Source organism: Flavobacterium sp. TMP13 (genome assembly GCF_050847115.1).
Classification (GTDB): Bacteria; Bacteroidota; Bacteroidia; order Flavobacteriales; family Flavobacteriaceae; genus Flavobacterium.
In genome coordinates, this window is the sequence record NZ_CP193656.1 from 230,685 (window position 1) to 461,370 (window position 230,686).

General features: G+C 34.5%; 196 protein-coding genes, 7 tRNA genes and 1 pseudogene (2 of these 204 only partly in view). 90 read left to right on the plus strand and 114 right to left on the minus strand.

The features are described from left to right. On the plus strand, positions 1 to 88 hold the end of the coding sequence (locus tag ACRASX_RS01000; RefSeq protein WP_066309958.1) for an adenylosuccinate synthase. The gene continues 1,184 nt to the left of window position 1, outside the view; the window shows 88 of its 1,272 coding nt (coding positions 1,185-1,272); its start codon lies beyond the left edge, outside the window; the stop codon is at positions 86 to 88. Between the two features lie 57 nt (positions 89 to 145). Beyond that, positions 146 to 724, plus strand: coding sequence for an NUDIX domain-containing protein (locus tag ACRASX_RS01005; RefSeq protein ID WP_432222128.1), 579 nt, complete (start codon positions 146 to 148; stop codon positions 722 to 724). A gap of 78 nt (positions 725 to 802) precedes the next feature. Here ACRASX_RS01005 and guaB read toward each other — a convergent pair whose 3' ends face one another. From guaB to ACRASX_RS01025, 4 genes are all read right to left on the minus strand, one after another. Continuing rightward, positions 803 to 2,275: an IMP dehydrogenase gene (gene guaB / locus ACRASX_RS01010; protein WP_066309963.1), complete on the minus strand. Its 1,473-nt coding sequence runs from the start codon at positions 2,273 to 2,275 to the stop codon at positions 803 to 805. 215 nt (positions 2,276 to 2,490) lie between these two features. Beyond that, the gene (locus ACRASX_RS01015) at positions 2,491 to 3,888 is read right to left on the minus strand and encodes a DUF5723 family protein (protein ID WP_432222129.1); all 1,398 of its coding nucleotides are present in this window, start codon (positions 3,886 to 3,888) and stop codon (positions 2,491 to 2,493) included. Further along, on the minus strand, positions 3,885 to 4,436 hold the full coding sequence (locus ACRASX_RS01020; protein WP_432222130.1) for a hypothetical protein: 552 nt from the start codon (positions 4,434 to 4,436) through the stop codon (positions 3,885 to 3,887). Before ACRASX_RS01020 ends, ACRASX_RS01015 begins: the two co-directional genes overlap by 4 nt. A 41-nt stretch (positions 4,437 to 4,477) precedes the next feature. Beyond that, on the minus strand, positions 4,478 to 5,344 hold the full coding sequence (locus ACRASX_RS01025) for a hydroxymethylglutaryl-CoA lyase (RefSeq protein ID WP_066309973.1): 867 nt from the start codon (positions 5,342 to 5,344) through the stop codon (positions 4,478 to 4,480). Positions 5,345 to 5,543: 199 nt separating this feature from the next. Here ACRASX_RS01025 and ACRASX_RS01030 point away from each other — a divergent pair, with 199 nt between their 5' ends. Both ACRASX_RS01030 and ACRASX_RS01035 read left to right on the plus strand, forming a co-directional pair. Continuing rightward, positions 5,544 to 6,155 carry a SatD family protein gene (locus ACRASX_RS01030; RefSeq protein ID WP_432222131.1) on the plus strand — a complete coding sequence of 204 codons (612 nt, stop codon included), beginning with the start codon at positions 5,544 to 5,546 and terminating at the stop codon, positions 6,153 to 6,155. Next, positions 6,152 to 6,853 carry a DUF3307 domain-containing protein gene (locus ACRASX_RS01035; protein WP_432222132.1) on the plus strand — a complete coding sequence of 234 codons (702 nt, stop codon included), beginning with the start codon at positions 6,152 to 6,154 and terminating at the stop codon, positions 6,851 to 6,853. The genes ACRASX_RS01030 and ACRASX_RS01035 overlap by 4 nt, the downstream gene beginning before the upstream one ends. On the opposite strand, the gene ACRASX_RS01040 is transcribed toward ACRASX_RS01035, so the two are convergent. Then, positions 6,845 to 7,867 carry a quinone-dependent dihydroorotate dehydrogenase gene (locus ACRASX_RS01040; protein WP_432222133.1) on the minus strand — a complete coding sequence of 341 codons (1,023 nt, stop codon included), beginning with the start codon at positions 7,865 to 7,867 and terminating at the stop codon, positions 6,845 to 6,847. The two genes, ACRASX_RS01035 and ACRASX_RS01040, sit on opposite strands and share 9 nt — an antisense overlap. 331 nt (positions 7,868 to 8,198) lie before the next feature. Here ACRASX_RS01040 and ACRASX_RS01045 point away from each other — a divergent pair, with 331 nt between their 5' ends. Next, positions 8,199 to 9,338, plus strand: a complete 1,140-nt coding sequence (locus tag ACRASX_RS01045; RefSeq protein WP_432222134.1) for a formylglycine-generating enzyme family protein — start codon at positions 8,199 to 8,201, stop codon at positions 9,336 to 9,338. A gap of 119 nt (positions 9,339 to 9,457) precedes the next feature. Then, a complete protein-coding gene (pepT, locus tag ACRASX_RS01050; protein WP_432222135.1) occupies positions 9,458 to 10,726 on the plus strand; it encodes a peptidase T in 1,269 nt (422 codons plus the stop codon). A gap of 76 nt (positions 10,727 to 10,802) precedes the next feature. Here pepT and ACRASX_RS01055 read toward each other — a convergent pair whose 3' ends face one another. The 6 genes from ACRASX_RS01055 to ACRASX_RS01080 all read right to left on the minus strand — a co-directional run bounded on the left by ACRASX_RS01055 (position 10,803) and on the right by ACRASX_RS01080 (position 19,887). Further along, the gene (locus ACRASX_RS01055) at positions 10,803 to 11,759 is read right to left on the minus strand and encodes an aldo/keto reductase (protein WP_432222136.1); all 957 of its coding nucleotides are present in this window, start codon (positions 11,757 to 11,759) and stop codon (positions 10,803 to 10,805) included. A gap of 313 nt (positions 11,760 to 12,072) precedes the next feature. Continuing rightward, entirely contained in the window at positions 12,073 to 15,513 is a 3,441-nt protein-coding gene (locus ACRASX_RS01060; protein WP_432222137.1) for a DUF3427 domain-containing protein, read from the minus strand. Beyond that, the gene (locus ACRASX_RS01065; protein WP_432222138.1) at positions 15,506 to 15,901 is read right to left on the minus strand and encodes a (deoxy)nucleoside triphosphate pyrophosphohydrolase; all 396 of its coding nucleotides are present in this window, start codon (positions 15,899 to 15,901) and stop codon (positions 15,506 to 15,508) included. The genes ACRASX_RS01060 and ACRASX_RS01065 overlap by 8 nt, the downstream gene beginning before the upstream one ends. Positions 15,902 to 16,329: 428 nt before the next feature. Next, a complete protein-coding gene (locus tag ACRASX_RS01070) occupies positions 16,330 to 17,871 on the minus strand; it encodes an acyl-CoA carboxylase subunit beta (protein WP_432222139.1) in 1,542 nt (513 codons plus the stop codon). 59 nt (positions 17,872 to 17,930) lie between these two features. Next, the gene (gene accC, locus ACRASX_RS01075) at positions 17,931 to 19,373 is read right to left on the minus strand and encodes an acetyl-CoA carboxylase biotin carboxylase subunit (RefSeq protein ID WP_432222140.1); all 1,443 of its coding nucleotides are present in this window, start codon (positions 19,371 to 19,373) and stop codon (positions 17,931 to 17,933) included. A 28-nt stretch (positions 19,374 to 19,401) separates the two neighbouring features. After that, complete coding sequence (locus tag ACRASX_RS01080) at positions 19,402 to 19,887, minus strand: acetyl-CoA carboxylase biotin carboxyl carrier protein subunit (RefSeq protein WP_432222141.1); 486 nt, start codon at positions 19,885 to 19,887, stop codon at positions 19,402 to 19,404. 160 nt (positions 19,888 to 20,047) lie between these two features. Here ACRASX_RS01080 and ACRASX_RS01085 point away from each other — a divergent pair, with 160 nt between their 5' ends. Further along, positions 20,048 to 20,560 carry a C40 family peptidase gene (locus ACRASX_RS01085; protein WP_066310007.1) on the plus strand — a complete coding sequence of 171 codons (513 nt, stop codon included), beginning with the start codon at positions 20,048 to 20,050 and terminating at the stop codon, positions 20,558 to 20,560. Between the two features lie 119 nt (positions 20,561 to 20,679). On the opposite strand, the gene ACRASX_RS01090 is transcribed toward ACRASX_RS01085, so the two are convergent. Both ACRASX_RS01090 and ACRASX_RS01095 read right to left on the minus strand, forming a co-directional pair. Then, positions 20,680 to 22,266, minus strand: a complete 1,587-nt coding sequence (locus ACRASX_RS01090) for a L,D-transpeptidase family protein (protein WP_432222142.1) — start codon at positions 22,264 to 22,266, stop codon at positions 20,680 to 20,682. A 154-nt stretch (positions 22,267 to 22,420) separates the two neighbouring features. Further along, positions 22,421 to 22,834, minus strand: a complete 414-nt coding sequence (locus ACRASX_RS01095) for a DUF1573 domain-containing protein (protein WP_066310009.1) — start codon at positions 22,832 to 22,834, stop codon at positions 22,421 to 22,423. A gap of 162 nt (positions 22,835 to 22,996) precedes the next feature. Between ACRASX_RS01095 and ACRASX_RS01100 the strand changes: the two genes are divergently transcribed. Both ACRASX_RS01100 and ACRASX_RS01105 read left to right on the plus strand, forming a co-directional pair. After that, positions 22,997 to 24,268: a sensor histidine kinase gene (locus tag ACRASX_RS01100; protein ID WP_432222143.1), complete on the plus strand. Its 1,272-nt coding sequence runs from the start codon at positions 22,997 to 22,999 to the stop codon at positions 24,266 to 24,268. Beyond that, entirely contained in the window at positions 24,255 to 24,938 is a 684-nt protein-coding gene (locus tag ACRASX_RS01105) for a response regulator transcription factor (RefSeq protein ID WP_432222144.1), read from the plus strand. Before ACRASX_RS01100 ends, ACRASX_RS01105 begins: the two co-directional genes overlap by 14 nt. Before the next feature lie 3 nt (positions 24,939 to 24,941). On the opposite strand, the gene ACRASX_RS01110 is transcribed toward ACRASX_RS01105, so the two are convergent. Continuing rightward, a complete protein-coding gene (locus ACRASX_RS01110; RefSeq protein ID WP_432222145.1) occupies positions 24,942 to 27,134 on the minus strand; it encodes a B12-binding domain-containing radical SAM protein in 2,193 nt (730 codons plus the stop codon). A gap of 312 nt (positions 27,135 to 27,446) precedes the next feature. Here ACRASX_RS01110 and ACRASX_RS01115 point away from each other — a divergent pair, with 312 nt between their 5' ends. The 9 genes from ACRASX_RS01115 to ACRASX_RS01155 all read left to right on the plus strand — a co-directional run bounded on the left by ACRASX_RS01115 (position 27,447) and on the right by ACRASX_RS01155 (position 41,089). Further along, the gene (locus ACRASX_RS01115; RefSeq protein WP_432222146.1) at positions 27,447 to 28,055 is read left to right on the plus strand and encodes an RNA polymerase sigma factor; all 609 of its coding nucleotides are present in this window, start codon (positions 27,447 to 27,449) and stop codon (positions 28,053 to 28,055) included. A 101-nt stretch (positions 28,056 to 28,156) separates the two neighbouring features. Beyond that, entirely contained in the window at positions 28,157 to 29,266 is a 1,110-nt protein-coding gene (locus tag ACRASX_RS01120) for a FecR family protein (RefSeq protein ID WP_432222147.1), read from the plus strand. Between the two features lie 163 nt (positions 29,267 to 29,429). Further along, complete coding sequence (locus ACRASX_RS01125; protein WP_432222148.1) at positions 29,430 to 33,155, plus strand: SusC/RagA family TonB-linked outer membrane protein; 3,726 nt, start codon at positions 29,430 to 29,432, stop codon at positions 33,153 to 33,155. 12 nt (positions 33,156 to 33,167) lie between these two features. Then, on the plus strand, positions 33,168 to 34,646 hold the full coding sequence (locus ACRASX_RS01130; RefSeq protein ID WP_432222149.1) for a RagB/SusD family nutrient uptake outer membrane protein: 1,479 nt from the start codon (positions 33,168 to 33,170) through the stop codon (positions 34,644 to 34,646). 16 nt (positions 34,647 to 34,662) lie between these two features. Next, entirely contained in the window at positions 34,663 to 35,526 is an 864-nt protein-coding gene (locus ACRASX_RS01135) for a substrate import-associated zinc metallohydrolase lipoprotein (protein ID WP_432222150.1), read from the plus strand. Positions 35,527 to 35,532: 6 nt separating this feature from the next. Then, on the plus strand, positions 35,533 to 36,870 hold the full coding sequence (locus ACRASX_RS01140) for a DUF4302 domain-containing protein (RefSeq protein WP_066310027.1): 1,338 nt from the start codon (positions 35,533 to 35,535) through the stop codon (positions 36,868 to 36,870). Positions 36,871 to 37,527: 657 nt separating this feature from the next. Continuing rightward, complete coding sequence (gene bshC / locus ACRASX_RS01145; RefSeq protein WP_432222151.1) at positions 37,528 to 39,117, plus strand: bacillithiol biosynthesis cysteine-adding enzyme BshC; 1,590 nt, start codon at positions 37,528 to 37,530, stop codon at positions 39,115 to 39,117. A 115-nt stretch (positions 39,118 to 39,232) separates the two neighbouring features. Next, positions 39,233 to 40,504 carry an acyltransferase family protein gene (locus ACRASX_RS01150; protein ID WP_432222152.1) on the plus strand — a complete coding sequence of 424 codons (1,272 nt, stop codon included), beginning with the start codon at positions 39,233 to 39,235 and terminating at the stop codon, positions 40,502 to 40,504. Between the two features lie 165 nt (positions 40,505 to 40,669). Then, positions 40,670 to 41,089 carry a nucleoside-diphosphate kinase gene (locus ACRASX_RS01155; protein WP_066310035.1) on the plus strand — a complete coding sequence of 140 codons (420 nt, stop codon included), beginning with the start codon at positions 40,670 to 40,672 and terminating at the stop codon, positions 41,087 to 41,089. A gap of 128 nt (positions 41,090 to 41,217) precedes the next feature. Here ACRASX_RS01155 and ACRASX_RS01160 read toward each other — a convergent pair whose 3' ends face one another. From ACRASX_RS01160 to ACRASX_RS01250, 19 genes are all read right to left on the minus strand, one after another. After that, positions 41,218 to 41,514, minus strand: coding sequence for a DUF721 domain-containing protein (locus tag ACRASX_RS01160; protein WP_066310037.1), 297 nt, complete (start codon positions 41,512 to 41,514; stop codon positions 41,218 to 41,220). After that, positions 41,495 to 41,941 (minus strand): hypothetical protein, encoded by a 447-nt coding sequence (locus ACRASX_RS01165; protein WP_066311101.1) that lies wholly within the window; start codon positions 41,939 to 41,941, stop codon positions 41,495 to 41,497. Before ACRASX_RS01165 ends, ACRASX_RS01160 begins: the two co-directional genes overlap by 20 nt. 185 nt (positions 41,942 to 42,126) lie before the next feature. After that, the gene (locus ACRASX_RS01170) at positions 42,127 to 42,471 is read right to left on the minus strand and encodes a hypothetical protein (RefSeq protein WP_432222153.1); all 345 of its coding nucleotides are present in this window, start codon (positions 42,469 to 42,471) and stop codon (positions 42,127 to 42,129) included. 12 nt (positions 42,472 to 42,483) lie between these two features. Continuing rightward, positions 42,484 to 42,885: a GreA/GreB family elongation factor gene (locus ACRASX_RS01175; protein ID WP_066311103.1), complete on the minus strand. Its 402-nt coding sequence runs from the start codon at positions 42,883 to 42,885 to the stop codon at positions 42,484 to 42,486. Between the two features lie 102 nt (positions 42,886 to 42,987). Next, complete coding sequence (locus tag ACRASX_RS01180; protein WP_432222154.1) at positions 42,988 to 44,268, minus strand: Glu/Leu/Phe/Val family dehydrogenase; 1,281 nt, start codon at positions 44,266 to 44,268, stop codon at positions 42,988 to 42,990. Positions 44,269 to 44,273: 5 nt separating this feature from the next. Continuing rightward, a complete protein-coding gene (locus ACRASX_RS01185) occupies positions 44,274 to 44,480 on the minus strand; it encodes a hypothetical protein (RefSeq protein ID WP_066310043.1) in 207 nt (68 codons plus the stop codon). 205 nt (positions 44,481 to 44,685) lie between these two features. Next, on the minus strand, positions 44,686 to 46,014 hold the full coding sequence (locus ACRASX_RS01190) for a sigma-54-dependent transcriptional regulator (protein ID WP_432222155.1): 1,329 nt from the start codon (positions 46,012 to 46,014) through the stop codon (positions 44,686 to 44,688). Further along, positions 46,011 to 47,111 (minus strand): sensor histidine kinase, encoded by a 1,101-nt coding sequence (locus tag ACRASX_RS01195; protein ID WP_066310046.1) that lies wholly within the window; start codon positions 47,109 to 47,111, stop codon positions 46,011 to 46,013. Before ACRASX_RS01195 ends, ACRASX_RS01190 begins: the two co-directional genes overlap by 4 nt. A 256-nt stretch (positions 47,112 to 47,367) precedes the next feature. Further along, positions 47,368 to 48,324 carry a signal recognition particle-docking protein FtsY gene (ftsY, locus tag ACRASX_RS01200; RefSeq protein ID WP_432222156.1) on the minus strand — a complete coding sequence of 319 codons (957 nt, stop codon included), beginning with the start codon at positions 48,322 to 48,324 and terminating at the stop codon, positions 47,368 to 47,370. 126 nt (positions 48,325 to 48,450) lie between these two features. After that, positions 48,451 to 48,603: a DUF4295 domain-containing protein gene (locus tag ACRASX_RS01205; protein ID WP_066310049.1), complete on the minus strand. Its 153-nt coding sequence runs from the start codon at positions 48,601 to 48,603 to the stop codon at positions 48,451 to 48,453. 6 nt (positions 48,604 to 48,609) lie between these two features. Then, a complete protein-coding gene (gene rpmG, locus ACRASX_RS01210; protein WP_016988713.1) occupies positions 48,610 to 48,792 on the minus strand; it encodes a 50S ribosomal protein L33 in 183 nt (60 codons plus the stop codon). A gap of 27 nt (positions 48,793 to 48,819) precedes the next feature. Next, on the minus strand, positions 48,820 to 49,056 hold the full coding sequence (rpmB, locus tag ACRASX_RS01215) for a 50S ribosomal protein L28 (RefSeq protein WP_007805815.1): 237 nt from the start codon (positions 49,054 to 49,056) through the stop codon (positions 48,820 to 48,822). 71 nt (positions 49,057 to 49,127) lie between these two features. Continuing rightward, on the minus strand, positions 49,128 to 50,381 hold the full coding sequence (locus ACRASX_RS01220; RefSeq protein WP_432223104.1) for a CinA family nicotinamide mononucleotide deamidase-related protein: 1,254 nt from the start codon (positions 50,379 to 50,381) through the stop codon (positions 49,128 to 49,130). A 151-nt stretch (positions 50,382 to 50,532) separates the two neighbouring features. After that, positions 50,533 to 50,880: an Hpt domain-containing protein gene (locus ACRASX_RS01225; RefSeq protein ID WP_066310052.1), complete on the minus strand. Its 348-nt coding sequence runs from the start codon at positions 50,878 to 50,880 to the stop codon at positions 50,533 to 50,535. Next, the gene (locus ACRASX_RS01230; protein WP_066311106.1) at positions 50,880 to 51,491 is read right to left on the minus strand and encodes a fumarylacetoacetate hydrolase family protein; all 612 of its coding nucleotides are present in this window, start codon (positions 51,489 to 51,491) and stop codon (positions 50,880 to 50,882) included. The genes ACRASX_RS01225 and ACRASX_RS01230 overlap by 1 nt, the downstream gene beginning before the upstream one ends. Positions 51,492 to 51,583: 92 nt before the next feature. Beyond that, entirely contained in the window at positions 51,584 to 52,354 is a 771-nt protein-coding gene (locus ACRASX_RS01235) for a 3'-5' exonuclease (RefSeq protein WP_066310053.1), read from the minus strand. 432 nt (positions 52,355 to 52,786) lie between these two features. Next, positions 52,787 to 54,091, minus strand: coding sequence for a dihydrolipoamide acetyltransferase family protein (locus ACRASX_RS01240; RefSeq protein WP_432222157.1), 1,305 nt, complete (start codon positions 54,089 to 54,091; stop codon positions 52,787 to 52,789). Between the two features lie 70 nt (positions 54,092 to 54,161). Then, the gene (locus tag ACRASX_RS01245) at positions 54,162 to 55,337 is read right to left on the minus strand and encodes a glycosyltransferase family 2 protein (protein WP_432222158.1); all 1,176 of its coding nucleotides are present in this window, start codon (positions 55,335 to 55,337) and stop codon (positions 54,162 to 54,164) included. 23 nt (positions 55,338 to 55,360) lie between these two features. Further along, complete coding sequence (locus tag ACRASX_RS01250) at positions 55,361 to 56,548, minus strand: hypothetical protein (protein ID WP_231739634.1); 1,188 nt, start codon at positions 56,546 to 56,548, stop codon at positions 55,361 to 55,363. A gap of 180 nt (positions 56,549 to 56,728) precedes the next feature. Between ACRASX_RS01250 and ACRASX_RS01255 the strand changes: the two genes are divergently transcribed. Further along, complete coding sequence (locus ACRASX_RS01255) at positions 56,729 to 57,316, plus strand: hypothetical protein (protein ID WP_432222159.1); 588 nt, start codon at positions 56,729 to 56,731, stop codon at positions 57,314 to 57,316. A 4-nt stretch (positions 57,317 to 57,320) separates the two neighbouring features. Beyond that, positions 57,321 to 57,710 (plus strand): hypothetical protein, encoded by a 390-nt coding sequence (locus ACRASX_RS01260; RefSeq protein WP_432222160.1) that lies wholly within the window; start codon positions 57,321 to 57,323, stop codon positions 57,708 to 57,710. Between the two features lie 230 nt (positions 57,711 to 57,940). Here the strand turns inward: ACRASX_RS01260 and ACRASX_RS01265 are convergent, their stop codons facing one another. Further along, positions 57,941 to 59,131 carry a DUF5009 domain-containing protein gene (locus ACRASX_RS01265; protein ID WP_432222161.1) on the minus strand — a complete coding sequence of 397 codons (1,191 nt, stop codon included), beginning with the start codon at positions 59,129 to 59,131 and terminating at the stop codon, positions 57,941 to 57,943. 127 nt (positions 59,132 to 59,258) lie between these two features. On the opposite strand from ACRASX_RS01265, the gene ACRASX_RS01270 reads away from it, so the two are divergent. Beyond that, on the plus strand, positions 59,259 to 59,483 hold the full coding sequence (locus ACRASX_RS01270; protein WP_432222162.1) for a hypothetical protein: 225 nt from the start codon (positions 59,259 to 59,261) through the stop codon (positions 59,481 to 59,483). Between the two features lie 21 nt (positions 59,484 to 59,504). Further along, on the plus strand, positions 59,505 to 60,143 hold the full coding sequence (locus tag ACRASX_RS01275; RefSeq protein WP_432222163.1) for a hypothetical protein: 639 nt from the start codon (positions 59,505 to 59,507) through the stop codon (positions 60,141 to 60,143). Between the two features lie 115 nt (positions 60,144 to 60,258). On the opposite strand, the gene ACRASX_RS01280 is transcribed toward ACRASX_RS01275, so the two are convergent. Beyond that, entirely contained in the window at positions 60,259 to 60,621 is a 363-nt protein-coding gene (locus tag ACRASX_RS01280; protein ID WP_432222164.1) for a hypothetical protein, read from the minus strand. A 151-nt stretch (positions 60,622 to 60,772) separates the two neighbouring features. Here ACRASX_RS01280 and ACRASX_RS01285 point away from each other — a divergent pair, with 151 nt between their 5' ends. After that, positions 60,773 to 62,635, plus strand: a complete 1,863-nt coding sequence (locus ACRASX_RS01285) for an ABC-F family ATP-binding cassette domain-containing protein (protein ID WP_432222165.1) — start codon at positions 60,773 to 60,775, stop codon at positions 62,633 to 62,635. 290 nt (positions 62,636 to 62,925) lie between these two features. Then, on the plus strand, positions 62,926 to 64,455 hold the full coding sequence (locus ACRASX_RS01290; protein ID WP_432222166.1) for a carboxypeptidase-like regulatory domain-containing protein: 1,530 nt from the start codon (positions 62,926 to 62,928) through the stop codon (positions 64,453 to 64,455). A gap of 126 nt (positions 64,456 to 64,581) precedes the next feature. On the opposite strand, the gene ACRASX_RS01295 is transcribed toward ACRASX_RS01290, so the two are convergent. Next, positions 64,582 to 66,135: an SDR family NAD(P)-dependent oxidoreductase gene (locus ACRASX_RS01295; RefSeq protein WP_432222167.1), complete on the minus strand. Its 1,554-nt coding sequence runs from the start codon at positions 66,133 to 66,135 to the stop codon at positions 64,582 to 64,584. 216 nt (positions 66,136 to 66,351) lie between these two features. On the opposite strand from ACRASX_RS01295, the gene ACRASX_RS01300 reads away from it, so the two are divergent. Beyond that, positions 66,352 to 67,131, plus strand: a complete 780-nt coding sequence (locus tag ACRASX_RS01300; RefSeq protein ID WP_432222168.1) for an O-methyltransferase — start codon at positions 66,352 to 66,354, stop codon at positions 67,129 to 67,131. A 60-nt stretch (positions 67,132 to 67,191) separates the two neighbouring features. Here ACRASX_RS01300 and ACRASX_RS01305 read toward each other — a convergent pair whose 3' ends face one another. After that, positions 67,192 to 67,845 carry a hypothetical protein gene (locus ACRASX_RS01305; RefSeq protein WP_066310092.1) on the minus strand — a complete coding sequence of 218 codons (654 nt, stop codon included), beginning with the start codon at positions 67,843 to 67,845 and terminating at the stop codon, positions 67,192 to 67,194. A 345-nt stretch (positions 67,846 to 68,190) separates the two neighbouring features. Between ACRASX_RS01305 and ACRASX_RS01310 the strand changes: the two genes are divergently transcribed. The 5 genes from ACRASX_RS01310 to ACRASX_RS01330 all read left to right on the plus strand — a co-directional run bounded on the left by ACRASX_RS01310 (position 68,191) and on the right by ACRASX_RS01330 (position 74,498). Next, a complete protein-coding gene (locus ACRASX_RS01310) occupies positions 68,191 to 68,880 on the plus strand; it encodes an ABC transporter ATP-binding protein (protein WP_066310094.1) in 690 nt (229 codons plus the stop codon). A gap of 43 nt (positions 68,881 to 68,923) precedes the next feature. Further along, the gene (locus tag ACRASX_RS01315) at positions 68,924 to 69,493 is read left to right on the plus strand and encodes a cob(I)yrinic acid a,c-diamide adenosyltransferase (RefSeq protein WP_066310096.1); all 570 of its coding nucleotides are present in this window, start codon (positions 68,924 to 68,926) and stop codon (positions 69,491 to 69,493) included. A gap of 181 nt (positions 69,494 to 69,674) precedes the next feature. Next, positions 69,675 to 69,896 carry a DUF2795 domain-containing protein gene (locus tag ACRASX_RS01320; protein WP_007138072.1) on the plus strand — a complete coding sequence of 74 codons (222 nt, stop codon included), beginning with the start codon at positions 69,675 to 69,677 and terminating at the stop codon, positions 69,894 to 69,896. 79 nt (positions 69,897 to 69,975) lie between these two features. Further along, on the plus strand, positions 69,976 to 73,317 hold the full coding sequence (secA, locus tag ACRASX_RS01325; protein ID WP_432222169.1) for a preprotein translocase subunit SecA: 3,342 nt from the start codon (positions 69,976 to 69,978) through the stop codon (positions 73,315 to 73,317). Between the two features lie 188 nt (positions 73,318 to 73,505). Beyond that, positions 73,506 to 74,498: a phosphotransferase enzyme family protein gene (locus ACRASX_RS01330; protein ID WP_432222170.1), complete on the plus strand. Its 993-nt coding sequence runs from the start codon at positions 73,506 to 73,508 to the stop codon at positions 74,496 to 74,498. A 232-nt stretch (positions 74,499 to 74,730) separates the two neighbouring features. Here ACRASX_RS01330 and ACRASX_RS01335 read toward each other — a convergent pair whose 3' ends face one another. After that, positions 74,731 to 75,393 carry a TrmH family RNA methyltransferase gene (locus ACRASX_RS01335; protein ID WP_432222171.1) on the minus strand — a complete coding sequence of 221 codons (663 nt, stop codon included), beginning with the start codon at positions 75,391 to 75,393 and terminating at the stop codon, positions 74,731 to 74,733. A gap of 107 nt (positions 75,394 to 75,500) precedes the next feature. On the opposite strand from ACRASX_RS01335, the gene ACRASX_RS01340 reads away from it, so the two are divergent. The 4 genes from ACRASX_RS01340 to ACRASX_RS01355 all read left to right on the plus strand — a co-directional run bounded on the left by ACRASX_RS01340 (position 75,501) and on the right by ACRASX_RS01355 (position 80,630). Further along, on the plus strand, positions 75,501 to 76,193 hold the full coding sequence (locus ACRASX_RS01340; protein ID WP_066310111.1) for an SIR2 family NAD-dependent protein deacylase: 693 nt from the start codon (positions 75,501 to 75,503) through the stop codon (positions 76,191 to 76,193). 290 nt (positions 76,194 to 76,483) lie between these two features. Beyond that, positions 76,484 to 76,879, plus strand: coding sequence for a sterol desaturase family protein (locus ACRASX_RS01345; RefSeq protein ID WP_255357093.1), 396 nt, complete (start codon positions 76,484 to 76,486; stop codon positions 76,877 to 76,879). Between the two features lie 90 nt (positions 76,880 to 76,969). Continuing rightward, the gene (gene purB / locus ACRASX_RS01350) at positions 76,970 to 78,316 is read left to right on the plus strand and encodes an adenylosuccinate lyase (protein ID WP_066310116.1); all 1,347 of its coding nucleotides are present in this window, start codon (positions 76,970 to 76,972) and stop codon (positions 78,314 to 78,316) included. Between the two features lie 76 nt (positions 78,317 to 78,392). After that, positions 78,393 to 80,630 (plus strand): cation:proton antiporter, encoded by a 2,238-nt coding sequence (locus ACRASX_RS01355; protein ID WP_066310118.1) that lies wholly within the window; start codon positions 78,393 to 78,395, stop codon positions 80,628 to 80,630. Positions 80,631 to 80,729: 99 nt separating this feature from the next. On the opposite strand, the gene ACRASX_RS01360 is transcribed toward ACRASX_RS01355, so the two are convergent. The 3 genes from ACRASX_RS01360 to ACRASX_RS01370 form a co-directional block, all read right to left on the minus strand. Next, positions 80,730 to 81,368, minus strand: coding sequence for a peroxiredoxin (locus ACRASX_RS01360; RefSeq protein WP_066310120.1), 639 nt, complete (start codon positions 81,366 to 81,368; stop codon positions 80,730 to 80,732). Between the two features lie 84 nt (positions 81,369 to 81,452). Continuing rightward, on the minus strand, positions 81,453 to 82,673 hold the full coding sequence (locus ACRASX_RS01365; RefSeq protein ID WP_432222172.1) for an MFS transporter: 1,221 nt from the start codon (positions 82,671 to 82,673) through the stop codon (positions 81,453 to 81,455). A gap of 17 nt (positions 82,674 to 82,690) precedes the next feature. Then, on the minus strand, positions 82,691 to 83,605 hold the full coding sequence (locus tag ACRASX_RS01370) for an AEC family transporter (RefSeq protein WP_432222173.1): 915 nt from the start codon (positions 83,603 to 83,605) through the stop codon (positions 82,691 to 82,693). A 111-nt stretch (positions 83,606 to 83,716) separates the two neighbouring features. Here ACRASX_RS01370 and meaB point away from each other — a divergent pair, with 111 nt between their 5' ends. Next, positions 83,717 to 84,814, plus strand: a complete 1,098-nt coding sequence (gene meaB / locus ACRASX_RS01375) for a methylmalonyl Co-A mutase-associated GTPase MeaB (RefSeq protein WP_432222174.1) — start codon at positions 83,717 to 83,719, stop codon at positions 84,812 to 84,814. 120 nt (positions 84,815 to 84,934) lie between these two features. On the opposite strand, the gene ACRASX_RS01380 is transcribed toward meaB, so the two are convergent. From ACRASX_RS01380 to ACRASX_RS01390, 3 genes are all read right to left on the minus strand, one after another. Beyond that, positions 84,935 to 86,875: an LTA synthase family protein gene (locus ACRASX_RS01380; protein WP_432222175.1), complete on the minus strand. Its 1,941-nt coding sequence runs from the start codon at positions 86,873 to 86,875 to the stop codon at positions 84,935 to 84,937. 106 nt (positions 86,876 to 86,981) lie between these two features. Continuing rightward, a complete protein-coding gene (locus ACRASX_RS01385; protein ID WP_066310136.1) occupies positions 86,982 to 87,212 on the minus strand; it encodes a hypothetical protein in 231 nt (76 codons plus the stop codon). Between the two features lie 19 nt (positions 87,213 to 87,231). Continuing rightward, complete coding sequence (locus ACRASX_RS01390) at positions 87,232 to 88,629, minus strand: MATE family efflux transporter (protein ID WP_432222176.1); 1,398 nt, start codon at positions 88,627 to 88,629, stop codon at positions 87,232 to 87,234. Between the two features lie 168 nt (positions 88,630 to 88,797). Between ACRASX_RS01390 and ACRASX_RS01395 the strand changes: the two genes are divergently transcribed. Beyond that, entirely contained in the window at positions 88,798 to 89,331 is a 534-nt protein-coding gene (locus ACRASX_RS01395; protein WP_432222177.1) for a hypothetical protein, read from the plus strand. 166 nt (positions 89,332 to 89,497) lie between these two features. After that, positions 89,498 to 90,028: a hypothetical protein gene (locus tag ACRASX_RS01400; protein ID WP_066310141.1), complete on the plus strand. Its 531-nt coding sequence runs from the start codon at positions 89,498 to 89,500 to the stop codon at positions 90,026 to 90,028. 60 nt (positions 90,029 to 90,088) lie between these two features. On the opposite strand, the pseudogene ACRASX_RS01405 reads toward ACRASX_RS01400, so the two are convergent. After that, positions 90,089 to 90,924, minus strand: a pseudogene (locus tag ACRASX_RS01405) (APC family permease); the annotation flags it as partial. 54 nt (positions 90,925 to 90,978) lie between these two features. On the opposite strand from ACRASX_RS01405, the gene ACRASX_RS01410 reads away from it, so the two are divergent. Continuing rightward, complete coding sequence (locus ACRASX_RS01410) at positions 90,979 to 91,140, plus strand: hypothetical protein (protein ID WP_157492689.1); 162 nt, start codon at positions 90,979 to 90,981, stop codon at positions 91,138 to 91,140. A gap of 1,281 nt (positions 91,141 to 92,421) precedes the next feature. Here the strand turns inward: ACRASX_RS01410 and ACRASX_RS01415 are convergent. The 5 genes from ACRASX_RS01415 to ACRASX_RS01435 form a co-directional block, all read right to left on the minus strand. Then, positions 92,422 to 93,600, minus strand: a complete 1,179-nt coding sequence (locus ACRASX_RS01415) for an NlpC/P60 family protein (protein ID WP_432222178.1) — start codon at positions 93,598 to 93,600, stop codon at positions 92,422 to 92,424. 205 nt (positions 93,601 to 93,805) lie between these two features. Next, positions 93,806 to 96,070, minus strand: coding sequence for an aconitate hydratase (locus ACRASX_RS01420; RefSeq protein WP_432222179.1), 2,265 nt, complete (start codon positions 96,068 to 96,070; stop codon positions 93,806 to 93,808). Positions 96,071 to 96,193: 123 nt separating this feature from the next. Then, on the minus strand, positions 96,194 to 98,965 hold the full coding sequence (locus ACRASX_RS01425; protein WP_432222180.1) for a bifunctional aconitate hydratase 2/2-methylisocitrate dehydratase: 2,772 nt from the start codon (positions 98,963 to 98,965) through the stop codon (positions 96,194 to 96,196). Between the two features lie 277 nt (positions 98,966 to 99,242). Continuing rightward, positions 99,243 to 100,196: an AAA family ATPase gene (locus ACRASX_RS01430; protein ID WP_432222181.1), complete on the minus strand. Its 954-nt coding sequence runs from the start codon at positions 100,194 to 100,196 to the stop codon at positions 99,243 to 99,245. A 77-nt stretch (positions 100,197 to 100,273) separates the two neighbouring features. Further along, positions 100,274 to 101,704 carry a peptidylprolyl isomerase gene (locus ACRASX_RS01435; RefSeq protein WP_432222182.1) on the minus strand — a complete coding sequence of 477 codons (1,431 nt, stop codon included), beginning with the start codon at positions 101,702 to 101,704 and terminating at the stop codon, positions 100,274 to 100,276. Between the two features lie 475 nt (positions 101,705 to 102,179). Between ACRASX_RS01435 and ACRASX_RS01440 the strand changes: the two genes are divergently transcribed. Further along, entirely contained in the window at positions 102,180 to 103,622 is a 1,443-nt protein-coding gene (locus ACRASX_RS01440; protein WP_432222183.1) for an alpha-amylase, read from the plus strand. 132 nt (positions 103,623 to 103,754) lie between these two features. Further along, positions 103,755 to 105,344 carry a peptide chain release factor 3 gene (locus tag ACRASX_RS01445; RefSeq protein ID WP_066310156.1) on the plus strand — a complete coding sequence of 530 codons (1,590 nt, stop codon included), beginning with the start codon at positions 103,755 to 103,757 and terminating at the stop codon, positions 105,342 to 105,344. Between the two features lie 223 nt (positions 105,345 to 105,567). On the opposite strand, the gene ACRASX_RS01450 is transcribed toward ACRASX_RS01445, so the two are convergent. From ACRASX_RS01450 to ACRASX_RS01540, 19 genes are all read right to left on the minus strand, one after another. Then, complete coding sequence (locus ACRASX_RS01450; RefSeq protein WP_066310159.1) at positions 105,568 to 105,879, minus strand: DUF3467 domain-containing protein; 312 nt, start codon at positions 105,877 to 105,879, stop codon at positions 105,568 to 105,570. A gap of 13 nt (positions 105,880 to 105,892) precedes the next feature. Beyond that, complete coding sequence (rpoC, locus tag ACRASX_RS01455; protein WP_066311122.1) at positions 105,893 to 110,212, minus strand: DNA-directed RNA polymerase subunit beta'; 4,320 nt, start codon at positions 110,210 to 110,212, stop codon at positions 105,893 to 105,895. Positions 110,213 to 110,529: 317 nt separating this feature from the next. Beyond that, positions 110,530 to 114,342, minus strand: coding sequence for a DNA-directed RNA polymerase subunit beta (rpoB, locus tag ACRASX_RS01460; protein ID WP_066310161.1), 3,813 nt, complete (start codon positions 114,340 to 114,342; stop codon positions 110,530 to 110,532). Positions 114,343 to 114,619: 277 nt separating this feature from the next. Continuing rightward, entirely contained in the window at positions 114,620 to 114,991 is a 372-nt protein-coding gene (rplL, locus tag ACRASX_RS01465; RefSeq protein ID WP_066310164.1) for a 50S ribosomal protein L7/L12, read from the minus strand. An 85-nt stretch (positions 114,992 to 115,076) separates the two neighbouring features. Continuing rightward, the gene (rplJ, locus tag ACRASX_RS01470; RefSeq protein ID WP_066310167.1) at positions 115,077 to 115,586 is read right to left on the minus strand and encodes a 50S ribosomal protein L10; all 510 of its coding nucleotides are present in this window, start codon (positions 115,584 to 115,586) and stop codon (positions 115,077 to 115,079) included. 22 nt (positions 115,587 to 115,608) lie between these two features. Then, positions 115,609 to 116,298 (minus strand): 50S ribosomal protein L1, encoded by a 690-nt coding sequence (rplA, locus tag ACRASX_RS01475; protein ID WP_066310169.1) that lies wholly within the window; start codon positions 116,296 to 116,298, stop codon positions 115,609 to 115,611. 13 nt (positions 116,299 to 116,311) lie between these two features. Beyond that, entirely contained in the window at positions 116,312 to 116,749 is a 438-nt protein-coding gene (rplK, locus tag ACRASX_RS01480; protein ID WP_066310171.1) for a 50S ribosomal protein L11, read from the minus strand. A 69-nt stretch (positions 116,750 to 116,818) separates the two neighbouring features. Next, positions 116,819 to 117,370 (minus strand): transcription termination/antitermination protein NusG, encoded by a 552-nt coding sequence (gene nusG / locus ACRASX_RS01485; protein ID WP_066310174.1) that lies wholly within the window; start codon positions 117,368 to 117,370, stop codon positions 116,819 to 116,821. Between the two features lie 11 nt (positions 117,371 to 117,381). Continuing rightward, positions 117,382 to 117,579, minus strand: coding sequence for a preprotein translocase subunit SecE (gene secE / locus ACRASX_RS01490; RefSeq protein WP_066310177.1), 198 nt, complete (start codon positions 117,577 to 117,579; stop codon positions 117,382 to 117,384). Positions 117,580 to 117,599: 20 nt separating this feature from the next. Further along, a tRNA-Trp gene (locus tag ACRASX_RS01495) sits at positions 117,600 to 117,670 on the minus strand. Positions 117,671 to 117,729: 59 nt separating this feature from the next. Next, positions 117,730 to 118,917 carry an elongation factor Tu gene (gene tuf, locus ACRASX_RS01500; RefSeq protein ID WP_066310205.1) on the minus strand — a complete coding sequence of 396 codons (1,188 nt, stop codon included), beginning with the start codon at positions 118,915 to 118,917 and terminating at the stop codon, positions 117,730 to 117,732. Between the two features lie 55 nt (positions 118,918 to 118,972). After that, positions 118,973 to 119,044: transfer RNA gene (locus ACRASX_RS01505), tRNA-Thr, on the minus strand. Positions 119,045 to 119,105: 61 nt separating this feature from the next. Further along, positions 119,106 to 119,186 (minus strand) — tRNA-Tyr (locus tag ACRASX_RS01510). A 50-nt stretch (positions 119,187 to 119,236) separates the two neighbouring features. Continuing rightward, positions 119,237 to 119,310: transfer RNA gene (locus ACRASX_RS01515), tRNA-Thr, on the minus strand. Between the two features lie 92 nt (positions 119,311 to 119,402). Then, positions 119,403 to 119,705 carry a ribosome hibernation-promoting factor, HPF/YfiA family gene (gene hpf / locus ACRASX_RS01520; RefSeq protein ID WP_066310208.1) on the minus strand — a complete coding sequence of 101 codons (303 nt, stop codon included), beginning with the start codon at positions 119,703 to 119,705 and terminating at the stop codon, positions 119,403 to 119,405. A gap of 31 nt (positions 119,706 to 119,736) precedes the next feature. After that, positions 119,737 to 120,633, minus strand: coding sequence for a tyrosine-type recombinase/integrase (locus ACRASX_RS01525; RefSeq protein ID WP_432222184.1), 897 nt, complete (start codon positions 120,631 to 120,633; stop codon positions 119,737 to 119,739). A 72-nt stretch (positions 120,634 to 120,705) separates the two neighbouring features. Then, on the minus strand, positions 120,706 to 120,900 hold the full coding sequence (rpsU, locus tag ACRASX_RS01530; RefSeq protein WP_066310215.1) for a 30S ribosomal protein S21: 195 nt from the start codon (positions 120,898 to 120,900) through the stop codon (positions 120,706 to 120,708). 97 nt (positions 120,901 to 120,997) lie between these two features. Then, the gene (locus tag ACRASX_RS01535; RefSeq protein WP_432222185.1) at positions 120,998 to 122,140 is read right to left on the minus strand and encodes an acyl-CoA dehydrogenase family protein; all 1,143 of its coding nucleotides are present in this window, start codon (positions 122,138 to 122,140) and stop codon (positions 120,998 to 121,000) included. 13 nt (positions 122,141 to 122,153) lie between these two features. After that, entirely contained in the window at positions 122,154 to 123,032 is an 879-nt protein-coding gene (locus ACRASX_RS01540; RefSeq protein WP_432222186.1) for a ComEA family DNA-binding protein, read from the minus strand. 255 nt (positions 123,033 to 123,287) lie between these two features. Between ACRASX_RS01540 and ACRASX_RS01545 the strand changes: the two genes are divergently transcribed. Further along, a complete protein-coding gene (locus ACRASX_RS01545) occupies positions 123,288 to 124,739 on the plus strand; it encodes an amino acid permease (protein ID WP_066310219.1) in 1,452 nt (483 codons plus the stop codon). Between the two features lie 72 nt (positions 124,740 to 124,811). Here the strand turns inward: ACRASX_RS01545 and ACRASX_RS01550 are convergent, their stop codons facing one another. The 7 genes from ACRASX_RS01550 to ACRASX_RS01580 form a co-directional block, all read right to left on the minus strand. Continuing rightward, entirely contained in the window at positions 124,812 to 125,039 is a 228-nt protein-coding gene (locus tag ACRASX_RS01550; protein WP_066310221.1) for a PspC family transcriptional regulator, read from the minus strand. A 43-nt stretch (positions 125,040 to 125,082) separates the two neighbouring features. After that, complete coding sequence (locus tag ACRASX_RS01555; RefSeq protein WP_432222187.1) at positions 125,083 to 126,372, minus strand: DUF2851 family protein; 1,290 nt, start codon at positions 126,370 to 126,372, stop codon at positions 125,083 to 125,085. A gap of 81 nt (positions 126,373 to 126,453) precedes the next feature. Further along, complete coding sequence (locus ACRASX_RS01560) at positions 126,454 to 126,939, minus strand: 3'-5' exonuclease (protein ID WP_432222188.1); 486 nt, start codon at positions 126,937 to 126,939, stop codon at positions 126,454 to 126,456. 10 nt (positions 126,940 to 126,949) lie between these two features. Beyond that, a complete protein-coding gene (locus ACRASX_RS01565) occupies positions 126,950 to 128,311 on the minus strand; it encodes a pyridoxal-phosphate dependent enzyme (protein ID WP_432222189.1) in 1,362 nt (453 codons plus the stop codon). Between the two features lie 35 nt (positions 128,312 to 128,346). Further along, complete coding sequence (locus ACRASX_RS01570) at positions 128,347 to 130,323, minus strand: putative porin (protein WP_432222190.1); 1,977 nt, start codon at positions 130,321 to 130,323, stop codon at positions 128,347 to 128,349. A 147-nt stretch (positions 130,324 to 130,470) separates the two neighbouring features. After that, a complete protein-coding gene (locus tag ACRASX_RS01575) occupies positions 130,471 to 131,940 on the minus strand; it encodes a RagB/SusD family nutrient uptake outer membrane protein (protein WP_432222191.1) in 1,470 nt (489 codons plus the stop codon). 11 nt (positions 131,941 to 131,951) lie between these two features. Next, the gene (locus ACRASX_RS01580) at positions 131,952 to 135,092 is read right to left on the minus strand and encodes a SusC/RagA family TonB-linked outer membrane protein (protein WP_432222192.1); all 3,141 of its coding nucleotides are present in this window, start codon (positions 135,090 to 135,092) and stop codon (positions 131,952 to 131,954) included. Positions 135,093 to 135,287: 195 nt separating this feature from the next. On the opposite strand from ACRASX_RS01580, the gene ACRASX_RS01585 reads away from it, so the two are divergent. Next, on the plus strand, positions 135,288 to 135,947 hold the full coding sequence (locus ACRASX_RS01585) for a ribonuclease HII (RefSeq protein WP_432222193.1): 660 nt from the start codon (positions 135,288 to 135,290) through the stop codon (positions 135,945 to 135,947). A 146-nt stretch (positions 135,948 to 136,093) separates the two neighbouring features. Here the strand turns inward: ACRASX_RS01585 and lipB are convergent, their stop codons facing one another. The 3 genes from lipB to ACRASX_RS01600 form a co-directional block, all read right to left on the minus strand. After that, the gene (lipB, locus tag ACRASX_RS01590; RefSeq protein WP_066310242.1) at positions 136,094 to 136,804 is read right to left on the minus strand and encodes a lipoyl(octanoyl) transferase LipB; all 711 of its coding nucleotides are present in this window, start codon (positions 136,802 to 136,804) and stop codon (positions 136,094 to 136,096) included. A gap of 11 nt (positions 136,805 to 136,815) precedes the next feature. Continuing rightward, positions 136,816 to 137,568: a hypothetical protein gene (locus tag ACRASX_RS01595; protein WP_432222194.1), complete on the minus strand. Its 753-nt coding sequence runs from the start codon at positions 137,566 to 137,568 to the stop codon at positions 136,816 to 136,818. Between the two features lie 70 nt (positions 137,569 to 137,638). Further along, positions 137,639 to 138,373: a hypothetical protein gene (locus tag ACRASX_RS01600; RefSeq protein WP_432222195.1), complete on the minus strand. Its 735-nt coding sequence runs from the start codon at positions 138,371 to 138,373 to the stop codon at positions 137,639 to 137,641. A 216-nt stretch (positions 138,374 to 138,589) separates the two neighbouring features. Between ACRASX_RS01600 and ACRASX_RS01605 the strand changes: the two genes are divergently transcribed. The 4 genes from ACRASX_RS01605 (at position 138,590) to ACRASX_RS01620 (ending at position 143,519) form a co-directional block, all read left to right on the plus strand. After that, positions 138,590 to 139,822, plus strand: a complete 1,233-nt coding sequence (locus ACRASX_RS01605; protein WP_432222196.1) for a hypothetical protein — start codon at positions 138,590 to 138,592, stop codon at positions 139,820 to 139,822. A gap of 14 nt (positions 139,823 to 139,836) precedes the next feature. Beyond that, the gene (locus ACRASX_RS01610; protein WP_432222197.1) at positions 139,837 to 140,847 is read left to right on the plus strand and encodes a hypothetical protein; all 1,011 of its coding nucleotides are present in this window, start codon (positions 139,837 to 139,839) and stop codon (positions 140,845 to 140,847) included. Between the two features lie 334 nt (positions 140,848 to 141,181). Beyond that, complete coding sequence (gene lysS, locus ACRASX_RS01615) at positions 141,182 to 142,882, plus strand: lysine--tRNA ligase (RefSeq protein ID WP_432222198.1); 1,701 nt, start codon at positions 141,182 to 141,184, stop codon at positions 142,880 to 142,882. A gap of 172 nt (positions 142,883 to 143,054) precedes the next feature. Further along, a complete protein-coding gene (locus ACRASX_RS01620) occupies positions 143,055 to 143,519 on the plus strand; it encodes a hemerythrin domain-containing protein (protein WP_432222199.1) in 465 nt (154 codons plus the stop codon). An 82-nt stretch (positions 143,520 to 143,601) separates the two neighbouring features. Here the strand turns inward: ACRASX_RS01620 and ACRASX_RS01625 are convergent, their stop codons facing one another. From ACRASX_RS01625 to nirK, 5 genes are all read right to left on the minus strand, one after another. Then, positions 143,602 to 145,206: a hypothetical protein gene (locus ACRASX_RS01625; RefSeq protein ID WP_432222200.1), complete on the minus strand. Its 1,605-nt coding sequence runs from the start codon at positions 145,204 to 145,206 to the stop codon at positions 143,602 to 143,604. 196 nt (positions 145,207 to 145,402) lie between these two features. Continuing rightward, positions 145,403 to 146,425: a 2-hydroxyacid dehydrogenase gene (locus ACRASX_RS01630; protein ID WP_432222201.1), complete on the minus strand. Its 1,023-nt coding sequence runs from the start codon at positions 146,423 to 146,425 to the stop codon at positions 145,403 to 145,405. A gap of 251 nt (positions 146,426 to 146,676) precedes the next feature. Further along, positions 146,677 to 147,303, minus strand: coding sequence for an SCO family protein (locus tag ACRASX_RS01635; protein ID WP_432222202.1), 627 nt, complete (start codon positions 147,301 to 147,303; stop codon positions 146,677 to 146,679). Positions 147,304 to 147,327: 24 nt separating this feature from the next. After that, a complete protein-coding gene (locus ACRASX_RS01640; protein ID WP_432222203.1) occupies positions 147,328 to 148,020 on the minus strand; it encodes a formylglycine-generating enzyme family protein in 693 nt (230 codons plus the stop codon). Positions 148,021 to 148,110: 90 nt separating this feature from the next. Next, positions 148,111 to 149,565: a copper-containing nitrite reductase gene (nirK, locus tag ACRASX_RS01645; protein WP_432222204.1), complete on the minus strand. Its 1,455-nt coding sequence runs from the start codon at positions 149,563 to 149,565 to the stop codon at positions 148,111 to 148,113. A 289-nt stretch (positions 149,566 to 149,854) separates the two neighbouring features. On the opposite strand from nirK, the gene ric reads away from it, so the two are divergent. The 5 genes from ric to ACRASX_RS01670 all read left to right on the plus strand — a co-directional run bounded on the left by ric (position 149,855) and on the right by ACRASX_RS01670 (position 153,344). Continuing rightward, complete coding sequence (ric, locus tag ACRASX_RS01650; RefSeq protein ID WP_432222205.1) at positions 149,855 to 150,586, plus strand: iron-sulfur cluster repair di-iron protein; 732 nt, start codon at positions 149,855 to 149,857, stop codon at positions 150,584 to 150,586. 72 nt (positions 150,587 to 150,658) lie between these two features. Then, positions 150,659 to 151,921 (plus strand): hypothetical protein, encoded by a 1,263-nt coding sequence (locus tag ACRASX_RS01655; RefSeq protein WP_432222206.1) that lies wholly within the window; start codon positions 150,659 to 150,661, stop codon positions 151,919 to 151,921. Beyond that, the gene (locus ACRASX_RS01660) at positions 151,918 to 152,367 is read left to right on the plus strand and encodes a CopD family protein (protein ID WP_066310275.1); all 450 of its coding nucleotides are present in this window, start codon (positions 151,918 to 151,920) and stop codon (positions 152,365 to 152,367) included. The genes ACRASX_RS01655 and ACRASX_RS01660 overlap by 4 nt, the downstream gene beginning before the upstream one ends. 11 nt (positions 152,368 to 152,378) lie before the next feature. Beyond that, positions 152,379 to 152,813, plus strand: coding sequence for an RrF2 family transcriptional regulator (locus ACRASX_RS01665; protein WP_066310277.1), 435 nt, complete (start codon positions 152,379 to 152,381; stop codon positions 152,811 to 152,813). A 96-nt stretch (positions 152,814 to 152,909) separates the two neighbouring features. Next, the gene (locus ACRASX_RS01670; protein ID WP_066310279.1) at positions 152,910 to 153,344 is read left to right on the plus strand and encodes a hypothetical protein; all 435 of its coding nucleotides are present in this window, start codon (positions 152,910 to 152,912) and stop codon (positions 153,342 to 153,344) included. Positions 153,345 to 153,436: 92 nt separating this feature from the next. Here ACRASX_RS01670 and ACRASX_RS01675 read toward each other — a convergent pair whose 3' ends face one another. From ACRASX_RS01675 to alaS, 6 genes are all read right to left on the minus strand, one after another. Continuing rightward, on the minus strand, positions 153,437 to 154,441 hold the full coding sequence (locus ACRASX_RS01675; protein ID WP_432222207.1) for an LLM class flavin-dependent oxidoreductase: 1,005 nt from the start codon (positions 154,439 to 154,441) through the stop codon (positions 153,437 to 153,439). A 74-nt stretch (positions 154,442 to 154,515) separates the two neighbouring features. Beyond that, on the minus strand, positions 154,516 to 156,813 hold the full coding sequence (locus ACRASX_RS01680) for a BamA/TamA family outer membrane protein (RefSeq protein ID WP_432222208.1): 2,298 nt from the start codon (positions 156,811 to 156,813) through the stop codon (positions 154,516 to 154,518). A 1-nt stretch (position 156,814) separates the two neighbouring features. Beyond that, positions 156,815 to 161,890, minus strand: coding sequence for a translocation/assembly module TamB domain-containing protein (locus tag ACRASX_RS01685; RefSeq protein WP_432222209.1), 5,076 nt, complete (start codon positions 161,888 to 161,890; stop codon positions 156,815 to 156,817). Between the two features lie 214 nt (positions 161,891 to 162,104). Further along, positions 162,105 to 162,722, minus strand: coding sequence for a DUF4230 domain-containing protein (locus tag ACRASX_RS01690; RefSeq protein ID WP_432222210.1), 618 nt, complete (start codon positions 162,720 to 162,722; stop codon positions 162,105 to 162,107). Beyond that, entirely contained in the window at positions 162,715 to 163,683 is a 969-nt protein-coding gene (locus ACRASX_RS01695) for a GSCFA domain-containing protein (RefSeq protein ID WP_432222211.1), read from the minus strand. The genes ACRASX_RS01690 and ACRASX_RS01695 overlap by 8 nt, the downstream gene beginning before the upstream one ends. A gap of 296 nt (positions 163,684 to 163,979) precedes the next feature. Continuing rightward, the gene (gene alaS / locus ACRASX_RS01700; RefSeq protein WP_432222212.1) at positions 163,980 to 166,610 is read right to left on the minus strand and encodes an alanine--tRNA ligase; all 2,631 of its coding nucleotides are present in this window, start codon (positions 166,608 to 166,610) and stop codon (positions 163,980 to 163,982) included. A 212-nt stretch (positions 166,611 to 166,822) separates the two neighbouring features. Between alaS and ACRASX_RS01705 the strand changes: the two genes are divergently transcribed. The 7 genes from ACRASX_RS01705 (at position 166,823) to ACRASX_RS01735 (ending at position 173,548) form a co-directional block, all read left to right on the plus strand. After that, on the plus strand, positions 166,823 to 167,800 hold the full coding sequence (locus ACRASX_RS01705) for a M23 family metallopeptidase (protein WP_066310292.1): 978 nt from the start codon (positions 166,823 to 166,825) through the stop codon (positions 167,798 to 167,800). A 128-nt stretch (positions 167,801 to 167,928) separates the two neighbouring features. Further along, positions 167,929 to 168,261, plus strand: coding sequence for a MerR family transcriptional regulator (locus ACRASX_RS01710; protein WP_066310295.1), 333 nt, complete (start codon positions 167,929 to 167,931; stop codon positions 168,259 to 168,261). 32 nt (positions 168,262 to 168,293) lie between these two features. Further along, on the plus strand, positions 168,294 to 168,878 hold the full coding sequence (locus ACRASX_RS01715) for a LemA family protein (RefSeq protein WP_066310300.1): 585 nt from the start codon (positions 168,294 to 168,296) through the stop codon (positions 168,876 to 168,878). An 87-nt stretch (positions 168,879 to 168,965) separates the two neighbouring features. Further along, on the plus strand, positions 168,966 to 169,403 hold the full coding sequence (locus ACRASX_RS01720) for a TPM domain-containing protein (protein ID WP_432222213.1): 438 nt from the start codon (positions 168,966 to 168,968) through the stop codon (positions 169,401 to 169,403). A 3-nt stretch (positions 169,404 to 169,406) separates the two neighbouring features. Continuing rightward, positions 169,407 to 170,234, plus strand: coding sequence for a TPM domain-containing protein (locus ACRASX_RS01725; RefSeq protein ID WP_066310306.1), 828 nt, complete (start codon positions 169,407 to 169,409; stop codon positions 170,232 to 170,234). Between the two features lie 128 nt (positions 170,235 to 170,362). After that, complete coding sequence (locus tag ACRASX_RS01730; RefSeq protein WP_066310308.1) at positions 170,363 to 170,776, plus strand: RrF2 family transcriptional regulator; 414 nt, start codon at positions 170,363 to 170,365, stop codon at positions 170,774 to 170,776. Between the two features lie 216 nt (positions 170,777 to 170,992). Continuing rightward, positions 170,993 to 173,548, plus strand: a complete 2,556-nt coding sequence (locus ACRASX_RS01735; RefSeq protein ID WP_432222214.1) for a TonB-dependent receptor — start codon at positions 170,993 to 170,995, stop codon at positions 173,546 to 173,548. A gap of 61 nt (positions 173,549 to 173,609) precedes the next feature. Here ACRASX_RS01735 and ACRASX_RS01740 read toward each other — a convergent pair whose 3' ends face one another. Both ACRASX_RS01740 and der read right to left on the minus strand, forming a co-directional pair. Further along, positions 173,610 to 174,623, minus strand: coding sequence for a hypothetical protein (locus tag ACRASX_RS01740; RefSeq protein ID WP_432222215.1), 1,014 nt, complete (start codon positions 174,621 to 174,623; stop codon positions 173,610 to 173,612). A gap of 318 nt (positions 174,624 to 174,941) precedes the next feature. Continuing rightward, complete coding sequence (der, locus tag ACRASX_RS01745) at positions 174,942 to 176,249, minus strand: ribosome biogenesis GTPase Der (protein WP_432222216.1); 1,308 nt, start codon at positions 176,247 to 176,249, stop codon at positions 174,942 to 174,944. 105 nt (positions 176,250 to 176,354) lie between these two features. On the opposite strand from der, the gene ACRASX_RS01750 reads away from it, so the two are divergent. Further along, positions 176,355 to 176,852: a hypothetical protein gene (locus tag ACRASX_RS01750; RefSeq protein WP_066311129.1), complete on the plus strand. Its 498-nt coding sequence runs from the start codon at positions 176,355 to 176,357 to the stop codon at positions 176,850 to 176,852. Positions 176,853 to 177,118: 266 nt separating this feature from the next. Here the strand turns inward: ACRASX_RS01750 and era are convergent, their stop codons facing one another. Continuing rightward, a complete protein-coding gene (gene era / locus ACRASX_RS01755; RefSeq protein WP_066310319.1) occupies positions 177,119 to 178,000 on the minus strand; it encodes a GTPase Era in 882 nt (293 codons plus the stop codon). Between the two features lie 150 nt (positions 178,001 to 178,150). Here era and ACRASX_RS01760 point away from each other — a divergent pair. After that, positions 178,151 to 178,223 (plus strand) — tRNA-Met (locus tag ACRASX_RS01760). Positions 178,224 to 178,257: 34 nt separating this feature from the next. After that, a tRNA-Met gene (locus ACRASX_RS01765) sits at positions 178,258 to 178,330 on the plus strand. 251 nt (positions 178,331 to 178,581) lie between these two features. Here ACRASX_RS01765 and ACRASX_RS01770 read toward each other — a convergent pair. Further along, positions 178,582 to 179,094: a PRC-barrel domain-containing protein gene (locus ACRASX_RS01770; RefSeq protein WP_432222217.1), complete on the minus strand. Its 513-nt coding sequence runs from the start codon at positions 179,092 to 179,094 to the stop codon at positions 178,582 to 178,584. A 766-nt stretch (positions 179,095 to 179,860) separates the two neighbouring features. Between ACRASX_RS01770 and ACRASX_RS01775 the strand changes: the two genes are divergently transcribed. The 7 genes from ACRASX_RS01775 to ACRASX_RS01805 all read left to right on the plus strand — a co-directional run bounded on the left by ACRASX_RS01775 (position 179,861) and on the right by ACRASX_RS01805 (position 187,723). Continuing rightward, a complete protein-coding gene (locus ACRASX_RS01775) occupies positions 179,861 to 180,559 on the plus strand; it encodes a pseudouridine synthase (RefSeq protein WP_432222218.1) in 699 nt (232 codons plus the stop codon). Positions 180,560 to 181,272: 713 nt separating this feature from the next. Next, positions 181,273 to 182,394 carry a porin gene (locus ACRASX_RS01780; RefSeq protein WP_432222219.1) on the plus strand — a complete coding sequence of 374 codons (1,122 nt, stop codon included), beginning with the start codon at positions 181,273 to 181,275 and terminating at the stop codon, positions 182,392 to 182,394. Positions 182,395 to 182,402: 8 nt separating this feature from the next. After that, positions 182,403 to 183,890 (plus strand): anion permease, encoded by a 1,488-nt coding sequence (locus ACRASX_RS01785; protein ID WP_432222220.1) that lies wholly within the window; start codon positions 182,403 to 182,405, stop codon positions 183,888 to 183,890. 16 nt (positions 183,891 to 183,906) lie between these two features. After that, complete coding sequence (locus ACRASX_RS01790) at positions 183,907 to 184,587, plus strand: succinate dehydrogenase cytochrome b subunit (protein ID WP_432222221.1); 681 nt, start codon at positions 183,907 to 183,909, stop codon at positions 184,585 to 184,587. Then, positions 184,584 to 186,500, plus strand: coding sequence for a fumarate reductase/succinate dehydrogenase flavoprotein subunit (locus tag ACRASX_RS01795; protein ID WP_432222222.1), 1,917 nt, complete (start codon positions 184,584 to 184,586; stop codon positions 186,498 to 186,500). Before ACRASX_RS01790 ends, ACRASX_RS01795 begins: the two co-directional genes overlap by 4 nt. An 11-nt stretch (positions 186,501 to 186,511) precedes the next feature. Then, positions 186,512 to 187,258, plus strand: coding sequence for a succinate dehydrogenase/fumarate reductase iron-sulfur subunit (locus ACRASX_RS01800; protein ID WP_066310337.1), 747 nt, complete (start codon positions 186,512 to 186,514; stop codon positions 187,256 to 187,258). Positions 187,259 to 187,648: 390 nt separating this feature from the next. After that, positions 187,649 to 187,723, plus strand: a tRNA-Glu gene (locus ACRASX_RS01805). A gap of 123 nt (positions 187,724 to 187,846) precedes the next feature. Here the strand turns inward: ACRASX_RS01805 and ACRASX_RS01810 are convergent. From ACRASX_RS01810 to ACRASX_RS01830, 5 genes are all read right to left on the minus strand, one after another. After that, positions 187,847 to 188,263 (minus strand): EamA family transporter, encoded by a 417-nt coding sequence (locus ACRASX_RS01810; RefSeq protein WP_432222223.1) that lies wholly within the window; start codon positions 188,261 to 188,263, stop codon positions 187,847 to 187,849. A gap of 404 nt (positions 188,264 to 188,667) precedes the next feature. After that, a complete protein-coding gene (locus ACRASX_RS01815; RefSeq protein ID WP_432222224.1) occupies positions 188,668 to 189,264 on the minus strand; it encodes an outer membrane beta-barrel protein in 597 nt (198 codons plus the stop codon). Between the two features lie 315 nt (positions 189,265 to 189,579). Then, on the minus strand, positions 189,580 to 190,947 hold the full coding sequence (locus tag ACRASX_RS01820; RefSeq protein WP_432222225.1) for an NAD-dependent succinate-semialdehyde dehydrogenase: 1,368 nt from the start codon (positions 190,945 to 190,947) through the stop codon (positions 189,580 to 189,582). A 136-nt stretch (positions 190,948 to 191,083) separates the two neighbouring features. Further along, positions 191,084 to 191,389 (minus strand): hypothetical protein, encoded by a 306-nt coding sequence (locus tag ACRASX_RS01825; RefSeq protein WP_066310349.1) that lies wholly within the window; start codon positions 191,387 to 191,389, stop codon positions 191,084 to 191,086. Between the two features lie 275 nt (positions 191,390 to 191,664). Then, positions 191,665 to 192,522: a leucine-rich repeat domain-containing protein gene (locus ACRASX_RS01830; protein ID WP_432222226.1), complete on the minus strand. Its 858-nt coding sequence runs from the start codon at positions 192,520 to 192,522 to the stop codon at positions 191,665 to 191,667. 172 nt (positions 192,523 to 192,694) lie between these two features. Between ACRASX_RS01830 and ACRASX_RS01835 the strand changes: the two genes are divergently transcribed. Next, positions 192,695 to 193,183 carry a DUF1761 domain-containing protein gene (locus ACRASX_RS01835; protein WP_432222227.1) on the plus strand — a complete coding sequence of 163 codons (489 nt, stop codon included), beginning with the start codon at positions 192,695 to 192,697 and terminating at the stop codon, positions 193,181 to 193,183. A gap of 204 nt (positions 193,184 to 193,387) precedes the next feature. Further along, positions 193,388 to 194,533: a peptidogalycan biosysnthesis protein gene (locus tag ACRASX_RS01840; RefSeq protein ID WP_432222228.1), complete on the plus strand. Its 1,146-nt coding sequence runs from the start codon at positions 193,388 to 193,390 to the stop codon at positions 194,531 to 194,533. Here ACRASX_RS01840 and ACRASX_RS01845 read toward each other — a convergent pair whose 3' ends face one another. Further along, the gene (locus ACRASX_RS01845) at positions 194,534 to 195,403 is read right to left on the minus strand and encodes a diacylglycerol/lipid kinase family protein (protein WP_066310359.1); all 870 of its coding nucleotides are present in this window, start codon (positions 195,401 to 195,403) and stop codon (positions 194,534 to 194,536) included. Positions 195,404 to 195,469: 66 nt separating this feature from the next. On the opposite strand from ACRASX_RS01845, the gene ACRASX_RS01850 reads away from it, so the two are divergent. Continuing rightward, positions 195,470 to 196,438, plus strand: a complete 969-nt coding sequence (locus ACRASX_RS01850) for an App1 family protein (protein ID WP_432222229.1) — start codon at positions 195,470 to 195,472, stop codon at positions 196,436 to 196,438. A 62-nt stretch (positions 196,439 to 196,500) separates the two neighbouring features. Here ACRASX_RS01850 and abc-f read toward each other — a convergent pair whose 3' ends face one another. Then, positions 196,501 to 198,411, minus strand: a complete 1,911-nt coding sequence (gene abc-f / locus ACRASX_RS01855; RefSeq protein WP_432222230.1) for a ribosomal protection-like ABC-F family protein — start codon at positions 198,409 to 198,411, stop codon at positions 196,501 to 196,503. 65 nt (positions 198,412 to 198,476) lie between these two features. Between abc-f and ACRASX_RS01860 the strand changes: the two genes are divergently transcribed. Next, a complete protein-coding gene (locus ACRASX_RS01860; RefSeq protein WP_432222231.1) occupies positions 198,477 to 198,860 on the plus strand; it encodes a DUF983 domain-containing protein in 384 nt (127 codons plus the stop codon). Here the strand turns inward: ACRASX_RS01860 and ACRASX_RS01865 are convergent, their stop codons facing one another. The 7 genes from ACRASX_RS01865 to topA form a co-directional block, all read right to left on the minus strand. After that, positions 198,861 to 199,910 carry an NAD(P)/FAD-dependent oxidoreductase gene (locus tag ACRASX_RS01865; protein WP_432222232.1) on the minus strand — a complete coding sequence of 350 codons (1,050 nt, stop codon included), beginning with the start codon at positions 199,908 to 199,910 and terminating at the stop codon, positions 198,861 to 198,863. An 81-nt stretch (positions 199,911 to 199,991) separates the two neighbouring features. Further along, positions 199,992 to 200,882, minus strand: coding sequence for a gliding motility protein GldN (gldN, locus tag ACRASX_RS01870; RefSeq protein WP_066310376.1), 891 nt, complete (start codon positions 200,880 to 200,882; stop codon positions 199,992 to 199,994). Positions 200,883 to 200,926: 44 nt separating this feature from the next. Then, positions 200,927 to 202,456 carry a gliding motility protein GldM gene (gldM, locus tag ACRASX_RS01875; protein ID WP_432222233.1) on the minus strand — a complete coding sequence of 510 codons (1,530 nt, stop codon included), beginning with the start codon at positions 202,454 to 202,456 and terminating at the stop codon, positions 200,927 to 200,929. Between the two features lie 50 nt (positions 202,457 to 202,506). Then, complete coding sequence (gene gldL, locus ACRASX_RS01880; RefSeq protein ID WP_432222234.1) at positions 202,507 to 203,154, minus strand: gliding motility protein GldL; 648 nt, start codon at positions 203,152 to 203,154, stop codon at positions 202,507 to 202,509. 55 nt (positions 203,155 to 203,209) lie between these two features. Then, entirely contained in the window at positions 203,210 to 204,601 is a 1,392-nt protein-coding gene (gene gldK / locus ACRASX_RS01885; RefSeq protein WP_432222235.1) for a gliding motility lipoprotein GldK, read from the minus strand. A 259-nt stretch (positions 204,602 to 204,860) separates the two neighbouring features. Further along, complete coding sequence (locus ACRASX_RS01890; protein ID WP_432222236.1) at positions 204,861 to 206,009, minus strand: formimidoylglutamase; 1,149 nt, start codon at positions 206,007 to 206,009, stop codon at positions 204,861 to 204,863. 8 nt (positions 206,010 to 206,017) lie between these two features. Further along, the gene (topA, locus tag ACRASX_RS01895; RefSeq protein ID WP_432222237.1) at positions 206,018 to 208,555 is read right to left on the minus strand and encodes a type I DNA topoisomerase; all 2,538 of its coding nucleotides are present in this window, start codon (positions 208,553 to 208,555) and stop codon (positions 206,018 to 206,020) included. 372 nt (positions 208,556 to 208,927) lie between these two features. Here topA and miaB point away from each other — a divergent pair, with 372 nt between their 5' ends. The 7 genes from miaB (at position 208,928) to groL (ending at position 215,830) form a co-directional block, all read left to right on the plus strand. Next, the gene (gene miaB, locus ACRASX_RS01900) at positions 208,928 to 210,373 is read left to right on the plus strand and encodes a tRNA (N6-isopentenyl adenosine(37)-C2)-methylthiotransferase MiaB (RefSeq protein WP_432222238.1); all 1,446 of its coding nucleotides are present in this window, start codon (positions 208,928 to 208,930) and stop codon (positions 210,371 to 210,373) included. A 46-nt stretch (positions 210,374 to 210,419) separates the two neighbouring features. Next, a complete protein-coding gene (locus ACRASX_RS01905) occupies positions 210,420 to 211,679 on the plus strand; it encodes a sigma-54 interaction domain-containing protein (protein ID WP_066310400.1) in 1,260 nt (419 codons plus the stop codon). A 133-nt stretch (positions 211,680 to 211,812) separates the two neighbouring features. Beyond that, positions 211,813 to 212,316: an LptE family protein gene (locus tag ACRASX_RS01910; protein ID WP_066310403.1), complete on the plus strand. Its 504-nt coding sequence runs from the start codon at positions 211,813 to 211,815 to the stop codon at positions 212,314 to 212,316. Between the two features lie 46 nt (positions 212,317 to 212,362). Further along, positions 212,363 to 213,286 (plus strand): tetratricopeptide repeat protein, encoded by a 924-nt coding sequence (locus ACRASX_RS01915; protein ID WP_066310405.1) that lies wholly within the window; start codon positions 212,363 to 212,365, stop codon positions 213,284 to 213,286. A gap of 3 nt (positions 213,287 to 213,289) precedes the next feature. Beyond that, positions 213,290 to 213,628: a preprotein translocase subunit SecG gene (gene secG / locus ACRASX_RS01920; RefSeq protein WP_432222239.1), complete on the plus strand. Its 339-nt coding sequence runs from the start codon at positions 213,290 to 213,292 to the stop codon at positions 213,626 to 213,628. A gap of 145 nt (positions 213,629 to 213,773) precedes the next feature. After that, complete coding sequence (locus ACRASX_RS01925; RefSeq protein ID WP_066310414.1) at positions 213,774 to 214,049, plus strand: co-chaperone GroES; 276 nt, start codon at positions 213,774 to 213,776, stop codon at positions 214,047 to 214,049. A gap of 152 nt (positions 214,050 to 214,201) precedes the next feature. Beyond that, positions 214,202 to 215,830: a chaperonin GroEL gene (gene groL / locus ACRASX_RS01930; RefSeq protein ID WP_066310416.1), complete on the plus strand. Its 1,629-nt coding sequence runs from the start codon at positions 214,202 to 214,204 to the stop codon at positions 215,828 to 215,830. Between the two features lie 89 nt (positions 215,831 to 215,919). Here groL and ACRASX_RS01935 read toward each other — a convergent pair whose 3' ends face one another. From ACRASX_RS01935 to xrtF, 6 genes are all read right to left on the minus strand, one after another. Next, positions 215,920 to 216,600 carry a DedA family protein gene (locus tag ACRASX_RS01935; RefSeq protein WP_432222240.1) on the minus strand — a complete coding sequence of 227 codons (681 nt, stop codon included), beginning with the start codon at positions 216,598 to 216,600 and terminating at the stop codon, positions 215,920 to 215,922. Positions 216,601 to 216,731: 131 nt separating this feature from the next. Next, the gene (locus ACRASX_RS01940; RefSeq protein ID WP_432222241.1) at positions 216,732 to 217,076 is read right to left on the minus strand and encodes a heavy-metal-associated domain-containing protein; all 345 of its coding nucleotides are present in this window, start codon (positions 217,074 to 217,076) and stop codon (positions 216,732 to 216,734) included. A 38-nt stretch (positions 217,077 to 217,114) separates the two neighbouring features. Then, positions 217,115 to 219,124 carry a TonB-dependent receptor plug domain-containing protein gene (locus ACRASX_RS01945; protein WP_432222242.1) on the minus strand — a complete coding sequence of 670 codons (2,010 nt, stop codon included), beginning with the start codon at positions 219,122 to 219,124 and terminating at the stop codon, positions 217,115 to 217,117. Between the two features lie 99 nt (positions 219,125 to 219,223). Next, positions 219,224 to 219,622, minus strand: a complete 399-nt coding sequence (locus ACRASX_RS01950) for an HYC_CC_PP family protein (RefSeq protein ID WP_432222243.1) — start codon at positions 219,620 to 219,622, stop codon at positions 219,224 to 219,226. A 43-nt stretch (positions 219,623 to 219,665) separates the two neighbouring features. Beyond that, entirely contained in the window at positions 219,666 to 220,115 is a 450-nt protein-coding gene (locus tag ACRASX_RS01955; protein ID WP_432222244.1) for an exosortase F system-associated membrane protein, read from the minus strand. Then, positions 220,105 to 220,635 (minus strand): exosortase family protein XrtF, encoded by a 531-nt coding sequence (xrtF, locus tag ACRASX_RS01960; protein ID WP_432222245.1) that lies wholly within the window; start codon positions 220,633 to 220,635, stop codon positions 220,105 to 220,107. Before xrtF ends, ACRASX_RS01955 begins: the two co-directional genes overlap by 11 nt. A 70-nt stretch (positions 220,636 to 220,705) precedes the next feature. Between xrtF and ACRASX_RS01965 the strand changes: the two genes are divergently transcribed. The 11 genes from ACRASX_RS01965 to ACRASX_RS02015 form a co-directional block, all read left to right on the plus strand. Next, complete coding sequence (locus ACRASX_RS01965) at positions 220,706 to 221,164, plus strand: GAF domain-containing protein (RefSeq protein WP_432222246.1); 459 nt, start codon at positions 220,706 to 220,708, stop codon at positions 221,162 to 221,164. A gap of 23 nt (positions 221,165 to 221,187) precedes the next feature. Further along, positions 221,188 to 222,174, plus strand: a complete 987-nt coding sequence (locus ACRASX_RS01970) for an energy transducer TonB (protein ID WP_066310436.1) — start codon at positions 221,188 to 221,190, stop codon at positions 222,172 to 222,174. Between the two features lie 307 nt (positions 222,175 to 222,481). Further along, positions 222,482 to 222,880, plus strand: coding sequence for a DUF2452 domain-containing protein (locus ACRASX_RS01975; RefSeq protein ID WP_432222247.1), 399 nt, complete (start codon positions 222,482 to 222,484; stop codon positions 222,878 to 222,880). Positions 222,881 to 222,891: 11 nt separating this feature from the next. Further along, the gene (locus ACRASX_RS01980; RefSeq protein WP_432222248.1) at positions 222,892 to 223,530 is read left to right on the plus strand and encodes a flavin reductase family protein; all 639 of its coding nucleotides are present in this window, start codon (positions 222,892 to 222,894) and stop codon (positions 223,528 to 223,530) included. Between the two features lie 3 nt (positions 223,531 to 223,533). Next, complete coding sequence (locus ACRASX_RS01985; protein WP_432222249.1) at positions 223,534 to 225,006, plus strand: deoxyribodipyrimidine photo-lyase/cryptochrome family protein; 1,473 nt, start codon at positions 223,534 to 223,536, stop codon at positions 225,004 to 225,006. Between the two features lie 10 nt (positions 225,007 to 225,016). Then, entirely contained in the window at positions 225,017 to 225,145 is a 129-nt protein-coding gene (locus tag ACRASX_RS01990) for a DUF2256 domain-containing protein (protein ID WP_082706653.1), read from the plus strand. 140 nt (positions 225,146 to 225,285) lie between these two features. Then, positions 225,286 to 226,578 (plus strand): DASH family cryptochrome, encoded by a 1,293-nt coding sequence (locus ACRASX_RS01995; RefSeq protein ID WP_432222250.1) that lies wholly within the window; start codon positions 225,286 to 225,288, stop codon positions 226,576 to 226,578. A gap of 99 nt (positions 226,579 to 226,677) precedes the next feature. Continuing rightward, positions 226,678 to 226,944, plus strand: a complete 267-nt coding sequence (gene rpsO, locus ACRASX_RS02000; RefSeq protein WP_066310445.1) for a 30S ribosomal protein S15 — start codon at positions 226,678 to 226,680, stop codon at positions 226,942 to 226,944. Between the two features lie 150 nt (positions 226,945 to 227,094). Continuing rightward, positions 227,095 to 229,236 carry a polyribonucleotide nucleotidyltransferase gene (locus ACRASX_RS02005; protein WP_066310451.1) on the plus strand — a complete coding sequence of 714 codons (2,142 nt, stop codon included), beginning with the start codon at positions 227,095 to 227,097 and terminating at the stop codon, positions 229,234 to 229,236. Between the two features lie 154 nt (positions 229,237 to 229,390). Further along, positions 229,391 to 230,149, plus strand: coding sequence for a hypothetical protein (locus ACRASX_RS02010; RefSeq protein ID WP_432222251.1), 759 nt, complete (start codon positions 229,391 to 229,393; stop codon positions 230,147 to 230,149). After that, positions 230,149 to 230,686 carry the beginning of a TonB-dependent receptor gene (locus ACRASX_RS02015; protein ID WP_432222252.1) on the plus strand. It continues 2,225 nt past the right edge of the window, so only the first 538 of its 2,763 coding nucleotides appear in the window; it begins with the start codon at positions 230,149 to 230,151; its stop codon lies off the right edge, out of view. Before ACRASX_RS02010 ends, ACRASX_RS02015 begins: the two co-directional genes overlap by 1 nt.

Genomic DNA, 230,686 nt, shown 5'->3' on the forward strand with positions numbered 1-230,686 from the left:
GTATATCGATTTTATCGAAAAAGAATTAGAAATTCCGATCAAAATTGTTTCTGTTGGTCCAGACCGAAAGCAAACAATTCTTAAATAATAATAGAAAACGCTCTTTAAAAGAGCGTTTTTTTATGTTAAAATTCAAAATAAGACCATGAAAAATCCTGATATAGAAATAAAAAATATTCAATTACTTTCGGATAATTATTACATTTTAAACAAAGTCACTTTCGGATACAAAACAGAAACTGTTAATGAAACGCACAACCGTGAAGTGTACGACAGAGGAAATGGTGCTGCTATCTTACTATACAATTCGGCTAAAAAGACGGTGATTTTAACGCGTCAATTTCGTTTGCCAACGTATTTAAACGGCAATGCAAGCGGAATGATGATTGAAGTATGCGCGGGACTTTTAGACCAAGATAATCCAGAGGCTTGTGTAATTAGAGAAGCCGAAGAAGAGACGGGGTATCGGGTGACAAAAGTCGATAAGGTAATGCAAACGTACATGTCTCCAGGAGCCGTTACTGAAATTCTACATCTATTTGTTGGAGAATACAATGAGCAAATGAAAATAAGCGAAGGCGGCGGTTTAGAAGAAGAGCAAGAACACATAGAGGTATTAGAATTGTCTTTTGATGAAGCCTTTGCGATGATTGAATCTGGTGAAATTGTGGATGCAAAATCGATCTTATTGTTGCAACATGCTAAAATAAAAGGATTGGTTTAAGATTTAACTAAAACGACAGGTATAAAAAAAGGCATCAGATGTAATTCTGATGCCTTTTGTCTTTATATAAAATTCGGATTATCTTGAATAATTCGGAGCTTCTTTGGTAATTGTCACATTGTGCGGATGACTTTCGTTGATGCCGCTTGCGGTGATGCGTACAAAACGACCGGTTTCTTGCAAAGTTGCAATATCTTTTGAACCACAATATCCCATTCCAGCACGAAGACCTCCAATAAACTGAAGCATACTTTCGTACAATTCGCCTTTGTAAGGAACACGCCCAACAATTCCTTCTGGAACTAATTTTTTTACATCGTCTTCAACATCTTGAAAATAACGGTCTTTTGAGCCACCTTCCATGGCTTCAACAGAACCCATTCCTCTGTACGATTTGAATTTTCTTCCTTCAAAAATAATAGTTTCTCCAGGCGATTCCATCGTTCCTGCTAATAAAGAACCTAACATGACACAATCCGCTCCTGCAGCAATTGCCTTAGGAATATCTCCTGTATACCGAATTCCACCATCAGCAATAACGGGAATACCAGAACCTTTTAATGCCGCAGCCACCTCTAAAACAGCCGAAAACTGTGGAAAACCTACTCCTGCAACAATACGAGTAGTACAAATAGAACCAGGACCGATACCTACTTTTACACCATCAGCGCCATTTGCTACCAAAAACTTAGCCGCTTCGGGAGTTGCAATATTACCTACAATAACATCAATAGATGGAAATCTTGCTTTTACTTCTTTCAATACTTTTACAACACCTTCTGTATGACCGTGAGCCGTATCAATAATAACTGCATCTACTCCGGCATTTACCAAAGCTTCTGCTCTTTGTACCGCATCGCCCGTTACTCCAATTGCTGCAGCTACGCGCAAACGTCCGTACACATCTTTATTTGCAATTGGTTTTTGAGTCAACTTGGTAATATCTCTAAATGTAATTAAACCTACCAGTTCGTTAGCAGCATTAATTACAGGAAGTTTTTCTATCTTGTGTCCTTGCAATACAATCTCAGCTTCTGCTAGAGAAGTTCCTTCGGCCACAGTAACTAAATTTTCGGTTGTCATTACTTCCGTAATTGCTCTTGATCCGTTTTTCTCGAAACGCAAATCACGATTAGTCACAATTCCTTTTAAAATTCTATTTTCATCTACAATCGGAATTCCACCAATACCATATTCTTTCATTGCATTTTTTGCATCGGCAACTGTAGAAGTTAATGGTAATGTTACTGGATCGATGATCATCCCTGATTCGGCACGTTTTACTCTGCGAACTTTAGCAGCTTGCTGCTCGATCGACATATTTTTATGTAAAACACCAATTCCGCCTTCTTGCGCCATAGCAATTGCCATAGAACTTTCGGTAACGGTATCCATAGCAGCAGATACTATAGGAACGTTTAAAGTGATGTTTTTAGAAAATCTTGATTGTATACTTACTTCGCGAGGAAGCACATTGGAATAGTTTGGTACTAATAATACATCGTCGTAAGTAAGTCCTTCTCCGATAATTTTTGTGGTGTGTGCTATCATGGTGCAATTTCTAGTTGAATTGCGAGCAAATATACAGAATAAATTAAAAACTTATGTCTTTTTGACCTTATAATTTCAGATTTCGAAATAGCAGCTGGCCTAGAATTACATTTAAAAAAGATTTAAAAAACACATAATCCCTAGCCCGGATAGTAGCGGCATCCTGTTGTGCCGTGGTTCGGCACAACAGATACAGCGGAGAGCCGGAAAAGCTTCTAATCGTGAAAAATATTCTTCTGAGGTATAATATAATTGAGGCCAAATTGAAAAGACAGACTGTTGGCCTTGGATACATCTCGGTATTCCAGGATATTATCGACTAAGGTATAGATATTCATTCTTCCCAAATTTGCAGAAACACCCAAACCAATATTTGTATACGAAAAACTGTCGACGGTGTAGGTTGTTTTAAAGTATAATTGATTAAAAAACACCCGTTGGTAAAAAGCTGTTAGGGCGACAAATGGCGTTTTAGGCATACTCATAGCAAAGAATTGCAAACCAAATGCATTTTGATATGCGGCGGTTGCTACATCGCAATTACAACTTTCAGATCTTGGTTTACCGAAAGAATATTGCGCCGATGCATTGAATTTTACGGGTCTCCACGTGGTAAATTTATTATAAACTGTATCTCTTGGAATAGCAGTTTCGAAAGAATCAAAAACGTCTTCGGGTTCCTCTGGATTACTAAAATCAGGGTTTACTCCGTCGTATTTATAATAACCTTTGTATGTATAAGTAGCGATGTCTTTGCTGTGTCTTACAAAACCTACATCGAGTACGCTTGCGGTAAGTTGCCACTCTTTTTCAGGGTAATAGGTCAATCCTAAATCAAAACCTAAACCTAAATTTCCGTTAAAGAAGGTATTCTTCGCAATATCATTGCCAATATTTCCTTCGTATTCGTCTTCTAGATATTTAGAAACACCTGAAGTTTGCACTTGCAAATTAGAAGAAATAATTTGATTGTAAATAGCATTTTGATTTTGATCTGTTGTACTAATATAACCTGAATTGTCGGTAGAATTTACGGTAAAACCACTGGAATACAATTTGGCTCGAGCCCCTAGAACTAGCCTATCGTTAAAGTTTTTATGATAGCCTATATGCCAAACAGAAAGCATCTCTGATTTGAAATTGATATCGTCTAAATTGAATGATTTACCAATGTAATTTTGATTGCCTTCTAAGGCCAATACCGCTGGATCTTTAGGCACGTAACTTAGAGCATTAAACTCTTGATACAATCCAAAGGACAAGTAGCTGTTACTTTCCCAATCGCCCAGTTTGATTCCACCACTAAATATTTCAATTTGTTCTTGAATCATGATTTTATCTTTGGCCGACGCCGAGGCAATTACTAGTCGAAGTTTATCGTTAAAATCGACATTGTTTTTAGCAAACAAATCGTAGGCCGAAATACCATTAGACCCAAATTGTACCGACAGTCCAGAAAGCAGCGGAACGCCAACATACCACTCGTACTGCACGTCGGAACCTGGGTTTGCAAGTAAGGTTTGCGGAATTCCTGCAAAGTTATACAACAACTGTTTGTTTTGCGCTTGACTGCAAAACACGCTAAAAATTAATAATAGGAATATCTTTTTCATTTGATTTCCATGTATAAAGTTGCACTAGAACGTAATTTTAAAGCACCAAAACTAGTGGCGTTTAATGGTGTGCCTGGCTGCATTTGCACGACAAAACCAACTTGCATCATTTGTTGAACGGACTCTAATTTTTGTCCTTCAAAAAAATCGTTCACTGTAACTTTTACTGTAGTTCCGTTGGAGGCAGGAACAAGTATCGGAATTTCGTAGACAGGCATTTTATTGTTGTCTAATAGCACCATATTTATCGAAAAAGCACGTGGAATTGTATTCTCGATTTCAAAATGTAAATCGATTCTACGAAGGTTGTCTCGAAGAAAAGCATCTTTAAATGGGGTGAAATTTTGCACATCGACCAGCAGTTGCCCCGAACCAGTATCCACAAAATCGGTTGCTTTTACTTCAAAATAAGTAAGATTACCGACTAAAACAGGTTCTAATTTTAATTGGTTGGTCTGATCAAAATCGAGTTCGCTTGAACAAGAAAGGCAGGATAACATTACAAGTAAAAAGCCCAGAAAACGTCTTACACAAAGATTTTTTTGCATACCGATACCTTTTAAAAATTAAAAATTCTTTTAATTGTATACTAATGAAATGCGCCGAATAGTTTTGATGCTTGGTTGTACGCACTCTCGAAACTTAATACATTGCAATTGGTAACTGCTTTGTTTGCTGTAAAGTACGAAATTAATTTTTCTGTAGGCATATTTCCTGTCAATTTATCGGTGGCCATTGGGCAACCACCAAAACCTTGTATCGCACCATCAAATCGATAACAACCTGCATTGTACGCGGCATTGACTTTTTCAAACCATGAAGTTGGAGTAGTATGCAAGTGTGCGCCAAACTCAATTTGGGAGTAATGCGGAATTAAATTCGAAAATAAATAATCAATAACTTCTGGAGTCGAACTACCAACGGTATCGGACAAAGAGAGAATTTTCACACCCATTTTTGAAAGTTTCTCGGTCCACTCTCCTACAATTTCCACGTTCCAAGGATCTCCGTACGGATTACCGAATCCCATTGATAAATAAGTCACCACTTCTTTATTGGTAGTATTCGCTATTTCTAGAATTTCTTGCAGCGTCACTAATGATTCTGCAATTGTTTTGTGTGTATTTCGCATCTGAAAATTTTCAGAAATAGAAAATGGAAAGCCTAAATATTGTATTGCTTGATGTGCTGAAGCTAGTTCTGCACCTTTGGTATTGGCGATGATAGCGAGTAATTTACTGGTCGTTTGAGACAAATCTAATTGTTCTAAAACGGCAGCGGTATCTTGCATTTGTGGTATCGCTTTAGGCGAAACAAAACTACCAAAATCAATTGTATCAAAACCAACTCGTAACAATGATTGAATATAAGAAACCTTATTCTTAGTCGGAATTAAGGTTTTGATGCCTTGCATAGCATCTCGTGGACATTCTATAATTTTGACTTGTTTACTCAAAGCAATGGGTTTGTACGGGCTAAGTTAGTCTGTTTTTTTCGGAATAAAAAAAAATAATAGAACACGTTTAAAATTACGTATTACCGTAATAGTCTCAAAAATTACACAAAAAGGTAATAGTTAAAACTATTACTTATTATTGTAATATATTTTATAAAAAGTAAGACCAATACTATTTTATTTTTAATTATATTTGAATATGACAAGTGTACTAACAGGAGATATTATTAATTCAAGAAATTCTGAGTCAGCGATTTGGACAAAAGATTTGAAACAATTACTGAATCAATTTGGTCAAAGTCCAGAAAACTGGGAGTTGTATCGTGGTGATGAATTTCAACTTGAAATTCAAAATCCCGAAGATGCTTTTATCACCGCCATTTTAATAAAAGCACATCTTAAAACAATAAAACTCGACGCAAGAATCGGAATTGGGTTAGGCGCAAAAACCTATGCTGCCAAAAAAATAACCGAAAGTAACGGCAGTGCTTTCATCCATTCGGGAGCTATTTTTGAAACCTTAAAAAAAGAAAAAACAACACTAGCACTTGAAAGTGACGCGCTTGATTTTGATGTAAATCTAAATTTAAAAATACGATTGGCGCTCACTTTCGTGGACAGTTGGTTGGTGCAAGCTGCTGAATTTATAGTTCTTGCCATTCAAAATCCAACCCTTTCACAAGAAGAAATTGGTCAAAAATTAGGCATCAATCAAGCGGCTGTAAGTAGAAGACGAAAACGAGCGAATTACGATTTAATTCTAGAGTTAGATTCTTATTTTCGAAACCAACTCAAACAACTTTCTAGATGATCATCCTTATAAAATTACTACTAGCGCATTTATTAGGCGATTTTATTCTACAGCCTAATTCTTGGGTAGCCCATAAAGAGCTTAAAAAAGAGAAAAGTATTTATCTCTACTTTCATGTGGCTATTCATGGTGTTTTGGCTTGGATCTTTATAGGAAATGCCAATTTTGCAGGATTTGCACTTTTACTAATGATCGTACACGGTTTTATAGATTACGTAAAGTTGTATTTTCAGAAAACAAAAACTCGACGCATTTGGTTTATCACAGATCAATTGGCTCATGTTCTTTCTATAATGGGTATTGCATTACTTTACGAAAAGAAACCTTTGGCATTCAACGGTTTTATCGATGAATTTTGGATTATAATTACTGCTATCCTGCTATTGACGAAACCCACTTCGATTTGCATTAAAAATATAATTTCGATTTGGACACCCGAAAACAAAAACAACAAAGATCATTCTTTGGCCAATGCCGGAAACTCAATCGGAATTTTAGAACGTTTGTTTGTACTTTGTTTTATTCTCACCGGACATTTTGAAGCCATCGGATTTTTACTAGCCGCGAAATCAATATTTAGATTTGGAGATTTGAAAGAAGCAAAAGACCGAAAATTAACTGAATACGTTTTGATTGGTACCTTGTTAAGTTTCGGTATTGCTTTAGTAGTAGGTTTGGCCGCACAGCATTTAATTTAAACGCTCTAAAATTTTCTTGTTTATTTTTTTAATTAAAGAAGGACCTTCGTAAATAAATCCGGTATACAATTGTATTAAAGATGCACCAGCATCCAGTTTTTCAAGTGCATCTTGGGCAGAATGAATCCCTCCTACTCCAATAATAGGAAATGCTTTGTTGCTTTTTTCAGAAAGAAAACGAATTACTTCAGTAGAACGTTTGCCCAAAGGCAACCCCGACATTCCTCCTACTTCTATTTTATTGTCGGATTGCAGTCCTTCGCGAGAAATCGTAGTGTTGGTGGCAATAACGCCGGCAATTTGCGTTGTTTTTATGATATCGATAATATCTAACAATTGATCGTCTGTTAAATCTGGCGCTATTTTTAATAAAATAGGTTTCGGATTAATGTGTGTTAAATTTCTATTTTGCAAAGTTTGCAACAACTCTGTCAACGGTTCTTTATCTTGTAAAGCTCTTAGGTTTGGTGTATTGGGAGAACTTACATTTACTACAAAATAATCAACGTGATCAAACAAGGCATCAAAGCAAATAATATAATCGTCTGCCGCATTCTCATTTGGCGTGATTTTATTTTTACCAATGTTTCCGCCAATTAAAGTTCCTTTGTTTTTCTTTAAACGCTCGATTGCTTCAATCACTCCGCCATTATTAAATCCCATTCGGTTAATAATCGCTTCATCTTCTTTTAAACGAAACAATCTTTTCTTCGGATTTCCTTCTTGTCCAACTGGAGTAACGGTTCCGATTTCGATGAAGCCAAAACCAAAATCTGCTAATTCTTTGTACAACTTCGCATCTTTGTCAAAACCTGCCGCCAATCCAACTGGATTTTCAAATTTAATTCCGAACACTTCTCTTTCTAAACGCTGGTCTTTTACCTTAAAATTAGATCTCATAATAGCTGAAAATCCAGGAATTTTAGAAAAGAATTTCACCATCGAAAAAGTAAAATAATGCACTTCCTCAGGGTCAAAACGAAAAAGAATAGGGCGAATAAGTAATTTGTACATGAAGTAATTTTTTTATGACCGCAAATTTAAGAATTCTCCCCATAATTTACTCACATAAAAATAGAATTAAAAAAAGCACACAAATTAGGTTTAATTTGAGATAAAAAAATAATTAATTTAAAGGTAAATTACCGAAATCGAGTGCTATCAAACAAAATGTCATTCCTTTTTTACAACACAATAAGTCTTCAAATAAATTAATTCTAGGTAAAATATCAATTAAATGATTTTACAATGTAAACAGAAGTAGCTTTTTTAAAGATTTTACAAATGAGCCTCTCTTGTATTTTTATTATATTTGGGAGCTACTTAATGACAACAAATCACTTTCATGAATAAAAATAAACCAAAAACATTTTGGATCGCTGCAATTACGACCGTGGTAATTATTGGCGCAGCCTTTGGTTACACTAAAATCAACGAAAAAAACAGAATCAATGCTACCGAAGCTTGTCTTGAAGTTCCAAATGCGAATGCCGTTTCTCCGTTTGAAGCAACGCTTGAAAACAAAGACAATAAGCCATTAAAACCTACAAAAGGAATGGTTTGGATTCCGGGTGGCGAATTTTCGATGGGTAGCGATGTTGCCGACGAAAGTTTATGCAGCATAAAAGGAGTAACTAGTGATGCCACACCGATTCATCGCGTTTATGTCGATGGCTATTGGATGGATGACAAAGAGGTGACTAACAAGGAATTTGCTGCTTTCGTAAAAGCTACTGGATACGTAACCTATGCTGAAAAAAAACCAACAGTCGAGGAATTCCCTGGAGTTCCTCTGGAAAATTTATTAACAGGATCTGTTGTATTTGCACCCACTAAAACACCAGTAGAACTTAATAACTTCTTGCAGTGGTGGAGTTTTGTTGTGAAGGCCGATTGGAGACATCCGACGGGTCCAGAAAGTTCTATTACGGGAAAAGACGATTATCCTGTAGTTCAAATTGCCTACGATGATGCTGCTGCTTATGCAAAATGGGCAGGCAAACGCTTACCTACAGAAGCAGAATGGGAATTTGCAGCACGTGGCGGGAAAACGGGTAATTTGTATGCATGGGGAAATACGCTGAAAGTAAATGGAAAATTTCAGGCCAATATTTACGAAGGAACTTTTCCTGTTGAGGGCGGTGATACTGGCGAAGATGGCTTTGCAGGTATCGCACCAACAGCACAGTATAAACCGAATGGCTACGGCTTATACGACATGAGTGGGAATGTTTGGGAATGGGTTGCCGATTGGTACGATCGCGACTATTATCACAAATTAGCTGCGGAAAATAAAGTAACACGCAATCCGCAAGGACCGATACAATATAGTGATCCTACTGACCCACTGGTGCCAAAGAGAGTGCATCGTGGTGGTTCATTTTTGTGTACCGATCAATATTGTACCCGCTATATGGTAGGAACAAGAGGAAAGGGAGAAGCAAATTCGCCTACGAATCATGTTGGCTTTAGATGCGTAAAATAATACCGAAAGTCTCAGTAACAACTGAGGCTTTTTTTTGCAGCTAAGTCTTCCTGCTCATCTGAAGTTTTTGCTTTTCTAGCCCTGCAAAAAATACCTATATTTGTATAAAACATAAAATTATGCAACATATAATAGATCGATTTATCAGTTACGTAAAAATTGATACCGAATCTGATCCAAATTCACAAACTACACCAAGTACAGAGAAACAATGGAATCTAGCTAACAAATTAGTCGAAGAGCTAAAAGCAATAGGTTTAGACGAGGTTACTATCGATGATAAAGCATACATCATGGCAACTTTACCTAGTAATGTGACGCATGATGTACCTACAATTGGCTTTGTCTCTCACTTTGATACTTCCCCTGATTTTTCGGGTGCAAATGTAAATCCGCAAATTATTAGGAATTACGACGGAAAAGATATTGTACTGAACAAAGAGAAAAACATCATCTTATCACCAAGTTATTTTAAAGATCTTTTGCAATACAAAGGACAAACTTTAATTACAACCGATGGAACGACGCTATTGGGAGCTGATGACAAAGCAGGAATTACAGAGATTGTTTCTGCAATGGAATATTTAATACAAAACCCAGAGATCAAGCACGGAAAAATTAGAATTGGGTTTACTCCTGATGAAGAAATTGGTCGTGGCGCGCATCATTTTGATGTGGCTAAATTTGGAGCAGAATGGGCTTACACTATGGATGGAAGTCAGATTGGGGAGTTAGAATATGAAAACTTTAATGCTGCTGGAGCAAAAATCACATTTAAAGGAAAAAGCGTTCATCCTGGTTATGCCAAAGGAAAAATGATCAATTCAATGTTGATTGCTACCGAATTTATTAATGAATTGCCTAAAGGAGAAACACCCGAAGAAACCAAAGGGTACGAAGGCTTTTTTCACGTGCATCACATTACCGGAACTTTAGAGGAAACCGTTGTGGAACTAATTATTAGAGATCACCACAAGAAAAAATTCGAAAAGCGCAAAAAATTAGTTGAGAAAATTGTCAAAAAAATTAATAAAAAGTTTGCAAAGAAATTTGGAGAAGATATCGTAATTGCAGAAATCAAAGACCAATATTACAATATGAAGGAAAAGGTAACGCCTGTGAAACATATTGTAGATATTGCCGAAAATGCAATGAAAGCTTTAAATATCAAACCACTAATTAAACCAATTCGTGGCGGTACTGATGGTTCGCAATTGTCTTATATGGGTTTACCTTGCCCGAATATCTTTGCTGGCGGACATAATTTTCATGGGAAATACGAGTACGTTCCTGCAGAGAGCATGGTAAAAGCAATGGAAGTTATTGTTAAAATTGCAGAATTAACAGCCTTACCAAACTTCGGTTTAGAAGAAAAATCTAAAAAATAAAAACATGTGTTCATGTAAAAAGTCCTATTTAAAACAATTAAATAGGACTTTTTTTATATATCAATACTGGTAATTATTACTTTAATATGCTCGCTATCAACTGCAATTCTTCTGTAGAAAAAGCAGTGTTTTTTAAACTATCAATATTATCGTTTAATTGGCCCACAGAACTTGCTCCAATTAAAACCGAAGTCACTCGCTTGTCCTTAAGCAACCACGCCAACGCCATTTGTGCTAACGATTGATTTCTGCTTTTTGCAATTTCATTAAGTTGAACAATTTTCTGAATTCGCTCGGGAGTCAGCTCATTTTCTTGTAAATGTCCGTTTGGATTGTGTGCTCGGGAATCTTCTGGAATTCCTTTTAAGTATTTATTCGTTAACAGTCCCTGTGCCAATGGTGAAAAGGCAATACAGCCAACTCCATTTTCTCCTAAAACATCCAACAAACCTTCTTCGGGCTCTCGAACAAACATCGAATACTTGACTTGATGAATCAAGCAAGGCGTTCCTAGTTCTTTTAAAATCGCCACTGCTTTTTGCGTTTGTTCTGGATCGTAATTAGAAATTCCTGCATACAATGCTTTTCCGCTTCGAACAGCAGAATCTAAAGCGCCCATTGTTTCTTCTAGCGGTGTTTCGGGATCAAAACGATGCGAGTAAAAAACATCCACATAATCAAGCTGCATACGCTTTAAACTCTGATCTAAACTAGACAATAAATATTTACGCGAACCCCAATCTCCATAAGGTCCATCCCACATGGTATAGCCCGCTTTGGTCGAAATAACAATTTGATCGCGACGGTCTCCTTGAAAATTATTCTTCAGTATTTTTCCAAAATTAGTCTCTGCAGAACCTGGAACCGGTCCATAATTATTGGCTAAGTCGAAATGTGTAATTCCTTTGTCGAAAGCTTCGTTTACAATTCGTTCGCCATTTTCAAAAACATCTACAGAACCGAAATTATGCCACAATCCTAAAGAAATTTCAGGCAATAGCAAACCGCTTTTTCCACATCTATTGTATTTCATTGTATAAATTTAAAGTATAAAAAATAGGAAACACGAATTTCACGAATTTATGTGGATTAATTGCTGTAAAATATCATTCTTTTTTTGATGTTCAACAATGATCGAACCAATTATAAAAGACTTTTAAGTCAAGCATGAATAATTTCGTTTTTTAGTCCAATGCTTGCTACTAATAAAAAATTTAAAGTGACTATTTATTTTGCAGACTAAGTAAAGTTATGACACGCAGAATTATTTTTAAAAGAATCAGCTGAATTTAAATATTAGTTTAAGGTACTTACTTTTTTTAATTACAATTTCCTTAACAGAGTAACTATTTAATAATTGAAACAAACTCCCCGACAATTCTCATTTCTGAACCATTTTCTTCATTTATAACAATACTTTGGTAAGAATCATCAAACGAATTTGGTCTCAAAATAATTGAAGCATGCTCCCAACCTTCGTCAGAAACATTTTTTTCACTTGAATATGTTTTAATGGTAAATGCCGAATTGAAATCTTGGTCCTGAATATCGATATTTTCTATCAAAACGATTTTCCCATTTCTACTGCCTCCATTATAAGGTTTAAATAAACAAATTGAACCATTTGGAATTACTCTGTTCATTGAATCACCAATAATTTTACAAGCAAAATAATCGGTATTTATATTGCTTTTTTCAGGCCCCTCAATTAAAGTAAATTCCTTCTCAGATTGAATCTCACTAAATGTACCAGCTGCGGCATAAAAATCATAAAGGGGAATTGCATTTTTCAATATTGGTTCGAAATCAATAATTCCTTGAATAGGAATAATTTCATTCATCTTTTTCGTCCTATTATCTTTAACAGTACCTTTTTGTTCTAGATAGGTATACATTGAGGCAGAAACTGGATTTACTAAATTGAATCTAATTTTCACAACTGAAACCTGTTTACCGCTATCATTTTTCATTGTGGTTTGCTCAACCTGATCCAATTTAGGGCTTACTTCTCCCATATAATAGAAGTCCATTCCTTCATCATTATTTTTTTTGATAAATAATGGTAATCTAATCGCTCCTTTTTTACCTAGAATCGATTGAACATCGTTACTTTCAATTTTTCTATTGGATTTTGACATCCAATTAAATTCTTTATTGTTTACAAACTCATCTTCATATTTAGTAGATTCAGATATATCATCTTCTTTGTGATAGTTTACAAAAATTGGACAATGTGAATTATTAGGACTTACTAAATAACCGCCCACATTTTGAGCGACAGGATTCTCCTCGACATTTAAAATTCTAAATACATCTTTACGAGAGTATTTTCTATAAAGCACGAATCCATTTTGCCAATGGTCTTGGTCAAATAACTGGTCAAATTCATAAATGGAATATTCTGTAGAATCAATTAAATAATTTTTAAAGACATCCTTTTTTAAAGAGGAAAGAAAGGTATTTGAAAAATGTAGCTTTTCATTTTCAATTTTCAAAATATCCAAATTATAAATTTCCTTTGGCGAAACCATTTTGCCATCTTTTTTTTCTCTATTAAACTCGAAATTTAAATTAGAAACACAAGATTTAATAGTTTCGTCAGATACTGTATAATGATATTTATTTAAAATAGTTTCTTTTAGATTTTTTATCGAAAGTGTACCAAATTCAATTAATAATTTGATAATTAAGCACTCTTCAGCCCTTTTAGAGTTATTTATTTCAATAGCAAATAGCTCTAAAAGTTTAATCTCTTCTTTAGATAATTCTGACTTATAATCCTTCTCAACTTTAACAATGAAATTATAATACGAATTTGCATAATTTACATACAAATAAGGATCTCTAGAACCATGTTCTATAAAATCCATCATCATTGGAGTTCTTCCTAACTTGAATTTCAACAAGTTGTAGTCTTTTTTTAAATCAGTCAACAATTGCATATTTGCAGAATCAATAGACTGAAATATTTTTTCTTTGGTGATTTCGTCAAAATTAATAGTTGATGAACCAGGTATCATTCTACTACCTTCAGTAATTAATTTTCGTAAAGAGTCTTTATTGTAGGACGTATCGCCATACAAAGCAATAGGAATTAAATAATTATTTTCATAGTTTCCAATAAAATCTATTACGGTAACATAACTTTTACCATCAACTTTTCTTAAACCGCGACCTAATTGTTGAATGAAAACAATTGCTGATTCTGTTGGTCTAAGCATGATAATCTGATTGATTTTCGGAATATCAATCCCCTCATTAAAAATATCAACAGTAAAAATGTAATCGAGCTTTTCTTTTAAATTATCTGATTCTAATTTCTCAATTGATCTTACTCTTTCTTCTTCAGAGCTATCACCTGTCAAGGCAATTGTTTTATATCCTTTCAAGTTTAATAAAACAGAAAGCTCAATCGCTTCTTTTTTTCTTGAACAAAATATTAAACCTCTCGTTATCCCGTTATCACTTCCATAGAAATTTGATTGTTCAATTATTCGATCAACTCTTTCATTTGAAACTAATAAGTTAAAATCTGTCTTATTATGAACAGCATCATTATCTATTAATAAATCAGTTACTCCGTAATAATGAAATGGACTAAGCATTCCTTCTTCCATTGCTCTGTTCAATCTGATTTCGTAAGCAATATTGTGGTCAAATAATTGAAATATATCGGTTCCATCTGTTCTTTCAGGAGTAGCGGTCATTCCTAAAAGAAACTTAGGTTCAAAATAATCAATCAATCGCAGATAGGAATCTGCTCCAGATCTATGAGTTTCATCAATGATTATATAATCAAAATGGTCTTTTGAAAAATTTTCTAAATGACTGGACTTTGAAATAGTTTGTATGGTTGAAAATATAAAGTCACATTCTAATTCTCTTTTATCTCCAGAGTACAAACCCATCGTTTTATTATTTCCAAAAATGTTTCGAAATGTTTTTAATGAATCTTTTGCAATAGTTAATCTATGAACTACAAATAATAACTTTTGAGGATTAAAAGCCTTTGCATCGAAAGCCGACAAATATGTTTTTCCCGTACCAGTTGCTGAAATGATTAGAGCTTTATTCTTTTTATCTTCCCGTAGATCACTTAAATTCCCCAATGCTTCTATTTGCATTGCATTTGGAGTTATTACAATTTCAGAATCTACTAAAGCGTTTAAGCTATTATTCTTATTTAGAAGAAACTGCTTTTTATAGATTTCCTCGTATGATAAAATATATTCTGGCGTTACTGAAGTTGCTTTCTCAAAATCAGATCGAAATTCATTAAGTACTTTTTCAACAAGTCCACTTTCAACTAATGCAGATACTTTAATATTCCATTCTTTGTTCGTTGACAAAGCCTGAGATGTTAGATTACTACTACCAACAATTAAATTGTAATGTTCTTTATTCTTAAATATATATCCTTTTGCATGCGCATTTCCTTTAGTGGCAATTCTTAAATTTATATTTTTGAATTGAGACAATCTTTTCAATGCTTCAGGTTGTGTGAAATTTAAATATTGAGAAACTAAAATTTCTCCTTTTATTTCACGATTCTCTAACTCTTTAAGTTTGTTAATTATTGTAGCAACTCCGCTTGTAGTAACAAATGCAACTGAAATATAAAACTGATTGCAGTATTCAAGTTCATGAAGTATAGATGAGAGAACTTTTTTGGGTGGATTTTTTTGATTAACAAGTAACTCAGGCTGATAAGCTATATTTGATAAAATATTTTTATCTACATAGCCAGTTTGCAAACTTGAATTGAAAATTTCAGTTAATTTATCCATTCATTATTAATTTATTTACTATCGGAATATCAGCAGCAGCCCAATCAAGTTTTTTAAGTTCATGCAGCGTTAACCATTCTTGTGCTATATGCTCATTAAGTGTGAGCTTTTGTGTTTCCACTTGGCAAATATAACTGTGCATTGTCAATTCAAAATCAGGATACTCATGTACAACAGTTAAAAATAAGGACTTGATGTCTGTCGTAATATTTAACTCTTCCAATAACTCCCGTTTTAAAGCTTCTATTTTAGTTTCGCCTTGTTCAATTTTCCCTCCCGGAAATTCAAATTTTTCCGATATATAATTGAGTTTATTTTGAGGTCTTTGGACACATAAAATTTTATTCTCACAATATATGATGGCCGCAACTACTTCAACTTTTTTCATACTTACTTTATATTTTACTTTTAATTCGATAGTTTAAAAATGAAGATATTCTTTCCTAAAAAAAGAATTATCGTTCATTGCAAATATATCTTTTTTTAAACAATATGCACCATCAGTCGGTAGTTCCCTCCTCTCACAATGGTAATAAGCCTCCTTCCACAGGAACTGATCCTGTTCCAAAAGAATGATACAAAGACCTTTTTTTTATTTCATAAAAGAAAATCAACGAAGTAAAAAACTTCTAACAAAAAAAGCTTCGATGACAAGAAAATATTTATGCTACAAGAAAAATGATGTAGAGTAAATTTTTTCGGATCTTGAGGTAATGCAGTAAATTTTTCAAAAAAAACAGCTAAAATAGCAGCAAAAAATAAAGCGTCTTGAAAACTTTACAACATAAAAAAACCACCAAAAAGGTGGTTTAATTTTTATAAGGGAATATTGCCGTGTTTTCGTTTTGGTAAAACGCTTTCTTTATTTTCGAGCATCGCAAAGCCTTTGAGTAATTTTCGTCTAGTATCTTGCGGTAAAATAACCTCATCGACAAAACCACGTTGCGCTGCAGTATACGGATTGGCAAACAAATTGGCGTATTCTGTTTCTTTTTCTGCTAATTTTTCAGCTGGATTTTCGGCTTCTTGAATTTCTTTTTTAAAGATAATTTCGCTTGCGCCTTTGGCTCCCATAACGGCAATTTCGGCACTTGGCCATGCAAAATTCATGTCGGCTCCAATGTGCTTAGAATTCATCACATCGTACGCACCACCATAGGCCTTTCTTGTAATAACTGTAATTCTAGGTACTGTCGCCTCGCTTAAAGCGTACAATAATTTGGCTCCGTGCACGATAATTCCGTTCCATTCTTGATCTGTTCCAGGTAAAAATCCGGGTACATCGACCAAAACCAAAAGCGGAATATTAAAGCAATCGCAAAAGCGTGTAAAGCGTGCTGCTTTTTTAGAGCTGTTTACATCCAAAACTCCCGCTAAATACAACGGTTGGTTTGCAATAATTCCGATACTCCTTCCACCTAAACGAGCAAAACCAACAATAATGTTTTCGGCATAATTTTTATGAATTTCAAAAAAGGAATCCTCGTCGATAATTCCTGTAATTACCGCATGCATATCATACGGTTTATTGGGACTATCTGGAATAATGGTATCTAACGCTTCTCGAATTTCATCGTGTAAAGTGTACGAAAGCTTTTGCGCCGTTTCGCGATTGTTTTGTGGCAAATAGCTCAAGAGTTTCTTTAAATCTTCCAAACATTCAACATCGTTGGCCGAGGTGCAATGCGCCACTCCCGATTTGGTTGAATGTGTGCTTGCTCCTCCTAACTCCTCAGAAGTTACGGTTTCGTTAGTCACTGTTTTAACCACATTCGGTCCGGTAACAAACATATAACTTGTTCCTTCGACCATCATGGTAAAATCGGTCATGGCTGGCGAATACACCGCACCACCGGCACAAGGCCCCATAATGGCCGAAATTTGAGGAATCACTCCGCTCGACTGTACATTTCGGAAAAAGATGTCAGCGTAACCTCCAAGAGAGCGAACTCCTTCTTGAATTCGAGCACCTCCTGAATCGTTTAAACCAATCATTGGCGCTCCCATTTTGACCGCCATATCCATTACCTTACAGATTTTCTCTGCATGCGTTTCCGACAATGCTCCTCCAAAAACCGTGAAATCTTGGGCAAAAAGATATACCAATCTTCCATTAATGGTTCCGTAACCTGTAATTACACCATCTCCATAATAGAGCTCCTTTTCCATTCCGAAATCAGTAGTTCGGTGCGTAACCAGCATTCCGATTTCTTCAAAAGAACCTTCATCCAATAAATAATGCACTCTTTCGCGAGCCGTTAATTTTTTCTTTTCGTGCTGTTTTTCGATTCTTTTTAAACCGCCGCCAAGTTGCGCTAGTTCAATTTTATCGTTTAATATTTTTATTTTCGATTTCATTAGATTTCATTTAGATGTAGCAAAAATTCTTCTCTGGTCCGTACGAATTGCCAGCAATTTTAAATTTTAGGCAAGCGAAGTGTTTTTTGATCTTTTAAATACTGTTGCAATGCAATTAGTGCGGCAACTTCAGCTTCTTGCTTTTGTTGCGCATGAATAATTTTGGCACTAAAATATTTCTTTACAAAATGCGTGTCAAAATTTCCCGACTGAAAAGCTTGGTGTTGCATTACAAAAGCACCAAAAGGTAAAGTGGTCTGAATTCCTTTGACCTCGTACTTAGCGATTGCTTCGATCATTAACTGAATCGCTTCTTCTCTATTTTTTCCGTACGTTATTAATTTTGCTAACATCGGATCGTAATAAATCGGAATATCCATTCCTTCTTCATAGCCATTATCTACCCGAATTCCTTCGCCTACAGGCAATTGATATTTTTCTAAATTTCCCACACTTGGTAAAAAATCATTCAAAGGATCTTCGGCATAAATTCGCAGCTCCACGGCATGTCCTTTTATGTGTAAATCTTCTTGTTTAACTTTTAAAACTTCTCCTCGAGCAATTTGTATTTGCATCTCGACCAAGTCTAAGCCCGTAATTAATTCGGTTACTGGATGCTCGACTTGCAAACGGGTATTCATTTCTAAGAAATAAAAATTTAAATTTTCATCCAATAAAAACTCGACTGTTCCAGCTCCTAAATAAGCACAAGATTTGGCCACTAATACCGCAGCTTCTCCCATTTTTTCTCGAAGTTCTGGAGTTAAAACAGACGAAGGAGCTTCTTCCACTACTTTTTGATGTCGTCTTTGAATGCTGCATTCTCGTTCAAAAAGATGAATAATATTTCCATGAGCATCGGCCATAACTTGAATTTCGATATGGCGAGGCGAGCTCACATATTTTTCTATAAAAACCGATCCGTCACCAAATGCAGAAGTTGCCTCGCCTATCGCGCGATTCATCTGAAACTCAAAATCAGCTTCGCTCTCGACTACTCGCATTCCTTTTCCACCGCCACCTGCAGCTGCTTTTATCAAAATTGGAAATCCTATTTCTGCTGCTATTATCTTTGCTTTCTCGACATCTGTAATCGCTTCATCTACTCCGGGAACCATTGGAATATCATATTCTTTTACAGCATCTTTGGCTGCTAGTTTATTGCCCATCATTCTGATGGCTTTGGATTTTGGTCCGATAAAAATAATATTATTTGCTTCGCATTTTTCGGCAAAATCAGCGTTTTCACTTAAAAATCCATATCCGGGATGAATCGCATCAACTTGTAAATTTTTGGCAACCTCAATAATTTTGTCTCCCAATAAATACGATTGATTAGAAGGCGCTTCACCCACGCAAACAGCTTCATCTGCCATTTTTACGTGCGGTGCATTTCTATCTGCTTTAGAAAAAATAGCAACCGTTTTGATTCCCATTTTTTTTGCAGTCTTCATTACTCGAATCGCAATTTCTCCTCGATTAGCAACTAATATTTTTTTCATATTTTATAAATGCTTCAAAAACTTATTTTTATTCAAACTCCACCAACAACTGACCTTTATCTACCGTATCTCCCTTGTTTACCGAAATACTTTTGATGATTCCATCTCGTGGAGATAAAAAATTATTCTCCATTTTCATTGCTTCCAAAATCAATAAACTTTCATTTTCCTTAACCGTCTGACCAACAGACACACTAATTTCTAAAATTAATCCTGGCATAGGCGCTTTGATAGCGTTTACTTGTTTGGTCGCTCCTACTTCAAAACCCATGGCTTTTATCAAGGCATCTAACGCATCGGTCAATACTACATCGTACACGGTCCCGTTTACTTGCACCGAATATTTTTTTTGATTGAAATTTGAACTTAAAATTTCGGTATGATAAGAAGCATTTTGATGCAAAACATGGGATGTAATGCTACTAACAGCGACAACATCAAAATCTTTAATGGCCTTTGAATCAATACGAAAATCGAAAGAACCATTAACAGTAGCGTGGTAATTTGTACTCATTTTTACGGTTTTAGACGGGTAAAAATAAGGAAAAAGAAATCGTTTTCGTAAAATATATTAAAAACTTCGTCGCTCTTATTAGAGTTTAAAACGTAAAAATAAAAAATGTTATCTTTAAAAATTTAATTCAACCAAGCACCTTTACTTTAGCTTACCAAATATGAAAACAACTCTTTATTCGTCTTTATTACTAGTCTTTATTATTACCGCTTGCTCCTTCAAAAAAAAGGAAATCGCCAAAAGTAGTGTTGCTTTTGAAAATATTGAATCGTTAAGTAAGCGAGACTCCATTATAAATTACGCCAAAAATTACTTGAACGCGCCCTATTTGTATGCCGGTAATTCGCCCAAAACTGGCTTTGATTGTTCTGGTTTTGTGAGTTTTGTTTTCAATCATTTCGAAGTTAATTTACCTCGAAGTTCTAGCGGCTACAAGAATTTAGGTAAACCATTGAATGAAAAAGATTTTAAAGTTGGAGATGTCTTGGTTTTTTACGGATATCAAGACCGAAATATTGTCGGGCATTTGGGTATTATTTGTAAAGCAGATGGTATGCAATCGGAGTTTATACATGCGTCGTCAGGAAAAGCACAATCCGTTACGATAAGCTCGTTAGGATCTGACCATTACACGAAACGATTTTATAAATGTATTGATGTGTTAGAATTGTAATTAAATTAAAAGTAATGTCAAGCTGATTCAGCATCTGTTTTACTAAAAACTAACAACTCATATTAAAAAAGCCTTGGGTCACTCCAAGGCTTTTTAGTTTAACTAATTAAGAGTATTATTTACTTTTCTTCATTGTACAACAATTTGGCCAAGCGATCGTCTCTATCGTAGACATCTTTGTAGAAATTCATTTGCCCCTCTTTGTCAACCCACGCCGTAAAATAACCAATATAAACTGGAATTTTCTTTTGGAGTGTGTACCATTTTTCTTTACCAGCATGCATGGCTTTATCAATTTTTTCTGGTGTCCATTTTGAATCGTTTCTCATTAATTCAATTGCGAGTTCTCTCGGTTTTTGAACACGAACGCAACCGTGACTGAACGCTCTTTTTTCTCTATCGAACAAACTTTTTGAAGGTGTGTCGTGTAAATAAATATTGTTTGAATTTGGAAATAAAAACTTCACTAGACCCAACGAATTATTGCGACCTGGCAATTGGCGAACTTGTCCATTATTCCACTCTAAATTTTTCTTAGCTAAATAATTTTTATCGCGCTCCATTCCTGGTTTGATCTCACTTTTCACAATGCTTTGAGGAATATTCCAATATGGACTAAAAACAATATACTGCATCATTCCGCTAAAAATAACGGTTTGGGTCATTGCCTTTCCGACCACCACAGACGATGAAAAAGCAATTTTTCCGTCACGTATCAAGTAGAGTTTAAATTCAGGAATGTTAACTTCTAGGTATTCTTTGTCTTTTTCTAAATTCGGGTCGATCCATCGACAGCGTTCCATATTTACAATAATTGTCTTAATTCTGTCCGCAACAGGAACATTCATTTCGGCAATATGTTGCGGTAAAATAGTGTTTTTAGCTGCATTACCATGGTGAATTTGATAGTCTTTTACTGCGGCAATTAATATTGAATCGCAAACAGCGCTTTGCGTATTTTCTTTTAATTCTCCAGTAGTAAACAATCGTTCTCTAATTTGTGCAATTGCTTCGGAGGAATCGCCTACTTTAAAACTTTTAAAACCCTCGTTTACTTCGATACTTTTCCAACCGCCGCTTGCTTCAATTTTCTTGTATTTATGCAATACATCTCGCAATTTATAATATTGGCTAAACATTTTGTTCTTATCGTCAAATTGTACCGTTTTTTGTTTAAAAATGGAATCTGAAAAACTCGTATAATTTAACTTTTTTCGAGGCAATAGCCATTCCAACGAAGTGGTGGTTTTACTATCAACACCGCTGTATACTTTTTGTCCATAGTAAAAATATAAATTGCTTATTAACAAATCGGTACTTGCTTTGGTTAGTCTGTCTTTGCTTGCCCGTTCAAAAATAGCCGTCAACGAATCGTTATACGGAAAATCTTTGGGCAAGCCTTCACTCTCAATATCTCGGTATTTATTAAATAAAGTATTCCCGAATTCGACAATTCCTTTATTATCCAACCACAATTGTTTCGAACCTTGCGTTTTGTATAAATGCTGTACCTCTTTTTGAAAAGTACTTAATTTGGGGTAGGCTTGATAAAATCTAGAAACCGTGCTGCTGTCAACAATAATTTGCAACTCCGCAACTTCGGCCTTAGCGGGCTTTGTTAAAATTATTTTATCTTTTTTTGAGTTGCCACATGAAAGTGTACAAGCAATAAAAGACAGAAGTATAAATTTGTAATGTAGTTTCATGAAATGATTTTTAATAAAAATAGCGCGTTTTCTTGACAATTGGTCTTTTACTGCAAGAAATTGTAGTTCCACTGAATCTAAATTAACTACGGCGCATAAAAAAACTCTAAACACATTACATGTTTAGAGTTTTTATTATCTCGTAAAATTCACATTAGATTACTATTCCTTTTAAAGTTAGCACTTTAGGTGTAGCTTCTGCACTTGTAGTTACTGTAACTGTTTTTGTGAAACCACCTTTACTTGCAGCATTATAAATTGCCGTAATTTTGGCTGATTTACCGGGTAAAATAGGCTCTTTTGTATAATCTGTAGCGGTACAACCACAAGATCCTTTTACATTTGTAATTACCACTGCTTTAGTACCTGTATTTTTAAACTCATAAACAATTGCTTTTGGCGTTCCTTGCGGAATTTGACCTACGTCTACTGTTTCAGCTTTCCATACAATAGTATTGTTTACAGCTTCTTTTTTTGTTTCAGAAACTAAGGACTGTACTGGCTCGATTGCCGAAAAAGACATTAATCCTAAGGCCAAAGCCAACATCGAAATTTTAATTATTTTCATAGTAAGTTATATTAAGGTTGATCGTTTGTTAATAATACTCCAAAAATAATTCAATACCTTTTGGTTCTATGTTAAGCGGTTTCAAATGTTTGTTAACGACTTGTTAACGGCTATTTCTAATTTAAATTTTACCTATATTTCAATCCATAAATCGCAATTCTCTTGAAAGTAAATAAACTCAATAGCATCATTTTATTAGGCCTTATAGCTATTATCGGCATATTGGCCGCACAATTGCTGTGGACAAAAGAGGCTTTTACATTGGAACAAAAAAAGCTGAGTCAAAAAACGCATATTGCTTTGCTTGAAGTTGCCAAAAAATTATACCAAGGCTCCAGTAATGAACTTCCAGTGCAAAATCCAGTGCAAAAAATTGCCAACGATTATTATGTGGTGAATGTAGAAAATGATTTTGAACCTGATGTTTTAGAATACTATTTGAAAACGGAGTTTAAGAAAATAAACATTACAACAGATTTTGAATTTGCCATGTACAATTGCCAAAGTGATGAAATGGTTTATGGAAAACAAATTGCGTTATCTGATAAAGAAAATTCAAAACAAGCAGCGTACTTTCCTAAACAGAAAAATTTGGTATATTATTTTGCCGTTCGTTTTCCTAATGAGACAAGTTATTTAGTGAGTTCCATGCGTTTCTGGCTCGTGCTTTCTCTAGCCTTAATACTAATTTTACTTATTTATGTCTACTCTATTTTTACACTTTTACAGCAAAAAAAATACTCTGAATTACAGCGGGATTTCGTCAATAATATGACCCATGAATTTAAAACGCCATTGTCTTCTATTTTAATTGCGTCCAAATATTTAATCGATCAAAAACTAATTAAAGACAACAAAAAATTACATACATACACAGACATCATAATTCAGCAAAGCACTAAATTAAACAGTCATGTCGAAAAATTTTTAAGCATTGCCAAAAACGATCATACGCCTTTAGCGTTGCAATTGGAACACGTTTTTGTAGTTGCACTTATAGAAGAAACAATTGCAAATATTCGTTTAAAATATCCAGAAACTACCCTCACTATCGAGAGTGATTCATCAAGGTATGAGATAGAAACTGATGCGTTTCACCTTACCAATTTAGTCTATAATTTACTCGATAATGCGGTTAAATATTGTGTCGACAAACCTGAAATTATAATTCGTATTGCCGCTGTCAATAAATTTTTAAAAATAGAATTCATTGATAACGGAATCGGTATTTCGCCCCAATATATTTCTTATATATTTGATAAATTTTATCAAGTCAAAAATGAAAAAAGTAACGAAGTGAATGGTTTTGGACTCGGTTTATACTATGTAAAGGAAATTTGTACGATTCAAAATTGGAAAATTTCTGCCCGTAATAATGCTACAAAAGGCATCACAATCACACTATCCATTCCTTATAAAAATGAAAAAAAGTAAAATTTTATATACCGAAGATGACGAAACGTTAGCCTTCTTGACTAAAGATAATTTAGAACAGAGCGGTTATCAGGTAACGCATTGTCCCAACGGAATAATAGGTTTAGAAACCTTTCATAAAGAAGTTTTTGACATTTGCATCTTTGACATTATGATGCCAAAAATGGATGGATTTGAGTTGGCTACCGCAATTAGAAAGAACAACTCCGACATTCCAATAATTTTTCTTTCGGCAAAAACTTTAAAAGAAGATCGCATCAAAGGTTTGCGCTTGGGTGCTGATGATTACCTCGTAAAACCGTTTAGCATAGAAGAACTATTACTTAAAATTGAAATATTTTTAAAGCGTTCAACTAAAAATCACATCGTTGAACCGTCTCTGTATGAAATAGGACGCTACTACTTTGACACCAAAAACTTAATTCTTTTTAATGAAACCGAAAAAGTGAGCTTGACTCAGCGTGAAGCTGAACTGCTGCAATTTTTTCTAAACAATAAGAATAGTGTTTTAAAAAGAGAACAAATTCTAACTTCAATTTGGGGCGACGACGATTATTTTATGGGTCGAAGTTTGGATGTTTTTATTTCGCGACTGCGTAAAATTTTAAGCAGCGAGAAAGAAATTTCGATCGAAAACCTACACGGAATTGGATTTCGTTTTAATATTTAAAAATTACAATTGCAGTAATCCGTATTCTTTCAGAGTTAGAATTGGTTTTGAAAACCAGAACAATTCAAAATCTTCTAAGTCCAATTCAAATTCGGTTTTGATTTGCTGAAAAGTCAATTGCTTGTCATTGTATACCGAAATTTTATGCAATAACGCAACTAACCATTCGCCTTCATTTTTATTGGTTTGAATCGTAAAGGCTTCCTTTTTATCGTGAAAAGTCAAGCTCATCATTTCCCATGAATTTCCTTTTTTTGATTTTGTAAACGATGAAATCTCAGGCTTTCCACCCAACCAAACTATTTTTGCATTGGGTTTTGTATTAAAGTTATTGTCTTCGTTTAAGGCATTCTCTATAAAGTCATGCGGAATTTTGGTTTTGGGAATTTTAAAATCAAACCAATCTTGCAATTCATAATCAAAACAAATTCCGTGCATGAAATTAAATAGTGATTTCTTTAATCCGAAGCTGAATTTATCATGATCAATTCCGGTTTTATCAATAAAGTTGACATCATTATTAGCAAACGTTCCTATAATTTCTGTTTCTTTTTCCACTCCAAATTTTTCTGGATGCATCCCAATCGGACTGTGCGCAGTCATGGCAAACTGATGCCAAAAGCCCGATTGTAAAATTCCTGCTTCAAATAGTTGGCGCACCATTTCGAGGCTATCCACGGTTTCTTGCACGGTTTGCGTTGGATATCCGTACATTAAATAGGTGTGAACCATAATTCCCGCTTCAGTAAAATTGCTCGTTACGCGTGCCACTTGTTCTACTGTTACTCCTTTATCAATCAATTTCAGTAAACGATCTGAAGCCACTTCTAAACCACCAGAAACTGCGATGCAGCCAGAGGCTTTAAGCAACACACACAAATCTTTACTAAAGCTTTTCTCAAAACGAATGTTTGTCCACCAGGTCACCGAGAGTTTTCTTCGAATAATTTCTAAAGCTAAAGCACGCATCAACGCTGGTGGCGCCGCTTCATCGACATAATGAAAACCATTTTGACCTGTCTTTTCCATCATTTCTTCCATGCGATCGCACAGCAAATTGGCAGCAATGGGTTCGTAAATTTTTACATAATCTAACGAAATATCACAAAAAGTACACTTTCCCCAATAGCATCCATGCGCCATAGTTAACTTATTCCAACGGCCGTCGCTCCACATGCGGTGCATTGGATTGACAATTTCGATAACCGAAATGTATTTATCTAGAAATAAATCGGTGTAATCTGGCGTACCGACTTGAGATTGTCGGTAATCAGATCGTGCCGAATTATTTTTGTAAACTACTTTACCCTCTTCTAAAACAAAAGTTCTTTTTAACGGCATATCAGCTTCTCCCGATGCCACCGCTTCAATCAGTAATTCGACTGGCAATTCTCCATCATCCAAAGTAATAAAATCAAAGAATTCGAAAACTCGAGCGTCTGATAACGAGCGTAATTCGGTATTTGGAAAACCACCGCCCATCGTAATTTTAATTTCAGGATGATTTTGTTTTACCCATTGTGCCGATCGAAAAGCACTGTACAAATTTCCCGGAAAGGGAACTGAAATTAAAAATAAAGTCGGTTCAATGGTCTCGATTCGCTCTTTTAAAATAGCAATTAAAATTTCATCAACGTAAGTTAACGGCTGCTGTAGACTTTCGTACAATTCATCAAATGAGTTGGCGCTTCTTCCCAAACGTTCGGCATAGCGACTAAAACCAAAATTCTCATCAATACATTCTACAATAAAATCAGAGATATCTTCAAGATATAAAGTGGCTAAATGTTTGGCTTTATCTTGCGTTCCCATGCTTCCAAAGGCCCAATCTAATTCTTCTAATTGTGCAAATCGTGACGCTTCTGGCAAATAATCTTCTTGACAAATCTGCAAGGCTAAAGTTGGATTTTTACCTTGTAAAAACTGAATCACAGCATCGATCGTTTTAATGTACTCCTCTTGCAGTGCAAAAATACGTTTGGAATTGTCTGAAACCGCACTATCGATAATCGCATTCTCAAATAAATCGCTCATTCCTTTCTTTGAAAATAACGCCAAAATAACCTCAATACCCAAATCGGCTTGCACTGACCCAATACGTAGCGTATTTAAAAAACCTTTAATGTAAGCGGTCGCTGGATAGGGCGTGTTCAATTGCGTAAAAGGCGGCGTGATGATAAATATGTTGCTTTTCAAGAGGAATAATTTTGAGCAAAAATACGGGTTATTTGGAACGTTTTATCACATTTAACGAATAAAAACAAATCTTAACAATGCAACTTATTTATTTTAAAACTTATTTATTTTAAGAAAGTAAAAAAGCATGCGAAGTTCAATTTTTGCAACAGTTGCAACCTTTTTTTTATCAAAATCAATTTGCTAATTCGGTAATAGTATGGCTTGTAACTTTAAATACTTGTGCCTATTATTTTTAGTTTGATTTAAATAAATCAAAAAATTATAATATATTTAACAATAATTAAATGTTAAAAAATAAAGCAACCTAATTTGAAAAGCACAGCAAAAAACACATTAACCGTTGACGATCTAACTATCTGGAGCAATATGAAGGAAGGTGATGAAAATGCTTTTTCGTTACTTTTTAAAAAATATTATGCGGAATTGGTGCGTTATGGAAACTCATTATGTGCTTTTGATGATAAAGTGCAAGATTGTGTTCAAGATGTTTTTACTGACGTTTGGATTTACAGAAAATCAGTCTCAGAAGATATTGTTGTAAAGGCCTATCTATTATCATGTGTACGCAAAAGAATCGCAAAATTGTATCAAAAAGATAAAATTTTTAGACATGTAAGCACTATCGATACACTAAAGTTTTTATTTGATTTTTCTATTGAACACCAGTTAATTTCAGATGAAACTACCGCTACAAAAGTTTTGCACCTAAACACTTTACTTAATAATCTACCTTCGAGACAAAGAGAAGCATTGTACTTACGGTATCATCAGGGGCTTTCTGTAGATCAAATTGCCGAAATGTTAGATGTAAATTATCAGTCTGCAAATAATTTAATTTTTAGGGCAATTCAAAAACTTCGAAAGGACTGGAAAGAGAATTTGTCAATTCTTTTGCTTTTATCTTCGCAATTTACCTAGCAGTATTACTACTTTTTATTTCGAAGTAAAAAAATATTCCTAATTAAGTGAGTATATAATAATAAAACTGTTCTTATTGTTTTCGTAACCCGTACTGTGAGATGCAAAAAAGTAATAATTATACCGAAATAGAAGATTTTTTAGGAGACGAGTCCTTTCGTTCTTGGATCCTTCATAATACGAATGCTCAAAATTGGGAAGCATGGACACTTGAAAATAGTAGTCGAGCACATTTAGTAAAAGAAGCGCGTTTGTTTCTTTTGGCACTCAAAGTGGACGAAACAAAAATGTTAGCAATAACGGTAGAGGCAGCTTTAGAAAATACCTGGAGAAAAATTGCCCTAAAAAAAAGAAGTAAAAATAAAAATATAAAGATCTCGATCTGGAAGAACGACTGGTTCAAATGGATAGCTGCTATTTTGGTTCTTGCATTATTTTTTTCTTGGTCGTATACTAACTCCTCGTTTACTGAAGATGCTAACACTGTTTATAAAAAACTTATTTCTGAAAACAAAGAAGGATTAGTCGAGCAAACAAATAATTCTGATTTTTCTCAAATTATAACTCTGTCAGATGGCAGCTCGGTTTTATTGCAGCCGCAAAGTAAATTAAGTTATCCTAAAACTTTTGTAGGAAACGAAAGAAAGGTTTATTTATCGGGTGAGGCATTTTTTGAAATCAGTAAAAATCCGAAGAAGCCGTTTTACGTGTATGCAAACGAAATTGTAACTAAAGTGGTTGGTACCAGTTTTCGTATTTCTGCATTTGAAAATCAACCCAATGTAGAAGTAATTGTACGAACAGGAAAAGTAAAAGTACACTCCAACCAACAAGCGACTAAACAATCCAAAGAAGAAATTGTTTTGTTGCCGAATGAAGCATTACGTTTTGAAAGAGAGACCTCAAAGTTTGACAAAATTACAGATATCACTGCGGACATTACCGTGAAGCAAAATATAAAAAGCATTGAACAATTAAGTTTTGAATTTACAGATATTCCGGTAAGCCAAATATTTAAAACCATAGAACAAGCGTACCACGTAGCGGTCGATTTTCCAAAAGAAAAATTAAAAAATTGTCATTTAACCACTTCTCTAAGTGACCAACCGTTGCCGGAGAAATTAAAAATTATTTGTAAAAGTCTTGGAAACAATACCAGTTATGAAATGAACGGAAACAATATCACCATTATTTCTACTGGATGTAATTAAAAAAAATGCCTATGTAAATTTAAAAGTACTAAAAAAAAAGCGCCTAATGTGCTGTAACACTTTAGACGCCAATGAAATATCAAAACACTTTCTGTAAAAAGTATTTTGGTGCGTTTATCCAAACACCCTGTTAAAAAGTATTAATCAAAACAAACTCAAAATTATGAAAAAACCTGTTGTTAAACAACGTTTACTCTATCGAATCATGAAAATAACGCTCTTTCAAATGGTGTTGGCTTTTGTTTTCTCGACCGTCATGACGGCTAATAGCGTCAAGGGTCAAAAAAAACTGGATACAAAAGTTACCATTTCAATAAATAATATGAGTTTATCAAATGCATTAGCAAAACTTGAAAAGTCAGCTGATGTTAAATTTTCATATAATTCGAGAATCAGTCAACTCAACCAAAAAGTAACTATAAATGCGAGCGAAGAAACACTTTATAATGTTTTATCGGAAGTTTTTAAGCCACTCAATATTGATTTTGCAGAAGTAAGCGATCAGATTGTTTTGCAAAACAAAATCGAAAATGAAACCTCCATTTATAGCATTAAAAACCTATTTAACAGCACCGTCTATGCTGGCATTATCGTTAATGGAAAAATTACTGATGAAAATGGAAATCCCTTGCCGGGTGCAACCGTAATGGCCAAAGGAACTAAAGTTGCCGTTTTAACCGATTTCGACGGGAATTTTACCATCGAAATGCCAGAAAATGTTTCAAAAATTGTAATCAGCTACATTGGCATGAAAACCAAAGAAATTGATGCAACAAGCAAATTTGTTACAGTGGTACTGTCTGAATTAGGAGAAAATCTTAATGAAGTTGTGATTACGACTGGATATGAAAAAACATCTAAAAGAACTTTTACAGGAGCGATTAGTAAGATCAATAGTACCGAGTTAAAGGTAGATGGTGTGGTTGATGTAAGCCGCATGATCGAAGGAAAAGCTGCTGGTGTAACGGTACAGAACGTTACGGGTACTTTTGGAACTGCTCCAAAAATTACTGTTCGTGGATCATCTTCTATTTTTGGAGATACTAAACCATTATGGGTTATTGACGGTGTTGTTCAAGAAGATATAATCAATCTTACCTTTGCTGACTTAGCTTCAGGAAATTCAGAAACCTTGTTAAGTTCGTCTATTGCTGGTTTAAACGCAAACGACATTCAAAGCATTGAAATATTAAAAGATGCCTCTGCAACTTCTATTTACGGATCGAGATCATTAAACGGAGTTGTTGTTGTTACTACCAAACAAGGCCGAAGAGATGTGCCATTGAGTGTAACCTATTCGTTAGAACAAAGTTTAAGAACGGTACCAAATTACAATCAGTTTGATATCTTAAACTCTCAAGAATCCATGAGTATTTTTAAAGAAATGGAATCGAAAGGATATTTAGATTTGCCGTCGACCGTAAATGGACGATATGGTGGAGTTTATAATATTTTAGGTAGAGCCATTAACACCTATGTTCCTGGAACGGATAGCTATTTAGTACAAAACGATCCCGTTAGTCGCAATCAATTCTTAAAAAAATATGAGTTAGCAAATACGGATTGGTTTAATGTATTATTTAGACCTTCGATTACTCAAAATCACTCGCTAAGTTTTAGTGGTGGTGGTAAAAACAATACTTTTTATGCTTCTTTAGGATACTACAGTGATCCAGGATGGACCATTGCTGATGATGTAAAACAAATATCATCAAACATCAAAGGAACATTTTATTTAAACGATAAGCTTAACGTCACCTTATCTACTTTGGCTTCGGTTCGTGATCAAGGCGCACCAGGTAGTTACGAGAGTGAAAAAGATGTGGTTTTTGGAAAAGTGACTAGAGATTTTGACATCAATCCGTTTAACTATGTATTAAATACAAGTAGAACGTTACGTCCATATGATGAAAACAGAAACTTAGAATATTACAGAAACAATTGGGCTTCAATGAACATTATAAATGAATTGAAAAACAATTATATGGAAATTGAAGTAAAAGACATTCGTTTTCAATTGGATCTGGACTATAAAATCAGCCCTAATTTAACTTACAATTTAACAGGATCTGCTCGCTATGCCAACACAAATCGTGAGCATAAGATACTTGAAAATTCAAATGTTGTAGGTGCTTACAAAGCGGGAACTCCAATAGGAGAAGACGGTGTTAACACTTTGGTGAGAGATGATAATATCTTTTTATATCAAGATCCAAATGACCTAACCGCTCCAAAAATTTCGGTTTTACCAAATGGTGGGTTTTTAAGAAAATTCACTAATGACTTAACTTCTTACAATGTAAGAAACAGCGTTAATTATAGAAATACATTCAGTGATCAACATGAGGTAGAAGGTTTCTTTGGTACAGAATTAAGAGTAGTCAACAGAAGTAGTGATAATTTTACTGCTGCTGGACTTCAGTACGACAGAGGACTTACTGCATTTACGGATCCTAGACTTATCGAAAAAATTATTAATGGTGGAGATTCTTATTTTGCCTTTAATGAAGAAAGAGAAAGAACTGTTGGATTTTTTGGTAAAGTTGGATATACATACGACCGAAGATATACTGCTTCGGTAACTGGTCGTTACGATGGATCAAACAGACAAGGAGACAGCGGTTCTTCAAGATGGTTACCTACCTATACTTTTAGTGGAAAATGGAATGTTGCTGAAGAAGACTTTATGAAAGATGTTTCTTCTGTAAATACATTAGCACTTCGAGCTTCTTATGGTCTAACAGCAACCGCAGGACCTGCAACAAACTCGTTAGCCATTTACAAAAGCTTTGTAACCGACCGTTTAGGTCTTTCTGACAGAGAAACAGGGGTACGAATTGATGCGTTACAAAATGGAGAATTAACTTGGGAAAAGCAATTTGAAACTAACATAGGTTTAGACATCGGAATGTTTAACAACAGAGTACAACTAACAACAGATATTTACAGCCGAAAAGCTTTTGATTTAGTTGATTATGTAATTACTTCAGGAATTGGAGGACAAAGAATCAAGCAAGGAAATAATGCCGATATGGAAACTAAGGGAGTTGAAGTTGGTTTTACCACTAGAAATATCAACACTAGTGATTTTAAATGGTCAACAACTTTAAATTTTTCGGTATACGATCAAAAAATTACAAAGTTAGAGAACAAACCTACGGTATTTGATTTAATTGATGGTAATGGTGGGAACGCAGTGGGGCATCCTAGAAACTCTATTTATTCTTACGCATTTACTGGATTAAATGATCAAGGTCTGCCAACATTCGTAATGCCAGAAGGCGAAAATGATAAAATTACAGGTGCTAATTTTCAAGACAATGATAATGTAACGAACTATTTAAAATACGAAGGATCTATCGAACCGAACAAATCGGTTGGTTTAGCAAATACGTTTACGTACAAAAATTGGTCATTATATGTTTTTGTAGTTGGATCTGGAGGAAACAAAGTACGTTTAAACCCTGTGTATGACAGTACTTATGATGATTTGACTGTATTTACAAAAGATTTCACCAATCGTTGGCTAAATCCTGGGGATGAGAATACGACTAACGTTCCAGTTATTGCAGATCAACGTCTAAATACTAATTACGGAGGAGAAAGAACACTTGCGAGAGCATACAATACTTACAACTACTCTGATGTACGTATTGCAGATGGCGACTTCGTTCGATTAAAAAATATATCTCTAAGTTTTGAATTCCCAAAAGACTTTAAGCGAAAATTAGGACTGAACACTTTTACCTTAAGAGGTTCTGCGGTAAACCCGTGGTTAATCTATTCTGATAAAAGATTGAATGGTCAAGATCCTGAGTTTCGAAATACAGGTGGGGTAGCTTTACCAGTTACAAGTCAATATACTTTAGCTTTAAACATTTCATTATAATAAGAGAAAATTATGAGAAAATTAAAAATAACATTAGCACTATTAATACTTATTGGTAGTAGTAGCTGCGATGATTTCCTTTCGGAAAAACCAGACAATCGAACCGAAATTGATACTGCAGATAAAATAGCAGAAGTACTTGTAAATGCTTATCCACAGATGAGCTACTTTGACATTGCCGAAACAATGTCTGATAACGTATTTGACAGTGGAATGGCATCAACATTGCCAAAAAATGAGCAAAATTACAATTGGTTAATACAAACAGAAGCCAATGACATTGACACGCAGGCCTATTATTGGGATGCTTGTTACAATGCGATTGCTCATGCAAATACAGCGCTAAAAGCGATTGAAGATCTTGGCAATACGGCTGACTTACAAGGACAAAAAGGTGAAGCTTTACTAGCGAGAGCGTATTCGCACTTTATGTTAGTTTCATTGTGGTCGCAAAGATATAATCCTGCAACTGCAGCTACTGACCTAGGAATTCCTTATGTAACAGAACCTGAAACAAAATTAGTTGCCAACTACAAGCGCAATACGGTCGCTGAAGTTTTTGATTTTATTCAAAAAGACATCGAAGAAGGATTGCCAATTGTAACCAATTCGTACAGTCAACCTAAATTTCATTTTAATAAAGATGCAGCCAAAGCATTTGCAAGCCGTTTTTACTTGATAAAAGGAAATTGGGATCGTGTATTAGAACTTACAGCAGACTTAGGGTCTAAACCAGTGGGTAAATTAAGAAATTACCTTAAGTATGAATCTATTGCAGTAAATGAACAACGGGTAGCTTACGCGAGCAGCGATGAACCAACTAACCTATTAATTGGTTCTCCAAATTCAATCATTCAAAGATCTTCTAACCAAAGTAGATTTTATCTTTCTGGAGATCGATATCAAGAAATTTTTAGCCCAAATGAGAGTTTATTTGGAAAACAATGGTACTATAATTTTTATTCTAGCAATAGTAGTATAACTGTTTTTTTACCAAAGTTCTACGAATATTTTAAATACACCAATGTCTCAGCAGGAATTGGAGAACCCTATACTGCCGAAGTTTTATTGAGTAACGATGAATTTTTCTTGAATCGAATTGAAGCACACGTAATGAAAAATCAGTTTGCCGAAGCTACTGCTGAACTGCAATACTTTTTATCTACAAGAACACTAAATTATAATCCAGCTACTGATATTTTAACAGAAGAAGATATTTTAGATTTCTATCCTGTTGTTGCAGATCAGTTCACACCGTTTTACACCATAACTGCACAACAAACATCATTTATTAACGCACTTACAGAAACGAGACGTCGTGATTTTGTACATGAGGGAATGCGCTGGTTTGATGTCAAACGATTTAATATCGTAGTCAATCATCAAACGTATAACAAACCAGATAACATTTTGGTAAAAGATGACAAACGCAGAGCTTTGCAAATACCGCTACATGCTTCAACGACTGGCGTAGAACTAAATCCAAGATAAACTAAACATGAAACTCATGAAAAAAGTAAAATATTATAAAATAGCAGTCTTTGCTTCTGTTTTGGTAGCCTTGAATGCCTGTTCGCATGAAGAGCAACCCACAGCAAGCCAACTGGACTACACTCAGCCTGAAAAAACACCTCTTGACAACTGGATTGGTACTAGTTATCTTGATTCTTACAATATCAATGTGCAATACAAATGGAACCAAAATACGGTAGACAATAATCGCTTCTTATTTCCACCTGCTGTAGAAAAGGTAAAGCCTGCATTAGAAATTGTTCAAAAGATTTGGCTTGATAGTTATTCTACAATTGGAGGTGCTGATTTTGTGAAAAAAATTGCTCCGAGAGAAATCGTTTTAATAGGAGGAGTTAATTTAAACAGTGTTGGAACAAGAACCTTAGGTATTGCTGAAGGAGGTCAACGTGTAACTCTTTTTGAAACAGATTATATTGATAAAAATGACCGTGCGAATGTTTCTGAATTTATACATACAATTCAACACGAGTACATTCACATCTTAAATCAAAACAAACCTTTTGATGAAAAATCGTGGGCGGTGCTTACTCCAGGCGGTTATACCGCAGATTGGTACAACTTTGATGTTCCAGAGTCAAATGAAATTGGTTTTATAACCAGTTATGCCAGATCAAATATCAACGAAGATTTTGCTGAAACTGCAGCTATGATACTGATAAGTTCAAAAGTAGAGTACGCAGAATTTCTGGATGGAATTGAAAGCCCGACAGCATATGCCGCTCTTAAAGCAAAAGAAGCACTTGTTGTTAAGTATTTCAAAGATGCTTTTAATATGGATTTTTATGCTTTGCGAGACGAAGCAGAAAAAAACACAAACTTTGTTATAAACAATAAATAAAAAGACATGAAAGCAAAAAATATATTAAAATATTTAATTGTAAGCTTTTTGATCTTACAATTAACTTCCTGCACCAACAATGATGCAGAACAAAAGTTTGATCAAAGTCCGACCGAACGATTGAATGCACAGCAAAAAGAGTTAAAAGATTTATTACTCTCTTCTGAATTTGGGTGGAAGGCCGTTTATTTTACAGATGACTCGCAATTGGGAGGTTATACTCATTTATTTAAGTTTGCCGCAGATGGAACAGTGCAAATGGCATCTGATTTTGACGAAGACACTAGCGTTTTAAAAAGTCAGTACGAAATTCAGCTTGGGAGTACTGTAAGTTTAGTGTTTACAACTAAAAGTAGAATTCATCTCTTATCTGATTCGAATAGCTATCCAACTGCTGCGCTACGAAGCAAAGGGTATCTTGGTGACTTTCAGTTTTTGTACTACGGACAAGAGACCAACACAATACTATTTAAAACCAACAGAGAAAATAAAGAGTTGCGTTTTGTAAAAGCTACAGCAGACGATTGGACTAATTTGTCAAAAAACATTGACATGATTGATAATGTTGTTGGAAGTGATTCTAGACCTCTTTTTAGATTACTCGAAACAAACGATGGAAAAACAGTACACCAATTTGATTTTGCATTTGATAAAAATACTAGATATGCCGAAGCAAATTCGATTGAAGAAGGATATCCTGTAACCTACGATATGGGTATCGGCTACACCGCAGACGGCATAATCGTTAGCCCGCCCGTAGTCGTTGCCGATCAAAAATTAACAAATTTCATCTATAATGAAGCAGAAGGTAGTTTTACGGCAACTGGAACGGGGGGCGTAAGCGCAACCATCAGATACTCTAGTAAACCTCTTGTTTTAACAGACGATTACAAAGCTTTACTAGAAGGTAACAAACAAGCAGTCTATGGTTACATTGCAGCTAATTTGTATAACGCTTCAACGACCTCTTCGTTGTTTAAGCAACTAATAAATAAAGTGAATGCAACTTTACCAGCGAATCAATCTGTTAGTAGAGTGCAATTGGTATTTAATAACGCTGTAAATGGAAGTTACATTCAATATCAATTTAATGGTGGAAAGCCTTCTATAGTTCATTTTGTGACTACTACAGAGGATGCTGCTAATAAAACTTTAATTTTAACTGATGACGGTTGGACTCAGTCAGCAGCAAATAGAGCTTTCCTAAAAGATTTGGATGCTGAGTTGACAAATCCAAAAGGATTATATGTTAAAAAGGAGAATTTCAAGGTTACTTACAGTAACGTTATTTACACCTTTACGAGTGCATCCAGCAGTTTTAGAATGACAACATATACATTATAAGTACTTTTGAATTTAGCGAGAAAGGTTGCCCTTTAAAAGGCAACCTTTTTTTTTAACAGCATTTGTAAATTTTCATATAACAACCAGTACTGCCCGAAACCTAATACATAAAAAATCCAATCTCGCTTAAATAAATAGTAAAAAACAAGTATCAGCTATTTTTAAATTCTTAATTAAAACAAATCATAATATGAAAAAACATAAAACACCGATAAATATAGTTTTGTTATTATGGTTTTTGATTTACATTCTTATATCAAACACCTATCCAGATTACACGATGTATTATTTTTACCTGTCACTTCCAATCATCATTTTATTACTAATATTCGATCTTGTAAAACAAAAAAAAGAAGACAAGTTAAATGATACAAAAACATTTCAATCAGCCATTTATAGAATGTTGATCATGTCAGTTGTATTAATCGTTTTCTTTTTCTTAACAAAAGAAAACTATTACTAAAAAACAGTATAAGTGATTTAGTTAATGAAAGTTTTTAAAATTTATTAAACGTCATTTACTTATATACTACTGAATTAGATGTCAAACTAAAATTTTTGATTTCTCGTAAGAAAGGTTGTCTTTTGATGGACAACCTTTTTTTTAACAACTGTCCTCGGATTATTTTTGTTATTTTAGCATTAAAATAAAAATCTATGCCAACCGACTGTATCAGCTATCAAAATTCAGGTTATTTTTCTCCTTTGATGAATGATTATTTAGATCAAACTAAAAATTTACACGATCTATACAATCGGTTTCCTCTACTTGAAAATTTCGAAGAACAAATAAGCGAGAAACAAGCAAACTTTGATAATACAAACCGCTTGACACTGGCCAAAGTTTTGCATAAGCAATACAGCAAACTTGAAACTTCGCAACTGACACAACAAAATATTGAGTCTTTAAAAGTCAACAATACCTTTACGGTTACTACGGGTCATCAACTCAATTTGTTTTCTGGTCCTTTGTATTTTTTATATAAAATCATTTCGACAATTAATTTAACAGCAGAATTAAAAGCAAGATATCCTGCTTATAATTTTGTGCCAATTTATTGGATGGCAACAGAAGATCACGATTTTGAGGAAATTAATTATTTTAATTTTAAGGGAAAAAAGTTTCGCTGGAATACAGAAAGTACTGGTCCTGTTGGAAGATTGTCTACTGACGGCTTAGATCAATTTCTCGAGATTTATTCGAAAGAATTAGGCGCCAGTACAAATGCTTCGTATTTAAAATCATTATTTGAAAAATCGTATATCGAGCATAAAAATTTAGCCGATGCTACAAGATATTTAGCCAACACATTATTTGGCGCATACGGATTAGTTATTTTAGATGCAGACGACACTCAACTAAAGCGAACCTTCATTCCTTTCATAAAAGAAGATTTAGAGAAGCAAACTGCTTATAAAAACGTAATTGAAACAGGCAAGAAACTTGCCGATTACAAAATTCAGGTTAATCCGCGCGAAATCAATTTATTTTATATTGAAGGCGATTTGCGTGAGCGAATTATTTTTGAAGATAATAAGTACTTTATAAACAATACTAAAATTCAGTTTTCTAAAGAAGAACTTTTTAATTTAGTCGATCAACATCCCGAAAAATTTAGTCCAAACGTAATCATGCGTCCGCTTTACCAAGAAGTTATTTTGCCCAATTTATGCTACATTGGCGGCGGCGGTGAAATAGCGTATTGGTTAGAATTAAAATCCTTTTTTGATGCAGTAAAAATTACTTTTCCTATTTTGCTAGTTCGTAATTCTGTACTTTTAGCAACTGAAAAACAAAGCAAAAAAGCCGAGAAATTAGAGCTGAGCTGGAGTGATCTATTTTTAAAACAACAAGACTTAGAAAATAAAATCACGCATCGTATTTCTGGTTTTCCTATTGATTTGACTGCTCAAAAAGACGCATTACAAAAACAATTTGCAGACTTATTTGCAATTGCAGCGCAAACGGACCTATCGTTTACTGGAGCTGTAAAAGCGCAGGAAGCAAAACAAACAAAAGGATTAGCCAATTTAGAAAAACGATTACTAAAAGCGCAGAAACGCAAATTGGGCGACCAAATAGAGCGTGTAACCGAACTTCAGAACGAATTATTTCCAAATCAAAGTTTGCAAGAACGGCAAGCTAACTTCTCTGAATTTTATTTAGAAAAAGGAACAGAATTAATTCCGAATATATTTCAAAAATTACAACCTTTAAAAAATGAATTTTCGATAATTACGATTTAAAAAAATACAGCATAATTTTCAGGATACAAATAACCACTCTCTTCCTAAAAAAAATGTTTCTCAAACCAAATAGCGACTTTTAAAATGAATGAACTAACCTTTTTACCCAAAAAACATGGTAAGAGAACGCTTAATTTCGCTAGATGTCTTTCGTGGACTCACTATTTTATTAATGACAGTAGTCAACAATCCAGGAGATTGGGGCAACGTTTATGCCCCGCTGCTTCACGCTAGTTGGCACGGTTGCACACCCACAGATTTAGTTTTTCCTTTTTTCATTTTCATAATGGGAGTAGCCATTTCTTTTGCAATGCCAACAAAAACCTATGATAGTGCAACTTTTAACAAAATTTTGGTCCGCTCTGTTCGTATGTTCGGACTTGGATTGTTTTTTAATTTTTTTAGCAAAATTCAACTTTTTGGGTTAGAGGGTGCTGCATTACTTGCAGTTAGAATGGCAATTACCATCGGAATCGGCTATGCTTTAATGGGTAATTTTAGTTCAAAAATAAAGAACATCTTAGCATTCGGAATCTTAACACTATATTTCGTCCTAGCGTACGGAGGTTTCCAAGACTATCAACATGTTCGTATTCCTGGCGTATTACAACGTATTGCTGTTGTTTATTTCATCATTTCATTACTGTATTTAAAAACGTCAATCAGAACGCAAATCGGAGTAGGATCCGTAATTCTATTAGGGTACTGGGCAATGATGACCTTAATTCCTGTACCTGGAATTGGCGCTCCAAATTTAGAAATAGGAACTAATTTAGCTTCATGGCTGGACAGCATTCTACTTAAAAATCACATGTACCGAGGAACCAAAACTTGGGATCCCGAAGGAATTTTGAGCACAGTTCCATCCGTTGCCACTGGAATTGTTGGTTTAGTAATTGGACAAATTTTACACTTATCGGTGCCTAAAATAGAAATTACTAAAAAATTGATGCTAAGTGGCGTAGCACTAATTATAGTTGGACTAATTTGGAACATCGTTTTCCCAATAAATAAATCGCTTTGGACTAGTAGTTTTGTGCTTTACACCGGCGGATTAGCAGCAACCACTTTGGCAGTTCTCTACTATATAATTGATGTCGCCGATATTAAAAAAGGATCTAAATTATTTTTAATTTGGGGCGTTAATCCAATGATAGTGTTTTTCTTCTCACAGATTATTCCGCAAGCTTTGGTAATGATTGAGTTTCAGGATCCAAAAAACCCATTAGAACAAATTAATCTCTTAAGCTATTTCTACACATTCGGAATTGCACCCTTTTTCAGCAATCCTATGGCAGCATCTTTGGCAGGTGCACTAATTTATGTAGCCATATGGACTTTTATTTTATGGTTGTTTTATAAAAACAAACTTCTGTTCAAAGTATAGAACATTAATTTTATAATTATTATAAGCCTTAAATTAAAAAATAAGAAAAACACAATGGTGAAATAAATTATCATAAAGTCATTCCGTTAACCGTATTTTATGATTTTATTAAAATAAATTACCAAAAAAAGACTATTTTTGCACAAAATTTAAAAATCAAATACAATGGCAACTAATAGAACGTTCACAATGATTAAGCCTGATGCAGTTCAAAACGGACACATCGGAAATATTTTAGCAATGATTACAAACGGAGGTTTCAAAATCATTTCTTTAAAATTAACACAATTAACTGTAGCAGATGCAAAAGCTTTTTATGCAGTACACGCAGAAAGACCTTTTTACGGAGAATTGGTTGAATTCATGTCTCGCGGGCCAATTGTTGCTGCTATTTTAGAAAAAGAAAATGCTGTTGAAGATTTCAGAACTTTAATTGGTGCTACAAATCCAGCTGATGCTGCTGAAGGAACTATCCGTAAAGCGTATGCAACTTCTATCGGAGAAAATGCCGTTCACGGTTCAGATAGCGATGAAAATGCTGCAATCGAAGGTGCTTTCCATTTTGCAGGAAGAGAGCAATTCTAGTGTACAGAAATAAGTTTTAAATGTATTGCGATACAAACTAAAATTATACAAAATAAAAAAATGCCGTTTCCAATTGGAAACAGCATTTTTTATAAATATTAAATCGTTAAAATAAGAATTAGAAAATCCTATCTTAATACAACATCTTTAATCACTTCTCTACCTAAATCTTCGTTAATCATCGTAACAATTTTAGATTTACCGTAACTCAATTCTTCACGTAAGACTGCAGACGTCAACTCCACGTATAAGGTTTGCCCTTTCAAAACCACATTTCTAGTATAACTGTTCACACCATTGCCCATTAACTGCCTCCAAGCTTCCTTTACGTCTATTTGGTCCATTCCGGGCTGCAATTTGTTCACTTGAATAATTCGATTCAACACATCGCCAATCGTACTCTGATTATTTATTCTTTTTGCCATCGTGTACTAAGTCAATTTTATCGGTTTTCTTGTAATGGTATTCTTTGTCCTCCTTATTTTTCAAGACCAACTTCGTGTCATTGACTTGTACCAACTCCTCACTCCATTTGGCATAAAAAGTACTATAATCCAAATATACCTTTCCGTCTTTAAACCGAACTTTCACATTTTCAAAAGTATCATTCGTCAAAAAAGTTCCATCCAATTGTGGCATCACTTTCTTTCGAATTCCAACTCCAGCAGTATCAATCCTAAAATAATCAAAGGTCTCGTTTATGGTATATTCTTTATCTTCGCCACCGTCAAAAACCACTTTTTCAATTTCCCAATACCCATTAAGTTTCTGGATATCCGCTTTCTGAATTGATTGACTACAACTCATCAAAACAACCAAAAATACTAGTAAAATAAGCACTCTTTTAATCATAATTCTATTTTTAAGGAGCATTTTCCTGCTGTGCACTGTATCTTTTATGCCGAACAACGGCACAAAAGGATGCCGCTCCCATCAGGGCTAGGCATTCAGATTACATTAGAAATTCTAACGTTCAAATACAAAGTTAACGTTATAAATTCCAAATTAAAAACAAAAAAATTCTTAAAAATCCATTCTTATAAGAGTTGATCCGTAAAAGCCTTTTTCAGCTCGTTGTACCGCTCAAAATGAGTTTTTATCTCTTCTTCAAAAGTACTTTCGTAATTAGTAAAGTACGTATCGCATTGCACATCGTCACATTCCAGACCTTTCTCCATAAAAATAGGATAGCGAATCAATTCTTCCAAAACTAAATCGCTACTGACCAAAAAGTCATTGCATTTTTCTGCAATGACTTGATACGATTCATTTTTCTTTTCAGTATTCAAATCTATTTTATCAAACAAGTCTCGCTGGTGTTTAATGTCCTCTTGCATGAATACAACGGTATCTTTCCAAAGTTTTTTATTCTCTGTTTCCATTCTATCCTACTCTTAGTTTACAACTACCAGCTGCTCAACCTTTAAAATAGTAATTGTTCCTGTTCCAATTGGAAATTCCCAATCAATAACATCACCTTCCGCATATCCAAATAATGCTAAGCCCATTGGAGTCAAAATAGAAATTTTATTTTGTGCCAAATTACTTTTCTCTGGAGCAACCAATTGAAATGTTTTATCAGTTTTAAACGACGTTGTAAAATGCACTGTTGAATTCAAACGAATTACATCTACTGGCATTTTATCCATATCTACGATACTGGCAGTTTTAAGCTCTTCATTTAATTTATCTAATGATTTTTTTAACGAGCCATCGTGATTGTTTTTTAACATAGAAAGATTACGCATTAATAAATCGTGATCCTTTTTTTCGACAAATAATTTTTTATACTTCATGTCCATTTTTTTTATAGTTCATTTTTATTCATAAGTAAAAACCTTTATAATAATTTTGTAATTATTATAAAGGTTTTCAAGAATTAGAAACAATGTGGTTCTTTATGGAAATATACCTCTTTGTTTGTAAGCTGTTTCGATTCTTGTAATTGCTATTATATATGCGGCCGTTCTCCAATCTATTTGTTTCTCGGCAACCATGCTAGCAACGCTTTTATATACTTGGGTCAATTTCTTCTCCAGTTTATCCATTACCTCTTCTAGAAACCATAATTCACCATTTCGGTTTTGCAACCATTCAAAATAGCTTCCTATTACACCACCTGAATTACATAAAATATCGGGAATAATCGTAATTCCTTTTTCTAAAATGATTTTCTCTCCTTCTACATCTATCGGTCCGTTTGCACCTTCAGCAATTAAGCGAGCTTTAACATTTCCTGCGTTAGCCGCTGTAATTTGGTTACCTAAGGCAGCCGGAATGATAATATCACATTCGATTCCGAAAAAATCTTTTGGATTCATCTCTACTGCACCTTCAAATCCTTCAACCGAATCAATACGGTTTTTAGAGTGCTCAAAAAGTGCTTCTGAATCAATTCCTGTTTCATTGAAGATCGTTGCATGCGCATCTTGAACGGCAATTAACTTCGCTCCATCGTTTGTTAAGAAATGGGAAACCCAATATCCTACGTTTCCGTATCCTTGTACAATAAACGTCTTATCTTTTAAACTTTCTCCTTTTCCTTCAAAGAATAATTTAATTGTTAAATATACACCATATCCTGTAGATCTGTTTCTTCCTTCTAAACCTCCTGATCCTACTGGCTTACCGGTAACAACGTGTTGGTTTTTTGAACGCTCTGAACTTGATTTAGTAGACATATATGTATCTGCAATCCAAGCCATTGTTTGCGCATTCGTATTAACGTCTGGTGCAGGTATATCATGTTCTGGTCCGATATTCTCTCCTAACGCATACGTAAATCTTCTTGTAATACGCTCCAATTCACCAATCGAATACTGTCTTGGATCAATTTGAATACCTCCTTTTGCTCCTCCGTAAGGCAAACCTGCCAACGAAGTTTTCCAAGTCATCCACATTGCTAATGCTTTAGCATCTTCTACATCGACAGTTGGGTGGTAACGCAACCCGCCTTTATATGGTCCTAATGCATTATTGTGTTGAACCCGGTATCCCGTAAAAATCTCAACTTCTCCGTTGTCTTTCTTTACTGGAAAATGAATAATTATTTCATTATTCGCAACAGATAGAATTTTTCGAATATTGGGGTTTAATTCGATCAAATCAGCAGTTTTATTGAACTGTCCAATAACAGTATCAAACATGCTTTTCTTCTTAACTTCTTTAGTAATGCTCATATTTTTTATTGGTAATGTTCACAGAATAGGGTCTCTTGGTCTTGCCAAACACAATTTGATCTTCGGTTACAGTTCATGCAAAGTCCTGCATCTGTAACTACTTCTTTCTTTGCAGCATAAGCCTCAAAATTCCACTTGATTGCACTCAATAGCAACGCTTCTTCTTTGTACAAAGAAGAGCCTTTACTTTTTTTCTCTTTTATTGCTTCCATTTAGCTTAGTTTTAAAACTACCATACGAATGTAGACCTCTACCTTTAAAGCAAACTGTATGCCAATCACAAATTTCAATCGATTGAAATTACTAATAACATATAGAACAACTTGTTAACTTTTACGAAAAACAGACAAAAAGAGAATGAACCGAGTAAAAACTCCTCGCAAGGGTAAAAACACCCCAAATTGAATTAGAAGCGCATTACAGCAACTTTTGACGCAGTGTCTTACGGTCAATCTGGAGAATTTCAGCTGCTTTAGTTTTGTTATTATCCACTTGCTGCAAAACTTTCAAAATATAGTCTTTCTCAATAGTCTTTAAAGGCAATAATTCATCATGCTGCAGCGGTTTAGGATAGCGCAAGTATTCAGGAATAGTGACGATATCGATTGTTTCTTCGCACATAATTAGCATGCGTTGCACCACATTTTCTAATTCTCTAACATTACCCGGCCAAGAATGGCGTTTTAAAATCTCAAAAACCTGATCTGTAATTGTGACAGTATGTTTGTCGTACTCAACACTATATTTTTTCATAAAAGTCAGTACTAATGGCACAATGTCTTCTTTACGTTCTCGTAGTGGTGGTGTTTCAATATTAACTACATTCAGACGGTAAAACAAATCCTCTCTAAAGGAGCCATTTTGCACCATTTTTTGCAAGTCATTATTTGTTGCCGCTATCACACGTAGCGCTAATTTTTGTGGCTTTTGCGAACCAATCATAGTTACTTCTTTCTCTTGTAAAACACGAAGCAATCGAGTTTGAACACTATGCGATGCCGTACCAATTTCATCTAAAAAAATAGTTCCACCATCTGCTGCTTGAAAAAAACCACCTCTCGTTTCTAAAGCACCTGTAAACGCGCCTTTGGTATAACCAAACAATTCTGACTCTAACAAATTTTCTGGAATTGCACCACAATTTACAGCAATAAACGGATTAGCTGCATATGCGCCTTTGTAATGAATTGCACGAGCCACTAATTCTTTTCCAGTACCACTTTCTCCTTCTATTAAAACGGTAGCCCGGTTATTTTTTACCCGCTCAATTAAATCTACTAAGTAGGTAATTTGCGCCGACTGTCCTACGATGCCCGCATAATTTGCAGCACTACTAGAATCATTTTGCGCAGTTTCTAATTTTTTGTTTTTATGTAAATTAGAAATTAAGTTCTGAACTGCTTTTTTTAATTCGTCGTTCGTAAACGGCTTAACTAAGTAATCTACAGCACCGGCTTTTACAGCATCCAGTGCAGAATCTACTGAAGGAAAACCCGTAATAACCAATTTCTGAATATCTGGAAAATGCTCTTCTACATATTTAATCAATTCCATGCCATTAATTCCGGGCATTTGCAAATCGGTAATTAATAAATCTATTGTACTATTTTTAAGTATATCAATAGCTTCCGACACAGAAGATGCGCGGTACGTATGAAAATTTTGCGCCTTTAAACTGCGTTGCAACAGTTCGAGCATATCAAAATTATCATCTACAATTAATATATTTTCTTTCTTTAATTTCATACAGAAACTTTTAGCGGCAATCGAATTAAAAAAACCGTTCCTCTGGGTTGATTGTCAAAGGTACTAATATCTCCTTGGTGACTTTTTATGATTCCATGCACCACACTCAAACCCAATCCTGAACCTTCACCAATTGGCTTTGTAGTAAAAAAGGGCTCAAATATTTTTGATTTAATAGCTTCGGCAATTCCCGAACCTTCATCACTTATTTCAATAAAAAAATTACACTCATCATCGTAAACTTTTACTTCAATAACTGAATTTTCAGGTGCTACGTAAATTGAATTGATTAAGATATTAAACAACACCTGCGTAAACTGAATCTCATCCACTTGCGCTTCGAGGTTTTGATTGTCAAAAATTAATTTACAATCTACTTTATGTTTTTTAAAATTAAGACCTAATAGCGAGAGCGCTTGAGTAACTACGGGTTTTATTTTTACAAATAATCGATTTTGCGGCATTTCACAAGAGAAAAACATCAATTTCTTAACTACTTCACGCGAATAAACAGCCGATTTAATAATCTTTGCGCTGTCTAATTTAGATTGCGATTCTTTGGTAGAATCCTGAATAAATTCGGCAAAGCCTAATATATTTCCCAAGGGAGTATTAAGTTCATGGGCGATACCAGCAGTAATCTCACCCAGAATTGAAAGTCTGTCAATTCGTTGCGCACTGCTTTTTAGTAATTCTTCCTTTACCTTATTGAGGTGTTTTTCATAAAAAGAACCAATATCTTGCGCAATTTTAAAAAGCAAGATTTGCTCCTCTTCTAAAAAAGAATCTAACGAATATTGTAAAGCGGGGTAATGCATTTTAACTGAACCAATTTCAAAGGAATTGACAGTAATATTTGCTTCTTGAAAAATAGTTTCTGCTGATAAGGAACCAACAAAAATATGCTCGTCGTTTGTTTGCAATTCAACTATTACATCTTCTTCAAATCGCCACGTTTTTTTTAAAACTGCACAAATTGATTCTAATGTCTCATGAATATTGTTCTTGTGTAAAAGTATAATTTCAGAAACCTCGTACAAACAGGTCAATTCCTTGGTACGTTCTCTTAGCTTTTCTTCTACAGATAATGTGGCCATTGTTTTGCAATTTTAGATATTTAAAAAAACGATTTACACAGGTAAAAATCAATAAATAATAATCGATTTTTTATCGTTTCAGTTTTCGCAAAAGTCCGATCAAAAACAAAACGAGTCCAACACCAAGTAAAATATAATAAAAAGAAAGACTTTTATCTTTACTAACATTGGCAGTGACAAAACAAATAATACTTGCGAAATAAAAAACTAACGGAGGTATGTTCTTGAAAGAAGAAAAAGGCATAATGGGAAACTATTATTTAAAAAAACTATCTACAAACTCGTGTTTATTAAAAACCTGTAAATCTTCTATTCCCTCACCAACACCAATGTATTTTACAGGAATTTTGAATTGATCCGAAATACCAATTACCACTCCACCTTTTGCAGTTCCATCTAATTTAGTTACCGCTAATGAAGTCACATCTGTAGCAGCAGTAAACTGCTTCGCTTGCTCAAAGGCGTTTTGGCCAGTTGAACCATCCAAAACTAATAAAACATCATGAGGTGAGTCGATAACCACTTTTTGCATTACTCGTTTTACTTTGGTCAATTCATTCATTAAATTAATTTTGTTATGCAGACGACCGGCTGTATCTATAATAACTATGTCCGCATTTTGCGCTACTGCCGATTGCAAGGTATCAAACGCGACAGAAGCAGGATCACTCCCCATATCTTGTCTTACAATTGGAACTCCCACACGATCTGCCCAAATTTGTAGTTGATCTATAGCTGCCGCACGGAAAGTATCGGCTGCACCTAAAACAACGCTATGGCCCGCTTTTTTAAACTGATAAGCTAATTTACCAATCGTAGTTGTTTTACCCACTCCATTTACACCTACCACCATTAAAACATAAGGCTTGTTTTGCACGTTGGGAATGACAAATTCAGTGGCATTACCAGAATTGGTTTCCGACAACAAACCTGCAATTTCTTCTCTTAAAATTTGATTCAGCTCTTCTGTACCAACATATTTATCTTCTGCCACGCGTTTTTCAATGCGCTCAATTACTTTAAGTGTAGTATTGACCCCTACATCCGAAGCTACTAGTATTTCTTCTAAATTATCCAGAACCTCATCGTCTACTTTAGACTTTCCTGCAACTGCTTTGGTAAGTTTATTAAGAAACGTAGCCTTTGATTTTTCAAGACCCTTATCCAAAGTCTCCTTTTTTTCAGATGAAAATAATTTTTTAAAAAAACTCATAGTATGGTTCGTATTAATAATGAAGGAAATAACAAAAAGTACTGCTATTTAGTTTCCGACAGTAAATATAAAAATAAAAAAGCTACTTCCGAATGAAAGTAGCTTATCTATATAATGTAATTGTAATTATTTCTTTTTCAAGAATTCATCAACTGCTTCAGGAGCCATAATAGATTCTACGAATGTATATGCCCCAGTTTTAGGAGATTTCACCATTTTGATGGCTTTAGATAATCTCTTAGATGCTGTTTGTAACGATGCTACTGTTTTCTTTGCCATGACGTATTATTTTATTTCTTTATGAACAGTTACACGTTTCAAGACTGGATTAAATTTCTTAATCTCTAATCTGTCTGGAGTGTTTTTTTTGTTCTTAGTTGTTATATATCTTGAAGTTCCTGCAACACCCGAAGTCTTGTGCTCAGTACATTCTAAAATTACCTGGATTCTATTACCTTTCTTTGCCATCTTGCTATATATTTATTTGGAAAAAGATTATTTAATAAATCCTTCTGACTGTGCTTTTTTCAAAACAGCAGAGATTCCATTTTTATTAATTGTTTTTATCGTAGATGCTGCTACTCTAAGAGTAATCCATCTATCTTCTTCTGGAAGATAAAAACGCTTCTTAACTAAGTTTACAGAAAATTTTCTCTTAGTTTTGTTCATAGCGTGAGAAACGTTATTTCCTACCATCGCTCTTTTACCTGTAAGGTCACAAACTCTTGACATTATACTTATCTTTTATCGTTATTCAAAATCAGGGTGCAAAGAAAAGAAAAATAAACGATGTAGCAAAAAAATTAGCACACATTTTTTAAAATTTCTTTCTGTAACATTTCTAAACTCTTGACTACCGCTCTATCAGTCACTTTTTCACGCGGTTGACCAAAATTAAATTCTTCTACAATTACTGCGTTTGGTGTCGCAATTGCGATAAAAATAGTTCCGATTTCTGCAGCAGCATCTCCTTTTGACGGTCCTGCATTTCCTGTCGTTGCAATGGCATAATCAGCATTAAAAAGCGCTTTTACCTTTATTGCCATTTCTGAAGCAACAGCAGCACTTACAACAGAATGTTCTGCAATCAATTTTTCAGAAACATCTAGAACATCAATTTTTGTTTGCGTTGCATAACAAACTAAGCCACCTTTAAAACACAACGAAGCGCCTGGAACCGCAGTAATTGTTGCAGCAATTCTACCTCCTGTACAACTTTCGGCAATTGTTATCGTTTTATTTTGTTCTTTCAACATCTTTAAGACCACCACTTCTAATGTTTCGTCTTCATCAAACCCAACAATAATATCATGAATGATAGCATCCAAACTTTTAATTTGTGTGGCCAATTCATTTTCTAACATTTCTTTATCAGTGCCACGCGCAGACAATCGCAAACGAACGCGTCCTGGACTTGGCAAATAGGCCAATTTGATAAATTCTGGTAAACTATCCTCCCATTCCTCAATTCGCTCTGCAACCAGACTTTCGCCTTGTCCATAAGTCAAAACCGTTTGATGTAAAATATAAGGGCGTTTATATTCTTTTATTACTTTTGGAATGATTTGATGTTCTACTAAATGTTTCATCTCGTAGGGCACTCCAGGCAACGAAATAAACACAGTATTTTCCTTTTTCATCCACATTCCAGGCGCAGTACCCACTTGATTAAAAAGAACCGTGCATTTTGAAGGGACCAAAGCTTGATCTTTATTAATTTGCGTAATTGGTCGTTTAAAATAACCCTCAATTAATTCGGTCACATGCGCTAAAACTAGTTCATCGACAACCAACTCATCATCAAAATAATCGCAAAAGGTTTTTTTAGTAACATCGTCTTTGGTTGGCCCTAAACCGCCCGTTACAATCACCAAATCCACTCTATTTTGCAACTGTCCAAAAGTATCTAGAATGTGTTTTTTATCGTCACTGATCGAAAGCATTTCATGAACTTCCACTCCAATTTTATCTAGAGATTTGGCTATAAAACCAGAATTGGTATCTACAATTTGTCCAATTAAAATTTCATCTCCAATTGTAATAATCGCTGCCTTCATATATTTAATACTTTTGTTTTTATACAAAATTACAATTAGTTTATTCTTTACGGCACTTGTTTCTACTAAATAATAAAGCATTCTCTATAAATTAAAAATAATTTACAAAGAATGCTTTTACAAAATTTAAATTAGTAATCTAAAAACTACTTTAATCTAAATCAAAATCTTTTTTAATTTCTTTTATAGCGTCTTTTACTTGTGTTTTTACACTCTTAAAAGTCTCTATAATATCTTTCTTTTTTCCTTCCGATTTTGTCCAAGCTTCCACTTGCAAAATTTCTTCAAATGCTACATTTAAACCCATTAAATCCAAAGTAGGTTTGATTTTGTGGGCGTACGCGTAAGCATGTTTGTAATCTTTCTTTTTAATTCCTTCTTTAACTTGTTTTAAGTCCTCTGGAACTTCGGTAACAAATAAGCTTAAAATCTGTTTTACAAATTCTGGATCGTTATCTGAAAGTGCGTACACTTTGGAAAGGTTGTATTTTAAAGCCATTATTTTACTTGAATTCGAAATAATTTATGTCCATCTAAAAATCCTTCTAAAACATCATTGGGTTTTACCGCAGCAACACCTTCTGGCGTCCCTGTAAAAATGATATCGCCAATTTTAAGCGTAAAATATTGAGAAACGTACGAAATCAATTCGTCTACCTTCCACAACATCAAATCGGTATTGCCTTTTTGAACCGTTTTAGAATTATTAGTCAATTCAAATGTAATATTTTCTAGTGAACTAAATTGTGACTTAGGTAAAAAATCACCGAGCACTGCCGAGCCATCAAAGGCTTTTGCTTTCTCCCACGGCAATCCTTTTTCTTTTAATTTAGATTGTAAATCCCTGGCTGTAAAGTCAATACCCACACTAATTTCATCATAATACTTATGCGCAAATTTTGGCTCAATGTACTTTCCTACCTTATTAATTTTAACAATTAACTCGATTTCGTGATGAATATCGTCAGAAAATTCGGGAATCACAAACGGATGCTGCTTTAACAAAACGGCAGAATCAGGCTTCATAAAAATCACAGGTTCTGTCGGGCGTTCATTTTTGAGCTCCGCAATGTGATTTGCGTAGTTGCGACCAATACAAATAATTTTCATTTCTTTTAAAGTTGCTGAGTTACCAAGCACTTAAGCTACTAAGACAAAAAGTAAAAAAACTTAAAGACTTAGCAGCTTAGCGTCTTAAAAACTTATTTCGTATTTAATTTTCTGAGCTTAATGGCCGTTAACACTTTCTTGGTATACAGCGGAAAATCAGCATTTTGAATCCAACTGAAATATCCTGGCTCTGATTCTAAAATAGCATCTACTTTTTTACCTTTGTGCTTACCGAAAGTAAAGATTTCCTGATCGTCTTTATCAAAAGCAATCATTCCAGCAAAATCGGCTATTTTCTTTCGCGTAGTAAATTCAGAAAGCGATTTCATATCATTTTCCAACTCGGGATAACGATCCAACTGCGCTTTTAAAATTTCGTAGGTTGCCATAGTATCTGCTTCCGCAGAATGTGCATTTTCTAAACTTTGACCGCAGTAAAACTTATAAGCCGCACTTAAGGTTCTCTCTTCCATTTTATGAAAAACAGTTTGCACGTCTACCGAAACTTTATTTTTCATGTCAAAATCAACTCCTGCACGCAATAATTCTTCTGCCAATAACGGAATGTCAAATCGATCAGAATTAAAACCAGCCAAATCACTGTCTTTGATCATATTGTAGACTTGCGGAGCCAATTCTATAAAAGTGGGTTCATTGGCAATTTTTTCATTTGTTATCCCATGAACTGCCGTTGTTTGTGCGGGAATTGGAATAGTCGGATTAACCAACCACGTTTTACTTTCTTTATTTCCGTTTGGAAAAACTTTAAATATTGAAATTTCCACTATTCTATCTTTTCCGATATCAATTCCTGTAGTTTCTAGATCGAAAAAGCAAATTGGTTTGCTGAGTTTGAGTTCCATTTACAAATTTTATTAAGAATACAAATGTAATTTTTAAAGCCGAAAAAACACAATTGAAATGTTATAAACCACTTAATTTAACTTGTAGAAGAAAATAAATTTTTAATTCAACTATTTAACTGTGCCAGTCGATAGTTCAAAGAAAGTTTTGTAAGCTTTAGTGCTTAAAAAAGCTAGTTAATTTTATGTATGAGCTATTGTTATTAAAATTCTAATTCCGAAAAACAGTACTATAAACAAATTATATTGTCATTCCGACGAAAGAGAATTCCTAACCATCAAATCGGAAATGCAAAAAATGTCAAAAACTGAAATTAGTACTCTAATTGCTTTAAAAGCTATGCAATTGCGTTATTTTACTTTTTACAAAAAATGGAAAATCCGAATTGTTTTTTAAAACAATTCGGATTTTCTATAGTACTTCTACATCTATTAAAAATCGCTATTCGGATCAAAGGCTTCCAAATATTCGGCTACACGTTTTACAAAACTGCCACCTAATGCTCCATCTACGACACGATGATCGTAACTGTGTGTTAAGAACATTTTTTGACGAATTCCGATAAAATCTCCGTCCGGAGTTTCAATCACTGCAGGAACTTTACGAATCGCACCTAAAGCTAGAATTCCCACTTGTGGTTGATTGATAATTGGAGTACCAAATACACTACCGAAAGAACCAATATTTGTTACAGTATAGGTACCACCTTGCGTGTCATCTGGCTTTAATTTTCCTGCTTTCGCACGATTACCAAGATCATTTACTGCTTTTGCCATTCCAACCAAATTGAGTTGATCTGCGTTTTTAATAACAGGAACAATTAAATTACCGTTGGGAAGGGCCGCTGCCATTCCAATATTTATATTTTTCTTTTTGATAATATAATCCCCATCTACCGAAATATTCATACCGGGGTAATCTTTCAGTGCTTTCGCCACAGCTTCCATAAAAATTGGCGTGTAGGTCAATTTCTCATTTTCACGTTTCTCAAAAGGCCCTTTAACTTTTTCTCTCCATTTTACAATGTTCGTCACATCTACTTCAATGAACGACTGCACATGTGCAGAAGTTTGCAAAGAAGCTGTCATATAACCAGAAATTAACTTGCGCATGCGATCCATCTCTACTACCTCATCACCACCGTTTACCGATGTTGGAATTGCTTTTGCAACAGGGGACTGCACTGGCGTAACTGGTTTCGCTGCAGGAATAGTAGTTTTTATGGACTTTTTATTTTCAACATATTTTAAAATATCGTCTTTAGTTACTCGACAATCTTTTCCTGTTCCTTGAATATTCTCTAATTCAGTCACAGTAATTCCTTCTTCTTTGGCAATATTTTTTACTAAAGGTGAAAAGAATTTATCTGATCCAGACACATCCAATGGTGCAGCAATACTATCTTGTACTTTAGCGACGTTTTCTTCTAATTCTGCTACTTCAGCTGGTTCATTTTTGATCTTTGTTTCCACTTTTACAACAACGCCATCTTCTCCATCCGTTTCAATAATAGCAATAGTCTGTCCTACTTGAATTAAATCATCTTTACCAAACAACTGCTCCACCAAAACTCCCGAAACATCACTCGGAACTTCACTATCTACTTTATCGGTAGCAATTTCTAGAACGACCTCATCTATTTCGATTCTGTCACCGACTGCTTTTAACCAATTGGTTATTGTCGCTTCGGCCACACTTTCTCCCATTGATGGAAGTTTTAATTCATACTTTGCCATATTATTAACTTAAGAGATCATTTTGGATTTAATATTGCGAAATTACTCAAAATTTTAAATATAAATTATACTAAATATAATTATTTTGAAATTTTACCACTTCTCCTCGACCAGAATTCGAATTGCTTCCTATTAAAAATTTGCTGCTTTTTGGTAAAATTTTGAAGGTATATTGTTTATTGTGCATCGATTCTATGATATTGATACATTTTTTAAAACTTAAGTAGTGATTATCTAATAGAAACTCTACTCTTTTCCCTCTAAATTTTAGCTGCAAATTTACCCCTTTTTCCTTTTTTAACTCACAAATCAGTACTTTATTTTGAAAAACAAGTTCTAACTGTCCCGATAAATTTTGGTTATTGGAGTACAAAACATACTTATCAGGAAATTTCGACGGTTGCATGTTTATATTCAATCTCTTAAAAAGTGCAAAAAACAAAATTCCCACTTGCACTAAAATTGTAAATAAAAACGGAACTTTAAAATGCTTTTTGTAAAAGTAGGTCATTGCCTCTTGAAAACGCAACATATAATTCGCGTCTTTTGTGGTGCTTTCCCCTTTATAATGAAGTACTGATGTGTCTGCAAAATAATAATTTGACTTCCCTAAAAGTAACGATCGGTATGACAAATCAATATCGTCAGCATACATGAAACAGTTCTCATCAAAACCTTGTAGTTCACTATAAAGTTCTCGTTGTAAAACCATAAAAGCACCGACTAAAATAGCTACTTCACCTGACTGTTCTTTAGATAAATGTTGCGCGTAATATTGATTGAATGCCTTTGAATTCGGGAACAATTTGTACAAAGCTGACATTTTAGTAAATGCCACCCAAGGGGTTGGAATGCCCCGTTTACTTTCAGGTAAAAAAGCACCTGTTCCATCTATTAGTTTGCATCCAACAATACCTAGATTTTGTTTTTCTTCGGCGAAAGCCAACACTTTTAAAAAAGTATCTTCGGAAACGACCGTGTCTGGATTTAAAATACAAATATATTTTCCTTGTGCTGCAGAAACACCTATATTATTCCCTTTTGGAAAACCGTAATTTTCGGTATTTTGAATGAGTTTTATATGAGGAAATCGTTGTTGCATCATCACACAACTTCCGTCTGAAGAATTGTTATCAACTACAATTATCTCTCCATCAATATTTTCGAGTGCTTTTTGAACACTACAAATACATTGTTCCAGAAAATATCGAACATTATAATTGAGAATAACAACTGATAATTGCATGTATAAATTCTAAAAGTCGAAAGTTAGAAATTTTCGGACAGACCCAAACGAAATGAGTAATCATTTTTACTTATTCCGAAATCTAAGCCCACATTTGTATTGCTTCGTTTGTTCCATTTGATTCTCAATCCTGTTCCAACTCCCGGATTCCACTGTGAAAAATAGTAGGTGTTCAATTTTGAGACCGATGATACATTGGCAAAAAATACAGCTCCTAAAAAGCCATTTCTCGAAATATCTGTACGGTATTCTCCCTCAAAATACAATAACGAATTACTTCTAAAACGGTTTCGAGTAAAGCCTCGACCCGTTCGTCCATCTCGGTCCCATCCAATGCTTGGCAAATCTAAATAATGTGGATTTCCTGCAAATGTCGCCCAATAGAAAGCACGATATGCCAGTACTTTGTGACTTCTTTCACTAAACGAATGGTATTTTCGAGCGTCGAGATAAACAGATTGCCAGCCTTTTTTATCCACTCCTCCGTTGGTATTTACGCGATAATCTATTTCTAAATAATGACCCTGAGTCGGATTAATCGAACTTTGGCGCGTATCTGATAAAATCTGTGCGGCTAAACCTAAAGAATTTACATCATCGTAATTTCCATTCATATAAATATCATAATCAGTTGGTGATTCAATTTCAGACTCTTCAGAAATATTTTGATAATTATCGATTAAAATACCGCCTCCCAAACGAAAACTTTTATAGATCTTTTTGGTAGCAAATTGGTAAAAACGCCATTGTTTGTAATTTAGCGTTGACATTTCTTTGTCGGAAGTGTGAGTTCCTAAACCGTAAGTGGGTTGTGGATATATCAAAAAACGATAATCTCCAATGAAGCTGTACTTATTTTCTTTGGTATAAATATACGATCGAATAGGAAAAACGTATTGATTAGAAAAACTAAAATAAGGCGCAAAAGTGACTTGCGACATTTTTGTTTTCTCATGGTCTTCGCCCAGATAAAACGAAGTCATTAAAGAAACTACTAAACCTGTATTGGCAGTTGCATCTACTGGAACTGGCAAAAATGAATAGGCAACTTTTTTATTATTTAATTTAGTGGTGTCTTGTTTGTGAAAAAGCTCTCGTAAAATATCCGTTATATCACGGCTATTTACCACCAAAGAATCAATCTTTTGAGCTTGTGCAAAGGCAGTTGCAAAAAAAAGTACTATCGAAATTTTTGAAATAGATTGTTTCATTTTCTTGTCTGTATTTTGTAGCAGTTACAAAAATAGAAGTATTATTTGATGTTAATTAGTACTAAAAAATTAAAATGTTATATAATTCAAATCACAATTCGTATCATTTATTTTACTGAAAGATTATTTCCCAGAGAAGCATTATATTTGATTTTAATTTATTAGCGTTTACAATTTATTATGAAATCTAAACCGTACCATTATCTAGCCCTTATTATGCTGTTGTTTTACGGATGCGGTGCCAAACAAACTGCTAGCACAACTAAACCAATTGACTTAGTTATTCAGAATAGCTGGTTTGTCGCTGGACCAACACTAGAAAATCAAGAAAACATAAATCTGATACGCGTAAAAAAAAAAGTTATTAACGTTATTGCCAATAGTAATCCTATAGGAGAAATTGAGTTGAATGTGATGGTTACTCCTTCGTCTTCTAATGATGGAAAACCAACTAATTTGCCAGATAGTTCAAATTACTTAAGCATTACCTATCAATCTTCACAAGAAATAAAATTACAGGCTCGCGAAGGAAATACTGAAGGAACGGGTTGCGTTCATGGTGGTTCTCATCCAAGAGTGAATTTGCCTGCTTCATCAAAATCTTTTTCGACTATACAAATTAAGTGGTCTGATTTTAAACAAGATGAGCTACCAAATGGCAAGCGCTTGGACATTCATAATATTTGTAAACTCAACTTTGTTAATTATCACCCGATTGCTGGAGCAACACTTCAAATAAGATCAATAACCATTGAAAACTTTAACTAAAAATATGAAAATTAAAAACTCTTTATTGCTCCTCTTTGCTCTTTTAAGTATTCAAATAGGCTTTGCTCAGCACAAAATTTCGATTGATGGTGTTTGGAAAGATGATAATGCTGCTGTTAGTAATGCGGTAGCTATTTTTTCTGAACAGGACAACAATCAAGTTGTCTTTGCTCATTATTTGGAGTGGAACGATCAAAAATTTATCGAAAACGGAATCGGTATTAGAGATGGAAACACCATTACGTACACTGTAAAAGTCACCACACCAATTGAAGGCTGGGCAACAGAAGGTATTCATACTTTGGTTATTTCTTCAGATGGTAAACGTTTAGAAGGAACATATTCTGACAATAAAAATAGAAGTGGCGCAATTACTTTTATTAAAGTGAACTAAACGAAGATATATTCAAAGTCCAAAATCTAATATCACAAATTGAATTTTATAAAATCATAGTGCTCTAAAAATAAAATGCCACAGATTACGTTGATTTTCTCTAATCGAAATCACTATAATCTATGGCAAAATAAAATTTTAAAAAGAAAGTATTCACTCACTTAACACCAATTGCTCAATTGAATCTGTAAGCGCTAGGTGTAAATTTCAGCGCTATCGCAATTTTTTTTTTATAAATGCAATTGCATTTTGTAGCGGTTAAAAACTTTCATAACCAGCAACATAATGGCAGAGAATACTAATGCCCATATTATTCCGGGAGTTCCTTCCGTCATGTAGTCAGGCAAAATATGAATTCCGAATGTGAGATTAAAATAATAAATAATTCCAGGTAAAATATAAATCAACAAAGGATTTGCTGCTGCGGGCATGAAAAAGGCACTCCATTTTGTTTCCTTCTTAATTTCCATTATCCAATACAACACATAGAAAAGTGTGGTGCAAATGGCCGCACAGTACAAAATCCACGACGGTGTTCCTTTAATTTTAGAAATTCCGTAATACGGTCTCAGGATAAAACCGAGCACTAAAAAGAAGACGATAAAGCCAATAACTGGCCAATTTAATTTGGTCGTAATTTTTTCTTCAAAAAACAATAGGGAGATAATAGCTCCAGATAGCACTAAACTCGCTAAACCTAAATTTCCTGACACAAATCTAAAAATGGCATTTTCATTTATCGCTAATCCTGCGGTGGAACTGATTACGGTTGCAACAATACACAACATGAGTAAAGCAATTAGCACTTTCAAATCTCCATTTACTATCCAGTACAAAACCACGCTAAACAAATACGCCCAACCAATAAGTCCTAGAATTCCCCACCACTTTGGGGTCATTCCCACTACTCCTGTATCCTGAACATATAAAAAGTACAAAGCAATTAAGATAGCTATTGCTCCATATTGCAAACAATATTTTGCCCAGAGTGGAACAGTTTTCGGATACTTATTCCAAAGAGGAATGGGCATTGAATACGCTAATAATCCCCAGAAAGCGGGCGTAATTAACATTTTTGAAGCATCATAACCATATTCGGAGTTGACCATATAAAGTCCCATAACTATAAGTGCTAGAGAACGCTTTAAGGTGTGTTTCCAAATGACGGTCGGCGAATCCTTTTTAAGTAATCTTGCATTAAACGCAAACGGAATCGACATTCCTACAATAAATAAAAAGGCAGGAAAAACAACATCTACAAAAGTCATCGCATCCGCATCGGCTGGCATGTGCTTCATCCATTGGGGCACATTTTTAATACTAGCCAACTCGTTCACGAAAATCATAATAAAAATAGTGATTCCGCGAAACGCATCTATAGAAATAATACGCTGATTGTAGAGATTTTCTTTAATTTTCATAATTTCAAAATAGGTTTTTTTGGTAAAGTTATATTTACAAATATAGAGAGTTGCGCTTAAAGAAGGGTCGAAAGTGGCAGTTTGTCTAAGAATCTTTTATATTTGATGTATAAAATTATCCACTCCCATGTCAAAATCATTTTTTGTTTTTGTACTTCTACTTTCAGTAAGCAGCTATGGGCAAGCTAAGATTCAGCGATTTACGAAAAAAATAAAACCAATCTTTACCTCCGTACTCTCCGATTCTATTCAAGAAACTTCGGGTTTAATTGCTTTTGATAAATTGCTATGGACGCACAATGATGATCGTGACACTACTCTTTACGGATTGGACACTTTAGGCAATATTTAAAAAAAAATCGTTTTGCCTAATGTGACTAACCAAGATTGGGAAGCAGTTTCGCAAGATGATACCTATTTATATGTTGGTGATTTCGGGAATAACAGTAGCGGAACTAGAAACAACTTGCAAATTTTAAAGATTGAAAAAAGTAGTTTTTATACTGATCCAAAAATAGCGGTGATCAAATTTTCGTATGAAAATCAAAAAGACTTTACAGCTCAAAGAAACAATTTTACCAATTTTGATTGTGAAGCATTTATAGTCAAAGACGATTCTATTTATTTATTTACCAAGCAATGGAAAAATCAACGAGCAACTATTTATGTTTTGCCTAATTCAGCTGGATATCACATTGCAAAAATTAAAGCTACTCTAAACGTTAAAGGATTAATTACGGGAGCCAGTTTAACTCCAAATCATAATAGAATTGTGCTGTGTGGTTATACGAAGCAAGGAAAACCTTTTTTATACGTTTTATCAGATTACAACATCAATGATCTTGATAAAGCTACAAAGCAGCGAATTAAGTTGAAAATTCCTTTTCATCAAATCGAAGGAATTGCTACTTTCGATGGTTTACATTTTTATATAACCAACGAAAATCTGGTTAGAAAACCAATTATCAATGTGCCGCAAAAACTGCATAAAGTTGATTTGAGCAACTTATAAAAACTAAAGTTAGCAGCCTTTTTTTTAATGAATCAAAAAATAAAAGAACAGCTTTCAAGCAAAGAAATCAATGATTGAAATTTCAATTTTGAAGAGGGTGATTTGCCCAAATTATCTATATATCTTTTCGAAGTTGCGAACCTAACGCAACATATTTCCAAAATACAGCAGTGTCTGTTGGGAACTGAAAACTTATTAATTCTACCGGAACTTCAGATTGATTTAAGAGCGCGCAAAAATAATCTACGACATCAATTGCACGAAAATTTGTTCGAAACTCTGCACGAATATCCGAATTAGATGCAAAACAAACATTTCCCATCACTTTCTCTGCAACAAACGTCAGTTTTAAATTTTTCTCGAAAGCTGCAATTAATCCGGTGTCTAGATACAACAAACGTACTAGTTCATAGGTTTTTAGCCCATTTTTTTCAAAATATGATCTAGTAACAATATCGAAAAAATCTTGAATAGCCATTTTATTGCATTTATATCAAAGATAAGTAAAAGGATATTTTTTTAAGTCCGTTGGTAAACTATCTTTGCAGCGTTTTAATTCTAGAAGTATCACTTTTATAATTACAACTTTTATAATTTACAAATACGCCATTGGCGTCATATTAGATCACATGAATTACCTTTCAGTAGAAAACATATCGAAATCATTTGGCGAACGCACCTTGTTTGACAACATCTCTTTTGGAATTAACAAGGATCAAAAAATTGCCTTTATTGCCAAAAATGGTTCTGGAAAAACCACCATTATGAATATTATTAATGGTTTTGACGAACCCGATACTGGGCAAGTGGTTTTGCGTAAAAGTATTCGAATGGCATTTTTGTCGCAAGACAACAAATTACAAGAAGAATTAACCATTGAAGAGAGTATTTTTGCCTCAGATAATGAGACATTAAAAGTGATTCAAGCGTATGAAAAAGCACTAGAAAATCCAGACGACGCAGATGCTTATCAAAAAGCTTTTGACGGAATGGACCAACACAATGCTTGGGATTTTGAGACGCAGTACAAGCAGATTTTGTTTAAATTAAAATTGGAAGATTTTAAACTAAAAGTAAAAAATCTTTCGGGTGGGCAAAAAAAGCGACTTTCGCTGGCAATTATCTTGATCAACCGTCCTGATTTATTGATTTTGGATGAGCCAACCAACCACTTGGATTTAGAAATGATCGAATGGTTAGAGAGTTACTTTTCTAAAGAAAATATTACGTTGTTCATGGTTACGCACGACCGTTTCTTCTTGGAGCGTGTGTGTAATGAAATCATCGAATTGGACAATGGTAAAATATACCAATACAAAGGGAACTACTCTTATTATTTAGAGAAAAAAGAGGAGCGAATTGCGTCTGAAAACGCAAGTGTGGACAAAGCGCAAAACTTATTCGTTAAAGAATTAGAATGGATGCGCCGTCAGCCAAAAGCGAGAACAACCAAGTCTAAATCGCGTCAAGATGACTTTTACGATATCAAAGAAAAAGCACAAAGCCGCCGTCGCGAAAATAAAGTTGAACTAGAAATTAATATGGAGCGCATGGGAAGCAAGATTATCGAGCTTCACAAGGTTTCTAAAAAATTCAAGGATTTAACTATTTTAGATAACTTTAGTTTTGATTTTCAACGCGGAGAACGCATCGGAATTATCGGTAAAAATGGGACTGGAAAATCAACTTTCTTGAACTTGTTGACTGGAACTATTCCATTAGACGCAGGTAAAGTTGTGGTTGGTGAAACCATCAAAATTGGTTATTATACACAAAGCGGAATCAATCCTAAACCAGGACAACGCGTTATTGATATTATTAAAGAATACGGAGAATTTATTCCGCTGTCTAAAGGACGCATCATTTCAGCTTCGCAATTGTTAGAGCGTTTCCTTTTTGATGCTAAAAAACAATATGATTTTGTCGAAAAATTAAGTGGTGGCGAGCTGAAGCGTCTGTACTTGTGTACGGTTTTGATTCAGAATCCAAACTTCTTGATTCTAGATGAGCCAACAAACGATTTGGATATTGTAACGCTAAATGTGTTGGAAAGTTTTTTATTGGACTATCCAGGCTGTTTGCTTGTGGTATCTCACGACCGTTACTTTATGGATAAAATTGTAGACAACTTATTTGTTTTTAGAGGACAAGGAATCATCGAAAATTTCCCAGGTAACTATTCTGATTTCAGAGCTTACGAAGACAGTGCAGATGTGGCGCAGAAAGAAGAAAACAAAGCGGATAAAAAAGATTGGAAGCAAAATAACCCAACTGGGAATTTAACTTTTAACGAGCAAAAAGAGTTTCAAAAAACAGAAAGAGAAATAAAAGATTTAGAAGCGCAAAAAGAGACTATCGAACAATTATTTTCTGAAGGAAAAGTAGCCGATGACGCTATTGAGAAAAAAGGAAATGAGCTGCAGAATATCATCAATAAAATAGAAAAAAAGGAAGAACGTTGGTTTGAACTTTCTGCCAAAATGGAAGGCTAAAATTTTTAGTTCGTTTCATTCCTTTTAATGATCTAGTTATATTATTTTTCAATTAGCAACCCAAATAATTTTAGTGTGCGAACTAAAATTATTTGGGTTGCTTTTTTATATAAATTTAATTTTGAGTAGTAAGAAAAATGTTAATAAATTGTTACACGCCTTCTTACTTTAATCGAATACCTTCTATATTTGAAAACTCAAATAGAGAGCTTTACTCTTATATTCAAATAAATAAGGCTCAATTTGATATATCATCAATCAGTAATAATCTATTAATATTTCTGCTAAAAATGCAAAAAACAATCATTACTTTATTTGTGCTGCTTTCGATACACCAAACAGGAATAGCCCAAAACATTAGGGGAAAAATCATAGACGCTGAGACGCACGAAAGTATTCCGTATGCAAACATTAAAGTAAATGACGCAGAAAATCTAGTTTCTAATTCCGAAGGCTTTTTCTCACTCTCAGAAAGCAACAGCGCAGACGAAACAGCACTTACTATTTCTTATATCGGTTATGCTAATCAGCAAATCACTGTTGGTACGTTAAAAAAATTAGATTTTGTGATTTCAATTGCTCCCGTGATTTTTGAACTTAGCGATGTCAATGTTTCTAACGAAAAACCCAATCCTTATGAGATCATGGCCAATGTTAAAGCAAACTTAGCTAGCAATTATAAAAGTGATGGCGCACCTTCTAAAGACCTATTGTTTTACAGACGAGCAGACTATTTTAAACCGAAAGTTATTGATGTAGAAATAGAGAAATCAACTGGATTTACAAAACAAGCACTTAAAAAGGTAAATAGCGATCTTAAAACTTTTTCTAATGACTTAGTTGCAAACCCGCCAAAAGAGTTCACTGATATTCTTTCTAATTATTACACCACAAATGTAAAAAAGGATGATAAAAGTGCATTTGTAGCAAAACTGGAGGTGTTAAAAGCTACGAAGTTAAAAAATGAAGGCAGCGCAGCTTCATCTGATGAATTAGAAAAAAAAGCGATGAACCTAATTTTACAACACCTAGATTCTACTAAATACTATCGTTTTAAAAGCGGACTTTTTGGCTCTCGCGACTCAATATCGCTGCGAAAAGATTTTAATAGAAAGAAAGAACAAGAGAAATCAAAAGAAACAATCAGCCAACTTACAACTACTAAAAGAAATATAACCTCATTTCTTTCTAAAAATAATTTTTCAACAAGCAAGAAATTTAATTTCATTACGAATCCAGAGCTTTACAGTTACAATTATGAAGAAACCACTTATTTTGCTGAAAATGAATTTGCCTATGTGCTAACGTTCAAACCCAAGCGCAGTAAAGCGAAATATTCAGGAAAATTATATATTTCTGAAAACGATTATGCCGTATTAAGAGTAGATTATACGTTAGAAGAGGGCGAAAAATTGAATAGTTTTAACATGAAATTACTTTTGGGAGTTAAAGCGGCTGCAAACCTTAGTAAAGGAACACTTAGATACCAAAAAAAAGCAGATGATAGTGGCTACTATTTGCAATATGCCACTGTAGAAAGTGGACAATATTTCTACTTAAATCGACCTGTAAAATTTATCGAATTAACCAGTGCTGCAAAAGACGTGCTCTCACTTGATCTTAAAGTAGAAGGAAATGCGAGTTCCCGAACTGAATTTTTAAACATCTCTCGATCAAATATAACAGCCACATCAATTGAAAAAATTAAGGAATCTGACTTTAAGTTTATAAACATCAAATCGTACGATTCTAAAATCTGGAAAGAGTTTAATGCTTTAGAACCCCAGGAAGAAATGAAGCGCTTTAAAGCGAGTCATTAAAAAACTCGTCAACTTCATCAACATCTTACTTTTATTTCTTTATCAGTCAAACAAAACAGCTTAAAACTAAAAAAACCACAACAAAATTTAATTCTGTTGTGGTTTTGTTTTATAAATTAGAAGGTTCTACCAAGGAATGGGGTTGTAATCTTTCAAGAATTTGCCACACCAATGTTTTCCCGTATTAATTCCGTCAAATAGCGGATCCATTACTCGGGCTGCCCCATCCACAATATCTAATGGTGGTTGAAAGTCTTCCTCTTCTTGTTTCTTTTTGGCTAATTCTGCTGGATCTTCGTCGGTTACCCAACCGGTATCTACGGCGTTCATAAAAATTCCAGATTTTGCCAATTCTCCTGCCGCAGTATGCGTAAGCATATTCAAAGCTGCTTTAGCCATATTGGTATGCGGATGGCGCGCTTCTTTAAAGAAACGGTGAAACTTACCTTCCATTGCCGAAACATTGATGATGTGTTTTTGTCCCGTATTGTCTTTTTTCATAACTTCAGAAAGGCGGTTGCACAACACAAAAGGAGCTACTGAGTTTACCAATTGTACCTCGATCATTTCGGTGGTTTCTATCTGACCTAATTTCAAGCGCCAACTGTTCGTTTTTCTTAAATCGACTTGCTGCAAATCGGCATCTAATTCTCCTTCCGGAAAAACTTCGTTGGCCACCAAAGCATTGTCAAACGAATACGGAATCTGAGATAATTTGGCCGAAGCGCGCAAACCTATTCCCGGTTCGGGTCCGTGCCAAGTTACGGGCATATTTTGATTGGAAGAAGCTCCTAAAGTCAATATTTTCAATTCATCCAAGCAGTCAGTGTGATCCAACAATAATTCTTGTGCTTGCTTGGGTAAAGACGAGATTGAACGCTCCTCATTTTCCATTAAATGGGCATAAAATCCAGAAGGACGTCGGACCGTTTGGGCGGCATTATTGATCAGTATATCCAATCGATCGTATTTTTGCTCAATAAAATTACAGAAGATTTCCACACTTGGAATGTGCCTTAAATCCAATCCATGAATTTTTAATCGTTCGCCCCAATCCAGGAAATCGGCTTCCTTAGAAAATCGTAAAGCCGAATCTACCGGAAAACGAGTGGTAGCAATAACAGTCGCTCCACCTCGCAAAAGCATTAATGTAATATGATATCCAATTTTTAAACGAGAACCGGTAATCACGGCAATTTGACCTTTTACATCGGCAGTCTGAAAACGTTTGGCATAATTAAAATCACCACAATCGGTACACATAGTGTCGTAAAAGTGATGCATTTTAGTAAATGGTGTTTTACAAACGTAACAATTTCTAGGAGTTTCGAGTTCTAGTTGTTCTTTACTGTTCAGCTCGGTATAAGCCAATAGTTTTTGTGCTACAAACACACTGGCTTCACGCGCATATCGAATTCCAGTTTCCTTACGGGCGGTTTTATCTTGCTTTTCCTTTTTTCTTTTAGCAACTAACTTTCCGTCCTTTTTTCTTCGAGAAAGTTCATCTCGATCGGGTCTAGAAAAAAGTCCAGCTGCTTTAATTAACGCAGTTCTTTGCTCTTTTTCAATATCAAATATTTGGTCGGTATCGGCGTTTAACTGTGCCAAAATAGCGATACATCTCTCAATTTCATCTGAAGTTATGGCAATTGTAGTTGCACTTTCATCTTTCGTTATCATATAAAGCGGAGTTATTCGTGGTGTAAATTCCAAGGCCGCAAATATAGTTTTTTAAAAGTTTGGAGGCGATTGCTTTTTTTGTATCGATTACAAAAAATACTTTGCACCAGTCCATCAATAAATTAACGCTCGCAAAGTTTTCTTTTTTTGGTTAAAATAAATAAAACTGTGACTATCTTCGCGTTTTCTTTGTGAAACGCTGTGCAATAAATCTCTATGTTATTTCAAATAAAATCGTATCTAAAATTCCTGTGGAAGTCCGAAAACGAACATGGAGTTCACTCGCCCTTTGTTTTTTTATTATTAACGAAATGTTGGTATGATAAAAAGAACAAGGCGGAATATACGGTTTTAAATGAGTATCGAAAAACACTTCTACGTAATACAAACACTATTGAAGTAAGTGATTTTGGTGCTGGTTCTAAAATTTTTAAAAGTAATATCCGTAAAGTTTCGGCTATTGCAGCAACTGCAGGAATTTCTCAAAAAAGAGCCGAATTACTATTTCGAGTCGTTCAGTATTACCAACCAAAAACTATTTTAGAAATTGGAACTTCTTTAGGATTGGCCACTTCTGCGATGGCACTGGCAAATCCGAAGGCAAAAATTACCACTTTAGAAGGGTGTGCAAATACAATGAGTGAATGTGAATTACTGTTGCAGAAATTCGATTTTAAAAATGTCAATTGCATTACTGCCGAATTTGAATCTTACTTTAGTTCTTTAGATTTTCAACTTTTAACTTTCGACTTTATTTATTTCGATGGCAATCATTCTAAAAAAGCAACGTTACGTTATTTTCACCATTTGCTTTCTACCATAAGAAACGATACAGTTTGGATTTTTGATGATATTCATTGGTCTTCAGAAATGGAAGAGGCCTGGGAAGTAATCAAACAACATCCCAAAGTTCGCGTTACTATAGATTCGTTTCAATGGGGATTTGTATTTTTTAGAAAAGAGCAAGTCAAACAACATTTTATTCTTAGAACATAAAAAAAGGCAGCCATAAATGACTGCCTTTTTTCTTTATAAATCTAACCTAAACTTTAAAGCTTATTTTTTAGCTTCAGCATTTTCATCTGATTTTGCTGTAGTTCTGTTGATTGTATACATTGGAGCAAATTTAACTTTTAAACCTGCAATTTTACGATTGTCTTCTGAAGAAAGTCCTTCTTTTTCAACTGTATTTTTACGGTTATCCAATGCTTCATACATTAATTTAATTTCATCCCAATCTTCACGAGAATAATTATCTTTATTGTTCTCTACTGTATGAACAAAATTTTGATACACTTCGTGAATGTTTTTTGCATTTACCCAAGCAAAACTCATGTCATCACCTACATTTCCAGCACCAAATAAGTTATCACGCATTACTTGCTTTTTAGTCACTACAGGAGCTGTTGGTGTCAAGTTAGCTTTAAAAGTATCGTACTTAGCTTTAGCTTCGTTTACACGCTCTTCTGCTTTTGTTTTGTCTTTTAAATCTGCCAAAGCTAATTCTGCTTCGCTAACACGCATGTCGTATTGTGATTCTACTGTTTCCCAGTTTGCTTTAACATCTTCCTCAGCTACATTTTTTACTGAGTCAACATAACTCACGTAACGATCTACTTTTTTCTCCGCTTGAGTTTCTTTTTCATCTTTACAAGATGTAAATGCCAAACCTATAAATGCGATTCCTACTAATAATTTTGCGTTTTTCATAATTTTAATTTTTGATTATTGTTTAGCAAATATACACAATATTTTAAATAAAAATATATAATTATCAGTTTTTTACAAATTTTAAGAAATTAAATTCAATTATTTTTATAAAAAATGATAATTATATAAACGGATTAAAAAATTATGTAAGAGAAGTTTCAGGCATTTTACATTCCACGAAAAAAACCAAACTTGTAGTCCAGTTTTTACAAATAAAATTCCAGTTGATTTATACCTTATATATAGGTACTGTAACAAAAAAGTAAAAATGACAACCAATGCTTGTAACAAAAATCATTTTTGTACTTTTAAAAATTGAATCAATAACTCATTTTGAGAAACAATATGGCAAATCCGCTAATCAATATTACCAATATTAAAAGAGATTTCGTACTTGGTAATGAAATCGTATACGTACTAAAAGGCATCGATTTACAAATTAATAAAGGAGAATACGTCGCATTGATGGGACCTTCGGGTTCAGGAAAATCAACCTTAATGAATTTGCTCGGTTGTTTGGATACGCCTACTTCAGGAAATTACATCTTAAATGGTAAAGACGTTAGTCAAATGAAAGACGATGAGTTGGCAGGTATTCGAAATAAAGAAATTGGTTTCGTATTTCAAACATTTAATCTATTGCCAAGAACTACTGCATTGGACAACGTTGCATTACCCATGATTTATGCAGGATATTCAAAATCGGAACGCGTGGCAAGAGCTACCGAAGTTTTACAACAAGTAAGTCTTGGCGACCGGATGGATCACCAACCCAACCAACTTTCTGGAGGACAACGCCAACGTGTTGCTATTGCTAGAGCTTTGGTCAATAAACCATCTATTATTCTTGCAGATGAGCCAACAGGAAATCTAGACAGTAAAACATCTCTAGAAATCATGGCCCTTTTTGATGAAATACATGCTCAAGGAAATACTGTAATTCTAGTTACACACGAAGAAGAAATTGCCGAATACGCTCATAGAATTATTCGATTAAGAGATGGACTTATCGAAAGCGATAATTTAAATAGGTAAATAGTATACAGTAATTAAATTTTCCGTTACAAATTTTAAACAAATGAAAGTATATACAAAAACAGGAGACAAAGGAACCACATCTCTTTTTGGTGGAGATCGCGTTCCTAAAGATCACATAAGAATTGAAAGTTACGGAACGGTAGACGAATTAAATTCGCATATCGGACTCATTCGCGATCAAGAAATGAGTGCCCACTATAAATCTGTGTTGATTGAAATTCAAGATCGCCTTTTTACAGTTGGTGCTATCTTAGCTACTCCAGCAGAAAAAGAAGTACTGAAAAATGGCGAATTACGCTTAAAAAAATTAGGTATAATTCCAACTGATATTGAATTCCTCGAAAAAGAAATCGATTCTATGGATGAATCTTTGCCTCAAATGACACACTTTGTATTACCAGGAGGCCATCCAACTGTGTCATATTGTCACATTGCACGTTGTGTATGTCGCAGAGCAGAACGCTTGGCTGTACATTTAAGTCACAATGAAGTTGTTCCTGAAATCGCAATTCAGTACTTAAACCGACTTTCTGACTACCTTTTTGTGTTGGCACGGAAGTTGACTTTAGACCTCAAAGCTGACGAAGTACAGTGGATTCCAAGAAAGTAATCTTTCTTAAAATTCGTTAAAAAAATAACAAAATATTAAAAGTTTTTGAGAAGAACTTCGGTAAATTCGGCATTTGAAAATTAAAAAATAACACGTTCTTAAATTTTTATAAAAATAAATCGTTTTTTACTTGTATTTTTCGGTAAAAAAATTATTTTTGCACAAACTAAATCGACTAAACATGTATTGGACATTAGAATTAGCCTCATATTTAAGTGATGCACCGTGGCCTGCTAACAAAGATGAACTTATCGACTACGCAATTAGAGCAGGAGCTCCTTTGGAAGTAGTAGAAAACCTACAGTCGATTGAAGACGAAGGTGAGATATACGAATCAATGGAAGAAATATGGCCAGATTATCCGACTGACGAAGACTATCTTTGGAATGAGGATGAATATTAAAAAATAATCAAAGAAAAAGTCTCAACAAAGAGGCTTTTTTTTTGCATTAGTTTACAAAAATTAAAAATACCAACAAATCATGAGCTTCATAAACAGCATAATTAAAGTCTTTGTAGGTGATAAATCACAAAAAGATGTCAAAGCTTTACAACCTTATTTAACAAAAATTAAAACTTTTGAAACCAGTCTTCAAGCCCTTTCACACGATGAATTGCGCGCTCGAACGACTTTTTTTAAAGAGCAAATAAAAGAAGCTAGAGCAGATAAAGATGCTAAAATTGCTTCTCTTAAAACTGAGGTTGAAAACATAAGCGACATTGACAAACGCGAAGACATTTATGATGCGATTGATGTTTTAGAAAAAGAAGCTTACGAAATATCTGAGAAAACATTATTAGACCTTTTACCTGAAGCATTTGCAGTGGTAAAAGAAACAGCACGTCGTTTTAAAGACAATTCTCAAATTGTAGTTACAGCAACTGCTAAAGACCGCGAATTATCTGCGATCAAACCGTACATTACAATTGAAGGTGAGCAATCATTTTGGTCAAATACATGGAATGCGGCTGGAAAGCAAATAACTTGGGACATGATTCACTACGACGTTCAGTTAATTGGTGGAATGGTGTTACACGAAGGTAAAGTTGCAGAGATGCAAACGGGTGAAGGTAAAACCTTGGTAGCAACACTACCTTTATATTTAAACGCATTGACAGGAAACGGAGTGCATTTGGTAACCGTGAATGATTACTTGGCCAAACGTGACAGTACTTGGAAAGCACCTTTATTTGAGTTTCATGGTATGACTGTCGATTGTATTGACAACCACCAACCAAGTACAGAAGCTAGAAAAAAAGCGTACGACTCTGATATTACTTACGGAACAAACAATGAGTTTGGTTTTGACTACTTGAGAGATAATATGGCCCATTCGCCAAGTGATCTTGTGCAAAGAAAACACAATTATGCTATTGTCGATGAGGTCGATTCGGTTTTAATTGATGATGCAAGAACGCCACTTATTATTTCTGGACCAGTTCCTCAAGGAGATCGTCATGAATTTAACGAATTAAAACCAAATATTGAAAAATTAGTTGGTTTACAACGTCAATTGGCAACTGGCTTTTTAACGGAAGCGAAACGCTTAATCAAAGAAGGAAACACTAAAGAAGGTGGTCTCTATTTATTAAGAGCTTACAGAAGCTTACCAAAGAATAAAGCTTTAATTAAGTTTTTAAGTGAAGACGGCATCAAGCATTTGCTTCAAAAAACCGAAAACGAATACATGAAAGACAACAATCGTGAAATGCCAAAAGCAGATGAACCATTGTATTTTGTGATTGAAGAAAAAAATAATCAAGTTGAATTAACAGATAACGGAATATCTTTCCTTTCTGGAGATACAGATTCTAATTTCTTTGTACTTCCAGATATCGGAACTGAAATCGCCGCTATTGAAAGACAAAAATTAGATAAAGATGCGGAAGCGGAAGCGAAAGAACGCTTATTTCAAGATTTTGGAATAAAAAGTGAGCGCATACATACATTGACACAACTTTTAAAAGCATACGCTTTATTCGAAAAAGATGTAGAATATGTGATCATGGACAATAAAATTATGATTGTCGATGAGCAAACAGGTCGTATCATGGATGGTCGTCGTTATTCTGACGGTTTACACCAGGCGATCGAGGCGAAGGAAAATGTAAAAATTGAAGCAGCTACGCAAACATTTGCTACAGTAACGTTACAAAACTACTTTAGAATGTACAATAAACTAGGTGGAATGACAGGTACTGCTGTTACTGAAGCTGGTGAGTTGTGGCAAATTTATAAATTGGACGTTGTTGAAATTCCAACGAATCGTCCGATGGCAAGACACGATAAAGAAGATTTTATATATAAAACGACTCGTGAAAAATTTAACGCGGTAATTGAAGACGTAAGTGAATTATCAAAAGCTGGAAGACCCGTATTAATTGGTACCACTTCGGTAGAAATCTCTGAATTATTAAGCCGTATGCTTAAAATGAGAGGTGTGACACACAACGTCTTGAATGCAAAAATGCACAAGCAAGAAGCACAAATTGTTGAAGAAGCAGGAAAACCAGGAGTAGTTACTATTGCAACCAATATGGCTGGTCGTGGTACCGATATTAAATTATCTGCCGAAGTAAAAGCGTCAGGTGGTTTAGCAATTGTGGGTACAGAACGTCACGATTCGCGTCGTGTAGACAGACAGTTGCGTGGTCGTGCTGGTCGTCAAGGAGATCCAGGAAGCTCACAGTTTTATGTTTCTCTTGAAGACAATTTAATGCGTTTATTTGGTTCAGAAAGAGTAGCCAAAGTAATGGATAAAATGGGATTAGAAGAAGGTGAAGTGATTCAGCATTCTATGATGACCAAATCTATTGAACGTGCTCAGAAAAAAGTAGAAGAAAATAACTTTGGAGTTCGTAAACGTTTGTTAGAATATGATGATGTGATGAATGCACAACGTGAAGTAGTATACAAACGTCGTCGTCACGCTTTATTCGGAGAACGTTTAAAACTGGATATTGCTAATATGTTGTATGATACTTGCGAATTAATTGTGAGTGAAAATAAAATGACGAACGATTTCAAAAATTTTGAATTCGAATTGATTCGTTACTTCTCTATTACTTCTCCAATTTCAGAAGCTGATTTCGTAAAAGGAACAGATCTTGAAATTACAGGAAAAATATACAAAGCAACTTTAGCATATTATACTGAAAAAACAGAACGCAGCGCAAGAGAGGCATTCCCAATAATCAGTAACGTATTTGAAGAACCAAACAACCGTTTTGAGCGTATTGTAGTTCCGTTTACAGATGGAATTAAAACGCTGAACGTTGTTACTGACTTAAAAAAAGCATACGATTCTCAAGGAACGCAGCTAATTTCTGATTTTGAGAAAAACATTACGCTCTCTATTGTTGATGAAGCTTGGAAAAAGCACTTACGTAAAATGGACGAATTGAAACAATCAGTTCAATTGGCAGTTCACGAACAAAAAGATCCATTACTAATTTACAAATTAGAAGCATTTAACTTGTTTAGAGCAATGTTAGACAACGTGAATAAAGATGTTATTTCATTTTTATTTAAGGGAGATTTGCCCGCTCAAAACGTTCCTGAAATTCAAGAAGCAGTTGAGCGTCGTCAACCAGAAAATTACCAAACAAGTAAAGACGAAATCGTAAACAGCGAAAGCGCCAACCGTGAAGCTGGACAAACGCAAGAGCGTCAAATTACAGAAACAATTGTAAGAGATATGCCAAAAATCAATCGCAATGACACTGTTACCGTTCAAAACGTAGCAAATGGTCAAATCGAAACGATGAAATTTAAAAAAGCAGAAACTTTAATCGCTTCTGGCACGTGGGTTTTAGTAAAATAAGTCACGAATACTTATAAAGTAGTAGGCCTCAATTTCAAATGAAATTGAGGCCTTTTTTTATCTAAATTTCATTAGTAAAATTGAATTTAAAATATAATACTGCACTAAATTTTGCATAAATATATTTTAAAATATGTTTAATTGAATCGATAATTAGTAGTTAGCAGATAGCTAAAAAAAAAAAGTAAATGACAACACAATTTCCTGTAATAAACTCAACACTTTCAGCAAATAAACTTGGCGAATTTGTTCAGCGAAAATATAAATTAAGCAAAAATACTCAATGTACACTTTTCAGAACAGGAATGAACCACATTTATATGGTTACAGATGTTAATGAAAAATATGTTTTTCGTGTCTATACTTTTGATTGGAGAACAAAAATAGAAATAGGCGAAGAATTGAGATTATTAAGTCATTTAAATAAAAACAAAGCTCCAGTTTCTTTCCCAATTGCAGATAATTTTAATGAATATATTCAAGAATTAAATGCTCCTGAAGGAAAGAGATTTGGTGTATTATTTTCTTTTGCCGATGGAGCAAAATCAGCAAAATTTACAGCAGAAACAAGCTTTTTTATTGGGCAAGCCTTAGCAAAAGTTCACAAATCGACAGAAAACTTCACTTTAAACAGAATAACATACGACAATAATGTTTTGCTTATACATTCTTTAAAACAAACACGTAAATTCTTTAAAGAAGAAACTGACGAGATAAAATTTTTAGAAAGAACCGCTAAATTTCTTCAAAATGAATTTAACAATGTAAAAAATGAACAAATAAGATTTGGAGCCGTTCATCTCGACATCTGGTTTGATAATATGCATTTTAATCATGAAAATAAAGTTACGCTTTTTGATTTTGATTTCTGTGGCAATGGATGGTTATGTCTAGATATTTCATACTTTTTATTTCAGTTATTCACTACAAATCCGAATGAGAATGATTACGTACTAAAAGCAGAAAATTTTCTAAAAGGATATGAAAATATAACTGAAATTAGTAAAGAAGAAAAACGTATTTTGCCGTTTGTTTGCCTATCAATTATGCTATATTATATAAGTATTCAATGTGACAGGTATGAAAATTGGACAAACATTTTTTTAAATGAAGACCATTTAAAAAGATTTGTAGGTAATCTAAAACGATGGATTATTCATAATAAAATCGAAATTGATTAATAAAAAAAAATGGCCATTTGCTAACATACTTTTGAGGCTATTGCGGAATTTAGTGGAATTCGTCTTTTTAAATTCTACTTTCGATTAGCCGAAAACACTAGTCTTCGAAGTCCGCAACATCAACAAGGTCTAAAACTTTAAATAATAGCAGCATAACGCTAAATTTCACTTTTCAAATCCTCTTTTATTTCCAAACTTTAAATCGCTTAAACTATAAAATTCATCTCCCATTCTAAAGAGAATTTTCTTCAAAATACCGAGCCTCAATTCGTTTGATATCTTTAATCGAACTTTTTGCCCAAACCATTCTTTTTTCTAAAATTTCTTCTTCCGTCAACTGCCAATGGACATCCGAGCGTCGTAATCTGTTGGTTAAATCCTGTAGAATAATCGCGGCCGAAACAGAGATATTTAAACTTTCTGTAAAACCAACCATCGGAATTTTTAGAAACCCATCTGCCTGCTTTAAAACATCTTCGGATAATCCATCTCTTTCGGTTCCAAAAAACAGAGCACTTGGTTTTGAAATGTCAAAATTTTCTAACAAGCAATCATTTTCATGTGGAGTCGTGGCAATGATTTGATAGCCCTGGCTTTTTAAGGACTCAATGCAATTAGAAACCGTATTGTATTGATGAATATCTACCCACTTTTGGGCTCCCATAGCGATTTCTTTATCAATACTTTTTCCATACCGTTGCTCGATGACCTGTAACTCTTGTACCCCGAAAATCTCACAGCTGCGCATGACAGCACTCGTATTGTGCATTTGAAAAACGTCTTCGACAGCAACCGTAAAATGCTTCGTTCGGTTTTGTAAAACGTTTAGAAAACGCTCTTTTCTATTATCAGTTAAAATATTTTCTAAAAATTCGAGGTACTTTACATCAGTCATTATAATTCAATTTGCCACAAAAATAACAAAAAAGAAGGCTTTTCAAAGCGATTACTCTTTTCTAAATTAATTGTCTTAAATTTGAAATTCTACAATTTAAAGTACAGATGAAAAAGAAATTAGTAGTTTTAACAGGCGCAGGAATCAGTGCCGAAAGTGGAATTAAAACCTTCAGAGATAGTGATGGTTTATGGGAAGGACACGACATTATGGAAGTAGCAACTCCTGAAGGCTTTCGCAGAAATCCAGCACTAGTTTTAGACTTTTACAACAAACGAAGAGTGCAACTAAAAGAGGTTAAGCCTAATATTGGACATCAAATCTTAGCCGAACTCGAGAACGATTTTGATGTATTTATTATTACTCAAAATGTCGACGATTTGCATGAACGTGCTGGAAGTACAAAGGTTTTGCATTTGCATGGTGAATTATTAAAAGCTCGCAGCACTCAATTTGAAGACGATATTCAAGATTGGAAGCACGATCTAATTTTAGGAGATTTAGATGAAAAAGGACATCAATTGAGACCTCATATTGTTTGGTTTGGAGAAGCTGTCCCAGCACTAGAAGCCGCCATAGAAATTACAGAAAGTGCCGATTATTTTGCCGTAATCGGAACTTCTCTGCAGGTTTATCCAGCAGCAGGATTGATTTCTTACACAACCTCAAAAACGCCTATATTTTACATTGACCCAAAACCAATTTCGATTCCGAATTTAAGAAACCCTCTGCAAGTTATTCCTGAAATAGCGTCAAAAGGCGTAGGTATTTTAAGAGATAAATTATACACTAACATTTAGAAGATAAAATTTTTCAAAATTGGCTGTTTCAATTATCTCCAAATAATTTCCTCAGTTTTTTTACTTTCTTCTCATTTCAAAACTTACTTTTGATTTGTTTATCGATAGCAATCGGTAAAATCATTGAACCTAAAAATACGTTACTTCAAAAAACGACCGCAAATGGGTAATTTATACGCAAATTTGCAATACTATAATTACTATACTGGGATTTGAATTGTATCAATTGAATCTACTAAAAATAGACTATACACCTTCTCTACTTGCCGTATGCACAGATCTACTGTGCCATGGATTTTTTTATGTTTTGCTTTCATTACTTAGCGCATCGACTCAAATTGTTACAATCCATTCACAAGTTGCATCGTACGGATATCGACACCAATGTGTACCGTCTTTTTGTACTTCATCCCATCGAAACGCTGGGCTTTGAATTAATTTGGCTCTCTTTACTCATAGTAATTCGCTTAAATTATTTAAGCATTATTATCTATCTCATTTTAAACTTACTGTATGGCATGTTTGGCCACCTAAAAAAAGATCACTTTCCTACTTTTTGGTACAACAACACAATCAGAAAATGGATTTCAAGCACACAATTTCACAACAATCATCATAAAAACAAATCGCACAACTACGGTTTTTATTTCACTATTTGGGATAAAATATTTAAAACTCTGATTTAAGACATTAGGTAAGATATAATAACTCATCGGTAGCTTTCAAAAGTTTTGCCAATACCTTATATTTGTGCTTTTCGAACAAACAACATAACAATGACTACTTTAAACGAACTGAATGCTATATCTCCAATTGACGGAAGATATAGAAACAAAACGCTTTCATTAGCTCCTTTTTTTTCTGAAGAAGCTTTAATCAAATACCGTGTACTGGTTGAAATTGAATATTTCATTGCTTTATGCGAAGTACCATTGCCACAGTTAAAAGATGTAAATTCAAATGTATTTGAAAGTTTACGTGACATTTATAGAAATTTTTCTACCGAAGATGCGCTTTGGATAAAAAAAACCGAAAAAGTGACTAATCATGATGTAAAAGCGGTTGAATATTTTGTAAAAGAAGCTTTTGAAAAATTAGGTTTATCAGCACATAAAGAATTCATTCACTTCGGATTAACTTCTCAGGATATCAACAATACCGCGATTCCACTTTCTACTAAAGAAGCTTTTGAGAAAGTATACATGCCGTCGCTAATTACTTTAATTGCAAAATTGAAGGATTTAAGTGTAGAATGGAAGGACATCCCGATGTTGGCTCGTACGCACGGACAACCTGCCTCACCTACTCGCTTAGGAAAAGAAATCGCAGTTTTCGTAGAACGCTTAGAAGAGCAAATTCGATTGCTATTCAATATTCCATTTGCAGCCAAATTTGGTGGAGCAACTGGAAACTATAATGCACACCACGTGGCCTATCCACAAATTGACTGGAAAAAGTTTGGAAATAACTTTGTAGAAAATGCTTTGGGTTTACACCATTCGTTTCCAACCACACAAATTGAACATTACGATCATTTTGCTGCATTTTTTGATGCTTTAAAAAGAATCAATACTATAGTTATCGATTTAGATAGAGACATTTGGACGTATGTTTCTATGGATTATTTCAAGCAAAAAATCAAAGAAGGTGAAATTGGTTCATCGGCGATGCCACATAAAGTGAATCCAATTGACTTTGAAAATTCTGAAGGAAATTTAGGTATTGCAAATGCTATTTTTGAACATTTGGCAGCAAAATTACCCGTATCTAGACTACAGCGCGATTTGACTGACAGTACAGTTTTAAGAAATATTGGTGTTCCAATTGGGCACACAATCATTGCGTTTGAGGCTTCTTTGAAAGGTTTGAATAAATTATTATTGAACGAACCTAAGTTTGCAGAAGATTTAGAGAGAAACTGGGCAGTTGTTGCAGAAGCTATTCAGACCATATTACGTCGTGAAGCCTATCCTAATCCGTACGAAGCTTTAAAAGGATTGACGAGAACTAACGAAGCAATTACAAAAGCCTCTATGCATAGTTTTATCAACACACTTAACGTATCAGATGACATAAAAGACGAACTATTAAATATAACACCGAGCAATTATTGCGGTATTTAGTTTGATCTAAAAATATATTTCAGAAAAAAAGCTATCTTTATCGATAGCTTTTTTTGCCAAAAAAACCATTTAATCTATGATTTCTTTATTCGCTGCGGCCGAAGCCACCACACATTTAAAACCGTTAATAACTGACCTTGGGTTAATCTTAATGACCGCAGGGATTGCTGTTTTATTGTTTAAGAAAATGAAACAGCCTCTAGTTTTAGGCTATCTAATTGCTGGTTTTTTGGCGGGTAATAATTTTGACTTTTTTCCTTCTGTTTCTGATATTAAAAGTGTAGAAACTTGGGCCGAAATTGGTGTAATTATCTTATTATTTAGTCTCGGGCTCGAATTTAGTTTTAAAAAGCTCATGAAAGTTGGTGGAACTGCCTCCATTACTGCGCTGACCCAAATAATAACCATGATACTAATTGGGTATCTCGTCGGTCAATGGATGGATTGGTCGTCGATGGACAGTATCTTCTTGGGAGTTATTCTATCCATTTCTTCTACAACTATTATTTTAAAAACCTTTGATGAACTCGGTGTGAAGGCACAAAAGTTTGCAGGCATCGTAATTGGATCACTGATCGTACAAGATATTGTGGCCATTTTGCTGATGGTTTTGCTTTCAACATTGGCCGTAAGTCAGCAATTTTCGGGTAGTGAATTGTTATTTTCATTTTTAAAATTGATCTTTTTCTTGACAGCGTGGTTCGTAGGTGGAATCTTTTTTATTCCGACACTTCTTAAAAAAACGAAACATTTATTGACAGACGAGATGTTGCTGATCATCTCCTTAGCGCTTTGTTTAACGATGGTAATTTTGGCTGCAAATGTCGGTTTTTCTCCTGCACTAGGTGCTTTTATAATGGGCTCCATTATTGCTGAAACTACGCAAGCAGAACACATTGAACATTTAATAAAGCCAGTAAAGGATTTATTTGGTGCTATTTTCTTTGTTTCGGTTGGTATGTTAATTGATCCAGAGATGTTGGCTGAACATTGGCTTCCAGTACTTATTTTAACTGTAGTTACTATTTTTGGCCAATCGTTTAGTTCAACTATAGGTGCATTAATATCAGGGCAACCATTAAAACAATCCGTGCAAACGGGAATGAGTTTAGCACAAATTGGAGAATTCTCATTTATCATTGCGACTTTAGGAATGACCTTGCATGTAACGAGTTCATTTTTATATCCAATTGTGGTCGCTGTATCTGCTATTACTACTTTCACAACTCCTTTTATGATCAAGGCTGCCTTACCATTTTCTGAGTTTTTAGAACGAAAGTTGCCGCGAAAATGGCTTAAAAACATCAGTCGCTATAGCACCAACACGCAAGCCATTAAATCGGTTAGTATCTGGCAAATTGTAATTCGATCGTACCTGACTCAAATTATACTGCATACTATTATTATATTAGCAATCATATTGCTTTCTTCTAAATATCTAGTCCCTTTAGTAGCAAACATTCGCTTTGGAAATAGCATTGCAGCGATCGTTACGCTAATTGCAATTTCGCCGTTTTTATGGGCGCTATCGCTAAGACGCGTTTCTGTAAGAGAAGTAGAGACGCTGTGGAGAGAGCGCAAATACAGAGGACCAATTACAATGATGTTTTTATTTAGAATTGGACTCGGAATATTTTACATTGGTTTTTTACTTAATATTTTCTTTTCTCCATTGGTTTCTTTTGTAGCGCTCGTAATTGCAATTGCGTTTTATCAATTTTTCCCGAAGAAATTACACGAACAGTACCATAAAATTGAAAGTCACTTTTTAAGAAACTTTCACGATCGTGAGATTGCTAAAATTGACAGACGTTACGCCAATTTAACGCCTTGGGACGGACATATGACCACTTTTGGAATTGCAAAAGAATCAAACTTAGCGGGCAAAACCTTGCTAGAATTAAAAATGAGAGAACAGATGGGAGTCAATATTGCTTTCATTAAAAGAGGAGACATAACGATCAAAATTCCGAGTAAAAATGAAAGACTTTTTCCTGGTGATGAAATCTGTATCATTGGAACAGACAAACAAGTAGATGAGTTTAGAGACTATTTGAACCAGAATGAGATTGAAGTACCTGAAATAAAAGAAAAAAGTGATATTGTTTTGCGACAATTAGAACTCGATGAGCAAGAATTTGTTGGAAAAAATATTAGCCATATGCGCTCTAAAACCAATGGCTTAGTTGTTGGAATCGAACGAAATGGAAAAAGGCTTTTAAATCCAGAATCGGATGTCGTTTTAGAAAAAAATGATATTTTATGGATCGTTGGCGATAAAAAACTTATTGCACAATATACCAAGAAAGTATAAGTCAAGAGAGACAAAAAAATGTCTCAACTTTCCTCGCTGCCTATTTAAAATAAAATAGTTGAATGAGAAGAGCTGAGACAAGTTACAAAAATAAAAAAATTATTTATTTGGTTGTGGCGTCATGCGCAAGTACGGTTTGATTGGCGTATGTCCTTTTGGAAATTTAGTAGGAATATCTTCGTCTTTAATTGCTGGTGAGATAACTACATCTTCACCATCTTTCCAGTTCGCTGGAGTTGCCACGCTGTAATTAGCTGTTAACTGCAAGCTATCAATTATACGTAAAATTTCATCAAAGTTTCTACCTGTTGAAGCCGGATAAGTTAAAATCAATTTAATTTTCTTGTCATTACCAATAACAAAAACTGAGCGAACTGTAAAAGTATCATTTGCATTTGGATGAATCATATCATACAAATTTGCCACTTTCTTATCTTCGTCGGCAATTATAGGATAATTAACAACTGTATTTTGAGTCTCATTAATATCTTTAATCCAATCTAAATGCGATTGTAAACCATCGACACTTAATGCGATAACTTTAGTATTTCTTTTCACAAACTCAGGATAATAGTTGGCTACTGTTCCTAATTCTGTGGTACAAACGGGTGTGAAATCAGCTGGATGCGAAAAAAGAACTCCCCAAGAATCACCTAACCATTCGTGAAATTTAATTTTTCCTTGTGTTGTTACAGCTTCAAAATCGGGAGCAATATCCCCTAAACGTAATGTTGACATGATTGTATAGTTTTTAAATTCCCCTAAAGTTAATCAAAAAATTACGGAGAATATCTAAAATAAAGCGAAAAATCCCATCTAACTCTAATTCTTTTTCTTTCTCAAATTAGGTAAAAAATAAGCTAGAACACCAATTAAAGGCAGATAAGCACTTAGCTGATACACATATTCAATACTCGTTTGATCGGCTACATATCCTAGAATAGCCGAACCTAATCCTGCCATTCCAAAGGCAAAGCCAAAGAACAAGCCCGAAATCATTCCAACTTTTCCTGGTTTTAGTTCTTGTGCAAAAACTAAAATAGCCGAAAATGCAGATGCAATTATTACACCAATAACAACCGCTAAAACTGCAGTCCAAAATAAGTTAGCGTGTGGCAATAAAAGCGTAAACGGAGCGGCACCTAATATAGAAAACCAAATAATATATTTCCTTCCAAAATGATCACCCAACGGGCCTCCTATTAAAGTTCCTGCAGCAACAGAAGCCAAAAACAAGAACAAATAAAATTGAGAATCTTGAATGCTTACCCCAAATTTGCTAATTAAATAAAAAGTAAAATAACTAGTCATACTAGTCATGTAAAAAAACTTAGAGAAAATTAAAGTTAATAAAACAATAATGGCAATCGTAATTTGTTTGTTAGACAACTCCACTTTATCTTCCTCAAAACTTGATTTATTAGCTGCACGCAAGCTCAGATGATTTTGATACCATAAAGCCACTCTCGACAAAAGAGCAATTCCGATAAAGCCGGTAATTACAAACCAAATTACATACGATTGACCGTAGGGCGCAACAACCAATGCAACCAGCAAAGGACCAATAGCACTACCAGCATTTCCTCCCAACTGAAAGATAGATTGTGCTAAACCGCGTTTACCACCAGAACCTAAAAAGGCAACACGAGAAGCCTCTGGATGAAAAATAGACGAACCAATGCCAATAAATGCTACGGAGGCCAACAGCATATAAAATGAAGTGGCAATAGACAATAAGCTCAATCCTACAATAGTAAAAACCATTGCATAAACAAGCGAATACGGCAATGGCTTTTTATCGGTGTACAAACCAACAAAAGGTTGCAATAAAGAAGCTGTGAGTTGAAAAACGAAAGTTATTAATCCGATTTGCGTAAAACTCAAGCTAAAACTTTCCTTTAAAATTGGATAAATTGACGGAACGACGGACTGCATCAAATCGTTCAGCAAATGCGCAAATGCGATAGAAAATAAAACGGAATAAACAGTTTTTTGAGCTAATGTACCATTGTCAATTTTAACGGTAGCTGTAGATGAATTCATAAGAGTCCTAAAAATAATTATTTCACAAAATTAAGTATAATACACCAGAAAAATAACGTTATAAAGGAGAGCGGTATTCCAACACCAATCATTAAACTGCATAATTTCGGTTTCAATCCGTACGTAGATGCTAATATGCTGGCTGTAATCATTGGAGCCATAGCCATTTCCATAATTGATACCTCAATTTGCAATCCTCTTTGCTTTAAAATAAAAACATATAAAACGAGTAAAAATAAAGGCATTAGGATCAGTTTAAAAAGTAAACCAAGTGTTAAAAATTTAAAATGCTTGCTTTTACGATCAAAACTAAGTTGGAGTCCAATTGAAAATAGAGCTAAAGGAGTAACTAAACTGCCCACTTTTAGCAGTCCAAATTGAATGGTATCAAGAAAATCATACTCAAATACATTCATCAAAACGGCAATACAGAAAGTGATAAACGGAGGGAAAAGTAAAATTTTCTTCGCAATCAAAGTAATAGTTGTACTGCCTGAAGAATAAAAAATAGCGACTAGAATTCCCAAAGTAGACATGGCCACAAAGCCACCAGGTTGATCAACTAAAATAGCAGTTTCTAATCCTGGCTTACCGTACAAAGCTTCAATTATTGGAAAGCCAAGAAAAGAGGTATTACTAAAACCTCCCGTTATAATAAGGCAACCCATGAGTTTTTTAGACCATCGGAAATAAGATCCTATTGAAGCAAAAAAGATAATTGATAGGGCAAAACTAACCCAAGCCGCACCAATGGGATATAATAATTCGTTTTGCCATACTATTTTTGGAATGAAATATAATGACAAAGCAGGTAAACAAAAGTATAGAACAATTTTGTTTAACGTTTTATAAATTTCTTTTGGAAATCTCCCAACAAACTGGCACGCAATTCCCAGAAATAAACTGACAAAAATGATTATTATGTTTTTCATTTAAGTAAAAAAGGCTAAAGTACTACAATTTGCTATTTTTCAGCAAAGCTATTTCTGTACTTTTGAAACTGTTTTTGTTTTGATTACTTTTACAGTTCAAAACAATTTATTTTGAAAGCCACTCCTTCACAAAAAAGCGCTTTAAATGAAAAAGCTGGAATTTCGTCTCCCGAAATGACCAGTGATAAAAGTATTGCTACCATTCAGAAATTCAGAAGAAAACAACCTGCCGCAGCTGAATTAATTTCTGGCATTTTAAACAAAAATCGCACTGCTCTAAGTCGCGCGATAACTTTAATTGAAAGTACAAACTCTATTCATTTTGAAAAAGCTAATGAAGTAATTAACGGCTGTTTGCCTCATTCAAATAAATCTCTTCGCATTGGAATAACAGGTGTTCCTGGTGTTGGAAAAAGTACCTTTATTGAATCTTTTGGTAAATATTTGACCTCGCTAGGGAAAAACGTAGCCGTTCTTGCTGTTGATCCTAGTAGTTCATTTTCTAAAGGGAGTATTCTTGGCGATAAAACCCGAATGGAAGAATTAGTAAAAGATCCCAACGCCTTTATTCGACCGAGCGCTTCTGGAACAACTTTAGGTGGAGTTGCCCGAAAAACAAGAGAAACTATAATTTTATGCGAAGCGGCGGGTTTTGATACCATTGTTATTGAAACCGTTGGCGTAGGACAGAGTGAAACTGCAGTGCACAGTATGGTCGATTTCTTTTTACTCCTTAAAATTGCAGGTGCAGGAGATGAATTACAAGGCATCAAACGGGGCATCATGGAAATGGCCGACGCGATTGTGATTAACAAATCAGATGGTGATAATATTAAAAAAGCAAAGCTTGCGAAAGTAGAATTCAACAGAGCTTTGCATTTATTTCCTGCCAAATCTTCAGGCTGGATTCCAAAAGTAAGTACGTGCAGCGCTATCACTACTGAGGGAATTCCAGAAGTTTGGGAAACGCTTACCTCGTATTTTGCCTTAGTGAAAAGTACTTCTTTTTTTGACGAAAAGCGTCAAAGCCAAAATCAGTTTTGGATGTTCGAGACGATTAATGAGCAATTGCAGTCTCAATTTTATAACAATCCGAATATGATCGATCAAATTGAAAGCAACAAAACAGCTGTTCAAAATAATCAAAAATCACCTTTTGAAGCAGCTCACGAATTGTTGTCGTTCTATTTTGAGAAAGATATAAAGTAATTTTAAAAAATTTACAAGGTAACAAAGAGGTCATTTTGGAAAGTGAACATTTAACTTCTAGGACTCTGATACAACTTTCTTCCTACGCACCTTTCTCCCTTTCACTTTAAACCTAAAAGTTTACTTTTTAACTTTTGGTAATGTATAATTCCGTTTTTTATATAAATTTCCAGCGGTTATTACATGTGCTAGTGCATCTTTGGCTAATTCTTGATCTAAAGTTACGGGAACCAAAGTGGTGTCGTTTTTAATTTCAAATTGCAAGGGTTTTAAATTAGGCTGCATAATAACTACTTGATTTTCGACTCTGAAAGCGTTGATGTCATTGAACTGCATAATACTTCTTCCTTTTATGGTCGCAGACATGTCATTCAAATTTCGGCCTACCATCGGGTTTTCAATATCTATTCCTAAATAACTTAATAATGTTGGCGGAATATCAATTTGAGATGCCAACTTATCATAGCTTTTCCCTTTAGGAACATTAGGTCCAATGATTAAAGCCGGAATATGAAACTTATGAATAGGCACTAGGTTTTTACCATAGGTTCTGGTATTATGATCGGCAATTACGATAAAAATAGTATTCTTAAAATAGGCTTCTTTTTTGGCCATTTCAAAAAACTTACCAATTGCAAAATCGGCATACTTCATTGCATTGTTAACGGTTGCTGGTTTTGTATCATACGGTTTAAATCGACCCGCAGGATATTCAAAAGGTTCGTGATTACTGGTCGAAAACATTAAGGAGAAAAAAGGTTTATCTCCTTGCTTTTTAAAGTAATCATTCGCTTTTGTCACTAAATCTTCATCTGAATATCCCCACGTTCCTTTAAATGCATATTTTTTTCCATCGCTATCAAAATCATCTTGATCGATAATATTTTCGAAACCGTTTCCGTTAAAGAACGAAGCCATATTGTCAAAATTTGATAGTCCGCCATAAATGAAACTGGTATCATATCCTTTCTGTTTCAACGCTTCCGCTACAGTAAAAAAGCCTTGTTGCGAATTGCCTAATTTTACAACACTCTCTGACGGGGATGGTAAAAATCCGGTAACAACCGCTTCTATTCCGCGTACACTTCGCGTTCCTGTACAGTACAAGTTGGTAAATAATAATCCTTCGTTTGACAATTTATCAAACTCTGGCGTCAAAGGTTTGCCTCCTAAAATACCAACATATTCTGCACCTAAACTTTCTTGCAAAAAGATCACTAGGTTATAGGGTTTATTTCGAAGAGAATCTGCTTTTTGAACGTGTAAAAACGGAATTTCAGGATCATTAAAATGCACATTTGCGACGTTCATATATTTCTTAACACGCGCAATGGCTTCAGTTTCTTCCATCTTGCCATACATCTTGGTGTCTCCTTCGTTTTTCATAGAATAAGCCGCAAATGCAACAGTATACAGTGAATTTAGCCCCAAACAATTGGTCAGTTGGTCGGTAGAAAAAACAGCGTTACTTGCATTTATTGGTCGTTTAGAAACTAAACTAGAACGTGCCCCAAAAAACAGCAGAAAAGCAACTAACGGAAATAAAATTAGTTTAGTTTTATAGGGAGCAACAGTTGTCTGAAACAAAAATTTTCCTTTTTTGATCGCTAAGAAAAGTACTAAAGCTAAAATTAAAAGAGTGAAAATAATTGAGGTGAGATAACTTTTAAGTAACATACCAACCACCTCTTTTGGATAAATAAGATAGTCTAAGAAAATTTTATTTGGTCGCGTATCGTATTGTTGCACAAAATCGGGAGTTGCCAATTCGACAAACAAGAGCAGCATTAGGAATAAAAAGCTATACCCCACTACGAATGAATTGACAAACTTGATCCATTTATTAGGTACAAAAGTAACAAGCAGTGCTGGAAGCAAAACGAGATAGCAAAGTAAAATCAAGTCCATTCGTAATCCGATTGGAAAAATATACCAGAAATTTTCAGTTTCTATCACGCGTTCCTTAAAAGCAAAGAACAAAAATAAACGGCTTAATGTGGTGATCACCAAACCGATTACTATGAAATTAAGAACAGGTTTTAAGTAAGCTAACTTTCTCATTTAAGTAAAAAAATAAAATATCTAAAAGTAAAAAAGCCGATACATTTTGCTTTACGAATCGGTAAGCAAAATGTATCAGCACTTTATTAACGTATTTTGAACACGTTTATTCTTTCTCGTAAAGTTCCATTTCACGATCGTAAAAGCTATTGGCTAACTCTATCAATCCTTCCATTTCGGCATTTAATTCTGCTTCATCCAGATCTTCTGCATCTTCTAAAAACTCAACCTCATCATCTTTAAGATTGATAATAAACCGTGGATAATCCAAATGAATGATAAAAATATCTTCAGGAAAATCGGTATTGTCTCCAAGTAAAAATTTTGGTAATTCCATAGTATAAATATTAAAGTCTCTATTCGATAACCGACGTAGAAACTGTTTGATTTTGTATTAATTGTTTGGTAAGTCTATCAAATCTCCAATATAAAAATATGGCAGCGGTAGTTAAACCAGCCAATAATCCAATCCAAACTCCAACTGCTTTAAGCTCTGTATACAATCCTAAATAAATTGAAATTGGAAAACCAACTACCCAATAAGCTAGAAAAGTTACATACATCGGAATTTTTACGTCTTGTAATCCGCGCAAAGCGCCCAAAACGACCACTTGAATTCCGTCTGAAATTTGAAAAATAGCCGCAACCAATAAAAGTTGCGAGGCAATAACCATAACTTCACTGTTTTTAGCAAGGTTCTCGACATCGCTCAAATCTACAAAAAGTTTGGGCATCTGGTTGTGAAAGGCAATGAATATGATTGCAAAAATAATTTCTACAATAATGGCTTGCAAATAAATCGAGAACGCAACACGTCGCAACTTAACGTAATCCCCCAAACCTTTTTGGTTTCCTACGCGAATCATTGCGGTCACGCTTAATCCCATGGCAACCATAAAGGTAAGCGATGCTAAACTCAATGCAATTTGATTGGCTGCTTGACTGGTAATTCCAACCATTCCGCACAACCAAATAGCACCGGTAAACAAAGCCACTTCAAAAAACATTTGTAAGGCCGATGGTGTTCCTAAATTAATAATCTTCCGAGTTACATTTTTATTTATTTCTTTGAAACTAAAATTTTTAAAGTAAGGATGGAATTTTGGTTTCAGTTGCATCATATAATGCATAAAACCCAAAAGCACAAAGCGCGAGGCGATCGTACCGATTGCAGCCCCAATAATTCCCATTTTTGGAAAAATCCATATCCCGTAAATTAAAAAGTAATTGATAATTACGTTGGTTATGTTGCACAAAATAGTTGCCCACATGGAATATTTAGTTTCGCTTAACCCATCTGCAAATTGTTTATAGGCTTGATACATAATCATCGGAATCAAAGAAAATCCAACAATATCCAAATAAGGTTTTGCCATTTCGACCACGTCGTCAGGTTGTCCCATTAATGAAATAAGTGGCTTTGAAAAGAAAATTAATAAAAATAAAGCGATTCCTAAAATACTACACAAATACAATCCATGATGAAACGCACTTCTTCCGTTGGCAATGTCTTTCTTACCGTCGGCTTCGGCAACTAAAGGTGTAATTGCAGTTGAAAATCCGATACCAATAGACATGGCCACAAATACAAAGCTATTTCCTAAAGAGACGGCTGCTAATTCGGTTGGGCCCAATTGTCCGACCATTATATTATCTACAATTCCGACAACGGTATGCCCGACCATTCCTAAAATAATGGGATAGGCTAATTTTAGATTATACGAGAACTCTTTGGTGTATTGCGATAAATTCAATTTGAGGGTATTTTAGGTCGGCAAAGATAATTAGAACGCAGCAATTCTATTGCATTATTGATATTATATACTACTTTTAATTTTTTTTTATACTATTACAAGCAACAAAATAAAGTAATAGCCTACAACAGAAATACTTACAGTCTTTATTTAAAAACTATTTTATTTATGAAACAAGCAAAAAAATTAACAATAGTCTCTTTACTACTTTTTATTTTGATGTGTACTCCCAATATATTTGCTCAAAAAAAGACTTTTCTTGAAAACGAAGGGGAAGTTAAAAAATTTGAACCGCATTTGCGCTTTGAATACGGTGGAAATCTAGGTTTTTCTACCACAAAAAATTTCAATTGGCTTGTTGGGGCCGAAGCTGGTTTACAGTATTATTTTTCTAAAAAAAACGCGGCTACTTTATCCTTTGGTTACAATTATACTTTTGATGGCGATGCTAAAGCGTTAGGATACATTCCGTTAAAAGCAGGATTTAAAACTTTTGTACAGAATGGTAAAATTTATTTATTAGCCGAAGCTGGAATGGGAGTCGCTACAACGAATGGTTACAATGGTGTCGGATTTTTATGGGCGCCTACTATCGGATACATTACACCATCTGCTTATGATTTAAGTATTAGATATGAGATTTTATCGGCTTTTGAGAGTAATCAAATTATTTTCAGAGTTGCTTATAGTTTTAAGATATAAAGACTTTTTCTCCTTTCAATGCTAAAGCACCATACCGGTGCTTTTTTTTTATGGCTTGCATTAACGTTAGAACTAACATTTATGTAATAATTATGAAAAATTCTATAAGAATATAGCAATATGCACCGTTTACATTTGCATCATTACAAACTCAAAAAATTACAAAATGAAAATTACAACAAAAATCAACACAGTAGCAATAGCGGTTTGCGCACTTTTTATCACCTCAAGTACTCAAGCTCAAACAGCTACAGAAGCTAGAAACTACGATCAAGGATTCCGTTTAGGAGTTGGACTTAATGGTGGAGTTCCAACAGATGGAGATTACAATTGGGCTTTAGGTGGTGATGTTCGTTTACAATACGATTTATCTAAAAAAACGTCTTTGACATTGACAACTGGTTATACTAATCTTTTTAACAACGATAAAGTTGATGGAGTAAAAGTGAAAGACTTAGGATTTATTCCAGCTAAGGCCGGTTTTAAAGCTTTTGTTTGGGAAGACAGTTTTTACCTTTTAGGAGAAGTAGGTGCTGGATTTGGCGTTACTGAAGGAAATAATAAAACTACTTTTTTATGGGCACCAGGAATTGGTTACGCAAATAAATATGTAGATGTAAGTGTTCGATACGAAGATTTACCTGATTTTCATACGAACCAAGTTGCATTAAGATTAGCTTACGGGTTTAAATTGTAAGTAAACATAATCAACATAAAAAGGCCTCTCAAAAATTGTTTGAGAGGCCTTTTGTTTTTCCTAAACTTTTGATTTCGTTAAATAATAAATTGGAATTCCACTAAGCATAATTAAAGCTCCCAACCACAAGTTGTTAATTTAGTAAGCAATAACGCGATGCAAAGTGCGGTGGAGAAAACAATATAAATCATCGGTATAAAAGCACAACCAAATGCTGTATACGGTCGCTCTAAATCTGGACTTTTCTTGCGTAAAATAAAGATCCCGTAAATGGTTAAAATATAAAAAATCAAAACGATAATAATGACAAAATTTAAAAGCGCACCGTACGTTGCTATCAAACACAAGGCTGACGCCCAAACACACTGCAACCACAATGCCCAAGCCGTTACATTTGATCGGTTTAAACCAGCAGCTTTTTTAAAGAATAAACCATCTTGTGCCATCGTATAATATACTCGTGCTCCGGCCATAATCAGACCATTGTTACAGGCAAAGGTTGAAATCATGAAGATTATAGCGATAATTAAAGTTCTGATATTTCCAAAAATGCTCTCAGCTACTACTACCGCTACTCTATCGTATTTTGCTGTGGCAATAGCATCAAAAGGAACTACTGCGAGGTACATAATGTTGGTCAAAATTACAATCATCACAATGGCTAAAACTTGGGCTGCATTAATTTGAAAAGAAGCAATGCTAAATAAGATATTTTGTTCGCCAAGTGGCTCGTACAAATAAGCAGAAAAATTAGAAAATGCCACACCAACAGCCGCAATTGTACCCGTTTGAATGACAGCACAGAAGCTCCATCCATACAAAAAAGCAATTAATTTATTGTAAGCTTCTTGAAGATACACCTATTGCGCGCCCGCTTTTGGAAACATGGCACTTAGAAAAACTTTAAAAAATGAGAACTAAAAATCAATACACTGTGACCGATAAATGCCTTGATAAATGCCAAAGCGCAATGGCAAGTTTGGAAAACAAAGGTCGAAAGTTTGAAAGAAATTACTAAAGTCAACAGCTCTAAAATTAATGTATCCAAAGCCGAACAAACCAACCAAAAATTAGAATTAGAGTGTTATAAAAAATTAGTTCAGACAGAGTAAACATTACAATACTTTTCAAAATAACATTTCATATGACTCTATTAGCACTCTTGAAAAGCTAAAACAGTGTGAAGCAATTTTACTAGAGTATGGAACCACGACAACCTATGCTAAAAAAGCGGCAGACAAAATGCTCATCAATTCGATAAATTCACAAAATCAAATTCGGTACGGCATCGATTATTACGAAGCAGTTAGTGTATTAATCGTCGTTATTATTGCTAGTGGCTTTGATTCCGTACCGTAACCGAACTATCGTTACGATCACAAAATAACAACCGTTCTTTCTATTATTCTTCTTAAAAAACATTAATTATATTGTTCATTTATACTCTTATGACCACAATTCCTTGTACTTACCTACTTTGTATATGTTTCAAATCGAAACATTAAATAATAGTTAAATATAAAACGCTCCTATCCTGTCTTGTACAGTTGGACAAAAATTTAAATATCGAACAAGAGTCAACCGAATGAGTCAATTTATTTACAGCAAATAATAGAGGTTCATTTAATGTATTTCTCAATCAATATCATAGCTTAGACTATGTGGTTCTGCTATCTGTAAACGAAGAAAAGCATAACGATAAAAAGAGTGGTTTTTTATTGAGGATGTAAATCAATATTTAATTTATGAAGAAATTGCAGTTACATTCTTTCAGGAAACGGACTCTACTTTAACTCCCAAAAAAATCAAGCAGAAAATCGATCAAATTATCGAAAAAACCAAACGAATTCGACTGATAGCAATCTTTACCGAACAAAATTTAGTGCAAGCTGCTTTCTTCACCGCTTTTGCAAATGCATCGGTATTTTCTAAAAATAGTTGGTAAATACTACATCCAATTTAGAAATAATCTTGTCTAGTTTGTAGTTTCCTTTCAGAAGTTAAAATCCAGTTCGCTAGATGATAAATGGGTAGAACAATTAAAATTAATAATTAAGCACCTAGAAAATATCAGTTTAAGACATCAAATCAATGAATTGGATTTCGTCGAAAGGTTTAGCTTGTTTTCTGAACAATTGGATTTAATAAAAGTGAATAATATCCTGATTATGCCCCGCTCCATCATAATTTCTTTATAAGACTTTTACATAATAAGAAAAAACACAAAGTTTAAGAGAATCGGTCGCGGGTACATCTTGCAAATGCATTGCTACTTTTAATTGTCGAATTAGACACTAAAATCGATGTCCTGATTTCTATTTATGTTTGAGAAAATTTTTAAGATAAACTGAAGAAAGTGCTCCACTTAAAAATTATGCTTAGCAGTGAAAGTTTTATCTAATTTGACTTCTTTGACTTAAAACGCGGTTTACTTGTGCGATTTTTTTCTCGTAGTAAGATTCCTTTGTAGAGGAGATTATTACTCCGCTACTTACCGAAGCATGAATAAATTTGATCTCTCCATCGTTTACTTCTACAACCATTCCGACATGATTTATTTGACGACGGCCGTTAGTTTTAAAGAAAATCAAATCTCCTTTTTGCGCTTCATCCGAATCAATCTTGGTTCCATAATGCGATTGCTCTACAGAAGTTCTAGGTAATTTTATATCAAAATTGCCAAAAGTGGTCATCATTAAGCCAGAACAATCAAAGCCTGATTTAGACGTTCCGCCAGTGCGATAACGCGTTCCTATATTGTCAGATGCAGTCGAAATTAATTGATTCACAAAATCGCCATCGTACGTATACATAGACGAGTTTGCATCTTTTATTACATTATCATTTTCTGCAAGAACTTGAAATGCATTTATTTTATTTGGAGAATCTTGAGTAGGAATCTGCACTTCTTTACTTGTAACAATACTCACTTTTTGCCCAACGCGTAATGCATTTTTTACTCCAGGATTTAGTTTGTCCAATTCGGCAACCGAGATACCATATTGTCTTGCTATTCCGTACTTTGTTTCTTTAGGTAAAACTTCGTGCGTAAAACTTTTAACTATGGCTGGTTCTGCAGCTATTGGAGTATCTAATACAGCTTCAAGCTTTGAGGCAGCTGATTTATTTGAGATTTGAGGCTTTGTTAACTGAGGGATTTCAGCAACACTCTTATTTTCTTGATTTGGAATTATAAGCTCTTGTCCTGCTTTTAAGTTTTCACTTTCGATAAGTGGATTTGCTTTTTGTAAATCAGCAACACTTACATTATATTCTTTTGCAATTCCGTATAATGTCTGTTTTTGTTGGACTTCGTGTATGCTTGTTTTTTTTGCTTCGCTGACAGCGATCACAGTATTTGCCAGATTAGGAATTAACAAAACTGAATTTAATTTTAAAACAGCACTAGTTTTAGGATTTGCGTCTAAAATCTCCTGTGGCTTGACATTATATTTTTTTGCTATTTGATAAACACTTTCTCCTTTTGATATTACGTGCTTGGTGTATTTTTCTTGAGAAAAAGCCAAAATACTACAAAAAAACAATCCTAAAAATAATTTAAATCCCATCATTACTTTCTTTCGTTACTTCTCCTTTAACTACTCATTCGAAATTCGTCTTACTATCGAAACGAAAAATATCGAAAACTATTATGTTTGCGAATTTAACTTTTTATAACAATAACACCCAGTTTTTTAACATCTGTTTTTGCTCAAATTAAAAACAATAAAAAACGCGCCATTTTCACAGCGCGTTGATAGTTATAAAATCTGATATTTATGCATTATCAGCGGCAATCAAGTTTAATGCAGAACCTGCAATAAACCAACCAATTTGCCCTTCATTATACGTATGATTAGCAACAATTACATCTTTAGAACCATTTTCGTGAACGAATTCAATTGATAATGGTTTTCCGGGTGTAAAATCAACTAAGTCAAGGAAGTTGATGGTATCATTCTCTTGAATTTTATCGTAATCAGCTTCATTAGCAAAAGTCAATCCTAACAAACCTTGTTTTTTAAGATTGGTTTCGTGAATACGAGCGAAAGATTTTACCAAGACCGCTTCTACCCCTAAGAAACGAGGCTCCATAGCCGCATGCTCACGAGAAGAACCTTCACCATAATTATGATCTCCAACTACAATAGAGGGAACTCCAGCCGCTTTGTAAGCACGAGCTACAGCAGGAACGGCATCATAAACACCTGTTAATTGGTTTTTAACGCTATTTGTTTTTTGGTTGAATGCATTAATAGCACCAATCAACATATTATTTGAAATATTATCTAAGTGTCCTCGGAAACGCAACCATGGCCCAGCCATAGAAATATGGTCAGTAGTACATTTTCCAAATGCTTTGATTAATAATTTAGCACCTACAATATTTTGACCATCCCATGGTTTAAATGGAGCCAATAACTGCAAACGTTCTGATTCAGGATTTACAGAAACTACTACAGTAGAACCATCGTGTGCAGGAGCTTGAAAACCTGGATCTTCGACATCAAAACCATTGGGAGGTAATTCATCTCCCGTTGGCTCTTCCAAACGTACTTCTTCTCCATCTTCGTTAATTAAAGTATCTGTTAAAGGATTAAACCCTAAATCTCCAGCAATCGCTAAAGCAGTTACCAATTCTGGTGAACCAACAAAAGCGAGTGTATTTGGATTACCATCTGCTCTTTTTGAGAAGTTACGGTTAAAAGAGTGCACAATCGTATTGCGTTCTTCTTTTTCAGCTCCTTCTCTATCCCACATTCCAATACATGGTCCGCACGCGTTAGCAAATACAGTAGCTCCAATTTTTTCGAAAGTATCAATAAATCCATCACGTTCAATTGTATATCGAATCGTTTCTGAACCTGGATTAATGGCAAATTTTGCTTTTGTTTTTAATTTTTTATCTGCAACTTGTTTAGCCAATGATGCTGCACGAGAAATATCTTCGTACGAAGAGTTCGTACAAGAACCAATTAATCCTACTTGAATTTGCAAAGGCCAATTATTTTTAATTGCTGCTTCTTTCATTTTAGAAATTGGCGTAGCTAAATCGGGTGTAAATGGACCGTTTAAATGAGGCTCTAATTCAGAAAGATTAATTTCAATTACTTGATCAAAATATTTTTCTGGTTCTGCATACACTTCAGGATCTCCAGTTAAATAAGGCGCTATTTTATCAGCAGCATCTGCAACATCTGCTCTATTAGTAGCACGTAAATAACGTCCCATAGAATCGTCGTAACCAAAAGTAGAAGTTGTAGCTCCAATTTCGGCACCCATATTACAAATTGTTCCTTTTCCTGTGCAAGACATAGCTGTTGCACCTTCACCAAAATATTCAACAATTGCTCCCGTTCCACCTTTTACAGTAAGAATTCCAGCAACTTTTAAGATCACATCTTTAGGAGCCGTCCAACCTGATAATTTACCAGTTAATTTCACTCCAATCAATTTAGGGAATTTTAGTTCCCATGCCATTCCAGACATCACATCAACTGCATCAGCCCCACCAACACCAATGGCAATCATACCTAAACCACCTGCATTTACAGTGTGAGAATCGGTACCAATCATCATACCGCCTGGAAAAGCATAATTTTCTAAAACAACTTGATGAATAATTCCAGCTCCTGGTTTCCAGAAACCGATACCATATTTATTTGATACAGAAGATAAGAAATCGAAAACTTCATTACTTTGCGATTTCGCACGTTTTAAGTCGGCTTCAGCACCAACTTTCGCTTGAATCAAGTGGTCACAGTGTACTGTTGTAGGAACTGCAACTTTAGGTTTTCCAGCGTGCATGAATTGCAACAATGCCATTTGTGCGGTCGCATCTTGACAAGCGACACGATCTGGCGCAAAGTCAACATATTCAACTCCTCTTCCGAAGGCTTGCGTTGGCATTCCGTCCCAAAGGTGGTTGTACAGCGTTTTTTCAGTTAAGGTAAGTGGACGTCCGACAATTTCACGTGCTTTATCAACACGGCTTGGCATGTTCTCATACACTTTTTTAATCATTTCAATATCAAAAGCCATAGTATAATTGTTTTGTTTTGTTATTTTATACATCACAAGATACAAAAAAATAGAGTATTTATAATAAAAAAAGCCTGAGTTTATTGCTCAGGCTTTCTTCTATTTTAGAAAAAAATCGTACTATTATTGCACTAATAATTTATGAGATGGAGCAAATTGAGTAAGATTGATTCCTTTCACCGCTGCTTTGTACTCTTCCATAGTTGGCGTTCTACCTAATATTGTTGACAATACAACAACTGGCGTAGAAGAAAGTAATGACTCTCCTTTTTTACCCTCAGAATCCTCAACAACTCTACCTTGAAAAAGACGTGTCGAAGTAGCCATTACGGTATCTCCTTTCGCTGCTTTTTCTTGATTACCCATACACAAATTACAACCTGGACGTTCTAAATATAGAATGTTTTGGTAGCCTGTACGTGCCACTCCTTTTGGAGCATTGTCATCAAATTCAAAACCAGAGTATTTTTGTAAAACTTCCCAATCACCTTCTGCTTTAAGCTCATCAACGATGTTGTATGTTGGTGGCGCTACAACAAGAGGTGCTTTAAATTCTACTTTACCAAATTGCTCATCAATATTCTTAAGCATTTGAGAAAGGATTTTTAAATCTCCTTTGTGAACCATACAAGATCCCACAAAACCAAGATCCACTTTTTTAACTCCTCCGTAAAAAGAAAGTGGTCTAATCGTATCGTGTGTATATCGTTTAGAAACGTCAGCATTATTAACATCTGGATCTGCAATCATTGGCTCTTCAACCACATCAAGATCGATAACAACTTCTGCGTAATATTTCGCATTTGCATCTGGAGTTAAAGCAGGTTTAATACCTGTTTTAATCTCTTCAATTCTCTTACTAGCTTTATTGATTAAACCTTGAAGGACATGTTTTGCATTGTCCATTCCTTTATCAATCATAATTTGGATTCTACCTTTAGCAATCTCTAAAGATTCGATTAAAGTATCATCTTCAGAAATACAAATAGAAGCTTTCGCTTTCATCTCTGCAGTCCAATCTGTAAAAGTAAATGCTTGATCAGCAGTAAGAGTTCCTAAGTGAACCTCAATGATTCTTCCTTGAAAAACATTTTCTCCACCAAATTGCTTCAACATCTGAGATTGTGTAGCATGAACGACATCACGGAAATCCATGTATGTTTTCATTTCTCCTTTAAAAGTCACTTTTACTGACTCCGGAATTGGCATAGAAGCCTCACCAGTAGCAAGTGCAAGAGCAACAGTTCCTGAATCTGCACCAAAAGCTACTCCTTTTGACATTCTTGTATGAGAGTCACCACCAATAATAATAGCCCACTCATCAATAGTAATATCATTAAGAACTTTATGAATTACATCGGTCATCGGACGGTATTGATCCTTTGGATCTCTCGCTGTAATTAAACCAAAATCATTCATAAATTTCATCAATCTCGGAATATTAGCCTTAGACTTATTATCCCAAACTGATGCAGTATGACAACCTGATTGATATGCACCATCAACAATTGGCGAAATCACAGTTGCCGCCATAGACTCTAATTCCTGAGATGTCATCAAACCAGTAGTATCTTGTGATCCTACAATATTAACCTCTACACGCACATCAGAACCTGCATGTAAAACTTTACCTGGAGTTGTTCCTACTGCGTTTTTATTAAATATTTTTTCTACTGCTGTAAGTCCTTGCCCTTCGACAGAAACCTCCTTAGAAGGAGCAAAAACAGGAAGTATATCGATACCTAAAACTTTAGAAGCAAAAGTTTGTAGTTTTTTTCCAAATACAATTGCGTAAGATCCACCAGCTTTTATAAACTCCATTTTCTGAGGGGTAAATGCCTTAGAAATATCGATTAGCTCTTGGTCCCCATTATATAATTTCTTACTTTTTGTATTGATAGTTAATACTGTTCCAGTAGCAACAGAGTATGCCTCTTCTAAAACAACATCACCATTTTCGTTACGAACTGCATTTCCATTTTCGTCAACAACTTTTACCCAGTTTTGAAGATCTAAACCAATACCACCTGTAACATCAACTGTTGTCAAGAAGATTGGCGAAATACCGTTTGTACCCGCTACAATTGGAGCGATATTAATAAACGGAACATACGGACTTGCTTGTTTTCCTGTCCAAAGTGCGACATTGTTTACACCTGACATTCTAGATGAACCAACACCCATAGTCCCTTTTTCTGCAATTAACATCACACTTTTATCAGGATGTTGCATTTGTAACGTTCTAATTTCCTCTTGTGCTTCTGGAGAAATTAAACATTTACCATGAAGCTCACGGTCTGATCTCGAGTGCGCTTGGTTTCCTGGAGAAAGTAAATCTGTCGAGATATCTCCTTCGCCAGCGATATATGTAACCACTTTAATTTCTTCTACTACTTCTGGAAGTTTCGTAAAAAATTCTGCCTTAGCATAGCTTTCTAAGATGTCTTTTGCTATTTCGTTACCCTCTTTAAATGATTCTTCTAAACGATTCGTATCAGCATCGTACAGAAAAAATTGTGTTTTAAGAACTGCAGCAGCTTCTTTTGCAATAGCAACGTCATTACCTAAGGCTAAATCGAGAAGTACTTCAATCGAAGGCCCACCTTTCATGTGTGCTAATAGCTCTAGAGCAAAAGCAGGGGTTATTTCTTTTAATGTAGATTCTCCTACGATAATTTCCTTCAAAAATTTTGCTTTCACAGCAGCTGCCGGCGTAGTTCCTGGAACAGTATTGTAGGTAAAAAACTTAAGGCAATCCTCGCGATTTAAGTTATCTGAATCTTTAATTTGTGCAATAATTTCGCTTAGTAATTCAGCGCCATCAATAGGCTTTGGATGAAGTCCCTGGCCTTTTCTATCTTCGATCTCTTTAATGTAATCGTTATAAGTATTCATAATATGTAGGAGTCTGTTATTTTTTGTACGCAAATTTAAAAATTAAAGATGACATTTAAAAAAAATATAACAGAAGACACCTTTTGAAAAATTATTATTATTAAAAACGAATTATCACCGAATAAAAATAGCAAAACATCAGTTTTAAGTTAAAATAATGAAGTATTAGCAAATTTTATTCTCATCATTATCAAAGCTGATAGTACTGATAAAAACAACAAAAGCTCTTTGTCTAAATATCGACAAAGAATCGCTATAAATTGACTCTACGCTTATTTTACAATAGTTTTTGAATGATCATTTCTTCCGAAATCCCTTCAGCATCCGCTTTATAGTTCTTTATAATTCGGTGTCGCAATATACCAACCGCAACAGCCTGAACATCTTCGATATCTGGCGAAAATTTTCCTTTGAAAGCAGCTAATGTTTTTGCAGCTAATATTAAATTTTGAGACGCTCTTGGACCAGCTCCCCAATCTAAATAATTTTTCACATATTCATTTGCCAACATATTGTCTGGTCTTGTTTTAGAAACCAATTGAACAGCATATTCGATTACATTATCTGCAACAGGAATTCTTCTAATTAATTGTTGAAAATCGATTATTTCTTCAGCAGTAAACAACGGGTTAATGACTTGACTTTGACCTGAAGTCGTGCGTTTAACAACCTCTACTTCCTCTTCAAAACTTGGGTATTCTAACTTTACCGCAAACATAAAACGGTCTAATTGTGCTTCTGGCAAAGGATAAGTTCCTTCTTGCTCAATTGGATTTTGAGTAGCCAAAACAAAATAAGGCAAGTCTAGTTTATAATTATGTCCAGAAATAGTTACCGAACGTTCCTGCATGGCTTCTAAAAGTGCAGCCTGAGTTTTAGGTGGCGTTCTGTTAATTTCATCTGCTAAAATAATATTTGAAAAAACAGGACCTTTTATAAATTTAAAATGTCTGTTCTCGTCCAAGATTTCACTTCCTAATATATCAGAAGGCATTAAATCTGGCGTAAACTGAATTCTTTTAAAATTCAGCCCCAAAGCTTGCGACAGCGTGTTAATCAATAGTGTTTTTGCCAAACCAGGAACACCAATTAACAAGGCATGCCCACCTGAAAAAATACAAACCAAAATTTGATCAACTACATCGTCTTGCCCAACAATAACTTTTGCAATCTCTGCTTTAAGTTGATTTCTTTTCTGTACTAAGTTATTAATCGCTGCTACGTCAGACATTATTAAAAGGATTTAAATTAAAAAGAGTTAGTCTTATGAACTCATAAAACTAACTCTTTTTCTGTATTTATAACACATTATTTTTTTAACCAATTGTTTACATATTCACAATCTCTATACTCACCAATAATCTTAATGTAAGTCTCTTTAATTTTTTCGTCAAACCATTTACCAATAGCATCGATCTGTTTTTCTTTAAGAGCTAAGTCTTTAATTTTAATGTAATCTTGTGAATAATCCGCAGTATGCTCGTTAATTCTATTAGTCACTGTTATCAACTTATAACTTTTTTCTTCACGTTCACTAACGTCTAAAAGTGGCTGCGAAACTTCATCATCTTTTAAATTAGAAACTTGACCGTAAAGCGCTGGATCCATTTTTGTCAACTCAAAACGAGTGTCTTGGGTATTCGGATTAATCAAGGTTCCGCCATTTGCTCTCGTTTCTTTTTCATCCGATTCTGTTCGCGCAGCATCTGCAAAAGAAATTTCTTTACTCACAATTTTATTGCGAATCACTGCTATTCTATCTTTTGCTTCCGTTAGAGCTTCTTCAGAAACACTGGGAGATATTAATATGTGGCGTAACTCAACTTCTTGTCCTTTTATTTTTTCGACCTTTATAATATGGTATCCAAAATCTGTTTCAAAAGGAGCTGATATTTCACCTTCTTGCAAACTAAAAGCGACTTCTTTAAATTCTTTTACAAAGGCAGTTTTCCGATTCATTTTGTAATATCCTCCGTTTGAACTTGAACCCTTATCTTGAGAATACAATACCGCTTTTGTCGCAAAACTTGCGCCATCCTCTACCTCTTTCTTATACTCATTAAGTTTGTCAATTACCTTCTGCTTTTCGGCTTGAGAAACTTTAGGCTTTATTACGATTTGTGCCACTTCCATTTCGGCACCAAATTGAGGTAATTCTTCTTTTGGAATTTTCTTAAAGAAATTTCTAACTTCTTCAGGCGTAATTTCAACATCTTTCACAATCTTATCTCTCATTTCTGAAGATAATTTTTGCTCTTTCAAAATATCAAAAAAGTACGATCTAAATTCTTCTACTGAACCTTTTTTATAATATTCTACGATCTTATCCATCGTACCTACTTGCTGCAACATATAATCCAAACGCTGATCCATTAAGCCTTTAACTTCTGCGTCAGTAACGATTATACTGTCTTGAATAGCTTGGTGAGCGTATAATTTATCTTCTAAAAGCTTACCCAACATCTGGCAACGCGTAATGTCTTTTACAGACCCTCCTTGTACCGTAATTTCTAAAAAAGCCTTATCGATATCCGAATCTAAAACGATATAATCTCCAACTGTAGCGATTATTCCATCTATTTTACGTTTTTGATTAGATAAAGTCTCTGTTGGTTTTTCAGCAACATCTTCTTTTAGAATCTCTTGTGCTTGAGCTAACGAACCAAACAAAAGAAGAGAACACAATGCAATTACAGCTCTATAATTCATTGTGGCATTCACTGATTTTTTTAAAAACATTATTTATATTAATTTAATTTAAATGTAAAATTTGTAGTCGCATCGTTTTCAATAACGTAAATCACCTCTAACGTAGTCAAAAACTAATTTATGCGCAACAAAAATAACAATTCAATTACATAATGCAACTATACGTTATACTATTAACAAAAAATTATACAGCAATAATATTGTTTTATCTGTGAATTAAAAATGTTATTTAAACTGAAATCCTACCAACAAAAAACAGAATTAGTTTTCATCCCATAAAAAACAAGAACAAGAATTAAAGTAAAACTCACATAATCAAAAAGTTATCAATACTACAACGTTTGAGTACCTACAATTATTTTAAAAATAAAACTTAAATATGAAAATGTATTACTTTCGACAATAAGACAATTAAAGTCATATATAATTAGCAATACCGTAAAAATAACACATTTAATAGGAATTAATGACAAATAAATCAAATGCTTAGCAAATAATATTTATTATGAAAAAAATCAAAAAAGCAATCTTATTATCGGCTTTTGGTGCACTTTTCTTCTCGTGCACCTCAAATGAAAACAATCTCGAATACCAGTCAAAAAAAGATGATGCATCTTTTAAAACTGTTCATGTAACAACTCATGATGGAAAGCCTTTCAATACCGGAGATTCTCAAATTACTTTAACACGTAAGTATGTTACGAATCCAGGTGGTGGAGTGATGATGCAAGCCTTTTACTGGGATGTGCCTGCTGGTGGTAACTGGTGGAATACAATTAATAGTAAATTATCTTCTTGGGCAAACGCTGGTATTGGAGCTATTTGGTTACCTCCAGTATCTAAAGCGCAGAACGGACCATATTCCATGGGCTATGATCCAACAGATTATTTTGATTTTGGTAATTACAATCAAAATGGAACTACAGAAACACGTTTTGGATCTAAATCGGAACTAATTAGTTTAATTACCAAAGCACATTCAGAAAACTTAAAAGTATATGCAGATATAGTACTCAATCACAACAGTGGTGGTCAATCAGAAACTAACCCCTTTACAGGGACAAGTACTTGGACCGATTTTACTGCAGTGGCATCAGGCAAATTTAAACGAACGTACAACGACTTCTATAAAAATAGCTACGGAAATAACGACGAAGGATCTTTTGGTGGGTTTCCAGATTTGTGTCACGCCAATCCATATGTACAAGATTGGCTGTGGAATAGAACAGACGGCGTAGGTAAATACTATAAAAACATTATGAAATTTGACGGTTGGAGATTTGACTACGTAAAAGGTTTTGCACCATGGGTTGTAAATTCATGGAACGCTAACGTCGGCGGTTTTTCAGTAGGAGAATATTGGGATTCTAATGTTAATACTCTGGAATGGTGGGCAAATAATGCCAATAGCAGTGTTTTTGATTTTGCTTGCTACTATAAAATGAACGATGCATTTGATGGAAATAATTTAAATGCATTAAATGACGATATGATGTGGAAAAGAAATCCGTACAAATCTGTCACTTTTGTCGCTAATCACGACACTGACGAAATAAGCAATAAAATGCTAGCTTATTCCTATATACTAACTCACGAAGGTTATCCAACAATTTTTTATAGTGATTACGAGCACTCATTAGATAAAAACAAATTAAATAATCTGATTTGGATCCATAACAATAAAGCTACAGGAAACACCTCCATTTTGTTTTGTGACAATGATGAATATGTAGCGAGAAGAAATGGTTACAATGGAAATCCTGGCCTTATAGTTTATATCAATAACTCGAATTCATGGCAAGAAAGGTGGATAGAGACTAATTGGTCTAATAAACAACTTAAAGATTTTACTGGTAATTCATCCTGGTACCCAACAACTCAAGCAGATAAATGGGTAAAAATTCAATGTCCACCTAATGGCTACTCTATTTGGTCCATTAATCAGTAAATTCCCGAATCTGTTGTCGCAGATACTAGAGAATTACAACTCTTCTTTTTTCAAAAAAAGAGTATGATTTATAGAAACGAATATTTTTATTCGGTGTTAAATAATAGTACTTTTGCACATTATTGATAAAGTATGAGTTTTTTAGAAGAAATACAGCGCAGGAGAACATTTGGAGTCATCGCGCATCCCGATGCAGGTAAGACAACATTAACAGAAAAATTGTTACTTTTTGGTGGTGCCATTCAAGAAGCAGGAGCCGTAAAGAACAATAAAATAAAAAAGGGAGCAACCAGTGACTTTATGGAAATTGAACGTCAAAGGGGAATTTCTGTTTCGACCTCTGTATTGGCCTTCAACTATAAAAATAAAAAAATAAACATTCTGGACACCCCTGGTCATAAGGATTTTGCAGAAGATACTTTTAGAACTTTAACTGCGGTTGACAGTGTAATTGTTGTGATCGACGTTGCAAAAGGAGTCGAAGAACAAACAGAAAAATTAGTTTCGGTTTGTAGAATGCGCAAAATTCCAATTATCGTTTTCATCAACAAACTAGACCGTGAGGGAAAAGATGCTTTTGACTTAATGGACGAAGTGGAGCAAAAACTAGGTTTGCGCGTCACACCATTGAGTTTTCCAATTGGAATGGGTTACGATTTTAAAGGTATTTATAACATCTGGGAAAAAAATATAAATCTATATACTGGAGACAGCCGCAAAGACATTGAAGACACCATTGCTTTTTCGGATGTCCAAAATCCCGAATTAGAAAAAATAATTGGTCAAAAACCAGCCGATAGATTGCGTGAAGAGTTGGAATTAATTGATGAAGTTTATCCCAAATTTGATCGTCAAGAATACTTGGATGGTCATTTACAGCCTGTTTTCTTTGGTTCTGCCTTAAACAATTTTGGTGTTCGTGAATTATTAGATTGTTTTGTTACTATCGCACCATCGCCAAGACCAAAAGAATCGGAATCGAGATTAGTTGATCCCAAGGAAGAAAAAATGACTGGATTCGTTTTTAAAATCCATGCCAACATGGATCCTAAACACCGCGACCGTTTGGCATTTATAAAAATTGTATCGGGCACTTTTGAAAGAAATAAACCGTATTTGCATGTACGTCAAAAAAAGAATTTAAAGTTCTCTAGTCCTAATGCATTTTTTGCTGAGAAAAAAGAAATTGTAGATATTTCCTATCCAGGTGATATTGTTGGTCTGCATGATACCGGAAACTTCAAGATTGGCGATACATTAACCGAAGGCGAAGTGATGAGCTTTAAAGGAATTCCGAGTTTCTCTCCTGAACATTTTAGATACATCAATAATGCCGACCCTATGAAAGCCAAGCAATTGGACAAAGGTATCGACCAATTAATGGATGAAGGTGTTGCACAATTGTTTACACTAGAAATGAACAACAGAAAAATTATTGGAACCGTCGGAGCACTCCAATATGAGGTAATTCAATATCGTTTAGAGCATGAATATGGAGCGAAATGTACCTATGAAAACTTTCCCGTTCATAAGGCTTGTTGGGTAAAACCTGATGACGCAAAAAATGATCAATTTAAAGAATTTAGACGTATTAAACAGAAATTCTTAGCACATGATAAATACGGGCAATTGGTTTTCTTAGCCGATTCTGATTTTACCATTCAAATGACTCAAAGCAAATATCCCACGGTAAAACTATATTTTACTTCTGAATTCGAATAAAAAAAGGAATAAAAATAAAAAAGCGCTACAATTATTGTAGCGCTTTTTTTTGAATTATAAATTAACCAAATTTAAAAATCAATTAAACAGAAGTTAAAACTAACAGCTGTTAAAATACGACGAATGCAAATCTTAAAAAAAAATAGTCGACCAATAGCATTAAACTTCAGATAAACTACATTTTAAGGTATAAAAAAAGCTCCATTTCTGGAGCTTTTAATTTTTATGCTTGTCCTGGAGGACCGAAATTCAACGGAATCTGTGCTTGTTCAGCTTCTTTAATCTCGCCATGGGCAAGTTCAAATCGGTGAATATTTTCACCTATCGCAGTCAACAATCGTTTAGCATGTTGTGGTGTCAAGACAATTCTTGACTTTACCTTGGCTTTAGGAATACCTGGCATAATACTTACAAAATCTAAAACAAATTCAGAAGACGAGTGATTGATAATTGCTAAATTGGAATAAATTCCTTCAGCAATAGTTTCATCTAACTCAATATTAATTTGCTCTTGTTGTTGTTTCGAATTACTCATAGTTATTTCCTAATTAGTAAATATATTCTTCTTTATTAGCCATCATTTCGTTGTAATCATCTTTCGATCCTACAATAATATTATCGTATTCTCTCATACCTGTTCCTGCAGGAATTCTGTGTCCAACGATAACATTTTCTTTCAATCCTTCTAAGTAATCAATCTTACCTGCAACAGCAGCTTCATTTAGTACTTTTGTTGTTTCTTGGAAAGAAGCAGCAGAAATAAATGATTTAGTTTGAAGAGATGCTCTTGTAATACCTTGTAAAACTGGTGTTGCAGTTGCGGTAACTACCTCTCTTGCAACTACTAGGTTTTTATCTGTACGTTTCAAAAGTGAGTTTTCATCACGCAATTCACGAGGAGATACAATTTGACCTGGTTTCAACACTGAAGAATCTCCAGCATCTTCTACTACTTTCATACCATACAATGCATCATTTCTAACGATGAAATCTTTTGTATGTATCAATTGATCTTCTAAGAACAAAGTATCACCTGGATCCTGAACTCTTACTTTACGCATCATTTGACGAATAACTACCTCAAAGTGCTTGTCGTTAATTTTTACCCCTTGCAAACGGTACACTTCTTGAATTTCATTAACCAAGTACTGTTGAACAGCAGCTGGACCTTGAATTCTTAAAATGTCTTCTGGAGTAATAGCTCCATCAGATAAAGGAACTCCCGCTCTAACAAAGTCATTTTCTTGAACTAAAATTTGACTAGAAAGTTTAACTAGATACTTTTTAATCTCTCCAAATTTAGACTCAATAACAATCTCTCTGTTACCACGTTTGATTTTACCGAATGAAACAACACCGTCAATTTCAGAAACCACAGCCGGATTAGATGGGTTACGAGCTTCAAGCAATTCTGTAATTCTTGGTAAACCTCCTGTAATATCTCCTGATTTAGAAGAACGACGTGGAATTTTAACCAATACTTTACCTGCTTTAATTTTCTCTCCATCATCAACCATTAAGTGAGCTCCAACCGGTAAGTTGTAAGAACGAATTAACTCTCCGTCTTTACCGTAAACCAATAAAGTTGGAATTAATTTCTTCGCTCTTGACTCAGAAATTACTTTTTCTTGGAAACCAGTTTGCTCATCAATTTCAACCATGAACGATTGACCTTGCTCTAACTCTTCGTAAGCAATCTTACCAGTAAACTCAGAAACAATAACTCCATTATATGGATCCCATTTACAGATCACATCTCCTTTTGCAACTGACTGACCGTCTTTTACAAAAATACTTGAACCGTAAGGAATATTATGTGTATTTAAAAGAATACCTGTTTTCTCATCAACTAATTTTAATTCAGTAGAACGAGAAACAACAATATCAACTTCAACACCTTCATTATTTTCACCTTTAACCGTTTTTAAATCTTCGATTTCTAAACGACCTTTAAATTTAGTAACAATGCTAGACTCTTCAGAAATACCTCCAGCAACCCCTCCAACGTGGAATGTACGAAGTGTTAATTGTGTACCTGGCTCTCCAATTGATTGTGCTGCAATTACACCAACTGCTTCACCTCTTTGTGTCATTTTTCCAGTAGCTAAGTTTCTACCGTAACATTTCGCACAAATACCTTTTAGAGCTTCACATGTTAACGGAGAACGAACTTCTAATCTTTCGATTGGAGACGCATCAATCGCTTTTACAAGTGCTTCAGTAATTTGCGTACCAGACGTTACAATAACCTCATTTGTAAGCGGATTAATAACATCTTGCAAAGCAACACGTCCTAAAATACGCTCACCTAAACTTTCAACAATTTCCTCATTTTTCTTCAATGCAGAAACTTCAACACCACGTAATGTACCACAATCTTCGATGTTTACAATAACATCTTGAGAAACGTCATGTAACCTTCTAGTTAAGTAACCCGCATCGGCAGTTTTAAGCGCCGTATCTGCAAGACCTTTACGAGCACCGTGAGTAGAAATAAAGTACTCTAAAATTGAAAGACCTTCCTTAAAGTTAGAAAGAATCGGGTTTTCAATAATTTCACCACCACCAGCAGTCGATTTTTTAGGCTTAGCCATCAAACCACGCATACCAGTTAACTGACGAATTTGTTCTTTAGATCCCCTTGCACCAGAGTCAAGCATCATGTATACAGAGTTGAAACCTTGTTGGTCTTCTCTAATATTTTTCATTGCTAACTCGGTTAACTGTGCATTCGCAGAAGTCCATACATCAATAACTTGGTTGTAACGTTCGTTATTGGTAATAAGACCCATGTTGTAGTTTGCAGAGATACCTTCAACTTGCTCTCTAGCATCTGCAATTAATTTCGGTTTTTGATCTGGAATTCTAATATCCCCTAATGAGAATGATAATCCACCTCGGAAGGCGAATTTATACCCCATATCTTTCATATTATCCAGGAAACCAGCTGTTGTAGGTACATCAGTAACGCTTAAAACGTGCCCAATAATATCTCTTAAGTTTTTCTTAGTTAATACATCATTGATATATCCAGCTGCTTCTGGTACTACTTCATTAAATAATACACGTCCTGCAGTTGTTTGAATAATTTTATAAACTAAATCTCCTTCGTCATTATAATCTTTAGCTCTAATTCTAACGCGAGCATTCAATTCTAATTTTCCTTCGTTCAAAGCAATATTTACTTCTTCAGCAGAATAGAAAGTCAAACCCTCTCCTAAAATCGGGTGTTCTGGTGTAGTCAAACGTTCTTTGGTCATATAATAAAGACCCAAGACCATATCCTGAGATGGTACTGTAATTGGAGCACCATTTGCAGGGTTCAAGATGTTATGAGAAGCCAACATTAACAATTGTGACTCCAAAATAGCTTCTGGTCCTAATGGCAAGTGAACTGCCATTTGATCCCCATCAAAATCCGCGTTAAACGCCGTACATACTAATGGGTGTAATTGAATCGCTTTTCCTTCAATTAATTTTGGTTGGAAAGCTTGAATACCCAATCTGTGCAAAGTAGGTGCACGGTTCAGTAATACTGGGTGTCCTTTAATTACATTTTCAAGAATATCCCAAACTACAGGCTCTTTTTTATCTATGATTTTCTTAGCCGATTTAACTGTCTTAACAATACCTCTTTCGATTAATTTACGAATAACGAAAGGCTTGTACAGTTCGGCAGCCATATCTTTAGGAAGACCACATTCAAATAATTTTAATTCTGGTCCAACAACAATTACAGAACGAGCAGAATAATCCACACGTTTTCCAAGTAAGTTTTGACGGAAACGTCCTTGCTTACCTTTAAGGGAATCTGATAATGATTTTAATGGTCTGTTTGATTCTGTTTTAACAGCAGACGCTTTACGTGTGTTGTCAAATAATGAATCTACTGATTCTTGCAACATACGTTTTTCGTTTCTCAAGATCACTTCTGGAGCTTTAATCTCCATTAATCTTTTTAGACGGTTGTTACGTATAATTACACGACGGTATAGATCATTTAAATCTGAAGTTGCAAAACGACCTCCATCAAGTGGAACTAACGGACGTAATTCTGGTGGAATAACTGGAACCACTTTCATAATCATCCATTCTGGACGGTTTTCACGGTTTAAGTTAGACTCACGGAAAGATTCTACAACATTTAAACGTTTTAACGCTTCTGTTTTACGTTGTTTAGATGTTTCGTTATTAGCATTATGTCTCAACTGATATGACAATTCGTCTAAGTCAATACGTGCTAATAAATCCATAATACATTCTGCTCCCATTTTGGCAACAAATTTATTAGGATCCATATCATCTAAATATTGATTGTCTTGCGGAAGTGTATCTAAAATATTTAAATACTCTTCTTCCGTAAGGAAATCTAATCTTTTTACTGATTCACCTTCTGCATTTTTAGCAATTCCTGCTTGAATTACTACGTATCTTTCGTAGTAAATGATCATATCTAATTTCTTAGATGGTAATCCAAGGATATATCCAATTTTATTTGGAAGAGAACGGAAATACCAGATATGAGCAATAGGCACTACCAAATTGATGTGTCCTACTCTGTCTCTACGTACTTTTTTCTCTGTAACTTCAACACCACAACGGTCGCAAATGATCCCTTTGTAACGAATTCTTTTATATTTACCACAAGCACACTCAAAATCCTTAACAGGTCCGAAGATTCTTTCGCAAAAAAGACCATCGCGTTCCGGTTTGTGCGTTCTGTAGTTGATTGTTTCTGGCTTTAAAACTTCTCCTCTAGACTCTTTTAAAATCGCCTCAGGTGAAGATAATCCAATAGATATTTTACTGAATCTTTTAACAGGATTCTTATCTTTATTGTTGTTGTTATTATTTCTATTATTCATCATAGTTTTTACTATTGATTTATTTGCAATTAAAAATTGATTGTGAAAAAAAGTTGAACATCGAAAGTTAAACATCAAAAGCCTATTTAGACTTTAAACAATTATGACTTGCGACTCTAAGACTTTTACTTCTACCTCGGATTACTTCTCTAAACTTCATAATTAAATGTGAAGCGCTAATTATAAACGTATTTATAAAAAATCGGAACGGTTGACGGGTATAAATCCTGAAAACTAATTAAAAAAAGTGTTCAGTGTTCAGTAATTAGTAAACAGTTACCAACTGAAAACTAAAAAACGGAACACTGAATACTATAAATTTATTCTTCTAAACGAATATCTAAACCAAGACCTTTCAATTCATGCATTAATACATTAAATGATTCTGGCAGTCCTGGTTCTGGCATTGCTTCTCCTTTTACGATAGCTTCGTAAGTTTTAGCTCTACCAATAACATCATCAGATTTAACTGTTAAAATTTCTCTTAGCGTACTTGATGCTCCATAAGCTTCAAGTGCCCAAACTTCCATCTCTCCAAAACGCTGACCTCCAAATTGAGCTTTACCTCCAAGTGGTTGTTGTGTAATCAACGAGTATGGTCCGATAGAACGAGCGTGCATTTTGTCGTCAACCATATGTCCTAATTTCAACATATAAATAACTCCAACGGTTGCTCTTTGGTGGAAACGTTCTCCAGTTCCTCCATCATACAAATACGTATGACCGAATCTTGGAATTCCAGCTTCATCGGTAAACTCATTAATTTGATCTAGAGAAGCACCATCAAAAATTGGAGTAGCAAATTTTCTATCTAATTTTTGTCCAGCCCATCCTAAAACAGTCTCATAAATTTGTCCGATGTTCATACGAGAAGGTACTCCAAGTGGATTCAATACGATATCAACTGGTGTTCCATCTTCTAAGAAAGGCATATCTTCATGACGAACAATGCGAGCAACAATACCTTTGTTACCGTGACGTCCTGCCATTTTATCCCCAACTTTCAATTTACGTTTCTTAGCAATATAAATTTTTGCTAATTTCAAAATACCTGCTGGTAGTTCGTCTCCAACCGTAATTGTAAATTTCTCTCTACGTAAAGAACCTTGTAGGTCGTTCAGCTTAATTTTATAGTTATGAATTAATTCATTAACCATTTTATTTGTAGCATCATCAGCAACCCATTGTCCTTTGCTTAAGTGAGCAAAATCTTCAACAGCATAAAGCATTTTTTGAGTGTATTTTTTACCTTTTGGCAATACTTCTTCACCCAAATCATTCATTACACCTTGAGACGTTTTTCCGTTGACGATCACGAATAATTTTTCTACTAATCTGTCTTTTAATTCAACAAATTTGGTTTCAAATTCCATTTCTAAAGCGCCTAAAGCATCTTTATCTTGGGTACGTTTGCGTTTATCTTTTACGGCTCTTGCAAATAATTTTTTATCAAGAACTACACCATGTAAAGATGGAGATGCTTTTAACGACGCATCTTTTACATCACCTGCTTTATCACCGAAGATTGCACGAAGCAATTTCTCTTCAGGAGTAGGATCTGATTCCCCTTTTGGTGTAATTTTTCCGATCAAAATGTCACCAGGTTTAACCTCGGCTCCAATTCTAATCATACCATTTTCATCTAAATCTTTAGTCGCTTCTTCAGAAACGTTAGGAATATCATTAGTCAACTCTTCGTTACCTAATTTCGTATCTCTAACCTCTAACGAATAATCATCTACGTGAATAGAAGTAAATATATCATCACGAACTACTTTCTCTGAAATTACAATTGCATCCTCAAAGTTGTATCCTTTCCATGGCATAAACGCCACTTTGAGGTTACGACCTAAAGCCAATTCTCCGTTCTGAGTAGCATATCCTTCCGACAATACTTGACCTAAAGTAACTCTATCGCCTTTTCTAACAATTGGTTTCAAGTTAATACTTGTACCTTGATTCGTTTTTCTGAATTTGATTAAATTATACGTTTTATCATCATTCTCAAAACTAACCATTCTTTCTTCGTCCGTACGATCGTATTTAATGGTGATGATATTAGCATCAACATATTCTACCGTACCTTCTCCTTCAGCGTTGATCAATACTCTAGAGTCAGAAGCAACTTGACGTTCTAATCCAGTTCCAACAATTGGAGCTTCTGGACGAATTAAAGGTACTGCCTGACGCATCATGTTAGATCCCATCAAGGCTCTATTCGCATCATCATGCTCTAAGAAAGGGATCAAAGAAGCTGAAATAGAAGCAATTTGGTTAGGCGCAACATCCGTATAATCTACTCGTGATGGCTCAACCACAGGAAAATCTCCCTCTTCTCTGGCAATTACATTTTCAGCAATAATTTTACCAGAATCTTCCATTTCGATGTTTGCCTGAGCAATCAACATTCCTTCTTCTTCTTCTGCACTTAAATAAACAGGAGTAGATACCAAATCCACAACACCATTAGTTACCTTACGGTACGGTGTTTCAATGAATCCCATTCCATTTACTTTAGCATATACTCCAAGAGATGAAATCAAACCAATGTTTGGTCCCTCTGGAGTTTCAATAGGACATAAACGTCCGTAGTGTGTATAGTGAACGTCACGTACTTCGAAACCAGCTCTCTCTCTCGAAAGACCTCCAGGTCCTAGTGCAGACAATCTTCTTTTGTGCGTGATCTCAGCTAATGGATTCGTTTGATCCATAAATTGAGACAACTGGTTTGTACCAAAGAAAGAGTTGATAACTGATGATAATGTTTTAGCATTAATCAAGTCAATTGGTGTAAACACCTCGTTATCTCTAACGTTCATTCTCTCGCGAATAGTTCTAGCCATACGTGCTAAACCAACACCAAATTGTTGTGACAATTGTTCTCCAACTGTTCTAACACGACGGTTTGATAAGTGATCAATATCATCAATCTCTGCTTTAGAGTTGATCAATTCAATCAAATACTTCACAATAGTAATAATATCTTCTTTGGTAAGCACTTGCTTTTCCATTGGGATATCTAGACCAAGTTTTTTGTTCATTCTGTAACGACCAACTTCACCTAAGTTGTAACGTTGATCTGAGAAGAACAATTTATCAATAATACCGCGAGCAGTTTCCTCATCAGGCGGTTCTGCGTTACGCAGTTGTCTGTAAATATGCTCAACAGCTTCTTTTTCTGAATTTGTCGGGTCTTTTTGTAACGTATTATGGATAATTCCGTAATCAGATTGATTACTACCCTCTTTATGTAACAAAATAGATTTAACGTTAGCATCAATTATCTCTTCAACATTATCTTTATCGATAATAGTATCACGATCAAGGATGATTTCATTACGTTCGATAGAAACAACTTCGCCAGTATCTTCATCTACGAAGTCTTCATGCCATGTATTTAACACACGAGCAGCTAATCTTCTACCAATATATTTTTTAATACCTGTTTTTGAAACTTTAATCTCCTCAGCTAAGTCAAAAATCTCAAGGATATCCTTGTCTCTCTCGAACCCAATTGCACGGAATAAAGTAGTAACTGGTAATTTTTTCTTTCTGTCGATATACGCGTACATTACGCTATTAATATCTGTAGAGAATTCTATCCAAGATCCCTTAAAAGGAATTACTCTGGCAGAATATAATTTAGTACCATTTGCATGGAACGATTGTCCAAAGAATACACCTGGTGATCTGTGTAGTTGCGAAACAACAACACGTTCTGCTCCGTTGATAACAAAAGTACCACTTGGCGTCATGTAAGGAATTGTACCAAGATAAACGTCTTGTACAATCGTTTCAAAATCTTCGTGCTCTGGATCTGTACAATATAGTTTTAACCTAGCCTTTAAAGGTACACTATACGTAAGACCTCTTTCTATACATTCTTGAATAGTATAACGTGGAGGATCAACAAAATAATCGAGGAACTCCAATACAAAGTTGTTTCTTGTATCTGTAATTGGAAAGTTTTCCATGAAGGTGTTGTACAACCCTTCGTCGCCTCTTTCGTCAGATTTAGTTTCCAATTGGAAAAAATCTTTAAACGATTTAACCTGTACATCCAAAAAGTCTGGATATGCAGGAATATTTTTCGTTGAGGCAAAATTCAATCTTTCAGTCTGATTTGTTAACATCAATGGACAAAATTTTGATTAAAAAAGTAATTTTTTTGCATACATACGATTGTATTTATGCGCTTCTTTTACAACCACTACATCTTTAAAAACCAATTTTAAGATAACTACTTTCTTATTATCTGTTAATTTTTTTTCCTCGTAATGGGTAAAATGAATCTAATTTCAAACGGTATCTTATAAAGAAATAAGACAAACATTTGTTATACGAAAAATGGTTTAGGTCATTGAGCAATAAAACTCAAGACCTAAACCTACTTCTTAAAACTGAGTTTTACTATTTAAGCTCAACAACAGCTCCAGCTTCTTCTAAAGATTTTTTAAGACCATCAGCCTCTTCTTTAGAAACACCTTCTTTGATATTGCTTGGAGCACTATCGACTATGTCTTTAGCTTCTTTAAGACCTAAACCTGTAAGTTCTTTTACTAATTTAACAACTGCTAATTTAGAAGAACCAGCTTCTTTTAATACAACTGTAAATTCAGTTTGAGCTTCTTCAGCAGCAGCTTCGCTACCACCACCACCAGCAACTACAACAGCTGCAGCAGGCTCAATTCCGTACTCGTCTTTTAATATTGTTGCTAATTCGTTAACTTCTTTAACTGTTAGGTTAACCAATTGTTCTGCGAATTGTTTCAAATCTGCCATTTTTTCTATCGTTTTAAAATGATTTGTAAAAATATAATTTATTTATGTGCGTTCTTTTTAAATACAAGCAACTATGTTGTTTGTATTATTCTGATACTTCCTCAGATGCTTCTTCTCCTGCAAATTTATTTTGAAGAGCAGCAATAATTCTTTGAGCTGGTGATTGTAACAATCCGATAAGCTCCCCAAGAAGTTCTTCTTTAGATTTGATAGTTGCTAATGCATCTAATTGATCATCTCCAATATAAACTTCAGAATTAATAAAAGCTCCTTTTAAAATAGGTTTATCCGATTTTTTACGGAAATCCTTAATAATTTTACCAGGTGCATTAGCAATATCTGCAATTAAGATAGAAGTGTTCCCTTTCAATACAGAAGGTAAATCTCCATAATCATTATCAGATGCTTCCATCGCTTTTGCAAGCAATGTGTTTTTTACCACCTCTAATTGAACACCTGCTTTAAAACAAGCTCTTCTCAAGTTTGAAGTAGTCTCTGCATTAAGTCCAGAAATATCTGCTACATAAACAATATTTGCCCCGGCTAACTGTGCAGTTAAATCTTCAATCGCGATTGATTTTTCTTCTCTAGTCATACTAAAAATTTTTAACTACTAATTATACTGCTTTTGGGTCTAACGCAATCGCTGGACTCATAGTGCTTGTAAGGTGAATACCTTTAATGTAGGTACCTTTAGCAGCAGTTGGTTTAAGTTTGATTAATGTTTGAATAATTTCGTGTGCGTTATCATAAATTTGCTCAGCTCCAAAAGAAACTTTCCCAATTCCTGCATGCACGATACCAGTTTTATCAACTTTAAAGTCAATTTTACCAGCCTTAACCTCTTGAACAGCTTTTGCAACATCCATAGTTACAGTACCTGTTTTAGGGTTTGGCATTAAACCTCTAGGTCCTAAAATACGACCTAATGGACCTAATTTACCCATAACAGAAGGCATAGTGATAATTACATCAACATCTGTCCAACCGTCTTTAATTTTTTGCAAGTACTCATCAAGACCTACATAGTCTGCACCAGCTTCTTTAGCTTCCGCTTCTTTGTCTGGAGTAACCAATGCTAATACTTTAACGTCTTTACCAGTTCCATGAGGTAATGTTACCACTCCTCTAACCATTTGATTCGCTTTTCTTGGATCTACACCCAAACGAACTGCGATATCAACAGACTCATCAAATTTTGCAGAAGCAACTAATTTTAATAATGCCGCAGCATCTTTAAGAGAATATAGTTTGTTCTTTTCAATTTTCGAAGCAGCCTCTTTTTGCTTTTTTGTTAATTTTGCCATGTCTTTTTTTAAATTAAAAAGGAGCGTCTCCTGATACTGTTATACCCATAGATCTAGCTGTTCCAGCAATCATACTCATAGCAGATTCCATCGTAAATGCATTTAAATCTTGCATTTTGTCTTCAGAAATAGTTCTAATTTGTTCCCAAGTAACACTAGCTACTTTTTTACGATTAGGCTCACCAGAACCTGATTTTAGCTTTGCAGCTTCCATCAATTGTACTGCCGCCGGAGGTGTTTTAACAACAAAGTCAAATGATTTGTCTTTGTACACAGTAATTTGTACTGGTAAAACTTTGCCAGGTTTATCTTGAGTTCTAGCATTAAATTGCTTACAGAATTCCATGATATTAACACCAGCAGCTCCTAGAGCAGGTCCAACCGGTGGCGACGGATTCGCAGCACCTCCCTTAACTTGTAGTTTAACTACTTTACTTATCTCTTTAGCCATTTTTAAAAAAATTTAAACATTACAATCTCTTGGAAGCGATTGCAATGGTTGTTATATGTAACAATAAAATTATACTTTTTCAACTTGCATAAAACTTAACTCTAATGGTGTTTTTCTTCCGAAAATTTTAACCATTACCTCAAGCTTACGCTTTTCATCATTTATTTTTTCAACTGTTCCGTTAAAACCATTAAAAGGACCATCGACCACTTTTACCGTTTCCCCTAAGTTGAAAGGTATTGCTCGCGTATCAGTATTTACTGCCAACTCGTCAACTTTACCTAACATTCTATTCACTTCTGATATTCTAAGCGGCACAGGTTCTCCACCTTTCACCTCACCTAAAAAACCAATCACACTCGTTATAGACTTGATAATATGAGGTATTTCACCCACTAAATTAGCTTCGATCATTACATAGCCCGGAAAATAAACTTTATCCTTCGCTATTTTCTTTCCGTCTTTTACAGTAACCACTTTTTCTGTCGGCACCAAGACTTGAGAAACGTAATCCTCCATACCCAATCTAGCAATCTCAGTTTCGATATAAGCTTTCACTTTATTCTCTTGACCGCTTACCGCTCGAACTACATACCACTTTTTAATACTATTTTCAGTCATCATAAAAAAAATTAAGCTTTTATCCAGATGGCAAATTTCTCCAATACACTTGCAAAAAACTCATCTACTCCCCATGTTGCCAAAGCAAATAAGACTGAAAAAACAGCGACAATAATTGTCAATTTTTGCACTTCTGCCCATGTAGGCCAAGTCACATTTGACTTTAATTCCTCGAATGATTCCGATATGTAATTAACAACTTTTGCCATTTGATCTAATTTTTTTATTGCACGGGCGGAGGGATTCGAACCCCCATCAACGGTTTTGGAGACCGCTATTCTACCCTTGAACTACGCCCGTAGTAAAAGCCAGTATTATTTCAGTTAAGAAAATCAACTGGCCTTATAATTTTTATAGGATTATCCTACGATTTCAGTTACCTGACCTGCACCTACTGTTCTACCACCTTCACGGATAGCAAAACGTAAACCTACGCTCATTGCGATTGGGCTCAACAAAGCAACATTAATAGTCAAGTTATCTCCTGGCATTACCATCTCTACTCCTTCTGGTAAAGTAATAACTCCTGTTACGTCAGTTGTACGTACGTAAAACTGTGGACGGTAGTTATTATGGAATGGAGTATGACGTCCACCTTCTTCTTTTTTCAAGATATAAACCTCTGCTTTAAAAGTAGCGTGTGGTTTTACTGATCCTGGCTTAACGATAACCATTCCTCTTTTTATAGATTCTTTATCAACACCTCTTAACAATAAACCTACGTTATCTCCAGCTTCACCTCTATCAAGGATTTTACGGAACATCTCAACTCCTGTAATAGTAGAAGTTAATTTATCAGCTCCCATACCAATGATCTCAACAGCATCTCCTGTATTAGCAATACCAGTTTCGATACGACCTGTAGCAACAGTTCCACGTCCTGTAATTGTAAATACATCTTCAACCGGCATCAAGAATGGCTTAGCGATATCACGCACTGGCTCTTCGATCCAAGCATCAACAGCTGCCATTAATTCCATGATTTTTGGTACCCATGTAGCATCTCCATTCAATCCACCTAAAGCAGATCCTTGAACTACTGGTCCATTATCTCCATCATATTCGTAGAAAGATAATAAATCTCTGATTTCCATTTCAACAAGCTCTAACAACTCAGCATCGTCTACCATATCCACTTTGTTCATAAAAACAACGATTCTTGGAATACCAACCTGACGTCCTAAAAGGATGTGCTCACGAGTTTGTGGCATTGGACCATCTGTAGCAGCAACTACTAAGATAGCACCATCCATTTGAGCCGCACCTGTAACCATGTTTTTTACGTAATCCGCGTGACCTGGACAGTCAACGTGAGCGTAATGACGATTAGCAGTTTCATACTCAACGTGAGATGTATTAATTGTAATACCTCTTTCTTTCTCCTCAGGAGCATTATCAATTTGATCAAATGATCTAGCTTGACAGTAACCAGCATCAGATAACACTTTTGTGATTGCTGCTGTTAAAGTAGTTTTACCGTGATCCACGTGTCCGATCGTACCAATATTTAAGTGTGGTTTCGAACGGTTAAAGGTTTCTTTTGCCATTTTACTTAATTTTTAATCTTAGTTATATATTAATTTTCAATTTCCTACTTACTTGAGCCAACTACGGGAATTGAACCCGTGACCTCTTCCTTACCAAGGAAGCACTCTACCCCTGAGCTAAGTCGGCAGAATCCTTGTTAAGGATATTTGATTTTCAATTTAGAAATCTAAACCTCCAATCAATTTTGTGGGGAGAGCAGGATTCGAACCTGCGAAGTTTACACAGCAGATTTACAGTCTGCCCTCGTTGGCCGCTTGAGTATCTCCCCTTCTTTTATCAATAAAACCATGAACCTTCCAAATCGCGTTGGAATTTTAGAGCCGGCGGAGGGACTCGAACCCACGACCTGCTGATTACAAATCAGCTGCTCTAGCCAACTGAGCTACGCTGGCAATATCAATAAAAAAGTCCGCTATTTCTAACGGACTGCAAATGTATAGATTTTATCTTTGATTCAAAACATTTTTTTAAAAAAATTTTGACATTAAATATGAGTTCTTATTTTTTCTTTCCTTTTCACAAGCGAACGCTCCAATGATTCGGCCGAAAGCTCCACTGCTTCCTCAAAACTTTTACATTGTTTTTTAACCAAAAAATCATCTCCTGGTACATTAACCTTTATCTCAACACACTTGTTTTCTTTATCACTCGTTCGCTCGACCTTCAAATACACATCAGCCGAGACCACCTTATCATAATACTTTTCTAATTTATCCATTCGTGACTGAATAAAATCTAACAGCTTTCCGTCAACAACAAAGTTAACTGCATGAACATTTACCTTCATAATACAAAATTTTAAGATTAAACATAAAAAACTATTTCTTGTTTCGAGGATGCGCTTCCTGATATACTTTTTGAAGTTCAGCTAAACTGTTATGCATATATACTTGGGTAGAAGCCAAACTTGAATGTCCTAATAATTCTTTTACCGAATTTAGATCTGCTCCGTTATTTAACAAATGAGTTGCAAATGTATGCCGAAGCATGTGCGGACTCTTTTTTACTTTTTCGGAGACTCTACTAAAGTAAGAATTAATTAATCGATAGACAAAAGTTTCATTCAATTTTACGCCCTTTTTAGAAACAAAAAAATACCTTTCATCTATAATAACCTCTAGCAATATACGCTCGCCCAAATACCTCTTAATTTGTTCTTTTATCACAGGCAATAAAGGCACTATTCGTTCCTTATTTCTCTTTCCCAAAACCTTCAAACTATCTTGATATAAATCTACAGCATCCAAACGAAGACCAATTAATTCGGATCTCCGAATTCCAGTAGCATACAATAAATCAATAATTAACTTATCTCGAATTTCTTCAAAACCAACTGCGTTTTGAAACTCCTTTAAAACCAACTGCAATTCATTTTCAGAAAATGGAATTTGAATTGATTTTGAAACTTTTAAAGCTCTATGCTTTAACATTGGACTCACATCCAATTGTTTTGTTTTTAATAAAAATTTATAGAAAGCTTTTAGAGATGCCATCTTACGATTAACAGAGATGTTTTCTAAACCTGCATCTATCAAAAAAACAATCCATGATCGAATTTGACTGTAATTTGCAGTGTCGATTACATCTTGCTCAAAATTGACTGTATTAAACAACTCAAAATCTGCTATATCTTTAAGATACGCATTTACGGTGTGCAAAGAATATTTTTTCTCTAATTGCAAATAATCTTGAAATGCTGCTGTATTTTTTTTCATAAAAAAACCGTTAGCATCAAAATTATAAAATTTTGACCACTAACGGTATTTATTTTTAACATAGAAAAAAAATTAATTCTCTAAGTTGTCTTTCATGTTTTGAATGTAAGCAGCTTTTTGAAGTTTTGCTCTTTTCACAACTGATGGTTTTAAGAACGCAGTACGTGATCTTAATTGACGAACAGTTCCTGTTTTATCAAATTTTCTTTTGTAGCGTTTTAGCGCTCTATCGATATTTTCTCCGTCTTTAATCGGTATAATTAACATAATTTTGACACCTCCTCTCGTTAAGGCTGCAAAAGTAGCTATTAAATACCACTTATGACTTATAAAGTGCAAATAAATTTTAAAGTCGCTTAAGAGCTTACTCTTTTAGTAAGTTTCGTGAAATTACAAGTTTCTGAATTTCGGTCGTTCCTTCTCCAATAGTACATAATTTAGAATCACGATAGAATTTTTCTACCGGATAATCTTTGGTATATCCGTAACCTCCGTGAATCTGTACGGCTTCATTTGCGACCTTAACACACACTTCCGAAGCAAACATTTTGGCCATAGCTCCCATAGTGGTAACTGGCTTGTGCTCTTGTTTTAAGAAAGCCGCTTTGTGTAACAACAATTCCGAAGCTTCAATTTCGGTAGCCATGTCGGCCAATTTAAATGAGATACCTTGAAAGCTACTTATCGGCTGTCCAAATTGATGGCGTTCTTTAGAATATTTTAGAGCGGCTTCATAAGCTCCTTTTGCAATTCCTAAAGAAAGTGCTCCGATCGATATTCTACCACCATCTAAAATTTTCATGGCCTGAATAAATCCTTGTCCGACTTCGCCTAAGCGATTTGCATCGGGAATACGGCAAGTATCAAAAATTAGTTCGGCAGTTTCACTAGCACGCATTCCTAATTTATTTTCTTTTTTACCCGAAGTAAAACCAGCCATCCCTTTTTCGAATACAAAGGCAGTCATTCCTTTCGAATCTCCCTTTTCTCCTGTACGAACAATCACTACTGCAATATCGCCAGAAATGGCATGTGTAATAAAGTTTTTGGCTCCATTTACAATCCAATCATCTCCATCTCTTTTTGCTGTAGTATTCATTCCTCCAGCATCAGATCCTGTATTATGCTCGGTTAACCCCCAAGCTCCAATATATTCTGCGGTAGCTAATTTTGGCAACCATCTTTTCTTTTGTTCTTCATTTCCAAAAGTTAAAATATGATTAGTACATAACGAATTATGCGCCGCAACTGAAAGACCAATAGAAGGATCTACTTTTGATATTTCTTCAACAATAGTAATATATTCATGATAACCTAAACCTGCACCACCATATTCTTCCGGTACTAAAACACCCATAAAACCCATTTCTCCTAATCTTTTGAATAACGGAACAGGGAATGTTTGTGCTTCGTCCCACTCCATTATAAATGGTTGAATATGTACAGCTGCAAAATCCTTTATTGACTGTGCAATCATCGATTGCGTTTCATTATAATTAAAATCCATGTTGCTATTTGTTTTAGAACTCCAAATATAAGTCAATTATACTTGCCTTATCAACAGGAAAACCTTTAATTTTTGCTAAATCCTCAATATTATTAAAATTTCCGTTCATACTTCGATAGATCAGTATTTGTTTAGCTAAGCCATTTTTAAAATAATAAAACTGACTCAGCTCTTTCAAAGAAGCATCGTTTATAGCAATTTTAGAAATTGTTGGTTTAGAAATAATTTTAAAGTTTTTATTAATCATATAAATAACTTCGGGCGAAAGTCCCCAAATCTCATTAATTTGATTCATAGAAACAAAACCACCAACAGTTTGTTTGTAACTCAGGACACGTTGCGACAATGCTTCACCTATGCCATAAATTGCAATTAAATCTTCGGCAGTTGCCAGGTTGATATCTTTTACAATTACTGTTTTAATAGTAGCTTCTTTCTTGGCAGGTAAGTTACTGATACTACTTTTATTGGTTTTAACCCAATCTGGAAACTTAAAATAAGGAGCCATGCTTTTGAGTAGAGAATCTGAAATTTTCGTTACATCTTGAAATTCCTGTACGGAATTCACGTATTTATTTTGTTTCCTAAAAGCGAATAGTCTGTCAATTTCTTTTACCGACATCCCCAGCTTATACCCTTTGTAATCTGTAATAAAATTGGGATTGTAAGGCCATTTTTTAAATGTAGATTCAGATTTCTCTTCTTTAATTACATCGAGTTGCTGCTGCAAGCCCAGCCATTCTTTTTCTTCTTTAGTTACCAATTGAACTTCTGTAAAATCAGAATAGTGAAACACAAATTGCAAAGCAACAATTATAGTAAAAAGCAGCAAAATCCCTATTTGTTGTGCTTTGGTATATTTGAAAAAAGAGTTTAAAATTTGAAAATTCATGGTTCATAAGATTTCGAATATAAAAATAACACTAAAATTTATTTTTTATAAGAAAAAATTGAATACAAACTAAATACTATGCAGGATTATTCAGAAAAAAACGAAGTAACCGTAACAAAACTCAGTAGTTAGAGAGCTATTCGTATTTAATTAAGTCTTACATAGTCAATTTTGTAACTTAAATATCTTAATTTGTTTTTATTTTTTCGAAAAAACGATACATTTGAGGCCTAGTAATTTTAAACCAACAATTTTATGTCTATTTGGAAAACCAAACCTCTCTCGGTATTGCTTGGCGAATCATCTGAAACAGAAGATGGCCTAAAAAGGACTCTTTCTTCAGGATCACTTGTTGCTCTTGGTGTAGGTGCCATTATTGGTGCGGGGTTATTTTCACTAACCGGAATTGCCGCTGCAGATCACGCTGGTCCAGCAGTAACTTTATCTTTTATATTGGCAGCAGTAGGTTGTGCTTTTGCAGGACTTTGTTACGCAGAATTTGCTTCGATGATTCCAGTTGCGGGTAGTGCCTATACATACTCTTACGCCACTATGGGAGAATTTATGGCTTGGATAATTGGTTGGGATTTAGTTTTAGAATATGCATTGGGTGCGGCAACGGTTGGTGTGAGCTGGTCCAGGTATCTACTCGAATTACTTAGCAAATACGACATTCACCTGCCCACGCAGTTAATTTGTTCTCCGTGGGAACATTTAAAATTAAGTGATGGAACGGTAATAGAAGGAGGCATAATTAATCTCCCAGCTGTTCTTATCGTTTCTATGTTATCCTTATTATTAATTCGCGGATCAAAAGAATCAGCTTCTATAAACAACTTTTTGGTAATTCTAAAAGTAGCAGTAGTTATTGTTTTTATTGTTTTAGGATGGAGTTATATCAATCCTGAAAACTATGTTCCATATATTCCAGAAAACACAGGGGAATTTGGACATTTTGGTTGGTCGGGTATTGCTGCAGGGGCAGGAACTGTATTTTTTGCTTTCATCGGTTTTGATGCAGTTTCTACAGCCGCCCAAGAAGCAAAAAATCCTCAAAAAGGAATGCCTATCGGAATCTTAGGTTCATTAGTTGTATGTACCATTTTGTATGTATTATTTGCGTATGTAATGACCGGTTTAGTTCCGTATTACGAATTTGCAGGTGACGCTAAACCAGCAGCAACAGCTTTTGCTAAAACAGGATATGACTTTTTACAAACCGGGTTAATTGTTGCAATTCTCGCCGGTTATACTTCTGTAATGTTGGTAATGTTAATGGGACAAAGTCGTGTTTTTTATACCATGAGTAAAGATGGTTTGTTGCCAAAATTCTTTAGTGATATTCACCCCCGCTTTCGCACGCCTTGGAAAACAAATGTTTTCTTTTTATTCTTTGTAAGTTTATTTGCTGGTTTTGTACCGGTAAGTGATTTGGGCCATATGGTGAGCATCGGTACTTTACTAGCGTTTGTATTGGTTTGTATTGGAGTGATGGTGATGCGCGTAAAAATGCCAGATGCCCCAAGAGCGTTCAAGACACCGTTTGTTCCTTATGTTCCAATTGCAGGCGTATTAGTTTGTGTAGGTTTAATGTATTCGCTTCCTAACGAGAGTTGGGCACGTTTAGTAATCTGGATGGCATTAGGTGTAATTATCTACTTCGTTTACGGAAAGAAAAACAGTAAATTGAACAACCCTGACAAATAACTTTTTTGAGATAATAAAAAAAACGGATTAAGAAGCTATTCTTAATCCGTTTTTTTATGCCTGTAAAACTCTTTATAAATCAAAAACCGAAGTACGTTTGGCACGTATTAAATCTTTTAATCGAATCCAGAACGCCAAGGTCAAGTATACTCCAAAACCCAAACCTACTGTTACAAACGAAATATAAATAAAAAACAAACGAACGCTCGTCACACGCATTCCTAGCTTATCAGCTAAACGTGACGATACATGAAAACCATATTTTTCGAAAAAAAATTTTAATTTTAAAATTGCAGACATTTTCTTTCTCTATTTTGTAATTGCCTACAAAAGTACAAAATATTTAAAGTACTTTCATTTCGCTTTTTACTTTCAATAACTCCATTCCAACCGCACAAGACAAACATTTATTTTTAGCACAGTACTCTTTTTTAAGATGCAATAGCGATTGCGAATCAAAAGCAGTGTTTACGGCAACTTTAAAGAAAGTAAATTTATCTATTGTACTGTTTTTCTCGGCAACAATTTGATTCATAAATTGTAATAATTGTTCAGAATTAGATTCACTTCTAGATTGTGCATACGCAAACTGAATCGGAATTACCGTATTAATGAGTAGCAAGTCAATAAATGCTTTAGAGAGTTTCTTGCTTTTTTTCGAACTTACTTTATCAAAAGTGTAATGCGTTTGCCAGTAATCAGAAACACTTACTTGAAGCAATTCATAGCCATCAACATTTGATTTTAAGTCAATAACTTTAGTGAATAAGTTTTGATGGTGATGATACAAATGTGCCAATTGTGACAAACGAATCGTTGGAAAATTATCTGGGCGAAGTTTAAAAAATTGCAACGGTTGCACATATCCTTCCTCTAATCGAAATTTATGAAGCATGTAGAAGTATCGAAATTTTAAATCGTTAAAATATACATCTTCTTTTTCGTCGACCAACAATTGACCTTTCCCAAAAAGGAGTGCTTCTAGATTTTCAACTTCAAAGCTTTCTTTTCGAATAATAGAAAAAGGCAACGCTTTTGCGATGGCAAGAAAGGATTCACCGTTCGTATTCAATCCAAAGTTTTTAGCTAGAAGACAAAAAAGAACAGCTTCCCAATCATTATTGGTGCTCGATAATAACTCAAATATTAATTTAGATTTTCTTTCTAAACGCTCAAAAAACAAGCGCTCTTTCCAATTACTAAAGATGAAATTATCAATCGTAGCAATTTCTTTTTCACAATAAATCCAGCTTTTAGGTTGAACTAACTTTTTATAATTTACAAGCACTTCAGCAGAGACGAAATCGCGCAACTCAATAGTTGGAATTTCTGAATTATCTTCTCTAAAAATAATTGTGTCGTGCTCCCACACCACGTGTAAAATTACATTTTGATAGGCATTATCTTTTTCGTGATTGTGAACATACCAATCAGACGATTTGATATGAATTTCGACGTTACCAGCCCATTTTTGATTCCCAACTACTAACTGAGCATTAAAAAAATCTGGGCCCGCTAACTCGAGGTAACTTCCGGACGAAATAATTTGAACAGTTTCACCAATAGTAGTTTTAAGATTTAAAACATCAAACTTTTTATACCTCCATAAATAATGTAAAAAATCTTCTTTCATAGATTAGATTTAAATAAACAATTTCTGCTTATTACAAATACTAAATTAATGAAAAAACTTACAATAATTACTTCTAGATATTTATTTTTTTAAGAATAACTTCGCACAAGCACGAGCATCAGAAAGAGCCTCATGATGATTGAGATCAATTTTCATTTCGCGACAGCAATCACTTAACTTTGTTGGTTTAATTCCTTTCGCACGATAAATCTTTACAGTACATTCCCACCGCGAGTTAATATTTAAAGACTCATAATCTAAACCATAGAGCGCCATAGATTTAATTAAAACATTGCGATCAAAGCTTTCATTGTGTGCCACAACAATACGATTTTTTAACCGTTTTTGTATTTCTGGAAAAACTTCTAAAAAACTCTTCGCATTTATTGTTTGATGAGGACGAATACCATGAACTGCAATTGTAAATGGCGAATAAGTATTGTTTGGTGGCTTAATAAGCGTAACAAACTCATCCACAATAATTCCATTTTCGACAGTGACAATACCTACCGAACACGGATGATAAGCTGTGGCTGTTTCAAAATCTATTGCTGCAAAATTACCCATAAATTGTATGCTATTTTATTGCCCCTATAATATCATACTTTGTGATGATATGATGCTTACCATTTCCTAAATCGAGCAAAACAGCGGCATTTTCTTTGGTAAATAATTTAGAAACGGATTCGATTGGTGTTCCTAATTTTACAATAGGAAAAGGTTCTCCCATTACCTCTTTTATTGGTCGATCAGCCACGTCTTTATCAGCTACATAGCTCTGAAACAAATCCGTTTCATCTACAGAACCAACAAAGCCAGAAATATCAACCACGGGAATTTGCGAAATTTTATACTTACGCATCCTTTCAATGGCATGCGAAACCAATTCTTCTGTACGAACAACAATCAATTCCTTATCCAAATGATCTTTAATTACATCTTCGGCTTTGGTAATATTTTCTTCAAGAAAACCACGTTCGCGCATCCAATCATCATTGAACATTTTACCTATGTAGCGACTTCCCGAATCATGAAACAACACTACAACCACATCTTCTGGTTTAAAATGTTCTTTTAATTGCAACAATCCTTTAATCGCAGCACCAGCAGAATTACCGACAAAAATTCCCTCTTCTAAAGCAATTTTACGCGTATAAACAGCAGCATCTTTATCGGTTACTTTAGTAAAACCATCAATTAAAGAAAAGTTTACATTTTTAGGTAAAATGTCTTCACCGATGCCTTCAGTAATATAGGAATAGATTTCATTTTCATCAAAAATACCCGTTTCGTGATATTTTTTAAAGACTGAACCATAGGTATCTATTCCCCAAATTTTAATATTTGGATTTCTTTCTTTTAAAAATTTAGCAACACCAGAAACTGTCCCACCTGTTCCCACTCCAACAACAAAATGAGTTATTTTTCCATTGGTTTGTTCCCAAATTTCAGGACCAGTCTGCTCATAATGTGCTAAAGAATTAGACAAATTATCGTACTGATTCACATACCACGAATTTGGAGTTTCTTCGGCCAATCGCTTTGAAACCGAATAATACGAACGCGGATCGGTTGGCTCTACATCGGTTGGACAAACCACTACTTTGGCTCCAACAGCACGAAGAATATCCATCTTTTCTTTGGATTGCTTATCCGAAATTACACAAATTAATTTGTATCCTTTAACAATAGCAACCAAAGCTAATCCCATTCCGGTATTACCAGAAGTTCCTTCTATGATCGTTCCACCAGGTTTTAATCGACCATCGGCTTCTGCATCTTCCACCATTTTTACGGCCATTCGATCTTTGACAGAATTACCCGGATTAAAAGTTTCGATTTTAGCTAAAACTAAAGCATCTACTCCTGCTACTATTTTATTTAATTTAACCAAAGGGGTGTTCCCGATAGTTCCTAATATGTTATTTGAATAATTCATTAGTGTTGAGTTTGGTTGTACGCTACTTATAAATTTTATTGAAAGAAATTCCAAACCAGACCAAAGCGAATCGTTAGGTCACGATACGGATTATCTGGTGCTGCATAATATTCATTTCCTGTGAAAGCTGCATTAAAATGCTCCACTTTAAAAAACAAACGAGTTTGACGAATGCGTGCGTTTACAAAAAAGTCGAAATTAGCATAATTGCCTATCTCCTTTTCATTTTGAACAAAGAATTCTCCAATCAACGGATTGTAATTATTACCGTAGTACTTAGTAAAGTAATTGAATGAAATACCAGTTTGCAAATACAATGCTTTTTTAAACAAATAATTGGTGTAATAAATCGTATTTCTAGTAACAAATTCTGGCACATTCAAGACCAAATCAGACTGTTTCACATTTTGATACAAAAGAGTATTATCGAGAGCAAAGCGACCAAATTTAAATTCTTTACCTACTTTTACCGAGAGATAATTGATACTATTCTCATATTGTTGTGGAGCGATGATTTGTGTGAAATTTGATTTTTCTTGAATTGTACTGCTATCTTCAAAATACAAATGATCGTCTAAAACCGAATAAGTCGCCGAGAAATTAACCCACGGATTAATAATTGAAGCGTGAAGCGAATTTATTTTTTCGTTCTTGAAATTATTGGACCAATTGTATTGTACGTAACTACTTTGAAACAAATTATAGTTGTTGTTGGGTAATTTATTTATATTTTGATACTGCAGCTCAACCTGAATCTTTTCATTAAAAGAGTATTTTAACTGAGCGTCCAAATTAGACAACGATTGCTCTGTTATTGAGCGAGAGTATAAAAATCGCCCATTCCAATCATTCTTTTGGTATTCATATTGCCCGCCAACATTATTTATATTCTGACTTAAACTACTTGGTATAATATCTTCAACACCTGTATTTGGATTAATATTAATAAGCACACGATTATAATAATAGTTGCTTCTAAAATCATCTGCAAAAAAGTAAAACTTTCCTAAAAGTACATTTTCGTATGCTAAACCAAATTTATTATACATTTTGTTGTAATGCGTTTGATCATTAATATCACTAAAAATATAAGGTTGACCAAAACGAACTGCCTGACTTGTGCCTACCGTCGATGCAACTGTGGGTTGCGTGTACTCAAAATCTTTATTTTCGTAATTGAACTGATGCGTAACATATAAATTATTACTGACATCGTTAGTGTTAATTCTAAAAGCGTGATCTACAAAAAAGCGTCTTCCTTTTAAAAAAGAACGGGCATCTGTTAAAAAAACTTGTAAACGCTGTCTGTTTTTATAATCGGCATTACCACTTTCAAAATCATCTGGTGTGGTAATTCCACCATTTTCACTGTTTAAGATATCTTGATAGGTTACGTGCAAATTAAGAACGTATCTTTTATCAGTAGTATGATAGCTCGTCGTAAATCTGAAGTTGCCTGTGCTTGACAATTGATTAATATAATTTCCTTCCGAACGTAAACCACGATAAGCTGCAGAAAAATTAAGGTTCTTAGATGTATTTAAAGTAATGAAAGAATCGACATTTTGTCCTTTACCAATTGTACTATTAAAAAATAATTCGGTAAATGGCGTTGCAGCCGAATAATACTGAATTTGATTGGCTTCTAAGAAATTAAAATGCTTGGCCTTAAATCCAAATTCAGGATAAGGATCAAAGCTAGTCAAACTATAATCGAGCGTATTATACGTTTGTCCAATATTAGAAAAAGCTAACAGTCCAAAGTTATCTTTTCGTAAGTAATTGTGCTTGTAATACTTTTGTATTGTGAGCGACGTATCGGCATAAATAGTATCATGTTCTAAAGTGAAAATTTGATACTGATCTATAGTAGCAACCTTTTGTTTTACTTTTTGAACGGTGTCATTGATACTTTTATGCGTATCGTGTATATCAAATTTCGAATTCGGTTTTCCTTGAGCAAATAACACTAAAGGCAGTATTAAAAAAGATAAAAAAAAGAGAATCCTCATTGTATGATCGCTATATGGGTAATTATTTGAATAATTTTTAGTAAAGCAAAGGTAAAATATAAAAAGGTATAAATAAAAAATTAGTTCTTAAAGAAAAAACCCGATTACATAAAGTAATCGGGTTTAAAATTTTTATTATAGACTAAACTACAAATCATTTTGTTTTACTAATGGATTTGCATTAATCTCATCGCGAGGTATAAGCCATTGCCATCTTTTATCTGATGCCGGTACAGATAAAACACCTCCAGTTAATGTCGAGTTATGGTTTGCTCCGGTACGATCTAAATCTGAATTGGTTCTTTTTAGATCCATAAATCTAAATCCTTCTCCCCATAATTCAATTCTGCGTTGAAACATTACCTCATCTGCTAAATCTTGTCCTGTCTTTGTTGACAGTATATAAAACGGATTTCTCTTTTTTACAAAATCAAATAAAACTTGAGCGGCATCAGCAGCACCTAATTTAGCTTTTGCTTCTGCTTCAATTAAATACATCTCTGCAGCACGCATATAAGGAACATCACAACGACTATCTCCAGTACTTACTGATAAAAACTTTTGACTTGTGTACGGGAATGGTTTTGCAGCAGCAACTAGAACCACATTTGGGTGAGCACCCGTTTTACTAAATATAGCAGCACGAACATCGGTTATTGGAATTTGATTGTACAGCTTACTATTAATTGCTTTTGGACACGCCTTAATTACGGCCGAGTTAAAGTTACGAGACATGTATGCTCCAAAATTCGCAAAATATGCGGTTTGAACTTCTACCACATGGCTTCCCCACATCCACTCTTGATTAGTATAATTATTAAAGCCTGAAGTATATTCTGCAATAGTCATTAAATTCTTTCCTGTTCTGGCTTTACTTGCATTATCGGCAGCAACTAACCAATTTCCTTGCACTAAATTCACACGAGCTTTTAGTCCATAAGCTACTCGTTGATCTAGGTGCGAATTGTTCCCCTTTTTATATCCCGCTAACAACCCAATAGCTGTATCAATATCATCATTAACTTGTTTGTAAACATCTTCAACAGAAGATCTTCCAACAATATCTGTAGTTGATAAAACAAGAGGTACTCCATCTTGAGTATTTGCAGCACCACTAACGTATCTTTTACCATAGATCTGAACCAACTGAAAGTGGCCGAAAGCTCTATATAACAGTGCTTGCCCTTTTGTAATGTCTTTGTCTGCTTGAGGTCCTGAAGCTGCATCTGCATTGTTTATAATTGCATTTGCATTTCTAATAATTTGATAAAATGTTCTGTAAGGAAATCGTACTTCAGATGAATTTTCATTGGAAGGAGCAGTCCAGTTATAAACACTAGAAAACCAGCTATTCGAAGCGGTGTAAACTAAGTCTTCTCCTGCAATATCCATTTGCTGCATGATTCCTCCCACGCCAGTTTGTCCTTGACTCTCATACCTAATGTACATCGAACGGTGAATACCGTTCAATGCCAAATACAATGCATCGGTGTCTGCGGTGGCAGCATCCTCACTGATAAATTCAGTAGGAGTTTGGTCTAAAAAATCGCTTGAACACGACCCTAATACTAGAGTTGAAGCTGCGATTATTATATATTTTGATAAATTAATTTTCATACTATTTAAAATTAAAAGTTTAAATTAAGTCCTAATGAAAAAATTCTAGCAGGAGAAAACCTGTTTTGAGTAGTACCATTAAAATTTTGAGTTGGATCCATTCCTTGTTTCTTAGTAAAAAGAAGTAAGTTTTCTCCATTTACAAAAAATCTCATGTTATCAACACCAATTTTTTCTGTAAAATTTATAGGTAATTTATACGATAAGTTGGCTTGTCTAAATGACAAATAATCTGAATCAACTAACCATCTGTCTGAAGATGCTGAAGATGCTGTATTTGTGGTAACGTCTAACCTCGGTACATTTGTTACATCTCCCGCTTTTTGCCATCTGTTTAAAATATCAGTACTTAAAGCTGATCCATAATCATTTCCTGTATGCATTAAAGATTGATAATTACTATCGTAAGTTTTACCACCCATTTGATACGTAAACATTACACTTAATTCTAAGCCTTTATAATTAAAGGTATTCGAAAAACTACCATATAAATCTGGCAATGCAGAACCGGCATATTTGTATAAAGCTTTCGTATGGTTTGTCGTAACATTCATACCATTTACAACGCGTTGCTCGGTATCTCCTGCAACAATTAGTGCTGGGTCTGCAACATATAATGCATAACCATCTGCAGAATCAACACCGTACCAGTCTCTCAACCAATATTCATAAATAGAACTACCAACTGTATATTTTTTAGTACCATTGATAATTTCTTTCTGTGGAAGAGAAGTAATTTCATTAGTTATTGTTGAAGCGTTAACAGTGAAATCCCAAGAGAAATCATTTGTTTTAATGATAGCTGCATTTAATGAAACTTCTATACCTTGATTAAACATAGAACCAATATTTTCAACTCTTGTATCTAAACCTAATGACAAAGGATTAGGAACATCAAAAATTAATCCGTCTGTTTTACGATTGTAATACTCAACTGTACCAGTAAATCGGTTTTTAAAAGCAGCAAATTCAAGCGCTAGGTCTGATTGTGTGTTTTTTTCCCATTTTAAATTAGGAGCTCCAATACCGTTAGAAAGAATACCTCCTTCTGAATCATTGTCATAACCTAAAGCATAAGTTGGCTGACTTACGTAAAAACTTAATCCTGAATTGCTGATATGAGAATCATTACCAACCTCTCCGTACGAACCTCTAATTCTTAAATCATTAATCCATGAACTATCTGCTAAGAAATTTTCTTTTGAAATGTTCCAAGCTGCTCCAACAGAGTAAAAATTACCCCAACGGTTGTCTTTTGCAAATTTAGAAGAACCATCTCTACGGAATGACCCCGAAATTAAATATCTTCCGTCGTAATCATATCCAAGTCTTGAGAAATAAGCTTCTGTAGCGTAATTTCTTTTATACGATTCTAAGTTAGTTACGGTAACAAAATTAATTAATTCTGAATTATCATTTACAACCTGTCCTCTTTTAGTACCTGTTACGTATGTAGTTTCATAATCAAAACTTTCATGACCCAATAACGCTGTTAAATTATGTACACCAAAAGATTTAGAATAATCTAAAATTTGATTAAAAGTAACACCTGTATATCCATTAGAATCTTTTGATGCACCACCTAAACCAGCTGCATCTCCGATAACTTTGTTCTTATAATCTGATGAATTTACAGATCTCTTATCGATAGCGTAGTTTGCTGTAAATTTAAGTCCTTCGTAAAGATTAAACTCAGCAAAAGTTCTTGCTGATAAAGCTATCGATTCCGCACGATCACTATTGTATAAAGTTTCATAAATAACATTACGACCATTTGATGCTCCCGTACCTCTTAATGTAGAGTATACTTTATCACCAGCGTCATCCACTAGGTAACTACCATCAGCATTATGATCGAAAACAGGATAAATTGGCCCCATGTATCTGATCGTTCTAAATGGATTATTAAATGATGAACTATTATCAGCTCCATCAACTGCACGATCAGAATCTGTAAGCGCTCCTGATAAATTCAAACCAGTTTTAAACCATTCTTTAAATTTTGAATTGATATTAACACGCGCAGTCGTTCTTTCGTAATCTGACTTCTTAATATTTCCTTGTTCATTTAAATTACTTATCGAAACAAAATAATTAGAAGTTTCGCTTTTTCCTTGGTACGAGAAATCTACATTTCTTCTTACACCAGCTCTAGAAAGTGGTTTTTCCCAATCTAAATCACCAGGATATAATAATGATGCATTTGGATTCAATTTACCATCAACGCCAACAATTTGATTGTCTGCCACATTAAATGGGTTTGTGTATAACAAAGCAGCAATATTATTACTTGCATAAAGATTAGCAGCATCCATTTGAGTTGGAGTACTCATTGGTCTACTATTTCTTACTGCTTCCCACTCTAATGGGTAATATTGTTGCGCATTAACTCTATTGTATTCAGGAATTGACCTTGACGACAAACCTTGGCTTATGTTTAAAGTAAATTTATCTTTTGAAGATTTTCCTGTTTTTGTTGTAATAATAATTACACCATTCGCAGCTTTTGACCCATATAAAGAAGTTGATGCCGCATCTTTTAAAACACTCATGCTTTCAACATCAGCACTATTAATAGTGCTAATGTCTCCGGTGTAAGGAACACCATCGACAATATATAAAGGTGTATTAGAGCCATTTATCGAGCTAAAACCTCTAATTCTAATTGCTGGTGCAGAACCTGGCTGACCTGCTGAACTTTGAACTTGCAAACCAGAAGTAGCTCCATCCAATCCTGCTAAAACATTTGTTAAAGCTCTGTCTTCGATGTCTGCTGCTTTTATTGACGAAACTGAACCAGTATATTCAGATTTTTTAACACGTCCATATGCTACAACAACAACCTCATCCATTTGTTGAGCTGAAGATTCCATTTTAACATTTATTGCATTAGTTGCGCCAACGGTAATTTGTTTGTCGTTCATACCCACATATGAAAATAACAAAACATCACCCGTTTTTGCTTTAACGGAATAGCTACCGTCAAAATCTGTTTGAGCAGTAATTTTACCACCCTTTACAAGTACATTTACACCTGGTATAGGTCCAGATGAATCTGAAACAACTCCAGAAACAGTTTTTTCTTGTGCAAAAGAAAACTGTACAGATAACGCTATCAATAGCGTAAAAATCCATTTAAATTTCAATTTCATACATTTAAGTTTTGAATTAGTTAGTACGCAAAAATCATAATAATATCTTAATAAAGCAACAGGTAGGGTCAATTTATTTAATATTTAATTAACATTTGTGTTAATTAAATATTAAATGCTAATTTTGTCCTACAAATGAAAACGTGACTTACTGATTTCCATTATCATAGATTATTAACACATAAAGTATACATTTTGTTAAAAATTTCCCATTCTACCGCAGATTACGAGGCTGGGACAGATGAGGCTGGCCGAGGGTGTTTGGCTGGACCAGTTACAGCAGCTGCGGTTCTTTTTCCTACAAATTTTAATAACCTATTAGTAAACGACAGCAAACAATTATCTGAAAAAACTAGAGAAATACTGCGGCCACTTATTGAATTTGAGGCAATATCGTTTGCAGTGACACATCTTTATCCGCCAGAGATCGATGAAATTAATATTTTGAATGCATCGATGAAAGCCATGCAAGAAAGTATATTGTGTTTAAATCCGGTCCCTGAATTTATTATTGTAGATGGAAATCGGGCATTGAATGCTAAGTTGGGAATAAAAAGTAAGACAGGAAAACAATTTTCTAAACTCGAAATGGATCTCTTACAATCTATTCCAAATGAAAGTATTATAAAAGGAGATTCCAAGTATTTAAGTATTGCTTCGGCTTCGATACTGGCAAAAACCTATCGAGATGAATATATGAATACAATACACGAAGAGTTTCCAATGTACAATTGGAAGAAGAATAAAGGATATCCTACCAAAGAACATCGGGAGGCTATTAAAAAATACGGAACTACCAAATACCACCGAATGAGTTTTCGTCTTTTGCCAGATCAACTCGTATTGGACTTGTAATATTAAACTTATATCTCGTTTAAAAAGTATAAGATATCTATGAGAAGCACTAAAGATTCAAACATTCTAAAAAAGTGGAAAAACCTCTCTAGTTTCCAAGTTTACTAGCGTGATACTCTCAAAATTTGAAACTTGGAGAACTGTATTCAAGCTTCACAATGGTCAAAATCCGCTTCAAACAATTCTGAAAGATGCTTGATTATTTGCTTTTTCACTTGAGCTTCGTCGACATTCTCTACTCCTAGTTCGACATGTAGCGAAGTAACTGCTTTACCGCGTATTCCGCAGGGAATGATATTATCAAAATAGCCTAAGTCAACGTTTACATTTAAAGCGAAACCATGCATGGTAACCCAGCGCGACGCTCGGACACCCATAGCGCAAATTTTACGAGCAAATGGAGTTCCTACTCCCAACCAAACTCCTGTTTCGCCTTCACTTCTACCCGATTCTAAACCAAAATCTTTTAGAGTTAAAATGATTGCTTCCTCTAGGAAACGCAAGTACTTGTGAATATCAGTGAAAAAGTTCTCTAGATCTAGAATAGGATAACCTACAATTTGTCCTGGTCCGTGGTACGTAATATCTCCACCTCGATTAATTTTGTAGAAAGTAGCTCCTTTGGCCTCGAGTTGCTTTTCAGATAAGAGCAAGTTTTGTAGATCTCCACTTTTCCCTAGCGTATATACGTGCGGATGCTCGACTAAAAGTAAGTAATTTGGAGTCGGCAAATTCAGTTCTTCGCGGCGGTTTCTGATCTTTAAATCAACGATATCCTTGAATATTTTTTCCTGATACTCCCACGTGTCTTTATAATCTTTCTGACCTAGATCTTGCAGTTTTATTTTTTTATTCATCTCACTTAATATTATTCAAACTCAACAATTAGATCCAGTTTTTTGGGGTTTTCCATATAATCAGTAAACGGATATTGAACGGTTATTGATTTGCGGTCAGCACTAAAAAGCGCATCGGGATTAGAAACCTTTTTGATGCGTTTTGGAAAATTATACTTTAGAACATAATTAGACGAGGCAAAAATCATTTTATACATTCCAAGCGAATCTTCACTTACTGTATTGCTGTCTTTTGGAGCTACAGTCACTACTCGGTTGAATTTTTTTGCAGTATAAGAATAGGTTACATTCGAATTGTTATTAGCAAAATCGCTACCCATTCCAAGTGGATTTTCACTATTTGATTTTTTATCTAATTTTTGCAACGTTTGCATCGCTTTTAGCATATCTTGTAGTTCATTCACATTGGTAAAATTACTTTTAAGCGCTACTAAAAACTGCTTTTGTTCTGCATTCATTTTCATCTCTACAACAACGTCCTCTAGCTTTTTTAACTCTTGTTGTGTTTTAAGCGGCAGTTTAACAATACTATCCTTTTTTTTGGCAAACACTTGTTTAAAAGCAAAAGTAGTATCAATATTTTTAGATTGTTCTTCACTCAATCCAGCAGCCATTTGCTCTCCGGACATCGCCATTAAAGCAGAACCATCCATATTTACAGCATATTGTCCGGTGCCATTTTCATCTATAGTAATAGTTTCCGTAAAAGTGCAACTCGTTAAAACAGCACTAAGCAGGGCCAGTAATAGGTAATGAATTTTCATTTTATTTCTTTTTTTGCAAAGATACAAAGACAATTAGAGCTTGTCTATAAATTGGCGCTACATTAAATAATTAAATTTTATTCTCTAAAATCACTTCGACAGCAGTGCTTTCGGGATTTCTCAAACACTCTGTCAATAAAAAAGTAAGATGAATTGATTTTTTATCACTGCCAATAACTGCTTTTGAATTAGATACCGATTTTATTTTTCGTGGAAACTGATACCGCAAAACATATTCTTCTATGAGATTTTGGCCTGCTATTTTTTTGATTATCAAATCTATTTGCTCCTGTTGTTCTTGCAGCAAATTTTCGTTTGTAATAAAAACCTTCCGCTTAAAAGTTGTACCATCAAATTCATACTGTACTTTATAATAGTGTTTCTCGGCCGTTAAAGCATAATTGAATTTTATATCATCGGCATAATTTTTAGCTTTATACAAATCAGGAATGGCACTTACCTCCTTAAAAGCTAGTGATGTTTGGTCTATAAATTCTTTATCAAAAGAGCTTTTTTTAGTAGACAGTAACACGTCATTATAACGGTCGAATAAATTACGTTCCTCTGGCAAGTATTTTAAATAATTTTCAATGTATTTAAAAATGCACTCTTTAAATACCGTTGTAGTATCAACAAAAACATCTTCTCTTGAATAATTTTCTCCTGCTAGTTTCATATAACTATTCTCTACGCGAAGTTCTTCTATTGTGATCTCACCGCTTCCATCTGAATTAATAACGAGCGTTTCTGTAACTTGACAAGAACTAAAAAACAGCATAGTAAGGCCTAAAAACAATGTTTTCATGTTTGATAATTATAGTATTATAAGTGTAAATATAATGTAATTCCTACTGTTTTTTAATTTCACGATTTTCAAGTACAAGCAAATCAACTATAACGATTGCACTTACTTGTGTTCGAAAACAATAAACTAAAAAAACAATTTTTTTTTAATAAAAGTACTGTTAATCTTTGCATAAATTAAAAATAACCCAAAATCTAAATGCTCTAACTTATTTAAATGAACTTAAAAAGAAACAAATGGCTAGTTTTAAACCTACTACTTGCCAACATTTTGTTATTCAGCAGCTGCGACGATAACAGTAACGAAACAAATTACAATGCCAACTACGTGGCTATCATAGACGCTAGTAATTTACCCGCGGGAAACCATGCAATGACTATGTTTGAAGATGGGGAAAGCTCTGCAAAAATGTACAATAATAGTGACAGATGGTTTAGAGTCAATCAACCTTTGCAGGTGCTTCAAAAAGGTAAAGATTCAGTACAATTATCTCTGTATTCTCCTGTCGGACTTACAGATGTAAAGGTATACGCTAAACTTCCAAATTATGACAAACGCTTTGTCTTGTACCATTTTAGTAAAGTTCCGGCATTCCATCGTTCTTTTCACCAACTTCCCTTGACAGCTGGTAAAAATGACTATTTATTAGAAAACGGAAAGACAGTTACTATTGATAAAATTGAGGGGTTTTCAACTGGTTCGATCGAATTTTCTATTGAGTCAACTGATTCGTTGTATACCAAGTTGAAAAAAATTAAGTCATCGCACCTAGTACAGTTTAGCGATCAATACCATAAAGGAGAATTAGGTAAATTTTTACCAATGAATCCTGTTTTAGCAAAAGAAGCAATAACGATGATTCTAAATTATTCCTATGCTCTTAGTCATCCATTATATTACGAAGCTTTTGTGAATTTTGACAAATACAAACAAGATCAAGCTACCTTGGCAGGAAGAGCTGTTAATGGCGCGACCAATTGGCATGGTAACGCAGACGATTCCAACGGAACTTATGACTATTTATCTCAAACGCAAATAGAACAAATTTATTGGAATTACCTTGACGGAAGAACGTTAAACATGGCAATGGTTGGTGGAGAAGCTGCTTTAGGCGGGGGCCCGTTAGCCTCACAATGGGAATCTGGTTATGTTGCCGGTCATTGGCGTGGCGATATGTCTATTTGGTCTCATGAATATTCACATCACATTGGTTATAGTCACACTAGTAATCTAGCAAACAGCGGCGAAGGCGGCGGACAGCAAGAAATGCTGACTGATTTTTATAAATATTTAATTCATTTAAATGATTTGCCATTTACGAACCCTGACATCTTACAAACTTGGACAAAAACAAGTTATTTGAGTGGTCCGTATAAAAAACCGACGTTTAAAATTGATGCAAAAAATCCATTTTTACTAAAATACAAAGGACAGGGAAAATGGAACTAAAAAATATATCTAAAATGAATAAAATTGCTTTTTTTATAGCAGTGCTTTGTGCATTTACAAGCTGTAGCAAAGATTCTGAAGACAGCGCTAGCGGTGTCGATTACGGTTATTACTATCCTATGCTAGATGCAACAATTACTTCGAGTCAAATAGGAGACGGTACGGGTAAATTAGATCCCAAAGGAATTGCAATCGCTAATGATAAACTATATGTATGCAATGGAGACCAATTGGATATATTTAATGCACAAACCTTAGTATTTGAAAAAACAATTCGTAAGTACATAAAAGGAACAACGACAATTGATTTCACAAAGCTTTCATCGATTTCTATAGAAGAAGGTCGTATTTATTTAGGAAGTGTGGATTCGCGAGTTTTTATTTTGGACGAAAAAACAACTGGAGGAATAAGCACATTAGGTAATGGACAATGGTGGACTACTTTTGTACACGTTTTTGGTGTAGTAGTTCGCGACGGACTTGTATTTGTCAAAGAGAAAGAAACTACTGTGAAGGTTTTTGAAGTTTCGCAAATTACAGAAACAAGTAATTGGAACTTAGCTCCGATTGCCAAATTAAATACCGTAAGTGGTTTTGACGAAATTTACTCTATGGACGTTTCTAATGGTAACTTGGTAATTGCCGGAAGAGACGCTAAAAGTTTTCTTTATTATAAAATAGCGGATATTCGCGCCAATGGAGCTGCTTCTTTAAGCACTCCAATGAGTCCGACAAAAGCCGCATTGGGCGACAATAGACCAACGTCGCTAAATTTAAGTACAGATTGGGCAATGACTTCCGAAAATATTGGAAATGTAAATTACGTGCGTTTGTACTCGAAAGAAGATTTTCTTAATAAAAATTACAATTCGATAGTGAGCAGCTCGGATATCTTGGGTAAAGAGAAATTCGGCACTATTTATAGTGTTGCGCAACTGGATGATCGTCTTTTTATATCGGATAATTCAAATCAGAAAATAAAGGTGATTAAGCTTAAAAAAGCATCGATAATAGAACAAAAATAAGCACATTTTAAAATTTTATTTTCGAAAATAGAATCTAAAATAGCATTATAAAAAAGAGCAATACTGTACTAACAGATTGCTCTTTTTTTTTGACTTATAATTACTCTAAGAAAAAAAGAAAGCTAATTAAAAATAGAAAACCTTCGGCTTTAGCCCCGATGGAAGCGGCATCCTTTTTTGCTTTTTCGGCAAAAAAGATATAGTGAACAGCGGGACCAATCGTGCTAAAAAGCAGTTAATTTTAGCTCCTTAAAAAACTTTGGCTTTGAAAGTTTGAAACGTTGCTACTTTGCTACTTAAAAAGTATCTTTGCAGACTTAAAAATCAGTACACAATGGCCTTATCAGAACAAGAAATTATCCGAAGAGAAAAACTTCAAGCCTTACGTAACTTAGGAATCAATCCTTATCCTGCGAATCTTTTTCCTGTAAATCATACTTCGAAACAGATTAAGGAATCTTTTGAAGAAGGAAAAAAGGTGATTGTTGCAGGTCGTTTGATGAGTGTGAGAGATCAAGGAAAAGCTTGTTTTGCAGAGTTGCAAGATAGCGAAGGTCGCATTCAATTGTACGTGAACCGTGATGTTTTATGTGAAGGAGATGATAAAACTTTATACAATCAGGTTTTCAAAAAACTGACCGATTTGGGCGATTTTATCGGTATTGAAGGTGAATTGTTTACAACCAAAGTTGGTGCGCAATGCATTCGTGCTGATAAATTTACTTTTTTGAGCAAAACGTTGCGTCCGTTGCCGTTGCCTAAAGTGGATGAAGATGGAAAAGTGCACGATGCGTTTAATGATGCTGAATTGCGTTACAGAATGCGTTATGTGGATTTGACGGTGAACCAAAACGTAAAAGATACTTTTATTAAGCGTACTAAATTGTTTAATGCCATGCGTGGCTACTTTAACGATGCTGGATATTTAGAAGTAGAAACGCCTATTTTGCAAGCGATTCCTGGTGGTGCGGCGGCTCGTCCGTTTATTACACACCACAATTCATTGGACATTCCGTTGTACATGCGAATTGCAAATGAATTGTATTTGAAAAGATTAATTGTTGGTGGATTTGATGGAGTGTATGAGTTTTCGAAGAACTTCCGTAACGAAGGAATGGACCGAACACACAACCCAGAATTTACTGCGATGGAAATATATGTAGCCTACAAAGACTACAACTGGATGATGGAATTTACGGAATCTTTGTTAGAGCATTGCGCTATTGGCGTAAACGGAACCAGCGAAGCTACTTTTGGTGAACACCAAATTAGTTTTAAAGCGCCGTATGCTCGTGTAACGATGACAGATTCGATTAAACATTTTACTGGTTTTGATATTTCGGGTAAAAACGAAGCGGAACTTTTTGAAGCAGCAAAAGGAATGGGAATTGACGTGGATAACACGATGGGGAAAGGAAAATTGATTGATGAGATTTTTGGCGCTAAATGCGAAGGAAATTATATTCAACCGACTTTTATCACGGATTATCCTAAAGAAATGTCGCCTTTGTGTAAAGAACACCGTGAAAATCCAGAATTGACGGAGCGTTTTGAATTGATGGTTTGTGGTAAGGAAGTAGCCAATGCTTATTCTGAATTGAATGATCCAATTGACCAAAGAGCGCGTTTTGAAGATCAAATGCGTTTGGCTGCTAAAGGTGATGATGAAGCCAACGGAATTATAGACGAAGACTTTTTGAGAGCCTTGGAATACGGAATGCCACCAACGTCTGGTTTGGGTATTGGAATGGATCGTTTGATGATGTTTTTGACTAATAATGCTTCGATTCAAGAGGTTTTGTTGTTCCCGCAAATGCGCCCCGAGAAAAAACAACAAATTGAATTGACCGATGAAGAAAAAGTAATCATCGATATATTGAAAGCAAATAACAACCAAGTTGAATTGCCTCTTTTGAAAGAGAAAGCGGGTTTAAGCGGTAAAAAATGGGATGTTTCCATGAAAAACTTAACCAAACATGGTTTGACGAAAGTAGTGGTTGCTGGAGATTCTAAAATGGTAGAATTGGCAGAGTAAATCATCTGAAACTATAATATTGAAAAGCGAGAAATTCTTCAGTTGGATTTCTCGCTTTTTTGATGCGTCGTAACATAAATTTATAACAAATTCGAAACGATATGGTATAAACCTAGAAACGTAGGAATTTCCAATAAACAATTTGTATTTTTATAAAAAAATAAGTCCTACTATGGAAGATAAAAAACCATTAAAAAGAGCCACTGAATTGCAACCTCTTAGTCACGACCATCATTATGCTTTACAATTGTGTTGGAAAATAAGAACAGGATTCTCAAAAAATATAGCAGTAGAACGAATTAAATTATATACCGATTGGTTTTTTGAAAATTCTTTAGCCGAACATTTTAAACTAGAAGAGCAAGATGTATTTACAGTTTTAGAGCCGGGAAATGAATTAGTAAAAAGAGCATTATTAGATCACGAAAGTTTAACTACTTTGTTTCACGCTCAATCGGATGTGAAAGAAAATCTAGAAAAAATTGAGTCTCTTTTAAAAGCGCATATTCGTTTTGAAGAAAGAGAATTGTTCGCTGAAGTGCAAAAAATTGCAACCCCGCAACAACTTGAAAAAATAGAAGCTGCACATGCACAAGATGATTTTAAAGAATACGATAAAGACGAATTCTGGCTGTAAATGCTGCAAAAATCGGGAATAAAAAAAGGGAACCTCAAATAGAAGTTCCCTTTTTCCGTTCTTAAAATAAAATTGAGGAGTTTTATTTTAATTTATTTTCTGTATCTGTAAAATTCCCTGTAATAGTTACACCGTTGTTTTTAGTAACTTTTCCATAGATTGTAATTGTAGATCCCGAAGCAAATTCTAATTTGGCGTTGCTATTCAAGATAAGATTTCCGTAAATTACCACGCTACCATCTATTTTTAAAGTTCCGTTTACATTAAAATTAGTGCTCTCACTGCGGTACTGTCCTTGTGCCATAGATCCTTTCATTGTAAACACACCATTACTATTGATGTTTACACCTTGACTAATGGAAAGTGAACCACAGAATGCTAAATTTTGATTAACGTTAACTCCTTGCAATGAAGTTGCGCCTTGATAATTTAAGCTCTCACCAGAATTTACATTCAGCCAATTTCCGCCCTTATATGTTGGAAAGCTAGCGCAATCAAGAACTGCATTTAATTTTTTAATAATCTTCAATCCACCTTTGCCTGTAGCAACAAAAATATAATCACCAACACTTTTTACATAATTAGAAGAATCTCCTAAGAAAATACTTCCAATAGAAACTAACGTATTGTTGGTGTTTTTGTAAACCGCAACTCCCGCAGCACCATTAGCAGCATACACGTATTCTCCATTTACCGAAACAGCATTCGTTACTATATCTATTTGATCAACGTTTGCGATTCCGGTTGGCAAGCTTAACGTTTGCAACAAACTTCCCGCTAAATTATACACTTGCACTCCGTTGTAACCGTTAGCCACCACTAAATTAGAGCCTTGAAAATCGATTGTTCTTTTTGCATCAGGAACATCTGTCGCTGTTGTTATCGACGAAATCAATGCCATTGAATCTCCATTGTATATTTTAATTCCCTGAGTTCCGCTCATTACCACAACTTTATTATCCATCAAACCCAAAGCTCTTAAATCTTCTACCGCTATAGCAGTTTGAATGGTATTGGTTGCTTTATTGATTTTGGTTACAGCACCCGTAAAACCAGAAATTGAATAATAACTTGAATTGGCTACTGCTACACCTGTACTTACCTTTCCTGCTACTGAGACCATGGTATAGTTATTACTCAATAAGCCGTTTTGCAAAGTCATTTTTGCTACAAAAGCTGGTGTAGGCAGCTCCGGATTGGCATCTAAACTTGTAGCTCCTGTTAAATAAAGAACTCCATTGTTATACACGACCGTGTTGATATCTGTATTTGGCAATAGTGCCTGAACAACTAATTTTGGACTGTTGGGCTGTGAAACATCGATCACATCAATTCCGCCTAAATAAGTTTCGCCTTGGGTGCTGTATGCAACATACACATAATTATCTTTTACATCAACATGCGTTGCTGTAAGTGTTTTTCCTTCATAAACTGGCGGTTTAACTTCTGCTAATAAAGACATTGGAAAATTATCAGCTCCCGAAGAAGATTTTGAAGTTAGTTTTGACGTCGTTAGCATTATCACTCCCGATTTCTCAAAATCCATTCTATTCGCCAACAAATTACTATCTGAGTTTAAAACTACTTTTGCTACTGCATTTGTAGCAGAATCGTTTACATGGTCTGATTGACACGCTTGCAAAAGCACTGCAAGCACTAAAAATACAGTAAAAAGATTTTTTTTCATGTTTATAATTTGGTTTAGAGAGCGCAAAATTACTTTATAAAAGCATTCTAAATACATCATTATCAATGTTTAACACATTTGAACTTTTTTTAGCAATGTTCCGGCATAAAATGTAATTAATTGAATAGATTTAACACTAAATAAAGTTTTAATGCATAAAAAAAATTCTTATGTAGTTCTTTATAAATCACTTATGCTAGACCAACTGTGTCAATTGATCTTTTGTTTGACCATTAAGTGCTAATTCTTTTACGTTACTCAACGTAATTAACGCAATTTGAGTCAAAGCTTCATTGGTAAAAAAAGCTTGATGTGCGGTTACCAACACATTTGGGAAACTCATTAAACGCTGAATTTTGTCGTCCTGAATTATATCTTCGGATAAATCTCTAAAAAACAATTTTTCTTCTTGTTCGTAAACGTCAATACCTAAGTAGCCAACTTTGCCGCTTTTTAGACCCTTAATTACGTCTGAAGTGTTAATTAAAGCACCACGACTTGTATTAATTATCATGACATTAGTTTTCATTTGGGCCAATGTCTTTTTATTGATAAGGTGGCGTGTTTCGTCATTTAAAGGACAATGAAGTGAAATAATATCACTTTTTTTAATTAACGTGTCTAAAGCAACATACTGAACTCCATCCGCTTCCATTCCCGAATCTTTAACAACATCATAGGCTACAACTGTGCTGCCAAATCCTTTTGCAATTTTAGAAAATGCTTTACCAATATTACCAGTTCCTATAATTCCGATTGTCTTTCCGTGCAAATCAAAACCCAATAATCCATGTAAAGAAAAATTTTGTTCGCGCACGCGATTGTATGCTTTATGTGTTTTACGGTTTAAGGTTAAAATCATTGCCATAGCATGTTCTGCAACCGCCTCAGGCGAATAAGCGGGCACTCTGCAAACTTGAATTCCGTGCTTTTTGGCTGCTTCCAAGTCCACATTATTAAAACCTGCACAACGCAAAGCGATAATTTTGACTTCTTTTTCTGCTAGCTTTTTAATAACAGCGGCATTAACCACATCATTCACAAAAACACAAACAATAGCTTTATTGTCAACCAAAGTAACGGTTTGCTCGTTCAATTGAATGTCGAAGAACTCAAGTTCAAAACCAAAATCGGCATTGTATTTTTCGAAAAATGTCTGATCGTACGGCTGGGTCGAAAAGAAAGAAATTTTATGTGAAAGTAAATTGATCTTAGTCATGATTTTAGCTACTGTTTAAGTGTAGTTAAAGTTAGACTATTCCGATCTAGTATCTACTTGCAAATCCTACTATAACTAAAAAAACCAATACTTGCTTTTGACAGCTAATATTGGTTTTTAATTTTCCAAAACGAATTCTAATCTCTTCTGTATTCTAATTTAAAAAGGGTATTATAAAATGATTTACTGATGAGCTTTGTATAATTAGTTCTTAAAAACAGCAAAAAAACAACAGCTGTTTCGCAATAAGGTTAATGAAGCTTTTTTGCCTCTTCTTTAATTTTGGCTACCGTAGCCGCATCATTTACATTGATACCTTCTTGTTGGTACATTAATTCTCCTTCGGCATTAAATACACTGATAATGTTCGAATGCGAGAAATCTATTGGCGTTATCTTTTTGTAATTAACCGCTAAAACAGCCGCAAATTCTCTAGTATTCTCTTCGGTAGAGCGCAAGAACATCCATTGTTCTGACGTCATTTTATTTTCGATAGAAAAAGCCTTCAAACGCTCTGGTGTATCTACTTTGGGATCGATACTCAACAAAACAAATTTAACGTGCTCCTTACTCTTTTTGTCAAGTTGACTTTCGATATTTCTCATGTCAGCAACTAATCTTGGACAAGCAGCCTGGCACGAAGTGTATATCATAACCATAACCACTACATTGCCGCGAAGCGATTTCAATTCAATATCTTTACCGTCTTGATTCGTCCATTGAGACGGAAGATTATAAATAGACATATCAGAAATCGGCTTTTCAGCTTCGTCTTCAGTCGTCTTTTTATCTCCCTTGCCATTACATGAAATAAGTAGCGAAATAAGAACTAAAAAAAACGAGTAGAAAATTTTATTTTTGATCAATGGTCTTTTCATGATATTTTATTTTTGAATTATATCCTAAAGGTCTTTTGCACAGCGAAAACCTAAATTTTTAGTAGTAAAATTGGCCTTAAGACTTCCTCTAAAAGCATATCGCATAAAAGCAGCATAATTCATTAAATCCGTTGCATTTACAGATGCACTGCCGCAAAACAAATTCTGATCTGACGACTTGTCTTTTCGAGATTCACCCGACAAAAATATACTATTAAAATCAGACGTCCATTCCCAAACCAATCCGTGCATATCGTAAACTCCCCAGTAATTTTTAAAAGTTTGACCGACAGGATTTACACTTGTATTTGGTTTTTCATACCAAGACATGATGTACTTGGTATAGTTCTCTTTTTTTCTAGCATCTCTACTTACGCTATCCGACATTGCTGCATATTCCCATTCGTCCATGCTTGGTAAACGTTTACCTTGACATTCACAATATTTTTTTGCAGCAAACCACGAGATATTAGTTACGGGTGCATTATTTAAATTGCTACCGTAATCAAAATCGCTTTTCCACTGCGTTAAATAACTTTTATTAGCAAAAATACCTTTGATTTTAGATCGACTATAGTCGGGATATTTTTTTAAAAAAGTTAAATATTGTGCATTCGTCACCGGATAAATATCCAACTGAAACGAATCAATTACAACTGGTCTTTTATCAGCAGCACCATAAAGGGGAACAAAGCTCCCCTTTTTGATGATTGCCATTTTTGAATTTTGTGCTATTAACCCTGCAGATACAATCATTAAAATTAATAACACGCTCCTTTTAAACATAGTAGTTGAATTATAGTTTTACTATTTTCTAATAGCTTTAACCATTTCTGGTGTAATCACAGTTTTGTTATTACCCCAACTGCTGTAAACATATGTTAAAACGCTCGCTACTTGGTCGTCATTTAAATTTTGACTAGTCATCACGTTATTGTATTTTTTGCCGTTTACGGTAATTTCTCCACTTAAACCATGCAATACTGCATCGATTGAACGTTTGTAATCTGCATTTAAGAAATCAGATTTTGCCAATGGAGGGAATGCATTTGCCACTCCTTGTCCTTCAGATTGGTGACAAGCAAAACATGTTGTTCCATAGATAATTTTACCTGCAGCCACACGCTCTTCAACGCTTTTAGCTTTAACTACTTCCACTACATCTTTACGCTTAGGCATGTGTTGTGATGTTCCTCCTTCTGGCAAGTAAATCCCTTCTTGAATTGTTCCAGAATATACTTTTCCGTTTGCATCTCCATCAACGTGTAACATTGCCAAAGCTCCTTTGTTAAAGGCTCTAAAAATAGAGTGGTCAACCAAGATTACTTCTCCAGGAACTTCCACTTTAAATTCAATCATTGCTGCTCCACCTGCTGGGATTAATGTAGTTTGAACATTTTTATTAATTAAGCTTCCACCTTCTACGTGAACTCTATCAAAAATTTCACCAATTGCGTGGAAAGAAGACACTAAGTTTGGTCCACCGTTACCTACGTACAAACGAACTGTTTCTCCTCTTTTAGCTATTAATTTTTTATCATTTAAAAGTGCACCAACACTACCGTTAAACACAACATAATCTGGTGTTTCATTAATGGCTTTATCCATATCAAATGGTTGCATACCTTGAGCACCATTAGCACCTTTAGTATAAAAATCTCCTTGCATGATGTAGTACTCTCTATCTACTTTTGGTAATCCACCTTCTGGCTCTACCAAAATCAATCCGTACATACCGTTGGCAATGTGCATTCCTACTGGTGCTGTAGCACAGTGATACACATAAAGACCTGGTTGTAATGTTTTAAAATTAAATACTTTTTCATGACCTGGCGCTACTAGAGATGATGTTGCTCCACCTCCTGGACCTGTAACCGCATGTAAGTCAATGTTGTGTGGCATTTTATTGTCTGGGTGGTTTTTAAGGTGAAATTCAACCTCATCTCCAACACGCGTTCTAATAAAACTACCTGGTACTGTACCTCCAAATGTCCAGTACATGTACTTCACACCGTCTGCCATTTCGCCTTCTTGTTCCAATATTTCCATATTAACAACCAAGCGTTTTGCTGCACGATCACCAATTGGTTTTGGAACAAATGGTGGCGAAGTAAGCTCTGCTTCTTCTTTGCCATCCACGTTCATGTTTTCGTAATATTTAGCATCTTTATCTTCCTCTTTTTTACAAGAAAAAAGACCAAGTGAAGCAACTAGCATGAAGAGCATTATTTTGCTCATTCTTTTTAAATAAAATGTTTTCATAGTAAATAAATTAAATTAACCCTTTAATTATGGGATAAAATTAACATTTGAACAGCAACGCAGACATGATAAAAATCATTTATTACTAGTTTTGATTGTATATTTTATCGAAGGATTCATATGTTTTGATCGATTAAAAACTAAGATATAAAAATTTAAAGCAAAACAAAATCAAACAGTAAACAATTGTTAATAAAATTACAATTCAAATAAAAGACAATTTTATCTTTTATTTGAAATTTGTTCGTATATTTGTCCTTCGATTATCTAATATAAAAAATATAGAACCATGGAAATTTTAGAAAAAACAACAATAGGTGAATATGTAGCTAAAGATTTTAGAACTGCAGCCGTTTTTACACAATATGGAATTGATTTTTGCTGCAAAGGAAATCGTACAATCGAAGAAGCTTGCGAAAAAAAACAATTTAACAGCAATGAAGTTGAAGCTAAAGTAATGGATGTTTTAGCGATGAAAACGGATGAAGGAATCGATTTTAATTCTTGGCCTTTGGATTTACCGGCCGATTATGTTGAAAAAACACACCACCGTTATGTCGAAGATAAATCTCAAATCTTGTTGCCGTTTTTAGATAAATTATGCAAAGTACATGGCGCCTCCCATCCTGAACTCTTTAAAGTAAATGATCTTTTTATAGGTTGTGCTCAAGAAATGGCGCAACACATGAAAAAAGAAGAGCTGATCTTATTTCCCTTTATAAAAAAATTAGTAAAAGCAGAAGCAACTGACGGGAAATTTGAAAATCCACATTTTGGAACGGTTAATAATCCTATCGAAATGATGATGCACGATCACGTAGTTGAAGGAGAACGCTTTGTGAAAATTGCTGAATTAACAAACAACTACACGCCTCCCGCAGATGGCTGTAACACCTATAAAGTTACCTACGCTATGTTACAAGAGTTTGAATCAGATTTGCACAAACACATTCACTTAGAAAACAATATCTTATTCCCTAAAGCAAGTAAATTAGAAGAAAAATTACGAACTGCGCTCTAATACTAAAATTAATAATTTAGTTAAAACTACCGAAAAGCATTCCTGAAAGAGTACTAAAAAGTGCGATCAGGAATGTTTTTTTTTACTACATTAGTTTTTCCAAAAGCTAATAATCGAATTGGTAACATGAAAAAATCTTGGTTAATTGCCTGTTTTAGTAATTTTTTTATTGCTGCGCTAATGGGCTTATTATTACGTTTTCTCTATCTAACACCTATTGACACAGTCAATTTTCAGTTTTTACTACACGGTCATTCTCATGTAGCAATGCTGGGTTGGCTCTACCTTATATTGTATTGTTTACTGGTTCATTTTTATATTCCGAAAGAACAGCAAAATAACGCAGTTTTGAACCGTTTATTTTGGATTACCGAACTTGCTGTGATTGGCATGATGGTTCGATTTCCTGTTGAAGGTTATGCGCTTTTATCTATTGTTTTCTCGACTTTACACATTTTTTGCAGCTATTATTTTTCATATCTAATCTGGAAAAAGGCGGTTTTTCAATCTGATCAAGAAAAAAAACTAGTACGAACTGCTTTAATATTTATGATTATCTCCACCTTTGGTGTTTGGGTTCTTGGTCCTGCCGTAGGAATGTTAGGCAAAGCAAGTGCTTTTTTTCAAATTGCAATTCAGTTTTTCTTGCATTTTCAGTTCAATGGTTGGTTCTTAATAGCGGTTTTAGTCTTGTTTTTATCGCAACTATCACTTAAAATTCCACCAGCTATTTTTGGCAAATTTTATATTTTATTACTTATTGCAACAGTGTTTACGTTGGCATTACCGGTTAGTTGGTATTTGGAAGATTCTGTGTTTTACTGGATCAATCTCTTCGGGGTTCTTTTGCAAGCAGTTGCTTTTTATTACCTCATCAAAGGTGTCGGATCTGAATTTGCCGTTTTATTTCAAAAACTACCTGTATTAGAAAAATCAATTTATATTTTTACTTTTGGTTCACTAGCTGTAAAAATCGTTATTCAACTCCTGACCTTTATCCCCGAAATAACTGTAGTTTCACATCAAATTAGGAACTTTGTAATTGGTTTTATTCACCTTAATATGTTAGGAATAATTACGGGAATGGTTTTTATAATTTTAATAAAAATAAAACTACTACCAACGCATTCATTATTCGCTAAAACAGGGATAATATTGTTCTTTGCAAGTTACTTAATTACCGAAGTCATTTTGTTTAGCAAAGGTGTTTTTATTTATTTCGGCAGTCCATTACTATCACAGGCTACTCCTATACTTTTTGCTGCTAGTATCGGATTACCTTTAAGCATTCTATGTATAATAAGCAGTATTATTAAAACAAAACAATCTTTATGAATCACCATTTATTACTTGTTATTCATCTTTTATGCGCCGCAATTTGGATCGGAGGACATCTTCTTTTAGCCTTTGCTTACCTTCCGACTGCCTTAAAAAATAAAGACCCAAACATTATTTTAAAATTTGAGAAAAAATACGAACCCATTGGCTTGCCCTCTTTAGTATTGTTGGTAATTACAGGCGTTTTAATGGCACAGCAGTTTGGTGTGAATTACGAAAATTGGTTTGAATTCGCTAATCCGATCGAAAAAGTTGTTTCTTGGAAACTAACCTTGTTGGCAATAACGGTACTTTTTGCTTTAAGTGCACAATTTAGAGTGATTCCGAAGTTGAAAGAACACCCAAATAAATTACCCGAAATGGCATTTCATATCATATCTGTAACTACAATTGGTGTTATTATGCTAATTTTGGGATCTTATGTTCGCTATGGCGGAATTTAAATACAAAAACTATGTTTTCTAAAACTTGTGAATATGGCATTCGTGCTACCATTTTTATTGCTTCTCGATCGTATCAAAACGAGCGCGTTGGCATGAGAGACATTGCAGAAAAAATTGATTCTCCTGAAGCTTTTACAGCAAAAATTATGCAGATTTTATCTAAAAATAATATAGTGAAATCGATAAAAGGTGTGGGAGGAGGATTTGAGATTCCGAAGCAAACAATGGCTAAAATTACATTAGCTCATATTGTAACTGCTCTCGACGGCACTAAAGTATTTACCGGCTGCGGATTGGGATTAAGCACTTGTTCGGAAGAATTTCCTTGTCCAGTTCATGATAAATTTAAATCGATTCGAAATGAATTGAAAGAAATGTTAGAAAATACTAATTTAGAAGAGCTCGCTTTGGGTATTAAATCGGGCGACACCTTTCTAAGACTTTAGTGCTAAAGGTGTTAATTAAATGATAAATTAAAAGTAAGCATTAAACCTAATTGTAAAAATACGGTCTTATACCTATAACTTTTAATAAAACGTATCATGAAAAAATTAGTATTAGCTGCATTACTTTCTATCGGAATGATAGGTTTTGCACAAAATCAACAAGACAAACAAAAACTGACAGTAGAGCAACGAAATGAAAAAAACTTGCAAAAACTAACGTCAGAATTAAATTTAGACAGCAAGCAGCAAAAACAAGTTGGCGATTTGTTAGCCTCAAGATCTGCAGAAATGCAGCAGTGGAAAATGACTAATAAAGATCGACAAACGAAACCATCCACTGAAGAGCGTGATGCTATGAAACAACAAATGAAAGAAAGAAAACTTTCAAATAACAATAAAATGAAAGCGATTTTAACTTCAGAACAGTACACTAAATACTCTGCTAATCAAGAAAAGAGAATGCAAAAAATGAACGATCGCAAAAATAAAAATCATACAGATAAGGAACACCATGAAGATCACAACGAATAATAACTCATCTTACAACTAGTTATTAAAAAAGAGGGTTTGACTCACAGCAGTCAAACCCTTTTTGCATTTAAAATTTAAAATACACCATCAAATTAAGCATTCAATTCGTCCATAACTTGTTTGACAATTTTTAAACTTTTCATTTTATCTTGATGATCGTAAATCGGACTCGTAATCATGACCTCATCAATTTTAGTATAGGCGATAAATTCTTTTAAATCTTTCTTCAATTTTTCCGCGTCTCCAATAAAAGAGCACGCAGTCATTTGGTTGACGTGAAAAAATTCTTGTTCACTCATTAATCCATCTAGAGATGCAAGCGGCGGTTGCATTGGTTTGCGATCATTGCGCACTAAACCTAAAAACATCTGATACAAAGTTGTAGCAAGTACTTTAGCTTCCTCAGTTGTATCAGCTGCAACAGCGTTGACACATGCTATAATTTTCGGTTGTTTTAAATGTTCTGACGGAATAAAATTATCTCTGTAAAGCTCAAATGCTTGATACATTTGCTTAGGTGCAAAATGTCCTGCAAAAGCATACGGTAATCCTTTTGATGCTGCTAAAGCGGCGCTGTCCATACTAGAACCTAATATCCAAACTGGCACATCTGTTCCTTCTGCAGGAAACGCACGCACTTTTGACTCCGCATTCTTTTTAGAAAAATACATTTGAATCTTTTCGACATTTCGTGGAAATTGCTGTGACTGCTCATAAAAATCGGCACGAATGGCTTGTGCTGTTAAACCGTCTGTTCCAGGCGCTCGCCCTAACCCTAGATCAATTCTGTCAGGATACAATAGTTCTAAAGTTCCGAACTGTTCGGCAATAATTAAAGGGGAATGATTGGGAAGCATAATTCCGCCCGAACAAACTCGAATGTTTTGAGTTTGTCCGGCAATGTAGCCAATCAATACAACAGTTGCTGTACTGGCAACATGTGCCATATTGTGGTGTTCTGCCAACCAAAATCTTTTGTATCCTAAGCCATCAGCTAACTGTGCTAATTCTTTAGTTTTAAAAAAAGTATCGGTTGCGTCACTATCTTGAGTAATAAGAGCTAATTCTAATAAAGAAATAGGTATAGTAGTTTTCATAATTCGCGCTTTTTGTAAAATTACAACTATGCCTAGACCTCATGAAATATACCTTGTTAATCAATTTATAATTTTTAGAACGGATACCCAATGGCGATATTAAAAACCAAATTATCTTTTCTCCAACTACCGTCTCCAAAGCGAATATCGTCGACCACCCATCGCTGGCCTTCGGGCAGATAGGGAACACGTATAGGAAAAGCCAAATCAGTGCGAAGTACCAAGAATGACAAATCAAATCGCAAACCCGCTCCAATTCCTACTGCTGTTTCTTTTAAAAAATTTTTAGTGAATTCTCCGCCAAGTTTCTCTGGATCCTTGTTTAATAGCCAAACATTTCCGGCATCAACGAACAAAGCGCCACGCACAATACTAAACAATTTAGCACGGTATTCAATGTTCATTTCCAACTTGATGTCTCCCGATTGATCCGGCAAAAAAGTTCCATCTGCATTTTCATTTATATAAGAACCTGGCCCTATAGAGCGTGCTCTAAAAGCACGAATACTATTAGTTCCTCCTACCACAAATTGTTTGATGGTTGGCAATGCTATCGAATTTCCGTAGCTGTATCCAAGACCGCCGATAATCCTTGATGCTAATTCACTGTTGCGGCCTAATTTAAAATAATGTCTAAAGTCGGTAGTAACTTTAGCATATTGGCTAAATGGAACTCCTAGAATTTTAACCGGATCTTCCTTTTTTGCATTTGCCCCAGTTACTAATCCCGTTATATTTCCGGCCAAGTCCAATTCACCTTTAAAGTAAATCGTGTGTTTTTTATATTTTTGCATCGTATTCGTATACGTATACGAATAAGTAGGTCCAAAAATTAATTGCTTTTCTATTATTTTTTCTAACGATGGATCTAAAGCTACCTTTTCTAAGTATAAATCACTCACATTGTTGGGACTCACATAATTAACATCAAACACTTTTAATTCGTGTTCTTTCCTAATGTTTTCTTTCCACAAATAACCGTACGATGCTTTAAAAGAATTTAAACCATATAATTTGGTACGTTGCTGAAATTCATATCCTAATGCCACTTTTGTTTTAGGTACATAGCCACTAGCACTTTCTATCTTAAACGGTGCTATAAATCGTGGCCAAATTAAACTTGCCTCGCCTCCAAATTTAAATATGTCGTAACCTTTGTTTGTTCCTGCCAATTGAAAATCAGCACCACCAAAAACCGATATAGTCAGTAATTCTGCTCCTCCAAATAGATTTCGATTGTTCCAGTTTAGGTTAATCTCCGTTCCGGTATAGCTTGCCGAGTTGGTTTTACCTTTAACCTCAGCGCGAATAAATTTTTTGGGTAATAACGTCAAATAATAATAAGCGTCCAAACGATTAGGAAACTCGTCTGACTCTTTAAATTCATTTTTAACAAAGTTGAAAGTTCCTAAATTGACGAACCTATTTAATGTTAAATTATGATCGGTACGATTGTATAAATCGCCTTTTTTGAAATACAACGTTCTATCAAAAACATTCGGAGTAAAAGTATCTGTCGAGTCAATGATAGTAATATCGCCATATTGCAATATATCTGCTTTTTTATATTGCACACTGTCTTTCCCTAAAGTAAAATTTGGATAAACTACAATATCATTAATAGTATACGCTTGCTTGGCTTTTGAAGGTGTTTCATCCTTAATTTTTAAGTTGATGATTACCTCATGATCTCCTTTTGTACTGTCTACTTGAGCTAATAGGTAATCGGGATTAAAATAATAATAACCACGTTCTTTCATTCGCATGTCAATGCGCTCTCTTTCTGCTTTTATTACATCCAAATCGTACGGTTTACCAACTTTTAGCTTACTGCGTCGTTCGACCATTCGTCGTATTTGTTTAGATAATTTGGTAGAATCAGAAATAAAATTAACCTCCTTGATCATATATTGTTGATACGGCTTAACCACATATTCGGCAGATGCTTTTTTACCACGAGTGGTTGAATCGGCACTAACGCGTACTTTAAAATATCCTCTATTTTCAGTATAATTTCGTAGCAGAGATGCATTATAGTCCAAGTCGACTTGACTAAATAATACGGGTGCTTCGCCTACTTTATTTCTAAGCCAATAGCGAATTCCTTTTTCTTTTTTGGGTTCTCCAGCCAAATTATAGATCCATAATTTAGGACGCAAACCTAAGATTTGCTTGTTGGGCTTTGGCCGCAGCAAACCCTTTAATTCTGACGCAAGTGCTTTGCGCTCTTTTTTTCTCAAAATAGAATCTTCTACTTTTACAGAACCTCCTGTATACAATAATTCTCCTTCTGCCAAATACTTTGTATTGCCACACCCTACTGCAAAAAACAGCAAAATTCCTAATCCATATACTAAATAACTCCCTCTCATACTATTCTTTTTTCTGAGTATTATCTTTCTCAGCTTGTTCTTCGACCTTTCTTTCTTCTTTTCGTGCTTTTTCTTCACGAATCACTCGTCTTTCCTCTTCGGTGCGGTGAAACAGCTCTCTAAACTTATTGTAACTCATCGTAATGATAAAAGCTACTCCAGTTTCAACTACTTGTCCTTCTACAGCAACCTGATATTCATTTTTACGATAGGCTCGCATCATGTATCTTCCATCCGAAGTCAGCTGATAATCTAACGCCACATCTCCAGCAATATTGGTACTTTCCTCATTGTTTCGTTGTGCGCCTTCTAAACCAAAACTACTTCCTACCGTTACTTTTAAGCGATCGTTTAATAACTTCTTAGAAAGACCAACATTTAAATCGGTACGTTCTTGACGCGCTCCAGAAGTATAATCATCACTTGACTCTAAATCAAACTCCAATTGAACACCTTTAATTAAATCACCCGCCAAATTATTTAGTTGTTCCGATAGTATCTTACTCACACTCTGTCTCGCGATGGTTTCGGCACTAACGCCTCCACTTTCACTTTCAAACGGATTTTCTCCCACAAAACGATTCAACAATAACAAAGCGAACACTTGCTTGTTCATCTCTGCTGGATCTTGACGCAATTCTTCTAATTTTCCTTGCGAAAGTGTAACCACATCTGAAGAAACGCCGTAATTTCCATCAGGTAATTTGATGTCAAAAGAAATTTCTGGTTTCATTAACTCACCATTCATTTTTAGAATAGTTTGAAACGGAATTTTTTGTTTATATGTATTTCTGATTGTTGGGCTGTTGGTCGGCAACTGACTTCCTACCAAATCAATTGGTGCAGTTTCCACTTTATAAATCGCTGTAATATTTAACGTTGCTTCCGTTGGTTCACCATTCCAAATAATATAACTACCTTTTTGAATGTCAAATTTTCGGTGCAACATATTAAAATTCATTTCGTAAGCTCCTTCGTCAAAAGTGTATTTACCAGTCAAAGTAGTTTTTCCTGACGGATCAACTCCACCTGTTAACTGCGCTTCTCCTTTTAAATTTAAATAATCACCATTGGCTTTATCAATTAACAAAGTAAGCTCTGCTTCTTTACTAATAGCAATCGCCACATTTACATTCATTCCTAACAATTCGGACTGATTCAGTTTTGTTTGGAATTCTTTGGTTTGACGTAAGTATACATTGTCTTCGTCTACAAACTCTACAATTCCCTCCCTATCTGCAATCGAAGGATCAGATTGTGGCATAACCACGGTAAACTTTGTGTCTTTATTAATGGTTACATTTCCATCCACTTCTGGACTTTGTAATGTTCCATTCACATTTAACTTTGCATCTAAAAACAAATCCCCATAAAACAAATCACTATCTTTTGCTTTTGAGTTTACTGCTCTAAAATTATCAGCCTTAACAGTCAATCCAAAATTATAATTAATAAAATCAGCGGTTTTAATATCTCCGTTTAAAACTAAATCATTCTTATTCTCATCTACAACGGCAAACGTATCTAAACGTATGGTTTCGTTATTAAAAGTAATTTTTTCATTTTTAATGGTAAAGAATGAGTTCAATTGGGTAACTCTAAATCCAGCATCTACAAACTGCAGCATTCCGTTTACTTTTGGTGCATCTACAGTTCCATTTACTTTAAAATTTCCGGTCAATTTACCCGTTCCTTCGCTTATATTACCCATAGTAAAGCCTTGAATACTTTTAATATTCAGCGTATTCATATCTAAATTCAAATCTAAGCTTCCTTTACTAATGCCGTAATTTCCAGAAATCTTTACATCATTACCTTCTCCTGTTAAACCTACATTGGCTTCGAGTGTATCTGCGGTCTTATTATTGACTTTTACACTAAGATCACCAACTGGCTCGCCCATAAAAGCAAATTGTTCTACTTTCAAGTCCGATGTAAAAACTGCTTTTGTGGTCATGTTTTCAATTCGAGCCGAACCATTAATTAATCCTTCAGCCAAAACTGCGTCTTTTTGGACCATACTTAAAATAGTACCTATTTTAAAATTGGCAAATTCTATATTCAAAGGCGCATCTTTCGACTTTCCTTCTGATTGAATTTTAAGTAAATCACTGCCATTGCTTAATTCGAAGTTGTCAATATAAATTCCTTTATTTCCAAAAGCAATGCTATTATCTGGATTTATTTTCCAATTTTCATAGTTCAATAGTAATTTATCAATGTCAATTGTAAATGTATTTTGACCTTCATTGGCTGCTAAATCACCAGCAAGGTAATACCGTTCTTTTTTAGATTTATCTAAAATCTGCAAGGCGTAAGTCAATTTATTGTCGGCAATTGTTCCTCTTAAGCTCGTAAATGGCAACTCAAATTGCGCATTTTGTACCGTTCCTAAATTAACTTCATAATCAATTGCATCATCTTTTGCTTCTACATTAATTACTCCTCCAGAAATTGTATTTCCTGCATAAACCAATCTCGGAATAGTACCTTTTATGACTAACGTATCGGCTCTATTATCGTATTTGGCATGCAAATCAATCGGCTCTAAACTTGTTAATTCTGGAATCAACTGAAATAGAATTGGATCATTGTCAATTTTAAGATCTAAAGTAAATTGTTGATCGTCTTTTATCTTCGCTGATTTTTTATCGGTGACGTGCAAATTGATGTACTTAGAAATTGTTTCTTGTAACGCATCTGCCAGTGTGCTCAATTTATATTTTCCATTCATTTCAGCCTTTAAAAACTGAGAACTTATTTTGATGTTGTTTTTTTCCGAATCAGAAAAAGCAATTATTTTGATAGAATCCAAAACCATGGGTTCGGCGTCTTTTAAAATCTGAACGTTCGAGGCCACAATCTTTCCATTCAATTTATCTGGATTGCTATTGGTCACATCTGCAACAATGTTTCCACGCAATTTTAACGGACCAGCATGCAAATTCAATTTGTCTAAATCGGCTATGTCTAAATTTAAATTCAATTTGACCGCTGGATATTTATCTTTAAAACGACCATTAGCAACCAAATCGAACTTAATATTTGGATCAGAACTATTACTTTTTACATCAAAATTTCCGTTGGCAATGCTTCCATTCAAACTAATGTTAGTGTAATTGTATTTATTAAAATTGGCTTGTTTTACAATAGCATCCACTTTTGCATTTGAAGTTTTAGGATCCAAACCTTTCCCTTTTACTTTAGCATTCAACGTGATTTTTCCAACCGAATCATTTTTAATTAATCGACCTAAATCAAAATTGGTAAACGCAACATCTGCATCGTACTTTTCTTGATTTTTAATTCGTTGATCAAAAAGCGCATCAATTTTTGCAGCACCATAACTGCTTCTTAAATTTAGGTCAGTTTTAAAATTTGCAATTGTTCCTTTAAATTTACCATTTAAATCAAATTTTGACGGCAACTGAATCGAATTCGGAATCGTTCCTTTTGGAATAAATGAGTTAATATCTTTGGCAGTGCTCGATAAATTTTGAATGACAATATCCAAATACATTTTATCGGTATCGGGCAAACCTGAAATTTTACCTGATGCTTTAATTTTAGTAGTTCCTAATCCATCAACTTCTAAAAGAGGAATAGAAAGGTCTTTAATTTTGCCTTTTACACGCGTATTTAAACTTAATATCGCATTTGGATTACTCTTAAAAGGATTCGTGTTTTGCAAATTAGGAGCCAAAATTAATATATCTTGAAAGGCAATTTTGGTATTACTTAAATTAGCATCAATCACGGTCTCTCCAATGTGTGTAGAAAGTGACTTAACAGAAGCATAATGGAGTTGCACATTATCTTTCAAAATTGTTTTGGGCGTTTTTAAATATAACTTTTGAAGCGATGCTTTTTTAGGGCCGTAAAAAAATTCTGTTTTTAAAGCCTGAATATCCAGTCCACTTCTTTCTTGAACGGTTAACGAATTTACTTTTCCCGAAATTGTATCGTTTGCATAATACAGTTCCTCAATTCTCGTATTAAAGTTTTTCAAATCCAAATGAGAGTAATCAATACCTTTTACTGCTTTTCTGGTTTGCATATCATCGTAACGAAAAGCAATATTTTGAAAATCTACCGATTTCAATTTAACTTTCCATCCTTGTTGCTTAATACTTGTACTGTCTAATTTTGGAGTTTTGATTTCTCTGTCACTTTTTCCTAAAAGTAAATTTCCTTTTAAATTTTTGATTTCAAACGACTTTAAATCAATAGATTGCTTATTAATATCTATCGAATTGACCAATAGTTTTAAATCACCCAAATCTAAACCTGAGTTCAATCTGGAGTCCTTGTTGTCGTAGAGAATTTTAATTTTAGAAAGCTGAATCTTATCTAGCTTCAATTTAAAATGAGGCGTCTTCGATATTGTATCCAACGTTTGTACCGAAGTTTCGGCGATTTTCTCGACCATATCTTGGTTCATCGTCAACTGAAAACCATTTAAATTGATGTCCGGAATATTAAAATCCATACCATCTAAGTCGAATTTATTAAATTTGGTATGAAACTCATTCAGCTTCAAATGAACATCATTTTTAGCTAGTACATCTTTAAACCCAAACTTAATATTTTTTAAATCTAGTTGAACTACGCTAATTGTATACGGCGTACTGGTTGTATCTTTTGGTTCCGAATTTGGAGATTCAAAAGCCTTAATTATGTAATCGAAATTAAAAACGGAATCCCTGTTTCTTGAAATATTAGCCGTAGTATTTTCAAGTAAAAACGAATTGATTTCAATTTGATGATTTAAAATTTTAAATAAATCAATATCAACTTCCAAGCGTTTCCCACTCAACAGCGTGTCCTTTTTTTGGTCTTCAAAATAAAAACCTTCTAAAATTATTTTTTTTGGAAAACGAATAGAAATATGATCAACTGCTACCTTTGTTTTAATTTTACCTTCCAAAAAAGTAACGGCTTTGTCCTTGGCGAAATTCTGCACCGATGGCACCTGGATTAAAACAATTAACAACAACAAAATAGCCACAATAATTCCGACACACCAAAGTACTATGCGAATTATTTTTTGAACTATTGCAGGAATTTGTACACTCATTCTTTATAGGTTTCTATTTGAATTGTCCTTCTTTACAAGACGTAGTTAACAACATCAAATTTCTAAAAATTGAAATTATAAGTGTTATATAATTGTAATAATTTGTTTTACTATTTCTGACTTAAAAAAACAAATAGTAAGCGAAAAGCATCTACGTTTATGTTAACGCCATAAAATTTAAAAAACGCTAGAAGATTATTCTGCGTTCGATTTATTACAACTTTAAATCTTGCTTTAAATCAGATTCTTGTTCGATTACTTGTCCTTCGTATTGCAAGGTCCAGCCCATTGTTTTAGTTAGAATCAAAATTTTAGACAATTCACTAATTAATCTGTTTTTAGCATTAGATTTTAAACTGGACTTTGCAATTTTCTTAGCTAAATTAGCTTTTACAGATGCATTGATTTTATTATAATCTTCACCTGTAAACGGATTCAACTGACTTTGTTCCACATCATAAAACTTAATATCAGGACTTATTTTGATCTCTTCTTTGGGAATAGACACAATTGTTATCGTTTTATTTTTTTCATCGATATCGTATTTCATTTGATGCAAATCATACGAAACCGTAACATCTGCATTTACCACAATCAATGCTTTCTTCTCAAACGAAAACATTTTCATTAAATATTTTTGCTGATCTTTATAGGTTATTACTTCTGAAAAATGACCTTCGGTGACAACCAATTTACCCACATTAACAATCTGTTCTTGAATCAAATTATTGTAATCTATAGTTGATGTATCGTCTTTTTTAAATTCGCAAAAGCGAAAAGCTAAAAGAATAACTACAACAATTGCCGAAAATAAAAGTATTTTTCTAATCATTTTTAAATTGAATGTGCGGATAGCGTGTTACTAAAGTACTAATTTTTTCATGCAATTTGGTTACGAATTTTAAATGACTTTCTGAATTTGGATTGAATGGTTTGTGCAGCAGACTTTTCTGAATCGTATCAATTTCTTCCATTACCGAAAAAGTATTTTCTGAAATGTAATTTTCTTTAAAAAGCTTCCAAATGTATCGAATCGCCGTAACGTTTGGATGAAGCATATCTTCAGCATAAAACCGATAATCACGAAGTTCATCCATCACAATTTCATAAGAAGGAAAGTACTCTAAAGATTTTTGTTTGAAAAGTTCCCTTTTTGAGATGCCATAAACAGTGGTAATCAAATTTGCCTTACTCACCTGATTTTCTATAAAACCATCTTTGATATGACGTACAGGCGAAATGGTAATTATAATTTTACAATCGCTGTTGAGTTGCTGAATTAAAAGCAATGTATTTTGAATTGCGTGTTGATTTTCTTCTGCAGAAAGCAGTACTTTCTCGAACTCCTTTTGTGGCACTTTATGACAATTGGCAACAATTTGATTTGTTTTTTTTTCTTTATAAACCCAAGAAGTTCCGTATGTAATGATAAGATGACTGGCTTCAGAAATTTGCTTATTAGTCGATTGAATACGCTCGTTTAAGATTTCTAAAAATTTTTCTTTATCTGGGTTACTCAATTCCGAATGGACCTCATAACAATGCCACAAGTCGTTATAAAAGAAAATATCTTTTTCAGTGAATTCAATGAAATTCACTGCTCGATACATCAATTTTTCAATAGAAACCGCATTAAATATAATTCCGAATGGATTAATAGTATTTTGAAATTTAAAATAGCTTAGTTTCTCGCCCATATTTTCGACAAAACACGAACCCAATAAGATTATTTTGGAATTGTAATCAATTGGTGATTTAGTTTTGAAAATTGGTATTTGGGTGGTGAATTGCATAAGTATTAAAATAAGTGATTAACGATTTTTGATTACTTCAAATTAGCCTACTTAGACAAATTTTGCATTCCGATGAAGGCAGCATATCTGTAATGGACGGAACTTTTTAAAAATTTCACTTGTCAGAATCATAGTCCGGATTGAAAAAAAATTCATTTAAATTTACGCTTATTCTACAAAATTAAAAAGTCTAAATAATTGAACACTCAATTATTTAGACTTTTAATTATCAAGATAAAATCTTCAAACCTTTGATTACTAATCCCTTCTTTTCTTTGTACCTCTTTCAAAAAAACTTACTTCACAAACTCCAAAGAATTTTCTAAAGCCAAAGGAATTCCTTCTGCATTTCTACCGCCAGCAGTGGCAAAAAACGGTTGTCCGCCTCCACCACCTTGAATGTGCTTTCCTAATTCGCGAACTACTTGCCCCGCGTTCAGCTTTCTATCAGCAACCAATTCTTTAGATATGTAGCACGTTAGCATTGGTTTTCCTTCTTCGACAGTTGCCAAAACAAGAAATAAATTAGTTCCTAAAGTCCCTAATTCGTAAGCTAAATCTTTCGCTCCTTCTGCATTTAAATCTACTTGTTTAGCTAAAAATTGAATTCCGTTTATTTCTTGCAATTCTTTCGCCAAGTCCCCTTTCATATTTTTAGCTTTATCTTTCAATAAAACCTCCAATTGTTTTTTCAATTTAGCATTATCTTCTTGCAAAGAAACTACTGCTTTTATTGGATCTTGCGCATTTTTAAGCACCTCATTAATCTCTTTTAACTTATCGGATTGGCGGTGAAAATATTCTTTTACTGCTCCAGAAGTAATCGCTTCAATACGACGAATTCCAGCTGCAACAGCACCTTCACTCACAATTTTAAAATACCAAATATCGGCAGTATTATTTACGTGAATTCCCCCACACAATTCCATACTGTCACCAAACTTAATTGCACGAACATTATCACCGTATTTCTCTCCAAACAAAGCCATTGCACCTTCTTCAACCGCTTGCGCGAAAGGTACGTTGCGTCTTTCAATGAGCGGTAATTGTTCTTGAATACGAGCATTTACAAAATCTTCTACTTGTTGTAACTCTTCATCAGTCACTTTTGAAAAGTGTGAAAAGTCAAAACGCAAGTTTTTCGAATTAACCAACGATCCTTTTTGCTCTACGTGCGTACCCAAAATATGGCGCAACGCTTGATGCATTAAGTGTGTCGCCGAGTGATTTGAAGCCGAGCTTTTTCTATTGTCTTGATCAACATAAGCGGTAAAAAATCCGCTAAGATTACTAGGTAATTCTTTCGCCAAATGACTGATCACATTATTCTCCTTCTTAGTGTCGATGATATAAATTACATCGCCATTTCCTGCTTCAAAATAACCTCTATCTCCTACTTGTCCTCCACCTTCTGGATAAAAAGGCGTCATGTTAAATACTATTTGATAGACCTCACCGTCTTTTACACTTTCTACTTTACGATATCGTGTAATTTTTACTTTGGCATGCGTGTGATCGTAACCAATAAATTCTTCTTCTTCATCATCGACCAAAATTTGCCAATCGCCTGCTTTTACTTTCGAAGCCGCTCTCGAACGGTCCTTTTGTTTCTGCAATTCCGACTCAAACTCCGCTTCATCCAATTCCAATCCATTTTCAGAAAGAATTAAGGCCGTTAAGTCAATTGGAAAACCATAGGTATCGTATAATTCAAATGCTTTTTTACCCGAAATAACTTTTTCCGTTGTGTTGACAATAATGGTTTCTAGCAAAACTAATCCTTGATCAAGTGCCCGTAAAAAGGAATTTTCTTCTTCGCGAATTACATTGGTAACCAATGTTTTTTGAGAACGAATTTCTGGAAAAGAGTCGCCCATTTGAGCACTTAAAACTTCAACCAATTTATAAATAAAAGGCTCTTTGGTATTTAAAAAAGTAAAACCGTAACGAATAGCACGACGTAAAATACGACGAATTACATAACCCGCTCCAGTATTGGAGGGCAATTGTCCATCAGCAATAGCAAATGCTACAGCACGAACGTGATCTGCAATTACACGAATTGCAATGTTGATTTTTTCTTCTTCATCATCCGAAGCTTTAATCGTATATTTCGAACCCGTTATTTCTTCGATTTCTTTAATTATTGGCGAAAAAACATCGGTATCATAATTAGATTGTACGTTTTGTAAAACCATACACAAACGCTCAAAACCCATTCCGGTATCTACATGTTGTGCTGGTAATTTTTCAAGAGAACCATCGGCTTTACGGTTAAATTCCATAAATACGTTGTTCCAAATTTCAACCACGTGTGGATGATCTGCATTTACTAAAGTCCTACCATCAGTCTTTGCTTTCTCCTCCGCCGAACGAATGTCAACGTGAATTTCAGAACAAGGTCCGCATGGTCCTTGATCGCCCATTTCCCAAAAGTTATCTTTTTTATTTCCCAATAAAATACGGTCTTCTGCAATTAACGTCTTCCAAATATCGTACGCTTCTTGATCAAAAGGAACATTTTCTTCTTCGCTACCTTCAAAAACAGTTACATATAATATGTCTTTGTCAATTTTGTACACTTCAGTCAATAATTCCCAAGCCCAATGAATGGCTTCTTTCTTAAAATAATCACCAAAAGACCAGTTTCCTAACATTTCAAACATCGTATGATGGTAGGTATCAATACCTACTTCTTCTAAATCGTTGTGCTTTCCAGAAACGCGTAAACATTTTTGTGAATCAGCTATTCTTTGACTTTTTGGCTTGGCGTTTCCTAAAAAATATTCTTTAAACTGCGCCATTCCCGAGTTGTTAAACATTAAAGTCGGATCGTCTTTAAGTACAATCGGCGCCGAAGGAACGATAAGATGCCCTTTGCTTTGAAAAAAGTCTAGAAATTGTTTACGTACTTCTTGTGATTTCATTTTATTTAAATTGAATGATTGAAAGATCTAAAATTGAAAGATTTAAGAGCTTGAACTAGGCGATAAATCTTTATATTTTCAATCTTATTTCTATATATCAAAAAGGTTTAATAATATAATTATCTTTGAAAAAATGACGAACAACTGAAACATTTCTTAAATTTGTTCGACCAACCTTTTTTACGAAGTGCAAAAATAGGGTATTTTAAAATATGGCGAAAGTAAAATATTATTACGATTCTGAAAATCTGGCGTATCGAAAAATAAAAACAAAAAAACGAACTAAATTTGGCGTTTTCGTTCTTTTTTTCGTGGCTTCGTCTTTGTTTGGATTTTTGGCATTTATTCTTTTATTAAATATGCCTTTTTTTGAAACCCCAAAAGATCGACTGCTTACGCGTGAAATTGAAAACTTGAAATTAAACTACGCCATTTTAAATAAAAAAATGGATGAAATTGATGCCGTTGCAGATGCCTTGGGCGAGCGAGACAACAATTTATATCGCGTGTACTTTAATAAATCTGAAATCTCTGATTCTATTCGAAAATCAGGGCTTTTAGGAAAAGACCGCTACACAAAACTAGAAGGCTACAACAACTCACAACTGGTTAAAAATACCACTAAAAGAATGGACGGTTTGTCTAAAGAATTGGCGATTCAATCCAAATCATTAGATGAAATTTTAAAACTAGCGAACGCTAAAGAAGATTTATTAGCTGCTATTCCTGCGATTCAGCCGGTACAAAATGAAAATTTAAAACGAATGGCATCTGGTTTTGGTTATAGAAGTGACCCTTTCACGAAAGTGAGAAAGATGCACGCGGGAATGGATTTTACCGCTAACACCGGAACGCCAATCTACGCCACAGGAGATGGTGTAATCGCACGAGCGGACAATAATGCCTCGGGATACGGCAATCATGTAGTGATAAAACATGGCTTTGGATATGAAACATTGTATGCACACATGAGCAAATACAACTGTCGCGTGGGGCAAAAAGTACAACGTGGAGACGTAATTGGTTATGTTGGAAGCACTGGCCGATCGCAAGGGCCACACTGTCATTATGAAGTTCATAAAGATGGAAAAGTCGTGAATCCGTTGAATTTTTATTACGGAAACATATCGGCGGCAGAATACGTTGCCATTGCGAAATTGGCCAATTTAGAAAACCAATCGTTAGATTAACATTTTCTTAGTTTTGATTTGTTCTTTTTAATAGTAAATTTACTGTTGCTAGGGCAATTAAAACTGATTTTTAGTATGTAGTTGCTATTGAAATTACCGTTGCTTTTTAATTTAGTACGAGATAAATTATGCATATTGAGCTTTCAAAGGACAAAAGATATTTTAGCATTGGCGAAGTAGCCAAAGCTTTTGCCGTCAATGCGTCTTTGATTCGGTTTTGGGATAGCGAATTTGATATTTTGAAACCAAAAAAAAATGCCAAAGGCAATAGAATGTTTACTCCCGAAGATGTCAAAAATTTGCAATTGATATATCATTTAGTAAAAGAAAGAGGTTTTACTTTGGAAGGTGCCAAAACCCATCTAAAGCAAGGACAGAAAAAAACATTAGATACATTTGAAATTATACGTAAATTAGAAAGTATTAAATCACAATTAACCGCCATTAAAAGCGAACTATAACAAGAAACATTAAAACTTAAAATTAGACAAACATGAAAAAATGGTTAATCCCCGTAGGAATTATTGTAGCACTTATTGCTATTATTGCTTTTTGGTCAATTGGAATTAAAAACACAGCTTTAAAACACAGCCAAGCTGTTAATAAAGAATGGGGAAATGTACAAACGGCTTACCAAAGACGTAACGACCTTATCGGAAACTTGGTGAACACAGTAAAAGGTGCAGCTGATTTTGAAAAATCAACTCTAACTGCTGTTATTGAAGCGCGTGCAAAAGCTACTTCGGTAACTATTGATCCCGCTAATGTTACGCCAGAGCAATTGTCTCAATTTAACCAAGCTCAAAGTGGCGTTTCGTCTTCTTTATCTCGATTACTGGTTTCTGTTGAAAGATATCCGGAGTTGAAAGCCAATCAAAATTTCTTAAAATTACAAGATGAATTGGCCAGCACTGAAAATCAAATCTTAACAGCTAGAACTCGTTTCAATGAATCTGTACAAGTTTACAATAGCTACGTGTTAACTATTCCGAACAAGTGGTTCTTGAGCGAATACAAAGAAAAACCATATTTTGAATCGGTTGCAGGTGCTGATAAACCAGTTGAAGTTAAATTCTAATACAACATTTTTGATTAACGATTTTTAATCGCAGCTTGAAAAAGCCGCTTTAAAAAATCGTTAATCTTCATTTTAAAGATACTGTAAATGTCAAAAGTAGAAGATTTTTTAAGTAAGGAAGAAGAGCAAGAAATTGTGGAAGCAATTCGTATAGCCGAAAAAAACACCTCGGGCGAAATAAGAGTGCATATTGAAAAAACGACTTTGAAACCGCATTTTGACAGAGCTTTAGAAGTTTTTGAGGAGCTTAAAATGGATGCTACTGAATTGCAAAATGGTGTTTTATTTTATTTTGCTGTAGCGGATAAAAATTTTGTTATTTGTGGAGACAAAGGAATTAACGATCTGGTAGCTGCTGATTTTTGGAACAGTACCAAAGAACTAATGGCAAAGCAGTTTCAACAAAAAAACTTTAAACAAGGAATAGTTGATGGTATTTTGATGGCTGGAGAACAGCTTAAGAAATATTTCCCTTGGTCGGTAGACGACGTCAACGAATTATCTAATGAAATCTCAAAAGGATAACTAATGAAAATTTCCCCAAATAAAGCATCAAATTCCAACGGAATTATTCAAATTGTCTTTTTAACAATCGCTTTTTTTATCACAAATTGTGCATTTTCGCAATTTACCATTCCCGAAAAACCTAAGTTTCAAACGTCGGTTTACGATTATGCCAATGTGTTAAGTGCAACAGAAAAAACGCAATTAGAAGAAAAACTAGTCCGCTATTCAGACTCTACTTCGTCTCAAATTGTAGTGATTACAATCGAAAGTTTAAAAAACGAGGACATTGGAATTTTGACTCCTAAATGGGCACAAGAATGGGGAATCGGACAAGCGAAAGAAGATAATGGTGTTTTAATTTTATTAGCTAAAGACGAAAGAAAGATTTGGATTTCGCCAGGTTACGGTTTGGAAGATCGACTGACTGCCGGTATTGGTGGTGAAATAGCTCGTAACATTATCATTCCAGAATTTAAAGCAGGTAGTTATTATCGTGGTCTTGATAAAGGCGCAGATGCAATTTTTGATGTTTTTAAAGGAAAGTATAAAGGTTCTCGAAAACAAAGCAAAGGACAAGATTTTCCTATTTTACCATTTATAATTATTGTGGTAATTGTACTATTTCTATTAGCCAAAAATAAAGGTGGCGGTGGCGGAAACTCAGGCAACAGAGGTGGTGGCGGTCCTAGTTTATTAGATGCTATTATTTTAAGTAATTTGGGTCGAAGTGCTGGAGGTTTCGGAGGTTTTGGCGGCGGATCATCTGGTGGTGGTTTCGGTGGCGGAGGTTTTGGTGGTGGCTTTGGTGGCGGTGGATTCTCTGGAGGAGGTTCTGGAGGAAGCTGGTAAAATGAAGGAGTTAATTTTAAATGGTAAAACTTAAAATTAAATAAATTAGCAACAATCTTCAAATTTGCAATTCACAATTAATAATTTGCGATTTTTTACCTCAATTAATATTTTACAATTCACAATACATGTTATCACAAAAGGCAAAATACGCGCTTAAGGCTTTGCTTTATTTAGCCAGTCAAGAGGAGAATCACATTTCCCGCACTATAGAAATTGCGGAAGGTGCCAACATACCTAAAAAGTTCTTGGAGCAGATTCTATTGGATTTAAAGCGAGCCCATTTTGTAAGTAGTAAACAAGGAAAAATGGGTGGCTATTATCTCGTCAAGTCCAAAAATGAGATTACTTTAGCCGATATTCATCGCTTATTTGATGGCGCTATTGCCTTACTTCCTTGTGCTTCCTTAAATTTTTACGAACGTTGCATCGATTGCAAAACGGAGTCAGAATGCAGTCTCAGACAGGGTTTGGTGCTTATTCGTGATGAAACTTTAAAAGCGATGGAAGGCATAACTGTTGCCTCTTTAGTCCATAAATAAAAATATTTTTATTTAAACTCGACTAATTCGGTAGAATTAATATATATTTGTCAAAAATTTATTGTAGAAACAAAATTATAAACTATGACAACCAATCCAGACAAAAAAGAAAGACCACGAAAACGAGTATCAAAAGCAATAGAAAGTATTACGATGTGTATGTGTTGGTAAAAAAAATCAAATTAAACTACACTAATCACATATACATCCTATAAAATGAACTTTTCAATAAAAATAAAATTTGCAGCAGTATTAACTTTAATAAGCAGCAATGCTTTTTCACAGAAAATAGAAGGTTTTGTAACCAACTCAAAAATAATTCCACTCTCTGGAGCACAAGTCTCTTTGACCGGAACTTCATTTACGACGCTAACGACCGAGAACGGTTATTTTAGCTTTGCAACGGAACTATTAGAAAAAAATAACGGCACATTACTCATAGAAAAAAAGGGTTATCAAGCCCAGGAAACGGCACTTGACGATGCATCAACAGAAGTTTTAGCCATAGTATTACACGAAGAGCAACAACTCATAGAAGTAGTTATCTCTTCAAGAAGAAGAATAGAGAAAATTCAGAATGTTCCTATTCCGATCACATTGATCAGCGGAAAACAAGCAGAAGAAGCGGGGGCTTTTAATGTCAACCGCCTAAAAGAATTGGTTCCTTCGGTTCAACTGTACTCCTCTAATCCTAGAAATACCTCTATAAACATTCGCGGACTTGGTTCTACTTTTGGTTTAACGAATGATGGAATCGATCCTGGAGTAGGTTTTTATGTCGACGGTGTTTATTTTGCTCGGGCGGCAGCCACTACACTAGATTTTTTAGATGTCGACAGAATTGAAGTTTTACGAGGCCCGCAAGGGACCTTGTTTGGGAAAAACACTACCGCTGGTACTTTTAATGTGGTTACACGTAAACCGAGTTTTAAGTCAAGAGCTAATTTTGAAGTGAGTTACGGCAACTATGGTTTTCTTCAAGCCAAATCATCGGTTACTGGAGCATTAACCAAAACCATAGCTGGAAGATTGTCTTTTTCGGGAACTCAACGCGATGGGCTAATTGAAAATGTAAAAACAGGCAAAGCTGTCAATGATTTGAATAATCTTGGAGTTAGAGGTCAAATTCTTTTTACTCCAAAAGAAAATCTCGAAATAATTCTTTCTGCCGATTATACACGCCAACGACCAGATGGTTATGCTCAAATTGTAGCTGGATTCGCTCCTACGCAACGACCCGCATACCGACAATTCAATGAAATTATTACTGACTTAAATTATACGCTTCCAAGTAAAAATGCCTTCGATCGAAAAATTGATCATGACACACCGTGGAGATCTGGACAGGATTTAGGTGGAATAGCATTAAATATTGAGAATAAAGTAGGAAATGCAACCTTAACTGCTACAACTGCTTGGCGTTTCTGGAATTGGGATCCTTCGAATGATAGAGATTTTACAGGACTTCCGGTGTTGCAACTTTCCCAAGCCACTTCGAAACACCAACAATGGACGCAAGAACTACGCTACGCTGGAGAAATCAACACCAAACTAAGCGGAATCTTAGGTTTGTTTTTTATCGGGCAAGATCTAAAAACGGACCCGTATCATATTGAAGAATCCGGTGCAGCACAATGGCGCTTTTCACAAAATTCAACTAGTCTGTTATGGCAAACTCCGGGACTTTTAGACGGATACGGAATAAAAACTAAGTCAACTTTAAACACCTTTAGTAGCGCAATATTTGGACAACTAGATTGGGAAATCACGTCCAAGCTGCATATATTGCCTGGACTGAGATACAATTATGATGCGAAAAAAGTAGATTACAGTCGTGCGACTTATGGAGGGCTCCAAACTAATGACCCTGCTCTTATTGCACTCAAAAAGTCGGTCTACAATGATCAAGCTTTTACTACCGACGTAGAGGATACCAATTTTTCAGGTAATCTGACACTCTCATATCAGTTTTCAGAAAACATACATACTTTTGCCACTTTTGCTAAAAGTTACAAACCAGTGGGAATAAATTTAGGTGGATTACCGACCAAGAACGGATTGCCAATTCTCGAACTGGCAACTATAAAACCAGAAGAAGTAACTCATTACGAAATTGGAATAAAATCTTCTCCATTTGAAAATGCTATTATTAATTTGACAGCCTTTAACACTGAAATTACAAACTATCAAACTCAAATACAATCGGCCGAATTAGGAGTGAATCGCGGTTATCTTGCCAACGCAGAAAAAGTTAGGGTACGAGGAGTAGAACTAGAAACAAATATTGCTGCGAATAAAAGTTTAAAATTTAACGGAGCGGTGTCGTACAACGATGGAGTATATCAAAGTTTCAAAAATGCACCACTGTCTATAGAAGAAACTGGAGCTTCTCAACCTTTCAAAGACATCTCAGGAAGTTCATTACCTGGAATATCTAAATGGTCTGCCACATTGGGCGGCGATTTATCCAAAGAAGGAACGTTATTTGCCAACCAAGGAAAATTATTCTTAGCGCTAGATTCGTACTATCGTTCTACATTTTCATCTAGTGCCACACCATCAAAATATTTGGTTGTAGACGGTTACGCGATCATCAACGGCCGAATCGGCTTTCGTACCGCGGAAGGACTGTCGTTTTTTATCTGGGGAAGAAATCTTTTAAATAAAAACTACTACGAACAACTATTGCCTGCAGCTGGAAATTCAGGACAGTACGCAGCGGTGCTGGGCGATCAGCGCACGTACGGACTAACAGTCAAATACTCACTATAAGACAAAAAAAAGAGATAAACCTCAACATGGTTTATCTCTTTTAACTTTTACTAATTAAAAATTATTTCTCGAAAGCAAATACTTTGGACCAGTCTTTCTGCATATTAATGACCATCCATTTTTTTTCTTTCGCCTCTTTTAGAACATTTGCTGAATTTTTAGAATCCATTGTACTATGGTACTTAAATTCTCTAATGCTATCCGTGTGATGTATTAACAATATCATACTTTTATACGTACTACTATTTGCATACTGTATCATTTTGTTATCCGCATCAATACTACCGCCATAAAATACCGGAACTTTACCAATAAATCGCTGTATTGCTTCAACTTTTCCTAAGGAATCACCAACAAACAATCCATTCAATTCTTTGCTAGCTACTTTATCGTCGTCTCTGCTTGCAATAATCTGATAGGGCGGTATGCCAAATACTTCTTCCGAAAAAGCTCGAATAAAACGGGTTCCACTATTGCTCACTAAAAATGTTTTAAAATCATTTTTATGCATTAACTTTAATAATTCGACCATCGGTGCATATACATTTTGCTTGTACGGTTTAGCAAACTTTTTATCTGTTGAATTACTCATCCATTTATTCACAGCAGCAGTATATTCTGTATCTGTTTGATCGATTTGAATAGCGTCTAAAATTGACTGTGCACCAGAGTTACCTGATTTTCGTAGTGGCTCGAGATTGTCATTTAGTATACCATTTAGCACAGGATCATTTTTCCATTCCGGATGTTTAGCAGACATTTGTTTTAATTGCGAAAAGATAAATTTTGCTTGAAGAGGAATGGGTTTTTCAGACCACAGAGTACCATCGGTCTCAAATACCGCAATACGATCACTAACAGGAATAAAGTTTTTCGAAGTCGAATCGCTTATCATTTTCACATAATCTTCGATTTGTTTTCGTGGTAAATCTTGCCAAGAACCAAGGCCTGATTTGGTCGCTACAGTCGATTTTATCATTAAAGATCTATCCGCTTTATCGGGAGCATTATCATTTTCTTTGCAAGAGAAAAAAAGAATAAAAACGCTAAAAAGACAGACTAATTTGTATTTCATATTTTTGAGTTTTACCACTAAAGAAGAGAAGGAATCTAAATTTACAATTTAATTTCTAAAAAATAATTCGAAACGATGTCTATAATCTTAGTTGCAAACACGCGTGCTTCTTATTATTTCAATTTTAGATCTCATAAATATAATAAAAAGCATTAAAAATAAAAAATAAATAAAACACAACACCTTGACAGCAAACAATTAGCAATCATTATTTTTCGCTCCAATCTGTTTTTTTAAAATAAAAAAGCTCCAAGAATTAACTTGAAGCTTTAGTATTTAAGTAGTATAAAAAAATCCCGATTGCTCGGGATTTTACTTTTATTTCTCTCTTATGTAAATATCTATCGGCACTCCTGAAAAGTCCCAATTGTCTCTAATTTTATTTTCTAGATAACGTTTGTATGGCTCTTTTACATATTGTGGTAAGTTGGCAAAAAACACAAATTGTGGTGTTTGAGTTGGCAACTGCATACAATATTTAATCTTCACATATTTACCCTTAGTAGCGGGTGGCGGATATGATTCAATAACCTTTAACATGTATTCGTTGAATTTTGAAGTCGCGATACGTTGTTTTCTGTTTTCAAAAACCTGAACAGTCGCTTCTAATGCCTTCAACAAACGTTGTTTTGTTAAAGCCGACACAAAAAGAATAGGCACATCTGTAAATGGCATTAATTCTTCTCTAATTTTCTCTTCGTAATCACGGGTACTCATGGTTTCTTTTTCAACCAAATCCCATTTGTTCACTAATATTACAACCCCCTTACGGTTTTTTTCGGCCAACCAAAAAATACTTTGATCTTGCCCTTCAAAACCACGAGTAGCATCAATAATCAAAATACAAATATCTGCATGCTCAATAGCACGTACGGAACGCATCACTGAGTAAAACTCTAAATCTTCTTTAACTTTAGCTTTACGACGAATTCCAGCCGTATCAACCAAGTTAAATTCAAAACCAAAACGGTTAAATTTCGTATCAATCGCATCACGCGTTGTTCCTGCAATGTCGGTAACTATATAACGGTCTTGACCAATAAGTGCATTTATAAAACTAGATTTTCCTGCATTTGGACGACCAACAACAGCAAAACGAGGCAGGTCAGAAGCTTCTTCAACAACTGGCTTTTCTGGAAAAGCTTTAATCAAAGCATCCAATAAATCTCCAGTTCCACTTCCAGAAATACTTGCAAATGTGTAATACTCACCTAAACCAAGGTTATAAAATTCAATCGCGTCTTTTTCGCGCATGGCGTTATCCACTTTGTTTACTGCCAATAAAACCGGTTTTGTTACTTTACGCAACAATTTTGCAACTGCATCATCCATCGGAGTAATTCCTTCTTCAACATCAACCACAAAAATAATTACATCAGCCTCGTCAATAGCCAATTCTACTTGCTTGCGAATTTCTCCTTCAAAAACATCATCCGAACCACGGATGTATCCACCGGTATCAATAACCGAAAATTCTTTTCCGTTCCACTCGCTTTTACCGTAGTTTCTATCTCTGGTAACTCCAGAAACTGAATCTACAATAGCTTCTCTTCTTTGTATCAGCCTATTAAAAAGGGTTGATTTCCCCACATTAGGTCTTCCTACTATCGCAACAATGTTATTCATAATTTTTCTTCAAATATTTCGCAAAGGTAGTGTTAAAAACGCTGAATTTCTATTTTTTTGATATATTCGCAAGTCAAAGCCAATTTAAACCAAATCAAACCGCTTATGGAAGTCGATAACCAAGTGCGCCTTTTACTCCGATTTTACCAAGACGTTCCTGAAAACACAGCAACTATTTTACAGAAATTCGAGAATTTAAAACAAGAAAAAAATCCAAATTACAACATCAAAACAAGCGGAACGCATATTTGGCTTTTCATTCAAGGCGAACAAAAGAAATTTTACTCGCCTCACTTACACTTAGAATTAGAAGAAAAAGATAAAAACGAAACGCACATTCGAGGGCTCTTTGGCCCCGATCCCACTTTGTGGACATTCTTTATGTTCCTACACTTTATAATCGCGGGCGTATTTTTAATATTTTGCGGAATTTTATACGCTGATTATGTATTACATCAAGCACTAACCACGGATTACATCGTGCTAGTTCTTATGGTAATCTCCTGGTTTTTGCTCTACTTTATTGCTCGCCAAATTAGGCACAACGGAAACGATCAAATGCACGAGCTCGAAAAACTATTTCAAAAAACAATCGATTCTTAATTAGAAGCTATTCCAGCACTTCAATGCAACTCCTCGCTCAAAAAGCAATTGTTGCAATATGCTTGCAGGAGCTTCCGCTGGTCGCTCTGCAATCACAGCAACAACAGGCTTTTTTTACTGCGGAGTTTTCATTGCGATCTGGGCTAAAAAAAATCAGTGCTAGAATTAAATTCTAACACTGATTCTAAATATTTTATTGAACTGAAACTAATTTACAAAAACTATTTTTGTTCACCGTTCACAAATCACTTTTCACTACGGACTGTCTACTGATTGTATCCGAATCGTTTCAACATATTGGCATTACTTCTCCAATTTTTATTCACTTTCACATACAATTCAATGTGAATTTGTTTTCCAAAGAATTTCTCTAAATCAGCACGAGCTTCCATTCCTACCTTTTTCAAAGCCGCTCCTTTGTGTCCAATTATAATTCCTTTTTGTGTATCGCGTTCTACCATAATAAGTGAACGGATTCTGATAATATTTTCATCTTCAAAAAATTCTTCTGTCACGATCTCAACCGCATACGGAATCTCTTTACTGTAATTCAACAAGATTTTCTCTCGAATCGTTTCATTTACAAAAAAACGTTCCGGCTTGTCCGTCAATTGATCTTTTGGATAATACGCAGGAGATTCTGGCAACAATTCTATAATACGTCCAAAAACCTCGGGCACATTAAAATTCTGCAAAGCCGATATTGGGAAAATTTCTGCATTGGGTACTTTTTCGGTCCAAAATGCTACTTGCTCTTCCAATTGTACTTGATTTGAATTGTCAATTTTATTCAACAATAATAGAACCGGAATTTTAGCGTGAATGATTTTATTAAAAAAAGCGTCGTCTTTTAATTCTTGCTCTCCAATCTCGACCATATAAATTAATATGTCTGCATCTTCAAAAGCCGATTTCACAAAGTTCATCATTGATTGCTGCATTTCATATGCTGGCTTGATGATTCCTGGTGTATCCGATAAAATTAACTGAAAATCTTCTCCGTTTACAATTCCTAAAATTCTGTGACGCGTGGTTTGTGCTTTCGACGTAATTATGGACAATCGTTCTCCAACGAAAGCATTCATTAAGGTCGATTTTCCAACGTTTGGATTTCCGATAATATTTACAAAACCTGCTTTATGTGACATCTGAATATAATTTATTTTTAGTTGGTACCTTTCGACCAAAATTTCTTGCTTGCAAAGGTAGTTATATCAAGTGAATACAAGAAATAAAACATTTTTTTTAAGTTTATGTTGTTTTTATATAAATTCGACGTATCTTTGCACCCGAAACATCGCGGGATAGAGCAGTAGGCAGCTCGTCGGGCTCATAACCCGAAGGTCACTGGTTCGAGTCCAGTTCCCGCTACTAAGTAGCCTTATTGAGATTACAAAACGCACATCGCGGGATAGAGCAGTAGGCAGCTCGTCGGGCTCATAACCCGAAGGTCACTGGTTCGAGTCCAGTTCCCGCTACTAGAAAAGCTTCAGAAAAATCTGAGGCTTTTTTTATTTATATCTAATTAAAAAAAAATCTCTTAAATCAATCTATTTTCATTTATGATATCAAGATGTAGCGTATAATTTCGAAGGAATTCAGACAACCCTACAAATATCTAGAACAATAGAGAAAGCTAGTTTGGTTCTAAAACCAAAAAAAGATCAGCCATTTTAAATGTTGATCTTTTTTTTACTGTATTGTTTACTGCTAAATACTAAAAGCAGTATTAACGACCATCAAATTCTCTTCGGTTGTAAAAACTATCTTCATCGGCATCAGAAACATCGCTAGATTTATCATTCGGATAATAGGAATCAAAGACTTTCTTTTCGTAATTCCTGTCAAAATTTTGTTCCTGATTGTATCTTGATGTTTTTCTAAATGTATCATAACCGATACTGTTAGCCATGACAATTTTTGTGTCTTTATTTATACTTACAGATCCTATTGGTATGATGATATGGCTGTTTCCATCCTTATACATAAATTCATTAACATTATCGTTTGATATCGCGTCATGAACCTCATTTTTGCTGTCTTCTATTAACTCTTTATCTACATTAACATCCAAATAAACCACGCGTTGCATGTCTTTATTTACCCATAGATTGTCGACTTTACCAATAGTGCGATTGTCTGCATCAACTATTTTCCATCCTCTTACATCCGAATAGTCTGAAGCTACTTTATAATCAGAAAGTTCATCCAATCGGTATAAATTTTTATCCTTATTTTTCATACGTTTTTTATTTTATTATTACCAATTTCTCTTTTTTTCTAAATATTTTTGCAGAAATTAAATATGCTGTCTTTACTAATTTTGCAACTGTTAAATAAATATTTTCGAATCCTACTACTAAGCATATTTGTAGTATCGGAAGTATTTATTAATTGTATATTCCTATAATAGATAAAAAGTATTTCTTCGGGAATCTTTGTTACTTAATTTGCCGTCGTATCTATGCTTGTACTGTTTTCGATTTCTGTTGTATTCTGTAGTTGCACACTGTTATCTCTCAAAAAGATGAAATATACAAGAGCTGCTACCAACAAGACCGCTATAATCCATGGCCATATCGGCTTCTTTTTCTCAATTTTAATCTCTGCCATAACTGATTTTTTATAATTATAAATAGTAAACTTATAGTAATGATAAAGATACAAGTGGTACTTCAGTATGAAGTAATTAATTTTAAGTATTAAGTTACATAATTCACAGTCAGCTAAAAATTATGTATTGAACATGTTTTCTAAAAATTGACGTTGATAATTAAAAATTGTAATGAATTTTGCTGCACATTGACAGCGAGATTGGGTTTGTTACCAAAAACTTAAATCAGTCATTACAAAGGCTAATGCAAGGTTTCAGATACATATGTAACTTCTTCATAACTATTTATTTTAAAAAAGCAAAAATTAGCACAGCGTTTCATAACATCTTTTCTAGATCGAAATAAATCACTCATAAAAGTATTTTCAAGCGAAATCTCTTTTACTTTTGCCAAATGTTAGAAATTCTGTATCAAGACGAATATATTATAGCAATTAATAAACCTAGTGGATTATTGGTTCACAAATCATTTTATGCGCGCGATGCAAAAGTGTATGCCATTCAAGAATTGCGAAATCAAATTGGTGGCCAACACGTTTATCCTATTCATCGCTTAGATCGAAAAACATCTGGCGTCTTATTATTTGCGTTGGATAAAGAGGTCTTGAAAATTATGAATGATCGTTTTGCCACACGTGAAGTCGAAAAAAAATATTTAGCCATTTTACGTGGATGGTCACCCGAAGAACTCACGATTGATTATGACTTAACCAATGATGATGAAATTACACAAAATGCTATAACCTATTTTCATCGTTTGCAAATTGCCGAAGTTGCTTTAGAATTTAACAATAAACCTACCTCCCGATATTGTTTGGTAGAAGCGATTCCTGAAACTGGACGTATGCATCAATTACGAAAACATTTCAAACATATTTTTCATCCTATTTTAGGGAGTCGTCCACATGGTTGTAACAAACAAAATAAATTATGGTTGGAGAATTTTGAACTGAAAGGAATGATGCTTCATGCGCATCAGTTAATTTTCAATCATCCGATAAATAATGAACAATTAATTTTGAATGCAAAAATTAATGAAGAGTTTAGTAGAGTCGGCACTATACTTAATCTAGATTTGAGCAGTTACAAATAGAATATTAGTGTAGTACTACATACATCGATATACTATTATCGTAGTCAATATATGGTTACCTATTTAAATGCTTACATCTAGTACCGAAGCTTTAGAGCAATCTCAGGCTTTTTTTTAGCTTTACACCTCCTCCTTCCAATCATTGTTATCTAAGATCAAAATTGTTTCATTGCATGAGACGAGTTACGACTTTACTGAAGAACTTCAATTCACAACGCTTCTTCTTCCCTTCTCTTTTTGCCATTCTTTCTAGATTTTATCGTTTATCTACGAATAGACTCTTATCCGAATTTTAATTTTTAAAATAGATAACAACCAATGCAGTTCTATCTTTTTTAGTTACCCATCTATTTAAAATTGTGGTTTTACAGATTGAATTTATTTTTCAGTACACAGTTTTATTAACAATAAATCTCTTTATAATTAACCTAAAAATAGCAAAAAAAGATCTGCTAAAAACAGTCATAGACAATCATTTGATTTGTAAAAAAACATAGGATTTTATGATACATGTCACTTATTCCTACAATTTAATTCCATTACTTTGATATTGAAAAGAGTAGCCTCCATAATTAGAACAGAATACTCCTGTTCGTTAGCCAAATCAATTTTTCTGTAAAGACTATAACTCTTTATAATGTGCTCCTCATTATTCTACACAGCCGCTTCGTAGGCAACTTTATTCAAAACTTACATTACAACGCTTTCCTTATATGAAAAAAACAATACTTTTTTTATTGTTACTCTCCTTCGTCTGCAAGGCACAGAGTCCAGAAACAAAAAAAGATGATACTGCTGCAAAACTAAAAATTACCATAAAAGGTTTATTTCAAGCCAGATATTCCTTTAACAACGATAAGGATATCGATCTCACTGGATTACACCACACCGATAGCCTTGCGGTTTATAATGGTTTTGACATTAAGCGGGCAAGATTACTGTTTGCCTCTAAAATATCCGATCGAACCGAAGTAGTTTTACTAGTTAATCTTGCTGATTTTAAAAATGATCCTAAAAATAAAGTCTTAGAAAATGCTTACTTAACCTATAAGCTTAGCAACTATATTAATTTTAAAATCGGTCAATTTCGTCCCGCTTTCGGTCTCGAAAATATGTATTCTGTAGATGTTATTAAGTCCATGGATTACTCTAACCAATACAGTGCTTTTGGGAGTAACGGATGGCAAAGTTTTCAAATTGGCGCAAGTGTTTATGGGACCATAAAAGGCGAACATACTATAAATTATGCCCTTAGTGTCGTTAACGGTAACAATCGCAATCAAGTTATGGATGCCGACAATGGAAAACAGTTTTCATCACGCATGGATTTACTTCTAAATAAAAAATACAATTTAAAAGCTGGACTAAATGGCGCGATAGGATCGGTATATAAAAGTGATGTCTATGCAGCTGGCATTGATCTATCTGGCGTATTGCCTTTTTCTGAAAAATGGTCATTGCTATTTGAAGCGGAAGCAAAACAAGGAAATAATCATGTGCTGTTTTATAAAACACCCGTGGCAAATCGAATTCAGAACGTAAGTCAATACCAAATGCAAGGAATGTACTTCTTGCCAGATCTTCGATATGATGTAAACTACCACCGTCTTACATCCTTAGAATTTTCATGCCGATATGAATATTTTGATCCAAACTTTAAAAACAATTCAAATCCAAGACAAACTTTTACCCCGATGATAAGTGCCGAATTTTTAAAAAGCTATAATGCCCGAATACAACTTGGAGTAATTATAGACCGCTATAAAAAAAATAGTATTGAAACTACGCAGTACAGCAACGAGCAATTTATAATTCAAATTCAATCAAGGCTATAAATAATTACATGAAAACTACACCAAACACTACCGAAGTTCCAAAGGTTCCTCCTGTTTCAACTCAAAAAAAAGAAATCCAACTTATTCCGCTATTGATTACGGTAGCCGTAGGTCTTACGATTTGGTTTATACCACCTCCCGAAGGCGTTACTCCCGAAGCATGGCATTTATTAGCTATCTTCCTAGCAACAATTTTAGGAATAATTGTGAAAGCCGCCAGCATGGGAACACTCTGTATGATCGCCATAGCACTAGTCGCTGTTACCGGAGTATTAGCGCCAGGCGACCCTGCTAAATCAATAACCCTTGCCCTGCGCAGTTTTGGAGATAAAGTAATTTGGCTAATTGGTATCAGTTTTTTTATTGCCCGTGGTTTTATAAAAACAGGTCTTGGAAGTAGAATTGCCTATGTGTTTATCAAATTGTTTGGTAAAAGTTCTTTAGGATTAGCTTACAGTCTTGGAGCAGCTGACCTTTTATTAGCGCCTGCAATACCAAGTAATACGGCTCGTGGTGGTGGTATTATCTACCCTATTATGAAATCAATGTCAATGAGTTTAGGGTCAAATCCCAATGAACCAGCAACGCATCGAAAAGTAGGTGCATACCTTACGCTCAACAGTTATTACATGAATCTTATTGCCTCTGCTATGTTTCTTACAGGTACCGCGAGTAACCCGATGTGCCAGAAATTTGCTGCTGATATGGGAATTAAAATTACTTGGATGTCTTGGTTTTGGGCCGCTATCGTTCCTGGTATGGCTTCCCTTATTATTATTCCGTTTTTACTTTATAAAATATTTCCACCTGAACTTAAAAAAACTACTGAAGCTCCAGCTATGGCCAAGTTAAAATTAGCCGAAATGGGCCCCGTTTCTAAAAACGAATGGTTGATGGTATTGGCTTTTATTATCTTACTTGTGCTTTGGGTTACTGGTGATCTTTTTCATATTGACGCCACTACAACTGCTTTTATTGGTTTATCCATTCTGCTCATCACACAAGTGCTTACTTGGGAAGACATTAAATCTGAAAAAGGAGCTTGGGATACCATTGTGTGGTTTGCTACCTTGGTTATGATGGCTGGATCGCTTAATGAACTTGGTTTTATACCTTGGTTTGGTAAAGAGATTCAGTCGATGATTTTGGGTTTATCCTGGACAACTGCGTTTCCTATTATTGTATTCACTTATTTTTTGAGCCACTATTTATTTGCTAGTGCGACGGCACACGTTGCGGCGATGTACAGCGCTTTGCTAGCCGTGGGAATTGCGATGGGCATTCCGCCTATGTTATTGGCTTTAATGCTTGGCTTTACAGGTTCATTATACGGTACATTAACCCATTACGCCCACGGACCTGCTCCCGTATTTTTTGGTAGCGGTTATGTTGAAATTAAACAGTGGTGGGGTTATGGACTAATTATAGGTATTGTACTGATGGCTTTATGGATGGGACTTGGCGGCTTATGGTGGAAAGTAACTGGAATTTACTAATCAATAAAAAAATAATATGAAATCAATACCTTTTCTGCAGAGCACTTTATCCCGAAAGAACCTGATGGCGCTTACCGGACTGTTTCTTTGTTTCTTTTTAATAATTCACTTACTAGGCAACTTGCAATTGCTATTGCCAGCCGAAAAAGCCGAAGCTAGTTTCAATAGTTATTCAGTACTACTATCAGGTAATATCTTTATAAAGATTATTTCCTATGTGTTATATTTCTCCCTAATTGCACACGCCATAAATGCTTTAATTATCACTATCAAAAATAAAAAAGCAACGGTAAAATACGCGTATGATGATCGCAAGAAAGCGAGCAAATGGTATTCTCGCAATATGGGAATTCTAGGCACACTTCTGTTGTTGTTTTTGATTATTCATTTTAAAGATTTCTGGTATGTCTATAAATTCGGTGATGTTCCCTTAGATGCGGCTGGGCATAAAAACTTATACCTCATTGTAATCAATTCTTTTAGTTCGTGGTGGTATGTACTGTTGTATGTACTGTCTATGTTTGCCTTAGGGTATCATCTTTTGCATGGTTTTAAAAGTGCAGTGAGAACTTTAGGCTTGTACCATCCAAGATATTCGAGCTACTTTCAAACCTTTGGCATGTGGTACAGCTACAGTATAACCTTAGGTTTTTCTATCATTCCTATTTATGTTCACCTAACCCATTTTGGATTATGAAATTAGATGCAAAAATTCCCGAAGGTCCTTTAGAAGATAAATGGGCTCATTATAAAGACCATGCTAAATTGGTTAATCCAGCTAACCGTAAAAAACTCAATATCATTGTTATAGGAACTGGTTTATCTGGTGCTTCGGCAGCAGCTTCTCTAGGAGAATTGGGCTACAATGTCCAATCCTTTTGCTTTCAAGATTCTGCTCGAAGAGCCCATTCTGTTGCTGCACAAGGTGGTGTGAATGCCGCGAAAAATTATGCCAATGATGGCGACTCCGTTTATCGTATGTTTTATGACACACTTAAAGGCGGTGATTTTCGTTCGCGAGAAGCCAATGTGTATCGTTTAGCAGAATGTTCCTTAAACTTAATTGATCAATCTGTAGCACAGGGTGTTCCGTTTGCGCGCGAATATGGAGGCTATTTAAGCAACCGCTCCTTTGGTGGTGTGCAGGTAAGCCGTACTTTTTATGCTCGTGGACAAACAGGGCAGCAACTTTTATTAGGAGCGTACCAATCACTCATGCGTCAAGAAAAACTAGAAAAAGTACAAGTACACACACGTCATGAAATGCTTGATTTAGTTGTTATTGACGACAAAGCTAAAGGTGTAATTGTTCGTAATTTAGATACCGGAGCCATAGAACGTTTTGCTGCAGATGCCGTAGTAATTGCGAGTGGTGGTTTTGGTAAAATTTATTATTTATCAACATTGGCAATGGGTTGTAATGGCTCTGCTATCTGGCGCGCACACAAAAAAGGAGCATACATGGCATGTCCGAGTTGGACACAAATTCACCCTACTTGTTTGCCCCAAGCGGGAGATTATCAATCAAAATTAACATTAATGTCAGAATCTTTGCGAAATGATGGTCGTATTTGGGTGCCAAAACTCGAAAATGAAACGCGCGAACCAAATAACATTCCAGAAGAAGAACGCGATTATTACTTAGAAAGAAGGTATCCTTCGTTTGGAAATCTTGCGCCACGTGATATTGCATCGCGTGCTGCAAAAGAACGAATTGATGCAGGTTTTGGAATTGGTCCTTTAAAAAATGCCGTTTATCTCGATTTTTCTAAAGCAATTGAAAAACAAGGTATTGACAAGGTAAAAGAAAAGTACAGCAATCTTTTTTCAATGTATAAAAAAATCACGGATGATGATGCTTACTCTGCACCGATGAAAATATCGCCAGCAGCACATTTTTCAATGGGTGGACTTTGGGTTGACTATGAATTAATGACTACGATACCTGGATTATTTGCTATTGGTGAAGCTAATTTTGCCGATCATGGAGCCAATAGACTGGGAGCCAATTCTCTATTACAAGCCTGTGTTGATGGGTATTTTATACTTCCATACACGTTAGCAAATTACCTTTCGGGTGAACTAAAATCTGAAAAAATAACGAAAGAGCATCCTGAATTTGCTTTAGCAGAAGCTAATGTAAAAAAGCAATTGGAGCACTTTATAACTATAAAAGGCAGCAAAACGGCTGAACATTTCCACAAAGAACTCGGTAAATTATTATACGATAAATGTGGACTTTCACGATCAGCTACAGGTTTAACCGAAGCAATTGCGGGAATCAAAGTGCTTTCAGCAGCATTTTATCAAGACTTAATGATTCCGGGTGAAGCGGAAGATATGAATGCCGAACTAGAAAAAGCAGGTCGTGTTGCTGATTATTTAGAAATTGCCGATTTAATGTGTCATGATGCGCTTAGTCGCGAAGAATCCTGTGGCGCGCATTTTAGAGAAGAATACCAAACTCCAGACGGTGAAGCGTTGCGAAACGATGAGAAATTTTGCTATGTATCTGCTTGGGAATGGGCAGGAAAATATGAAGAACCAATATTGCATCCCGAGCCGCTTGTTTTTGAATTTGTCAAACCCGCTGTAAGAAGCTATAGCTAAAAAATACTACTATGAAAGTACACCTAAAAATATGGCGCCAGAAAAACGAAAAAAGTAAAGGCGCTTTAGTAGATTACGACCTTGATGGTATAGATTCTCATATGTCTTTCTTGGAAATGATGGATACACTGAACGAAAAACTGATTGTAAAGGGCGAAATTCCCGTGGCTTTTGACCACGACTGCCGTGAGGGAATTTGTGGCAGTTGCGGAATGATGGTTAACGGTCAAGCACACGGTCCAATTGCTGGTTTAACCGTTTGTCAATTGCACATGCGTGAGTTTAAGGATGGTGCTACTATTTACATCGAACCTTTTAGAGCTGCTGCTTTTCCGTTAAAGCGAGATTTAAGAATTGATCGTTCTGCTTTTGACAGAATTATACAAGCGAATGGTTTTATTTCCGCAAATACGGGTCATGCTTGCGAAGCAAATACGGTAACGATTGTGCATGAAGTGGCGGAGTCGGCTTTTGATTCTGCGGCTTGCATTGGTTGTGGCGCTTGTGTTGCTACTTGTAAAAATTCGAGTGCGGCACTGTTTACTTCGGCAAAAGTATCGCATTTATCAAAATTACCGCAGGGTGAAAAAGAAGCGACAAAACGAGTATTGGCTATGGTTATGCAAATGGATAGTGAAGGTTTTGGACATTGTACCAATACCGAAGCCTGCGAAGTAAAATGTCCACAAGAAATCTCAGTTTTAAATATTGCTCAAATGAATTTCGAATACAATAAGGCTTTGCTTTTAAAAGATTAATTAAAAACTACTAATACTATAACTTCAGCTAAAAAACAGGAGAAGCTTCAGAGAAATCTGGAGCTTTTTTAGATCAGAAACAGGAACGGCTGATCACCTCAAACGAAAATGCATACTAACCCGTAACAAAAAGAACAGAATTAACTTTCAAAATACTTGATTCTAAAAATTGTATCAAAATTTATCATGCTGATTTAAAAACTCGATTAGACCTGTCATTTACATAACAAGCCATTCTTAATCAAATCAATAGATGCTTTATTCGCTAGCTCTTTTAAATATTCATTGCTTCTAATCATGATATCGTTTAAAAAAAATAAAAAAAGTTTTCTTTATTATTTTTGTCTGTCTTAAAATTAGTTGCATTTTTGCGCTCACATTAAAAAAGCTGGCCCGTTCGTCTATCGGTTAGGACGCATGGTTTTCATCCATGTAAGAGCGGTTCGATTCCGCTACGGGCTACCAAGAAAAAGCTTCAGAGTAATCTGGAGCTTTTTTTATGGACTGACATTAAATTTTAGAATTCTAATTTTTCATTCTTGCTACTATTCTTATCGTCACATAAATCTTTTGTTTTTCTACTATTTTTCAACTGTAAATTAGTAAGATAGTCCCAGAAATAATTAAAAGGACTCCTATTATACCTAGTGTACTTATTTGCTCATTCAAAAAAATTACTGACAAGATTATAGCAATGGCAACGCTTAATTTATCGATTGGCGCTACTTGCGAAACTTTGCCGATTTGCAACGCTTTAAAATAAAATATCCAAGAAAGCCCTGTCGCAATTCCCGAGAGAACAAGAAAGATTATATTTTGTTTGGTCAGCGTATTAATGTTCGCCGCACCACCTCGGAAGAAAGCAATTCCCCAAGCCAAGATTAAAATAACAACCGTTCGAATAGCCGTTGCAAGATCAGTATCAACTCCTTTAATACCAACCTTTGCAAAAATTGCTGTTAGTGCAGCAAAAAATGCAGAGAGTAATGCAAAAATCCACCACATGATTTAAAGATTAATTTCTAGTTGAATAAAGTTACTTAATATTTTGCTTCACATTAAGTGTCAAGTGATTTAAATCATTACTGAGCGAAGTAAGTTATTTTTAAAAAAGTGATCATCCTGCTAAAAACCAAATTAAACCTATTACCAAAGTTTTTAGCGCTTCAGAGATTTCCTGGAATTAAGAAAGGCTTAGAAATTGAAGTTTTCTTTTAAAGTGCAATGCTTCAGCGTGATCAATTATAATATCGGTAGATTCTAGGATCGATCAAGCATTTGAAGGTAATATTCGTTGAGTTGAGCACAAATTGTCAAGTATTAATTAGTAATAGCATAAAAAAAGCGCAAAGTCAAAAGACGTCTGCGCTATTGTATTATTAATAAAGAACAATTAAAAAGGTCTGAAATTATTTACCCCATTTTCCTCCACCAACATAAAATCCTAGATGGATACCTAGGTAACTATTTGTAACCGTACCTACTTCTGCACCATACATATTTTGCAAAGTAGATTTCGGAACCAGATTATACTCAAGTCCCATTCGAAACTTTCCCCATTCAAATCCGCCTCTAATTAATCCGCCTAATTTACCAGTAGCATCTAGCGCAGAATCATCAGAATCAGAATTAGCATCATCAAACTCAACGTTAGCAATTGAATAAAAGCCAAGTCCTCCTCCTAGATAGGGAACAAATGACTTACCTGAATTATTAAAATAGTAATCGTAAGTTCCTACATAAGATCCATTAGCTGAAATCTTTACAGTTGTATACTCTCCATCTGTATTTAAATCCCGAATCATTGCAGCTGCTCCAATTCGCAATCCAACATTCATATTATCATTTATATTGTACTTTGGTTCAAGAGAAACTAAAATTCCGCCTCCGCCATTAGAAGGCACCGTATATCCCAAATCTAAACCAACTCTAAATTTACCTTCTTTTTGAGCATGCCCATTTGCAAAACTAAATACAGCAATAGCTGCTAAAATAATTTTTTTCATAAATTTTAAATTTATTTTGAGCGGCAAACATACTATAATTTCGTTAATTTAAACAAAATAAATTAGTAAGAATTTAATTTATTTTTAACACTACTTTTTAAATTAAACAAACACAATCTATTTGAAATAAGACAGTTGACAACTTCTTTAAATTTTGACTCAACACTTTTTACAACATTATCTACTTCTATTTTAGCACTACTTAATTTTTTTACAAACTCTTATTTTAAAAAATGCAGAACGCATAAAAAAACACTTGCCCAAAATTTGTTGCAAGTGTCTTTATTACAATAATTATTACTTTAAGAACAACTATCAGTCTACCCAAATGGTTTTGATGTTGACAAATTCTTTTATTCCGTAACCAGAAAGCTCACGACCAAAGCCACTATTTTTAACTCCCCCAAAAGGCAACCTAGGATCAGAAACTACTAGTTTGTTGACAAAACTGCTGCCAGCTTCTAATTGCAACGCTATTTTTTCTCCTCTTTCTCTATCGCTAGTAAGTACTCCCGATCCCAATCCGAAGGTAGAATTATTAGCCAATTCAATAGCTTCTTTCTCATCTTTAGCTTTTATAACAGAAGCTACTGGTCCAAAAAGTTCTTGATCAAAAGCTTCCATCCCTGGCTTTAAATCCGCTAAAATAGTTGCAGGATAATACGCTCCTTTCCCTTCAGGAACAGTTCCTCCTAAAAGCAAACGTGCTCCTTCGGCTATTGATTTTGAAACTTGTTTGTGTAACTCATCTCGTAAATCGGTTCTTGCCAAAGGACCATAATAGGTATCTTCATCAGTTGGAAGTCCCATTTTAGCAGCTTTCATTTTCTTAGCCAACATGTCTAAAAAGTCATCATAAATTTCCGCTAAGACTACAAAACGTTTAGCGGCTATGCATGTTTGGCCGTTATTCTGTAATCTACCAAAGGTCGCTAATTCAGTCGCTTTATCTAAATCTACATCTTCTAAAACTACATAAGCATCGCTCCCTCCTAATTCTAAAACAGCTTTCTTTAAATTTTTTCCAGCAATGGAAGCAACTGAACGCCCTGCTGACTCGCTTCCTGTCAAGGTTACTGCCTTAATATTATCCTCTTCAATGATGCCTTCTATTTCCTCTGAACTTACATTTAAATTTATAAAGCTTCCAACAGGAAATCCAGCTTTTATAAACGCCTCTTCGATTGCAAAAGCAACACCTTGAACATTGGATGCGTGTTTTAAAACGCCTACATTTCCTGCCATTAAAGAAGGAGCGGCGAATCGAATTACTTGATAAAAAGGAAAATTCCAAGGCATTACTGCTAAAATTACTCCAATTGGTTGAAAAGTAACATAACTTTTATGTGCTTCAGTTTCTACCTTTTCCTCTGCCAATAATTTTGCTCCGTTATCAGCATAGTACCGACAGATTACAGCGCATTTTTCTACTTCTTTACGCGCTTGACCAATGGTTTTTCCCATTTCTTGAGTAGCCAATTGTGCGTAAACTTCTTTATCACTATCAAAAACATCAGCTAATTTGTGTAGTAAAACAGCACGTTCCTCAAAACTTGTTCTTTTCCAAGAGTTAAATGCTTTGTTCGCTTCATCTATTTTTTGTTTAGCTTGGTTCAGCGTAATTCTTTTATATTCGCCTATCTTTTCTCCGCTCGCGGGATTTATACTTATTGCAGTTGACATAATTGTATCTTTTATAACCGATTATACTTTTGAAATCGTTATTTCAAAAAAGCTCTTCGACTAAAGTTACAAAAAATACTTTGTAGAATGAAAAAAAGCCATTCTCACGAATGGCTTTTTCTTTTAAAATTATTTTTTATAGTCGAAACAAAGCGTGCTTTTGATACTTGTACAGTATTAAATCGTAGGGTACCAATTTAGGAGCAATTACCTCAGTAGATTCATCAAATACAATTCCGTTGTGTTTTCTAAACAAATAAATTTCTTTTAAACAGTTGGATAAACTTTGATGAATTTCAGATGTCATGGTTGGAATTTTTTTATCCCCGACCAACAACTCAATTTGATAATTTGAGCTGGATTTAGATAAATTATTACCAATTATTTTTAATGTAAATGTAGTTGCCTTACCCATTTGACTTCCTTGATACTGTATAATCATAGTTAAAAATTTTAATGAAACATTCTATTTTCATTCCAAAAAACACAAAATTTTTTTGGTAAATATATCACACTAATTTACATAAAACAATATGAAATACCACATTACAGCGCTCAAAATTGATCTCTATAAATCATTTATAAAAAAAACCGCAAAATTGTAATTTGCGGTTTTGATAATTAACTAAATATATATAATCAGTTTTTTTATAAATGTTTATTACTGCATCGATTGCCTTCTCAACTCAATCAACACTAAACTCATAAAATAAGTGATTAATTTTTTGAAACGATAAAATCGTTGGGAATTGCATTTAAATCTAATAAAACAATCGATCCATTGTCGTCTAACATTGTTAAATTCAATAGGTCTTTTGCAATTAATCGTTTAGAAACATAACCACTAAATCTGTTGTAAGATAAATTCATTTCTTTTAGATGCATTAAATTTTCTAATTCTGACGGAATCCTTCCAGTCAGCACATTATCAAAAAGACTCAAATTCTCTAAATTTGCCAGATTCTTGATCGCACTCTTTAATGTTCCTGATAATTTATTGCTGCTTAATAACACTACTTTCAAAGTTGTAGTATCATAGAATGATAAAGGCAACTCTCCTACTATTTCGTTGTTAAACAAAGATAGCACTTCTAATTTTTGTAAAAGTCCTATGCTTTCTGGAAGTTTACCCGAAATACGGTTCATAAAAAGAGATAAATCTCTAAGATTGGATAAATTACAAATCGAATTTGGAATTGTACCAGATAGTTTATTGAAAGATAAATCTAAAACCTGTAAATCAGTCAAGCTTGCTATAACTTCTGGAATAATTCCTTGAATATTATTTTTGTGTAAATTAATAATTTGAAGGTAAACTAAATCAGCAATTTCATTTGGCAAGACTCCGCTCAAATTATTATCAGGCAGTTCAATAGCAACTACTTTTCGGTTTTCAATACGAACGCCATACCAAGTTGTCTCAGCTTTAGATAGATCCCATTTATTGATCCAGTTTGAGCCATCAGTAGCGGTATATAGCCTGAGTAAAGCTTCTTTTTCTTTATCAGAAATACCATCTGCTATAGCAGAAAACGACGAAATTAGTGTTAATACGAGGGTAGCCAATTTTTTCATGACAAGTGGTATTTATTGACTCCGAATGTATTTATTTTATCGACTAACTGCAAGTTTTATCGATAAAATGTTCGAAAATTAATAGCAAGACTATATTTAACAAGAAATCAATGCCATTAACAAATACTTATTTGTAGTACATTTGAAAAAACTAACTTAAAACTTAATTGAAATGGAAACCAATTTACTAGCCTTTCCTGTATCAGCATTATTTGTCGTACTTATTGGTTTCGTTTGGTACAATCCTAAAGTATTTGGTACAATCTGGATGCGTGAAAGCGGACTTACGAAAGAAGACCTTAAGACGGGAAACATGCTGAAAATATTTGCATTTACCTATATTTTTGCTTTAATGATTAGCATTACGCTACTTTCATTGACCGTTCATCAAACTGGAGCCCTTGCAATGGTTGGCGGTGTTACAGCGTTAGATAGTACACTGCCATCGTATGCTGCATTTATGGCCGATTATGGCGGTGCATTTAGAACTTTTAAACACGGCGCTTTGCACGGATTTGGTTCTGGTTTATTCTTTGCTTTTCCCGTAGTTGCAATAAATGGTTTGTTAGAACGAAAATCATGGAAATACATTTTTATTCATGCTGGTTTTTGGACTGTTACCTTAACCATAATGGGAGCTATTATTTGTGGTTGGGTCTAAATAAATTTTTAAGTCAAGCGCACTTATAATTTCACCAATAGCAAATTAGATCGATGAGCGATTGATTAGATTTTTATTTTTGACAATGCTACCTTAACAACTATAGAGCAGTCAAAGATTTATATTTGTAAAATAAATACTGTGTTTAACAGTGCTCCTTTTACAAAACCAGTTAGATTTGATTACTTTTGAAAAAAATTAAAATTGAGTCAAATTTTTACTTTTACTATCTATTCTGAAACAAAAAATCTACCTGCTACTTGGGATGAAATTGCGCATTCGAATATATTTTTATCTTCAAAATACCTAAGGGTTTTAGAAAGATCTGCTCCATTAAACATGACTTGTTTTTTTATTGGAATTTTTGAAGATGATGAGTTAGTAGGATGTGCCTTGTCTCAATTTTTAAATTCTGATTTATTAGCTTCCTACGGAGATCGAGATAAATGTCTGAAATCCAGCATTCGCACCTTTGCTTTCAAAAAATTTGCCTCGCACGTTTTGTTTGTAGGCAACAACATGCTTACCGGTCAAAATGCTTTTGTTTATAAAGAACGAAGCAACAAAAAAGCCATTTTTAAAGTATTGCACGACTCGATTATTGCCATAAAAGCCATTATAAAATCCAAAGGAAAAACAGTCCATATTACCACCATTAAAGATTTTGAAAAAACTGAAGTAATTGATTTACAAAGTGAATTTAAATCTGCGTATGTTTTTTCGACACAACCCAATATGGTGTTTGACATCCGAGATGACTGGAAAAGTGAAAACGATTATATAGCTGCCTTAAGCAAAAAATACAGGGATCAATACAAGCGTGCGCGCAAAAAAGCAATTGGCATAGAAAAGCGGAAGCTAAATTTAGCTGAAATCATTGCTTTGGAAGACAACATTTACGCGTTGTATTTTCATGTTGCGAAAAACGCTCCTTTCAATACTTTTTTTCTCGCCAAAAATCATTTTAGCATTTTCAAAGAAATTCTACAAGATGACTTTCTTTTTTATGGTTATTTTTTGGACGAGAAATTGATAGGATTTAATACTTTAATAAAAAATGGAACCGCAATGGATACCTATTTTTTAGGTTATGAAGAAAAATTACAACGAGAAAAAATGCTGTATTTAAACATGCTGTATGACATGATCTCTTATTCGATAAAAAAAGGGTTTAAAGAAATAATTTTTGCTCGAACAGCTTTAGAGATTAAGAGCTCTGTCGGTGCGAAGCCTGTTCCTATGTTTGGATTGATCACACACAAGAATATTATTTTACAGTCAAAGATGCCGAAATTCTTTGGATACTTTGAACCAAAAACAGAATGGCAGGAGCGTAATCCTTTTCAATAATTACGGAATAGCAACTTTCATGTGTTCCTTTAAAATGCCAATGTCAAGCTCGGTTTGTTTCCCACAATATTCCCCGTCAATTTGAAAACTTACTGGAGAATTTGTTTTTATAACGGCTTTGTCTGTGGAAACAATGACGATATCTTCGGAATCAATTGGAATATTGCCGTTTAAAATTTTTCCTAAAACGAGCAAATCTAGATTTTTAAGAATAACCAATTCAAACTTTCCATCGTTCATTACTCCCATCGGATTGATCACAACTCCTGTTCCATATTTTTGAGAATTAGCAATTACAATCATTTTGGCTTTCACAATAATAGTTGTTTCATTGGCAATAATTGTAGCTTCAAAAGCATCTTCAGATTCTCTTAACGTGGTGTAGGCTTGGGCGGCATATCCCCAAAAACCACGTAAACTATTCTCTTCGTAATTTTTTATCAAATCGGCATTGAGTCCTAAGTCGCTCAAATGCAAACTGTATTTTTCGTTTATGGTAATCACGTCCATTTTCATGTACGGATTATGAAAGGCAATACACATATTCTCTTCAATCGTTTTTGGCAAATTAAGATCTGTGGCCAAACCATTTGCCGAGCCTGCAGGCAATATTCCTAACACAATGTCAATGTCCTCTAGTGCCTCAACAACCATTTTGATAGTTCCGTCACCACCTGCAACGATAACGCGCTCAAAGTTTTCTTTTAGACAAATTTCTCTGATGTGTGCAGTATCGTTTGAACCAGTTGTTTCATACACTAAAACTGTAACACCAATATTAATCGAATACATCTGAACTAAGTCGGTTAATCCTTTTTTATCCAAACCACCCGAAATTGGATTTACAACAAATAGGATATTATTCTTCAAAATTTTATCTTTACTATAATTACTACTTAAATTCGATTGCTTTTCGCAAATAAATATACAACTTTTATGGTTCCAATTTTAAAATTATACCGCGGTTATGCTAACGAAAATGAACTGATTGTTATGGGTCATATCCTACGACCAACAATTAGAAGTGATTATAATTTTGAGAAAAAAAGTTTAAAAAACGCCCGTTCTGTAATCAATTTATTTAAGATAAAAACGATTGGTAATTATGACGTTTATTTGCATTATGGAAATGAAATAATTCACACTAAAACGCTGGAAGACGGTTACTTTAAGTTTTGCATTCCTTTAAAAACACCCAATGATTTTGGTTGGCAAAATTACCATGTAAGTCATAATTATCAGGATAAAATGTATACTTGCAAAGGGACTTACATTCGTCCGCATGATGGAAATCTAGGAATAATATCAGACATCGATGACACGTTTTTGGTTTCCCACACCAAGAAAATTCTAAAAAAAATATATATTTTACTATTTAAAAACGTCAACAAAAGAAAGATTTTTGAAGATGTTGTGCCGCATTACCAAGCTTTAAGTACCGCTGGCAGAAATAATAAGTCCGAGAAAAATGCCTTTTTCTACATTTCGAGCAGTGAATGGAATTTATATTATTTTATTACCAAATTTACCAAAATTCACCAGCTTCCTAGAGCTGTTATATTACTCAAGAATATTAAAACAGGTTTGTTTGATTTTTTTAAAAGTGGTCGAGGCGACCACAATCATAAATTTGATAAAATAAAACACGTTTTAGAGTTTTATCCCAATTTAAAATATGTTTTACTTGGAGATGATTCACAAAAAGATCCCTATTTATATGAGAACATTTGTAAAATATTTCCAATAACGGTTAAAGCGGTTTACATTAGACAAACCGGTCGCAGACCTAAAGCACAAGTAACAGCTGTTTTAGATAATTTGTCTAGTTTGGCTGTCGAAGTTTGCTACTTTAAACACAGTAGTGAAGCTATCGCTCACTCAAAAAAAATCGGAATTATTCAATAAAAAAGAGTTTCAAAATCAAGTATTGATTCTGAAACTCTTTTTATCATATCTAAAAACTGAACCTAACTCATAGTTTCAATTTCTTCTTGTACTACTTCCCAATCCAATAATAACTGATCCAAATCGGCTTTCTTTTTATTGTAAGCTGTGAAAAAAGAAGCATCTTCGATATGTTTGTCGTAATTAGACGCTAACATTTTATCATTTTGTTGAATGTCTTTTTCCAATTGTTTGATTTGACTTTCAATTTTACTTAAACGATTGTTCAACGACTTACTTTTCTTTTGATCTTCGTAAGAAACTTTATTACTCTCTTTGGGAGCAGCTGCTTTTATGATATCTTTTTTCTCTACTTCACGCATATTTTCTAAATTGCGTTGTTCTAAAAAGTAGTTAATATCACCTAAGTACTGCTTTATTTTCTGATCTTTAAATTCATAAACCAAATTAGACATTCCTTGTAAAAAATCTCTATCGTGGGAAACCAATAATAACGTTCCACCAAACTTTTGCAATGCCGCTTTTAATACATTTTTAGACTTAATGTCCAAGTGATTTGTCGGCTCATCCATCAACAACACGTTAATGGGTTGCAATAATAATTTGCAAAGTGCTAGACGGTTTCTTTCTCCTCCAGATAGTACTTTAACCTTCTTGTCCACATCATCACCGCGAAATAAAAACGATCCTAACATATCACGAACTTTAGCACGATTCGTGTCTGTAGCCGCATCTTCCATCGTTTGCAGCAAAGTAATTTCGCCATCTAAATATTCGGCTTGGTTTTGTGCAAAATAACCCAACTGTACATTGTGCCCTAATTTGATCGTTCCGTCGTATTCAAACTCATTCACAATCGCTTTTATGAAAGTTGATTTACCTTGACCATTTTGCCCCACAAAGGCAATTTTACTTCCTCTTTCTACTAATAAATCTATCTCTTTTAAAATAATTTTATCACCATACGCTTTGGTTACGTTCTCGGCTTCAACAACTACTTTACCGGGCTCTTTTGAAACAGGAAAAGAGATATTCATTACTGAATTGTCATCTTCGTCTACTTCGATACGTTCAACTTTATCTAGCTTCTTAATTAAAGATTGTGCCATCGACGCTTTTGAAGCCTTCGCTCTAAATTTTTCGATTAGCTTCTCTGTTTCTTCAATTTTTTTGGCCTGATTTTTTTGAGTTGCCAATTGCTTTTCGCGAATTTCATGACGCAACTCTAAATATTGCGAGTACGGCTTATTAAAATCGTATGCTTTTCCTAAAGAAATCTCAATCGTTCTGTTGGTTACATTATCCAAGAACATTTTATCGTGCGAAACAATAACTACCACACCAGGATAATTGCGCAAAAAACTCTCCAACCAAATGATACTTTCGATATCCAAGTGATTCGTTGGCTCATCCAGAAGCAAAACATCATTGTTTTGTAATAGTAATTTTGCCAACTCGATTCGCATTCTCCAACCTCCAGAAAAAGTTTCGGTTTGGTTGTTAAAAACATCACGTTTAAAACCCAATCCTAACAAAATTTTCTCGGTATCACCCACATAATTATAACCACCTAATAAGTCAAAACGATGCGTGTAATCAGATAAATCTTCGATTATTTTACTATATTCTTCACTTTCATAATCAGTACGCGTTACTAATAAGTGATTAATCTCTTCTAATTTTTTTTCTACAATTTTAATCTCAACAAAAGCTTCATACGCTTCTTCCAAAACGGTTCTTCCGCGTTCGAAATCAATATCTTGACGTAAAAATCCCATTCGAATATCTTTCTCTTGTGAAATTACTCCAGAGTCTGGAGCAAAATCTCTGGCTAACATTTTCAACATTGTTGATTTTCCTGCACCATTTTTTCCGACAAGACCAACTCGGTCTCCAGCACCTAAACGAAAAGTTACTTCTTCAAATAAATAAGTCCCGCCGAACGAGACTGACAAATTGTGTATATTGAGCATAATTGTATTTAATGTTACATCGGCAAAACCTCAAAAAAGGTTACCTTTGCTAAAATTTTTTGCAAATGTTAAAAAAAGGATCCAAACTAAATAGCATTTTAACAGGAACTTGTCCAAAATGTCAAAATGAGAGCATGTATAAAGTCAAAAATCCATTAAACTTGAGTAAAGTTCTGGATATGAATGAAAAATGCAGCTATTGTAATTTAAAATACCAAATAGAACCGTCTTTCTTTTATGGAGCGATGTATGTTAGTTATGGTTTGAATGTCGCGATCGGAATTGCAACTTTTATTATTTCTGCAGTTTTCTTGAACGCTTCTTTGGGGCAATCTTTTGCAGCAATTATCGTCACTTCGCTTGTATTGCAACCTTTTGTTTTGCGTTTGGCACGAAACATCTATATTAATATGTTTGTTTCTTACGATCCCAAAACGGCGACCGAGTAATTATTTTCTCTTTTTATAAAAGCGATAAATATCTATGACAGGATCTAGAGCTTCATTATTTTCAATAAAGTTAAATAAATCTTTTGCCATTGCTGGACCTAACATTACACCTCGCGTTCCTAATCCATTAAGAATGTGCAGCTGTTTATAGGTATGATGTGTCCCCAATAACGGCCTTCTGTCTTTTACTGTAGGACGAACACCCGCAAAATGATCCATTATTTCGAAATCACAGTTTATAATTTCTTTGATCCTATCTACCAGTTCTATTTTTCCTTCCGCAGTTGGCACATCGGTTTTATCACTCCAATTATAAGTAGCTCCCACTTTAAACAAATCATCTCCTAGCGGCAAGATAAACACGCTTGTATTGACGATAACATCAAGATTAAGATTGGGTGCCTTAATAATAAAAAGTTCTCCTTTTGTTCCATCTAAAGGCAAGTCGCTAAAAAAGGGATTTGATGCTAGACCAAAACCTTCCGCAAACAGTACGTGCTTGGCTTCGATATTTTTATACTGCACCGAATTTGAGTTTATCTCTAACACATCATATTCAAAACGATCTTCTAGAAAAGAATCGATAGATCTTAAATACGAATGATACGCTTCTAGTAATTTTGAAGTATCCACATAACCCGTATGCAGAACTTCCCCATAATCGTGAGGAGAATCTATTCCATCATACTTTGTAGTAATTAATTTCGTAGATAAAAAGGGTTCTAAAGAAATTTTATCAGAAGCAGCGAACCAATTGTTTTGTTCTTCTGTCGAAAAAAATTTTCTTAAAATTGGCATCTTGCGATTAAAAACAATGTCGAGCTTCTTCTCGAGTTTGATGTAAAATTCATCCATTACTTCCAATTGCTGTTTGGCTTGCCATACTTCGCTAAAGCGCTTTAAAATAACAGGGTTGTAAAATCCTCCAGCAATTTTTGAAGAATTTTGAGAACTATCATCAATAACAAGAATTGACTTTTGATGTGCCAATGCTTCTTCTGCGAATGAGATACCAGCTAAACCAGAACCAACAATTAAATAATCTATCATGCTGCAAAATTAAACAATATAGTAAAGCAAAAAACTCTTACCATTACAGTAAGAGTTTTTCGTTATAATTATAAAACTAAATTAATAGTTCCACATATCAGACTCAAAGTTTCTGATTTTTTCTTTGATACGTTCTGCTTCCAATAATTGGTTTTGCGCATTGTCTTGCATGTATTCTTGAATTTCTCTATCGCCATATACATTTTCCTCTTTGTAAATAACACTATTGAAACGTCTTGAATTCAAGATCTGATCGAATGAAATTGGTAATGCTGAGTTTTTATCATTAAAGGCTTTCGCTTTATGCAATACCTCTCTTGCGTCTGGAAAAAAGATCCAAAACATCTCTACATAATCTTTTTCATCACTATTTATTGTATATACGTCTGGTGCAACAGGACAAATTCCAAGTAAACGATACTTCAATTCACTTTGACGTTTATCAAAATACCAATATCCTTTTATTTTGTACTGTACCACATCTTGAGACGTGATATCTGTACGTAAAACATACTCGTCAGACAAACGTAGACCAGCATTAATTTGCTCTCTACCCGCATCTGTCGTATCAATACGAGACAATGAACCTTGGATGTCTTTTAAAGATCTTTTAGTATTAAAATAACTATCAGCATATACTTCAGTTATCTCGCCACCTTTGATCGCTTTTGCTAAAACATCATACAATGAACGTCTGTCTGAACCAATATTGGCCGTATCTACAGGAAAGTATAACGGAAAGTTGATTCTTTCATTCAAATCAATCACTTCCCAAACCGTTTTCCCCATTAGAACATCACGATCATGAACATAACCATAAACTAATGGTTTATCATTATCAGAGTCTAACTGAGCTGGTGTTTTTAAACCAATTTGGTCTGGTGTTTTTGCATTAAGCAAATTTGACTGTGCAAAAGAAGTGTAACTTCCAGCTACAGCAACAGCAGCAATTAAAAAATTTCTTATATTCATCATGGTATCATTATAAGGTATTGACGTAGTTTAAACTACTTGTATTATTGTATTTCGAAAATAACTGGAGCAGTTCTTGGCAATAAATAACTACCTGCACCAACTAATTTTGTTTTAATTTCAGAAATAGTAACTTGATCACCTCTACCTGCTCTTGAAAGAGCTGATTTACATTGTGCATTAATTTTATTACCTTGAACTACAACTGTAGGTTGCCCAGCAATTTTAAAATTAAATCCAATAACATCTAAACCAACTTCAAAATCAAAGTCAAGTAATTTAGCACCGATAGTCGCAACCTCTAAGTTTGACTTAGGTCCTGTTACAACACCCATTTCACCTCTAATAGTTCCAGTTGGACTAGGAATACCTTTAATTCTAAAAGTCTTTTTATCCGTAACTTTTTCACCATTAGGTAATGTTCCAGTAACTGAAATTGTAGTTTCTGTACCTGAACCTGGGCTCATGTTATATTTTCCTGCTGAACCTGCAGCAGATAATCCTGGAGCACTAGCAACAATTTTATTAGCATCAACACCTGCGAATGAAACAGAAATAGGGTTAACCACTCCTCTGTATACTACATTCATTTTATCAGCAGAGATTGTAGCCGAATTAGGTCTTGGCACAACTACATATTTACCTTTAAATGGTAAGTTGATTGGTTTTCCATCTTCCATGAAATTAAATGAACCATCAATGTTTTGCTCACCAACTCCACCAGCAGTCATAGACAATACCGCTTGACCATTTACCAATTGACCTGGTCCTTTAAAGTCACTGAATTTTGCATTAGGATCATATTTTCCTAAAACTACTTTACCTGTAACTTTTTCACCTTGGAAATAAGCATTTTTATCAAGAACTACAATTGCTTCAAATTTACTATAAGAAGATTCATCAACAGCTGCTTTACCTAAAGCCTGATTGATTACATCTGTTTCAAATTTTACAACATCATTCTGCCAAGCAGATAATTTTGCAAGTGAAGCAATTTGTGGAAAACCTTGAAAGTGGTAATCCAAAAATTTCACTTTTACTTTATCTTTATTTACAACGTCTGAAGTATTAAATGCATCATCTATTTGTTTTACTATAGAAGAGTATTTCGATTCGCTTAAAGCGGATTTCATCTCTTTCTTGTACGTTTCCATAGCAGTCATAAATGCAGTACCTCTTGGAGTATAACCTTCGCCAACAAATAAAGCGTTGTCCAAATTCTCAGCTTTATCCATGCTTTCGTAATTTGTTGCGTCTTCAGGTTTAGTACCTTCAGAAGCATCCGCTTTTATTCCTCCTAAAAAGGTATAGAATTTTTTAGATGCATCAGATACTTTATGAGATATTGCAGCTGCATTTTGAAACGCAGCATTCTCTGTAGCTTTAAGATCTAAAGCAGCCAAACTTTGTTCATTCGTTCTTGTCGCAGAGGTATTAGTAGATTCGAATTTTTCATTCATCAAACCGAAAGCTGATAATACTTCTTTTGACATATTCATTGCCAACATTGCGATGAAAACCAAATACATTAGGTTAATCATCTTCTGTCTAGGGGTTAATTTTCCTCCTGCCATATTTTCTAATACTTAGTTATTTGTTGAAATTTAATAGTTTAAATAACTAATTATCCTTTGTTGTTCATAGCTGATAACATACCACCGTAAACATTGTTTAAAGATGCTATATTAGCTGTCATAGATTGCATTTGCTCTTTTAATTTACCTGCATTTTCAGCAATTTCTTTATTAGCTTCTGCATTTCTACCAGCACTTTCTAATTGTACTTTGTATAAACTGTTTAATGACTCCATTTGAGCAGCAGCCATAGACAATTCTTCACTGTATTTTTTTGTAGCAGCGATTCCGTCAGCAGCTGGCGCAATATTTTTTGCAGCTGATTCGAAATTTTTGATACTATTTCCTAAACTTGCCATCAATTCACCATCAATTTTAGCATCTTTAAGCATTGCATCTAATTTTTGAGACAACATCCCTTGCACTTCAGCAGGTGCTTCTACTTTAGCAACTCTTTGTATTTTAGTACCGTTTGCTAATTCTGGGTATACTAATGTCCAGTCTAATTCATCATCAACTGGTTCAAAAGCTGAAAGAGCAAAAATTAAAGCCTCAGTTACCAATCCTATAGAAAGCATCAAAGTTCCTGTTAATGGTCCAATTTCAAAGTGAGTAATTTTGAATAAAGCTCCAATGATTACTACTGCCGCTCCCATACCATAAGCGAAATTCATTACTTTTTTACTTAACAATGCCATAATTTTAAATTTTTTAATAGATTAATTAGATTTGGGTGTATTTATGTTTATTCAATTACTTTTTAGTACCGGTAGTTTGAGTTCCCATGTAATCCTGAACTGTTCTAAAACCAATAAAACTTCTTGCAGAATCTGCATATTCAAAATCTCTTGTACTTACTTGAAGAAAGTAAGCAACATCTTTCCAAGAACCCCCACGAACTACTTTACGTTTGTTTGAAGCATCCAATACGTTTGGATTCATTGTTGAAACATATTCGTAAGCATTTGGATTATATGAGGAGTCAGTCCATTCTGCAACGTTACCAGCCATATTATATAAATTGTATCCATTTGGATCAAATGATTTTGCTTCTACCGTATATAATGCATCATCAGCAGCATAATCTCCTCTATTAGGTTTGAAGTTTGCTAAAAAACACCCTCTATCACTTTTTACATAAGGACCTCCCCATGGATACGTAGCAGATTCTAATCCACCTCTTGCAGCATACTCCCATTCTGCCTCTGTTGGCAAACGGAATGCATTGACTAAGTCGCGGCCTTTCTTTTTAGATTTGATGTAATTGTTTTTGTTTAATGTTCTCCACGCGCAAAATGCTTTAGCTTGTGTCCATTTAACACCAACAACAGGATATTCTCCATACGCTTTATGCCAGAAGTAATCGTTGTGCATTGGTTCATTATAAGAGTAAGAGAAATCTTTAATCCAAACTGTAGTATCAGGATACACAGCAATTTCTTCTGTTTTAACGAAATCTTTACGTTTACCCACCTTAGCTTTTGCTGCAGCTTGAATATCCATCCAAGAATATCTAAACTTCAATTTATTAACATCAATAGTTCTTAATCCATTGTAAGATTCTTCTATTGGTAAGTACATTGAATCCATCACTTCACTATAATATTCGTCAGGATATTGTTGCGTATCTTTGATTAATTTTACTTTGCGATTTAATTTTCTACCTGCATACTGATCGTCTGCTGTTCCAACACTATAATAGTTGTCGTACATGTATTTATCATAAGCTGACATTTTCTCTGGCTCAGAGTCATTAAAAGCAAAGTCTCCAATACTACCTGCATTTTTACCTTTACCTCCACCTGGCTTTTGACCTGTTTGATCTGCCAAAACAGCCAAACGAACGCGCATTACTGAATCTTTTACCCATTCAACAAACTGACGGTACTCACTATTAGTGATTTCCGTTTCGTCCATATAGAAAGCACGAACAGTAACTGTTTTTGTAGGCGCATCTTCTACTTCTGCCAAATCATCATCAGGTTTTCCCATAATGTAAGATCCACCTGGAACAAGTGCCATTCCGTACGGCTTTTCGGGATACCATTTCCCTCCCTTAACACCAACTAACTCACCTTTGTCACTTGATCTACCACAGCTAATTAATAGTGTTAAAATTGCCGCAAATGCAATAAACTTCTTCATATAAATTTGGATTATCTATTCATTATTTAAGTTCGCAAACGTATTTATAATTTTTATTAAAAACAATAAGTTTTCTTAAATTTTATTTGAGAGTCCAAAAATAAAGTTAAAAAAAATAAAAAAAAAATATTTATTCGACAAACTGTTTAAAAAAAACGTTATAAGACATTGAAATTAATTAAGATACATCTAATTCTTACTAAATTAACAATAATTTAGTTACGAAAATGTAGTCTTATTAAAAGGTATAAAACCGATGTTAAACGATATTCTTTCGCTGTGCTTTCCACCACCTCTCGGGGATTTCTTGATTGCAAGCACTTAAATACTCGTCGTAAGAACACGGTAATAACGTATTTCGCTTGAGTTTATTATGGTCAGACGATATAAACGGAATTTCTATCCACCAACGATCTGTTTTATCACTCTTATAAAACACGAGTTCTTCTCCTTCAAGAGGAACAATATATTTAATATAATTTGTACGAGTACCGAAAGGATACTCTTTTGATCGGTAATGATAGCCTTCAATAAAGTACCAGATCATTTGTGCTATTATTACAGATTCTGGCGTAGAACTATTCTGATTAAAAATCCCTAGAGACGAAACTTTATCACTAATACCAGCATAACGAGCCAAAGCGCATATCTCTTTTCCGTCAAAACCGTTCGGTTCGAAGGCAACCATATTAGCAGAAAAAGAGGATTGAACTGAATTCATATCAATACTAACTAAGTCAGCATCGCGAAAAACAGGTTCTGCTAAAGCGATATTATTTGAAATTTCTCCCAGACGATACGCATCAAAAAATAATTTCTGAATGAGGTCAATTTCTTCCTGAGAATTGTAATAGGTCTGATATCCTATATTAGAATAATTGAATAAATTATTAGGTTGATCAATTATTATTTTGGATAAATAAGAGTTTGCGGTTACAGTCTCGTTTTCTTTTCCAAAATCAAATTTATTATCTACAGCAACTACATTCACCATTTGCTCTAAGTCATCGTAAGCACGATATAAAGCATAAGTTAAATCTTGTGAGCCGCCAATAACTATAGGAATAATTTTATTTTTGATTAAATTACTCGTCACTTTCTTAAGTGCAAAGTAGGTATCTTCTACGGCTTCACCTGGCAAAATATCACCCAAATCTGCAATTGACGCATCCCAATTTCCTGGAAACATTGCATACAGTTTTTTACGGATAGCGGTTAAATTTACAAGGTTTGCATTAGCATTTCCACGATTATCTAATACTCCTACAATAGCAAGATTTATTTTGCTTAGTTCCGGCACTTGATCATTCGTATGAAAAACAATTTTACTTCCTAGTTCTTGAGAAGACAACGAGCTAACGTAGCTCATAAGAGCGACATCAACGGGTTTTAGAAAATCAAATTCCATTGGCTACTTTATTTCTTTTTAACAGTTGGTTTTTTTACAGCCGCTTTTTTTGCCGCAGGAGCTTTCTTCGCTGCCGGTGCTTTTTTGGTTGCTGTTTTCTTCGCCGGTGTTTTTTTGGCAATCATTTCTTGAACTTCTTCCAATGTTAATTTTGTAGCATCAACATCTTTACTTAATTCAATTTTAATTTTGCCTTTGGTAATCACAGAGCGTCCCCAACGTGCTTTCTCGACCAAAATACCTTCGTCTTCCCAATTGTGAAGAACCTTGTCAATATTTTTTTGTAATTTATCTTCTATCAAGAATTCAATATCTGATTGCGATAAATTATCGAAGTCAAATTTCTTAGATACATTAATAAATATCCCGTTCCATTTAATAAAAGGTCCGAAACGTCCCGTTCCTTTTTGAACAGGTTCTGCTTTATAAACCGCAATTGGCGCATCTGCTAATGCTTTTTCATCTATTAATTCTTCTGCTCTTTCTTGAGAAACATCTAACGGATTTTCTCCTCTCGGTAGAGAGATAAAAACACTTCCATGACGCACATAAGGACCATAACGACCATTACTAACTTCCACTTCTTCTCCTTTGTATTCTCCTAAAGATTTAGGCAGTAAAAATAAATTTAAAGCTTCCTCAAGCGTAATGTTTCCAATGTTTTGATCGCTCATTAAACTAGCAAACTTCTTCTCTTCATCGTCTGCTTCCCCAATTTGAGCCATCGGTCCGAATTTACCCAAACGAACAGAAACTTGCTTACCGCTTTCAGGATGTACTCCTAAAATACGTTCTCCACTTTCACGCTCGGCATTTTCTTCAACATCTTTAACATTTGGATGAAATTTATCGTAGAACTCTTTCATCATAAAAGCCCAGTCGATATTTCCTTCGGCAATCTCATCAAAATCTTGCTCTACCTTTGCAGTAAAATTATAATCTAAAATAGTTCCGAAATTTTTAACCAAAAAGTCGGTTACAATTGTACCAATATCGGTTGGAACTAATTTTCCTTTATCAGATCCTGTATTTTCTTTTAATAGCTTTTCCTCCACTTTGCTAGCTTGCAAGATCAATTGCGTATAGGCACGCTCTTGACCTTCTAAAGTTCCTTTTTCAACATAATTTCTATTAATAATAGTAGAAATAGTTGGTGCGTAAGTAGACGGACGTCCAATTCCTAACTCTTCTAATTTCTTAACCAAAGAAGCCTCAGTATAACGGGCTGGCGGTCTAGAATATCTTTCGGTTGCTGTAATAAACGTATTCGCTAATTTTTCGTTCACTTTCATCGCAGGCAACATTCCTTCTTGCTCTTCTTCATCGTCATCATGACCTTCCAAATATACTTTTAGAAAACCTTCAAATAGCAATACTTCACCAGAGGCAGCAAAAATTTCGTTGTGTTTGTCTGCTACAATTTTAACATTGGTGCGCTCTAATTGGGCATCACTCATTTGTGAAGCCAATGTACGTTTCCAAATTAGATCGTACAAACGCGCCTGATCACGGTCAATATTTACGGTGTGGCGCGACATATCAGTCGGTCGAATGGCTTCGTGCGCTTCTTGTGCTCCTTTACTTTTATTCGTAAACGTTCTCGGTTTTGAAAATTCTTTACCGTATGATTTTATAATTTCAGCTTCGGCAGCGGCCATCGCGTCTTTAGAAAGATTAACACTATCGGTTCTCATGTACGTAATCAATCCTGCTTCGTACAAACGTTGCGCTAACTGCATGGTGATTCCCACTGGCAAATACAATTTTCGCGCTGCTTCTTGTTGTAAAGTTGACGTTGTAAACGGTCCTGTTGGAGATTTTTTGGTTGGTTTGGTTTCTAAATCTGATACTTTAAACGAAGCTCCAATATTTTGATTTAAAAAAGCATCTGCTTCTTTTTTTGTACTGAAGTTTTTAGGCAATTTTGCTTTAAATGATTTTCCATCTTCATTTTTAAATTCAGCTACAACAGAATAACTAGCAATTGCATTAAAGTTTTGAATTTCACGTTCTCTTTCTACAATTAAACGAACCGAAACCGATTGTACACGACCGGCAGACAAACCACCTTTTATTTTACGCCATAAAACAGGCGAAAGTTCGTAACCTACCAAACGGTCTAATACACGGCGAGCTTGCTGCGCATTTACCAAATTATAGTCTATTTCTCTTGGATTATCAATGGCTTTTAAAATAGCCGTTTTGGTAATTTCATGAAAAACAATTCGTTTTGTTTTTTTGATATCTAGTTTCAGTTCTTCCGCAAGATGCCATGAAATAGCTTCTCCTTCGCGGTCCTCATCACTCGCTAGCCAAACCATATCGGCTTTTTTAGCTAAGGCTTTTAACTTACTTACTAATGCTTTTTTATCTGGAGATACTTCATATTTGGGTTTGAAGTTGTTCGCTACATCTACACCAATTTCTTTGGAAGGCAGGTCGGCAATATGCCCGTAACTTGACTCCACTTGAAAATCACTTCCTAAAAATTTCTCTATTGTTTTCGCCTTTGCAGGGGACTCCACTATCACTAAATTCTTTGCCATTGCTCTATTTTTCTGCGACAAAAGTAGAAGTTTTTTTTAAATATAAGGTGCTAGTTTATTTATTTGAAAAAAATAGCCATTTGTTTGCTACTATATATAGGTAGAAATACAACTAAAAAAGAGCTGATTATCAGCAGTTGTATTTCCAATTATTACATTAAATATTATTTTGAAAACGATTTTTAGCCCTGGTAGCAGCGACATCCTTTTGTTGTGTGCCACTGCACACAACAAAAGATACAGCGGATAACAGGAAATAGCTAATAAATAAAAAATCTAAAACATTGTTAATTCTTGCACTGACATCTTGTCACAATCATTCAAATAATTGTACCTTTGCACTCGTATTAAAATTCACTTTTGAAAGTGCTTATGGAAAAGATTATTGAAGAAAGCAAACAAGGTGACAATCTTGTTTTAGAACATAAAATTGAGAATAGCAAGAAGCTTTTTATAGAGAGTTACGGCTGTGCGATGAATTTTTCGGACAGTGAAATTGTAGCTTCGATTCTATCAGATAGCGGTTATAACACGACTTCTGTCCTAGAAGAAGCAGATTTGGTTTTAATAAATACTTGTTCGATTCGCGACAAAGCCGAACAGACTATTCGCAAGCGTTTAGAAAAATATAACGCCGTCAAACGCATTAATCCAAAAATGAAGGTTGGCGTTTTGGGCTGTATGGCGGAGCGTTTGAAAAGTCAGTTTTTGGAAGAAGAAAAAATAGTTGATTTGGTTGTTGGACCTGATGCATACAAAGACCTACCTAATTTATTGTCGGAAGTTGAAGAAGGTCGTGATGCCATTAATGTGATTTTATCAAAAGATGAAACGTATGGTGATATTTCGCCTGTTCGTTTAATGAGCAATGGCATTACCGCTTTTGTTTCGATAACACGAGGTTGCGACAACATGTGCACGTTTTGCGTAGTTCCTTTTACTAGAGGCCGCGAACGCAGTCGTGAACCGCAAAGTATTTTAAAAGAAATTCAGGATTTGTGGGATAGAGGATTTAAAGAAATTACGTTATTGGGACAAAATGTTGATAGCTATTTGTGGTATGGTGGCGGCTTGAAAAAAGATTTCAGCATGGCTACCGAAATGCAACAAGCAACTGCAGTTAATTTTGACCAACTATTAGAGAATGTTGCAGTAACTTTTCCTAAAATGCGCATTCGTTTTTCGACTTCAAATCCGCAGGATATGCACGAAAGTGTATTGCATATTATTGCAAAATATCCAAATATTTGCAAACACATTCACTTGCCGGTTCAATCCGGTAGCAATAGAATTTTGAAAGAAATGAATCGTTTGCATACCCGCGAAGAATACATGTCGTTAATAGATAGTATTCGCAAAATTATACCCCAAGCAGCGATTACGCAAGATATGATTTCTGGTTTTCCAACGGAAACGGAGGATGACCATAAAGATACATTGGAATTAATGGAGTACGTAAAATACAATTACGGTTATATGTATTCGTATTCTGAGCGACCTGGAACTATGGCGGGTAGAAAAATGGATGATGATGTTCCTGAAGCTACTAAAGCAAGACGTTTGCAAGAAATTGTAGACCAGCAACAAGTGCACGCATTGCAGCGTTCACAAGAGTTTATAGGTCAAACAGTGGAAGTTTTAGTAGAAAAAGTTTCAAAAAAATCGACTGAAGAGTTTTCTGGAAGAAATTCTCAAAGTATTACGGTTGTTTTCCCTAAAGAGCAGTATAAGATTGGTGATTTTGTAAATGTAAAAATTACCAATTGCACCAGCGCTACTTTAAGAGGTGAAGCGATTGGCTACTCAGAAATGAACTAAAATTTATTTGAGCGAAAATTAAAATAAGTTACCACAGATCAAAAATATGGAAACAGTTCAAGCTATAAAACAACGATTTGAGATTATTGGGAATGACCCGAAGCTCAATCGCGCGATAGAAAAAGCCATTCAGGTTGCTCCTACCGACATATCGGTTATGGTTACTGGAGAAAGTGGTGTCGGAAAAGAAAGTCTTCCAAAAATAATTCATTCGCTTTCACACCGCAAACATGGTAAATACATTGCCGTAAACTGTGGTGCCATTCCTGAAGGAACAATTGACAGTGAATTATTCGGTCACGAAAAAGGTGCTTTTACAGGCGCAACAGGCACGCGTGAAGGTTATTTTGAAGTTGCCGATGGTGGAACTATTTTTTTGGATGAAGTTGGGGAACTGCCACTAACTACACAAGTACGTTTATTGCGGGTTTTAGAAAATGGTGAATTTATAAAAGTAGGTTCTTCGCAAGTACAAAAAACTAATGTCCGCATTGTAGCAGCAACGAACGTTAATTTATTCAATGCTATTGAAAAAGGTAAATTCCGCGAGGATTTGTATTATCGCTTGAGCACCGTTGAAATTATGTTACCTCCTTTGCGCGAAAGAAAAGAAGATATTCACTTGTTGTTTCGCAAATTTGTATCTGATTTTGCACATAAATATAAAATGCCGCCTTTAAGGCTAGATGACAATGCTGTAGCCATTTTACAAAAATTTAGATGGAACGGAAACATCCGTCAGTTGAGAAACGTAGCCGAACAAATTTCGGTCTTAGAAACCAATCGCGACATCAACTCACAAACCTTACTATCGTACTTACCATCCGAAGCTAGCACGTTACCTTCGGTTGTAAAAGACTCTAAAAAAGACAGTGATTTTAGCACCGAACGGGAAATCCTATACAAAGTTTTATTTGACATGAAAAATGATTTGCATGATCTTAAAAAGCTAACGCTTGAGCTGATGCAAAACGGAAGTGCAACGGTCAAAGAAAACAGTAAAAATTTAATTCAGAAAATATACGGCAGTACTGAAAAAGAAAGTGAAATAGATTTTGAAGAACAACCTGGAACTGCGATGATGCCAATTCCACAGCATCAGGAAGAATTTGAAAACAACGACGAAGACAATTATTTGTTTGCCGAAACAGTTGAAGAAGAAGAAATTTTGAAACTAGAACAAAAAGAAATCGAAATGATTAAAAAATCATTAGAAAAAAACAAAGGAAAACGTAAGGCCGCTGCAGACGAGTTAGGAATTTCTGAACGAACTTTATATCGCAAAATCAAACAATTCGATTTGTAAATTAAATTATACATTGACTAAATCATAAATTAATAAAATAATTCAAAGCAGTATATTTGGAAAAAAAGTGGAAATAAAAATTAGATAAAATCTTAATTTGCACTTTCAAAAATTAGAATTCTCATTATTTAATATGAAAAAAATATACACATTACTAGCAGCATTTTCATTACTTACTTTAAGTGGCTGCTCGGTTTACAATTTTACAGGAACAGGAAAGATTGATGCGAAAACATTTCAAGTCGGCTTTTTTCAAAATCAGGCAGACTTGATCGAACCCGGAATTGACCGAACATTTACGCTTGCTTTGCAAGATTTAATTCAAAATCAAACCAATTTAAGTTTGGTAAGCAATGGTGGCGATTTAAAATATGAAGGGGAGATAACGAGTTACCGCATTACGCCGATGACTGCAACTGCCGATCAACGCGCTGCGCAAAACCGGTTGACCATTCGTGTGAATGTACGCTTTACCAACAAAAATAAAGAGGCAGATGATTTTGAAAGAAACTTTGAGTTTTATTATGATTATTCTGCAACTACTCAATTGGTTGGTTCGGCTTTAAATACTGCGATAGACGAAATATTTGAACGCATAACGCAAGACATATTTAATGAGTCTTTGGCAAAATGGTAATTTAAAAATAGAGTAGTAATTTCTCAATTAAATAAAACAACAAGGAATGAATGTTACCGATTATACGTTTTTATTAAACAAGCCTGAAAAAATAACCGAAAAACACACGGACGATTTAGGTACTGTTTTAAACGAATTTCCGTATTTTCAAAGTGCGAGAGCCTTGCGTTTGAAGGGGCTTTATACTGCCAATAGCTTTAAATACAATTTTGCATTAAAAGTAACTGCAGCGCACACCACAGATCGAACTGTTTTATTTGAATTTATTACTTCAGATACTTTTACGTCCATTCAAAAAGCGTATTTCGAAAGAAAAGCACTAGATCTTTTAGACATTAGTGTGGTTGACAGCGAACATATTGTCGGGGAAGTAGCAATTGAGGAAGAGGCAATTGCAATCAATACAAAAGAAGAACAAGAAAGAGAATCTGTTGTTGTAGATCCAATCGAAAAGTCGATTTTGACTTCTATTAAAGAAGCCGATTCTCGAATTATTTTGGACACGCCAAAAACAACAGAAGAAAAATTAGAACTTGGAAAACCTTTAGATTTCTCTGAAAATGAAAAACACTCGTTCGAAGAATGGTTGCAATTAGCAAGAGTAACACCGATTGAAAGACAAGAAGTAATTGCTACGCCTGACGAAATTGAACCAGAGCCCACAATTGATCTTTTAGAAGAAGAAAAGAAAAAGAAAGCCGAGATCATCAATAAGTTTATAAAGACGAATCCTAAAATAAGTCCGGTAAAATCGGCGCCGGTCTCAAGCGTTCAAATAGACACTAACAAAGAGGATCATTCTTACCTAATGACAGAGACTTTGGCTCGTGTTTATTTGGAACAAAAAAAATACACCAAAGCGATTCAAGCATATGAAATATTAATTTTGAAATATCCAGAAAAAATTAGTTTCTTTGCAGACCGAATTTCTGATATTAAGATATTACAACAAAATAACAATAACAATTAAGCAATGAGTACATTTTCAATTTTTTTAGTTTTAATCACAATAGTTTGTTTTCTATTGATCGTAGTAATTATGGTTCAAAACCCTAAAGGTGGTGGTCTAGATTCAAACCTTGGCGGTTCTAAAATGATGGGTGGTGTTCAAAAAACGACCGACTTTTTAGATAAAAGTACTTGGACATTAGCTACTATTTTAATTGCTTTAATTTTACTTTCTAGCTTAGCATTTACAGGGAATTTAAGTGATGTTGAATCAAAAATTATCCAGTCATCTAGCACAACTGCTCCTGTTTCGGCACCAATTGCTCCAGCTAGTGAAGCTCCAGCTACTGCACCAGCACAGTAATTTTTTTTAAACAAAATATCTAAATGCCAGCTTGTCAAAGCTGGCATTTTTTATACGCAATAATGGCAGTTATATGGGCATGGCACAATTTCTGAACACTTACAAACACGTATAAAAATTTATTAAACACAAATAATATAAAATCATGACTTTAAACATTAAACCGCTTTCAGATCGCGTACTTATCGAACCTGTTGCAGCTGAGACTAAAACTGCGTCAGGGATTTTTATTCCAGATACAGCAAAAGAAAAACCACAAAAAGGAACTGTTGTTGCAGTAGGAAACGGAACCAAAGATCATACTATGACGGTAAAAGTTGGTGATAGCGTACTTTATGGTAAATATGCTGGGACTGAATTAAAACATGAAGGAACAGATTATTTGATTATGCGTGAAGATGATATTCTTGCGATAATCTAATATTGAATTTGGCTACTAGTCGTTGGCTGTTAGCGTAAAACGAAATAGAAATTAATTAACAATAATACTTTTTGAACTTTGCTTTTGAAAATTCCCTATTTCCAAAAGCCTAATGCTAAAAGTTAAAAGCTACAAACTAAAAGTTAAATAAAATGGCAAAAGATATAAAATTTGATATTGAAGCACGTGACGGATTAAAGCGTGGTGTAGATGCATTGGCAAACGCAGTAAAGGTCACTTTAGGACCAAAAGGTCGTAACGTAATTATTGGAAAATCATTTGGTGGACCAACTGTTACTAAAGATGGTGTTTCTGTTGCAAAAGAGATTGAATTGAAAGATCCATTAGAAAATATGGGTGCTCAAATGGTTAAGGAAGTCGCTTCAAAAACAAACGATTTAGCTGGAGATGGAACTACAACTGCTACCGTTTTAGCGCAAGCAATTGTAAAAGAAGGCTTAAAAAACGTTGCTGCTGGAGCAAATCCAATGGATTTAAAACGTGGAATTGACAAAGCAGTTGAAGCAATCGTTGCTGACTTGGCTAAACAAGCTAAGGTAGTTGGTAGTGACTCTGATAAAATCAAACAAATTGCTTCTATTTCTGCAAATAACGATGATGTTATTGGTGAATTGATTGCTACTGCTTTTGCTAAAGTTGGTAAAGAAGGCGTAATTACTGTTGAAGAAGCTAAAGGAACAGACACTTTTGTTGATGTTGTTGAAGGAATGCAGTTTGACAGAGGCTATCTTTCTCCTTACTTTGTTACCAATCCAGAGAAAATGGAAGTAGAACTAGAATCTCCATACATCTTACTGTACGACAAAAAAGTATCGTCGTTAAAAGAATTACTTCCCGTTTTAGAGCCCGTAGCACAATCTGGAAAACCATTGCTAATTATTGCGGAAGATGTTGATGGGGAAGCCTTATCAACTTTGGTAGTAAATAAATTGCGAGGAGCGCTTAAAATTGCTGCTGTAAAAGCACCTGGTTTTGGTGATAGAAGAAAAGCAATGTTAGAAGATATCGCAATCTTAACTGGTGGAACTGTAATTTCTGAAGAAAGAGGACATACTCTAGAAAATACAACTATTGAAATGTTAGGAACTGCCAAGAGAGTAACAATCAACAAAGACAATACTACACTTGTAAGTGGAGCTGGTGAAGCGGACATGATTAAAAACCGCGTAAACCAAATTAAAGGTCAGATGGAAACAACTACCTCTGATTATGATAAAGAAAAGTTGCAAGAACGTTTGGCTAAATTAGCTGGTGGTGTTGCTGTTCTTTATGTTGGTGCTGCTTCTGAAGTAGAAATGAAAGAGAAAAAAGATCGCGTTGATGATGCTTTACACGCAACTCGCGCTGCTGTTGAAGAAGGAATTGTAGCGGGTGGTGGTGTTGCACTTTTAAGAGCAAAAAGTTCTTTAGGAGCAATTAAACCAGAAAACGCTGACGAAGCAACTGGAATTCAAATTGTAGCACGTGCTATTGAATCTCCTTTAAGAACAATTGTCGAAAATGCGGGACTTGAAGGTTCTGTAGTTGTGGCAAAAGTTTCTGAAGGTACAGGTGATTTTGGTTACAATGCGAAAACAGACGAATATGTTGATATGCTAAAAGCTGGAATTATTGATCCTAAAAAAGTAACTCGTGTAGCTTTAGAAAATGCTGCATCGGTCGCTGGAATGATCTTAACTACAGAATGTGCATTAATTGACATCAAAGAAGATAATGCTGGCGGAATGCCAATGGGAGGCGGTATGCCAGGCATGATGTAATTTTAAAAAGGTTAGTTCACCCATTTAATTCAACAAAAAAATCCGAAGTTTATAACTTCGGATTTTTTTTATGTCTGTTTGTTTTTTAATTAGATTTTATCTGCTGGATGCTTTTTCAATAACTTGATAAAAACTGGAACCGTAGAAATCAAAACAATTACAATAATAATATACTCAATATAGTGTTTCAAATCGATACCAAAATTAAGAAAAATACCGTACAAGTAATGTCCTGCAAAAATTAACAAGAACGACCACAAAAAAGAACTCATTACGTTATAGTACATAAACTTCTTTTTATCCATCGAAACTATACCTGCTACGATTGGTGCAAATGTTCTGAAAATTGGTAAGAAACGAGCATAGATAATTGCTTTACCACCGTATTTTTCAAAAAAGTCTTTCGATTGCAATAGATATTTTTTCTTAAACCAAAATGTATCCTCTTTCTTAAATAAGTAATAGCCACTTTTAGAACCAAACCAATATCCCATCATATTACCAAAAATACCGCAAATGGCAACTAGTAAAGCTAGCACAAAAACATTCACAAAATCACTTGGAATAACAACCACATTTTCCATTAAAGCTCGGCTGTAAATACCCGCCAAAAACAATAAACTATCTCCTGGCAAAAAGAAACCAGCAAATAAACCAGTTTCAGCAAAAACGATAAATAAAACAATATACAATCCGATTTGAACACCCCCGAGACTAAATGTTATGTAAAATTCAGGGTTTAGTAATTGCGTCCAGTCAAAATTATTCATACAATTTGGTTGTTAAATTTAAGAGTCCGTGAAAATAGCAATAATAAATTTCTCCCCCAATTTATTACCTTACTTTAAACATAAATTAACTAATAAAAAAGCTCAAATTTTCATTTGAGCTTTTTACTAATTTATTCTTTTCTTTCGTACTTGCAACACGAATGCAAATCGTCGTATTGTTGCGCAGTAGCTTTCACTTCGTCAGTGTCATGACCTTGCTTAGCAATTGCTTTTTTTAAGTCTAAAGAAGTGCTTTTTTGTTCATTTAAAATTACATACAATTGGTGCGTTTCAATATTCCAATCTGCCGATTTTACACCGGGAACCGTGTATGCTGCTTTTTCAATTCTTTTTTTACATTGATCACAGTTTCCATTAACTTCTGTCGTGTATTTTAAATTTTTATTCTTTTTTTCTTGTGCTTGCGCAGTTAAACTTATACATAAAAAAACGACTAACAATATTAAATTTTTCATCTTACTATTTTTTAAATTATTTGAAATTACTAAACTATTTATTTTATTTTAAAACGCAATCCTGCATAATACATTTGTCCGAAAACTGGAGCGTAAACCATTGAAGCATCAAAATACGCACCAAAAGGATCGTTGCTTCCTAAAATCGCTTTCGGTTGTTTGTAATTACCAATGTTTTCTCCACCCACATAAATTTCAAAAACATCCGAAAAAACACGTGTAACTTGCGCATTCATTAACGAATAAGCTGCTGAAAAATCACCTAACTGCTCAGCAATTGGATTAGATGAAGTGGTTGGTAATTGTTGTTTTCCGATTTGATTGAAAGTAAAATCCATTCGCCATTGTTGGTCCTTATCTGTAAGTGGGGTTTCATACTCTACGTTAGCAAAGAAACGATGTTTGGCTTGCATTGGATTTTGAAATTTTCCTGATAAATAATCGGTTGCAACATCATAGTATTTGTAGGCTGTTCTTAAATTTAATTGGTGAACGGGTTCAAAGTTAAACTCTACTTGAAAACTGTTGGCCATGGATTTCCCTTTTAAATCGTAAAAAAGTGCTTGTTGCGCACTTTGCATCACATCAACGACAATTTTGTTAGAGAAATCCGTTCTGTAAAAATCAAAAACCACTTCTGAATTTTTATTAAAGATTCGAAATTTCTGAGAGAAACTCAAACCATAATTCCAAGCAATTTCAGGATTTAAACCGTACGTTTTCCCGGTAGTATCTAAAATCGAAAATGCTCTAGAAGATGCAAAAAGCGACTGATTTTCAGCAAAAATGTTAGCAGTACGCTTCCCTCTTCCTGCAGAGAAACGCAGTACCGAATTTTGCCATGGATTGTACCGCGCATGCAATCTTGGAGTTACAAAAGTTCCTAAACGATTGTGATTGTCGACTCTTCCTCCTAAAACTAAACTAAAATTATCTGAGTTATCATAAGTATATTCAAAGAAGGCTCCCACTGAATTATCAATTCTACTATAATCAATGCTATTTACAAATTCTTCGTATTTATCATACGTGAAATTTAAACCGGCAGCGAACTTATTTTTAGTATTGTCAATTATCGAATTGAAAATTAAATTTGAATAATAACTATTTTGCTTGATGTAATACTGATTTAAGCCATAGTAAGACTCTTGATTGTGAATATTAAAAGCATTTTGAAAACCGATACTTTGATACGGCTGCTCTGGAAATACGTAGCCGACTTTTGTAGCTACATCTAGACGCTCTGTGTTAATTTCTGATCCCCAAGAATTTTTTGTTCCCCTATCTTTATTTGTATCAAAATCGACCTCACCACCTTGCTTTATATCATTCATGTATCTGAAATTGATAAAACTGACCAACCCTTTTTCTAAGTTCGTATACTGATAGCGATTTAAAACGTTAATTTGTTTGCCGATTGGATTATCTAAAAATCCGTCGTCATTCATGTCATTTTTAGAAAAGCGACCGCTCCCATGGACAAACAAACTCGTTGCCCATTTATCTGATAAACTTTTAGAAAAATGAGTATTTAATTCTACTCTCGCATCGCTAGAGCCATAAGCGTTTAAGAAAAACGGAATGTCGTTTGAGGGCTTTATTAGCTCGGTATTAATTTGCCCCGAAATACTTTCGTACCCATTTATAACACTTCCCGCCCCTTTGGTTATCTGAATACTTTCTACCCACGTTCCGGGCGTAAAAGAAAGTCCGTACGCTTGCGAAGCACCACGTACCGAAGGAATATTTTCTTCGGTAATCATTAAATAGGGACTGGTTAAGCCCAACATTTTTATTTGTTTGTTTCCAGTAACAGCATCAGAAAAATTAACATCAATGGAAGGATTGGTCTCAAAGCTTTCGGCCAAATTACAGCAGGCTGCTTTAGCCAATTCTTTACTCGTAAGTGTAGAGATATTACCTGTTGCGGAATACGATTTTTTAATTCCTTTTTGCTTTTTTACAATTTTAACTTCGTTCAAATCTTCTTGTGCGAAAACTGGAATACAAAGAAAAATCATAAGCAAAAGCGCTATATTTTTTTTCATAATAAATGATTCTATTATTTAATTTGAGTTAATTATTGCTCTAAATGAAAACAATACTAAATGTACTTCAAACGAAAGTTTGAAAAATTAAATACAGAATCAGGCGTAAAAAATAAATTGATGGTAGAGCTTAAATAATGGAGGTGCATTAGCATCGACGTAGTAACTTAAAACTTTTTTGTTGTGCTTTACCAAAATTAGCTCTGATGATACGACCGAATAATTTGGACTTAAAAATGGTACTACGGCTTGAAAAACAAAAGCTTTTACGATCGCATTTGGAGTCTTTTTTTCGACATGAACAACGGTGTCTTTACAGCAAGAACTGTCTTTTTCATTCACTGCGCAGCACTTTTTCTCTTGTGCAGCATAATGCTTCTTTTTGAAAGAAATAGAAGCAACAGCATCTCCGCAAAAATGCACATTTAAAGCAAACCCAATACTGGAAATCAGTACGAGAAAAGCTAAAAACAAGCTGGTGCATTTTTTAAGTTTCATACTGCAAAAGTACCAAATAAAGAACAATCACCCTAATTAATTATTATTTCTTGTCTTTTAGCAATTGATAGTAAAAGGCAGGAACAAATAACAAAACAAAAAGAGGTTGAATTAAAAAGCGACGTACATAAAAAAGCAGCCAAGCACTTTCGCTTCCTTTTAAATATATAATGGCGTAGAAAAAACCAATTAGAATTATAAAAAAAATGATGTACAAAAATGTACTGAATTTTAAAATAGACTCATCTCTAAAAATTGCATATATTATTCCTAAGGAAAATATCGCATTAAGTACGTACCTCAAGGTTATATTAAAACCCAAATGCAATCCATCAAAAGCGGGAAAATCTGAATTTTTAAAATTCTCTTTGAAATAATTCAAAAATGGATCGTAAAAAAGCAAATCTTCAAAAGCACGAATAATCGCTAAACCCACCACTAATATTGTGACAATTGCAATTTTAAGGACGAGACCTTTTTTATTAATCTGCATATTTAGAGTATTTAGTTATCCATACAAACCATAAAATAAAAACCATTCCGTAAATAATTAGTGGAAATAAAACACCGTGAAGAAAATGTGTGTATTGGGGAAATTCGTAAAGTAATATGGTAAGCATCGCAATTCGAAAAACATTTAGCGCATAGATAAATGTAGTTCCTGCCAATATAAAAACTGCTGTGTTTTTAAACGTTCCGGAAAAAGCAACAATAAACGAAATAAACAATATAAAAACGCTAACCGCATTACAGCCTTCGACAATACTAACAATTGTTTGGTTTTGATAATACACGTACCATTCATTTAAGACAGGAGCAATTGATACCTCGTAACCAAATAACTTTAATGTCCACTCGCTTTGTTTACTCACCAAAGTAGTAATGTCGTCGGCGGTATTTTCATCAAAACCATCTAAATAACATTGATATAGAAAGGTTAAAATAATATAGGTCAAAAAAAAGCTGCCTAGAAAAATTAAAAACGGTCGGTATTGCTGTAAGTATTTTTTCAAAAGAAATTTTTAACAAAAATATGTAAATTTTACAGATGGCATTAAATACTTTTACATAAAAATAACTGTTATGAAATTTAAAGAATTACAGCCAAAAATTATCGAATTAACTACTAATAGCGCAACTTCGAGAGACGAGAAGTTATTAGCAATTTGTGCACTTTTAAGTAACAATATTAGTTACTACAATTGGGTTGGTTTTTATTTTGCCAATCATGATACCAAAACACTTCATTTAGGTCCTTACGTAGGAGCAGAAACTGATCACACTGTAATTCCGTTTGGAAAAGGAATTTGTGGTCAGGTTGCCGAAAGCAACTCTAATTTTGTAGTGCCAGACGTAGCAGCTCAAGACAATTATATTGCTTGTAGCTTTACCGTTAAATCTGAAATTGTGGTACCGTTATTTGTAAACGGAATTAATATTGGGCAAATAGACATTGACAGTCACGTTATCGATCCATTTACCGAAGCCGATGAGAAATTTTTAGAATTTGTAAATCAAGAAGTTGCAAAATTGTTTTCGTAGTACTATTTTTACGAAAAAAATTAATGAGAAAATACCTTTTTCACGTTCTATTTTGTTCCTTTTCCATTTGTTCTTTTGCTCAGAGCAACGACTCGTACGTTGCTTATACAGATGGTCCTAATAAAATAATTTACTTCGACGCTGATAAAACCCCAACAGATCCAGAGAAAGCAGAGTCTTTTAGAGTAATTAAAAACTACGCTACAGTAAGCGCGCATTATTATGTATCGGATTATTATAAATCGGGAAGTAAAAAGATGATCGGTACTTTCTTAGATAATGATGGTTATCAAGCAGACGGTCAGTTTATCTATTATTATGAAAGTGGAGCCAAACAATCTACTGTCAACTATTTTAAAGGGAAAAAAATAGGAAAAGAATACAATTGGTATGAGAACCAAATTCAAAAATCAGAATTAGAATATTTGGCGCAAGGTGAGCTTGAGAAAAGCGAAAAAAGAGTTTTCGACACCTACAAGACCAATCAATACTGGGACAGTACCGGTGTTCAAACGGTAAAAGATGGACACGGAGAAATCTCCGAAGAAAATGATCAATTTAAGCGTAATGGAGCCGTCGAGAACGGCTTACGAAATCGCACTTGGACTGGAAAAAACAAAGAATTAAAATTTACATATAGTGAAGAATATCAAAAAGGAAAATTAATTTCTGGAAAAAGCATTGACTCACTAAATATTGAACACACCTATACTGTAGCGTTTATTGAACCAAGTCCAAAAAAAGGTAGAAACAGCTTTTATAATTACATTGCCAACAATGTCAAAGTACCAAGTCAAATAAAAAACACGGCCTTTGGAAAGATTATGACAACTTTTGTAGTAGATGTAGAAGGAAACATAAAAGACATAAAAATATTTAAAGGAATACATCCCGATTTAAATGACGAAGTTATAAAAACGATAAAAAAATATGGTGCTTGGAATCCAGGAATTTTAAGAGGAATTCCAATTGAATCGAAGTTGAAATTACCATTAACTTTTAAAAATTAAAACTAACTAACAATAACCGCAGTTTATTAATATATACTGAAAGCCAAATTAATCTTCACCGATTTTTTTGGCTTTTTTTATTTATATTTTTTAAAAAGAAAATTAGCTTTTAAATCTGGACTAAAAAATTACTTCTTTTTTAAAACGCAACTTCTTGCTGTAAATCCAATTATAATTTATAATTTTGTTTAACTTTATTTAAATATAATTAAACAAAATTAATTTATTTAAATCAAGCAAATAGATAACCAATTTATATAAAACGAATCTCCATTTAAAATAAAAACATCAAGAAACACCCTTTAAAATGAAAAAAGAAGTTCCAGACAATGTCGTTTTTTCTGATGAGGAAGGATACAATGCAAGCTTTTTACCTTATGCCACAACTGTTGGTGCGCCAGCAATCAAAGTAGACGATATCGCTGCTTGGAAAGGGCGCGGCGTGCATAATGTGAATAAAGAATTTGAAAGTAAATTTGCTGAACTTAAAGTAGAATATCAAAAACTGATGGAAGAATACCATTGGAACGAAATGATCTACAATGCTAAGTTTTCATTTGAACCTGTAATTGGAGAGATATACCATTTGTATAATAACGCCGATGGAAATCCTTTTTTGTCATTAATTTCTCCATCAGAATGGAACAAAGAACATGTCGGGACCTTTCTACTGAACAGCAATAAAAAATGGGTCGCCATTAAATAAAAAATCATACAATGAAAAAATATATTACTTCGGAAGATATTGAAACAATGGATAAGCAACATTGCATCAATTTCATCAATAGTTTAGGTGGGTTTAAAAGTGTGTGTCTTGTAGGAACTCAAAATGACCAACAACAAACCAACTTGGCTGTTTTTTCGTCTTTGGTTCATCTTGGCAGCAATCCGCCTTTGTTTGGTTTAATTTCGAGACCTGCAGCTTATGAAAGACATACTTTAGAAAACTTAATGACTACTGGCTTTTATACCATCAATCATATCAATGAAGGTATTTACAAACAAGCACATCAAACTGCAGCGCGTTACCCTAGAGAACTTTCTGAATTTGATGCGACTGGTTTAACTACTGAATATAAAAATGATTTTTATGCTCCTTTCGTTGCTGAAAGTAACATTCAGTTGGCCATGGAATTCAAGCAAAAAATTGACATTGAACTTAACAATACGGTCTTAATTATTGGTGAGTTAAAAGCTGCTTACATTCCTGAAAATTGTCAAGCTGCAGATGGCTTTTTAGATTTAGAAATGGCCAATACAGTTACTTGTTCAGGATTAGACAGTTATCATAAGACAACTCGCTTGGATCGGTTGTCTTATGCAAAACCCGATAAAGAAATCACATCGATACTTTAAATTTTGATAAAAAAAGCAATAAATATTGTTTGGTTCAAACGCGACTTACGTTGTATTGACAACGAAGCATTGTTTCATGCGCATCATTCAGGACTGCCTTTATTGTTAGTTTATTTCTTTGAGCCCTCAGTGATGAATTATGCAGATGCCGATGTGCGTCATTGGCGATTTGTTTATGAATCCATACAAGATTTACAAACGAAACTGAAAAGTTCAAATTCCATATTGTATTATTTTCATGCGGAAGTAACAGACGTTTTTTTAGCATTAATTGAACAGTATGAAATTCAAACTGTTTTTTCGCATCAGGAAATTGGCAACAAAATTACCTTCGATCGCGATGTACTGATGCAGCATTTTTTTCAGAAAAATAATATTGTTTGGAAGGAATTTCAATTGCACGGCGTGATTCGAAAACTAAAATCGCGACAACATTGGGAAAAGCGCTGGGAAAATGTAATGCGTGCAGATCCCAAAATGATAAATGAAAAGGAATTAAATACCATTCAATTAGATCTAAACTTTTATAAAAACATCAAAGGAGCAGAATTATCATCGGAAATAACAACACCAAACAAAAACTTTCAGCAAGGCGGTGAGCATATGGCTTGGCGGTATTTGGACAGTTTCGTTAAAGAGCGTTACGTAAATTATAGCAAACACATCTCTAAACCTGCTTTGAGCAGAAGAGGTTGCAGCCGTTTGTCTCCTTATTTAGCATACGGAAACATCAGCATGCGAATGGTCTACCAATACACCAATCAGTTTTACGAAACTTCAAAAAACAAACGCGCCATTTTAAATTTTGTTTCTCGGTTGCATTGGCATTGCCATTTTATGCAAAAATTTGAAGACGAATGTTCAATGGAATTCGAAAACGTGAACAAAGCCTACAATTTATTAGTAAAACCTAAGAACGAAAAATACATAAAAGCTTGGCAAAACGGCAAAACTGGTGTTCCTATTGTAGACGCTTGCATGCGTTGTCTGACCGAAACGGGTTATTTGAATTTTAGAATGCGCGCCATGGTCGTTTCGTTTTTTACATTTAATTTATGGCAAGATTGGCGGGAACTTCATTTTTTAGCCCAACAGTTTTTAGATTATGAACCAGGCATTCATTATCCACAAATTCAAATGCAATCAGGAACTACGGGAGTAAATACGATCAGGATTTACAATCCCATAAAAAATTCAGAGGAACACGATTCAGAAGGGGTTTTCATCAAGCAATGGCTCCCTGAACTGGCTGAAATTCCAACTCATTTAATACATGAACCTTGGAAGATGAACGAAATGGAACAGCAGTTTTACAATTGCATCATTGGGACAGATTATCCCAAACCACTTGTAAATATTGAAGAAACCAGAAAATACGCCAGCGATATTGTCTGGAGTTTTCGAAAAAAAGAGGAAGTAATTGAAGAAGGAAAACGAATCGTACAAAAACACGTTTCTAACCCAAACAAGCTATGAAATGCGCGGAATAAAAAAACAAAACCTACCTAGCAAAATCTGTTTGGTCTGCCAAAAGCCCTTCGCTTGGCGCAAAAAATGGGAAAAGAATTGGGAGCAAGTCAAATACTGCAGCGAAAAGTGCAGAAGCAACAAATAAAAAATTCAAATTTCACTCCTTATCTCCATCGCTTTCTTTTAAAAGAGCTCACTATTTAATCCAATAAATGCTAGAAATAAAAACGCATCGTTGCCAAATCGCCTACAAAGCCATTACTAATTTTAAAACACAAGTAAGTTATGATACAAACAGGAATCGTTTGGTTTAAAACCGACTTAAGAATAGCAGATAATGAAACACTAATCAAAGCTATTGCGCAATGTGAGAAAGTAATTTGTGTTTATTGTTTTGATGAGGCTCATTACGCCGACACGTCATACGGTTTTAAAAAAACAGGCAATTATAAAACGCAATTTTTAATAGAAGCTTTAAAGGATTTAGACAAAAGCCTAAGAGCAATAGGTTCAGGACTGTTAGTCGTAAAAGGTAAACCCGAAGTCGAAATCCCAAAAATCTTCAAAGAATACAAGGCTTACAAAGTTTTCGCCAAACGCGAAGTTGCGTACGAAGAAAAACAAACTGAAAAATTAGTGCAACAACAACTATTTCAAGTACGTTGCGAGTTTGAAACATTCAGTACAAGTACACTGTATCATGCCGAAGATTTGCCTTTTTCGATCACCAACATACCAGACCTATTTACCAATTTTAGAAAACAAACCGAAAAAGAATCAACCATTAGAAAACCTTTTGAGAAACCGAAAACACTTGTATCTCCCCAAATGCCGCTGCTTGAACTGCCAACAGTAAAAGAATTAGGTTTAAAAAATGTAAAAAAAGATTCGAGAGCAGTATTGGTATATAAAGGAGGAGAAACCGAAGCGCTTAAAAGACTTCATCATTATTTCTCTGACTCAAAATCGTTATCTACCTACAAGGAAACGCGAAACGGCATGATTGGCGCAGACTATTCGTCTAAATTTTCGGCATGGCTCGCAATAGGCTGCATTTCATCGCGCTACATTTATGAAGAAATCAAAAAATATGAAAAAAAATTTGGTACCAACGATTCAACTTATTGGTTGACTTTTGAATTGCTTTGGCGAGATTTCTTCCGGTTTATGTTTAAGAAGCACCAAACAAAATTCTTCTTGTATTCGGGTATTAAAAGTGAGAAAGCAAATTCGAAATCATTAAATAAAAAATTGCTTACCCAATGGATCAATGGCCAAACCGATTCTGACTTTATCAATGCCAATATGATTGAACTGAAGCTTACCGGCTTTATGAGCAATAGAGGCAGACAAAATGTCGCCAGTTATTTTTGCAATGAACTCAACATGGATTGGCGTTACGGAGCAGCTTATTTTGAATCGCAATTAATTGATTATGATGTGTGCAGCAACTGGGGAAATTGGGCTTACTTGGCCGGAGTTGGCAATGATGGTCGCGATCAACGGTACTTTAATATAGCCAAACAAGCCAATGATTACGATAAGAAAATGGAGTTTAGAGAACTATGGTTAAAATAAAGTAAAAATATAAATGTCAACTTAAAAAAAAACTGTACTTTTGCAGCCGTCTATCAACAAGTGATACGACATACATAATAATCATTAAATAATATTGGAATGTATTTAACTAAGGAAAAAAAAGAAGAGATTTTTGCACAACACGGTGAAGCAAAAAACACTGGAAAAGCAGAAGCTCAAATCGCATTGTTCACTTACAGAATTACACACTTAACTGAGCATTTGAAAAAAAATCGTCACGATTACAACACAGAGCGTTCACTAGTATTACTAGTAGGTAAAAGAAGATCTTTGTTGGATTACTTGAAGAAGAAAGAAATCAACAGATATCGTGAGATTATCAAAGTATTGAGTATCAGAAAATAATCAATATAAAAAAGAGGTGCGCAAGTGCCTCTTTTTGTTTATATAATAAAAAAGTTTTGGTTTTTCATTGGGTTTTGCATTTTAACTACACGCAGCAACTACAACACAACTGGTTACCCATTTTTTTAATAACCAAAAAAGAAAAAATTTATGATTCCACAATTATTTGTAGAAAGTATCGATTTAGGTGATGGCAGAAACATCACAATCGAGACAGGTCGTTTAGCTAAACAGGCTGATGGATCTGTAGTAATTAGAATAGGAAAAACTGTTATTTTAGGAACAGTTGTTTCTTCAAGAAAAGCGAGCCCAGGTATCGACTTTTTACCATTAACGGTAGATTATCGCGAAAAGTTTGCAGCAGCAGGACGTTTTCCAGGAGGTTTCTTCAAAAGAGAAGCTAGACCAAGTGACAGCGAAGTATTAACTATGCGTTTAGTTGACCGTGTTTTGCGTCCGCTTTTCCCAGATGATTATCATGCAGAAGTACAAGTTATGATTCAGTTAATGTCTCATGACGATGACGTTATGCCAGATGCATTAGCAGGTTTAGCAGCTTCGGCAGCACTTGCTTTATCTGACATTCCTTTCGAAACTTTAATTTCTGAAGCTAGAGTTGGAAGAGTTGATGGAAAATTCATCATCAACCCATCTCGTGCACAATTAGATTTATCAGACATCGATATGATGATTGGTGCTTCTATGGATTCTATCGCAATGGTAGAAGGTGAAATGAAAGAAATTTCAGAAGCTGAAATGTTAGAAGCAATTAAATTTGCACACGAGCACATCAAAAACCAAATTGCTGCTCAATTGCGTTTGCAAGCTGCTTTTGGTAAAAAAGAAGTGCGTACGTACGAAGGAGAAAGAGAAGACGAAGCTATTTACGCTAAAGTAAAAGCAGCATCTTACGATAAAATTTATGCTATCGCTAGCAAAGGTTCTTCTAAACAAGAACGTACGGCAGCATTTGACGAAGTAAAAGAAGAAGTTAAAGCTTTATTTACTGAAGAAGAATTAGCAGCAGATGGAGATTTAGTATCTAAATACTTCAAAAAAACAAACAAAGAAGCAGTTCGTAACGTAACCCTAGATTTAGGAACACGTCTAGACGGAAGAAAAACTACAGAAATCAGAGACATCTGGTGTGAAGTAGATTATTTACCATCGGTTCACGGATCTGCCTTATTTACACGTGGAGAAACACAAGCTTTGGCAACTGCAACTTTAGGAACTTCTAGAGAAGCAAACCAAATCGATTCACCTTCACAACAAGGAGAAGAAAAATTCTACTTGCACTATAATTTCCCTCCATTCTCAACTGGTGAAGCACGCCCTCTAAGAGGAACTTCAAGAAGAGAAGTTGGTCACGGAAACTTGGCGCAAAGAGCGTTAAAAAATATGATTCCTGCTGATTGTCCTTATACAATTCGTGTCGTTTCTGAAGTATTAGAATCTAATGGTTCTTCTTCTATGGCAACAGTTTGTGCTGGAACATTATCTTTAATGGATGCTGGTATTCAATTAATTCGTCCAGTTTCTGGAATTGCAATGGGATTGATTTCAGACGGAGACCGTTATGCTGTATTGTCTGATATTCTTGGTGATGAAGATCATTTGGGAGATATGGACTTTAAAGTAACTGGAACTTCTGAAGGAATTACAGCTTGTCAAATGGACATCAAAATTGATGGATTGAAATACGAGATTATGGAAGCAGCTTTAGCGCAAGCTAGAGATGGTCGTTTGCATATCCTTGGAAAATTAATCGAAACTTTGGCTTCTCCAAAAGAAGACGTTAAGGCATATGCTCCAAAAATTATTACAAGAAGAATTCCTAATGCATTTATTGGTGCATTAATTGGACCTGGTGGAAAAGTGATTCAAGAATTACAAAAAGCAACTGGAACAACAATCGTTATCAATGAAGACCCAACTACTGAGGAAGGCGTTATTGAAATTTTAGGAACTGATCCTGCTGGAATCGAAGCGGTATTGGCTAAAATTAAGTCAATCACTTTTAAACCTCAAATGAATGAGTCTTATGAAGTGAAAGTAATTAAAATGTTAGATTTTGGTGCAGTTGTAGAATATACATCAGCTCCAGGAAACGAAGTTTTATTACACGTATCTGAATTGGCTTGGGAACGCACAGAAAACGTTACTGATGTTGTGAACATGGGCGATGTTTTTGAAGTGAAGTACTTAGGTATGGATCCTAAAACGAGAAAAGAAAAAGTGTCCAAAAAAGCACTTATGCCAAGACCTCCACGTGAGGAAAGAAAAGAGTAATCAATCTTAGTTTACTAAAGGTTTATTTATAGAGAAATCCCGTTTCATAACTGAAACGGGATTTTTTGTTATAAACCAGTAAAAGCCTTGAAAATTAAATCTTCAACTTGTTAAAATCAACTCAATACTATTATATTTGAATTTTCTTACACATATGATTCTATTGAAAGCTAAAATTCTTACTTTAAAAAAAATTAATTTTTCTCTACTATTAATTGGTCATTTGAGCATTTGTCAAAGTCAAAGCATAGAGAAGAAAGAAATTAACCGCTATTTTGACCAATCTGTTGGAACACAAATTCTGGGAATCAATAACGGAAAAATCCATATCGATCCGTACACTTATAAACAAGAGCAGCACAATTATTATTTAAATAAAAATTTTATAATTGGAAGTGTTTTTTACGACAATCAATTGTACGAAAATATCATGATAAAATATGATATCTACAAAGATGAGCTGGTTAAGTCCTTTGAAAAATCAAACTCCTTCGGTATCACTCTCATCACAGAGAAAGTGGTCTATTTTTTAATAGACAATCATAAGTTTATAAACAGTGCTTCTACATTTTCTAAATCAAAAGTACTTCCTGGTTTTATCGAAGAAAAATATTTAGGAAAAACTATTCGTTTTTACATCAAACACTCTAAAAGTGCTAAAGATGCAATAGTAGGAACTACACTATACACTGAATTTAAAGAATCTACTACGCATCAACTTCTTTACAATTTCGAACTAAAAACGATAAATACACAAAAAGAAATTACTACACTATTTCCTTTGTTAAAAAGCGAAATAAAAAACTATTATCGTGTCAATAAAGTTTCACAAGAAAGTAACGCCGATCAGTTTAAAGCAGACTTAATTCAATTCATTGATCAAAACCTACCAAGTACTAGCACCAAAATCTAATGAAAAAAAAACTTCTCTTGTACTTCCTCATTCTTATTCCTTTTTGTGTGTTCTCGCAAGAAAAAACAGTCACAGTTTCCTATTCAAATGTTACACGTCAAAAAGCAATTGAAATAATTGAACAAAATTCTGATTTTCATTTTTATTTTAATGCTCACTGGTTTTCTAATAAGGAGCTAATTTCAGGTAGATTTGAGAATAAGCCCATTTCGTTTATTTTAGATGACATTTTCAATAGCACCATTATAAACTACTTTATTACCACAAACAGCATTATTTTAAGTAATGGTGTTTTAATATCAACTTCTCTTACCGAAGATTATTTCAAAAATCCACAACCTGATACCAGAGACAGTGACTTAGCACTTAAAGCTACTCCTATTTATAATAAACAATATCTTACCGAAAGTAAAACAGAAACAGATTCTCTTATTACCTTAGGAAAACAAACCAACATTAACGCCGCTGAAACTCATACATTATCTGGTTACGTCACTAATAGTGTTTCTGGTAAACCAGAATACAATATTACCTTAC

Excerpts from the sequence above, each read along its gene's own strand:
- ACRASX_RS01340 (WP_066310111.1), top strand. The coding sequence starts at position 75,501 with ATGAAAAAGAAATTAGTAGTTTTAACAGGCGCAGGAATCAGTGCCGAA.
- ACRASX_RS01450 (WP_066310159.1), bottom strand. The coding sequence starts at position 105,879 with ATGAGTAATTCGAAACAACAACAAGAGCAAATTAATATTGAGTTAGAT.
- ACRASX_RS01725 (WP_066310306.1), top strand. The coding sequence starts at position 169,407 with ATGAAAATTTCCCCAAATAAAGCATCAAATTCCAACGGAATTATTCAA.
- gldK (WP_432222235.1), bottom strand. The coding sequence starts at position 204,601 with ATGAAGAAGTTTATTGCATTTGCGGCAATTTTAACACTATTAATTAGC.
- tuf (WP_066310205.1), bottom strand. The coding sequence starts at position 118,917 with ATGGCAAAAGAAACCTTTAACCGTTCGAAACCACACTTAAATATTGGT.
- guaB (WP_066309963.1), bottom strand. The coding sequence starts at position 2,275 with ATGATAGCACACACCACAAAAATTATCGGAGAAGGACTTACTTACGAC.
- ACRASX_RS01955 (WP_432222244.1), bottom strand. The coding sequence starts at position 220,115 with ATGCAGATTAATAAAAAAGGTCTCGTCCTTAAAATTGCAATTGTCACA.
- ACRASX_RS01090 (WP_432222142.1), bottom strand. The coding sequence starts at position 22,266 with ATGAAACTACATTACAAATTTATACTTCTGTCTTTTATTGCTTGTACA.
- ACRASX_RS01430 (WP_432222181.1), bottom strand. The coding sequence starts at position 100,196 with ATGTCTGACGTAGCAGCGATTAATAACTTAGTACAGAAAAGAAATCAA.
- ACRASX_RS01815 (WP_432222224.1), bottom strand. The coding sequence starts at position 189,264 with ATGAAAAAAATTATTTTAGCAGCTATTGCTGTATTTAGTTTTGCAAAT.
- ACRASX_RS01790 (WP_432222221.1), top strand. The coding sequence starts at position 183,907 with ATGAAATCAATACCTTTTCTGCAGAGCACTTTATCCCGAAAGAACCTG.
- bshC (WP_432222151.1), top strand. The coding sequence starts at position 37,528 with ATGCCAACCGACTGTATCAGCTATCAAAATTCAGGTTATTTTTCTCCT.
- ACRASX_RS01235 (WP_066310053.1), bottom strand. The coding sequence starts at position 52,354 with ATGGAACTCAAACTCAGCAAACCAATTTGCTTTTTCGATCTAGAAACT.
- ACRASX_RS01710 (WP_066310295.1), top strand. The coding sequence starts at position 167,929 with ATGCATATTGAGCTTTCAAAGGACAAAAGATATTTTAGCATTGGCGAA.
- ACRASX_RS01295 (WP_432222167.1), bottom strand. The coding sequence starts at position 66,135 with ATGATAACGAAAGATGAAAGTGCAACTACAATTGCCATAACTTCAGAT.
- ACRASX_RS01160 (WP_066310037.1), bottom strand. The coding sequence starts at position 41,514 with ATGGCAAAAAGAATAAATAATCAGAGTACGATTGGCGATGTGTTGAAT.
- ACRASX_RS01950 (WP_432222243.1), bottom strand. The coding sequence starts at position 219,622 with ATGAAACTTAAAAAATGCACCAGCTTGTTTTTAGCTTTTCTCGTACTG.
- ACRASX_RS01905 (WP_066310400.1), top strand. The coding sequence starts at position 210,420 with ATGGAAACAGTTCAAGCTATAAAACAACGATTTGAGATTATTGGGAAT.
- ACRASX_RS01690 (WP_432222210.1), bottom strand. The coding sequence starts at position 162,722 with ATGATTAGAAAAATACTTTTATTTTCGGCAATTGTTGTAGTTATTCTT.
- nirK (WP_432222204.1), bottom strand. The coding sequence starts at position 149,565 with ATGAAAACATTTTATTTAAAAAGAATGAGCAAAATAATGCTCTTCATG.
- ACRASX_RS01440 (WP_432222183.1), top strand. The coding sequence starts at position 102,180 with ATGAAAAAAATCAAAAAAGCAATCTTATTATCGGCTTTTGGTGCACTT.
- ACRASX_RS01370 (WP_432222173.1), bottom strand. The coding sequence starts at position 83,605 with ATGAAAAACATAATAATCATTTTTGTCAGTTTATTTCTGGGAATTGCG.
- ACRASX_RS01775 (WP_432222218.1), top strand. The coding sequence starts at position 179,861 with ATGTTAGAAATTCTGTATCAAGACGAATATATTATAGCAATTAATAAA.
- rpsU (WP_066310215.1), bottom strand. The coding sequence starts at position 120,900 with ATGTTAATTATACCGATTAAAGACGGAGAAAATATCGATAGAGCGCTA.
- ACRASX_RS01535 (WP_432222185.1), bottom strand. The coding sequence starts at position 122,140 with ATGGATTTTAATTATAATGAAACGCAATCGATGATTGCACAGTCAATA.
- ACRASX_RS01445 (WP_066310156.1), top strand. The coding sequence starts at position 103,755 with ATGAGTTTTTTAGAAGAAATACAGCGCAGGAGAACATTTGGAGTCATC.
- der (WP_432222216.1), bottom strand. The coding sequence starts at position 176,249 with ATGAATAACATTGTTGCGATAGTAGGAAGACCTAATGTGGGGAAATCA.
- ACRASX_RS01995 (WP_432222250.1), top strand. The coding sequence starts at position 225,286 with ATGATACAAACAGGAATCGTTTGGTTTAAAACCGACTTAAGAATAGCA.
- ACRASX_RS01785 (WP_432222220.1), top strand. The coding sequence starts at position 182,403 with ATGAAAACTACACCAAACACTACCGAAGTTCCAAAGGTTCCTCCTGTT.
- secG (WP_432222239.1), top strand. The coding sequence starts at position 213,290 with ATGAGTACATTTTCAATTTTTTTAGTTTTAATCACAATAGTTTGTTTT.
- ACRASX_RS01360 (WP_066310120.1), bottom strand. The coding sequence starts at position 81,368 with ATGTCAACATTACGTTTAGGGGATATTGCTCCCGATTTTGAAGCTGTA.
- ACRASX_RS01550 (WP_066310221.1), bottom strand. The coding sequence starts at position 125,039 with ATGTCTGCAATTTTAAAATTAAAATTTTTTTTCGAAAAATATGGTTTT.
- ACRASX_RS01155 (WP_066310035.1), top strand. The coding sequence starts at position 40,670 with ATGGCAACTAATAGAACGTTCACAATGATTAAGCCTGATGCAGTTCAA.
- ACRASX_RS01035 (WP_432222132.1), top strand. The coding sequence starts at position 6,152 with ATGATCATCCTTATAAAATTACTACTAGCGCATTTATTAGGCGATTTT.
- ACRASX_RS01395 (WP_432222177.1), top strand. The coding sequence starts at position 88,798 with ATGAAACAAGCAAAAAAATTAACAATAGTCTCTTTACTACTTTTTATT.
- ftsY (WP_432222156.1), bottom strand. The coding sequence starts at position 48,324 with ATGAGTTTTTTTAAAAAATTATTTTCATCTGAAAAAAAGGAGACTTTG.
- ACRASX_RS01230 (WP_066311106.1), bottom strand. The coding sequence starts at position 51,491 with ATGAAAATTATTTGTATTGGTCGCAACTACGCAAATCACATTGCGGAG.
- ACRASX_RS01850 (WP_432222229.1), top strand. The coding sequence starts at position 195,470 with ATGGTTCCAATTTTAAAATTATACCGCGGTTATGCTAACGAAAATGAA.
- ACRASX_RS01220 (WP_432223104.1), bottom strand. The coding sequence starts at position 50,381 with ATGAAGGCAGCGATTATTACAATTGGAGATGAAATTTTAATTGGACAA.
- ACRASX_RS01265 (WP_432222161.1), bottom strand. The coding sequence starts at position 59,131 with ATGAAAATTAAAGAAAATCTCTACAATCAGCGTATTATTTCTATAGAT.
- ACRASX_RS01640 (WP_432222203.1), bottom strand. The coding sequence starts at position 148,020 with ATGGCAATCATCAAAAAGGGGAGCTTTGTTCCCCTTTATGGTGCTGCT.
- ACRASX_RS01580 (WP_432222192.1), bottom strand. The coding sequence starts at position 135,092 with ATGAAATTGAAATTTAAATGGATTTTTACGCTATTGATAGCGTTATCT.
- ACRASX_RS01720 (WP_432222213.1), top strand. The coding sequence starts at position 168,966 with ATGTCAAAAGTAGAAGATTTTTTAAGTAAGGAAGAAGAGCAAGAAATT.
- ACRASX_RS01605 (WP_432222196.1), top strand. The coding sequence starts at position 138,590 with ATGAACTTAAAAAGAAACAAATGGCTAGTTTTAAACCTACTACTTGCC.
- ACRASX_RS02005 (WP_066310451.1), top strand. The coding sequence starts at position 227,095 with ATGATTCCACAATTATTTGTAGAAAGTATCGATTTAGGTGATGGCAGA.
- ACRASX_RS01150 (WP_432222152.1), top strand. The coding sequence starts at position 39,233 with ATGGTAAGAGAACGCTTAATTTCGCTAGATGTCTTTCGTGGACTCACT.
- ACRASX_RS01415 (WP_432222178.1), bottom strand. The coding sequence starts at position 93,600 with ATGATGGGATTTAAATTATTTTTAGGATTGTTTTTTTGTAGTATTTTG.
- ACRASX_RS01420 (WP_432222179.1), bottom strand. The coding sequence starts at position 96,070 with ATGGCTTTTGATATTGAAATGATTAAAAAAGTGTATGAGAACATGCCA.
- ACRASX_RS01435 (WP_432222182.1), bottom strand. The coding sequence starts at position 101,704 with ATGTTTTTAAAAAAATCAGTGAATGCCACAATGAATTATAGAGCTGTA.
- ACRASX_RS01195 (WP_066310046.1), bottom strand. The coding sequence starts at position 47,111 with ATGGCCACATTATCTGTAGAAGAAAAGCTAAGAGAACGTACCAAGGAA.
- ACRASX_RS01935 (WP_432222240.1), bottom strand. The coding sequence starts at position 216,600 with ATGAATAATTTTGACTGGACGCAATTACTAAACCCTGAATTTTACATA.
- ACRASX_RS01080 (WP_432222141.1), bottom strand. The coding sequence starts at position 19,887 with ATGAGTACAAATTACCACGCTACTGTTAATGGTTCTTTCGATTTTCGT.
- ACRASX_RS01170 (WP_432222153.1), bottom strand. The coding sequence starts at position 42,471 with ATGGAAACAGAGAATAAAAAACTTTGGAAAGATACCGTTGTATTCATG.
- ACRASX_RS01300 (WP_432222168.1), top strand. The coding sequence starts at position 66,352 with ATGTTATTTCAAATAAAATCGTATCTAAAATTCCTGTGGAAGTCCGAA.
- ACRASX_RS01365 (WP_432222172.1), bottom strand. The coding sequence starts at position 82,673 with ATGAATTCATCTACAGCTACCGTTAAAATTGACAATGGTACATTAGCT.
- ACRASX_RS01795 (WP_432222222.1), top strand. The coding sequence starts at position 184,584 with ATGAAATTAGATGCAAAAATTCCCGAAGGTCCTTTAGAAGATAAATGG.
- ACRASX_RS01525 (WP_432222184.1), bottom strand. The coding sequence starts at position 120,633 with ATGAAAAAAAATACAGCAGCATTTCAAGATTATTTGCAATTAGAGAAA.
- ACRASX_RS01865 (WP_432222232.1), bottom strand. The coding sequence starts at position 199,910 with ATGATAGATTATTTAATTGTTGGTTCTGGTTTAGCTGGTATCTCATTC.
- pepT (WP_432222135.1), top strand. The coding sequence starts at position 9,458 with ATGCAACATATAATAGATCGATTTATCAGTTACGTAAAAATTGATACC.
- ACRASX_RS01675 (WP_432222207.1), bottom strand. The coding sequence starts at position 154,441 with ATGAAAACTACTATACCTATTTCTTTATTAGAATTAGCTCTTATTACT.
- rplJ (WP_066310167.1), bottom strand. The coding sequence starts at position 115,586 with ATGACTAGAGAAGAAAAATCAATCGCGATTGAAGATTTAACTGCACAG.
- ACRASX_RS01310 (WP_066310094.1), top strand. The coding sequence starts at position 68,191 with ATGGCAAATCCGCTAATCAATATTACCAATATTAAAAGAGATTTCGTA.
- ACRASX_RS01245 (WP_432222158.1), bottom strand. The coding sequence starts at position 55,337 with ATGCAATTATCAGTTGTTATTCTCAATTATAATGTTCGATATTTTCTG.
- ACRASX_RS01620 (WP_432222199.1), top strand. The coding sequence starts at position 143,055 with ATGGAAGATAAAAAACCATTAAAAAGAGCCACTGAATTGCAACCTCTT.
- ACRASX_RS01280 (WP_432222164.1), bottom strand. The coding sequence starts at position 60,621 with ATGGCTATTCAAGATTTTTTCGATATTGTTACTAGATCATATTTTGAA.
- ACRASX_RS01030 (WP_432222131.1), top strand. The coding sequence starts at position 5,544 with ATGACAAGTGTACTAACAGGAGATATTATTAATTCAAGAAATTCTGAG.
- ACRASX_RS01565 (WP_432222189.1), bottom strand. The coding sequence starts at position 128,311 with ATGAATTATTCAAATAACATATTAGGAACTATCGGGAACACCCCTTTG.
- groL (WP_066310416.1), top strand. The coding sequence starts at position 214,202 with ATGGCAAAAGATATAAAATTTGATATTGAAGCACGTGACGGATTAAAG.
- ACRASX_RS01315 (WP_066310096.1), top strand. The coding sequence starts at position 68,924 with ATGAAAGTATATACAAAAACAGGAGACAAAGGAACCACATCTCTTTTT.
- ACRASX_RS01175 (WP_066311103.1), bottom strand. The coding sequence starts at position 42,885 with ATGAAGTATAAAAAATTATTTGTCGAAAAAAAGGATCACGATTTATTA.
- ACRASX_RS01945 (WP_432222242.1), bottom strand. The coding sequence starts at position 219,124 with ATGAAAAAAAATATAGCGCTTTTGCTTATGATTTTTCTTTGTATTCCA.
- hpf (WP_066310208.1), bottom strand. The coding sequence starts at position 119,705 with ATGAAGGTAAATGTTCATGCAGTTAACTTTGTTGTTGACGGAAAGCTG.
- ACRASX_RS01330 (WP_432222170.1), top strand. The coding sequence starts at position 73,506 with ATGACAACACAATTTCCTGTAATAAACTCAACACTTTCAGCAAATAAA.
- ACRASX_RS01385 (WP_066310136.1), bottom strand. The coding sequence starts at position 87,212 with ATGGAATTACCAAAATTTTTACTTGGAGACAATACCGATTTTCCTGAA.
- ACRASX_RS01425 (WP_432222180.1), bottom strand. The coding sequence starts at position 98,965 with ATGAATACTTATAACGATTACATTAAAGAGATCGAAGATAGAAAAGGC.
- ACRASX_RS01255 (WP_432222159.1), top strand. The coding sequence starts at position 56,729 with ATGAAATCTAAACCGTACCATTATCTAGCCCTTATTATGCTGTTGTTT.
- lipB (WP_066310242.1), bottom strand. The coding sequence starts at position 136,804 with ATGAATAAAAAAATAAAACTGCAAGATCTAGGTCAGAAAGATTATAAA.
- ACRASX_RS01940 (WP_432222241.1), bottom strand. The coding sequence starts at position 217,076 with ATGAAAAATTTAATATTGTTAGTCGTTTTTTTATGTATAAGTTTAACT.
- ACRASX_RS01060 (WP_432222137.1), bottom strand. The coding sequence starts at position 15,513 with ATGGATAAATTAACTGAAATTTTCAATTCAAGTTTGCAAACTGGCTAT.
- ACRASX_RS01730 (WP_066310308.1), top strand. The coding sequence starts at position 170,363 with ATGTTATCACAAAAGGCAAAATACGCGCTTAAGGCTTTGCTTTATTTA.
- ACRASX_RS01825 (WP_066310349.1), bottom strand. The coding sequence starts at position 191,389 with ATGATTATACAGTATCAAGGAAGTCAAATGGGTAAGGCAACTACATTT.
- ACRASX_RS01065 (WP_432222138.1), bottom strand. The coding sequence starts at position 15,901 with ATGAAAAAAGTTGAAGTAGTTGCGGCCATCATATATTGTGAGAATAAA.
- rpoC (WP_066311122.1), bottom strand. The coding sequence starts at position 110,212 with ATGATGAATAATAGAAATAATAACAACAACAATAAAGATAAGAATCCT.
- ACRASX_RS01140 (WP_066310027.1), top strand. The coding sequence starts at position 35,533 with ATGAAAGCAAAAAATATATTAAAATATTTAATTGTAAGCTTTTTGATC.
- ACRASX_RS01665 (WP_066310277.1), top strand. The coding sequence starts at position 152,379 with ATGTTTTCTAAAACTTGTGAATATGGCATTCGTGCTACCATTTTTATT.
- ACRASX_RS01045 (WP_432222134.1), top strand. The coding sequence starts at position 8,199 with ATGAATAAAAATAAACCAAAAACATTTTGGATCGCTGCAATTACGACC.
- ACRASX_RS01040 (WP_432222133.1), bottom strand. The coding sequence starts at position 7,867 with ATGTACAAATTACTTATTCGCCCTATTCTTTTTCGTTTTGACCCTGAG.
- era (WP_066310319.1), bottom strand. The coding sequence starts at position 178,000 with ATGTCACATAAAGCAGGTTTTGTAAATATTATCGGAAATCCAAACGTT.
- ACRASX_RS01105 (WP_432222144.1), top strand. The coding sequence starts at position 24,255 with ATGAAAAAAAGTAAAATTTTATATACCGAAGATGACGAAACGTTAGCC.
- ACRASX_RS01555 (WP_432222187.1), bottom strand. The coding sequence starts at position 126,372 with ATGAAAGAAGATTTTTTACATTATTTATGGAGGTATAAAAAGTTTGAT.
- gldN (WP_066310376.1), bottom strand. The coding sequence starts at position 200,882 with ATGAATATAAGAAATTTTTTAATTGCTGCTGTTGCTGTAGCTGGAAGT.
- ACRASX_RS01240 (WP_432222157.1), bottom strand. The coding sequence starts at position 54,091 with ATGGCAAAGTATGAATTAAAACTTCCATCAATGGGAGAAAGTGTGGCC.
- ACRASX_RS02010 (WP_432222251.1), top strand. The coding sequence starts at position 229,391 with ATGATTCTATTGAAAGCTAAAATTCTTACTTTAAAAAAAATTAATTTT.
- ACRASX_RS01120 (WP_432222147.1), top strand. The coding sequence starts at position 28,157 with ATGCAAAAAAGTAATAATTATACCGAAATAGAAGATTTTTTAGGAGAC.
- ACRASX_RS01545 (WP_066310219.1), top strand. The coding sequence starts at position 123,288 with ATGTCTATTTGGAAAACCAAACCTCTCTCGGTATTGCTTGGCGAATCA.
- gldL (WP_432222234.1), bottom strand. The coding sequence starts at position 203,154 with ATGGCATTGTTAAGTAAAAAAGTAATGAATTTCGCTTATGGTATGGGA.
- secE (WP_066310177.1), bottom strand. The coding sequence starts at position 117,579 with ATGGCAAAAGTTGTTAATTACATATCGGAATCATTCGAGGAATTAAAG.
- ACRASX_RS01625 (WP_432222200.1), bottom strand. The coding sequence starts at position 145,206 with ATGAAAAAAAATCTTTTTACTGTATTTTTAGTGCTTGCAGTGCTTTTG.
- ACRASX_RS01595 (WP_432222194.1), bottom strand. The coding sequence starts at position 137,568 with ATGAAAATTCATTACCTATTACTGGCCCTGCTTAGTGCTGTTTTAACG.
- rplL (WP_066310164.1), bottom strand. The coding sequence starts at position 114,991 with ATGGCAGATTTGAAACAATTCGCAGAACAATTGGTTAACCTAACAGTT.
- ACRASX_RS01810 (WP_432222223.1), bottom strand. The coding sequence starts at position 188,263 with ATGTGGTGGATTTTTGCATTACTCTCTGCATTTTTTGCTGCACTAACA.
- ACRASX_RS01800 (WP_066310337.1), top strand. The coding sequence starts at position 186,512 with ATGAAAGTACACCTAAAAATATGGCGCCAGAAAAACGAAAAAAGTAAA.
- ACRASX_RS01270 (WP_432222162.1), top strand. The coding sequence starts at position 59,259 with ATGTCAAAATCATTTTTTGTTTTTGTACTTCTACTTTCAGTAAGCAGC.
- nusG (WP_066310174.1), bottom strand. The coding sequence starts at position 117,370 with ATGACTGAAAATAGTATTAAAAAGTGGTATGTAGTTCGAGCGGTAAGC.
- ACRASX_RS01190 (WP_432222155.1), bottom strand. The coding sequence starts at position 46,014 with ATGAAATTAAAGAAAGAAAATATATTAATTGTAGATGATAATTTTGAT.
- rpoB (WP_066310161.1), bottom strand. The coding sequence starts at position 114,342 with ATGTTAACAAATCAGACTGAAAGATTGAATTTTGCCTCAACGAAAAAT.
- ACRASX_RS01980 (WP_432222248.1), top strand. The coding sequence starts at position 222,892 with ATGAAAAAATATATTACTTCGGAAGATATTGAAACAATGGATAAGCAA.
- ACRASX_RS01695 (WP_432222211.1), bottom strand. The coding sequence starts at position 163,683 with ATGCAATTCACCACCCAAATACCAATTTTCAAAACTAAATCACCAATT.
- ACRASX_RS01670 (WP_066310279.1), top strand. The coding sequence starts at position 152,910 with ATGAAAAAATTAGTATTAGCTGCATTACTTTCTATCGGAATGATAGGT.
- ACRASX_RS01910 (WP_066310403.1), top strand. The coding sequence starts at position 211,813 with ATGAAAAAAATATACACATTACTAGCAGCATTTTCATTACTTACTTTA.
- gldM (WP_432222233.1), bottom strand. The coding sequence starts at position 202,456 with ATGGCAGGAGGAAAATTAACCCCTAGACAGAAGATGATTAACCTAATG.
- ACRASX_RS01740 (WP_432222215.1), bottom strand. The coding sequence starts at position 174,623 with ATGAAATACAAATTAGTCTGTCTTTTTAGCGTTTTTATTCTTTTTTTC.
- ACRASX_RS01925 (WP_066310414.1), top strand. The coding sequence starts at position 213,774 with ATGACTTTAAACATTAAACCGCTTTCAGATCGCGTACTTATCGAACCT.
- rplK (WP_066310171.1), bottom strand. The coding sequence starts at position 116,749 with ATGGCTAAAGAGATAAGTAAAGTAGTTAAACTACAAGTTAAGGGAGGT.
- ACRASX_RS01770 (WP_432222217.1), bottom strand. The coding sequence starts at position 179,094 with ATGAAAAATAAGGATAAAAATTTATACCGATTGGATGAACTTTCTGAT.
- ACRASX_RS01750 (WP_066311129.1), top strand. The coding sequence starts at position 176,355 with ATGGAAGTCGATAACCAAGTGCGCCTTTTACTCCGATTTTACCAAGAC.
- ACRASX_RS01005 (WP_432222128.1), top strand. The coding sequence starts at position 146 with ATGAAAAATCCTGATATAGAAATAAAAAATATTCAATTACTTTCGGAT.
- abc-f (WP_432222230.1), bottom strand. The coding sequence starts at position 198,411 with ATGCTCAATATACACAATTTGTCAGTCTCGTTCGGCGGGACTTATTTA.
- ACRASX_RS01735 (WP_432222214.1), top strand. The coding sequence starts at position 170,993 with ATGAACTTTTCAATAAAAATAAAATTTGCAGCAGTATTAACTTTAATA.
- ACRASX_RS01660 (WP_066310275.1), top strand. The coding sequence starts at position 151,918 with ATGAATCACCATTTATTACTTGTTATTCATCTTTTATGCGCCGCAATT.
- ACRASX_RS01570 (WP_432222190.1), bottom strand. The coding sequence starts at position 130,323 with ATGAGGATTCTCTTTTTTTTATCTTTTTTAATACTGCCTTTAGTGTTA.
- ACRASX_RS01630 (WP_432222201.1), bottom strand. The coding sequence starts at position 146,425 with ATGACTAAGATCAATTTACTTTCACATAAAATTTCTTTCTTTTCGACC.
- ACRASX_RS01085 (WP_066310007.1), top strand. The coding sequence starts at position 20,048 with ATGAAAACAACTCTTTATTCGTCTTTATTACTAGTCTTTATTATTACC.
- ACRASX_RS01655 (WP_432222206.1), top strand. The coding sequence starts at position 150,659 with ATGTTTTTTTTTACTACATTAGTTTTTCCAAAAGCTAATAATCGAATT.
- ACRASX_RS01635 (WP_432222202.1), bottom strand. The coding sequence starts at position 147,303 with ATGAAAAGACCATTGATCAAAAATAAAATTTTCTACTCGTTTTTTTTA.
- ACRASX_RS01055 (WP_432222136.1), bottom strand. The coding sequence starts at position 11,759 with ATGAAATACAATAGATGTGGAAAAAGCGGTTTGCTATTGCCTGAAATT.
- topA (WP_432222237.1), bottom strand. The coding sequence starts at position 208,555 with ATGGCAAAGAATTTAGTGATAGTGGAGTCCCCTGCAAAGGCGAAAACA.
- miaB (WP_432222238.1), top strand. The coding sequence starts at position 208,928 with ATGGAAAAGATTATTGAAGAAAGCAAACAAGGTGACAATCTTGTTTTA.
- ACRASX_RS01290 (WP_432222166.1), top strand. The coding sequence starts at position 62,926 with ATGCAAAAAACAATCATTACTTTATTTGTGCTGCTTTCGATACACCAA.
- ACRASX_RS01165 (WP_066311101.1), bottom strand. The coding sequence starts at position 41,941 with ATGATTAAAAGAGTGCTTATTTTACTAGTATTTTTGGTTGTTTTGATG.
- ACRASX_RS01705 (WP_066310292.1), top strand. The coding sequence starts at position 166,823 with ATGGCGAAAGTAAAATATTATTACGATTCTGAAAATCTGGCGTATCGA.
- ACRASX_RS01180 (WP_432222154.1), bottom strand. The coding sequence starts at position 44,268 with ATGAGCATTACTAAAGAAGTTAAGAAGAAAAGCATGTTTGATACTGTT.
- ACRASX_RS01975 (WP_432222247.1), top strand. The coding sequence starts at position 222,482 with ATGAAAAAAGAAGTTCCAGACAATGTCGTTTTTTCTGATGAGGAAGGA.
- ACRASX_RS01600 (WP_432222195.1), bottom strand. The coding sequence starts at position 138,373 with ATGAAAACATTGTTTTTAGGCCTTACTATGCTGTTTTTTAGTTCTTGT.
- ACRASX_RS01125 (WP_432222148.1), top strand. The coding sequence starts at position 29,430 with ATGAAAAAACCTGTTGTTAAACAACGTTTACTCTATCGAATCATGAAA.
- ACRASX_RS01830 (WP_432222226.1), bottom strand. The coding sequence starts at position 192,522 with ATGAAAAAATTGGCTACCCTCGTATTAACACTAATTTCGTCGTTTTCT.
- ACRASX_RS01130 (WP_432222149.1), top strand. The coding sequence starts at position 33,168 with ATGAGAAAATTAAAAATAACATTAGCACTATTAATACTTATTGGTAGT.
- ACRASX_RS01185 (WP_066310043.1), bottom strand. The coding sequence starts at position 44,480 with ATGGAAGCAATAAAAGAGAAAAAAAGTAAAGGCTCTTCTTTGTACAAA.
- ACRASX_RS01860 (WP_432222231.1), top strand. The coding sequence starts at position 198,477 with ATGTTAAAAAAAGGATCCAAACTAAATAGCATTTTAACAGGAACTTGT.
- ACRASX_RS01715 (WP_066310300.1), top strand. The coding sequence starts at position 168,294 with ATGAAAAAATGGTTAATCCCCGTAGGAATTATTGTAGCACTTATTGCT.
- ACRASX_RS01575 (WP_432222191.1), bottom strand. The coding sequence starts at position 131,940 with ATGAAAATTAATTTATCAAAATATATAATAATCGCAGCTTCAACTCTA.
- rpmG (WP_016988713.1), bottom strand. The coding sequence starts at position 48,792 with ATGGCAAAGAAAGGTAATAGAATCCAGGTAATTTTAGAATGTACTGAG.
- ACRASX_RS01355 (WP_066310118.1), top strand. The coding sequence starts at position 78,393 with ATGATTTCTTTATTCGCTGCGGCCGAAGCCACCACACATTTAAAACCG.
- ACRASX_RS01305 (WP_066310092.1), bottom strand. The coding sequence starts at position 67,845 with ATGAAAAACGCAAAATTATTAGTAGGAATCGCATTTATAGGTTTGGCA.
- accC (WP_432222140.1), bottom strand. The coding sequence starts at position 19,373 with ATGAAAAAAATATTAGTTGCTAATCGAGGAGAAATTGCGATTCGAGTA.
- ACRASX_RS01540 (WP_432222186.1), bottom strand. The coding sequence starts at position 123,032 with ATGAATTTTCAAATTTTAAACTCTTTTTTCAAATATACCAAAGCACAA.
- lysS (WP_432222198.1), top strand. The coding sequence starts at position 141,182 with ATGGCCTTATCAGAACAAGAAATTATCCGAAGAGAAAAACTTCAAGCC.
- ACRASX_RS01685 (WP_432222209.1), bottom strand. The coding sequence starts at position 161,890 with ATGAGTGTACAAATTCCTGCAATAGTTCAAAAAATAATTCGCATAGTA.
- ACRASX_RS01835 (WP_432222227.1), top strand. The coding sequence starts at position 192,695 with ATGGAAACCAATTTACTAGCCTTTCCTGTATCAGCATTATTTGTCGTA.
- ACRASX_RS01020 (WP_432222130.1), bottom strand. The coding sequence starts at position 4,436 with ATGCAAAAAAATCTTTGTGTAAGACGTTTTCTGGGCTTTTTACTTGTA.
- ACRASX_RS01380 (WP_432222175.1), bottom strand. The coding sequence starts at position 86,875 with ATGAGAAAGTTAGCTTACTTAAAACCTGTTCTTAATTTCATAGTAATC.
- ACRASX_RS01970 (WP_066310436.1), top strand. The coding sequence starts at position 221,188 with ATGAGAAAATACCTTTTTCACGTTCTATTTTGTTCCTTTTCCATTTGT.
- ACRASX_RS01820 (WP_432222225.1), bottom strand. The coding sequence starts at position 190,947 with ATGTCAACTGCAATAAGTATAAATCCCGCGAGCGGAGAAAAGATAGGC.
- purB (WP_066310116.1), top strand. The coding sequence starts at position 76,970 with ATGACTACTTTAAACGAACTGAATGCTATATCTCCAATTGACGGAAGA.
- ACRASX_RS01225 (WP_066310052.1), bottom strand. The coding sequence starts at position 50,880 with ATGGCTTTAAAATACAACCTTTCCAAAGTGTACGCACTTTCAGATAAC.
- rpmB (WP_007805815.1), bottom strand. The coding sequence starts at position 49,056 with ATGTCAAGAGTTTGTGACCTTACAGGTAAAAGAGCGATGGTAGGAAAT.
- ACRASX_RS01400 (WP_066310141.1), top strand. The coding sequence starts at position 89,498 with ATGAAAATTACAACAAAAATCAACACAGTAGCAATAGCGGTTTGCGCA.
- ric (WP_432222205.1), top strand. The coding sequence starts at position 149,855 with ATGGAAATTTTAGAAAAAACAACAATAGGTGAATATGTAGCTAAAGAT.
- alaS (WP_432222212.1), bottom strand. The coding sequence starts at position 166,610 with ATGAAATCACAAGAAGTACGTAAACAATTTCTAGACTTTTTTCAAAGC.
- secA (WP_432222169.1), top strand. The coding sequence starts at position 69,976 with ATGAGCTTCATAAACAGCATAATTAAAGTCTTTGTAGGTGATAAATCA.
- rplA (WP_066310169.1), bottom strand. The coding sequence starts at position 116,298 with ATGGCAAAATTAACAAAAAAGCAAAAAGAGGCTGCTTCGAAAATTGAA.
- ACRASX_RS01205 (WP_066310049.1), bottom strand. The coding sequence starts at position 48,603 with ATGGCAAAGAAAACAGTAGCATCGTTACAAACAGCATCTAAGAGATTA.
- ACRASX_RS01095 (WP_066310009.1), bottom strand. The coding sequence starts at position 22,834 with ATGAAAATAATTAAAATTTCGATGTTGGCTTTGGCCTTAGGATTAATG.
- ACRASX_RS01260 (WP_432222160.1), top strand. The coding sequence starts at position 57,321 with ATGAAAATTAAAAACTCTTTATTGCTCCTCTTTGCTCTTTTAAGTATT.
- ACRASX_RS01070 (WP_432222139.1), bottom strand. The coding sequence starts at position 17,871 with ATGAAATCGAAAATAAAAATATTAAACGATAAAATTGAACTAGCGCAA.
- ACRASX_RS01015 (WP_432222129.1), bottom strand. The coding sequence starts at position 3,888 with ATGAAAAAGATATTCCTATTATTAATTTTTAGCGTGTTTTGCAGTCAA.
- ACRASX_RS01890 (WP_432222236.1), bottom strand. The coding sequence starts at position 206,009 with ATGGAATTTGATTTTCTAAAACCCGTTGATGTCGCTCTTATGAGCTAC.
- ACRASX_RS01320 (WP_007138072.1), top strand. The coding sequence starts at position 69,675 with ATGTATTGGACATTAGAATTAGCCTCATATTTAAGTGATGCACCGTGG.
- ACRASX_RS01610 (WP_432222197.1), top strand. The coding sequence starts at position 139,837 with ATGAATAAAATTGCTTTTTTTATAGCAGTGCTTTGTGCATTTACAAGC.
- ACRASX_RS01680 (WP_432222208.1), bottom strand. The coding sequence starts at position 156,813 with ATGAGAGGGAGTTATTTAGTATATGGATTAGGAATTTTGCTGTTTTTT.
- ACRASX_RS01965 (WP_432222246.1), top strand. The coding sequence starts at position 220,706 with ATGAAATTTAAAGAATTACAGCCAAAAATTATCGAATTAACTACTAAT.
- ACRASX_RS01780 (WP_432222219.1), top strand. The coding sequence starts at position 181,273 with ATGAAAAAAACAATACTTTTTTTATTGTTACTCTCCTTCGTCTGCAAG.
- ACRASX_RS01335 (WP_432222171.1), bottom strand. The coding sequence starts at position 75,393 with ATGACTGATGTAAAGTACCTCGAATTTTTAGAAAATATTTTAACTGAT.
- ACRASX_RS01345 (WP_255357093.1), top strand. The coding sequence starts at position 76,484 with ATGGATTTTTTTATGTTTTGCTTTCATTACTTAGCGCATCGACTCAAA.
- ACRASX_RS01135 (WP_432222150.1), top strand. The coding sequence starts at position 34,663 with ATGAAAAAAGTAAAATATTATAAAATAGCAGTCTTTGCTTCTGTTTTG.
- ACRASX_RS01250 (WP_231739634.1), bottom strand. The coding sequence starts at position 56,548 with ATGAAACAATCTATTTCAAAAATTTCGATAGTACTTTTTTTTGCAACT.
- ACRASX_RS01915 (WP_066310405.1), top strand. The coding sequence starts at position 212,363 with ATGAATGTTACCGATTATACGTTTTTATTAAACAAGCCTGAAAAAATA.
- ACRASX_RS01560 (WP_432222188.1), bottom strand. The coding sequence starts at position 126,939 with ATGGGTAATTTTGCAGCAATAGATTTTGAAACAGCCACAGCTTATCAT.
- ACRASX_RS01285 (WP_432222165.1), top strand. The coding sequence starts at position 60,773 with ATGAATTACCTTTCAGTAGAAAACATATCGAAATCATTTGGCGAACGC.
- rpsO (WP_066310445.1), top strand. The coding sequence starts at position 226,678 with ATGTATTTAACTAAGGAAAAAAAAGAAGAGATTTTTGCACAACACGGT.